Source organism: Sulfitobacter sediminis (assembly GCF_040811725.1).
In the GTDB taxonomy this organism is placed as follows: Bacteria; Pseudomonadota; Alphaproteobacteria; order Rhodobacterales; family Rhodobacteraceae; genus Sulfitobacter; species Sulfitobacter sediminis.
Window position 1 is genome coordinate 55,716 of the sequence record NZ_JBFNXX010000004.1, and the last position, 225,224, is coordinate 280,939.

A 225,224-nucleotide genomic window follows, 5' to 3' on the forward strand; every position below is an offset into this window, starting at 1 on the left:
CGATCGCGCGGACCCGGCGCAGGGACCCGCGCACCGCCTTGTCAAAGCGGCTCTCGTCACAAAGCTCATCCACAAGGTCATGTCCCGACACCACCACCAGCGGCGTGCCCATCATGTCCATCCGCATGATGGGGCCCAGCTTGCGCGTCAGATCCATCAGGCTCTGCAGCGGCTGGTCCTTGTCGACAGAAAGGACATTGCCCAGCAACGGAGCTTTGTCCGGCATTGGAATCCGTTCAAGTTTTTGCGCGTCGGTCAAACTCAATTCCTTTCACTGCGGGCCCGTCTGGCACAGTTATTGTCATTCTTTCGGGAATGGGCGTACCGCGGCCGCACCTATTCTGGCACGTGCGCTTGGCAGATATGCTCCTCCCCTTGTGAAATCTGATGCTAGCGGAAGGTTTCAACAAGGTCTACGCGCATCGGAAAGGTTCCGTTCGCCTGCGAGGGGAGCCGCTTCCGATCCGCAGTCCAGCAGAAGCACAGGTCTTGGCAAAGGTGCAACAATTCCGCTGCGTCGGGGTGGCTTCGGGTTGCAACATTGACAATAAGCCCTTACCAACCCTTGATAGAAATATAGAAAAATAATGCGGGCGGAATAGCCGGCTTTCGAGGGTAGCGGCGCCACCGGACTTGGGGGTGTACTGAAAGGGCGAGCACAAATTGCGCAGGCTTGAAATACTGCTCATTGTGATCTGTCTTCTGGTGACAGCGATCCTCTGCACGAGCAGCGTCAACTATAACCAAGCCCTTGCCTCCGGAGAATTCGAGCGTGCCACGGTCGGTACATTCGATGCCCTGAAGAATCGGATGCGGACCTACCTGCAAAGCCTCAATGGTGCTGCAGCCTTTCTCAGTGCCTCCGACCACGTGAGCGCCACCGATTTCGACAACTACGTCGATACGCTCGAAATCGCCGAGTTCCTGCCCGGTATCAACGGCATCGGTTTCATAGAGCCGATCAGGTCGGGCGATGAAGACGCGCTCAAGGCCCGGATGGCCGCGATGGGCACACCAGGGCTCGAGATTCATCCCGACACGATGGGAGACGAGCGTTTCGTCATCGTCCGGATTTCGCCGCTTGGGCCCAACAAGGAAGCTCTCGGCCTCGATATCACCTTCGAAGGTGGCCGACGGAACGCTGCAAACGAGTCCCGGGCCACGGGCGAGCCGCGCCTGACCCCACGTATCCTTCTGGTTCAGGATGCGACCAAGAAACCGGGTTTCCTGCTCCTGCGGCCCCTCTACTGGGAAGAAAGCCTGGCGCAGGCGCGTCCAGCCGGCGCATCCGGGTTTCGCGGCTGGGTCTATGCTCCCTTCGTGGGCACCAACCTGCTCAGCAATCTGAGCGACGCCGAGGGCAACAGCTTTCATTTCGCGGTTTTCGACGGCATCACGACAGACCGGGATGCTATTATCTACGCGTCGGGTGGCGAGGACGTGTTTTCGGGGGATTACAGCACCCGGTACGAATTCGACAGCTTCGGTCGCACGTGGACCGTGCTCTTTGTCAGTACGCCGGAGTTCGACAGCGCGGTCAGCAGCGCCATTCCCTTTACGATTGCCATCGCGGGGCTCCTGCTGACGGTGATGCTGGTGTTCACGATGCGCAATATGCGTATCCGTAGCGAGGCGCTCAGTGAACTGGCCGCGATGCGGACCCGAGAAATTTCCGCCCGCGAGCGCGAGAACGGGTCTGTCATTGAGAACGCGGTGACGGCGGTCCTGATCCTGGATGCGAAGGACAGAATACTCTTTGCCAACCAGGCCGCGCAAAACTGTTTCGGCTACGACGGCGCCGAGATAACGGCGCTCAGGTTCCAGGACATTGTCACGGACATCGAAGGGTCTGGTGAGCATCACAACGCGGTCGGGGTGACCAAGGCGGGCTCGGGGCTTGTGCTCGATGTTCAGCGCAACAGCTGGAGCACTTCCGAAGGCGTTGGGCGCACCACGGCGATCGTCCGCGACCTGACGGCCGAACACGCCGCACAGGCCGAAATCCGCAAGACCAAGACCTCCTACGATCTGGCACTTCAAGGTGCGCGCATCGGCGTATTCGATATCGACCTCGAGACGGGCAAGTCAGATGTATCGGACAGCTGGCGCGATCTCATGGGCGTTCCGCGCGGCGTCGATCTTGATACGCAGCAGGAATTCCTGAGCCGCATTCATCCTGATGACCTTCCGATCCTCCAAGCTGCTGATGCCGGTTGCATCGAGGGCAGAACCCCCCGGTCCATATCGGAATTCCGTATGGCCTTTCCGAATGACGAGTGGCGCTGGATGCGCTCCGATGCCGTGATCGTCGAACGGGATGCGCGCGGCAAGGCGTTGCGCATGATCGGCACCCAGACCGATGTCACCGAACTGCGCCATTCTCGCAACGCCCTTGAAGTGAGCGAGCAGCGGTTCCGCCAAGTGCTTGCCGCGGCGCCCATCGGGATGGCCCTAATGGACGATGAAGGCCGCTTTACCGGCGTCAACCAGGCGTTCTGCAATCTTGTTGGCCGGGAAGAGGAAGCAATGCTGAGAGATGTCAGCATATCCGACATCTTGCCAAGTGAAGAGTTAAAGAAGATCTACCAGGGGGTGATGGGCCTCATGAACGGCGAACTGGGCGGGATCTACACCGCCGAGCATCGCTTGCGGAACGCCCGCGGAGAAGAACTCTGGGGCCTGCTGAACATTTCCTGGACCTATGACAAGAACCTTGGCAACAACGTCTTCATCGCCCAGGTCAATGACATCACCGACCAAAAGAAACTCGAACAGACGAAGAACGAATTCGTCGCGACTGTCAGCCACGAACTCCGCACGCCGCTGACCTCGATCAAGGGGGCGCTGGGCTTGATCCTGGCGTCGGAGAAGAACGATCTCAGTGCCGCGAACCACCGCCTGATCGAGATCGCGCGCTCCAACACCGACCGCCTTACCGCCATTGTCAATGACATCCTTGACCTCGAGAAAATCTCGTCCGGCGAGGTGAACTTCGATTTCGCACCGCTCGACCTGAACATGCTGATCGTGCAATCGGCCAAGGAGATGACCCCCTTCGCCATCACCCACAAGAACACGTTGACCGTCGACGTCCCCGACACGCCGCTCTGGGTCAACGGCGATCTTGGCCGTACCAAGCAGGTGCTCTTCAACCTGATCTCAAACGCCTGCAAGTATTCCGACGAAGACAGCGCCGTCGTCGTCAAGGCCGAGATGCTTGATGGCAGGGCGATCGTCTATGTGCAGAACACCGGCCCGGGCGTGCCTGAGAATTTCAAGCCGAAGATGTTCGGCGCCTTTTCGCAGGCCGATGCGTCCGATACCCGCGCCCGGGGCGGAACAGGTCTGGGGCTTAACATCACGCGGCAGATCGTTCGCCGCCACGGCGGAGAGATTGGTTTCGAGAGTATCCCCAACAAGGTCACGGTGTTCTGGTTCACCTACCCGATCGCCCTGACGCCCGCTGATCAGACGCTTCCGGTAGCGACAGCGGTGCCGAGTCGGTCTGATCAGGATGAGAAACTGCGCGTACTGCATCTTGAGGATGACGAGGATTTTGCCGAAATCCTGCGCTCGGGTCTCGGGCCGATTGCCGATATCACCCATGTCCGAAGCGTTCCACGCGCGCGGGCCGCGCTCGAGAAGAACAGCTACGAAGTGCTGATTGTCGATTGCTCCCATGCGGAGGGCGACGTTCTTGGGTTGCTGGATGAAATCCATAAGAGCCAGGACGATATCCGGGTGGTGGGCCTTTCCGCCGACCCAAGTGCGCGCAATGACCGCCGACTTTACGCGGATCTGGAAAAGTCGCGGACCGATCTTGACACTCTTGCCAGGTATGTCTGTGGTGATGTCGCGCGTGCGTCATAAACATGCCGACGACATTTCGAAAATCACATTTGATGCCTTAATATCGACACCTTGCTCCTGCATCAAATAGTCCAGAAGTGCGTGGATTGTCGCTGAAATCTACACAATCCGCGAGGACTGTTTGACTGTGGAAGTTCGGTACGTCATGCGACTGGCAGACATGAAAACACAAGGCGCTGCCGTCATCGCGGGCGGGCTCCTGTCCGGAGGTTGGTACCTGTCGGCACAGGCGCTTCTGTCGGGCACGGCAGCCCAGATTGTACCGGCGGCAGGCGCCATCGCGCTGGCCAGTATCACCCCGCTCCTGCTGTCCAAGAAAGCAACCGTCAAATCCATTTCGTCCGAGAACCTTTCGTTGTCGCAACGGCTGATCGCGCTCGATCGGCACGTCATGGTCAACGTGGTCGATTCCAATAACCTGCTGACCGAGGTCAACGACCAGATGGTCGAGATCACGGGTTACGCCCGCGAAGAGCTGATCGGCAAGCCGGTCAAAATGCTCTATTCCGATAACGATGGACACATGCTGGCCAATCAGATCCGCAATCACCTCGTGCGCGGCGAGACCTGGCAGGGCGAGACACCGCTGCGCCGCGCGGACGGACGCATCATCGTCACCCACACGACGGTTATTCCGCTGTTCGACGAGAAGGGGGGCTGGGTCGGCTCCATCTCGGCGCGGACGGATATCACGCGCATGAACAAGCTGATGGCCGAGCATGAAACGGTCGAGGCGCTGGACGAGCTGCGCGACGATATCTGGATACTGGACGCAAATACTTTCCGCTTCACGTACATGAACAAGACCGCGCTGCGCCGTGCGGGCTGGTCGGACCTCGATATCTCTGGGAAGGGGATCGAGGACATCCGCCATCTCGAGCACGCGCAAGCCATCCTGGACGCCTGCGAAAGTCTGCGGGAGAGCGACGAAAGCATCGGCTGCGTCGAGACGGAGCTTGACGGCACGCCCTTCTACGTCACCATCAAGTTCCTGCGCGTCGGCAATCACGCCGACCGCTTCCTGATCCTGCTCAACGACATGTCAGAGCGGCTGCTGGAGGAGCGCCAGAAGTCCGATTTCATCTCCATGGTCAGTCACGAACTGCGGTCGCCGCTGACCTCGATCAAGGGCTCCATGGGGCTGCTCCTGTCAAAGGCCGCGGGCGAGTTGCCCGATCGCGCGCTCAGCCTCCTGGAAATCGCGCACCGCAATGCAGATCGCCTCGTCCTGATCATCAACGACATTCTCGATCTCGAAAAAATCAGCACCGGGCGCATGGAATTCGAACAGCGCCGGGTCGATCTTTCCGGTCTGGTGCTCGAGACCAACGCGGCAAATCACATGCTGCACCAGCGCTTCGCCATCGACGTATCCGTTTCCGGAGCCGAGACGCCCATCCATGTCGTCACCGATCCCAACAGGATCATACAGGTGCTGACAAACCTCATTTCGAATGCCTGCAAGTTCTCCAAGCCCGGAGGGCGGGTCTCGATCAGCGTCGAGGACCAGGGAGAACAGGTGCGCGTCGCCGTGACAGACCAGGGCGCGGGCATTCCCTTCGAGGACCATCACAAGATTTTCCAGCGCTTCGCGGACCTCAAGAACTCCGATCGCGCCGTCAAGGGCGGCACCGGACTTGGCCTGAGCATTTGCAAGGCTATTGTCGAAAGCCTCGCTGGTACGATAGGGTTCAAAACCAAAGAAGGGGTGGGCACGACGTTCTATTTCGTCCTGCCGAAAACGGCGAGGTTGGGTAGCGATGAACAGCGTGAGGACGATTTGCGCGTGGCCTCGTAACAGGGGGCACCGATGATCAAATTGCTGCACGTCGAAGACGACGCCGATATCCGGGAAATCGCCGAAATGTCATTGAGCCTGTCGGGCGAGTTCGAGGTCACGCAATGTGTCTCGGGTGAGGATGCGCTGGCGCAGGTCAAGGATTTCACCCCGGATGTCATTCTCCTGGACATGATGATGCCGGGGCTGACCGGTCGGCAGACGTTGGAAGAGATGCGCAAGATGCCGCATCTGGCGGATGTACCGGCGATCTTCATGACGGCTCGGGCGCAGGCTGCGGAACTGGATGAGCTTCGTGATGCCGGTGCCGCAGACGTGATCAGCAAGCCCTTCGATCCGATGTCGCTGGCAGATCAGATCAAGGCAGTGCTCGGAGGCTGACGGGCTAAAGGACAGGATGGCCCCTGCATGGGTCACGCCTGCGGCTCGAGATTAAATTCGTCACAATCGGACCAAACGAAACCCCGGACGGGGTCCGGGGCAGGAGCGGCTTCATGGTTTCGATGCAGCCTAGTCGCGGCTTTCCAGCAACGCGTCGCAGGCTCCGACGAAATTATCGAGGAAAAAGATCAGTTCACCTGGGCAAATCGCGAGATCCGCATCAGGGCCTTCGAGGTGCGCGATGATTTCGTTTTCGCAGGCATGCGCGCTTTGCCCAAGCGGCGCGAAGCCGAGCGATCCGGCCGTGCCCGCGATCTGGTGCAGGATTGCCTGCGCCGAGGCGAGGTTGCCGTTCACCTCCTCGAGTGTCTCGCCTTCCCATGCGCCCAGTGCGTGGGTCGCGATGCGTTCCTTGCGTTCGGCCAGCATCGTCAGAAACCGCTCACGGACCCGTTCGAGGCCGGGCAGTTGGTCAACCATGTCCTTCATGCCGATTTTCCCATGTCCCAGAAGTCTTTTTGCGCGTCCATATGCGCAACCGCTGCTGCTTCGGCGCTGGCGTGGGCGGTGGCCAGCGCATCCATGACGGACGCACCGGATTTCCAGATCAGCCGCTCGGGCGCACCCGCGATGACCCTCGGGTGCAGTCGTTCACCGGTGTTGTCGTAAAGCTCAGTGGTCGCAAGCGACAGGTTGATGGCGTCCATCAGCTTGGCCACGTCCGGTCGCCAGCCGGACTCGGTAACGCAAACAAAGGTCCCATTGCCCGCGTAGGACATGAGGAACTGATGGCCCATCAAGGTGTCCGAGATGACCTCGGCAACGTCCGAGATCAGCGAGAAGAACTCGAAGGCGGACATCGTCCGGTGGTAGGTCTCGATCTCGCGGATCGTGAAGGCGAAGGTTGTCGATCCGAAGAGCGCGCTGCGCGAAAGCTGGGCGACATAGTTCTGCATCGCCATATACTCGATGACGTTGTCCACGTCGTAGATCGAGATCGGCTCAAAAAGCTCAACAGTATTCGGCTGCTCGGGCATCGCCTGCGCCGCGAAAATCTTCTTGGTACGCGACTGGCGCGCCGCGACCAGCCCTTCGACCAGACCGATGCGCGCCTTCAACTCGGAGACCTCAAAAGGCTTGGTGACGTAGTCGGTCGCACCCGCCGCAAAGGCATTGTCCACGTAGCGCTTGTCGGCCATGGCGGTGAGCATCAGTACCGGTGTGTCGGCGTAGCGCGCCGTCTCGCGCATCCGGCGGGTCAGTTCGATCCCGTCCATGCCGGGCATCTGGATGTCGAAGAGGAAACAGTCGAAACGGGGCGCGTTCTCGGCATTGATCATTTCGAGCGCTTCCGCGCCGGACAATGCCACGCTGAGGCTGTGACCTCCGACGGCAACCATGAATTGCTTGAGCAGCTCCAGGATGATCGGATCATCATCGACGGCCAGGATTTGCATCTTTCTCTCCAACTTGCGGCAACGTCCAGATCAAGGATGACGCCGGAAATACTTCGACATTGGAAAGATGCATTCCAACTATGGCACAATTTGGGCAAATGAAGAATTAATAGGGGGCTAAATGCCTGTACTGTTTCTGAAATCAGTCGATATTCGAAGCTTAAAGCAATCTGGCGGGCAGCCCCCCTCTACCGTTTGCGAGGGGGTCCCGCGAAACGGATAGGCACCAAGCCCTTTATTTTATTGCTTCAACCCGTGGTGGAAATCGTCAACCATTTCATTTCGAAGCACCTTCCCACCGCTTTCTCAGGTCGATGGGAAAGGCTCGAAAAAAAATTTGCCAATCTGGCCCGAGTGGCTTCTCAGCTCAGGTTTTCTTTCGATCGTCGATGATTCCCATGCTCGCGATCAAGCTTTGCCCCAGTTCGATTGATGCAAAAGGGCCGCCGTGGCACATCGTGCCGGGGTCCATCGGGTCGGCGGGTCCCTGAGCGGCGAGGATTTCCTCCGCGAACTGCTCGGCGTTGTCTTTGGGCCGGTAGCCCAGGAATGCCGCCTTCGCGTTGTCCACCGGTGCACGATCGTTGTTCGACACACCATAAACAATGGTGAAACCGACAACGGGCGTATCGATGGCCCGGGTGACCAGCTGGATCAGGTCATCGTAGGACAGCCATGACCCCAACGCGCGGGAGTTCGTCACCTGCGCGGCACTCAGGATGCGCAGATGCACGGACTCCATCTGCCGCTTCTCCCAGTACATCCGCCCAAGGTCCTCGGTGAAGCATTTGGCCAGCCCGTAGAAAGTATCTGGCCGGTGGGGGACATCCGTGCCGATACACTCGGTTTTGGGGTACATGCCGACCGCGTGGATGGAAGAGGCATAAACCACCCGGCGCACCCCGTGGCGGTACCCTGCCTCCCAGATGTTGTAGGAACCCACGAAATTCGGGCCCAGCATCTCTTCGAACGGGCGCTCATCCACGATCGCTCCTAAATGCACGACCATGTCCGCGCCCGCCATTAGCGGTTCGATCTGCTCGAAACTGGCAAGGTCCGCCTTCACGTAGCTTTCGCCGGGATAGAGCGTGCCGATCTCGTCGACGATATCCGTGCTCAGCAGCTCATCGCACATCTTGGAAAGCGGTTCCCGCAGATGCGATCCCAGACGCCCGGCGGCGCCTGTCAGCACCAGTTTCTTCAGTTTCATGGCATTCCCCTTGTCTTCAGATGACCGCTTTTTCGACGAAAGCGCGCCCGGTCTCAAGCCGCGCGTAATGGAACGGTGCCAGGTCAAGCGTGCGGTAGGCGCCGTAGGTGATGTACTCGGCCACGCCGCGCCCGATGGCAGGGCTTTGTTGCAGGCCGTGGCCGGAGAAGCCGTTCATGAATAGGAAATTCCCGACTTTCGTGTGCGGCCCGAGAATCGCGTTCTGGTCGAAGGTGTTATAGGCGTAGTGGCCCACCCATTCGTTGATCACTTTCACCCGCTCGAAGGCCGGGATGCGTGTGGCGATGGCCGGCCAGACCTTTTCCTCCCAGATCGTGTGGTCGAAGGCAAAGTCGTCGTAGGCTACATCAGGGTCGTCGTCCGGAGGGCAGCCGGCAAGGTAATACTTCCCGTCCGAGCGCACGTGCACGCCCGAGGGGTCGATAGTGAGCGGCAGGTCCTGTTCCAACGGCTCGGCGGCGGCGAAGACGTACGAATAGCGCTTGCGCGGCCGCACCGGCAGTTCGATCCCGGCCATCCGCGACGTCGCCACCGCCCGCGGCCCCGAGGCATTGACCAGCGTTCCGCAGGCAATCGTCTGGCCCGACTTCAGCATCACCCCCTCGACCCGCGTTCCCGCGCCGTTGAGAGACAGGCCCATCACCTCGTCGTGCAGGTAGGTGACCCCGTTGCGCCGGGCCATCCGTTTGAACCAGTCAAACATGGTCCCGCCATCGAAATAGCCCTCGTCGACGGTGCTGTGATTGCCTGCGATGATGCCGTCGAGGTTGTAGAACGGATAGGCCGCCGCGATCTCGTCCCGGGTCATATGCTGCGTCTGCGCGCCGAGGGCCGACTGTATCTGCTGGCTCTGGTGCAAGACCTTCGCAAAGGCCGCGTTGTCGGCAAGGTAGAGATATCCGAAGCTTTGCAGCGTCAGGTTCGGCACCTCTGGGTCGCCTCCCATGAAGTCACGGAAATTCTTGATGAATTCCGCGCCGAATTGCGAGATGCGAATGTTGGTCTCGTTCGAGAACTGCTGCCGGATGCATGAATTTGTGTGGCTGGTCGAGGCGAACTGATAGGTAGTGTCACGCTCCACCACCAGAACGCTGCCGCCGAAGCCGGGCATCTGGCTTAGCCACCAGGCAAGCGAGGAGCCGTAGATGGCGCCGCCGACGATCACCACATCGTAAGATCGCTGCACGGGCATGGCCATCGATTCTCTCCCTGTCTGCCTTCCGCTCTATCCCAAGGTGCTGGCGGTCGTAAATCTCTGTGAAGGGCCCCCGTTAAGGGGCGAAGGGACGCGCAAGCGCCCGTTCCACCATGAACAGGTGATCCTGTCCGTAAAACATATCGCCGTCCACGAAATAGGTGGGCGACCCGAAAACGGACCGCGAAATCGCCTCGTCGGTATTGGCCCGGTGCTGCGCCTGAACGTCGTCGCTTTTCGCTGCCTTCATCAGTGCCTCACCATCAAGCCCGACTTCCTCGGCAATCCGCCGCAATGTACCTGTATCCGCAATATCCGCATCGTCCCGCCAATGCGCCTGCAGGATCGCCCGGCTGAGCACATTTGCGTGTTCGCCCGCCGCGATGATCGCTCCGTTCGCCAGATCGAGGGGATTGTCGTGATGCGTGGGCCGGTGCCGGACCATCGGCAGCCCCCGGACCTCCGCCCAGCGATACATGTCGCGCCCGAAGAAATAGTCGATGTGAGCCTGGGTCCGTTCCCTGAACCCCTTGGCCCCGGTTGCGGCGATGACGGGCCCGAAGTCGAAGGGGCGATGGACCACCTTGGCTTCTGCCTCTGTAGCAATGCGGTCCAGTTCCCAGGCGCCGAGATAGGCGTAAGCGGAATGTGCAGAGTAGAAATATTCGATGGTCTTTTCGCTGGGCATTGGGTCGGCTCCTCTTGCGCCGACACTCGGTCAGGCCAGCCGCGAAAGCAATGCCCGCCGATGCGACAAGTGCCGCCAAAGCACGTGCAGCGTCGTTTTCGACATTGAGCGGCCCACATTGCCGGGCCAAGATGACCGCATGAAAGCGCCGCTCATTGACAACCTGCAATACGCCAATTTCTCGCCGAAGGTATTCGCCCAGATGCGCGAGGGCGGAGTTGATGCGGTGCATGTCACCATCGCCTACCACGAGAGCTTTCGCGAGATGGTGCTGAACCTCGAAAGCTGGAATCGCTGGTTCGAGGATCATCCCAACCTGATTTTCAAAGGTACCAGCGCCGCCTGCGTCCGTCGTGCGCAAGCGGAGGGCCGCACAGCGATCTTCTTCGGCTTTCAGAACCCGAGCCCCATCGAGGACGACATCGGACTGGTCGAGATTTGCCACCAGCTGGGCATCCGCTTCATGCAGCTCACTTATAACAACCAGTCACTTCTGGCCACGGGCTGTTACGAGGATGAGGACACCGGCCTTACCCGCATGGGCAAACAGGTGGTCCGCGAGATGAACCGCGTCGGCATGGTCGTGGACATGAGCCATTCCGCCGAACGCTCCACGCTGGAGGCGATCGCGCATTCCACCCGCCCAATCGCCATTACCCACGCTAACCCGCACTGGTGGCACCCGGCGCTCCGCAACAAATCCGACACCGTGCTCAAGGCGCTGACCGGGGCAGGGGGGATGCTGGGCTTTTCCATTTATCCACATCACCTGGCGGGTGGATCGAACTGCACCCTGGAGAGATTTTGCGCCATGATCGCCGATGCGGCGGATCGCTATGGCGCCGAACACCTCGGGATCGGCACGGACCTCTGCCAGGACCAGCCCGACAGCGTAGTCGAATGGATGCGCGTCGGGCGCTGGTCCAAGGTCATTGACTACGGCGAGGGATCGGCCAGCAACGCGGGCTTCCCGCCAATGCCGGTATGGTTCAGTGACAACCGCGATTTCGGTAACATCCGCAAGGGATTGGAAGCCGTAGGTATGGCTCCGGCAGAGATCGACGGGATCATGGGCGGCAACTGGCTGCGGTTTTATGAGGAAAGTTTTGGCCCGCAATGAAGGACGATGCCCCCATCCCCCAGACTGACCTGCGTTCCCCTGACGAGGTCATGCGGCTTGCCCGCATGGGGTCTATGTTTCCCACGCGTCTCAGCTTCTTGCGCAGCCTGACGCGTCGGCTTGCGGCAGAGAAGGTCACCGTCACCCGCCCGGTCTGGGAGATGTCGGAAGAGGGCTTCGGCCACGTCGTCTATAGCCTGACCCTTGGCCGCCATCCCTACAGCCTTGTCGCTGTTTCCACCGATCTGCCCCCCGAGATGCGCACCGACCGCGTCATCGCCGAGGCCTGGGACACGTCCTACGTCCTTTACGACGGCGTCCCCGACGCCGACGAGATCGCCCGCATCTGCGCCGCCGCTCCGAAACAGGAGGCCGCGCGGTTCACTGAACGCGACCTGATCCTCAGCCGCGCGAACAAGTCCGTGCGCCTATTTGCCCATGTGGTCGAGGCACTGCGCGCAGGTCGCCAGCCGGACGAGGGGATGATCCGTAGCGTCGGCTATTTGATGAGAACCACGGCGGTCTACGGCAACGGCAAGTTCGGCATCGCCGACCGCAATCTGATCGAGAACCGCCCCGGCCTCGAAGGTCCCTTCGCTGCCGAAATGCTGACCGTCTGGCTGATCCGTCACTTCACGCACGATCTGGTGGAACACGTGGGCCGGGGCCGCCTCGACCGTCATCTGAAACGCCATCTTGGCATCGGCAACGCCACCGGGCTCGGGATGGCGCCATTCCTCGTCAATCATCCGGTGTTGCTGAACAACTGGATGACAGTGCGCGAAACCGCACTTGCCCGCGTGCGGGCCATCGAAACACTCGACGCCGACCAGCAGGCGCGGCTCGAGGCGTTGGCAGAGCGCGCCGCGACACATCTGGGTGAATGGAATGTGCCAGACCCGGCCCATCAGGCCCGCATCGACACCCTGCGCGCCGATTGGGAGACCGCCCGTGCGGGTTTCGACTTCTCCACCGGTCGACCGCTGGACCGTGCGATGGACAGCGTGAAGAGCGCCTCACTCGACGTGCAGGAACTCACTGCTGCCCTGATCATCGAACCTTTCGGCGATCTGGTCGATCCTCTTGCCGAGTGTATGGGCGATCCCTTTGGTCCCCTTTGCGCCCCCTTCCGGGATGTGAACGATCTGCGCCAGACCATCGAGATCCGGTTCGGCTGGGCGCTGGCACCCGACTACGATACCCCGGATGGCTGCGGCCAGTTCTGGTACGTCTCGGAAGCCAAGCAGGAACCGCGCCTGGGGTTGCGGTTCGACGAGCCGGGGGCGGAGCTGGAAAGCCCCCTCGACATCGGCCGCCGCGTCAAGGCGCTGTACCGCGGATTGGCTGAGGCCCGTGGTCCGGTCTCCGACTTCCTTGCCGAGCAGCCGGAATATGCGCTCGCCGTTTCCCGCGTGCAAATGGGGCCGCGTTATCCCTACGCCGAGATCCGCGACAACCTGATCGCCACCTCCTGCCTGCCGATCGACATGCTGCGCTGCAAACTTAGCTTCTTCGGGGCCTCCAAATTCGATCCAAAGTCAGATCGCTGGACCCGGATCACCCTCTGCCAGGGCGCACCGCTTGCCGATGAACTGGCAGAGCGCGCGGACGATTGGTGGCTGCCAGTGTTTGGCGCATGAAGGTCTCGGCCAACGAAGTGATGACATTGGCCACCAAGGCCGCCCGCGGTGCGGGGGCACCACCGGCTCAGGCCGCCGATTTCGGGCGTGCGGCGGTGCGCCACCTCATCGCAGGCCGTGCGCCGCAGAGCCTCACTGACGCGCTCGCCGCCCTGCCGGAGGGCCCGATCCTGTCGCTTCCGCTGGCGTTTGCGCGGCTGATGGAAAACGCGAAAGACGAGACGGCGGAGGGTAAGATCAAGCTGGATGCTGACCCTGACCTGACGCAAAGCTATGCCGAAGCCCAGCCCTTTGCGACCGAGACCTCGGTGCAGAAGGATGCGCTGGCGGTGCGTATCTTCCTGGACCGTCCCAATACCGCCAAGCCCGTTGCCCGCGTGGACCTCTCCGACGATCTGGCGTTCTTGATGCAGAACCTCGCCGCCCGCATTCTCGTGCCCGAAAGCGAAGCCTCGCGCCGGTCCGGGGCGGGTGCGGGCCTGACCGACAACGACTGATCTTTTGTCGTCCCGCTGTCGGGGCCGAGAGACATACTCATCGCCCCCTTGGTTTTGCGCGCAATGTCGGATCGGCCTCTGTCGGGTCTTCCGGCCAGGGATGTTTCGGGTAACGGCCGCGCATGTCCTTGCGCACATCCGCGTATGAGGATGCCCAGAACCCCGGCAAGTCCATAGTGATCTGGACCGGGCGATGTGCAGGAGAGAGCAGCGTGATCTGCAACGGCTGGCCAGCCACGGTCGGGTGCCGTGTCACACCGAACAATTCCTGCAAGCGCACTTCGATCCGGGGCGCCTCGGCATCGTAATCGATAGGCACGCGCCGTCCCAGAGGTGTTTCGAAATGCGGCGGTGCCGCGGTATCGAGGGCTTGTTGCTGGTCCCAGTTCAGCCGTGCACGCAAGGCTGGCAAGAGGTCAAAGGCCTTCCAGTCTGCCGCCGAGCGGACGCCCGAGAGATGCGGCAGCAACCAGTCTTCCAGTGTTTCCATCAAGTGTTCTTCGGAGAAATCCGGGAAATCCGCACCCATCAACCGCGCCCGCGCGAGGAATCGCCGGGCGGCAGGCGCTGGCGTCAGGCCCAGTTGGCGCACGCCCTCCAGCATCGCCCGAGCCACATCCTCCACCGGCGCTTCCGGCCAGGTTCGGTCATCAAGCACCAGCGCGCCAAAGCGCTCCTGTCTGCGGGCGATCACGCGTCCGTCCCGCCGGGACCATTCACAGACCTCGACCCAGACAATCTGATCGGTGAACAAGTCCCGCAATTCGCTTTCCGACAGACGCGCCGCCTGCCGCACACGAGCCTCGCGCGGATCACCATCAAGGTCCGTGGCCACGATCAGCCGCTCGCCTGCCAGGGCGTCCCCTTCCGGCAGTATCGCCCCCTTGCCGCCCGAGAGCACGTAGCGCGGTGCATCCCCCTTGCGGCGCAGACCGATGCGGTCGGGGTATGCGAGGGCCGCCAGCGGGCCGATGGCATTGGGGCCTGTGTCGTTCTGACCTAGCGCGAGGCGTCTGGCCTCGGCCCGGATGCGCGCGATGGTGGGGCGGTGGGGCTCTGTCGGCGTCGGTCTGCCCTCGACCGCATCCATGCGCTGGGCAAGGTCCGCGCCCGCGCCGCGCATCGGGTCGCGCTCGGCCAGCAGTGCGGCAAGGGTTGGCGCACGTGCGCCACCCCGGCTGACCATATGGGCAAGACGCGGATGCAGCGGCAGCCGCGCCAGCGCGCGGCCGTGATCGGTGATGCGGCCCTGCACATCCAGCGCGCCCAGCATCTGCAAGAGCGCGCGTGCCTCCGCGAGCCTTCCCTCGTGCGGCGGCGTGACGAAAGCCAGATCAGTCGCCTCGGCCCCCCAGAGCGCCAGTTCCAACGCGAAACCGCTCAGGTCACCCGCCTCGATCTCCGCCGGGGGATACGCCGCGAGTGCTCCCTCTTCGCCCCTTGTCCAGAGCTTGTAGGCAACACCTTCGGCCAGACGCCCCGCGCGGCCCTCGCGCTGGGTGGCTTCCGCACGTGTCACCTTCTCGGTGATCAGCCGCGACATGCCCGAAGCTGGATCGAACCGCGCCCGCCGTGCGCGGCCCGCGTCCACAACGATGCGGATGCCCTCGATGGTCAGTGAGGTCTCGGCGATGGAGGTCGCCAGCACGACCTTGCGGCCTTCCCTTGCGGGGGCGATGGCCGCGCGCTGGGCCTTGAAATCCAGCGCGCCGAAAAGCGGCGCAAGGCTGCTATCGGCGGGCAGGCGGGCTCTCAACAGCGCCTCCGTGCGCCTGATCTCGGCCTCGCCGGGCAGGAAGACAAGGGCGGAGCCCGGCGCCTCGGCCAGCGCTTTCAATGTGAGGTCAGCGGTGGCCTCTTCCAGACGCTGCTTGCCAATGGGTTTGTCGAGCCAGACCGGTGTGACCGGAAAACTGCGGCCATCCGAGGTGACGATAGGGGCCTGCATGATCTCTGCAACCGGCCCTGCGTCGAGCGTCGCGGACATGGCGACCAGCAGAAGGTCATCACGCAAGGCGCCCGCCACTTCGAGCGCCAGCGCCAGCCCAAGATCGGCATTCAAGGAACGTTCGTGGAATTCGTCGAAGATCACCGCGCCTATCGCCGGCAGATCGGGCTGGTCCTGGATCATGCGGGTGAGGATGCCCTCGGTCACGACCTCGATACGTGTCGCGGCGCTCACCGCGCTTTCCCCGCGGACGCGAAAGCCGACGGTTTCCCCCGCTTTCTCCCCGAGTGTCAGAGCCATGCGCTCCGCTGCGGCGCGCGCGGCAAGGCGGCGGGGCTCCAGCATGACGATCTTGCCCTCAGTCAGCCCGGCTTCCAACATCGCGAGCGGCACGCGCGTCGTCTTGCCTGCCCCCGGCGGTGCCTGCAGCACGACGCGGCCCCGCGACCGCAGTGCGGCGATGACCTCGGGCAGAACGCTGTCGATGGGCAGGGTGTCGGACATGGGCCGGTTATCGGGCAAAGAGGGGTCAAGGCCAAGGCCCGGGGGATGGACAAACCCCGCAGCCATCCGCAAAAGATGCGCCATGGATATCGAAGACCTATCAGAGCGCGTCAGCGCAGGGGAAAGGCGCGCGCTGGCGCGGGCGATCACGCTGGTGGAATCGGGCCGCGCGGATCACCGCGCGCAGGCGGCGGAGCTGCTTGCCGCCCTGCCGCAGGACCGGCAGGCGCTGCGGATCGGGCTGTCGGGCACGCCCGGCGTGGGCAAATCCACTTTCATCGAAAGCTTCGGGATGATGCTGATCCGCAAGGGCCTGCGCGTCGCGGTTCTTGCGGTTGATCCCTCGTCCTCGCGCTCGGGCGGATCGATCCTTGGTGACAAGACACGGATGGACCTCTTGAGCCGAGAGGCAAATGCCTTCATCCGCCCGTCCCCCAGCCAGACGCATCTGGGCGGTGTCGCCCGGCGTACCCGCGAGGCGGTGCGGCTGTGCGAGGCGGCGGGGTTCGACGTGGTGCTGATCGAGACGGTGGGCGTGGGCCAGTCCGAGACGGTGGTAGCGGAGATGTCCGACCTCTTCCTCTTGCTGCTCGCCCCGGCGGGGGGCGACGAACTGCAGGGCGTGAAACGCGGAATCATGGAGATGGCGGATATCATCCTGATCAACAAGGCCGACGGCGATCTGAAGGCGGCGGCGACGCGGACCTGCGCGGATTACGCGGGTGCCTTGCGGTTGTTGCGAAAGCGGCCGCAGGACCCGGAAGGATATCCCTGCGCGATGACGGTCTCGGCCCTGGAGGAAAACGGGTTGGAAGCCGCCTGGGAAGCGATGGAAAAGCTGACCGACTGGCGGCGTAGCGAAGGCTGGTGGGACCGGACGCGCGCGGCACAGGCGCGATACTGGTTCTCGGAGGATGTGAAGCAGCGCTTGCTTTCGCGGTTGCAGGAACCAGAGGCAAGAGCCGCGCTTAAGGCTTTGAGTGATGAGGTTGCGGCGGGGGAGGCCGACCCCTCGGTTGCGGCGCAGGCGTTTGTGGATCGGCTGGGCGGTTGAAGCTGTAGCTGGGCGGAATTCTCGAAAATTCCGGTACGGAGATTTTGAAATCTCCGGGCCGTTTTCTTTGAAGAAAACGGGCGTGGGGTCCCGGTTGCCCGTGGGCAATTTCGGATTCGATGTGCGATCAGGGTGCTAAACTTTTGTTAATAAATGATTAACCGGCTTTCGGATGTGCGCGGTTATAGACTTCCATCAGCCGCGCCGTGTCCACCGCCGTGTAGGCCTGCGTGGTCGATAGCGAGGCATGGCCCAGAAGCTCCTGTATCGCCCGCAGATCGCCGCCGGCGTCCAGCAGATGCGTCGCGAAACTGTGCCGCATCGCGTGGGGTGTAGCGCTCGCAGGGAGGCCAAGCTGCATCCGCGCATCCGCCATCACCTTGGCAATCGCACGGGGGCTGAGAGGCCCGCCCCGGATCGCGCGGAAGAGGGGACCGTCGGCCTCGGTTGGATGGGGGCAAAGCCGCTGGTACGCCTCGACCGCGTCCCGCGCGGCGGGCAGCACGGGCACCACACGCTCCTTGCCGCCTTTTCCCAGAATACGCAGCGTGTCGGGCAGGGGCGCATCGCGTCCCTTGAGCCCGAGGGCTTCGGAAATGCGCAAACCGCATCCCCAGAGGAGCGTCAGCACCGCCACATCGCGGGCGGAAACCCAAGGCCGGTCCGACTGGAGTTCCACGCAGTCGATCAGTGCCTTTGCCGCGTCCACGGCCAGCGGGCGGGGAAGCTTCTTTTGGTACTTCGGTGCCCGGGTGGACAGCACCGCGGTCGGCTCGAACCCTTCGCGCTCGGCCAGCCATCGGTAGAAAGCCTTGACCGCCGACAGCTTGCGCGCCATCGACCGGGGCCCGACGTTCGGCCCGCGCGTCCGCGCCATCCAGGCGCGCATGTCGGTGATGGTGATTTTCGCCAGCGCCCCCAGACCCTGGGATTCGCCCTTGTGCACGGTGATGAAGGCCAGAAAATCCGCGACGTCACCCTGATAGGCGGTGATCGTGTTCTCGGCGGCACCTTTCAGGGCGCGCTGATGTTCCAGCCAGGATTGCAGCGCGTCGCGCGCGGCGGGGCTGATCAGCCCTTGTGCGGCAGAGAGGTCCGGCCCGCTCAAGACAGCCAGCGGCGCATCGCGCGCTCGAAGACGCCGGTGAAGAAGGCCAGAAGGTCTGTGCCCTGCTGCGGTCCGAACATATGCGGGTCTTCGGCACCCAGCACCAGCAGCCCCGGCAAACGGCCCGCGCCGAAATCCAGCTTCAGACATGCTTCAGAACGAATCCAGTCAGCCTTATCACCAAAGATCTGCTCTGACGCGTGCTGGACCCCCCGCAGTGTGACCTGCCGCGCCATGTTGCCTCGGCCTTGGGTGATGTAGTCATCAATGAAGCCGGGTTCCGCCACGCTGAGCACGTCGCCCAGCCGCTTTACGGCAGGGTCGTTGTCGTTCTGAACCGACTCCAGCACCAGCCTGATCGCATCGACGCGCAGGATTTCGGCAACCTCGCCGCCCAGGTCTCGCAGAAACGGCTCGAACTCCAACGGGTCAAGCAGGCGCAGGATGGCGCGGTGTATCTGGTTGGTGCCCGCGAGGTTCTCGTAAGCCGCCGCGATGACGCTTCGGTGGGTGTCTTCCAGACGGTCAAGCCGCGCCTCGAGCCTTTCCATCGCGATGCCGCGCAAATCGACGATGTTGCCGCCCATCGCCCGTTCGTTCGCGGCAATCAGTGCCTGCATGACGTCGCTGTCATCCAGAATCACATCGGGTTGCGAGATGATCGCCTCGCGCAGGGCGTCATCTATCTTTGGATTGCTGCTCATTGCCGTCTCTTTTTGGTTTGGCCTTGCATAGCACGACGTTTGTTCAAAATCTGCCCCAAGTTTGAGTGAAAGGCGATCTGTGGCTCTCAGGTGTCAGCCGCAATGCTGGAAATGGGGCAACAGTTTGCCGCACCTTCGCCGGCAGATGGGCGATTGCCGCGAAATGGTCACATCAGCACCATCAAGCGGTTCGCCTGAAAGGACATTTTCACTGTGTACTGCGAAACGCCCATCCTTTCGAGAGACATGCCAGATGCATCAGCCCCAGGCCACATCAACCTCCCTTTTCCCCTTGGGACCAACCCAGTTGCGCGCCTTGCTCGAAAGTCTGAGGGGCGATCCGATCAGAGAATCTTCTGCCCGGTCTTGGCCCAGTCAGCCATGAACTGATCGAGGCCTTTGTCCGTCAGCGGATGCGAGACGAGCTTGCGGATCACGTCGGGCGGGGCGGTCATCACGTCGGCACCGACGAGCGCGCAATCCTGCACGTGGTTCACGGAGCGGATCGAGGCGGCAAGAATGTTCGTCTCGAACCCGTAGTTGTCATAGATCGTGCGGATATCCTGAATGAGGTCCAACCCGTCGAGGTGGATGTCGTCCAGCCGTCCAATGAAGGGTGAGATGAATGTCGCCCCCGCCTTGGCCGCAAGCAGCGCCTGATTGGCTGAGAAGCAGAGCGTCACGTTGACCATGTGTCCATCATCCGTCAGCACCTTGCAGGCCTTCAGCCCGTCCCAGGTCAGCGGCAGTTTGATCGCGATGTTCTCGGCGATCTCGGCCAGCTTGCGGCCCTCGGCGATCATTGCCTCGGCGTCCATCGCCACCACCTCGGCAGAGACCGGACCGGAGACGAGGTCGCAAATCTCCTTGGTGACTTCCATGATGTCGCGGCCCGATTTGAGGATCAGCGAGGGGTTGGTCGTCACGCCATCCACGAAGCCGAGTTCGTTCAACTCGGCAATGGCGTCGATTTCGGCGGTGTCTACGAAGAATTTCATGGCGCGGGTCTCCCAGGCAGTCGTGGGTTTCGGATCGAACATGTTACCGCTAACGCGGTGAGCCTTGCCTTGGCTTTACCGCATGATCTGCGATGCTTAAACCCTCAATCGTGTATTCGCGTCACGGAGCCCTTCTTGAGCAGCCCGGAATTCTTCGATCACGGCGATCTGGTGGCCGTTCTGACCACGCAGCCGCTGGGCCGCGCGCTAGATTACCGCGCACCCGAGGGAGGCTGCCACGCCGGCGCTTTCGTCGAGGTGCCGCTTGGGCCGCGCAAGGTGCTGGGCGTGGTCTGGGGTGCGGGGCAGGGGGATTACGATCTGTCGAAAGTGCGCCACGTGATCCGCGTGCTCGACGCCGCCCCCATGCGCGACGAGATGCGGACGTTCCTTGAACGGGCAGCCGCCTATACGCTGACGCCGATGCCCGCCATGCTGCGGCTGGCAACCCGCGCGCCGGGGCTGGGCGATCCGCCGTCCATGCGCAAGATTTACCGGCGCGGCGAGGGTGAGCCGGACCGGATGACCGATGCCCGGAGGCGGGTCTTGGAGGTGCTCGCGGACTATGGCGATCTGTCCTTCACGCTCAAGGAACTCGCCGACATGGCCGGGGTGACGTCCACGGTCGTGAAGGGCCTGGCGAAACAGGGCGTCGTGCGCGAAGAGGACGCGCCGCGCGACATGCCCTTTGCACGGCTCGATCCCGCATTGCCCGGGAAGGAACTGACGGAGGATCAGGCCGCCGCAGCAGAGGTTCTGGCGGAAGGCGTGCGATCGGGGACCTACGGCACGACGCTTTTGCGCGGGGTCACCGGATCGGGCAAGACCGAAGTTTACCTCGAAGCGGTCGCCGCTGCGCTGCGTCAGGGGCGGCAGGCGCTGGTGCTGCTGCCGGAAATTGCCCTGACCGAGCAATTCCTGACCCGCGTGCAGGAGCGTTTCGGGGCCAAGCCCGCCGAATGGCACTCGGGCGCCACCATGACAGAGCGGCGGCGTATCTGGCGCATGGTGGGGCAGGGCCATGCGCAGCTGGTGATCGGGGCCCGTTCGGCGCTGTTTCTGCCCTACCAGAACCTCGGCCTGATCGTCGTCGATGAGGAGCACGACACCTCCTACAAGCAGGAGGAGGGTGTGCTCTACAACGCGCGGGACATGGCGGTGCTGCGCGCGGCGATCTGCGGGGCGCAGGTGGTGCTGGCCTCTGCCACGCCTTCGCTTGAGAGCTGGGCGAACGTGGAGGCGCGGAAATACCGCAAGCTGGAACTGACCTCGCGCTTCGGCCCTGCGGTGATGCCCAAGATGGGGGCCATCGACATGCGTGCCGAGGGCCTGCCATCGGACCGGTGGGTGTCACCCACCTTGCAGCGCGAGGTGAACACGCGGCTTGAACGCGGTGAGCAGGCGATGCTGTTCATCAACCGTCGTGGCTATGCGCCCATCACGCTCTGTCGGGCCTGCGGGCACCAGATCGGCTGCGATCATTGCGATGCGCGCATGGTGGAGCACCGGTTCCTCAAGCGGCTGATCTGCCACCAGTGCGGCGAAAGCAAACCCATGCCCGAGGCTTGTCCGGCCTGCGGCGCGGAAGGAAGACTGGCACCTGTGGGCCCGGGCGTCGAGCGGCTGGGCGAGGAGGCGGCGGCGATCTGGCCGGAGGCGCGGATCGCAACGCTTTCGTCTGACATGTACGGATCGGCCCGGGCGCTGAAGGCGGAAATCGCGGCCATTGGCGCGGGGGCGGCGGATATCATCATCGGCACGCAACTGGTTGCGAAAGGACACAATTTCCCCAATCTCACGCTCGTTGGCGTCATCGACGCCGACCTCGGGCTGCAGGGGTCCGACCTGCGCGCGGCGGAGCGGACGTTTCAGCTGATGCGCCAGGTCGCGGGCCGTGCGGGGCGGGCCGAGGCACCGGGGACGGCGCTTTTGCAGACTTACCAGCCGGAACACCCGGTGATCCGCGCGATATTGGCGGGGGACGAGGAAGCCTTCTGGGCGGCGGAAGCGGCCGAGCGCAAGGCGGCTGGCGTGCCGCCCTACGGGCGCATGGCGGGGATCATCCTGTCTGGGCCGGACGTGGCGCAGGTATTCGATGCGGGCAACCTGCTGGCGCGGCGGGATGAGCCCCTACGCCGCATCGGCGCGCAGGTGTTCGGGCCCGCCCCCGCCCCCATTGCGCGCGTCCGGGGGCGGCACCGGGTGCGGCTTTTGGTGAAGGCCGAGAAATCGGCACCCTTGCAGGAGGGGCTGGCGCGCTGGGTGGCGCAGGTCAAGCTCAAGGGTGAATTGCGGCTGGCGGTGGATATCGACCCGCAGAGTTTCTATTGAAGGCGAACACGCGCCTTCGCGCCCCGGTGGAGTTTGGCAAAGACGCCCACGCGCGCCTCGGGAGACTGTCGGGACCTCTTCGCTAGCACACTTCCCAAGCGCCGGATCGGGCCGGGATGTCGAGGGCGCTGCAGGCTCACGAAAACCAAGGTCTCGAACCCGCCCTTGCACGAGCCCTGCCTGACAGAAGCCTGTCCGTTTCCCAAGCGGAATGGCCGTCTCCCCTGAAGGGGATCCTCGGCAATTCCGCTTGGCAATCGGCCCGCCTTCTGGCTGTCCGGCCTCACGCAAGGGCGGCTCCGAAACCAAGGTTGTGCTGGAGGGTGCACCGAGCGACAGGAAGGTCTGCGCTTTTGCGTATCGTCTTTTGCGCTGGCAGGGCGTAAAGCGTCTACATGGCACAGTTCATTACCCTTGCGGATGCAAAAAGACTGCCCGTGTGGCGCAGGCCGGTCGCGCTGTTGTTCCTCATGGCGCTGGGGATGCCGATAGCTTTCAATACATGGTCAGCACTGCTCAATAACTTCGTGATCGAAGCGGCGGATTTCGACGGGGCGGACATCGGGCTTTTGCATACCGTGCGCGAGATCCCCGGTTTTCTCGCCGTGGGGGTGATTGCCATTATCCTTTTCGTGCGCGAGCAGGTGCTGGGGCTTGTCTCTCTGGTACTCCTGGGCGCGGCGACGGCGGTCACTGCCTGGTTTCCGTCGATGGGGGGTATTCTGACCATCACCATGCTGAGCTCCATCGGGTTTCACTACTACGAGACGGTGAACCAGTCGCTGCAGCTGCAGTGGCTCAAGATCGAGGATGCGCCGCGCATGCTGGGCTGGCTGATGGCGGCGGGATCGGCGGCGACGCTGGTGGCCTATCTTGCGATCATCGCCCTGTGGGAGACCCTGGGGCTGTCTTACAATACCGTCTACATGGCCGGTGGCGGGCTGACGGTGATCATCGCCCTTTTTGCCATGGTCGCCTATCCGCAATTCGAGGCACCGACGCCTCAGAACAAGCGCATGGTGCTGCGGCGCCGCTATTGGCTTTACTACGCGCTGCAGTTCATGGGGGGGGCGCGGCGGCAGATTTTCGTGGTCTTCGCGGGCTTCATGATGGTCGAGCGCTTTGGCTGGGACGTCCATGAGATCACCACGCTTTACCTCATCAACCTCGTTGCGAATATCTTCTTTGCGCCGCTGCTGGGCCGGGCGGTGGGCTATTTCGGGGAGCGGCGCACGCTGGGGTTCGAGTACATCGGGCTTATCCTTGTTTTTCTCAGCTATGGCGGGGTCTATTACCTCGGCTGGGGGGTGGTGGTGGCGGCGGTGCTTTACGTGCTCGATCACCTGTTCTTTGGACTGGCGCTGGCGATGAAGACCTATTTCCAGAAGATCGCAGACCCCGCCGATATCGCGCCTACGGCAGCGGTGGCCTTTGCGATCAATCATATTGCGGCAGTCTTTCTGCCGGTGTTGCTGGGCCTGTTGTGGCTCGCCTCGCCTGCCGCGGTCTTTTTCCTCGCCGCGGCGATGGCGGGTGTGTCCTTCTGCCTTGCCATGCTGATCCCGCGCCATCCCGCACCGGGGAACGAGACGATCTTCAGCTTACGACTGCCCCAGGCGGCGGAATAGGTGGCCGAGCAGGGGCGGTTCCTGACCGGCGGCACCATGGGCCACGTGGTGCGGATGACCGCGACCGGGGCCATGGGGATCACCTTTGTCTTTCTGGTCGATGCGGCGAACCTCTTCTGGGTCAGCCAGCTGGGCCAGCCGCAGCTGGTCGCTGCCGTGGGCTTTGCCTATGCGGTGCAGTTCTTTTCCGTCTCAGTGGCCGTGGGCCTGATGATCGGGGCGACGGCTGTGATCTCGCGCAGCATCGGGGCGGGCAACCGCGAGCAAGCCCGGCGGCAGGCGGGGGCGGCGGTGGTCATTGCCGCAACGGTTCTGACCGGGGTCGTGGCGCTCATCGTGGGCTTTCGCCATGCGCTGGTGGGCTTTGCCGGGGCGGAGGGGGAGACCGCGCGGCTCGCCGCCCGCTACCTGGCGATCACCATCCCCTCGCTTATTCCGATGTCGGCGGCGCTGGTGCTTTCGGGCACGCTGCGCGCGGATGGCTACGGGGCCAAGGCCATGTATATCACGCTCAGTTCCGGCACGGTGCTGATGCTTGTCGATCCGGTGCTGATTTTCTGGATGGGCTGGGGGCTCGATGGCGCGGCCATCGGATTGGTGTTGTTCCGCTTCTGCCTGCTGGGCGTGGCGACCTATTTCGCCGTCATCCAGATGGCGCTGGTGGACCGTCCGCGCGTCCGCACCCTGCGCAACATCGCAGGCCCCTTCATGGGTGTCGCGGGGCCAGCCATCGCGACCCAGATGTCGACGCCCGCGGGCAACTACCTGCTGACCATCGTGATGGGCCGCTACGGCGACGAGGCCATGGCGGCCTGGGCGGTAATCGGACGGCTGACCGTGGTGGTGTTTGGCGGGGTCTTTGCGCTGTCGGGTGCGATTGGCGGCATCTTCGGCCAGAACTTCGGGGCAGGGCAGATGGACCGGGTGCGCAGCACCTACAGCAACGCGCTGGTCTTTTGCGGTATCTATACGCTGGTTGCCTGGGCCCTGATGCTGACCGCGACGCCCTATGTTATCGCGGCCTTCGGTCTCACAGGCTTGGGGCAGGAGGTTTTGCGGTCTTTCACCCTCGTAGGCGTTGGCGGTTTTGTCTTCATCGGCGCGCTTTTCGTCTCGAACGCGGCTTTCAACAACCTTGGCCGCCCGACCTGGTCGACCGTCGTGAACTGGACCAAGGACGGCGTGCTCAGCTATCCGGCGGCGGCGGCGCTTGCGGCGCTGTTCGGCGCGCCGGGCGTCATTTTCGGACAGGCGGTGGCAGGTGCTGTGATGGGCCTGATCGCCGCCACCTGGGGCTGGTTCTACGTGCGCGGCCTGCGCAACCCGGAAGAGGTCGCCCTTGACCCCGTCCATCCGCGCCCCTACCCGAACCCCGACAGACACCGGAGACGATGATGACCACATTCACCGCACTGACGACGCTTGAGGGACGCGACCAGGCCTATGCGCTGGGCGAGGCCATGGAGCGGCTGGAGCCCGCGCCGACCGGTGTCGGCGTCTTCGAGATGGAGGATGGATCGGGCCTGTGGGAAGTGGGCGGCTATTTCGAGGGTGCCCCGGACGAAACCGCGCTTGCGGTGCTGGCGGCGGCGATGGGTGCCAAGGCTTTCGTGGTCTCCGAACTGCCCGAGACCGATTGGGTCGCGCACGTGCGGCGCGAACTGGCACCCGTGGTGGCAGGGCGGTTCTTTGTCTACGGATCACATGACGCAGACAAGGTGCCCGAAGGATGTGAACCGCTGCTGATCGAAGCGGCGATGGCCTTTGGCACCGGTCACCATGGCACGACGCTGGGATGCCTGCGCGCGCTCGACCGTCTGGCGAACGACGGCTTTGTCGGACGTAACGTTGCGGACATCGGCTGCGGCACCGCAGTGCTGGCCATGGCCGCTGCCCGCATCTGGCCCGACCCGGTGCTGGCCAGCGACATCGACGAGGTGGCGGTCGATGTGGCGCGGGCCAACTTGATCGCAAATGGCCTGGAGGGCCGCGTGCGCTGTGTCGAGGCGGCGGGCTTCGATCATCCAGAGCTTGCGGCGGCAGCACCGTTCGATCTGGTCTTCGCCAATATCCTGAAGGGACCGCTGGTCGCGCTCGCGCCGGATATGGCCACGGCGCTGCAACCAGGTGGCTACGCGATTCTCTCGGGGATTCTCAACGAACAGGCCGACGAGGTGATCGCGGTTTATGCACGCAACGGCATCAATCTGGTGCGCCGCGAGAGCATTGTTGATTGGACAACCTTAACGCTGCAAAAAATCACCTAATTTGAGCGGCTTTTAAGGTGAATCCGGGGCAGCCGCCACGTTTTTGCCACATTCCATGCCTAATAAGTTCCTAACAGCGGTGGGGGCCGATGTTGGACGAAAGAATGCTGCCATGGTTGAGACGCACGACCACTTTATCCAACGCCTGAACGCGCACGGCAACAAGCGCGCGAAAATTGCCAAGGGCTATCGCACGCGCATCGACAGCAATGGCCTGTTGGTGGCCGAGCCCAGGCGTTCCCACTTTCTTCCCAGCGCCGGCGTGCTGAAGCTCGTGATGGTGATGCTGATCGGGTTCCTGTCCTTCAAGTCGCTGGTGCTGGCCGCCTATGGTCCGGTGACCTACAACGAACGGCTGGCCAAGCTGGAAAACGGCACCATGATCGAAAAGATCGGCGCCAAGGCCCTCAAGATCGACCCGGTGACCGAAGCTGTCGCAAACTCCGTCGGCCCGGTGATGCGCTGAGTTCGGGCGGCAGGAGGGCCGCCCGGAACCACGCGACCGGCAAGCAAAAAGCCGCGCTCCAGTTGATCAGGGCGCGGCTTTCTGTTGGCTACCTGTTTCAGGCAGTACGTCCGCGGGTCATTTCTGTCCCGCCGGACCGTCTTCCGGCTTAGCGGAAGAACTCAGTGTTGGCGACCATGTCGATGTCGCCGCGCACGAGGCCGATATCCTCAAGCTCGCGATCGGAAAGCGCGGAAAGCGCCTTGCGGGTCACGCGTGCGTCGTTCCATGCCACGACAGTGGCCAGGGCGCGGGAGAAAAAGCCGGAGACGGCGGTCGCGGAGCCGTATGCGGTGCGGGTGGTGTCAAAAGCTGCCATTTGGACCGTCCTTCAATCAAAGGGTTAAGCCGGTTGTCCCGGCGTTCTGAGGCGCAGATAGGCGCTCTGCTGCATTGCGGCAAGGGATGCAAATGCATGTGTGATCTGCAATTTTTGCATAGCTCGATTTCTGGCTAAACTATGGTAAATATTGGGATAATTTTGTCTTCCGCGGTGTCGTATTCGGACGGGCGTGCGGCGGAAATGACCTATGTGTTCAACCTGCGACAAGCGCGATGTCGCAAACGGGCATGGGACGGAAAGGCTTGGCGGATGTTCGCGTTTCGTGCTAGTGCATCAAAAAAGCAACAATTTGAGACAGGGCAGGCGGATATGCGGATCATCGGCATCGATCCGGGGCTGAGAAACCTCGGCTGGGGGGTGATCGACGTCACCGGCAACCGGCTGTTTCACGTAGCCAACGGCATTTGCCACGGGGTTGGCGAGGTTCTGGCAGAGCGGCTTCTCTCCCTGCACCAGCAACTTTCTGAGGTGGTCGCGACCCATGCGCCCGCCGCAGCGGCGGTTGAGCAGACTTTCGTCAACAAGGACGGCGCGGGTACGCTGAAGCTTGGTCAGGCGCGGGGGATTGCCCTTCTGGTGCCTGCGCAGGCGGGCATTCCGGTGGGGGAATACGCCCCCAACACCATCAAGAAAACCGTCGTGGGCGTGGGCCACGCGGACAAGGCGCAAGTGGCGCATATGGTCCGGATGCAGATGCCGGGGATTGAATTCGCAGGCCCCGATGCCGCCGATGCGCTGGCCATCGCGATCTGCCATGCCCATCACGGTCAATGCAGCGCCCTGTCGCTGGCGGTGGCGAGGGCGCGGGCATGATCGGCAAGATCACCGGGCGCATCGACTATCGCGCCGCGGATCACGTTCTCATTGACGTGCGTGGCGTGGGGTATCTTGTCTATTGCTCGGAGCGCACGCTCGCAGCCTTGCCCGGCGTGGGCGAGGTGACGGCGCTCTATACCGATCTGGTGGTGCGCGAGGACCTGATGCAGCTTTTCGGCTTTCAGACCTTGGTGGAGAAGGAATGGCACCGCCTGCTGACCTCGGTGCAGGGGGTGGGGGCGAAGGCGTCGCTCGCAATCCTTGGAAAGCTGGGGCCTGATGGGGTCAGCCGCGCGATTGCCCTGGGCGACTGGAACGCGGTGAAAGCCGCGAAGGGCATCGGCCCCAAGATCGCGCAGCGCGTGGTGCTTGACCTCAAGGACAAGGCCCCGTCGGTCATGGCGATGTCAGGCACGCTGGCGCAGGCGCAGGGCAAGGCGGAGGCCGAGGTGCTGGAACCCGTGGCCGCCCCGCGCAGGCCTGCGGCACCGGCGCAATCCTCTGCTCAGGCCGAGGCGCTTTCGGCGCTTGGCAATCTGGGCTACAGCCCCGGCGATGCGGCGGGTGCGGTGGCGCAGGCGGCGGGCGAGATGGAGGGGGCATCGACCCCCGAGTTGATCAAGGCCGCGTTGAAACTCCTCGCGCCCAAGGGATAGGGTGCGCTCATCAAGCCCCTGCCGGGCTTTCTTCGCTAAGGGAACCGCGTGACTGACATCGACCCCACCGTAAGGCCCGAGCCCTTGCCCGAGGACGTGGACCGCGCGCTGCGGCCGCAGTACCTCGATGAATTCGTGGGGCAGGCCGAGGCGCGGGCGAACCTGCGGGTTTTTATCCAGTCGGCAAAACAGCGGGGCGAGGCGATGGACCATACGCTGTTTCACGGCCCCCCCGGTCTTGGCAAGACAACGCTGGCGCAGATCATGGCGCGCGAACTGGGCGTCGGTTTTCGCATGACGTCGGGGCCGGTGCTGGCCAAGGCCGGCGATCTAGCGGCGATCCTGACCAATCTCGAAGCGCGGGACGTGCTGTTCATCGACGAGATTCACCGGCTGAACCCGGCGGTGGAGGAGGTGCTGTACCCGGCACTTGAGGATTTCGAACTGGACCTCGTGATCGGTGAAGGCCCCGCCGCGCGCACCGTGCGGATTGAATTGCAGCCTTTCACACTGGTTGGCGCGACAACGCGCATGGGCCTGCTGACGACGCCCCTGCGCGACCGCTTCGGCATTCCCACGCGGCTGCAATTCTATTCCGAGGACGAACTTTTCATCATCGTCGACCGCAACGCCCGCAAGCTGGGGGCACCGGCGGACGAAGGTGGCGCGCGCGAGATCGCCAAGCGGGCGCGCGGCACGCCGCGCATTGCGGGCCGACTGTTGCGACGGGTCGTGGATTTCGCGCTGGTCGAGGGCGACGGGCGCGTGACGCGCGAGCTGGCCGATATGGCGCTGACGCGGCTGGGGGTGGATCATCTTGGGCTAGACGGGGCGGACCGGCGGTATCTGACGTTGATCGCGGAGAATTACGCTGGCGGGCCCGTGGGGATCGAGACGCTGTCGGCGGCCTTGTCCGAGAGTCGCGATGCGCTGGAAGAAGTGATTGAGCCGTTCCTGTTGCAGCAGGGACTCATTCAGCGCACGCCGCGCGGGCGGATGCTGGCACCGAAAGCCTGGGCGCATCTGGGGATGGAGGCACCCAGGGGCCAGAGCGATCTGTTTGGTTGAGAGGTCGGGTTTGAGTTGTATTGGAAAGATGAAGCGGGTGGGGCGCGCGTTACGGCGGCGGTTGTCCGTGGGAGAGATGTTGTGAAGCCGGAGGAGATCGAGGCGCTTTTCACGCGCTCGGATGACAGTTTCGTCTTTGCCCGCTGGGGCCGGCCGATCTGCCCGGTGGTCTTTGGCGTGGACGACGCCACGCTTGAGGTGGTCAAGGGGGCGATCGAGGCGGTCTGCCAGCTGGCCGGTCACGACATGGGCGAGATGGACGCCGAGCTGGGGTCGAACCTGATGATGTTCTTCTTTCGCGACTGGAAGGAATTGCTGGACGTCCCCGGAATGGACCGGCTGGTCCCCGACCTTGCGCCGTTGGTCGAGCGGCTGGAGGCGGCGGAGGCGAACCAGTACCGGTTCTTCCGCTTTGACAAGACGGGTGCGATCAAGGCCTGCTTTGTCTTCCTGCGGATGGACGAGCACCTCGGCGACGTGCCCGCGCAGACGCTTGCCCTCAGCCAGATCGTCCAGTCGATCCTGCTGTGGTCGGATAATGCTTTTCAGGACCGTTCGCCTCTGATGGTTGCTAATGAGACCACCATCTTGCGCCCGGACATCGCGGGATTGATCCGCGCGGCCTATGATCCGGTGTTGCCGCATGCGGCGCAGGACGCCTCGCACGCGCTGCGCCTTTCCGCCCGCATCGAGGTCACGCAATGAGCCATACGTTCCCCGTCCGCATCTTCTACGAAGACACCGATATGGCGGGCATCGTCTATTATGCAAATTATCTCAAGTATATAGAACGCGCCCGATCTGACATCGTGGAAGAGATGGGCGTCGATCAGCGCGCCATGCGGGACGAGGATATCGTCTTTGTGATCACCCGTGTGGAGGCGGATTACCTTGGCACCGCGCGGTTTGGCGACCGGCTGGAGGTGCGCACGACGCATCACGCGCAAGGGGCAGTGCGCTGGGTCTTCGATCAGGAGGTGTTACGGGGTGATGATCTTATCTTCCGCGCGAAGGTGATCGCGGTCTGCATGACCACGGCGGGAAAACCCACCCGCCTGCCAGCGAAACTCCGCTCACAACTGGTCGATCCGAAGGGCTGAATGCAATCCTCTGGTGTTCGCGGCGGCGTTTGGATAAATTCCGCTCCAAAGTGCCCACAAACAAGGGCCAGAGGCAGAACATAGAGCGGGTATATGGAAGCAGAGACGCTGGCATTGGCCGGGGAGATTGATTTCTCCGTTTGGGGACTGTTCATGCGCGCGACGCTGACGGTCAAACTGGTGATGATCATGCTGATCATTGCCTCCTTCTGGTCCTGGTCGATCATCATTCAAAAGCTGATCTCCTACCGTGCCGCGCGGGCCGAGGCGGAGCGCTTTGACCGGGCTTTCTGGTCCGGCGAGCCGCTGGACGGACTCTTTGACGAGATCGGAGCGGAGCCGGATGGACCGTCCGAGAAGGTCTTTGCCGCAGGCATGAGCGAATGGCGGCGCTCGCACCGGGACGATGGGGGCCTTATCCCCGGGGCCACGGCGCGCATCGACCGGTCGATGGATGTGGCCATCGCCAAGGAGGCCGAGCGGCTGCAGAAGGGGCTGACCGTGCTGGCGACGGTCGGTTCCTCGGCGCCCTTCATCGGCCTTTTCGGGACGGTGATCGGGATCATGAACGCCTTCATCGAGATCGCCGAGCAGCAGAATACCAACTTGGCGGTTGTGGCCCCCGGCATCGCCGAGGCGCTTCTGGCCACGGGCCTCGGCCTTTTGGCCGCGATTCCGGCGGTGATCTTCTACAACAAGCTGAGCGCGGACAGCGAGCGGCTGATCGGCACGCATGAGGCTTTTGCCGACGAATTCGCCACCATCCTCAGCCGTCAGTTGGACAGCTAGGCCATGGGCGCGGGCGTCATCAAGAAAAAAGGCAGCGGCGGGCGCGGGCGCAAGCGGTCACGGGTTCAGCCAATGTCTGAAATCAACGTCACGCCTTTCGTCGACGTGATGCTTGTGCTGCTGATCATCTTCATGGTCGCGGCACCGCTGCTGACAGTGGGTGTTCCGGTGGAACTGCCCAAGAGTGCGGCCGGTGCCCTGCCGACAGAGCAGGAAGAGCCGCTCACCATCACTGTCACCGCCAGCGGCGACGTGCAGATCCAGACAACGCCGGTGGACCGGACCCAGCTTGTCACGCGCCTGCGGGCCATCGCAGCCGAAAGAGCGAGCGACCGCGTGTTCCTGCGAGCCGACGGTGCGGTGCCCTACGCTTCGGTCATGGAAGTTATGGGCGCTTTGAACGCGGGCGGTTTCAGCGATATCGGTCTGGTGACGGACATCGGCGGCCCGGCTCTCGATGGCAGCGCGTCGAGCGGGAACTGATCGGTGCATACCGGGCATGTCATTTCGGGTCTTGGTCATCTGGTCCTGATCCTCTGGATGCTGATTGGCGGATGGCTGCGCCCTGCGCACGAGCCTTTCGAGCTGACCCAGGTGTCGGTGATTAGCGGCGCGGAATTCGAAGCGATGCTGGCGGCCCAGAGACCGCCACAGAGTGCCACCGAAGTGGCCCAGCCCGCTGCGCCCTCCGTCCCTGTGGAAACGCCCGAAGTTGCCTCGAACCCGGATACCGCGATCGAGCTGCCTGCGCCGGTACAGACCGAGACACCGTCCGAAGACAGCCCGCCCGAGGTGACCGAGCTGGAACTGCGGCCGGAGACCCAGGTGGAAGATACGCCACCTGACCTGCAGGAGCCCGTGAGCGACGTCGCCGTTCTCGTGCCAGAGATTGCCCCAGAAGCGGCCCCCCGTCCCGTCGAACGCGTGGCTCCGCAGCCGGTCGCCCAGCCGCAGCCCGAAGCAACGCCCGATCCGGTCGAACAACAGGCGGTGACCCCGGATGCCGAGGGCGAAGCACCCCGGCAGGAACAGCAGGAAGCGACAGCGCCCGAGGAAGCGACAACCGAGATCGTAACCGAGGCCACAAGCGCGCCCGCGCGATCGGCCCGTCCTCCCGGAAGCAGGCCCTCCGCCCCGCCGCAGCAAACCGCTGAGGCGCCAAGGCCGGAACCTGCAGCGCCGCAGACCCCGGCACAGGAGGCGCCCGCACCGGTCAACAACGACGACGTGCTGGCCGCCCTTCAGGCCGCCGAACAGGCCGTGTCGACGCCGACGCCCACTGGCCCGCCGCTCACTGCGGGTGAGCGCGAGGCGTTGCGCGTGGCAGTGGCGCAATGCTGGAATATCGGGTCGCTATCCTCCGAGGCGCTGGCGACGACGGTCGTGATCGGGGTTCAGATGAACCAGAACGGCACACCTGTGATCGATACCATACGCATGCTCAGCTTCAGCGGCGGCTCTGACGCCGCGGCGCGCCGGGTCTTCGATTCCGCCCGCCGCGCCATCATCCGCTGCGGGTCGGGCGGGTTCGACCTTCCGGCGGAAAAATATGGCCAGTGGCAGACAATCGAGATGACCTTTGACCCCAGAAAGATGGGATATTGATGGTGCACGGATCACAAATCGGCGATTTTGCGCGGAAAAAGCCGCCGATCCCGGTCGAGGGGGCGCGACAGGCTGTTATTCCCCTGAAATTCCCTTTCAAATGGCGCGAAATAGACATGCCGCGCGCACGCCAGAGGACGTACACCCCATGAAACATCTGGTATTGAGCATTTGCCTCGGGGTTGCCGCTCTTTTGGGCAAACCCGCGCAGGCGCAGGAACCGCTGCGCATCATCATCGACGAGGCGATCATCGAACCGCTGCCCATCGCGGTGCCGACCTTCCAGGCAGAGACGGCGGAAGCCGGACAGATGGCGGGCGATCTGGCCCGCGTGGTGGCGGGCGATCTGACGGGTACCGGTCTGTTCCGGGAAATTCCCGCCTCCGCCTTCATCTCGACCGTGAGCGATTTCAACGCGCCGGTACAATTCGCCGACTGGAAGGCCATCAACGCGCAGGCGCTGGTGACGGGCGCGGTCAACGTGCAGGGCAATGCGCTGAATGTGAAGTTCCGGCTCTATGACGTCTTCTCAGGCGCCGAGCTTGGCAATGGGTTGCAGTTCTCCGGCACCGTCGATGGTTGGCGGCGCATCGCGCACAAGGTGGCCGATGCGGTCTATACCAGGATCACCGGGGAGGGCCCCTATTTCGACAGCCGCGTCGTCTTCGTCTCCGAGACCGGCCCCAAGGACGACCGCAAGAAGCGCCTCGCGATCATGGATTACGACGGGGCGAATGTGCAGTACCTGACGGATTCGGGCACCATCGTGCTGGCGCCGCGCTTCTCACCCACCGGTGACCGTGTCCTCTACACAAGCTACGAAAGCGGATTTCCCCGCATCTACGTGCTCGACATCGGCTCTGTCACCCGGCGGGTACTGGAAAGCGCCGAAGGCACCATGAGCTTTGCCCCGCGTTTCTCCCCCTCTGGGCAGACTGTGGTCTATTCGCTTACCCAGGGCGGTAACACGGATATCTACACGATGGACATCAATACCGGACAGTCGACGCGTCTGACCAACACGCCCGCCATCGAAACCGCGCCGAGCTATTCCCCGGATGGCAGCCGGATCGTCTTCGAAAGTGACCGCTCGGGCACGCAGCAGCTTTACATCATGCCCGCGAACGGGGGCGAGGCGCAGCGCATCTCCTTCGGCGAGGGGCGTTATGGCACGCCGGTCTGGTCGCCGCGCGGCGATCTGGTGGCCTTTACCAAGCAGAACAAGGGGCGTTTCCACATCGGTGTGATGCGGCTCGACGGCTCGCAGGAGCGGCTGCTGACTGCTTCCTTCCTCGACGAGGGGCCCACCTGGGCCCCCAACGGGCGGGTTATCATGTTCTCGCGCGAAACGCAGGGGGCGACGGGGTCTTCGACGCTTTACTCCGTCGATATCTCCGGGCGGAACCTGCGCCCGGTCAATACGCCGTCTGGCGGATCGGACCCGTCATGGTCACCCTTGCAGAATTGATCGGCGCCATCACGGCGGCAATTCCAATCGTCGTCAGGAAATGTTAACAATTTCGAAAACTGACAATAATCATTGACACAAACAACAGAGGCAGACCGGACATGAATAAAGTCGTGACAATGGTGACACTGGTGGCGGGGCTTGCGCTTTCTGCCTGTACGAACCCCAACCGTTTCGGCGCGGATGGGGCAGGCGGCACATTGGGCAATTCGGGCGCGGGCGCCATCGTGCCAGGCAGTGCGAACGACCCGACTTCGGCGGCATTCTTCCAGCAGTCCGTGGGTGACCGGGTGCTCTTTGCCGTGGACCAGTCCACCTTGACCACGGAGGCGCGCCAGACGCTCGATGCGCAAGCGACCTGGCTATTGACCAACGCCGACTACCAGGCGGTGATCGAGGGTCACGCAGACGAGCAGGGGACCCGGGAATACAACCTTGCCCTCGGCGCGCGCCGGGCAAATGCGGCGCAGGAATACCTGATTTCGCGGGGGGTGCCCGCATCCCGTCTGCGTGTGATAAGCTATGGCAAGGAACGTCCGATCGAGATCTGTTCGAACGAAGCCTGCTATGCAAAGAACCGCCGCGCGGTCACCGTGCTGGCCGGCGGGCTGACAAGCTGATGCCGAAACGCGAGGGACATTGCTCTTGAAACGGTTGCATATCTTCCTGACGCTTGCAGTGGGGCTGATGTTCAGCCCCATTTCCCTTTACGCGCAGGACGATCAGACACTTGCGGATATCAGGCAGGAGCTGACGATCCTCTTTACCGAGGTGCGCAAGCTTCAGCGCGAGTTGTCGACCACGGGCGGTGCGGGCGTGAATGTCGCGGGAAGCACGGTTCTGGATCGCGTGAGCGCAATGGAAAGCGAACTCCAGCGCTTGACCTCCAAGACCGAGGAGCTTGAGAACCGCATCAACCGGATCGTGGCGGATGGCACGGCGCGCATCGGGGACCTTGAGTTTCGCCTTGTGGAACTTGAGGGCGGCGATGTCTCGACCCTCGGAGAGATGACGACGCTGGGCGGAGCGGATCAGACTTCGGTACCGGCGCCGCTCACCTCTCCCGCCACACCGACCGACCAGGCTTCTCTGGCCGTAGGTGAAGAGGCGGATTTCCAGCGGGCGCAGGAGGCGCTCGCTGCAGGTGACTTTCGCGCCGCCGCGGACCTCTTTGCGACCTTCAATCAGACCTACCCGGGCGGACCGCTAGGGCCCGAGGCCGATCTGCGCAGGGGCGAGGCGCTGGACAAGCTGGGCGACACCCGCGAGGCCGCCCGCGCTTACCTGGCAAGCTTCAGCGCGTCACCCGAAGGACCCATTGCCCCTCAGGCGCTGTTTGAGTTGGGCCGGTCGCTGGGCGCACTGGGACAGACGCAGGAGGCCTGCGTTACCCTTGGTGAAGTGGGCATCCGCTTTGCCGAAAGCCCCTACGTGGCGCGTGCCGAGGAGCAACGCCGCAGCATCGGGTGTTCCTGAGAATATGTCGGAGCGTCTCCCCAAATATCTGCAGGAGGCGTTCCTACCGCATCCCCCCCGTGTGATGGGCATTGCGGTGTCGGGGGGGAGCGACTCCATGGCCCTCCTGCACCTGATGCGAGAGTTCTGCGAGATCCACAAGATCGAGCTTCACGCGGTCACCGTGGACCACCGGCTCCGGCCCGAGGCGGCGACCGAGGCCGACAAGGTGGCGCGCCACTGCACCGAGATCGGCGTGCCCCATGATACGCTTGTCTGGGAGGACTGGAGCGGGCAGGGAAATCTTCAGCAGGCCGCACGAAACGCGCGGTATGCCAAGATCGCCGATTGGGCGCAACAATACGGCATCCATACCGTCGCCGTGGCCCATACCGCGGATGACCAGGCAGAAACAGTGCTGATGCGGCTGCAACGTCGCTCCGGGGTGGATGGGCTTTCGGCCATGCAGGCGCGGACCGTGCGCGAAGGGATCACCTGGGTAAGGCCGCTTCTCAAGACCCGCCGCGAAACCCTTCGTGCCTATCTGAGGAATAACCACGTCCCATGGATCGACGATCCCAGCAACGACGATGACCGTTTCGACCGGATCAAGGCACGCAAGGCGCTCAGGCTGCTCTCCGACCTGGGCATCGATGCCAACGTGCTGAGCGAGGTTGCCGATCACCTGTCGCAGGCGCGCCGGGCACTTGACTGGCAGACCTTTCTGGCCGCCAAGCAGATCGTTGAGATCGAGGCCGGCGCCATCGTGATTGACGAGACAGGCCTCCGGTTGCAACCGGACGAAATTCAGCGCCGCCTGATCGTCCGGGCCATCGGCTGGCTCAGCGGCGCTCAACCACGGCCACGACGCGCCGCCGTGGCCACGGTGATGGCGGCCCTCAAAAGGGGGCAGGCCGGCACGCTCAGCGGCTGCCATATCCGGCGGATCGCTGCCCGTATCTGGATTTTCCGAGAATACCACGCGGTTCGAGATCTGTGCACACGCTCCGATGCGCTTTGGGACGATAGATGGTGGATGTACCCCTCTTATCCCGCCGAACATGACGACAGCCTTTGTATTCGGGCGCTCGGGCCACAGGGGCTCGAGCAATGCCCCGATTGGCGGGCGTCAGGCAGGCCACATGTGGTCCTGCAATCCGTCCCGGGCGTCTGGCAGGGCGACAAGCTGATCTCGGCACCTCTGGCGGGCTTTGCGGAAAACTGGGCGGCAGAGCTTGAGGGCGGACCCGATGCCTTTTTTGCCGCACTACTATCGCATTGAACCTGCGCTCATGATCTCTATCTTATAGTCAAAGGCACGGGATGGATGTGCCATTGGCCCCGCCGCGAGGTTCAGGCCGAAGAAATTAGGAGAATTCCCTTGGGAAACGTACGCAATCTTGCTTTCTGGGTCGTGCTGATGTTGCTGGTGTTGGCGTTGTTTAACCTTTTCAGCGGCTCGGGCGGCAACCTGCAGAGCAATGAAATCACCTATTCCGAATTCGTGAGCGCCGTGGAAAGCGGTCAGGTCCGCAACGTGACGCTTGACGGGGAACAGGTGCGCTTTCGCAAGACCGACGGCAGTGATTTTGTCGCGATCAAGCCGGAAGACGCTGAAATCACGTCCCTTCTGCTCGACAATAACGTGCCGATACAGGCGCGTCCGCAGCAGCAATCGGGGTTCCAGACGTTCCTGATGTCGCTGTTGCCCATCGTGCTGCTGATCGGTGTGTGGATCTACTTCATGAACCGCATGCAGGGCGGCGGCAAAGGCGGTGCCATGGGCTTTGGCAAGTCCAAGGCCAAGATGCTGACTGAAAAGCATGGCCGCGTGACCTTTGACGACGTGGCGGGCATTGACGAGGCCAAGGAAGAGCTGGAAGAGATCGTGGAATTCCTGCGCAACCCGCAGAAATTCTCGCGTCTCGGTGGCAAGATCCCAAAAGGTGCGCTGCTTGAGGGGCCTCCGGGTACCGGTAAAACGCTTCTGGCCCGTGCCATCGCGGGTGAGGCGGGCGTGCCGTTCTTCACCATTTCAGGTTCCGACTTTGTCGAGATGTTCGTGGGTGTCGGTGCATCCCGTGTGCGCGACATGTTCGAGCAGGCGAAAAAGAATGCGCCTTGCATCGTCTTCATTGACGAGATTGACGCCGTGGGTCGCCATCGTGGCGCAGGCTACGGCGGTGGTAACGACGAACGCGAGCAGACGCTGAACCAGCTTCTGGTCGAGATGGATGGTTTCGAGGCCAACGAAGGCGTGATCATCATCGCCGCGACCAACCGTAAGGATGTTCTGGACCCCGCTCTCTTGCGTCCGGGCCGATTTGACCGGCAGGTTACGGTGGGCAACCCCGACATCAAGGGCCGGGAAAAAATCCTTGGCGTGCACGCCCGCAAGACCCCGCTGGGGCCGGATGTGGACCTGCGCATCATCGCGCGCGGCACGCCGGGTTTCTCGGGTGCGGACCTTGCGAACCTCGTGAACGAGGCGGCACTGGGTGCTGCGCGTCTGGGGCGGCGCTTCGTGATGATGGTCGATTTCGAGAACGCCAAGGACAAGATCATGATGGGCTCCGAACGGCGCTCAATGGTCATGACGGCGGCGCAGAAGGAAATGACGGCCTATCACGAGGCCGGTCACGCGCTGGTCGGCATGACGCTGCCCAAGTGCGACCCGGTCTACAAGGCCACGATCATCCCGCGCGGCGGTGCGCTCGGCATGGTGATGAGCCTGCCCGAAATGGACCGGCTGAACATGTTCAAGGACGAGTGCAAGCAGCGCCTGGCCATGACCATGGCAGGGAAGGCCGCCGAGATTCACAAGTACGGCGAGGAAAGCGTGTCGAACGGTCCCGCCGGTGACATCCAGCAGGCCTCGGCGCTGGCGCGGGCGATGGTGCTGCAGTGGGGCATGTCGGACAAGGTCGGCAACATCGACTATTCCGAAGCCATTCAGGGCTATTCCGGCAACACGCCTGGCTTCTCGGTCTCGGCCAGCACGAAGGAGTTGGTGGAGAAAGAGGTGCAGCGGTTCATCCAGGACGGCTATGACTGGGCGCTCAAGATCATCAAGGAGCGCGAGGGCGAGTTCGAGCGCCTCGCGCAGGGGCTTCTGGAGTACGAAACGCTTACGGGTGCCGAGATCAAGCGCGTGATGGATGGTCTGCCGCCGATCCCGGAAAAGGGCGAGGACGACGACGACACGGGCGACAAGCCCAGCCTGACGGCCATTCCCAAGGCCAAGGGTAAGGGCAAGAAGTCCACGCCGCCCTCGGATGGCGGGATGGAGCCGGAGCCTTCGGTCTGATCGCGGACGGTTTCGACATCCTCACAAAATGTTATGAGGCCCTGCTTTGGCAGGGCCTTTTCATTTGGCTGGTCGCGTTTCAATGTCTGTCGGCAACCGCAGGAGGCACAGATGGCAGAGTTGAGACCGACCGATCACATCGCCGAAATAACCTGGCTCGGCATGGTGCCGCAGGACCGGCCGAATATCCGGTCGCAGTCGGTTGAAAGCGCTCGGGCGACCTATGCGGGATTCGAGGGCGATTTCCACGCCGGACTGACCCGCAAGTCCTGCGTACGGGTGAAACAGCAGCACCCCATCGGCACCGAAATCCGCAATACGCGCCAGCTGAGCATTCTGTCGGCGGAAGAGATGGACGAAATCGCGCAGGCCATCGGGCTGGAGACGCTTGACCCGCGGCTGCTTGGCGTCTCGCTTGTGATCCGGGGTATCCCCGATTTCACCCATGTCCCGCCGGGATCGCGGTTGCAGGCGGAAAATGGCACGACATTGGTCGTAGACGTAGAGAACGGTCCCTGCAACTTGCCCGCGCGCGAGATCGAATGCGATGCGCCGGGGCATGGGCAGGGGTTCAAGGCAGCCGCGCGGGGCAGGCAGGGTGTGACCGGCTGGGTCGAGCGGGAGGGGCTTTTGGCCCTTGGCGACACCCTGCGGCTGCATGTCCCGGATCAGCGGCCCTGTGCGCACCAATAAGGCGCATCGTTTCCGAAACGAAACGGATGTGCGACCGCTCGCCGCATCGGGCGGTGGAAATGTCGGAAATGCAACCTGTCTCCCCGTCCCCCTGACGATATGAGGGGGCAACACCAAGCCGATCTGCAACAGGGGATTCTCCATGGCTTACAAATCCGACATCGAAATTGCACGCGAGGCGAAAAAGCGTCCCATCCAGGAGATCGGCGAAAAGCTGGGCATCTCGGCGGACGACCTGCTGCCCTATGGCCATGACAAGGCGAAGGTTTCGCAAAGCTTCATCAACTCGGTGCAGGACCGCCCCGACGGCAAGCTGATCCTTGTCACCGCGATCAACCCGACGCCCGCGGGCGAGGGCAAGACCACGACTACCGTGGGTCTGGGCGATGGCCTGAACCGGATCGGCAAGAAGGCGGCGGTCTGTATCCGCGAGGCATCGCTGGGGCCGAACTTCGGGATGAAGGGCGGGGCTGCCGGGGGCGGCTATGCGCAGATCGTGCCGATGGAAGAGATGAACTTGCATTTCACCGGCGATTTCCACGCAATCACCTCGGCGCATTCCCTGCTGTCGGCGATGATCGACAACCACATCTACTGGGGCAACGAGCTTGAGATCGACACCCGCCGCGTTGTCTGGCGTCGTGTCGTCGACATGAACGACCGGGCGCTGCGGCAGATCACCTGTTCCCTGGGTGGCGTCGCCAACGGCTTCCCGCGCGAGGCCGGGTTTGACATCACCGTGGCCTCGGAGGTCATGGCGATCCTATGCCTGGCGAAGGACCTTGCGGACCTGCAAAAGCGTCTGGGCGATATGATCGTGGCCTACCGCCGGGACAAGACCCCGGTCTTCTGCCGCGACATCAAGGCCGATGGCGCGATGACGGTGCTTCTGAAGGACGCGATGCAGCCGAACCTGGTGCAGACGCTGGAGAACAATCCGGCCTTCGTGCATGGCGGTCCCTTCGCCAACATCGCCCACGGCTGCAACTCGGTCATCGCGACGACGACCGCGCTGAAGCTGGCGGATTACGTCGTGACGGAGGCCGGTTTCGGGGCCGACCTTGGGGCCGAGAAGTTCATGAACATCAAGTGTCGCAAGGCGGGGCTGGCACCTTCGGCGGTCGTCGTCGTGGCGACGGTGCGGGCGATGAAAATGAACGGCGGCGTGGCCAAGGCGGACCTTGGGAAAGAGAACGTCGAGGCGGTGAAATCGGGCTGCGCCAACCTGGGGCGGCACATCGAGAACGTCAAATCCTTCGGCGTGCCGGTGGTCGTGGCGATCAACCACTTCGTCACCGACACGGATGCCGAGGTGCAGGCGGTCAAGGACTTCGTCGCGGCACAAGGGTCCGAAGCGGTGCTGTCGCGGCATTGGGAACTGGGGTCCGAAGGCTCCGCCGACCTAGCTTCGAAGGTGGTCGAGGTGATCGAGCGGGGCGAGGCGAAGTTCGCGCCGATATATCCGGATGACATTTCCCTTGCCGACAAGATCAACACCATCGCGACGCGCATCTACCGGGCCGAAAGCGCGGTGATGGACGGGAAGATCCGCGCGCAGCTGAAGGATTGGGAAGATCAGGGCTATGGCAACCTGCCAGTCTGCATGGCCAAGACGCAGTACAGCTTTACCACCGATCCCGAGCGGCGCGGCGCGCCCACCGGCTTCGATATCCCGGTGCGCGAGGTGCGCCTGAGTGCGGGTGCGGGCTTCGTGGTGGCGATCTGCGGTGAGATCATGACCATGCCGGGCCTGCCGCGCGTGCCCTCGGCGGAGACGATCCGCCTGAATGCGCAAGGCCAGGTCGAAGGGCTGTTCTAAGGGCTGGGGTGCGCAGGGAATGCGCACCTTACGGGGGACGGCATCCCGCCGGTGAGCGGCGCGCCCGGGATTTCCGGCGCGCAGGAGTTGTATTAGAAAGATGAAGCAGGGGGAGCGCCCGGAATGGCAGCGACTGTGATTGATGGGAAGGCTTTCGCCGCCAAGGTGCGCGGCCAGGTGGCGGAACATGTGACACGGCTGAAGGCGGAGCACGACATTACCCCCGGTCTGGCCGTGGTGCTGGTTGGGGAAGACCCCGCGAGCCAGGTCTATGTGCGGTCCAAGGGCAAGATGACGGTCGAGGTGGGCATGAACTCCTACGAGCACCGGCTGGAGGCGGACACCTCGGAGGCCGATCTGCTGGCACTGATCGGGAAGCTGAACAGCGATCCGGCAGTGCATGGGATCCTTGTGCAATTGCCTTTGCCCAAGCATTTGAACGAAGACCTGGTGATCAATGCCATTGATCCCGCGAAGGACGTGGACGGATTTCACATCTCGAACGTGGGTCTTTTGGGAACGGGGCAGAAGTCGATGGTGCCTTGCACGCCGCTGGGATGCCTGATGATGCTGCGCGATCACCATGGGTCGATCTCGGGGATGGATGCCGTGGTGATCGGGCGGTCGAACATCGTGGGCAAGCCGATGGCGCAGTTGCTGCTCAACGACAGTGCCACGGTGACGATTGCGCATTCCCGGACGAAGAACCTTGCCGACGTGGTCCGTCGTGCCGATATCGTCGTGGCCGCCGTGGGGCGGCCCGAGATGGTGCCGGGCGACTGGATCATGGAAGGCGCCACTGTGATTGACGTGGGCATCAACCGGATCGACGCGCCGGAGAAGGGCGAGGGCAAAACGCGGCTGGTCGGGGATTGTCACTTTGAGAGCTGTGCCGCGCGCGCGGGGGCGATCACGCCGGTACCGGGCGGTGTCGGGCCGATGACGATTGCCTGCCTGCTGGCAAACACGTTGACCGCCTGTTGCCGGGCGAACGGGCTGGCGGAGCCGGAGGGGTTGACCGCGTAAGCTGCGCGTTTTGCCCGGATTACGTCGGCACCGGAACCATCGTGCCTTGCATCACCGCGATCAGGGTGGTCTGGCCGTTTGCTTCGGCGTGGACTTCCGAGGCCACCACGCAGAGCCGTTTGCCGGGCTTGATCACGCGGCCCGTGGCGATCAGACGGTCGCCGCGTGCCGGAGCCAGAAGGTTTACCTTGATCTCGGCGGTCACCACTTCCATGTCCAGGGGCAAGGTTGTGAGCGCCGCGTAGCCTGCGGCGGAATCACCGATGGAAAAGGTGAGGCCCGCGTGGCCGAAGCCCTGTTGCTGGAGGGCTCCGGGCAGGATGGGTGAGGTGATACGGACATGGCCTTCCTCCACGTGGCTCAGTTCCGCGCCGAGAGTTTTCATCATGCTTTGCGCGGCGAAACTGTCGAATATCCTCTGGCGGGCGGCGGTGTCCATGGGCGGTCCTATCTTGGCATCGGGACCGCGACGGCGGTCTTGCCGGTGAGCACAGCACAGGCACCGGGCTGCATCAAGGGGGCGAGCGCGGGGGAGCGGCAGTCGAGACCGCCGGTGTAGGTGCCGTAGGCGGGCAGGATCAGGCGGTCGCTGTCATAGAGGAAGACGGGACGGGTGAGAGTGCGGCCACGCAGCGGGATACTGGCCTTGGGGTGGTAGTGACCGGATACCTCGCCCCGTGCGCCCGGTTCGGCGATGTGGCGGAAGGTCAGCGGGTCGAGGGACAGTTCGTTCAGATGGGTGCCGCCAAGATCCACAGGGCCGGGATCGTGATTGCCCTCGACCCAGATCCATTCCCGGCCTGCCTGCAGCCGCGCGATCCACAGCTTTTCTTCCTCGGGGAGCGCCATGGCCGCGCCGAGATCATCGAAGCTGTCGCCCAAGCAGACGACGCGGCGCGCGCGGGTAGTGTCGAGATCGGCGGCAAGCCGAGCAAGCGTGTCCCGGGTCTCGTATGGCGGAAGCTGCGTGCCGCCGCGCCGGGCGATGCGTTCGGCCTTGCCGAGGTGCAGGTCGCTGACGCAGAGAAGTGCCTGGTCGGGCCACCAGAGGGCACCGGAGGGGAGCGCTTTGAGGCTGGCTGAGGCGAGGGCGAAGTCGTGGGCGTTCATCCTTTGTTCATGTTTGAAACGGGGTGATTTGGCAAGAGGGGGTAGGTGGCGGTTCTCGTTGCGGCTGTTGGCTGGGGCTCTGCCGTCGCCCTTTGCGCTTGCGCGATGGCGCACAAAGGGCGACCCCCGGGAATTGATATGGCAAGAAAGAGGGGGAAGGTCAGCGCAATCTACCAGCCGACGCGCCATTTGGGTTTGTTGGAGGGGGGTGGAGTGAGTTGGGCAAGGCCGGAGGTTTCCATCAACCGTGCGGCTTCTTCCGCCAGCAGGCGTTCCTCGGCGTCGCCCTTAACTGGGACGCGGCCTGCTTCGAGGAACAGCGGGGCTGCGAGCGGCGTGACGCGTTTGAGGCGCTGATGGTCGATGCGGTCACCGACGCGGGCGATCATCTCTTCGATGCGACCGAAATCGACGAGGCCGCGCAGGGCTTCTTCGCGGGTGATTTGCAGCATCAGGTGATCTGGGTCGTATTTCTGCAGCGTGTCGTAGAGGATATCGCTGGAGAAGGTCGCTTGCCGTCCGGTCTTGCGGGCGGAGGGGGTGTTGCGCTCGATCAGCCCGGCGATGGTGGCGCTGGCGCGGAAGGTGCGTTTCATCACGGCGTTCCCGGCAAGCCATGTCTCGAGCCCGTCGCGCAGGGCGGCGATGTCGAACAGCGGTGCGGGGTCCTTGACCGGATCGAGGCCCCAGATCAGCGTGGCGTAGTCGGTGGCGACGAAGCCCATGGGGCTCAGGCCAAGTTCTTCCATCCGCTTGCTGAGCAGAAGGCCCAATGTCTGCATCCCGTTGCGGCCCGCAAAGCCGTAGACGACGGTTTGGGCGCGGCCATCATGGGGGAAGCTTTCAATGAGCAGGCGACCGGGGTGCGGCAACTGGCTGACCTCGCGCTGGAGGTGGAGCCATTCGGCAGTGTGGGCGGGCAGCTCGGGCCAGCTGTCCTGGGTGAACATGGTCTGGATGCGGCTGGAGAGCTGGGTGGAGGTGGCAAATTTGGTGCCCATGAAGGTGGCGATCTTGGGTTTCGAGGTGGCGTCGCGGCTGACTTCGACCGTCATTTCGCGCAGGCCCTCGTAGCGGACGATCTGGCCGCCGATCAGGAAGGTATCGCCGGGGGTCAGGGAGGCGGCAAAGCCTTCCTCGATCTCGCCCAGGGGTTTGCCGCCGCGATTGCGGCGCAGGCGGACCTTGAGCGTGTCGGTTTCCTGGATCGTGCCGATGTTCATGCGGATGCGCTGGGCCGCGCGCGGGTCGCGCAGTTGCCATTGGCCATCGGGGCGCTGGACCAGTCGCTGCCAGCGGTCGTAGGCGCGCAGGGCGTAGCCGCCCGTGGCGCAGAAATCAAGGCAGTCGTCGAATTCCGCGCGGGGCAGGGTGCTGTAGGCCCCCGCGGAGGTGACCTCGGCATAGAGGCGGTCGGCGTCGAAGGGGCCGGCGGCTGCGGTGATCAGGATGTGCTGGCAGAGCACGTCGCGGGGGCCGGGGCCGCGTGGTTCGCCGTCAAGATCGCCTGCGAGGACCGCGTCGAGGGCGGCGACGCATTCGACGACTTCGAAGCGGTTCGCCGGAACCAGCAGGGCCTTGGACGGCGCGTTGTAGCGGTGGTTGGCGCGGCCGATGCGCTGGACGAGGCGTTTGACGTTCTTGGGCGCCCCGATCTGGATAACGACGTCCACGTCGCCCCAGTCAATCCCGAGGTCGAGCGAACCGGTACAGACGATGGCGCGCAGATCGCCACGCACCATGGCGGCTTCGACCCGTGCCCGCTGTTCGCGGTCGAGGCTGCCGTGGTGAATGCCGATGGGCAGACCGTCGTCATTGGCAAGCCAGAGGTTATGAAAGAAGATCTCGGCCTGCGCGCGGGTGTTGTGGAAGATGAGCGTTGTCTTGTGTTTGCGCACCTCTTCGAGCACCGCCGGGATGGCGTAGGCGGCACCGCCGCCGGACCAGGGCGGGGCTTCCTCGGTTGTCAGCATGCGGATGTCGGGGGCGGGGCCGGGGTCGGCAAGCAGGATGTCGCAGGTATCGGGGTGGCGGGCCATGAGGTGCGCGATGGCCTGCGGGTCCTCGACGGTGGCGGACAGGCCCACGCGTTTGAGATCGGGACAGAGGGTCTGGAGGCGGGCGAGGGCCAGCATCAGTTGATCACCACGTTTGGATTCAGCCAGCGCGTGAATCTCGTCGATCACCACGCGTTTGAGGCCCGCGAACATCTTGGGCGCATCGTCGTAGCTGACCAGAAGAGCGAGGCTTTCGGGGGTGGTCAGGAAGATATGCGGCGGATCGGCGCGCTGGCGCTTGCGGCGGGTGGTGGAGGTGTCTCCCGTGCGCTCGTCGATGGTGACGGGCAGGCCCATCTCTTGCACGGGGGTGGTGAGGTTGCGCTTGATATCGGCGGCGAGAGCCTTGAGGGGCGAGATGTAGAGGGTGTGCATGCCCTTGTGCTGCCCGTCGGCGAGGTCGATCAGTGTTGGCAAGAAGCCCGAGAGCGTCTTGCCGCCCCCGGTGGGTGCGATGAGCAGGAGTGCGGGGGCGTCGGCGCGGTTGAGCATGTCCTGCTGGTGGGGGTGGATCGACCAGCCCTTGGAGGCGAACCAGTTTTTGAACTTTGGGGGCAGGGGACGCATAGGGGGACAGATAGCACCTGGCGGATCGGGGGCCAGCCCTGAAACACGCTGTCGGTTGGGGGCGCTGCCACCAAACCCCCGGGACTTTATCTGGCCAGAAAGAGGAGGGAGAAGCCGGAGCAAATTTGGCGTGTTGTTGCACGAATGATTTGAGACGCATTTTCTCAAATCATTCGTTCTTGACGATCTGGCTCTCTACTCGCTTGACGCACACGAAGCCGGGGCACCAGGCTTCGGCGGGGTGGTGCGCAAGGAGGACTTATGTCCGAGCAGACGTATCGTCTGTTGGTGCTGGACCTGATGGTCGTGACGATCCTCGTCATGATCTGGCTGGCCTGAACCAAAGACGGCGCGGGTACTAGCATTACCCGCGCCGTCACTTGGAGTCTCATGTCCGAGACGTATCGTCTGTTGTGAGAATAACGTTCAATCACTAACAGTTCAGTAAGAACCGCGCGAAGGACGTCACTTCACGATATGCTCGTCCTTGACGAACATGTTCGCCCAGGCCCGGTCGATCAGATCGGGCGACATCTGGTAAGGGATACCCTCGAATTCGCAGATCGAGATCATCTGGTCGATCAGGAAGATCGGCTGGTAGTTGGCATAGGTGTTATCGATCGTCGGGTATTTGACCTTGAGCAAGTGCACCAGCGTCTCTTCGTTCAGCGGCATGCCTCGCTTCTTGGCGACCATGGCGAAGATCTTTAGGAAGTTCTGCTGGTTCGGCCCGTCGATCTTGATCTTGAAGAAGATCCGGCGCAAGGCCGCCTGGTCGAAAATTTCGTTCGGGTGGAAGTTGGTCGAGAAGATCACCAGCGTGTCGAAGGGCACCTCGAATTTTTCGCCCGATTGCAGGGCGAGGATGTCCTTGCCCTCTTCCAGCGGCACGATCCAGCGGTTGATGATCGCCTGCGGCGGTTCCTTCTGGCGGCCAAGGTCGTCGACGATGAAGATGCCGCCGGTGGACTTCAGCTGCAGCGGCGCCTGGTAGGTGCGCGCGGTCGGGTTATAGACAAGATCGAGCATGTCGAGTGACAGTTCGCCACCCGTGATCACCGTGGGTCGCTCGCAGCAAACGTAGCGGGTGTCGTACCGGGTGACGCGGCGCAGCGAGGTCGGGTCCTGTACCTCTTCCTCGGCCTTCGAATGCACGATCGGGTCATAGACCGTGATCACCTGACCGGCATATTCGATGGCGCGGGGCACATATACCTTGTCGTCGAGCGAGTCCCGGATGCCGTTGGAGATCGAGGACTTACCGTTGCCCGGCGGGCCGTACATGAGGATCGAGCGGCCGGCCGAAACGGCGGGGCCGAGATGATCGAGCAAGCTGTCGGGAAGAACAAGGTGGCCCATGGCACTGGTCAGCTGGTCGCGCGTGACCTGAATGTTGCGGATGGACTGCCGCTTGACCTGCTCGCGGTAAACCTCGAGCGGGACCGGCATCGCGCCGAAGTATTCGGACTGGGCAAGAGCATCGAGCGCGCGGGCCTTGCCGTTATCGGTAAGCTGGTAGCCCATCTCGTTGCCGTTGTTCGCATTGAGCGTGCCCGTCGCCTCGACCAGACGCTGGGTGCGGGCCATGTCGATGATCTCTTGGGTCACGGGGATCGGCAGGCAAACGGCTGCAGCCAGTTCGGTTACCATATCGATATTCTTGCGGAACATCGTCTTGATCACGATGTCGCGCATCATCACGACGGACAGCCGCATGTCCTCAAGCCGCTTGGGCGGGGGTGGGGCCATCACGGTGGAATTCTGCATGTTCATCTGGCGGATCCTTGGTCAGACTTGCACATGGATGTACACTAGAAGCTGAATATGGCGTTATTCAGGCGCCATAAAGGGCGCCGAGGATCAGATAGATGGCCAAAGCGGGGCCAAGAGCGAGGCCCATTGGAAACTTCCTGCCACGGTCCCAGCTTTCCCAATGGGGCGCGAGGCGGCGGAGGGGGGTCATCCTGATCCCACGGTGCGCGACGGCTGCCGCCAGAAGGGTCGCCATGAAGAGGGCCATCAAAAGGCGCAGATCACCTAGAGAGACGTAGGGCGTCGCCGCTGCGATAAACTTCGCGTCGCCCGCCCCGAGCGCGCCTGCTGCATTAAGGACGATACCGACGATCAGAACGATCACGAGCGCGCCAAGGCGCCAGAGATATTCCTGAAACGGAAACAGGAACAGACCCAGCACCACGAAAATCAGCGCCAATATCACAACCGCCTGGTTTGTGATCTTCATTTGCGCAAGATCCGTGAAGGCGACGTAGAAACAGATGGGCAGAACGAAGGGTAGGAACCACATCGCGTGGCTGGCTGTGATCGCCATAGGCCTAGCTGTTCTCGAGCGCGCGCAGGCTGCGCACGGCGGCCTCGAAATGCTGCGGATGGGTGTCGATGGCCTCGCGCAAAAGGCTCTTGCCGGTTTCCACGTCGCCCTGCTTGATCGCCGAGAGTGCCATGGTGTGCAACAGCTGCGCGCGTTCCGTCTGGTTCATTGGCACAACCGGGAGGGTGTAGTCACGCTGTGCGGACCGGGCAAGGACAAGGTTGTTCTTGGCGGTGAAGAGGTCCGGGTCCTGACGGACCGAGTCAGAGAAGAGCCGTTCGGCGGCGGCGTAATCGCCGCGTGTCAGCTTGGAATAACCCCAGTTGTTCATCACAGAGGCCGGTGTCGTTGTCAGACCTACGGCGATTTCGTAGAAACTGTCAGCCTTCTTCCATTCCTTGTTGCTGTCCGCGACCAGCGCCTCCAGGCGGTAGCGCTTGAAGGTTTCGTGGGTCGGCGGCACGGAATCCAGAACCTTTTCCGCGCTTGCCCAATCACCCGAGCGGATCAGAGCGTCCGCATATTCGACCGAGTCGTCCGAAGTCGCCTCGGGCATCTCGGTGACCTTCTTCCAGGCAACCGCCGCCTCGGTCACGCGCTTGGCGCGGATGAGTGATGACGCAAGACCGCGCTGGCTATCGATCCGGCTGGGGTCTTCCTTGGTCGCGCGCTCGAAGTAGCTGACCGCCTCGTTCGGGTCGGCCACCGTCAGCATCACGTCTGAAAGATTGGTTTCATCCACGACATTGACGTCCTTGAAGGCCCGTTCAACGGTGGCGTTCGCATCTTTTTCGGCGCAGCCTGCAACTACGCTTGCCCCTGCCAAGCAGGCGGCGAGAAGGATAGGGTGGCGCATTTCTTGCGTCCTTTTTACTGCTCTGCCTCGGCCTTTGCGGCCCCGACGGTCACGGTGTCGCGCGAATGAGATAGTCTCCGCTTCCGCGTCGCACCAGTTTGTAGCTTTCGTCGTCGATTTCCAACGTATCAGAATTTTCCGATTTTGCGAGTGCTAACCGCAGATTGTCCCGGATTGCGTCACTTTCGCCATTGTCGAGCGCGTAGGCCCGTTTGAATATCTGCACGGCCTCTGCAGTTTCGCCCCGCTCCATCAGGACCACGCCCAGGTTGTTCCAGGTCTCCGGGTGCTCGCCCTCTTCCTTGACCGCCCGCCGCAGAAGCATTTCAGCTTGTCCAAGACGCCCCAAACCAAGATTGGCACTGCCGAGACCGGACAGGATTTCGCCGTTCATGCCCTGGGCAAGGGCCGCGCGATTGAAGGATTTGATCGCCAGTTCGTATTGACCTGCGGCCATCAGCCTGTGACCCACTTCGATCCCGTCTTCGGCGTCTTCCGCAAGATCGACACCGGGTGCAAAGACAGGGTCCTTGGATGCGGAAAAGCCGCCCGGAGAACAGGCGGCCAATCCGATCAATGCTGCGGAGACAAGCGCAAAGTGGCGTCTGTCTCCTGTCTTTCGCGTCATTGCGGTCCTGACATGTTGCCCAGTTGCGTGATGCCGTGCACCGAAGGGCCGACCAGGATGATCAGCAGCGGCGGCACCGTCAGCATCATAGTGGCGAGTGTCATCTTCGTTGGCAACTTGTTTGCGGCTTCTTCCGCGCGCATCACGCGCTTGTCACGCATTTCACCCGCGTAGACCCGCAGCGCGTCGGCGATCGAGGTACCGAAGGCTGCAGACTGAACGAGCACGGTCACGAAGGACGACACGTCCTGCACGCCGCAGCGTTCGCCCATGTCGTTCAAGACCTGCGTCTTGTCCTTGCCGGCCTTCATCTCGTAGGCGACGACCTCGAATTCCTCGGCCAGCGCCTGGTAGGAGGCGCGCAACTCGCGCGCGACGCGGACGATACACTGGTCAAGGGACTGACCCGCTTCGACGCAGACCAGCATCATGTCGAGCGCATCCGGAAAACCACGCGTGATCTCTTCCTTGCGGGCCTCGACGCGGCGGGTGATCCAGTAGTTCGGAAGGTAGTATCCGATCCCGCCCGGACCAACGGTATAGAGCATGGTCTTCTGAGTGCTCAGCCCTTCGCCACCACCGAGGAAGTTGATGTAGATCACCCCGCCAAGCAGCCCGAGCACGCCAAGCGCCATCTGTGCGAAGTAATACATGCGTACCGCATCGCGACCCTGGTAGCCTGCCTGACGCAGCATGAGTTGCTTGGCAGAAAGCTCGTTAACATCCTCGGGTTCCAGAAACTTAGCGAATTTCTGAAGCTGTTTGTTCTCGTCGGCCTGGCGCAATTGTGCCTTGGTCTGACCCTTCGCACCCGTCTTGGTCGAGCGCTTCAGCTTGTCAAGCGGGTCCTCCGGCTGGCGCATCATCATCAGCACGGTCAGCAGCACAAGGCTTACGCCCAGCACGCCCACGATGATGATCAGCCCCATCGGGCCAAGCAGTTCGGTGATCTTGTCGTTGATCGCGTTGAAAAGTCCCATGATCCTGCCCCTACACCTTGATGTCCGTCAGAACGCGCATCACGAAGAGGTTCAGCGCAAGCATGATCCCCACGAAGAAACAGGCTGGGATGAACATGGCGTGATCCTTCACGTCGTCGTAGTAATGCGGGTCGGAGACGTTGATCACGATCAGCGCGACGATGGGGAAGGCGGACAGGAATTTGCCGGACCACTTGGCTTCCGCCGTAATCGCCTTGACGCGCCGGAAGAGGCGGAAACGCGCGCGGATCACCTTTGCCAGACCGGCCAGGATTTCGGCAAGGTTACCGCCCGATTGCTGCTGGATTGTCACCGCCACGGCGAGGAAGCGCAAATCCTGCATGTCGAGCCGCTCGGCCATGTCCTTGAGCGCCTCGCCTACGTCACGGCCGTAGGCGCTTTCATCCGCGATGACCCCGAATTCCGATGCCAGCGGGTCCTGGATTTCCTTCGATACAATCGAGATCGCGTTCGAGAACGGATGGCCAACGCGCAAGGAACGCACCATGAGTTCCACGGCATCGGGCAGCTGCTCCTCGATCATGCTCATGCGCTTGTTCGCCTTGGATGAGACCCAGAAGTAAACCGCACCGATCCCGATACCGACCGACATCAGCGCGCGCACGGCGACCTCGGTCTCGGTCCCGATGGTCAGGCCCATGAAGGCGATCACCGCAAGGCCGCCCATGATCATGATCAGCTGTTTGGGGGTAAAGGCGATCGCTGCCTTCTGCGCCTTCTCCGACAAAAGCGAATAGAGCGGGATGGTCTTGGCATCCATGTGCTGGCGCATTTCTTTGCGCAACTGCTCCAGCACCACTTCGCGGCGGTTGCCCTTTTCCAGCATCTCAAGGCGGCGGTTCACGCGGCTGTTGAGGCTGATGGATTTGCCGAAGGCCACCAGATAGATGCCCTCGACCAGCACCAGCACGCCGACGAAGATCAGGCCGTAGATGATTGGTTCTGCGCTCATGGTTTTTGTCCTTTTTGCGCCTTCTGGCGCACCCAGTATTATTGCGCCGCGACGGGCTCGTAGATGGAGGAGGGCAGGTCGTACCCCCACAGGCGGAAGCGCTCGGCATAATGGCTCCGGACGCCGGTCGCGGTGAAATGGCCGATGATCTTGTTGTCAGGCGTCAGGCCCACGCGCTGGTAGCGGAAGATCTCCTGCATGGAGATGACGTCACCTTCCATGCCCGTGATCTCGGTGATCGACGTCATGCGGCGCGAGCCGTCTTGCAGTCGGCTGGCCTGCACGATCAGGTTCACAGCCGAAGAAATCTGCGAGCGCACCGCCTTGATCGGCATCTCGATGCCGGCCATGGCGATCATGTTCTCCAGACGGGAAACACCGTCTCGGGCGGAGTTCGCGTGGATCGTCGTCATCGATCCGTCGTGGCCGGTGTTCATGGCTTGGAGCATGTCGATCACTTCCTCGCCGCGTGTCTCGCCGACGATGATGCGGTCGGGGCGCATCCGCAGCGCGTTCTTGAGACAGTCGCGCGGGGAAACCTCGCCCTTGCCTTCCACGTTCGGCGGGCGGCTTTCCATCCGGCCCACGTGGGTCTGCTGAAGCTGAAGTTCCGCCGTATCCTCGATGGTGAGGATGCGTTCGGAGTTGTCGATGAAGGAGGACAGCGCGTTGAGCGTCGTCGTCTTACCGGACCCCGTACCGCCGGAGACGATGACATTGAGGCGGGTAGCCACGGCGGCCTGCAGATAGGCGGCCATCTCTTCGGTAAAGGCACCAAAGCTGACCAGATCGTCGATACCGAGCTTGTCCTTCTTGAACTTACGAATCGAGACAAGCGAGCCGTCCACCGCAATCGGTGGCACCATCGCGTTGAAACGCGAACCGTCCTGCAGGCGGGCGTCCACGTAGGGGTTGGATTCGTCGACGCGGCGGCCCACCGCGGAAACGATCTTGTCAATGATGCGCAGAAGGTGGCGTTCATCTTTGAACGTGATGTCGGTCAGCTCAAGCTTACCTGCGCGTTCCACGAAAATCTGCTGCGGGCCGTTTACGAGGATATCGTTGACCGTGTCGTCCTTCAGCAGCGTCTCGAGCGGACCAAGGCCCGTCACCTCGTCATAGAGTTCCGAGTTGAGCTGCATCCGGTCCTCGCGGTTGAGAACGATGCTCTTCTCGGCGAGGATCTCGGAGGAGATCGCGTTGATCTCCTGGCGCAGGTCCTGTTCTGTCGCGTGTTCCAGAGCGGAAAGGTTGAGGTTGTCGAGAAGCGCCCTGTGCAGTTCCAGCTTGATCTCGGACATCCGCTGCTTGCGTTTGACTTCCTTGTCCACTGCCACCGGTGCCGCCGCTTTCGGTGCCTGACGACGCATGGCAGCCGGGGCAGGCGCCGCCGGCTTTTTTTCTTCCAGAGAGGTGACGTTGTCGATGATCTCGACGGGCTCCTTCGTAGGAGCTTTTGCGCTGGGCTTTTTGTACTTTGAAAACATCGTCTATCTTTCCACTGTAAAGATCAGGCCGCTTCGGCCTGATCGCCCTTGAGGTCATGAATGCTTGCCGCGAGCTTCATCAGCTCTTTTCGCAACGGACTTTTCGGGGCCGAACTGGCCAGGGGCATGCCGTGGTCATTGGCCTGGGTGATCGGCTTACCCCCATCGGGAAGCTGCACGTCGATCGAGATGCTGAGCGATTCCGCCATGCGCTTGACGCGGCCCTTGGCGTTCAGGTCGGTGAACTTCGGCGCCCGGTTCAGGATGTAGCGCAGCTTTTCGACCGGCAGTTCCTCGGCTTGCAAGGCGCGCTTGAACCGCAGCGCGTTCTGGGCACAGCGCATGTCAAGCTCAAGCAGGGCGAAATAGATATGCGCGTGATTGAGAACCGCCTCGGACCATTGGACAAGGGTCGAGGGCATGTCGACGACAACATAGTCGAATTGGTTGCGCGCCATGTCGAGAATACGGGTGATGTCTTCTGACGTGACAAGATCCAGCGGGAGCATCTCGCTTGGCGCGGTCAGCACCTGCATGCGTTCCTCGTAGGTCAGTAGCGACTGGCCAAAGATTTCCTCGTCCATGTTCTCCGTGTCTGACAGCAGCTCATAGACCACTTCACGCCGGGGCAGGTCCAGGAACGTCGCGACAGAGCCGAATTGCAGATCGAGGTCGAGCAGGCAGACCGAAGGCGGTTCCTTCTTGTCGACATTGGCCAGCTCCCAGGCAAGGTTCACCGCCATCGTGGTAGACCCAACACCACCCGCGAGCCCATGCACCACAATCATCGCGCCATTCTTCTGCGCGCCCGCCTTGAGGCGCGGGCGGTTCTCGGTCTCGACGTCGACCCGCTCTTCCTGCGCCCGGACACGGTTGATGGCCTGCGCCAGTTCGCCCTCCGGCAGCGGGTAGGGGACAAATTCATCCGCCCCTTTCCGCAGCAGCGAATGCAGCGCTGCAGGGGTGACGTCTTCGGCGATCAGGATCACTTTGATGCCGCGTGATTTGGCCTGCGCGATGATCTCGGACATCAGGACGAGGTTCTCCTCGTCGGTCTCGTCCAGCGCAAGCGCGATGAATTCCATTGTTTCGGCTTCGGGCTGACCGAAAAAAGCCAGCGCCTCGGCGAATCCGAGGTCGCCCCAGCTTTCGCCAAGGGCGTCTTCCATGTCTTCAATCAGAAGATCAAAGTTTTGCACGTCACGACTGACCGTGCAGGCCACGATCGGCGCTGCTTCGGGTTGTGGCATAACACTACTCATAGCCTTCATTCCTTCGCTCACAAGGGCTGGCGAAATCGCATCCCGCATCTGTCGTCCGGTTTTCGCGTTTCGCGGTACCCATGCCTGGCAAATTGCCTGGACACACTGGTCCTTGGAGCCAGCTATCGCAGGCAACTTGGGCGAGATTGGGGCCAAAAGGTTTCGATTGTTGGATATCTTGAAACGATAGGCGGATCGCCGCAGGATTGACCGTCGATCCCGGGAACAAGAAAAATCCCGCCGAATCCTGTGATAATTCGACGGGATTTTTATTGTTTTTCAGTCTTTTAGTTGGTGTTCTCGCCCAGTGTCGTTTCGTTCAGCTGGGTGGGTGCCTGCGCGCTTGTCACGTAGTCCCGGTAGATGATCTGGGCGTATTTTCCATCGAGAACGGTGGGGTGGCGTTTCACGAATCCGCTCACTTCCGTAACGGTCCTGCGGTTGCGGCGTTCGCGTCCCTGCGTCACCACCAGAGGTTGAGTTTCGCCGAAGGATACCACCGCCTCAAGGCGCGATCGGCTGATGCCCTGGCTGGTCAGGAAACGTACGACCGCGTCGGCACGGCGCTTGCCGAGCGCCCGGTTGTATGCATTCGACCCGACCGCGTCCGTGTGTCCATAGACCCGGAAGCGGACCTCGGGAAACTGTCTGATCCAATCGGCCTGCTGACGCAGGATGGCCTGCGCGGTGCCGTCAAGCTGCGAGGAGTTGAAGTCAAAGGTCACCATGGACTGCACTTCGGCGGCAAAACGGTTTGCCAGATCGAGCGTATACTGCCGTTCCCCGGTCATCACGAGGCGATTGTTGAGGTTGGCGTTGCCGAAATACCCGGTATCCGCCAGCGCACCCGCTTCGCGATAGAACTGTGTATAGACCGGGTCCGAGCTTGGTGCACAGCCCAGTAAGGTCGTCAGCCCCGCCACGATGCCGGCGTATGTGAGTTTTCTGCGCATGGGGGACCTCATCCGATCAGTCCAGTACATATCCGTAAGAGCCGCTGAAGTCCTGCTTGGCGACTTCTCCTGCCGCACCTTTCTTGGGGGGGCGCGTTCCCTCAGCCGTCCGGCCGTAGAGGAAAAGATCCTTTTCCGTCGGGGGCTTAATGCGATCCGTCGGCAGGGCAAGCGCCTCGCCCTGTGTCGGTGTGACCAGATGTGCGGTCACGATGATCACCAGTTCGGTTTGGCTGCGCTGATAATCCGCGGACCGGAACAAAGCTCCCAGCACCGGTACATCCCCGATCCAGGGCAACTGGCTGGAGTTATCGGTGAAATCGTCGGTCAGAAGCCCCGCGATGGCAAAGCTCTCGCCGTCGCGCATCTCCACGGTCGAGGAGGTCTCGCGCCGGGTAAAGGCGGAAATCTCGATCCCGTTACCCAGGATCACGCTGTTTGTGGGGTCGATGGCCGAGACGGACGCCTTCAGCTCGAGGTTGATGACATCCTTGTCCACCACGCGGGGGATAAAGGTCAGCTCGACGCCGAAGGGCTTGAATTCAATGGAAATTCTGTTGTCGGTCTGGGCAACCGGAACCGGGTATTCGCCGCCAGCGAGGAAGCGCGCTTCCTGCCCGGAGAGTGCGACAAGGTTCGGCTCGGCCAGAAAACGGACGACACCTTTCTGTTCGAGGGCTTCCAGCAGGAGACCGACCTGAACCGAACCCGCATTGAAGCCGAAAAGAACCGCGCCTGCGTTCTGGTTGATCGCGGGGACGGTGCCGTTGATGGAATTCGCCACGCCGCCAGCGGTGGCGGTGGTCCCGGTGCCGCCATTGATGCCGGTGCTGTCGATCGCGCCGTTCAATGCCAGCGAAGAACTGAGCGATTTCGACACGCTGCGCTGCATTTCGGCGAAACGGACCTTCATCATCACCTGCTGGACGCCACCGACGCTCATCAGATTCGACACACGCTCGGGCGCATAACGCTCGGCAAGGTCAAGGGCGCGCTGCAGGCGCTGGCTTGACGATACAATACCCGACAGCACGATACCGTCATTTGCGGTGCGCACCTCGATCTGTTCGCCCGGCAGAATCTGCCTCAGCCGTTCCTTGAACTCGGTCACGTCGGCCGCCACGCGCACATCCACGTTGGTGATCAGCTGGCCGCTGGCATCCAGCAGCGTCAGCGTGGTCAGGCCGGGCGATTTGCCCAGCACGTAGATTGTGCGGTCGGAGAGGGAGGAAATGTCGGCAATCCCGGGGTTCGCGATGCTGAGCTCGGCGAAGGGAATATCGCTTTCAACGACCACGGCACGGTTCATGGGAACGTTCAGCGGCGCGTTCGTGCCGCGTTTTACGACCCTGAGCGTGTCCGCCTGGGCAAAGTTCGGTGTGAACGTCGCCAGGGGCATGGCAGTCAGGGACAGCCCGACAAGGGCTGCTTTGAGGAGTCTGTCGATTTTCATGTGACCTGCCTTTTTGATCACGCCTCAGAGATGGGTCTTGTCGCCCGTCATTTGGATCACTCTGCGTCAGTTTGGATTTTATTGCAAGAATCAAGGTGTTCCTTGCAACTGCTTATGTGGGCAAAGGGCAACATGCCCCGAAACGCAAACAGCGCCGCGAAGGGGCGGCGCTGGTGCAAGCACTTGGTTTCACCGGATAAACCGGATCAGTTGGTGCAGGGGATCGGCAGCTCGACCACCTCTGCGCCACGGCGCGTCCGGATCGTGCAAACCTTTTCCTTCGGTGCTTCCGAGATGACGGCCTCGGTTGCGAGACCCAAAAGCGACCGCTGATCGACTTCGATCGCGGTAGCGATCGTGTCGTCTTCGGCACCGACCAGAGCAAGCGACAGCTTGCCGGTCGACTGTGCCTGCGCAAGCCCGGCAACCTGCTGCGGGCTCACCGAAACTGTAACCGTGCGCGCGATCGTCGCCTCGTCAAGATTGCCGCCCGCGCTTTGGTCCACTGCAATCAGCTTTACGCCGGCCTCGATCAGCTTGGTTACTTCCTCGCCCCCGGCGCCACCGTTACGGCTTACGCGGCCGGTCCAGTAGACATCTACCCGGTCGCCCGGTCGCAGGAAGCCCGAAACGCCGCTCGAGACGTCAACCTTGATGGTAAAGGCACGCTGGCCACGTTCGAGACGGGATGTAAGGCCTGTATCCTCGCCCGGCTCGGTGACTTTGACGGCGAGGATAGCCTCGCCCTTTTCCATAGCGCGCAGAACCACACGCAACTCGTCCGTATTTTCGGGGAAGAGCGCGGTCATTTCCATGAAGGCGCCTTCGGGAATGGCGTTCTCGGGCCAGTCGACCGGACGGACCAGTTCCTCGGTGAGCTTTTGTCCGTATTTCAAGGATTCGGTCGCAACGTAAACCGTTTTGGTCGGCACCACCTTCGCAAGTGCCGCCTGGGCCCTGGCGTTCGCGGCTTGATATTGCGCGATCCGATCCTTGGCCAGATAAACGGCACCACCGGCAAGCGCGATGCCCACCAACAGAACCAGTCCAAATACCATCCGCATGTTCTTACCCCTTGCTACTGTTCGTGCCGGGATTTGTCCCGGAGCCTCTTGTGCACATCAACAATGGCGGTCGATTGTGGCTATTGTTTGCCGCCTCGATGAAAAGGCTAAGGCGCGCGGGTATCCCAGCGCGCGTCAAAAAAAGAACGAAACCGATCCTTCTGGATCGGCCTTCTTACTCGTTATTCTTTTATACATCACCCGGAGTGACATCCGTGAGATAGGTGCCGACGCCGTCCCCAACGTCATCGGTGCTGCCTTGGATGGCGAAGATCACCGTTGCTGCCAATGACACCACGGCAGCCGTCAGAACGACCCAATCGACGGTGACTGCACCGTCTTCGGATCTTAGGAAATGAAGGATGTTTTCCCGCATTGTCTGCCCTCAAGCTATTGGTGGAAACACTTCTTTCGGAGAAGAAAGGGGACCGCGTTCAGTATTCCCGAACGCGACCCCCAAGCGTGTATTCAAGCTTGTGAGCCTAACCTATTAGAGGTTGGGGTCACGGCCGTCCAGGAAGATGCCGGTGTTGGACGTCAGGTTCGACGCGCCGGTCTCGATGGACGTGTAGGCAGCAACGGCCAGGCCCACAACAGCAGCGGTCAGCACGACCCAGTCAACAGTCACGGCACCGTCTTCGTCGCGGCGGAAGTTCTTGATAAAGTTCATCATGGTATGTCCCTCCAAGGATCATCTAGGTTTGGTTTCCAACCCCGTCGTCCTCTGTGGCAGCTGTTTCTCTCAGTTGGCTACCTGTCCGACTTGGTATGACGCTATATAGACGGGGGAATGGGGCATGAATTTGGCGGCAAATGTGACTTTTTCATTTATCGCGCAGATTCTTTGTATTTTCTTGTTAGTGCGCTGATTTAAAATAATAAAAAGCCTATGGTAGTGGTCGATTTCGTCGATTTCTAACTTTTTGGACACCAAATATGGCGAGATCGCCACGTTCTTCGCCATGATTTACTGGTTTGGAAGGTCCCGATATGGGATATTTCCCCTAAATCGAGCCGACAAGCATAACAAAAGCAGGCAGGCATGATCCGGATTCTTCACTTGGCGCTCCTTCTGGGGCTCATTTCAGCGTCCCTGGCGGTGGCTGAAGGGCCGAAGCCGTTCCCGGAGTTCAGCGCAAAACGGATCAAGCCACCAAAAGCAGGCAGCACGAACCGCATCAATATCCAGATCGATCCTGCGGAGAAAGTCAGAGAACCCGCCCCGGTCGCCGTGGCTACTCCTTCTGGGGCAGTGGCGCAATCGGGCGATGGCCAGTTCGGCTGGTTCTGGGACAAGGTATCTCCAGAGGCCGCGCAATCCGGCCCAGGCCGCCTCGATGTGGCAATGACGGCGTTGGCGAGTGCCGGAGGCACGGTCCCATCCCCGCGTTTGCAGCAGATGCAGGATATCGCGCGGGCGAACGGCATCGATATCCTGCGCGCGACGATCGACACGCAAGTGTCCCCGGCCCTGGTGCTGGCGGTGATCACGGTCGAATCGGCGGGGAAAGCAGATGCTATCAGCCGCGCGGGTGCCGAGGGGCTGATGCAGCTCATGCCCGACACGGCCGCCCGTTTCGGCGTATCGGACAGCTTTGCAGCAGCCGAGAACATCAAGGGCGGTGTGAAATACCTCAATTGGTTGATGGAGGAGTTCAACCGCGATCCGATCCTTGTTCTGGCGGGATATAATGCGGGTGAAGGTTCAGTCCGGCAGCATGAGGGCGTACCGCCCTTTCCCGAAACCCGCGACTATGTGCCAAAGGTATTGGCCGCCTTTCAGGTGGCGCGCGGGCTGTGCATGACGCCGCCGGAACTGATCACCGATGGCTGCGTCTTCGCCGCGATGAATTAGGCCGGAGATATCTCGGTTCAGTCAAATTGAGCGCGCAAGCGCGCGTTACACTATTTGTTTGTCGCTTCAGGCCCACCATCCCGGAGGGGCCGGAGCCACCTTCGATTGATCCCTTTCATGGCAGAAGGCCAACCGCTTCCCAAGCAGAATGGCCGTCTCCCGGCAAAGCCGGGTCCCTCGGCAATTCAGCTTGGCAACCGGCTGTCCTTCCGCCCTGACGTGCTCAAGCGAAGGCGGCTCCAGCCCGGAGATGGGGCGGGGACCGTCCCGGCAGGGGGACCTAGACGAGCGTCGCTTCCGTTGCGGCGCGCAGTTCCTCTTCGCTCACGCCATCGGCGCATTCGACGATTCTCAGCCCGCCGTCCACCACGTCCAGCACGCCGAGGTTGGTGATGATCCGGTCGACAACGCCCTTGCCGGTGAGCGGCAGGGTGCATTCCTTGAGCACCTTGCTTTCACCATGCTTGTTGGTGTGATCCATCACCACGATCACGCGACCGACGCCCGCGACGAGGTCCATGGCACCACCCATGCCCTTGACGAGCTTGCCGGGGATCATCCAGTTCGCGAGGTCACCGTTCTCGGCAACCTCCATGGCCCCAAGGATTGCCGCGGCGATCTTGCCGCCCCGGATCATGCCGAAGGACATCGCGCTGTCGAAATAGGACGTGCGCGCCAGCTCCGTGATCGTTTGCTTGCCGGCGTTGATGAGGTCGGGGTCTTCCTCGCCCTCGAAGGGGAAGGGACCCATGCCCAGCATCCCGTTCTCGGATTGCAGTGTGATATCCTTGTCGCCCACGTAGTTCGCCACCAGCGTCGGGATGCCGATGCCGAGGTTCACGTACATGCCGTCTTCAAGCTCTTGCGCGGCGCGTGCCGCCATCTGATTGCGATCCCAGGGCATCAGGCTTCCTCCCTCTTGCGCGTCGTCCGTTGTTCGATCCGTTTTTCGTGTTCGCCCTGAATGATGCGATGCACGTAGATGCCGGGCAGATGGATGTGATCGGGGTCAAGTTCGCCGCGCGGCACGATCTCTTCGACCTCGGCCACACAGATGCGGCCGCACATGGCGGCGGGCGGGTTGAAGTTGCGCGCGGTCTTGCGGAAGATCAGGTTGCCGGTGTCATCGGCCTTCCACGCCTTGACGATCGACAGGTCGGCAAAGAGGCCTTCTTCGAGGATATAGGTCTCGCCGTTGAACTCCTTGTGCTCCTTGCCCTCGGCGATGACCGTGCCAACGCCGGTCTTGGTATAGAAGCCGGGGATGCCGCAGCCGCCGGCGCGCATGCGCTCGGCCAATGTGCCCTGGGGGTTGAATTCAAGCTCAAGCTCTCCGCTCAGGTACTGGCGCATGAATTCGGCATTCTCGCCCACGTAGGAGGAGATCATCTTTTTCACCTGACGCGTCTGCAGCAGGATGCCGATGCCAAAATCGTCGACGCCGGCGTTATTCGAGGCGAAGGTCAGGTTCTTGACACCGCTTTCCTTGATCGCTTCCAGCAGCAATTCCGGAATGCCGCAAAGACCGAAGCCACCGGCGGCGATCAGCATGCCGTCTGAAAGCACACCGTCGAGCGCCTCGGCAGCCGAGCCGTAGATCTTGTTCATGGGCCTTTTCCCCCTCACTGGTCCAGTTGCACTTACGCCCCTAAATGACGCCGCAGCGCGGCACTGTCAAATGGCTTGAAGAGGGGGGCAGATCAGATGATGCGGACCTGCGTGCCGACTGGGGCGAGCTGGTAGAGCGCCTCGATCATGTGGTTGTAAAGGCCGATGCAACCGTCCGAGGACTGCCGTCCGATCTTGCGCGTATCATGCGTGCCATGGATCAGGTATGCGGGCCAGTCGAGGTACATGGCATGGGTGCCCAGCGGGTTGCCGGGACCGGGTGGCATGTATTTCAGGGTTGGGTCGCGCTCAAGCATGCTGGGGGTGGGCGTCCAGTCCGGGCCGACGCGCTTGCGCACGATGCGGGTGTATCCGCGCTTGGTCAGCTCGTCTGTCCTTGGCACCGAGGTTGGATAGACATTGTAGATCGTGCCATCCCCGCTCCAGAAGTGCAGCGCGCGGCTGACCGTGTCGGCGACAATGGCGGCCTTTCCCAGATCGTCGAAATGGTCCTGCCAACGCTGTGTGATGAAGCTGGTCGCATTGCGGCGTACCGGCTCCTGCGTATCGCGAGCGACGGGATTGTCAAGCACCTCGGCTGGCAGGGCGGTCTGGGCACGGGTAATGCCCGGCAAGCAAAGCGCCGCCGCTCCGCTTAGAATGAGGTTTCTTCTGTTGAGTGGTCCCTTGGTCATATCCTGCGCCATCCTGCTCTTTTTTGTTTCGTCAGAGGTGGCAGGGACAAAGGAGAGGGGCAAATCACATTCGGTTTATCGAATGTGATTTGCCCCTTCCACTGCGTTCTTCATCAGCTTGTGGCGCTTTTCTTTGCGGTCTTCTTCTTGGCTGCCGGTTTCTTCTTGGCCGCCGGCTTCTTCTTGCCGGACTTCGCGGCGCGTTCGTCGATCAGGTGCACCGCCTGCGCCATGGTCAGTTCCTCGGGGTCCATCGTATCCGGAATTGTGGCATTGATCTTTTCCCACTTCACGTAAGGACCGTACCGCCCTTTCATCACGTTGACGGGACCACCGGCCTCGGGATGTTCGCCCAGCTCGCGCAGCGGTTTGGCCGGCTGACCGCGGCCACCGCGGCTGGCCTTCTTCTCGGCCAGCAGCTGGACAGCGCGGTTCATGCCGACGGTGAACACCTCTTCGAGGCTTTCGAGGTTGGCATTGGTGCCGCCCCGGTCCGACGTGCTTTCGGCGTGTTTAAGGTATGGCCCATAACGGCCGATATTGGCCCAGACCATCACGCCGTCCTCCGGGTGCGGCCCGATTTCGCGCGGGAGCGACAACAGCTTGAGCGCGCGCTCGATATCCAATTCCTCGGCCGGCCATTCCTTGGGGACCGACTGGCGCGGGGGCTTCTTGTTTTCTTCGGTTACCTCGCCACGCTGGACGTAAGGGCCGAAGCGGCCCTTGAAGACGCGGATTTCATCGCCCTGATCGGTGCCCAGAAGTTTCCCATCGGGTGGAATCGCGCTCGCCTCGGCTTCCGGATCGGGCGGACCGAAGGGACGGGTGTAGCGACATTCGGGATAATTCGAGCAGCCGATGAAGGCACCGCCAGAGCGCGCGGTGCGCATCGACAGGCGGCCAGCTCCGCAATTCGGGCAGAGACGCGGGTCCGTGCCGTCCTCGTTGGGTGGGAAGAGATGCGGCTCCAGCACCTCGTTGATCTTTTCCAGAACGTCGGTGATGCGCAGCTCGGATGTCTCGGCAATCGCGGCGGAGAAATCGCGCCAGAAGCGGCCCAGCACGTCCTTGTAATCGGCATCCGCGGCCGAGACCCTGTCAAGCTGGTCCTCCAGATCGGCGGTAAAGTCATAGCCGATGTACTTGCGGAAGTAGTTTTCAAGGAAGGCCGTCACCAACCGCCCCTTGTCCTCGGGGATCAGGCGCTGGCCCTCGCGGCGGACATAGCCGCGATCCTGAATGGTGGTGACGATGCTTGCATAGGTGGACGGCCGACCGATGCCCAGTTCTTCCATCCGCTTGACCAGCGTCGCCTCGGTGTAGCGGGGTGGGGGCTGGGTGAAATGCTGTTCGGGCGTGACGGCGCGCTTGTCCGTTCTGTCACCTTCGCCGATCTGCGGCAGCCGCTTGTCGTCCTCGTCGACCACGTCGTCGCGGCCTTCCTCATAGACGCGCAGGAAGCCGTCAAAAAGCACCACCTGTCCTGTGGCGCGCAGTCCGACCTGGCCGTCCTTGCTGCCGATTTCGACCGTTGTGCGCTCCAGCTTGGCCGAGGCCATCTGGCACGCGAGCGTGCGCTTCCAAATCAGATCGTAAAGCTTGGCTTGATCCGCTTCGAGCCGGAGCGCCGCGGCGTCCTTGGCCATGTCGGTGGGCCGGATGCATTCATGCGCTTCCTGCGCGTTCTTTGCCTTGTTCTTGTAGATGCGTGGCTCGCCCGGCACGTAGTCCGCCCCGTACCGGTCCTTGATCGCGTCGCGCGCCATGGTCACGGCCTCCGGTGCCATGTCGATGCCGTCGGTCCGCATATACGTAATGTGTCCGGCTTCGTAGAGACGCTGGGCGGCCGACATCGTCTGGCGCGCGCCCATTCCGAACTTGCGGCTCGCCTCCTGCTGCAGCGTCGAAGTCATAAATGGGGCGGACGGGTTGCGCGTGGACGGTTTCGCCTCGACGCTCGTGACCGAAAGATCGCGCGAGGTGATCGCCTGCACCGCCATCTCGGCCTGCGTTCCATCCGCCAGATCGAACTTGTCGAGCTTCTTGCCTGCAAGCGTGACAAGTCGCGCCTCGAATTCCTGTCCGCGGGGGGTGGCGAGAAGCGCCTTGACGGACCAGTATTCGCGGGGGCGGAAGGCCTCGATCTCCATCTCGCGCTCGACGATCAGGCGCAGGGTGACCGATTGCACGCGGCCTGCGGATTTCGCCCCCGGCAGTTTGCGCCAGAGAACGGGCGAGAGGTTGAAACCCACCAGATAATCGAGCGCACGGCGCGCGAGATAGGCTTCGACAAGCGGCATATCCACCTGGCGCGGGTTCTGCATCGCGTCAGTCACCGCCTTCTGGGTGATCTGGTTAAAGACGACGCGGCTGACCGGCGTATCTTTCTTGATCGACTTGCGCTTGGTCAGCGCCTCCTGCAAGTGCCAGGAAATTGCTTCCCCCTCCCGGTCAGGGTCTGTCGCGAGGATGAGCGCATTGTCTTCCTTGAGCGCGTCGGCGATGGCCTTGACGTGTTTCTTGCTGTCTGAGGCCACCTCCCACTTCATCTCGAAATCATGCTCGGGATCGACTGATCCGTCCTTCGGCGGCAGGTCGCGCACGTGTCCGTAGGAGGCCAAAACGGTATAATTGTCGCCAAGATATTTGTTGATCGTTTTGGCCTTGGCCGGGGATTCGACGACAACAACTGGCATGTAATAAAGCACCTTGCGTGAAATTCGGGGGCGTTCTTTGCGGTGTCACATGTGGGATGGCGGGGGGCATTGTCAATGCGGATCGGCACAACAGGGGTGACGAGAACGCGCTTCGGGGTTCATCTATGGGCCGTGCTGACGGGAGTGCCAGCGCCTGATTGTTTTGGTCCCAGATGATCGCCTGCGAATGCATCGTTACCGGCTGAGAAAGGCAGGCCATTTTGCAAAGACACAAGGTCGGACCAGGGTCGGACGGTGCGGCTCCAGCCGCCCCCGAGAACGTCGTCCTCAGACCGTCTGCGCTGCCTGACCCGTCAGACCACCTTGCTCAGCAGCCCGCCGGGCCGCCGCGCGATCCGTCCGTCGAGCTCCAGATCGACGAGTGCCGGGGCCACCTCCGCCGCCGGCGCGCAAAGGTCGCGGATAAGCTGATCCTCCGCCACGGGCGAGGGACCGAGGCGGGAGAGGATCTTGCTGTGCAGGGCAGCGATGTCGCGCAGGCTGCGTGTTTCTGTCTTGTCCGGTTTGGCGGTTCCGGCAGCGGCAAACGTGGCGCTTCGCGCGCCTCTCCCAGCGCTTCGATCACATCAGCGGCGGATCGGATCAGCGTGGCGCCGTCGCGCAGCAGCATGTTGCAGCCCGCCGCGCGCGCATCGAAAGGGTGCCCCGGCACCGCCAGGACCTCACGCCCTTGGTCAAGCGCATCGCGCGCCGTGATCAAGCTGCCGGACTTTGCGGCGGCCTCCACCACGATGGTGGCCCGCGCCAGCCCCGAGATGATCCGGTTGCGCGACGGAAAGTGACGCGCCATCGGTTGCAGCCCCATGGGTTGTTCCGACAGCCTGAGACCCCGCGCCGCGATGGATTGGGCAAGCTCAGCGTTCTCTGCCGGGTAGATGATATCGAGGCCGCCGGCCTGCACTGCGATGGTCCCGGTGTCGAGCGCGGCCAGATGTGCGGCCGCATAAACACCGCGCGCGAGCCCGGAGACGATAACGAAACCCGCCTTGCCCAGGTCGCGGGCGAGGGCCCGGGCCATACGGGTGCCAAGCGACGAGGCGTTGCGCGCGCCGACGAGTGCGATCATTGGGCGCGACAGCAGCTCGACATCACCCAGCACCCAGAGAAAAGGCGGCGCATCGTCGATTTCTGCAAGACTTGCGGGGTAATCGGCAACCCCCTCGGCCACCAGCCGCGCGCCTGCGGCTTTGGCCGCCTTCAGCTCGGCCCGCACGACGCCCTCGGGGCAGATGCGGTAATCGGAAACGCCCGCGGCGCGCGCCACCTCGGGCAGCGCGGCCAGCGCATTCTGCGCAGTGCCATGTTCGGTCAGCAGTCGTTTATACGTGGATATGCCGACCCGGCGCGAGCGCAACAGACGAAGGCGGGCAAAGTGTTCGTCTTCCGGGGTGGGTGGGAGTGGGGGGTGAGTGGAAGAAGGATTTTCGTCCTTATCAAACATCCCGTGTCTCCGTCCGTTGCAGAATCAGGTATAGGAGACGTTGGTTAACAGGAAATGAAGAGGCGAGGCGCGCGGACGTTCGGGTGCCTCAGGTCGCCGATCCGCCCACCGTGAGCCCGCCGATCATCAGCGTCGGCTGGCCCACGCCCACCGGGACCCATTGTCCCTGCTTGCCGCAGTTGCCCATGCCGGGATCGAGCGTCGGATCGTTGCCGATGGCGCGAATCTTCTGCAACGCGGTCGCACCGTCGCCGATCAGCGTCGCCCCCTTCACGGGCGCGCCTACCTTGCCGTCCTTCACCCGGTAGGCTTCGGTGCAGGAGAAAACGAACTTCCCGTTGGTAATGTCGACCTGTCCGCCGCCGAACCCCACGGCATAAATCCCGTCTTTCAGCTCTGCCACGATCTCTTCGGGCGAGGCCTCGCCGCCCAGCATGTAGGTATTGGTCATCCGCGGCATCGGGATATGCGCGTAGGACTGCCGCCGCCCGTTGCCGGTGCTCTGAACACCCATCAGCCGTGCGTTCTGCCGGTCCTGCATGTAGCCCACCAGCTTGCCGTCCTCGATCAGCACGTTCTTGGCCGAGGGCGTGCCCTCGTCATCCACACTGATCGAACCGCGCCGGTCCGGAATCGTGCCGTCGTCCAGTACCGTCACGCCCTTCGCCGCGATCTGCTGCCCCATCAGACCCGCGAAAGCGGAACTGCCCTTGCGGTTGAAATCGCCCTCCAGCCCGTGGCCGATGGCCTCGTGCAGCAGGATGCCGGGCCAGCCAGGGCCAAGCACCACGTCCATCACGCCCGCCGGTGCCGGGACAGCTTCGAGGTTGACGGTGGCGATGCGCAATGCCTCGCGCGCCTTCGCCTGCCAATCCTCGGGCGCCAGCAAACCATCGAGACCAACGCGCCCGCCGCCGCCCGCGCTGCCGCTTTCGCGTCGCCCGTCCTTTTCGACGATGACCGAGACGTTGACCCGCGTCATCGGTCGCACGTCGCGCACCGACCCACCTTCCGGCCTGAGAATCTCCACTTCCTGCAGACTTGCCGCAATGCTTGCCGTCACCTGCACCACGCGACTGTCCAGCCCGCGCACGAAGGCGTCGATCTCGCGCAGGGTCTCGACCTTCACCGGAAAGTTCGCCCCCTCGATGGGGTCCGCATCGGTGTAAAGCCGCTTGTTCGTTCCCTCGGGGGCATCCGCCCAGCTGCCGCCGCCGTCGCCCACGGCCAGACGCGCGGTCTCGGACGCGCGGCGCAGGGCCTTCTCGGAAATCTCGGTGGAATGGGCATATCCCGCCACTTCGCCGCGCACCGCGCGCAGGCCAAACCCCTCGGAGGCGTCATAGCTCGCCGTCTTCAGCCGACCATCGTCGAACATCAGCGCCTCGGACCTGCGACGTTCGAGGAAAAGTTCACCGTCGTCGGCGCCCGCCACCGCCTCGCGCAGTACGGAAAGCGCTGTTTCACGGTCCAGATCGGTCTCGAAGGGCGTAAATCGCTGTATCGTCATGGGGGATGTCCTGTTTTTGCCCGATAAATCGGGCTTCGCGTCCGTTTGACGCAATCGAATGTCTTTATCTTGTCCGTAGAATATGGTTGTAAGCAGTCCAATGACAACGGTCGGGCGGCGAGAGTCTCCCAGCCGTGCTACCGTAGCCAATATCGGTCACAAGATCAGGACGACACATGAAACATCTTTTCTCTCTCGGTGCAGTGATGGCAAGCCTTGCAGCGCTTCCCGCAATGGCACAGGACAATTTGCGCATTGACGGTCTTGAAGTGATTGGCAAACCGGTCGACGGCGAAATGGGTTTCCAGCCCGCGGCGACCCGTCTCGCGCAGGACATTCATGACCTCGATTGGCTGATTCTCGTGATCATCACCGCGATCACCCTTTTCGTGGTGGCACTGATCGGCTGGGTGATCATCCGCTACAACGCTAAGCGCAATCCGAATGCCGCGTCTTTCACGCATCACACCCCTGTGGAAGTGGCCTGGACGGTCGGGCCGATCCTCATTCTGGTGCTGATCGGTGCCTACTCGTTGCCAATTCTGTTCCGCCAGCAGGAAATCCCCGAGGCGGACGTGACGATCAAGGTGATCGGCAACCAGTGGTATTGGTCCTACGAATACGTGGACGAAGGCTTTGCCTTTGACAGCTATATGATCGGCGCCCCCGCGACGATCACCGCCGATGAGCAGGAGCGCGGCGCTGTCGCGAACCAGTACGGCCCGGTGATGCAGGAAAAGCTGGAAGCGGCGGGATACGACCGCGACGCGTGGCTGCTGGCTACCGATACCGCTGTGGTCGTGCCTGTGGGCCAGACCATCGTGATGCAGGTGACGGCATCCGACGTGATCCACTCCTGGACTATCCCTGCCTTCGGCGTGAAGCAGGACGGCGTGCCGGGCCGCTTGGCCGAACTTTGGTTTGAGGCCGAGAGGGAAGGCGTCTATTTCGGACAGTGCTCCGAGCTTTGCGGCCAGGCGCATGCCTATATGCCGATCACGGTCAAGGTGGTCTCGGAAGAGGCATACCAGGCATGGCTGGGCGCCGCGAAAGAGGAATACGCGGGTATTCCCCAGCCCATCCAGATCGCGTCCAACTGAACCAGGCAAAGGGTGGGCGATGCGCCCACCTTACCGCATGACACGTAAGGTGGGCGCATCGCCCACCCTCCACATCGAAAAAGGTGCCGGATGACCGACATCACCAACACACCTGCCGGAGAGCATGAGGCGCAGCTGGGCGATTATTTCGCCCTCCTGAAACCGCGCGTGATGCAACTTGTCGTCTTCACGGCGCTTGTGGGCATGTTGGCCGCACCGGTTTCGGTGCATCCGGTGATCGGCTTCGCCTCGATACTATTTGTCGCCATCGGGGCAGGGGCCTCGGGTGCGCTGAACATGTGGTGGGATGCGGACATCGACGCGGTGATGCGGCGCACGTCCAAGCGCCCGATCCCGGCAGGCAAGGTGCAACCGGGCGAGGCACTGGCGCTTGGCGTGGCGCTTTCCGGGCTCAGCGTCATGATGCTGGCGCTCAGCGCCAACCTGCTGGCTGCAGCGATGCTGGCCTTCACCATCTTCTTCTACGCCGTGATCTATTCCATGTGGCTCAAGCGCGCGACGCCCCAGAACATCGTGATCGGTGGTGCGGCGGGTGCCTTCCCGCCGGTGATCGGCTGGATCATCGCAACCGGCAGCTTCTCGGTCGAGGCATGGCTGATGTTCGCGCTGATCTTCATGTGGACCCCGCCGCATTTCTGGGCGCTGGCGCTGTTCATGCGCTCCGATTACGACGACGCCGATGTGCCGATGCTGACGGTGACCCACGGCCGCCCCTCGACCCGGCGTCATATCATGGCCTACACGATGCTGCTCGCGGTTCTTGCCGTTGGTAGCGGTTTCACCGCAATCGGCGGGTACATCTATCTGTCTTTTGCCATTGTCCTGAACGCGCTCTTCCTGATCGGTGCATACCGCATCTGGCAGCGGGACGAGGTGATGGCTGAGGCCGACAGTTACCTCGTGGAGCGCAAGTTCTTCCGCCTCTCGCTTTATTACCTGTTCCTGCACTTCGGCGCGATCCTGATCGAGGCGACGCTGCGGCCCTACGGCCTGGGAGGCTGGTAATGGGTATTCGGACCGAGCATGAGATCCATGGCCGCCGCCGCGGGCGCAACCTGGGTGTGGGGCTGATGCTGGGCGGTTTTGTCATCTTGGTCATGCTGCTGACATTTGTGAAGATCACGGAAACGGATTTCACACGCGCGCCGGGGACAGCCAACTCGGCCGCCGGATCGGAGGCAACGAACTGATGGCTCTTTCTGGACCCGCAAAAACTGTCGCTCAAACCGTATCTCTCGTCGTGGTGATGGGAGGCCTCGCCTGGGCGTCCGTGCCCTTCTACGACTGGTTCTGCCGCGTTACCGGTTTCGGTGGCGTGCCCGAACAGGTAGAGACCGCGAATGCGGAAATTCTCGACCAGACCATCAAGATCCGCTTCGATGGCACCCTGAACAACGGTATGGCGTGGGAATTCAAGTCGGTGGTGCGCGAGATGGAAGTGCGCATCGGTGAAACCGGGTTGGCCTTTTACGAAGCTTATAATCCGACCAACCGACCCATCGCCGGGCAGGCCAGCTATAACGTGACCCCCTACACGGCAGGTGCCTTCTTCGACAAGATCGAGTGTTTCTGCTTTCAGGAGCAGGTGCTTGCCCCCGGCGAACGCGTCGAGATGCCGGTCAGCTTCTACGTCGATCCCGAAATCGTCGATGACCGTGATGGCCAGTATGTACACACCATCACGCTTTCATATACATTCTACGAAATCGATCTGCCCGAGGGCTACGCAGCCCTCGAACCGGCAGCAACAACAGACCTGAACTAACAGAAGGTAAGGGACAGCAGACCATGGCCCACGCAAAAAATCACGACTATCACATCCTGCACCCCTCGTCCTGGCCGCTGATCGGAGCGGTTGCGGGCTTTGTCATGCTGTTTGGCGCCGTGCTCTGGATGCACGACATCACGCCCTTCATGTTCTGGATCGGCTTCGTCGCCGTCCTCTACACGATGTTCGGCTGGTGGCGCGACGTGGTGGTCGAAAGCCGCGTGGGCGATCATACCGGCGTGGTGCGCATTGGTCTGCGCTACGGCTTCATCCTGTTCATCATGTCCGAGGTGATGTTCTTCGTCGCGTGGTTCTGGACCTTCTTCAAGCAGGCCATGTACCCGATGAATGAATACATCGGTTCGGAATATGTGCCCCCCGTCTTCGATCCCATCGACCCTTTCCACCTGCCGCTGATCAACACGCTGATCCTGCTGCTGTCGGGCTGTGCGGTCACCTGGGCCCACCACGCACTGGTGCACGAGAACAACCGCAAGGACCTGATCAACGGTCTTGCGATCTCGATCATCCTCGGCGTCGCCTTCACCGCGCTGCAGGCCTACGAATACGGTGAGCTGATCCTGCACCATGACTGGGTGTTCGGCGGCGACGCGTTCTTCTCGGCCTTCTTCATGGCCACGGGCTTCCACGGGATGCACGTGATCATCGGGACGATCTTCCTCACCGTCTGCCTGGTGCGGGCGATGCGGGGCGATTTCACACCCGAGAAGCACGTCGGCTTCGAGGCCGCCGCCTGGTACTGGCACTTCGTCGATGTGGTTTGGCTCTTCCTGTTCTTCGCCGTCTACATCTGGGGCGTGCCTTCGCACTAATGCCTGAAAGGGCGCGCGGATGCAGGGTTGCATCTGCCCACCCGATCCCCGAAAACCCCAAGCGCGCGAACAGGGCTTCGCGCGCTTTTTCTTTGACGTCGGAACCGCAGCATGAAACGCGCGCTTTTCCTCATCCTGATCGGCTTGGGCGGTGCCGCCATCCTGGTGGCACTCGGCGTCTGGCAGGTTCAGCGCCTCGCGTGGAAGGAAGGCGTGATCGCCGATATCGAGGCACGGATCGTGGCTGCGCCCGTTGCGCTGCCCGCAAGCCCTGACCCTGAAGTTGATGCCTACCTGCCGGTGACCGTCACAGGGCAATTCATTGGCGAAACCCGGCGCATCCTTGTTTCCCAGAAGACGCTTGGCGCCGGCTACCGCCTGATCACGGCGTTCCAGACAGAGGGCGGACCGGTTCTCGTTGACAGGGGGTTCCTGCCGACCGCGCGCGAGACCGCGGTACTGCCGGAGGGGACGGTGACGGTAATCGGGAACCTGCAGTGGCCGCAGGAGACCGACAGTTTCACCCCCGAACCGGACGCTCAAAACAATATCTGGTTCGCGCGCGATGTGCCCGCCCTGGCGGAAAACCTCGGAACGCGGCCCATCCTCGTGGTCGCGCGGCAACTTTCGCCCGCCGAGACCGATGTCACGCCTTTTCCCGTGGACACCAGCCGCATTCCCAACGATCACCTGCAGTACGCGATCACCTGGTTTTCACTGGCCACGATCTGGCTGGCCATGACGCTTCTGTTCCTCCTTCGCCGCCGCCGCGGCCAGACTGCCAAAGGCTGAATTCATGCAGTACGTATCAACCCGTGGCCAAGCGCCCGTCCTGACTTTCGAAGACACGATGCTGACCGGCCTGGCGCGCGACGGGGGGCTCTATGTGCCCGAGCATATTCCGACGCTGAGCACCGATGAGATTGCCGCCATGGCGGGGCAATCCTACGAAGACGTGGCCTATACCGTCATGCGCCCCTTCATTGGCGCCACCTTCACCGACACCGAATTTCGCGAACTGATCGCCGCCGCCTACGCCCCCTTCGGCCACGCCGCTCGCGCGCCGCTGGTACAGCTCGCGCCCAACCACTTCCTGCTTGAGCTTTTCCATGGGCCGACGCTGGCCTTCAAGGATTTCGCCATGCAGCTTATCGGCCAGATGTTTCAGAAGGCACTGGGCCGCAAGGGTGAACGGGTGACCATCGTCGGTGCGACCTCCGGCGATACCGGTTCGGCGGCCATCGAAGCATTCCGGGGGCTCGACAACGTCGACGTCTTCATTCTCTACCCCCACGGACGGGTGAGCGAGGTGCAGCGTCGCCAGATGACCACGCCCACCGAAAGCAATGTGCACGCGCTCGCCATCGACGGGGATTTCGACGACTGCCAGGCGCGGCTCAAGGACATGTTCAACGACTTCGAATTCCGCGATGGCGTGAAATTGGCGGGTGTGAACTCGATCAACTGGGGGCGGGTGCTGGCGCAGGTGGTTTACTATTTCTCCTCCGCTGTCTCGCTCGGGGCACCGCATCGCGAGATCAGTTTCACAGTGCCAACCGGCAACTTCGGCGACATCTTCGCAGGCTACATCGCCAAACGCATGGGCCTGCCGGTGCGCGATCTCGTGATCGCGACGAACCAGAACGACATCCTCGATCGCTGCATGAAAGGGCAGGGGTATCGCAAGGGGACGGTTCACGCCTCGATCAGCCCATCGATGGATATCCAGGTCAGCTCGAATTTCGAACGCGCCCTTTTCGAGGCCTACGGACGCGATGGCGGGGCGGTGGCCCAGCTCATGGCGGAGCTGGCAGAAGGCGGCTTTGACGTCAGCCAGGGGGCGATGGAGGCGCTGCGCGAAAACTACAGCTCGGGCCGTGCGTCCGAAGCGGAAACCTCGGCCACAATCACCAAGGCCCTGGCCGAGACTGGCGAGCTTCTTTGCCCCCACTCCGCAGTGGGTGTCAAAGTGGCCGACGAGCGGCGCGAAGAGGCGGTGCCGATGATCACGCTCGCAACGGCGCATCCGGCGAAGTTCCCCGATGCCGTCGAGGCGGCCACCGGCATCCGGCCGCCGTTGCCTGCCCGCATGGCCGACCTTTTCGACCGCGAGGAGCGGCTGACCCGTCTGCCCAATGACCTTGCGGCGCTCAAGACCCATATCAAGGAGACGCTCGCCCTATGAGCCTTGAACAGCATCGCCTGTCGAACGGTCTGCGCATCGTCACGGAACACATGCCGGGTCTCGCCTCGGCCTCCATCGGCGTATGGGTGTCTGCCGGCGGGCGTCACGAACGGCCGCAGCAGAACGGCATCGCGCATTTCCTTGAACACATGGCGTTCAAGGGCACCAAGCGCCGCAGCGCCCTGCAAATCGCCGAGGCCATCGAGGACGTGGGCGGCTATATCAACGCCTATACCTCGCGCGAGGTGACGGCCTATTACGCCCGGGTGCTGGAGAACGACGTGGCTTTGGGTCTCGACGTGATCGCCGACATCCTGCGCAATCCTACGCTGGACCCCGGCGAGATCGAGGTGGAACGTGGGGTGATCCTGCAGGAGATCGGGCAGGCGCTCGATACGCCCGACGACGTGATCTTCGACTGGCTCCAGGAACAGGCCTATCCCGACCAGCCGCTCGGCCGCACGATCCTCGGGCCTTCCGAGCAGGTCTCGCGGTTCGACCGGGAGGATTTGCAGAGCTTCATTTCAGAGCATTACGGACCCGGCCAGATGATCCTCGCGGCGGCCGGTGCGGTCGATCACGATGAGATCGTTAGAATGGCCGAGGACCTGTTCGGAGACATGACGCCCAAACCCTCGCACGAGGTCTTGCCCGCGCGCTTCCTCGGCGGTGAGACGCGGCAGGTGAAAGCGCTGGAGCAGGCGCATTTCGCGCTTGGGTTCGAAACCGGGGGCTATCGGGCCGAGGATTTCTACGTCGCCCAGATCTACGCCTCCGCCCTTGGCGGCGGCATGTCTTCGCGGCTGTTCCAGGAAATCCGTGAAAACCGCGGATTGTGTTATTCGATCTTTGCGCAGATCGGTGCCTATGCCGATACCGGCATGATGACGATCTACGCGGGCACTTCCGGCGGTCAGCTGCCGGAACTTGCCACCATCACGATCGACGAAATGAAGCGGGCAGCCTCAGACATGTCCCCCGCCGAAGTCGCACGGGCCCGCGCACAGATGAAGGCGGGTCTGCTGATGGGGCTTGAGAGCCCCTCGAACCGCGCCGAACGGCTTGCACGTCTGATGCAGATCTGGGACCGTATTCCGCCGCTGTCGGAGACCATCGAGAAGATCGACGCGGTGACCACCGGCGACGTACGCGACCTCGCGCAGCGCATGGCCGAGGCCGCGCCCGCCGCCCTTGCACTCTATGGTCCTGTCGAGGCAGCGCCGGGGCTTGGCGATCTGCAGGAGCGCCGCGCCGCCTGATGATCTTGCTCAGACGGAAATTGCGGATCGAGACGGAGCGGATGACCCTGCGCCCGCCGATCCATTCCGATTTCCGCGCCTGGACCGCGCTGCGGGTCAAAAGCCGGGACTTCCTCACCCCGTGGGAACCTGCCTGGGCCGAGGATCACCTGACGCGCAAGGCTTTCACCAACCGGGTTTACTGGGCGCAGCGCTCTGTCAGCGCGGGAACGGCGTTACCGCTGTTCCTGATCCGACGCGAGGATGATGCGCTTCTCGGCGCAATCACGCTCGACAACATCCGCAGGGGCCCCGCGCAATCGGGCACGCTCGGCTACTGGACCGGGCAGCCCTTCATCCGGCAGGGCTACATGCGCGAGGCCATCCTCGCCGTCGTGCACCAGGCTTTCACCCGCCACGACCTCAGCCGGATTGAGGCCGCCTGCCTGCCCGAGAACAAGGCCTCGCGCGGCCTGCTTGAAAAGACCGGGTTCAAATACGAGGGGGTCGCACAGAGCTATCTGCAGATCGACGGGCGCTGGCGCACCCATGTCCTCTATGCTGCGTTGCGCAGCGACCGGCGGGGCAAGACCGACGCGGGCTGATCCTTTCTAGTCGCGGCGCAGGAACCCGAGCCGCTGCAAGGCTTCCTCGGAGGTCTCGCGGGTGCGATGCGGCATCTGCATGAGCTGCCGATTGAGCACGTTGATCATCTCGAACAATCGGCGATCAGAACGCATCTGGCCGCCGAACTGCGGGATACGCTCAGGGCAAAGGCTGATGCGGTTGCGTGTGTTTCCGGGCGGACGATCATCAGGCATGGGACGCTCTCCTTGGAGTGGTCTGTTCGTCCCTGATGCCAATGGCTGTGCACGATGGTGCTGGCATGGGCAAGAATACCGCCTTGCCCGTGCTGGGTCAAATTTGGGTGGATTCCCGGTGCCGGGCCGCTTACCCGCCGACGAAATGCAGCGTCTGAAAGCGCTCGCGCAGCGCCCGCGTCCGGGGGGCAAGCGCCTCCGGCGCATCGGTCGTCAGCGCCTCGGCGATCAGCGCGGCAATCTCCGGCACATGTTCCACATCTACGCCCCAACGCACCAACTCCGGCGTGCCGATCCGCAGGCCGTTCATGTCGCCGGGCACTTCGGGCAGAGGAAGTCCGATTCCGCAGGCGAGGAAGCCAGCCTTGCGCAATGTTTTCGACGCCGCCTGACCGCCGCCAAATCGGGCAGCCTCGATGGCGAGCTGATGCGACCGTGTGAAACCGCGATCTGCAGCAAAAACCGGCAGGTCCCGGTCGGCCAGTGCCTGGGCAAGCGCTTGCGCAACCTCGATCATCTTGGCTGCGTAAGCCGTGCCGTGATCCACCCAGTCGAGCATGGTCAGCGCCAGTGCCGCCGATTTCGCAGCATCGAAATTCGCCGTCATGCCGGGAAAGGCGATGGCATCCAGCCGTTCTGCCATATCGGCATCGTTGGTCACGATCAGACCGCCCGCCGGACCACCGAGGCTTTTGTAGGTGCTCATGGTCATCAGGTGCGCGCCCTCGGCCAGCGGGTTGCGCCAGGCCCGGCCCGCGATGATCCCGCACTGATGCGCGGCGTCAAAGAGGACCTTCGCGCCCACCGCGTCGGCGATGTCACGCACTGCGGCCACCGGGTGTTCGAAAAGGTTGAGCGAGGCACCGACGGTGATGAGCCTTGGATGAACATCCTGTGCCAGTGACCGCAGCCCGACGATGTCGATCGTATAACCATCCGCATCCACGGGCGCGGCCACGGTCTTCAGGCCGAAAAGTCCCGCGCACCCTGCCGTATGGTGCGTCACATGGCCCCCGACCGAAGCGGGCGGCGCGATGATCGTGTCACCCGGATTGCAGGTGGCCATGAACCCGAAAAGATTGGCGAGCGCGCCGGAGGGCACGCGTATTTCCGCAAAGTGCGCGTCAAAGACCTGCGCGCAAAGCGCAGCGGCGATGACCTCGATCTCCTCGATGGCCTCGAGCCCCATTTCGTACTTGTCACCGGGATACCCCAGCGAAGGCCGCGTACCGATGCCGCTCGACAGGATCGCCTCGGCGCGCGGTGACATGACATTGGTGGCAGGGTTGAGGTTGAAGCACGCGCGCTCGTGAATGTCGCGGTTCTCCTCGGCAAGCGCCGCGATCCTCTGGGCGATGGCATCGCTGTCCTGCACCCCGGTCCAGCGTGCGATCTCTTGCACGCGGTCTTCGCTCTTGCCCGGCACCCATGCGCGTTCCTGTAGCATCTGAAATCTCCCTGTCTTTGATCACAATTGATGCCTGAACGGGCAGGTTTGCAAACATCCAATGCACAAAGACGTCATTTCTCATGACCTCTGCGCATCACGTGCTAAATTCGGAGCAAGAGGAAAGGGAGGTCCCGCCGATGTTCCGTATCGCATTCGTCTTTGGGCTATTCCTGCCTGCGCTGGGCATGGCGCAGGAACGCACCCCCAGCCATTGCATCGCACTGGCCGAGGCCACGCCGGGCGTGGAATATCTGACCAAGGCCAGCCTGGCGGACGTGGCTGCCGAGAACGTCTACATCCACTACATCGCCCATGCCTCCTTTCTGATCCGAAGCCACGGCGGACTGAACATGGTGACGGATTACACCGGCTTTACCGGGACGCTGCCGCTGATCCCCGACGTGGTCACGATGAACCATGCCCATGACACCCACTGGACGTCCTTTCCGGACCCGGCGATCCCCCATGTCCTGCCCGGCTGGGGCGATTTCGGCGAGGGGATCGAGCATCGCCTCGATCTGGGAGAGGTGCTGGTACGGAATGTGTCGACCGACATCCGCTCGGCCTTTTCCGGTGTTGAAGAAAAGGGCAATTCGATCTTTATCTTCGAGATGGCGGGCCTCTGCGTCGGCCACCTTGGCCATCTGCATCACGAACCGGACGAGGGGCAATATGCGGCGCTCGGCCGTGTCGACGTGGTCATGGCACCCGTCGATGGCGGCTATACCCTCGACCTTCCGACAATGATCTCTGTGCTCAAACGTCTGAAGTCTTCCATCGTGATCCCGATGCACTGGTTCTCGGGCTTCGCGCTTGAGGATTTCCTAGAAGGCATGCGGGACGAGTTTACAATCGTCGATGTGGGCGGCCCGTCGCTGACTGTCTCGCTCGACCGTCTGCCATCGCGACCGACCATCATGGTGCTGCAGCCCGCCTATCTGAACGTGGCGCGATAACGTCTTGCATCCTGGCAAGTTCCGGCAGATCAACATCGCATGACACTCAACTCCGCCGACACCGCCTTTCGCGACCGCCTGATCACCGAGTTGCCGGAAGACATATTCCGTCCGATCGAACCCCGTTACCTTGAAGAGCCGCGTGGTCGGTACGCGGGACAGGATGCGCTTCTGGCCCTTCCAAGAACCACGCAAGAGGTCGCGACACTGATCCGGCACGCCGCAGCCGCGCGCGTGGGCGTCGTGCCCTACGGCGGGGGCACCGGGCTGGTGGGAGGTCAGATATATTCCGAAGGACCCGCACCGCTGATCCTCTCGCTTGAGAGGATGAACAAGGTTCGTGCGGTTTTCCCCGGGGAAAACGTCCTGATTGCAGAGGCAGGGGTGATCCTTGCCGACGTGCAGGCAGCCGCCGACGCGGTGGACCGGCTGTTCCCCCTGTCGCTGGCGGCTGAGGGCAGCGCGCGGATCGGAGGAAACCTTGCCACCAATGCAGGTGGCACGGGCGTGCTGCGCTATGGCAACGCGCGTGACCTCTGCCTCGGGTTGGAAGCGGTGCTGCCGGACGGGCAGATCTGGCACGGGCTCACGCGGCTGCGCAAGAACAACACGGGCTATGATCTGCGGCACCTGCTGATCGGGGCCGAGGGGACCCTTGGTATCATCACTGCCGCTGCGCTGAAGCTGTTCGCGAAACCCGCGAAAATGGGCACGGCCCTGCTGTCTGTGCAAAGTCCGAAAGCGGCGCTGGAACTGCTTTCGCTGGCCCGTGATCAGCTTGGCGAGATGATCAGCGCTTTCGAGCTGATGCACCGGCGGGGCTTCGAGTTCCTGACCGAGCAGTTGCCGGACGTTCGTCAACCCTTCGCCGCACCGCCCGAGTGGACGGTCCTGATCGACGTCGGCCTCAGCGGCGATCTGGACCCGGCAGAAAGCCTCGAGACGCTGTTCGCTTCGGCGCTGGAGGCCGGCTTGGTCGAGGACGGGCTGGTGGCCCAGAACCAACAGCAGTCAGATGAATTCTGGCACATCCGGGAGATGCTGCCGGAAGCCAACCGCCGCATCGGATCGGTGTCGAGCCACGACATTTCGGTGCCACTTGGCGCGATCCCGGAATTCATTGGAAGGGGCGGGGAGATACTGGCGGGGATCGGCGAATTCCGCATCAACTGTTTCGGCCACGTAGGCGACGGGAACCTGCACTACAACGTCTTCCCTGTGCCCGGCAAAACGCGCGCCGATCACGAGAACCAGCGCCCGGCGATCAAACGCGCAATCCATGATCTTGTCGATGAACTCGGGGGCTCTATTAGTGCTGAGCACGGCATCGGCCGACTCAAGGTCGACGATCTTGAGCGCTATGGCGATCCGGCAAAGCTTTTGGCGATCCGGGCGATCAAGGCGGCGCTTGATCCCCTGGGGATCATGAACCCCGGCGCGGTTGTGCGAGCAGTGGATTAATGGGGTTGGGACCACTGCACTGAGGCCCCTGGCATCTCAATCCTTTCGATGGTCATGCACTATCCATCAAAACCCGCCGGGGCTCCGCCCGTGATACCCTCAATCGCTCCACAGGAGCGATTGCCGCACGAAGCGCGGACCGGATATCACCCCTTGAAATAGCACGAATCCCCACGGCTCTCGATTGCCTGGGAAATCCGTTCCACCGCCAGCGCGTAGGCCGCCTGCCGCATGGAAGTGCCGTCTGTTTCCGCCCGCTCAAAGCAGTCCGGTGCGACCTTCTCGAAACGCGTCTTCAGCCGGTCGCGCACCTCCTCCTCGCTCCAGCGATCCCCGGTGCGGCCCTGCACCCACTCGTAATAGCTGACCGTTACACCGCCCGCGTTGACCAGCACATCGGGCAACACAGTCACGCCACGGTCAAAGAGCGCGTCATCGGCGGTCGGGCTTACAGGACCATTCGCAATCTCAAGGATCACCTTGGCCTGTACATCGCCAACGTTATCCTCCGTCACTGCGTCCTGAAGGGCCGCAAGCGCCAGCACATCGACATCGATTTTCAGCAGGTCATCCGGGTCAAGCTCCTCATGCCCGTCCGCATCGACGACGGAAGTGTCGCTATAGACCTTGTCGAGCGATTTGCCCTTTTCCTTTTCCTCGTGGATCGGGCGGGGGTCAAAGCCACCCTCCGCATGGATGGCACCGCGCGAGTCCGACACGGCAACGATCTTGAACCCCGCCTCATGCGCCAGCATGGCGAAATAGGCCCCCGCGTTCCCAAACCCTTGAACCGCAACGGTCACGTCCTTGGGGGCCTTTTCCTGCCGCCCTGCCCATTCCTGCAGCACATAGAGCGCGCCTTGCCCGGTCGCTGCCACGCGGCCCTCGGAGCCCCCCAGCGGCAGTGGCTTGCCGGTAATCGCCGCGGGCGCCTTGGCCCGAGCGATCTGGTCGTATTCATCGGCCATCCAGCCCATGATACGCGGGTTGGTGTTGACGTCAGGGGCAGGGATATCCGTGTCCGGACCCATCAGATCGTGCAATTCTCGGATGTAGGAGCGGGCGAGCCGCTCCAGTTCCTGCCGCGACAGCTCCTTGGGGTCGACCTGCACACCACCCTTGCCACCGCCGAAGGGCAGGTCCATCAGCGCGCATTTGATCGTCATCCAGCGGGCAAGCTCGGTCGTTTCCTCAAGGTTCACGCCCGGATGAAACCTCACGCCACCCTTCGTGGGACCCAGCACGTTGTTGTACTGCACCCGCCATGCCGGAAAGACCGCGAGGGTCCCGTCATCGCGCCGGATCGGCACCGACATCTCGATCCGCTTGTGCGGGTTGCGCAACATCTTGCGCGCGTCATCCGCGAGGTCGAGGCGGTCAAGCGCTTGGTCGAGAACGGGGGTACTGCTGTCTTTCGCCATCGGGGGCTCCTTTATCGGTCCCCCGGAAACCTAGTGCGCGTTACAATCCGTCAAATGCGCAAAGCGCGTGGACATCCATCCCCATCGCTTCCAGCTTCTTGCGCCCGCCGAGGTCCGGCAGGTCGATGATGAAGGCGCAGGACACGATCTCGCCCCCCAAACGTTCGATCAGCTTGATCCCCGCCTCCGCCGTGCCGCCCGTGGCCAGCAGATCGTCAACCACGAGCACTTTCTCCCCCGCCTGAATGGCATCGTCATGGATTTCTACAATCGCCTCGCCGTATTCCAGTTTGTATTCCTGGCTGATCGTGGTGCCAGGCAGCTTGCCTTTCTTGCGGATCGGCACGAAACCCACCGACAACTGATGCGCGATGGCCCCGCCGAGGATGAAACCGCGCGCTTCCAGCCCCACGACCTTGTCGATCTCCAATCCTGCATAGGGATGCAGCATCTGGTCGATCGCCATGCGGAACCCCCGCGCATCGGCGAAAAGCGTGGTCACGTCGCGGAACATGATCCCCTCGTGGGGGAAATCGACGATGGTGCGGATGTAGTCTTCGACTTTCTTCATGTCGTGCTCCGGCGCAGGCTGGCAGTGAGAATGCCCATACAGATCAGCGCGCCGCCGCCCGCGCGGGTGATCCAGGTGATGATGGAGGGGCGCGAGATCACGCGGCGCAGCCGGTCAGCCGCGAGCGCGTAGGCGAATGCATTGACGGCGGCGAGGGCCACGAAGGTCGCGATCAGGATCGCGAACTGCGGCATCAGGGGCGCATCCGGTCGGATAAACTGCGGCACGAAGGCGATGAAGAAGGCGATGGACTTGGGGTTGAGCGCCGTCACCGCCGCTGCATGGCCAAAGACCTGCCGCTCAGCACCCCTCGGCAGGGACAAGCCGCCCGAAGGCGCGGACCGGATCAGCTTGATCCCCAGCCAGACCAGATAGGCCGCGCCGATCCATTTCAGCGCGGTGAATAGCGTGGCCGACGTCAGGACCAGCGCCCCCAGACCTGCCAGTGACAGGCTCATCGCAGCGAAATCACCAACCGCGACGCCTGCGGCAGAAGCCACGGCGACCGAGCGTCCTTTGCTCAGCGCATAGCTCAGGACCAGCAGGACGGTGGGGCCGGGGATCAGCAGAAGCGCGGTGGAAGCCGCCACGAAGGCAAGCCAGAGGTCGAAAGGCATTGGCATCTCCATTCTACTGAGCCAGCAAAGACTGTTTGCACCGGGCTTTGCAACCCTTGCATTGCTCAAAGTTCACGGTGCGGACAACACCCGTCCCGCCACCGCATCCAGCTTTGCCACCAGCGCCGGATCACGGGCCTCGGGCGCGGTGAGGACCGCGTACTCCAGCGCCCGGTCGCAGCCATGGGGGCAGGGGGCTCGTTCGGTCCCAAGCAACTTGGGCAGGCGGCTGACCAGATCACGCCCCTTATCTGCATTGCCCATCAGCGTCGCGATGATCTGCGCCACGTCCACCTCGCCGTGATCGGGGTGCCAGCTGTCGTAATCGGTGATCATTGCGATGGAGGCATAACAAAGCTCGGCCTCGCGGGCGAGTTTCGCCTCGGGCATGTTCGTCATGCCGATCACATCCGCGCCCCAGCTTTCACGGTACATCTTCGATTCCGCCAAGGTGGAGAACTGCGGCCCCTCCATGGCCAGATAGGTGCCGCCGCGGTGCACCTTGACCCCTGCGTCCTTGGCGGCCGTCTCGCAAGCGTCTCCAAGACGCGGGCAGATGGGATGGGCGACGCTCACATGCGCAACACAGCCCGTGCCAAAGAACGATTTCTCGCGCGCGAAGGTGCGGTCGATGAACTGATCGACGATGACGAAATCACCCGGCGCCATCTCCTCCCGGAATGATCCAGAAGCCGAGACCGAGATCACGTCGGTACAGCCCAACCGTTTCAGCGCGTCGATGTTGGCGCGGTAGGGCACGGAGGTGGGGCTGTGCACATGCCCGCGCCCATGGCGTGGCAGGAAGGCCATCTGGATCCCATCAAGCGTGCCGGTCAGGATCTGGTCCGACGGCGCCCCCCAAGGCGTCTCCACCGTCACCCAATCGGCATCCGCCAGCCCGTCGATCTGGTAAAGCCCCGAGCCGCCGATCACGGCAATCTTCGTCGCTGTCATGCTGCTTGTCTCCCCTTTTGCGCCGCACTCTGCCCCGCGCAAGGAAGCGTGAAAAGCCCCGATTTCTCCCCAAGCTTGCCAAAAACGCGTGTCAGGCCAAGGGCATGAGCCCCTGGTCCACATACCGCTACGTCCCGCCCATCGCGCCTGAGGCGATGATCTGGGCCACCCTGTCCTTCGGGACGTTCCTTGCGGCACAGGAGTTTCGTCCGGTCTTGCTGGGCTCCGCCATCGACCCGCTGGCCTTGGCCTTTGCGGTACATCTGGCCCTCTCGTTCGCCAAGAATGTTTCAAGCGACAGGTTCCAGCGGGTCTTTGCCGCAGCCCCGCGCGAGGCAACCGTGCTTCTGGCGCTGATCGCCTTCGGGCTCTTTTGCCTTGCAGCCTATGGCTCGGCCGCGTTCACCGTTACGCTGGCGGTGCTCTACTTTTCATTTCATGCCGCGGTGCTCTATCTTGGTGCGACGCGGAGACCCGATATGCTTCCGATGATGGTCGGCACATGGACGTCGAGCGAACCATCCTTGCCCCGTGCGGTACAATTAGAGGCGATGGGCATCCTCCTTGGCGCGATGACGCTGCTTACGGTCTGGCATTTCGCAGGCCAGTTCGCCTTTGCGGCTATGCTGTCCTTCGGCATGCTGGTACTGCGATACTTCGTGAACTGGATCATCGTGCTCTATTTCTTCGAAGCAGATGACGGCTACGACGACTGATTATCTGCACCGCTGACCCCGCGTTTCCCGAAAATCCCCCGCAAAACACCGGCCCGTCGCCCTTGGCATCCGGGGCGAAACCGTATAGCGACCGCGCCAACGGCCCCTTCGGGCACATTCCCCAGCATTTGCGTCTCGCGAAGGATGCCCATGGCACGCTCCATTTTTCATAGTTTCACCAAGAACCTCGATGTCACGGACCTGCGCTGGATCCCCGAAGAGGGGATGTCAGCAGGCCGCTTGCGGATCGAGCTTTTGTCGGGGCTCACTGTCGCGCTGGCGCTGGTGCCCGAGGCGGTGGCCTTTGCCTTCGTGGCCGGGGTGCATCCGCTGGTGGGGCTTTACGCCGCCTTCCTCGTTGGTCTGATCACGGCGCTGATCGGCGGTCGCCCCGGCATGATCTCGGGCGCGACCGGTGCGCTGGCCGTGGTCATGGTGGCGCTGGTGGCGCAGCACGGGGTCGAATACCTCTTCGCCACGGTGATCCTGATGGGGCTCTTGCAGATATTCGCGGGCTTCATGCAGTGGGGCAAATTCATCCGGCTGGTGCCGCACCCGGTGATGCTGGGTTTCGTCAATGGCCTCGCCATCGTGATCTTCCTTGCGCAACTCAGCCAGTTCAAGATGCCGGGTACCATCGAGAATACCGGGCACGGCATGGGCGGCGGTGAGTGGCTCTCGGGCGCACCGCTCTATCTGATGCTGGCTCTGGTGGCCGCGACCATGGCGATCATCTGGGTCATGCCGCGCATCACGCGCGCCATTCCCGCACCGCTCGCTGGCATCGGGATCGTCGCGGCGGTGGTGATCTTTGCGGGCCTCGACGTGCCACGCGTGGGCGATCTGGCCTCCATCGAAGGCGGCTTCCCGATGATCCATATCCCCTTCGGCGAAGGCATGGGTCTTTATGGCACGCCGCTCGCGCCCCTCACGCTCGAGACGTTCTGGATCATCCTGCCCTACGCGGTGATCCTCGCGGCGATCGGGCTCATCGAATCCCTGCTGACCCTGAACCTTGTCGGCGACATCACCAACACCCGAGGCGGGGCGAGCCAGGAATGCGTGGCGCAGGGCGTGGCCAATACCGTCACCGGCTTCTTCGGCGGCATGGGCGGCTGTGCGATGATCGGGCAATCCATGATCAACGTGAAATCCGGCGGCCGCACGCGTGTCGCCGGGATCGCGGCGGCGGTGTTCCTGCTGCTCTTCATCCTCGTCGGTGCGCCGCTGATCGAACAGATCCCGCTCGCGGCACTGGTAGGCGTGATGTTCATGGTGGTCATCGGCACCTTCGCCTGGAACTCTTTTCGCATTCTGCGCAAGGTGCCCCTGACCGACGCTTTCGTGATCCTGCTGGTGACGGTTGTGACGGTCTACAAGGACCTCGCTGTCGCCGTGGTCGTGGGCGTGATCGTCTCGGCCCTGGCTTACGCCTGGAACAACGCGCGGCGCATCCATGCCAAGACATATGAGACACCCGAAGGCGCGAAAGTCTACCAGGTGCAAGGGCCGCTCTTCTTTGGCTCCACCGACGGTTTTGTTGAGCTGTTCGACGTGGTGGGCGATCCGACCCGCGTCGTGGTGGACTTCGCCGACAGTCGCGTCGTGGACCAATCCGCGTTGCAGGCCATCGAGGCGGTTGCCGGCAAATACGAGGAGGCGGGCAAGCGGCTTGAGCTACTTCATCTGAGCCGGGACTGCCACCGTCTGCTCAGCAAGGCGGAGCAGTTGATGGTCGACAGCGATGATGACCCGGAATACGGGATCGCGGTGAATTACCAGGTGCGCACCGGGGTGCTGGGCGGGCATTGAGACCGCCGGGCAGGGTCGGTATCAGGTGCACCCTGCCGCGTCTTCAATCGTCCGGACGCAGCAGCTCGAACACTTCGCGCACGACAGTGTAGTCCCGGTAGCCCATGCGCGACAGCGGCTGGAAGGTGGTCACGTCGAACCGCCCGTTCACGATGCAGTCGTCGCGCATATGTACGCCGATCACCTCGCCGAAGACGGCGAAATTCGCCTCGCCCTCAAGCCGGACGATCTGCGTGACCTTGCACTCGAAATTCGCGGGTGCATTCGCCACGCGGGCGCAGTTGATCAACTCGCATTCCGCCTTTTCAACACCGGCATGTTCGAACTCATCCACATCGTGTGGCAGCGTCGCCGACGAGGCGTTCATTACATCCCGCGCGGCGTATTCCACCACGTTCACACAAAACTCCCCCGTCTCGCGGATGTTGGCGACGCTGTCCTTGGTGCCGTCCACATCCGCCTTTGTCCCGGTCGAGGCGAACATCACCTGCGGCGGCACATAGGCCACGGCATTGAAGAACGAATAGGGTGCGAGGTTGTTATGCCCCGCCTTGTCCCGGCTGGAGATCCAGCCGATGGGGCGCGGCGTGACGATGGCATTGAAGGGATTGTGCGGCAGGCCGTGGCCTTCGGAGGGACGGTAGAACATGTTCGGTCCTTTGTTGGTTTGCACCCATGGCTAACCCCATGATAGGGCAGATGCCACCGCAAACCAGAAAGCGCCCGAATTGTACCACCTGAAGCCCGAGACACCTGCAGATTATTGGGAGGTCGAGGCGCTTTACGATCTGTGCTTCGCGCCTGGGCGCGAGATGCTGTCGTCCTACCGGCTGCGCGACGGTATCCTGCCAGTTGAAGGGCTGAGCCACGTGGCGCGCGATGACGCGGGCATCCTGGCAGGGGCGATCCGTTACTGGCCGATCCGGATCGGAGAGCATGAGGCGCTGCTGCTCGGGCCGGTGGCCGTGCACCCGACCCGGCAGGGCGAGGGTTTGGGCCGTCTGTTGATCGAGGAAAGCCTGCGGCACGCGGCACCCATGGGCTGGGATCGCGTGATGCTGGTGGGGGACGCCCCCTATTACAGCCGCTTCGGGTTCGAAAAGCTTGAGAATGTGATCATGCCACCCCCAACGAACCCCGACCGGGTTCTGGGGCGCGAGTTGACGCCGGGATCATGGGAAGGCATCGAAGGTGAGGTTCGCCGCTGGACGGATTGATTTGCAGCGCGCCATTCCCCACATCTGAGGAAACGAAAGGATGCGGCGATGGATATCGAAACGGTCTTGCCAGCAGAAATCGACGTCGAGGCAAGGCTCGACACGCTTGCCCGGCGCTACAAGGGCGCGGGCGGGGTCGGCATTTCGGTGTTGAACGTGATCGGCGGTTCGGCCGAGAACCTGATAGACCAATTGCCCAAGGGCATTCGCCAAAACCTTGAAACCGCCACCGTCGCTGCGCTCAATCAGGCGATGCGCGCGGCGCATTCGAGCCGGTCTTTTGTCCCGGACCAGAAAAGCTGGCTGAACCAGGCGGTCACGACTGCCCTCGGTGCCGCCGGCGGGGCTGGTGGCCTGCCTACGGCGCTGGCAGAGCTTCCGGTGACCACGACGCTGCTGCTGCGCGTGATCCAGGGCGTGGCGGTTGAACATGGCTTTGATCCGGATGCGGAGAACGTGCAGTTCGACTGCGTTCAGGTCTTTTCCGCCGCGGGTCCCTTGTCAGGCGATGACGGCACCGATCTGGGCTTTCTCTCGGCCCGCGTGGCGCTGTCGGGAAAGGCGATGCAGGCGGTCATTCACAAGATCGCGCCCAAGCTTGCGGTGGTGCTGGGTCAAAAGCTTGCCGCGCAGGCGGTGCCGGTGCTGGGCGCGATGGCAGGGGCTGCGACGAATTACGCCTACACCAGCTATTATCAGGACATGGCGCATGTGCATTTCGGCCTGCGCAAGCTGGCCATAGAGGCGGACGTGCCGCACCGCGAACTGGTGGTTCTTCTGGGCGAGCGCATGGGCCGCCCGACTGTGCGCAGCTAGCGCCCGATGCTGCTGGGGGCGACGCTGGTCGCTTTGAGAACCGCGTAGCATTTCATGCCCGGGCGCAACCCGAGGTCGGCAACCGCGCGGCGCGTGATCCGCGAAAGCAACCGATCACTTCCAGCGCGCAATCCAATCGCAGCTCCTGGGCCGTCACCCGGGTGGATCGTCTCGACGGTGACAGGCAAAACGTTGATCGCCGACAGCCCCTCGGGCGGTTTCAGGGACAGCAGTACATCCTGCGCCAAAACGCGCAGCCGGACCGAGGTGCCGACCTCGGCCTGAACGCCGGGAAGGTGAAGCGCACCCGCGCTGATTTCCAGCCGTGTCAGCCCGTCGCCTGCCAATTCGACCACCCGCGCCTCTATCACCGCGCCCGCCTCTCGCACCCCAAGCAAGGGGACAGCGGCCGGATCGGCCATCACCTCGTAGAGCGATCCCTGCGCCTGAACCCGCCCATCCCGCAAGAGCACCAGCGTGTCGGCCAGCCGCGCGATTTCGTCTACGGCGTGGCTGACGTAGAGAATCGGCAGGCGTAGCGGGCCGTCGCGCAGGCGCTCGAGATAGGGCAGGATTTCCTGCTTGCGCGGCCCGTCGAGGCTGGCGAGCGGTTCGTCCATCAGCAGCATGCGTGGCCTGCTGAGGAGCGCGCGGCCTAGGGCCACGCGTTGTTTCTCGCCGCCCGAAAGCCGGGCGGGCGCGCGGGTCAGCAGGTGCTCCAATCCCAACAGTGCGACCACATCATCGAGGACGGCCCCTGTGCTGTTCTTCGGAGCATAGCGCGCGCCGAAAGTCAGGTTGTCCCGCACGCTAAGATGCGGGAAAAGCCGCGCGTCCTGAAAGACATAGCCGAAGCGCCGCGCGGCAGGAGGGGTGAAGGCCTTCGCCACGCTGTCGAAGAGGCTTTCGCCATCAAAACGCACGTGGCCTGCATCGGGGCGCAGCAGCCCCGCGACGGCGTTGATCACCGTCGTCTTGCCCGCGCCGGAGCGTCCGAAAAGCGCGGTTATCCCGGGGCCGGTGGCAAAGGCCACATCAAGGCCGAACTCCCCGAAACGGTGCCGGATATGCAGATCGAGCGTCATGTGCCCGCGATCCGCGCCGCGACCCGGCGGGCGAGGGCCTCGGAAATCAGGACTGCCCCCAGGGCGACGACGGTTGCCATGGTCACCATCGCGACAGCCTGCCCTTCGCCGCCCGGTATCTGCAGTGCCGCCCAGATCGCGCTGGGCAGGGTCTGGGTCTGTCCGGGGATGTTGGCGACGAAGGTGATCGTCGCCCCGAATTCCCCCATGGCCTTGGCAAAGCCCATGACCGCGCCCGCCAGAATGCCCGGAGCGATCAGAGGCAGCGTGACCCGGCCGAAGATCGCGATACGCGGGGCACCGAGGGTCTCGGCGGCCTCTTCCAGCTTTGGATCGACCGCCTCGATGGCGAGGCGCATGGCGCGCACCATAAGCGGAAAGCCCATGATGATCGCGGCCAGAACCGCGCCGCTCCAGTGAAAGGCGAGCGTGATGCCGATCTGCTCAAGCGCGCGACCCAGCGGTGCGTCACGTCCGAAGGCAATTAGCAGCATGTAGCCCGTGACAACGGGTGGCAGGACCAGTGGCAAATGCACCAGTGCGCTGACCACGCTCTTGCCCCAAAACTCCCGTCGGGCAAGCAGCCAGGCGACCCAGAGCGCCAGCGGGACGGCCAGCAGCGTGGCCCAGCAGGCCACCCAGAGCGAGAGGCGCAGCGCCTCCCAGGCAGCGGCGTCGGCGCTCACCGGTCCACCGGGGCAAAACCGTGGACAGCGAAGGTTTTTTCGGCGTCCGGGGTCAGGAGCGCGTCGAAAAAGGCGACGCCCGCGGGGGTCAGGGCAGCGGCGGGATAGAGGATGGGGTCATGCGCGGCGGGGTCTACCCTCCAAAGGACCTGCACTGCCGGTTCGGCGGCAGCGTCGGAGGCATAGACAATGCCGAAGGGTGCCGCCCCCCGCGCCACGAAGGCCAGAGCCGCACGCACGTTGTCGGTTTCCGCCAGCCGGTCCTCCAAGGTCTCCCAGAGCCCTGCGAACTCCAGCCACTGCCGGGCATAGGTGCCTGCGGGCACCGCCGTGCGATGGCCCATGGCAAGGCGGTCCGTCCCCAGACGTTCGGCCAGCGCGTCCGGGCTCTCAAGGGGTGCCGCATCGGCCGCCCCTATCACCACCAGCGCGTTCGAAGCCACGGCCTCCGGCCCCGCGGATATCGCGGTACCCTCTGCCACCAACCAATCCATCCAGAGCGTGCTGGCCAGCACCACCACGTCGGCCGGGGCCCCCGCAGCGATCTGGCGCGCCATGGTCCCGGAGCCACCGAAAGACAGACTGACATCGCCAGTAAAGTCGGCCGCGATCTCTTCCAGCGCGCCGCGCAGGCTGGCTGCGGCAAAGACGGTCACGCGGTCCTGCGCCGCGGCCAGCGTGGGCAGGGCGGCAAAAAGGCAGAACAGGAAGGCGGCAAAGAATTTCATTGGGCGCACTATTAGCCATGCATCCGGTGCCGACAAGCGCCAGAGCCGCCCTGGCGCTTGCACCCGGTCGAAGGGCACGCCATCTTTGCCCGACAGCCCGGATTAGAAGGCGGCAAATGGCCAAGCAGCTTCCACTCTCCCTCTACGGCGCCCGCAAAGGCGATGTACGCACGCAATTTGCAGCACTCTGCTACCGCGTGAGGCGCGGCAAGGTGCAGATTCTGCTGATCACCTCGCGCGGGTCGCAGCGCTGGATCGTGCCCAAGGGCTGGCCGATGGAGGGCAAGACGCCAGCGGCATCGGCGCTGAGGGAAGCATGGGAAGAAGCGGGCGTCATCGGCAAGGCGAGCGAAACCTGCCTCGGTGTCTTTTCCTTCGGCAAGAGCGTGGGCGACGCGGGCGATCTGGCCTGCGTGGCGATGCTCTATCCCGTCGAGGTGAAAACCCTTGCCAAGAAATTCCCCGAATGCGCCGAGCGCCGCAGGCGCTGGGTGTCGCGCAAGAAGGCCGCGCGTATGGTTGCGGAGACCGATCTGGCCCGGTTGATCGAGAATTTCGATCTACCCGGCAAAAAGCTGCGTGCTTGACCTTGGTACGGTCGCACCCCATTTCTGTAATAATGAAGTGCAACCAATTCCATCGCCACCATGATTCAGTACACGCTGAAATGTGACAAGGGCCACGAGGCCGACAGCTGGTTCAAATCCGCCGGAGCCTACGACGCGCTCGAGCGAGCCGGCCACCTTTCCTGTGCCGTCTGTGGCAGTGCCAAAGTATCCAAGGCGCTGATGGCACCTCGGGTAACCGCGTCAAAAAAGGACGAGGCGCAGACGGCGCCGGTGCTCAGGAACCCCGCGAGCGAGGTGGAAAAGGCGCTGGCGGAGTTGCGCCGGAAGGTCGAGGAATCCTCGGACTACGTTGGCGACAAGTTCGTCACGGAAGCCCGCGCGATGCATCTGGGCGAAAAGCCCGAGCGATCAATCTATGGTGAGGCGCGGCTCGACCAGGCGCGCGAGCTGATCGAGGATGGCGTGCCGCTGATGCCGCTGCCCTTCCGCTCGAAGCAGAAACTGACCTGACAGAGAGGAAAGGCTGGCATGAGAATATTGATCACGGGGGCCAGCCGCGGCATCGGGGCCGGTCTGGCATCCAAGTACCGCGACCTGGGTCACGATGTTATCGGCACCGGCCGTTCGGTTGCGGCACAGATCCAGCTTGATGTAACCCGCCCTGCCAGCCACAGCGAAATGGCCGAGGCACTGGGTGAAACCGCGCTCGACCTGCTGGTCTGCAACGCGGGTGTCTATCTTGACAAGGGTGACGATCTCGAGACCGGCTTCGGCGCCGACATTTGGGCGCAGACCTTTGCCACGAACGTGACCGGCGTGTTCCTGTCGATCCAGGCACTTTTGCCGCACCTGCGCCGGGCGCGCTCTTCCAAGATTGCGATCATCTCATCGCAGATGGGTTCTGATACCACCGCACCGGGCGGCAGCTATATTTACCGCGCCTCCAAGGCGGCGGCGCTGAACCTTGGGCGCAACCTCGCCACCGATCTGAAATCGGAAGGAATCGCCGTCGGCATCTATCATCCCGGCTGGGTCCAGACTGACATGGGCGGCGGCTCGGCGGATATCACGACCGACGAAGCCGTATCGGGACTCATCGAACGGTTTGAGGCGCTGAGTCTCGAGACCACGGGCTGTTTCGAGACATGGGACGGGCGCGCGCATCCGTTCTGAGGGTGTCGTGATTCATCATTGAATTTGCCAAGGGCAAATTCGATGAGGCTCCGCCTCATACTCCGGGACTTTATTTGGCCAGAAAGAGGGGGCTCGCTTGCCCTTGGCATAGGTTACGCGTAAAGGGCGCGTGACGAAAAGGGGCACCTGCCTATGCCAGTACTTTTGATGAAATTCGGGGGAACCTCGGTGGCCACCCTCGACCGTATCCGCCGCGCGGCCAAGCGCGTGGGCGTCGAGGTGGCCAAGGGTTATGACGTGATCGTCATTGTCTCGGCCATGTCGGGCAAGACCAATGAGCTTGTCGGCTGGGTCAATGAGACCTCGCCGCTTTATGATGCGCGCGAGTATGACGCCGTCGTGTCTTCGGGTGAGAACGTGACGGCGGGCCTGATGGCCCTGACCCTGCAGGAGATGGACGTGCCCGCGCGGTCATGGCAGGGCTGGCAAGTGCCGGTAAAGACCACGAGCGCCCATTCGCAGGCGCGGATCGAGGAAATCCCCACAGAGCGGATCAACGCGAAATTCGCTGAAGGCATGCGCGTGGCCGTGGTCGCCGGTTTCCAGGGCGTGAGCCCGGAGGGCCGCATCACGACGTTGGGCCGGGGCGGGTCGGATACCACAGCGGTCGCTTTCGCGGCAGCATTCGAGGCGGAGCGCTGCGATATCTACACTGATGTGGACGGTGTCTATACCACGGACCCCCGGGTGGAATCGAAGGCGCGCAAGCTTGACCGCATCGCCTTCGAAGAAATGCTGGAACTGGCCTCCCTGGGGGCCAAGGTACTGCAGACACGCTCGGTCGAGCTTGCGATGCGCTACAATGTGAAGCTGCGCGTGCTGTCGAGTTTCGAGGAACAATCGGATGACGCGGGCACGCTGGTCTGCGATGAGGAGGAAATCATGGAAAGCAATGTGGTCGCGGGCGTGGCGTTCAGCCGGGATGAAGCCAAGATGACGCTGGTGTCGGTCGCCGACCGCCCCGGCATCGCCGCCACGATCTTCACAGCCCTGTCGGAGGCCGGTGTGAACGTGGACATGATTGTCCAGAACATCTCGGAAGAAGGGCGCACGGACATGACGTGGTCATGCCCGGTCGATCAGGTCAAGCGCGCCGAGAAAGCGATGACCGAGGCGAAGGCCGGCGGCAAGATCAATTTCTCCGAGCTGCTGGCCGATACCCATGTGGCCAAGGTGTCGGTCGTGGGCATCGGCATGCGCAGCCACACCGGCGTTGCCGCGAAGATGTTTCAGGTGCTCTCGAACGAGGGGATCAACATTCAGGTGATCACCACCTCCGAGATCAAGATCTCGGTGCTGATCGACCGAAAGTACATGGAACTGGCAGTCCAGGCGCTGCACGACGCTTTCGAGCTGGACAAGGCTGCCTGATCTCGGTCTTCGACGCCCGATAGGCCTCAGAGCCCTTCACCGAAGGGCGCGATCCGGGACAGCAGCCTGAATGCCCGTGATTTCAACCATTAATTGTTTGCCGGTGCTCCAACTCCGGCATTTCTCTTTTGCCGTGCCTGTGGTCTAAGCTGGGAACGGTGCAATGAGGGACGGACGAGGATGCCGGAGCGCATGGAAACGGAAAGCCGCAAGCTGCTCGGCAGGCTCCGCGATGCGATGGCCGGGGACGATCCCGGACAGGCGCGGCTGAACAAGATCACGCATCTGATCGCCGACTCGATGGGGTGCGAGGTGTGCTCGATCTATCTCTTCCGGGACGAGGACACGCTCGAGCTTTGCGCGACAGAGGGCCTCAAGACGGAAGCCGTCCACCAGACCAGGATGCGGCTTGGCGAGGGGCTTGTGGGCCGGGTCGCCAAGAAACGCGCCGTGGTGAATACCCCGAACGCCCCCCAGGCGCCCGGGTTCCGATTCATGCCGGAAACCGGCGAAGAGATTTATTCCAGCTTCCTCGGTGTGCCGATCCAACGCCTGGGCGAGACGCTGGGCGTTCTCGTGGTGCAGTCCAAATCGGCGCGGGAATTCTCGGCGGACGAAATCTATGCGCTGGAAGTCGTTGCCATGGTTCTGGCCGAAATGACCGAGCTTGGCGCTTTTGTGGGTGAGGGCGCGGCCATGTCGGCGCGGCATTCCCAGCCAGTCCTGACCCGCGGCACTGTCGGACAGGAAGGCGTGGCCGAGGGGCACGTCTGGCTCCACGAGCCGCGCGTCGTGGTGTCCAATCCCATCGCCGATGATCCCGCGCGGGAAGAGCAGCGCCTGACCGAGGCGGTTGACCAGTTGCGCCTCAGTGTCGACCAGATGCTGACGCTCGCCAAAGGCGACAAAGACCAGCAGCAGGTCATCGAGACCTACCGCATGTTCGCCAATTCCAAGGGCTGGATGCGGCGCATGTGCGAGGACATCAAGAGCGGGCTCTCGGCTGAAGCGGCGGTGGAGAAGGAACAATCGCTGGCGCGTGCCCGCATGAACCAGTCAACCGACGCGTACCTGCGTGAACGTCTGAGCGATCTTGACGATCTGTCGAACCGTCTTCTGCGCATTCTTACCGGACAGGGGGCCGATACCGGGGCGGAGCTTCCCTCCGACCCGATCCTCGTCGCCCGCAACATCGGCCCGGCGGAACTGCTGGAATACGGGCGCAAGCTGAAAGGCATCGTGCTCGAGGGCGGCTCGGTCGGCTCGCATGCGGCGATCGTGGCGCGGGCGCTGGCGATTCCTTTGGTCGTGAACGCAAGCCGTATCACTAACGAGGCGCTCAACGGCGATCACATCATGGTTGACGGCGAGCAGGGCATTGTGCATTTGCGCCCCGACGACATGGTCGCTTCGGCCTTCCGCGAAAAGATCGCGATGCATGCCGCCGCGCAGGCGCGCTATGCCTCGATCCTCGATCTACCCGCGCAGGCCAAGTGCGGCGCCACAGTATCTTTGCAAATGAACGCGGGGCTGATGGCCGATCTGCCCTCGCTCGGCAGTTCGGGGGCCGAGGGCGTGGGGCTCTTTCGCACCGAATTGCAGTTCCTCGTGCGCAACCAGATGCCCAAGCGCTCCGAGTTGTCGGCGCTCTATGCGCGCGTTCTGGACGCGGCGGGCGGCAAGCGGGTGGTCTTCCGGACGCTCGACATCGGGTCGGACAAGGTGCTGCCCTATATGAAACCCACCGACGAGCCGAACCCGGCGCTCGGCTGGCGCGCGATCCGGGTGGGGCTCGACAAGCCTGGCGTGATGCGGATGCAGCTTCAGGCGCTGATGCGTGCGGCAAACGGGCGGCCGCTGACGGTGATGTTTCCCTTCGTGGCGCAGTTCGAGGAGTACCGCGCCGCGCGCCGCGAGGTCGACAAGACGCTGGAACGCGAGCGTATTCTCGGCCACGTCTTGCCCGAACGCGTCGAGGTTGGCGCGATGCTCGAGACCCCGAGCCTTGCCTTCGCGCCGCGCCAGTTTTTCGAAGAGGTCGGGTTCCTGTCCATCGGCGGCAATGATCTCAAGCAGTTCTTCTTTGCCGCCGACCGGGAGAACGAACGCGTCCGCCGCCGCTACGACACGCTCAACGTGAGCTTCCTGACTTTTCTCGAACGGATCGTGGAGCGCTGTCGCGAAACGAATACGCCGCTGTCCTTCTGCGGCGAGGACGCGGGCCGCCCGGTGGAGGCGCTGTGTTTCGCAGCCATCGGTTTCCGCAGCCTGTCGATGCGACCCGCCTCCATCGGCCCGGTGAAAAGCCTGATCCGCCGCTGCAATCTCGAAGAGGTACGCGAGGTCATTAACGCCGCGCGGGATCGGGGCGAGATGTCGGTGAGGGCAGATGTCATGGCCTACGTCAAGGCCCAGCACCAGGGATAGGCCACAGCGGCGCAGCGCCGTTCTTGGGCCGTGACATATCTCAAGCGGTGCTGGCGCATGTACGCTAAACCTCCCAAGTAACGATTGGCCGTGCTTCCCGCGACTCCTTTGGTGGTGGTGACGGTAAAGCCCTTTCAAGATGTCCACCCGGGCCTGCCCTGAACGACAATTCACATCGAGAGGAGGCGACGATGCCTCAGACCGAAAAGACCGCGCAACTGGAAATGGCCCGGCGTCGTGCGCGTTATCTCACGGGCGTTCTGTGGCACCTCGGGGCCTTCGCGATCATTTGTACTTTCTTCCTTCTGCTCGACTTCATCGGGGATAGGGCGATCAACTGGGCCTTCTGGATCATCGGCGCTTGGGGCTTTGCGCTGGCATTTCATGTGCTGGCCTATCTCATCGCGGGCAGCAATCTGGCCGAGCGGAAGACGCAGCAATACCTGCAGGAGGCCGAGCGCAAATAACGCGGATCGTCAGAGCAGATATCCCCCCGCCAGCAACAGGGGCCCCACCAGCATCGCCAGACAGCTCAACAGGCCGATCAGCGGCACGATGAGCGGCACGGTAAAGACATCCTCCGGCGCGGGATCGCCGCGCAGTTTCATGCGCAGAAGCGCGGCATTGATCAGGATGAAGACCACGAGGACGACCTGTGTCGTCCGTTCCGCCAGTACGTCGATTGGGAAGAACAGCGCAAAGACCGCAGTTGTGAGGGAAACAAGCACCGTCGCGAAGACGGGCGTACGCGTGCGCGGGTTCAGCCGCGCCAGCGCGCGCGGCAGGCGGCCGACGTTGCCGAGGCCATAGAGCACCCGCGCGGCCAGAACCGTCTGGATCACGACACCGTTGATTGTCGCGCCGACGGCAATCAGCGTGATCACCACCGGCGAAAAGCCCGTGAGCCTCTCGAACAGCAGGCTGATCGGAGCGGTCGACTGGCCCAGTTCCTCAAGCGGAAGCGTCTTCACGGCGACGAGGGCCACACTGAAATAGAGCAGCGTGGCGATGATCAGGGTCAGGAGTATGCCCAGCGGCATGTTGCGGCTTGGGTCCTTGGTTTCTTCGACGATGTTGACCATGCTGTCGAAACCGATGAAGGCGAAGAAGGCCGTCAGGCTTGCGATGCCCACGCTTGCGAGGGCCGCGCTGTCGGAAAACGGCGGAATGACCTCGGGCAGGGATGAAAGCATGCCCGGATCAAGGGACAGACCGGCGGCCACCACCACCACGAGCCCGCCGATCTCGAGCAGGGTCAGCAGCGCGGCGAAGGCCACGGACTCCACGATGCCCCAGGCGGCGAGACCGAAGGTCAGCACGATGACGCCGAGGATGATCGTCCAAGGCTCCAAGGGGGCGAGTACGGCGATATAGCCCGCGCTGCCCACGGTGATCGCGGCGGAAGAGACGATGGTCGCCGCAAGCAGCAGCGCGCCCGTGAATAGCGTCAGAAAAGGCGTGCGAAAGCCCGCTTCGACATAGGCCGCTTCGCCCGCACTTTGCGGAACACGACCCGACAGCTCGGCAAAGCTGCCCGCGCTGAAGAGCATCACCAGTGCTGCGACGATGAAGGCCGATGGGGCATAAGGACCCGCCGTCGCCGCCGTGGCCCCGACAAGCACGTAGATGCCCGCGCCAATGGTCACGCCCAGCCCGTAAAGCACCAGAAGCGGCAGCGAGATCGCCCGGCGCAGGGTCGGCGGCATGTCGGGCGAGGTGCTCATCAGCTGTCCCGCGTCGCATCCGGGGCGGGCGGTATCTGCGTGCTGTGGGCAAGGCTGCGCTGCGTGGCGGCAAGGCCAGTGACAAAGACCGGACAGCGCGCGGCATCGGTTAAGCGACGCAGGTCCTCCGCATCGGCAATGCCCGTGTCGGCGACATCAAGAACAACCGCCTGCGCGTTGATCTGGCCGAGGCGTTTCAGGATCTCTGCCATGACCTGGGCGCGGGATGTCTCTGCCGCTCCGGTCTGCGGCATACTCACGACCACCCGTTCAGCGACGAGATGGCGGGCAAGCGTATCTGCGAGGGTCGCAGCCCGGGGGGAGGGGCGCCCTGCGGGCTCGAGGATCACGACCTTGCCCGTGATGGCGTTGATGTTGCGGTGAGCCAGCACAAGGATGTCCCACGACAGCGCCATCTGCAGCCCCTTCTGGATCAGGTCGCCCATCTCCTGCTCGAAGCTCCAGGGCGTGCCCGTGCCCTCGGCGATACGGGCCAGCGCGCTGCGGAAAGCACGTGCATCGGCCTCCATCATCGTCTTGATCTGCGCGAGCGTCGGGGCCACGGCCAGTGTGCCGCTCGTGGTGACCACGCGCTGGTTCGGCATGCAGCAAAGCGCCGTGGTCTCGGCGTCCTCGATCAGCAGGCCGCCCAGCCTGGGCCGCCATTCCTGCGCTACCCTCCCGATCAGGCGCAGCGCTTCGGCGGCGTCCACGAAGGAATTTGCCCCGATGAGGATAGCGGTGTTCTCGGTCGCCGGATCGCTCATGAGCCACCTTCCTTCCCGTTCTCGTCGGCACCGTTCGACGCGCCGAACCTGCGGCGGGTCTCGGCGAAGTCGCGCAGCCGCGCCTCGACAAGGGCGTTGATGCTGTTCTTGGAAAAGGCACCGCCGCGACCGCGTTTGCCTGCCTTGCGTCCGGTGAGAACCTCGATCCCTTGGTCTATGGTGGTGACCGGGACCACCCGGAACTTGCTCGCGCGGGCGGCCTCGACCACGTCGCGATGCAGCATCAGGTGCTCCACATTCGCGGCCGGAATCAGCACACCCTGCTCGCCGGTCAGGCCGCGGGCCTTGCAGAGATCGAAGAAGCCCTCGATCTTCTCGTTGACCCCGCCGATGGCCTGCACCTCTCCGTTCTGATTGACCGAACCTGTGACAGCGAACCCCTGCCGGATCGGGACACCGGAGAGTGCCGAAAGCAACGCATATAGTTCGGTCGAAGAGGCGCTGTCACCATCGACACCGCCGTAGCTTTGTTCGAAAACGAGACTGGCGTGCAGCGACATCGGCACGTCGAGCGCGAAATGCGCGGCGAGATAGGCGCCGAGGATCAGCACACCCTTTGAATGGAGCGGCCCGCCCAGTTCGACCTCGCGCTCGATATCCACAAGCTTGCCTGTGCCCATCCGCACGGTCGCCGTGATACGCGAGGGGCGACCGAAGGCGTGGCCGCCGATCCCCATGACAGAGAGGCCATTGACCTGTCCCACCACCGCGCCCTCGGTGTCGATCAGGATGGTCTTACGGGTCACGGCCTCTTGCAGGCGATCCTTGATGCGCGAGGCGCGGTGTTCGGCCTCGGAGATCGCTTTTTCGATGTCGGTCTCGTCGGTCAGGTCACGTCTGGCCTGCGCCGTGTAGTGGTCCGCCTCGCGCATGACATCCGTCAGCACGCCAAGCTGAAGCGAATACTTCTTCGCATCACTGGCCAGCCGCAGCGCGTGATCGAGCAAAGCCGCAACCGCGCCTGCGGTCAGGGGCCGCAGGTTTTCTTTGGCGGCATAGGACGCAATGACCTGCGCCATTTCCTTCGTGTGAAGGTCGTTGCGCGGCAGATCATCCTCGAAATCGGCCTGTATCTTGAACAACTCGCCAAATTCCGGATCGAGCAACGTCAGCAGCATATGCAGCCGCCGGTCCCCGATCAGCACAACGCGGGTATCAAGCGGTATCGGGTCGGGTTCAAGCGTGATGGTCGAAGCCAGGCTCAGCCTCTCGGCAAGGGAGGTGATGGTGATCGACTGGCTTTGCAGGCACCGCTTGAGCGCGTCCCAGGCGAAGGGTTCGGTCAGGATGCGATGGGCGTCGAGGATGAGGTAGCCGCCGTTCGCGCGATGCAGGGCGCCGGGTTTGATCAGCGTGAAATTCGTCGCCAGAGTTCCCATTTCCGAGACATATTCGATCCGCCCGATCAGGTGCCCCAGCGAGGGGAGGTCCTCGGTGATCACCGGCGCGGCATCCTCCTGCGCCTCGTCGTGCGAAACCATGATGTTGACCGCGTAGCGGTCGAAATGCGGATCGCGGTGGTACTTGCGGATCGCCTCGGGGAAGGGCCCGTCGTTCTGTGCCCGCATCGAGATAAGGAAAAGCTCGGCGTTGGAGATCATGTCCTGGCGGACCGTTTCGAGATAGTCGGCCACACCTTCCTCGGCGCTGAAGGCGTTTGCGACTTCGCTCACCCGAAGGGTGACTACCCGCTCCGCCATGCCCGCATGCAATTCCTCGATCCGCTTGCGGTGCTCCTTTTCCAGTTGCGGACCCAGTTTGAGCACCGAGGCCAGTTCTTCCTGAAGCCGACCGATCTTGGCGTCGATCTCTTCGCGCGCGTCGTCGGGAAGGGCCTCGTATTCCTCGGGTTTGATAGGTTTGCCGTCCTTCAGCGCGGCCAGCATGAAACCCATCGGCGTTCGGATCAGTGCCACGCCCTCGGCCTGTACCCGCTCGGCGAAGGCGGCGATGGGTTCCTCGTGGCGCTGCCCGAACTCCGCCTCGATGGCGCGGCGCTGGGTCTGGTATTCGTCGGACTCGAAAAGCGCGGGGATTTCGTTGGCCAGATCGTCAACAAGCCCCTGCATCGCCGCGCGCAACGCCCGCGCCTGACCCGAGCGCAGGCGCATGGCATTGGGTTTATGGGGCATCTCGAAGTTGTTGACATAGATCCAGTCGCAGGGTGTCGGACGCTCTGACGCGGCCTTGCCCAAAAGCTGTTCGACCGCCGTGTGACGCCCCATCCCGACGTTGCCAAGCACGTAGATGTTGAAATCCTTCTGGCGGATGTTGGCGCTGAGTGAAATCGCGTCGACCGCCCGGCCCTGTCCCACCAGCCCCTGGGTCACCGGGAGGCCTTCGGTCGTCTCGAAGCCAAGGCTGCCGGGATCGCACACAGGTCTGAGCTTGTCCGGGGCAAGACCCTTGGGGAGGGAAAGGAGTTTTGGAGCTTTGGCCACGACCGGCCTCCGACGTGCGGTTGCGTTTGTCCCAGTGTCCCGCGAACGGGCGCTGGGTCATTGATCCGTATCAAGGTGCATCCGGCGAACCCCCGCGCGAAGCCCCTGAATTGACCGATATCAAGGGCGCGCGGTGCAGCGGCGGTAGGCTGTCGGCAGTCAGGAAGATGATGGGGGAGCCAGGATGGAGACCAACGCATTTCCGCGCCTCGACGTCAGCGTGAATGAAACGGGCTGCTGTTCGCGCTTCAATCCGCTGGGCTGGGACAACCGGCTCTTGCATTTCGAGGACAAGAAGTTCGTGCGCGCCACGACCCGCAGCGCCATGCATATTCCCTACAACATGAACACCGTCTTCACCCGCGTTCAGGAGCATATCGAGGATGCGGGCGCGGCCGATCCCGAGACGGAAATCGTGCTCAGCCACGACCTGAGCCCTTGGGAGGGGGAGCATTTCTTTGCTGTCGAGGCCGATGTGCCCGATGAGGAAATGACCACGCTCTCGGGCGATTACTTCACCCGCGTCTTCGAGGGGCCGTACAGGCGCTGCGCGGAATTTGCCCACGACATGGAAGTGGCGGCGCGCGCGATGGGCAAGACGGCCAAAGAAGTCTATTTCTTCTACACCACCTGCCCGCGCTGCGCGAAACACTACGGCGAGAACTACATCGTCGGCGTTGCCGAGATCTGAGTGCCGCGCGAAAGGCCTATCGGTCCCCGGTATCGAGAGCGCAGACCCGCGTGGTTTCCTGCCCGCCGGATAGGTCGGTCCCGGAGTTCCGTTCCAGTCGGTAGACGTCCGGATAGGCAACCACCCGGCCAGCCTCGTCAATAAAGCGCGTGTAATAGCCCAGCTCTACCTGGATCGGCGGCGCGGGGGCGTCGAAAGTGCGGCGACCATGGGCAAGACGCAACACCTCGTCCAAGTCCATATCGAGCACGAAGGATACCAACTCGCTCCAGCGTTCCACCCTGATACAGCCGTGAGACAAGGCGCGATGGTTTTCTTGAAACAGCTCACGGCGATTGGTGTCGTGCAGGTAGACCAGCAGCCCGGGCTGCAGGCGTACCGCTGCAAGGCCCAATGGATTGCGTTCGCCGGGCGGCCAGACCCGGTCACGGTATTCGCCGCTGGCGATCATCGAGGGCGTCGGGCGCCAGGTCGGCCGGAAGCGCACGGCAGAGACATAGGTCTTGACCCTTGGCGTGCGGTTCCAGGGGGTGCCGACGATCACCCGGCTGCGCAGGACCGGTCTGCCGTTCTCGAAAGCGATAAGCTCGAAGGCGGGAATGTTGACGAGTATCGCCTTGCCCTCTGCGGGCACCCGATAGCCGATCCCGGCCCGGTCGAGCTGTTGCTGGAACGAGGCTGCAAGTGCGAGGCCCGTTGGCACGGCCACCGCGAAGAGCAGCGCAAGAAGAATCCGGGAAAGGACGGTGCTGAACCGCTCTTGGGTCAAGGCTACTCCTTTCATGCGCTGTAATGGGCGGCGCAGGCGGCCTCGCGGCCTCTGACGACCCGTCTGCCGTCCAGCGGGCCGCCGCGTTCCGTCACCACGGTGCACTGTCCTTCGGGCGCGTGGTCACGTTCGAAATAGATGACCACCCAGTCCCGGGTCATGCCGTATTGGTGCGCAGTCGCGGTGTTCGAGAAAAGCGCGGTGAAATGCCAGGGCCCGCGCTCGGTATGAAGGATCGGGATGCGGTTCTGGCCGTCTTCGTTGAAGCGTCGGGGGCGGATGGTGGGCAGATCGACCGCGCGTTCTCGGTATTCCGCATCGACGGACAGCAGATCAGAGATCGGCGGGGAAGGTGCCTCGGCCGGGGCCGCACGCGGCCGCCTGCGCCGCAGCATGTCGTTCAGCGAATGCCGGATGCTCTCCACACGGCGCGGGCCGATCCCCCTGATCGCGCCGAGACGTCCGTCCACCGCGGCAGCTTCCAGCGCCTCCAGCGTATCGATGTGCAACGTCTCGTGGATGGTATGGGCAAGGGAAGGCCCGATCATCGGCACGGTCTGCAGAAGCTTTTCGGGGTCCGCGCGTCCGCGCAGCCGGTCGAGAAGGCTCAGCGTGCCATTTTCCAGGATTTCCGCGATTGCTGCAGCAATCGAAACACCGATGGTAGGCAGATCCTCAAGGCCGCGCCGTCCGTGGGCCTCGTAGACCTCACGCACGGGATGGGGCATGCCTCCAAGGTATTCCGCGGCCTCCCGGTAGGCGCGCAACCGAAAGGGCGAGGCCTCCTGCTGCACCAGCAGTTCGGCCACGGCAATAAGCTGATCGGAGATATAGAGGTTCTCGGCCAGCGGATCGGACCGGCTTTGCGGTGCTGGTGCCATATCAGACGGCGCTCCCTTCTGTCTGAATGACACCCTATCGCATTCTGCCTGATTTCACTTGATCACGATCAATCAGGGGCGGTGGCCAAATATTATATTTTAACGATAGGGCTTGCCGGCCGAATGCCTGCGCAGGCTGCACGTGGCAAAGTGAAAGAGGAATGGTTCTTGTCCGATACGAACGTGAATCTCGCCTGCCTGTCCTGCGGACAGGTGAACCGGGTCCCGGCCGCAAGGCTCGCGGCAGGGCCACGTTGCCCGAAGTGCAAGTCGGCGCTCTTGCCCGATGAGGTGGCGGAAATCGACATCCGGACCCATGACGCCGCGGTGCGATCCGACGATCTGCCGCTGATCGTCGACTACTGGGCGCCATGGTGCGGCCCTTGCAGAATGATGGCCCCGGAGATCGCCAAGGCGGCAAAGGCGCTGGGCCACCGGGCGCGTTTCGCCAAGATCAACACCGATGACTTTCCCGCGCTATCGCAGCGGCTTCAAATCAGGGGCATTCCCTTGCTCATTCTCTACGCGAGGGGCCGCGAGATCGCGCGGTCTTCCGGGGCGAGACCCTCGGCAGATATCGAGGCTTTCGTTCGCCCGCATGTGTCACACTAGCCGTTGCGCCGGAACCTCTCCCATGCACCGGGCATCAGGGTCTCCACGGTGCTCTTCTCCAGTGCGGCACCTTCCGGTGTCATGGCCCAGCACACCTCTCCCCGAGCGAAGAGCAGCGCGACGGGCCGTTTCCTTCCGGTGATGAAAGCGGCCGAGGCAAAGCGGCTTGGCGTCACGTCCTGCTCGACAAGGGCGGCGATCCGGAGAGCGCCGACGTGGCGCGTTTCGTCCAAGCGGTATCTCATCGCACCGGGCCCCACACCCGCCATGCAAAGCGCAGCGCGGGCAGGAAGAACGCGGCGAGCGTCACGTGCAGGGCCGCTGTAAGATGCCCCTCGAAGCACCGGCGCTCGAAATTCGGCTGGGCGCTGAGCGACAGGCGCGGAGTGCGGGGCAACCCGTGGACTGCCGCAAGTGCCATGCCTGCAAGCTGGCCGGTGTCGGCGGGATCGTCGCAGCCGAATTCGATGTCGCACTCCAGCCTGTCAAAGCGAAACCGGCGCAGCACGTCGGGCACCAGCTGCATCCCGGCGCGCAACAGGCGGCCAGGGGGAGGACCTTTGCCGCGCTGCCGCTGTTTTGGTTTCTTCCGGCGTTGTTCTGGATGCTTTTCACGAGAAGGCCTCGCCTTGCGCGCGCTGTCCACCACGGTGAACCACGGCAAGAGACCGCCCAGCGGCCGAACCTCGAAGACAAAGCCCGGCTTCGGCGCGCTCACGAAGTGCAGGCGCAGAAGAACCGGCGTGACCAGAAACAGGATCACGGCAAGAAGGATCAGCAGCAGCGTCCAGAAAAAGACCCAGAGAACGATGGCCATGCCGCTTTAGTGTTTTGTCGTCTTCGCTGGCTTGACCTTATCCGCGACCGCCGTCGCGGTCTCCGCGATGATTTCGGTCATGTTGGTCAGCGTGCCCTTGATCGATTCAACCCGGGCCCCTTCGCTGTCGAAGATGATGGCCCCCAGCGGCTTGATCCCGCCGCCTGCGCCGGTGCCTGCCGACGGGCCGCCCTTGGCGGCGGCGCTCCCGCCCGCGCCAAAGCCGAAGCCATAGCTGACGATCGGAATCACTGTCGCGCCGTCCCTCTCGATCGGATTGCCGAGAACGTTCTTGGCGTTCAGGAGCTTGTCCAGTTCCTCGACCGAGCCCTTAAGGAGTCTTTCAACATCTTCCATCGCTGTCTCACTTTCCTTCCTGCGTTTCAGGATCTGCGTGGAAGAATGCTAACAGGCGCTTGAACGCAACGATTGAGCAGGATCAATCGCGATAAACCTTCCGGGCGAGTGGTACGAATGCGCTGGCGGGGCGGGAAAGGGGGTGCGGCCCTGTCACGGGGCGCGGCCGTTGGCACGATCGAGCAGCGCCACGGTTTCCTCATCGGAAAGCTGGTGAAAGTCCCGGTAGAAGGCACCGACACCGTGGAACCTGGCTTCTGCCCGCAGGCAGACGACGTCATCGGCCAGATCATCAAGCGCATGCAGGGCGTCCGCGGGGGCTACCGGAAGGCCCACGATGATCCGCCGTGCGCCGCGATGCCTCAGCGCCGCCAGCGCCGCCTTCATCGTTGCGCCGGTAGCCAGTCCGTCATCGATGACCACGACGTTGCGGTGGCTTGGATCAAGCCGGGGCCGATCTCCCAGGTAGCGTTGACTGCGGCGCGCAAGCTCTGCTTCCTGCTCCGCCTTGGCCTTGTTGAAATAGAGCGGATCGGCGCCGGTCATCAGCCAGACGTCCTCGTTGACCACGGCTTCCTCCTCGGCACCCTCGGCGATGGAGCCGAGGGCAAGCTCCGGATTGCCGGGCGCGCCGATCTTGCGCACCAGGATCAGGTCCATGGGCGCCCCGAGGCGGCGCGCGACCTCGGCGGCGACCGGGACACCGCCCCGGGGCAGCGCGAAAATCAGGGGCGCATCAAGTTGCATGTTCGCAAGCTTCTCGGCCAGCATCTGGCCCGCCTGCACGCGGTCGTCGAATCTGTCGTCGTAATCTGTCATGAGCCCAGCTTAGACCGAAGCGGGTCGATTTCCTTGATCGACCTCAAGAAATTCCGGCGCTGTGTTATGGCACAAGCACCGCCGCCCCCTGCAGCCGTCCCGCACGCAAATCGTCAAGCGCCCGGTTCGCCTCGGCCAGCGGATACGGGGTGGTCCGAGTGTGCACACCGGCGGCCTGCGCCAGTGGAAAGAAAGCCTCGCCATCGGCGCGGGTGAGGTTGGCGACCGAGAGGATCTGCCGCTCTTCCCAGAGATCGCGGTAGGGAAAGGCGGGGATATCGCTCATGTGGATGCCGCCGCAGACGACCCGGCCGCCCTTTCTGAGGGCCTTGAGGGCCTTGGGCACCAGCGCGCCGTCGGGTGCAAAGATTATCGCAGCATCAAGAAGCGCGGGCGCGAGCTCATCCGACCCGCCCGCCCATGTAGCACCAAGGCTGCGGGCGAAGTCCTGCGCCTCCGTGTCACCGGGGCGGGTGAAGGCCAGAACCTCGCGGCCCTGCCAGGTGGCGACTTGCGCCAGGATATGGGCGGCCGCTCCGAACCCGTAAAGCCCGATCTGCGCGGCGTTCCCCGCGAGGGCAAGGCTGCGATAGCCGATCAACCCCGCGCACATCAGCGGGGCAAGGGCCACCGGGTCAGCCTTTTCGGACAGCGGAAAGACGTAACGCGCATCCGCGACACAGGCTTCGGCGTAACCGCCATTGAGGGTGTAACCCGTGAAACCGGGATGGTCGCAGAGGTTCTCCCGCCCGGCCCTGCAATAGGGGCAGGAGCCGCAGGTGTGCCCGAGCCAGGGGACACCCACCCGCTGTCCGATGGTCAGATCGGTAACCGTCTCTCCTACGGCGCGCACACGCCCGACGATCTCGTGTCCGGGGATCAGGGGCAATGTCGGCTCGGTAAGCTCCCCATCCAGGATATGCAGGTCCGTGCGGCAGACACCGCAGGCCTCGATCCTGAGCTGTACTTCACCCGGGCCGGGTTTCGGTTCGGGAACGTCTTCTGGCGTCAGCCGCGGGCCGTCGCCGTGAAACACCATCGCGCGCATGAGAAGCTCCTTTCGCGTTCCTGCCTACATCGGAAAGCGCGGGGGCGGCATGATGGAAATCAAGCGCCGCGAACCGGCAGATTCCCGCCCGTCCGGCGCCGTGATTGACATACGTCAGGACATTGCGCGGCCAAGTTGATCAGCTTGGGGCCGCATCCAAACACTGTCCCGCGCCCCAAAAAAGGAGCCGACATGAGCGACCGACATCCCACCCTGCTGCGCCAACTGAAAACCTGCGGTGCCGTAGGCAATGCCACGCCCGGAGGGGGCCGGATGTATCTGTCACGCCGCGTGATCGAGGACATGCACAGGCTGGGGCCTGCACCGAAAAGCCTGCTCGACCACTTCGTGGCTGAAGGGCTGACCGACGCCCAGATCGCGGAGCGGGTCGGCATCCCGACAGCAAGCGTCGCGACCCTCTGCCGGGTTTGGAGCATACGCTCCGACAGGAACCTGGACGCATACGGTGAGGAGGGTATGGTGAGAAAAGCTGGATGACCGGCCCCCGTTGACCCCGATCAATACACGCGCCGCGCGCTGCGGTAGCATCTCCCCATCGCTAAGAGCAGGACCCAAGCCATGACCACGCCAGGTTTCAGACCCACATCCGGAAAGCCACCTTCGGAGATACCGATGCCAGAGGAGCCGCGGCCCACACCCGGGCCGTCGGAAAGCCCGCAGCCGACCGATCCGAGCCCCACCCCGGGCACGCCCGAATTCCCCGAGCCGGAAAACCTGCCGGAGGATCCGGCTGGCGATCCGTTCGATGCGGAAAACCCGTCGCTCTGAGTTGCGCGAAGGGCAGCGGCGCGCCATTGCCGAGGTGCCGGTCATTGCCTAGTCTCGCCGCATGTCAGAGCACCTTACCCAAGCCCCTTTGAGCCCCGGACTGCGACAGCGCCTGCGTGAACTGAGTGATCAGCACCAGGAGCAGCTGCTCGCGGAGCGCCGCGCCTTTCACGCCAAACCTGAGCTGGGCTGGCAGGAAGTGGAGACCACTGCCGCCATCGTCGAAGCGCTTGTTGCCTCGGGTTACGACGTGGTGTCGGGGCCTGCATTCCTGGGAGAGGTTGAACGGCGCGGGTTGAGCGACGATCCGATACCGGGCGAGGGGGATACGGGCTGTATCGCGCTTTTCGATACCGGCCGTCCGGGCCCGACCGTCTGTATGCGCGTCGATATCGACGCGCTGCCGATCACCGAGGCCGGGGGCAATCATGCACCCGCCGCACAGGGCTTTGCCTCGACCGTGCCGGGGGTGATGCATGCCTGCGGCCATGACGGGCACGCGGCAATCGGGCTGGCCGTGGCGCGGATCGTCAAACCCCTTCTGGAGACGGGGCGCGGCAGGCTGAAACTGCTTTTCCAACCGGCAGAGGAAGGCGGTCGCGGCGGCCGCGCGGTTTCCGATGCGGGCTGGATGGACGATGTCGATCTGTTCTTTGCGATACACCTCGGCCTCGGCGTCCCGTCGGACACCGCCGCCTTCGCCGTACACGGCCTTCTGGCGAATGCGCGTTACGAGGTGCGGCTGACGGGGCGGGAAGCCCATGCAGGCAAGACCCCCGAAGCCGGACGCAGCGCGCTTCTGGCGGCCTGCCAGATCGCGCTCGGGCTCCATGCCATGGCACAGTCGAGCCGCCCGGGCATCCGCGTGAACGTGGGTCTTCTGACTGCAGGCACGGCAGTCAACATCGTACCCGGCGAGGCCACGCTCACCTTCGAGATGCGCGCGCAGGAGACCGAGGACCTCGAAGCGCTGGACAAGCGCTGCGTCGATTTCGTCCAAGCCACCGCACGGGCACACGGTTGCGAGGTTTCAATGACGCGAGGGGGCAGCGCGGAGGGCTATGCCAACCCCGCGCCTGTCGCGGCCTGGGCGGAACGGGTCAACGCGGATGTTGGTGCCTTTGCCACCATCTTGCCCTCGCTCTTCTTCGGCGCGAGCGAGGATGCGGGCACGCTGGCGCGGCGTGTCGCGGCGCGGGGCGGGCAGGGAGGCATCTTCGTTCTGGGTGCCGATCTTGCGGACCACCACCACACGCCGCATTTCGATTTTGACGAGGGCGCGCTTTCCAAGTCGGCTTTGCTCGGTGCAGGGCTGATCGCCTCGGCGATGCAGGTCGAGGGGTAGGGCTTAGGCAGTCTAACCCGCCATCTCCCAGCCCATCGCCTCGCTTGTGTGCTGCAGGCCGCCCACAACATGCGCCTTGAGCAGCGCCTTCGCCCGGTCCGCGTCACGTGCGATGGCCGCCTCCAGAAGGTCGGCATGTTCACGGCTTGCCACCTCGCCGCGATGTGTCAGGACAAGGTTCTGATATCTAAGGTATTTGTCGTAAAGGATCGAATGCAGGTCGAGCAGGTTCTGCGACCGGCATGCCTGTATCGTCGCGAGGTGGAATTCCCAGTCGTATCTTTTCCAGGTCTCCTTTGAGGACACGTCGCCCGACAGCATGCGCTGTTCCATGAGGTGCAGCTTGTGGTGGGCGGCGACGAGGTTGCCTTCCCATTCCGTATCCCCGTTCTCGAGCGACATCTCGAGGGCGTGACACTCCAACAGGATACGCAGGCTGGCGATCTCGTGCAGGTCTTCGGCCGAGACCTCGCGCACGAAGAACCCGCGCTGCGAGGGGGCATCCACGAATCCCTCGCTGGCCAGGCGGTTCAGGGTCTCGCGCAGTGTCGAGAGGCTGGCGGCGTAGCGATCCTTCAGTCCGCTCAGTTTGAGCTTTGCACCGGGCGCGAGACGTCCGTAGATAATGTCCTGCTTGATCTGCTGGTAAACGGTGGAGCCAACCGTCGTGGGCACGTCGCGCATCCGTGTTGTCCTATATTTCCCGGAGTGGCAGAGATTCAACCACGACGAAGATGAGCCCTTACCGGGCATAAACTCAGGCAAATCCAGAAATATCATATATTCTTGCGGGATTGCAAACTGCTGACTAGCCTAGGGCGACAGCACCGCCGGAAAAGGAACAGGATGGCACACCAAATCGGATTGGTCGTTGCGGGCTACGGTCTGGTTGGCCGGCGCCATGTTGCCGCTATCGCGCAAACCCTCGGCACGGAACTCCTTGCGGTGGTCGATTCGGACCCGTTGGCCCGCACACGCGCCGAGGCCGACGGGCACCAAAGCTTCGCGGGGCTTGAAGATTGCCTGACGGCATGCCCCGCAAGCGGCGTGATCATCGCCACGCCGAATGCCCTGCACGTCGAGCAGGCTATGCTCTGTATCGGGGCCGGGATTCCTGTTCTGATCGAAAAGCCGATCGCCACCCGTTCTCCGGACGCCGAAGCGCTGGTCGAGAAAGCGACTGCTCGTGGTGTTCCGATACTGGTGGGGCATCACAGGCGACACAATCCGATTATCCATCGCGCCCGGGTGCTCATCGATGCGGGCGATATCGGAGAGATCAGGGCGCTGCAGGCGACCTGCTGGTTCTATAAGCCAGATAGCTATTTCGATGAGGCGCCCTGGCGGCGCAAGGCGGGGGCCGGCCCGATCGCGGTCAACCTTGTCCACGATATCGACCTCATGCGCTATCTGTGCGGAGGCATCGTCTCGGTCCGGGCCATCGCGCGTCCTGCCCGGCGGGGAGGAGAGAATGAGGACGTGGCAAGCGCCCTTCTGGAATTCGATAACGGGGCCATAGGGACAGTGACGGTGTCCGACAGCATCGTTGCGCCCTGGAGTTGGGAAATGACATCTGGCGAATACCCAATCTACCCGCGCACCGGCGAAAGCTGCTATCTCATTGGCGGCTCCCACGGGGCGCTTTCCCTGCCGGATCTCAAGGTGTGGCAGCATGCGCGTGGCACGCGCGACTGGTGGACGCCGATGGCGGCGCGGGCCGAGATTCGCGATGCGACGGACCCGCTGGTGAACCAGATCGCCCATTTTGCCGAGGTGATCCGCGGCAGGGCGGAGCCGCTGGTGTCGGGCGAGGAAGGGCTGCGGACGCTGAAAGTAATCGAGGCAATTCAAAAGGCTGCGGCAAGCGGCGACGTTGTGGATTTGAGCTAGATTCCGGGTGAGAACCGCTGAGGGCACACAAAATATCAGACATTTTCGTAAAAATCTTGAATTCGTGCTCCGCTTTAGCGAGGCTTTGGGTGGAGATTCAGAACAAAACCACTCCAGGGAGGAAAACATGATCATCAAACTCACCCGTCGCGCCGCCATGGGCGCGGCCCTTTCTGTCGGCGTTCTTGCTGGGCTGTCGGGCGCGGCTGTCGCGCAGGACCGGATGACCTTCACGCTTGCGACGGCGGGTTCCGAGACCGACCAGCGCTCGGCCGCGATGGCGCAGGTCTTTGCGCCGATGGTTTCTGGATTTGCCGATTACCAGCCGGGCTACAACGCGACGCTCTTTGCCCAAGGCACCGAGCTCGAGGCGATCAGCCGGGGCAACCTCACGATGTCGATCGCATCGGCGCAGGAACTGGCGCAGTTCTTCCCCGAGTTCTCGATCTTCGCAACAGGCTATGTCCACCAGGACGCCGCCCACCAGGTGCGGGTCTTCAACGATCCGCTCATGGACCCCTTCAAGCAAAAGGTCGAAGACGAACTCGGCGTCAAACTGCTTTCGGTGATGTATCTCGGACGTCGGCACGTGAACCTGCGCCAGTCGCGCGAAGAGCTCGACGTGCAGACGCCCGCCGACCTCGCCGGCGTGAACCTGCGGATGCCCGGCACGGACGCCTGGCAGTTCCTCGGATCCGCGCTTGGGGCCTCGCCCACGCCCGTGGCCTTCACCGAGGTCTACACCGCGCTTTCCACGGGTGCTGTCGACGGTCAGGACAACCCGCTGCCCACGGTCGTTGACGCCAAGTTCTACGAGGTGACCAAGCAGATCGCGCTGACCTCGCATCTCGTCGATCTCAACTACATCGCCTTCTCCAAGGAGGTCTGGGACGGCCTGTCGCCCGACCAGCAGCTTACCGTGCAGCGTGCCGCCGATGCGGCCGCTGCCTGGGGCAGGCTGAAGCAACTCGACAAGGAAAACAGCCTTGCCGATTTCATCCGCAGCCAGGGTGTCGAGATCTACACACCCGACCTCGAGGCCTTCCGCACCCATGTGCAGGCGCAATACGTCGGCAGCGAATTCGCGGCCAGCTGGCCCGAGGGCGTGCTTGAGCGGATCAACGAACTCGGCAACTGAACTACGGCCTCGGCAACGCCAACGCCGCGGGAGGACCACCTGTGAAGACGATCTCTACGTGGTTCACCCGCGGCACCGAATTCATCGCCGCCGCGCTTCTGGCGGCGATGTTCTGCACCTTCCTGCTGCAGATCTTCTCCCGCTACGTCCTTCTCACGCCATTCGGCTGGACGCTGGAGCTATGCCTGATCCTCTGGGTCTGGATCGTCTTCTTCGGCTGCGCCTTCATCGTGCGCGAGAAGGACCATGTGAGCTTTGACATCTTTTATCTCGCCGCGCCGAACCGACGCCGGCAGGCACTGGCGCTGATCTCGGCGGGTGCAATCACCGTTGGCATGCTTTTGTCGTTCCTGCCGACCTGGGATTACATCGATTTCCTCCGCTTGCGCGGCACTTCCACCGTTCGGGTGCCGATCACCGGGGATCGTATCCCGATGCGAACGGTCTTCTCCATCTACATGCTGTTCATGGCGGTTATCGCCTTGCGCTACACCTGGCGCTTCGTCGACGTGCTCAGGCACGGCCCCCCGGACGAGGATCATCAACTGCCAGGACACGAGGATGAGGGCCCCGCCATCCGCGAAGGGGACGAGGCGATATGAGCATCGAACTGGCGCTTTGCCTGATCACGCTTTTCGGTCTCGCGGGGATCGGGACGCCCATCGGCTACGCGATCATGCTGGCCTCGCTGGTCTATCTGGGCATGGCTGGGATGGACCTGGCTCTCACGGGCGAAAAGATACTCCAGGGCCTCTACCGCAGCTTCGTCCTGCTGGCCGTGCCGCTTTTTATCGTGGCGGCCAACATCATGAACGCGGGCACGATCTCGGAACGTTTGCTGGCCTTTTGCGTGGCGGCGGTGGGCCGGTTCCGGGGCGGGCTGGGCCACGTCAACGTGGTCGCTTCCCTCATCTTCTCGGGCATGTCCGGGTCAGCCGTGGCCGATGCCGCGGGCATCGGAAAGATCATCATCCAGATGATGACCAAGGACAATCGCTACAGCGGCGGCTATGCCGCGGCGATCACCGTCGCGTCCGCCACTATTGGCCCGATCATTCCGCCGTCGATCCCCATGGTGCTCTACGCGCTTGTCTCCAATGCTTCCATCGGTTCGCTCTTTCTTGCCGGCATCGTCCCGGGCCTGCTGATGGGCTGCGTTCTGATGGGCATGAACAGCTATCTTGCCCGCAAACGCGGCTTTGCAATCGAGGAGCCGGTCCCGCTGAGGGAGTTGCCGCGCAAGACCGCCAATGCTTTTCCGGCGCTGCTGATGCCGGTGATCCTGCTCTACGGTATCTACGGCGGCGTCACCACGCCAACCGAGGCCGCCGCCGTTGCGGCTTTCTATGCCTTGCTCTTGGCGGGCATCTTCTACCGTGCGCTCAGCATCGGGGCTCTTTATCGAATCTTTGTCGAAAGCGCACGATCCTCTGCTGCGGTGGGCCTTGTGATTGGCGGCGCGCTGATCCTGAATTTCATTGTCGTCTCCGAGAACATTCCCGGCATGATGTCCGCTTATCTCACCGGGATTGATGTTCACCCGCTGATCTTCCTCTTGGCGGTCAACCTTCTGATCCTGCTGCTTGGCTGCGTTCTGGACGCGACGACGATCATCCTGGTGATCGTGCCGCTCTTCATCCCGACGTGCCAGGCCTTGGGGATAGACCTCGTCCATTTCGGTGTGCTGGTCGTCGTTAATTCAATGATCGGGCTGATCACGCCGCCCTACGGCATTCTCCTGTTCGTCATCAACGCGGTGACGGGCATTCCGCTGCGCGAGATCATCGGGGAAATCTGGGCCTTCCTCGGGGTGCTCATTCTTGCACTGCTGGTCATGATCCTCGCGCCGGATGTCGTCCTCTTCCTGCCCCGCCTCTTCGGGTACACCGGATGAGGGCGGCGCTCGTCGGGGCGAGGATCGGCCAATCCCTGACGCCCGGCATGCACGAGGCCGAGGGGCGCGCCCATGGGCTGGCTTACTCCTACAACAGCTTCGACACCGATCTGGCGCCGTGGCGTGGGATGGCGCTGGGGGCGATCCTCGACCGGGTGGAGGCCGAAGGCTATCGCGGCCTCAACATCACCCATCCACACAAGATGGCGGTGATTGCCCATCTCGACCGGCTGTCCGGGGCCGCGGCGGTGCTGGGTACGGTCAATACCGTGGTCTTCGACGGGGCAGAGAGGGTCGGACATACGACGGATTATTCCGGTTTCGCCGCCGCGCTGAGGGCTTCTGCACTCGCGGCAAAGGACAAGCGGGTCGTGCAATTCGGCGCTGGCGGCGCGGGATCGGCAACGGCACTCGCGCTCGTGGATGCTGGCGCGCGGGTGACGTTGATCGACAAGGACGCGGATCGGCCAGAGGCGCTTGCAGCCAAGCTTCGCGCCGCGCGGCCGCAATCGACGATCGATATCGGTCCGGCCGATCTGGTGCACGCGGACGGCGTGGTCAATGCAACCCCGCTGGGCATGGATGCCTATCCCGGAATGGCCTTCGATCCAAGCGCCCTGCGCCCCGATGCCTGGGTAGCGGATATCGTCTATTTCCCGCTCGAGACGGCGTTGACCACAGCGGCGCGGGCGCGGGGCCTAAAGGTGATGAACGGAGGTGCCATGGCGCTTTATCAGGCGGTAGACGCTTTTGAACTCATCACGGGACTGAAAGCTGACACTGGGCGCATGCAGGAAACCTTTGACCGCTTGATGGCGGAGCGTCCGAACCAGTGCACCGAAACGCCCCGAGCGCGGCCATGAAAACCTCGGTGGCAACCGCCTCGATTCCCGGCAATCTCTTTGAGACATTTTTGGAGCGATCGCATCGGCTGGTTTCGATAGAACCGGGAGTTTTCGAGTAGGATTTCCTGGCCCACGATGGCAGCCCCCGAAATTTGACCGGGCCAGGCGGAAATCGGAGGTCATGCAGGAGATCGAAGCGGTTTCTGGCCTGCGCTGTACCTTGGTGCGCGGGGCTAACCCTGTTGCCATCAGTCCGGCCGCAGCGCATTTTCCCGTGCTTGGGAAAGCGCGGATAGCGACGGAATGAAGGTCAGCTACGAGGCGTTTGCCACAGGTCGCCACCTCAAGGACCACCACGACGCCTGGGACAGTGCGCCCCGCGCTGATCATCGCGGTACCGGTAGGTCCTCGACAGTCTTGATCCGCTCAACCTGCGGATCGCCCCTCAACGACCCTCCTCAGGAGCCCTACAGACCGGCTGTTCTTCGCCCGGAGTGCCGATGCGCACCAGTTCGATTTCGACATGCTCGACTGGTCGCTGCACGTCCGGAATATGCCGGGGGAGGGCGATCTTGAGGTGACCCTCTTCATGCGGACGATGACGGCCATGGGCACGCCGCAAAGCTGATCAGAATCTGGCACGCAAAGCGGCTACCGCCTCGGCCAGCAGGACCAGGTCGACACCAACCGCAGTAAACCGCGACCCTTTCCCCATGAAGTGTTTCGCCTCCTCGGGGTCGAGCGCCATCAGCCCGCCCGGGACGTCAAGCGCCGCGAGGCGGGCCAGCCCGTCCTCGATGGCGGCAACGACGTCGGGATGGCGCATCTGCCCCGGGAGCCCCATGGAGGCGCTCAGGTCCGCGGGACCGAAGAATATGGCGTCGACACCATCGGTTGTCGCGATCTCCTCGAGGGCTTCGAGACCGGCCAGCGTTTCGATCTGGAGGATGAGGCAAAGCTCCTGCTCCGCCGTGGTGAAGTAGTTTTCGACCTTTCCGTAGCGGGTGGCGCGGGTCATCCCCGCCATGCCACGCATGCCGCGCGGACCGTAGCGCATCGCGCTTACCGCAGCTTCGGCTTCATCGCGGCTTTGCACGTAGGGCACGAGCAGCGTCTGCGCGCCCATGTCGAGCAGGCGTTTGAAAAGCACCGGGTCGTTGGCGGCGGGCCGCACGAGGGCCGAGACATCCGGATTGGCGGCCACTGCCTGCAGCGCGGGCAAAACCTCCACAGTCTCGATCGCGGCGTGTTCGCAGTCGATCAGGACCCAGTCGAAACCCGCCCCGCCCAGGAATTCGGGCACGGTATTGCCGCCGATAGTGTTCCAGATGCCAAGCTGGTGACACCCCTCGCGCAGGGCGGCCTTGAAGCGGTTCGGGGGCAGTTTCATGGTGATCTTCCAGATTGTCGGGACTGGCCGGAACTGTGAAGCCTGGCGGCCCGCCGGGCAAGCCCCCGATGCTGGACAGCGACATGCGCGCCCGGCATAGATGCGCGCATGACCGCGATCGACATACTCGCCCTTGGTGAACCGCTCATCGAGATGGTGCGCCTGCCCAAGAATGATCAGCCTGCATCCATCGGGCAAAGGCTCTACCGCTCCGGCATCGGGGGTGACGCGCTCAACGCGCTTGTTGCCGCGGCAAGGCAAGGTGCCCGGACCGGCCTGATATCCTCGGTGGGTGACGATCTTTTCGGACATGACATTCTGGAATTTTGCGCGGCGGAGGGGATCGATACGCATGGGGTGTCCGTCGACCCCGCCCATCCGACGGGCCTCGTCTACATCGATCCCGATCCGGCGGACCGACGCTTTTTCTATAGCCGCAAGGGATCGGCGGCGAGCCATCTGGGGCCAGGCAACATCTCGGAGGAGATGGTCGCAGCCTCAAGGGTCCTGCACGTCACCGGGGTCACCCTTGCCATCAGCGAGACCATGCGCGCCGCAGCGTTCCATGCGGCGCGGGTCGCGCGGGCGCAGGGTGTCCTGGTGTCCTTCGACATCAACTTCCGTCCCCGCTTGTGGTCGGTGGAAGAGGCACTGCCCACCATCGAAGAATTCCTGCCACTGGTCGACATTGTCCTGCCTTCCGAAGACGAGGCCGGGGCGTTGATCGGCCTTGCCTCGGCAGGTGATATCCTGAGCCACTTCGGAGACCATGGCGCGCGGATCGTGATCCTGAAACGTGGTTCAGAGGGGGCGGTCATGCTGGCCGGGGACGAAACCATCACGATCCCCGCCGTTCCGGTTCGCGCGGTCGACAGCAGCGGCGCGGGTGACAGCTTTGCGGGTGCCTTCCTGGCCCACTTCCTTGAAAGTGGCGATCCACGGAACGCGGGCCATCGCGCGGCCCAAGTTGCGGCCCAAACCGTCACGGGCTGGGGCGCCACAGAAGCCATCCCGCGCCGGGCGGACATCGGCGGGGACACGGGCTGAGGCGGGAGTGACTCCACAACCTCTGTCAGCAGGTTGTGTCGCGGACCTTGAGATCAGATTTTCGACCCCAAGGCATAGGTGCGTCTACATTTGATTCGGCAGGAACAGCACCAGCGCCGGGAAAGCCAGAAGCAGGATCAGCCGCAGGATATCCATCATCCAGAAGGGCGTGACACCGCGAAAGATCGTGGCGGTCGAGATGTTGTCGACCACGCCCTTGAGGATGAAGACATTGAGGCCCACGGGCGGGGTGATCAGGCTGATCTCGATCACCACGACGACGACGATGCCGAACCAGATCGGATCGAACCCCAGCGAGGTCACGAGCGGAAAGAAGATCGGTACCGTAAGCAGCAGCATCGACATGCTCTCGAAGATGCAGCCCAGTGCGAGGTAGACGAGCATGATCATCACCATCACGGCCCAGGGGCCGAGGTCGAAGCGCGTTACGAGATCCAACAGCCCTTCGGGCAGGCCCGCGAGGTTGACGAAGTTGGAGAACACCCAGGCCCCGATCAGCACGGCGGGTCTTGTCAGATTAACTTGGCTTGAGCGGGGCAGGGCGGTTTCGTAGCGTCTGGCTATGACCAGACCTGCCTCGTTCAAGTACTTTAAAACCAGCCCTGAGATCATCCGCCTTGCAGTGATGCTCTATGTCCGGTTCCCGCTGTCACTCCGCAATGTCGAGGACCTGCTGCACGAACGCGGCATCGACGTCAGCCATGAAACTGTGCGCTACTGGTGGAATAGGTTCGGGCCGATGTTTGCCTCTGAGATCAGGCGGAAGCGGGTCCAACAACTCCGCGCCTATTCGAATTGGAAGTGGCATGTGGACGAGGTCTTCGTGAAGGTGAATGGCAAGCGTCACTATCTGTGGCGTGCTGTCGACCACGAAGGCGAGGTTTTGGAAGCTGTCGTGACGAAACGCCGAAACAAGACGGCGGCATTGAAATTCCTCAAGAAAATGATGAAGCGCCATGGCAAAGCCGAAGAAGTCGTTACCGACCGCTTTGCATCGTACAAGGCAGCGCTAAGGCAGTTGGGGGCGCTCGAAAAACAAAAGACGGGTAGGTGGCTCAACAACCGCGTTGAGAACTCACATCTTCCTTTCCGGCGACGAGAACGTGCGATGCAGCGTTTCCGACGCATGCGAAGTTTGCAGAAATTCGCTGCTGTCTACTCTTCCGTCTACAACCATTTCAACCAACAAAGATCGCTCACCAGCAGAGACACTTTCAAGTTAACGCGCACCGCCGCTCTTGCTGAGTGGCGCGGTCTCTGCGCTGAATAGAGGTTCGCTGCTCTGCACTAGCGGAGACTGGTTCGCATTTGTCTGACAGCACCCGCTGGACTGTCGTTTGGGATGGCTGGAAAGAACCACCAATCATCTGGGGCATCCTCGTTGGCGACCCCAGTTCCGGAAAGAGCCCCGGCCAAGATGCCGTTCTGGACCCGATCAAGGAAATCGATAAGCAGTTGAGCGCAGAATATGTCGGTGCCCGCGATAACTGGGCGCGCAAGGATGTAGTTGCCAAGCTGGTGGCATCGAAATGGAAGGCCGATGTGAAACAGGCTATCGCGGATGTTTGCGAACCTCCTGCGAAGCCTGCCGAAGCGGACGCAGGCGCACCGCCCATTCGGGGTCGGATTCGCATCACTGACACCACCACCGAGAAAGCCGCAGAACTGCTGTGTGACGGATGGCGCGGATTGCTGCTTTCACGTGACGAGCTTTCGGGATGGCTGACAGGCATGGATCGCTACAACGGTGGCGGTGACCGACCGTTCTGGTTGGAGGCGTTTGGCGGGCGCAGCTACACAGTGGACCGGAAGAACAACCCTGAGCCGGTCATCGTGGATCATCTGACCATCGCCGTGCTTGGGGGCATTCAGCCCGACAAGCTGGATAAACTTCTCATCAAGACTGACGACGACGGGCTGCTGGCCCGGTTCTTGGTGGCGTTTCCTGCCCCGGCACCGCTGCGCCGCCCGACAACAACAATGGACAACAACACCATTCGTCAGGCGTTCGAGCGTCTGCGCGGGCTTGAGCCGATCACTGATAGCAACGGTGAGCGACGGCCCCATTACCTCCCTCTGAGCGAGGCCGCTCAGAACGTGTTGCAGCAATTCCGCGAACAGTGCCGAGATTGGGAGGCTGACGCGGCTGGCCTAATGAAGAGCCATATCGGCAAGATGCCTGGTCTGGCCGTTCGCGTGGCAACCGTACTTGCCCTCCTCGACTTCGCCATAGACAGTACCAACCCCGTCAAAGAGATTGAGGCGGGACATCTAGGGCGGGCCTGCCACTACGTGGGGGAGCATATGCGCAAACATGCGCACCGGGCCTACGGCGCCGAGTCAATGCCTCCTGAGCTTCGTGGAGCAAGCCGTATCGCCGAGATCATCAAGGCGGAAGGCCTGCGTCAGATCAACACCCGCGAAATTCAGCGGCGTGGCTTGCAGGGATTGCAATCGGCCAGGGAAATCGGCCCTGCCTTTGCTGCTCTTCAAGGTGCGAACTGGATTGCTCCAATGCAGCTCTCGGCACCAGGCCGCCCCGCCAAGAACTTCGCAGTCAATCCGCGTGTGTGGGGCTTGAAATGAGCAAGTGGTTGGCTTTGGCAAATGTGTCAGGTGAGAAGATCAACTCCCCACCTGACAATATGACAAAACCTGACAAAACCCCCTCAATTCAACCTGAGGGGGCGTTTTGTCAGGTTCTGTCCAATTGTCAGGAAGAGGATGTGAGAAAAATTGTCGAACCAGTCGCAGACGACATGCGGCATGGTTTTACGGTCAACGGAAGCCCGAAGACTTGGACCGGCAAAATTATGTCCTTAGATGATTGGCGGAAGTTGAGTGACTGGCAAAAGCACGGCCCCGACGGCCGCATGTGGTGTGGGGCTTGCCGTGAATGGGTTTCAAACTGTGCTCATGTTTAGTCCGGACGGTGAGGGTGATCAGGCGCATTTTCTCTCGACGTCACTGGAGAAACAGCGTTCGAGGATTTCGAGAACTCTCCTCGCGCGATTTGGGGTTTTACAAACCACTGGGCAAAAGTGGGGGTAGCCGCGCGTCAAGGGGTCTTAGAATCGGGCAAGCAAAAGTAAGCAATTAGCTGGAGGAGGATATGGGACGGCGAAGTCGCTGGTTCACTGAACTGATCGAGAGGATTCGCAGCGAAGTCGAGAATGAGACAAGGTCTCGCCTTTGCTCATCATGTCGTTTGTGTCCTGCAACCAAAGATCTTCCTATCGACAAGCATCGCTATTGTTATGTTTGTGACTCTAGCTCGTGTCAGACGCTTTACCAAAAGGGGATTGGCGATGATGGCAGTCCGCTGCCCAAGAAGAAGCGGCCGGATTGTAGCGCGAAGACAAGATCGGGGACGCTTTGCAAGGCAAAAGTCGTCCCTGGCAAGAAACGCTGTCGGCTTCACGGTGGCCTCTCAACTGGCCCAAAGTCTAAAGAAGGACGCGAACGGATCGCTCAGGCTCAACGACAGCGCCACGCCAGAAGCTCGAAAAGAAAGTCGGGGTGAACCCATGACGCTGTCTAACAATTGTATTTCTCAGGCAGCTTGGTGGACCGATCAACCATGAGTGCCTTGAAGACGATGAACCGCTTCTATGGCCAATTCCGCTGTCTGTTCGGCGGTCTTGGCTCCACCTGCATGGTTTGGTTCGATCGCGTGCGCAAAGTCTTCGTCATCGATAGGCGGCCAGGTGAGCCTATTGTTCAGTTCGTCCGCTGGTGTGACATCAGACGTAGCGAAAGCAAACGGCAGTTTTTCGCGGAAGCGGACGTTGTTCACGAAAGCAGCGATCGGCAGCAACGAGCCCAAACTGTGCGCAACTTGTAAAAGCCAAGCCGGTCTGACAACGTTGATCTACACCGCATCATGATTGATCAAGGCACGAGAAAGGAAAGCAGAATGCCGTATCCAGATTTCATAACAGCATTTCCGAGTATTGACGTTCCCTTCCCCGATGATGTCGTGCAGACAGCGGTGGTGCGGTCAGACAATGGTCTGGTGGCCTTCTTCACCTTCCTCAAGGATATGGAACTTCCCCCACATTCTCATGGTGCGCAGTGGGGCACTGTCGTCGAAGGGCAAATCGAGTTTACCATCGGTGGAGAGACGAAGATTTACAGACCCGGTGACAGTTACTCAATTCCGGCAGGCGTTGAACATGGGGCTTTGATCAAGTCCGGAACGCGCGTCATAGACGTCTTCGAAGAAGCTGATCGATACTTAATCAAGCAGTAGCGTGCGTCCGCTTCGTCCGCTTCTGAGACATCGGACGCAGTCAAAACGAGTGGCCGCTTACGGCAGCTTTCCGGTCATCTGATGAAAAGACTCGGATGACGCAAACGAGCCCGAAGGCGACTCTTTCAGATTTCGGCGCCGACATGTAGTCTTCGGTCCATGAGTGGCGATACCCAAAAGCGAACGGCTTTCCTGCGAGAGTATCTTGCCGGAGTTCAGTCTATGGACCCGGAACGCGCCATGCGTGCCGCCGCGCCTGGATACCTGTGGTACGACGGATTGGTTGCCGAGCCGATTACCAAGGATCGCTTCGCAAACTACCTTTTAGGCTGGGAAGAGAGAATGAAGGCGATTGGAGGTACCGGTCGCTACGAGGTTTCAGACGAGTTATCCGCAGATCAAGATGGGCATATACTCCGATGGGCATGGTGGCGGTTCGTCGGCACGGATGTGGGCGGATCAGCCCTACTTAAAGTCGGAGACGAAGGCGTGATCTACGAGAAGATCGCGTACTTCAAGCCGGTTGACCCAGCGAAGGTCTGATGACGCTGCTCGGCGGTCAGTAAGGCTGATCGGAGTCATGTCCGCAAAGGGGCAGTACTTCAGACATCTGACCGAAGCGCTCAGATGACGGCATAGAGCCCATTTTAGACATTTGTTTCGATTGCAGTAATGGGCACTGCCCTGAGAATTTCGCGGATAGCCTGGCTTGTGCTACACTTGCAATTTACGGCTTCGGGAATTCTGGAGCCAAAAAAGGGAGGACTATATGGCGAGCACATATCAGGGGGGGGTGCGACCACGTTCATGTTACTACTTCCGCCGAGCCAATCGACAACCATGAGTACCACTGCAATGTCTGCAAATCCGTGACAGGTCAGCAGCACACGCATGTCGCTTTCTTCAACTGGGGCGATTTGACCGCCGACCATCCCGAGAAGATGGCGAGGCAACCATTCAACAAGGACAACCCAGACGGTCCGCTGGAACTTTGCACGTGCTCTGAATGCGGGGCGGCTCTAATGCTGGACGATAAGGAAAGACGGATCCGTGTCGCCGTCCCAAATGTTATGGGCTATGACGATGCGGCATTTCCTGATGCAACCTACCATGCGTTCTGGGATGAGAGTAAAGGCTACCCCAAACCATCCGACGGCCGACCGGTCTACGATGGACTCCAACCAAGCTTTACCTGGCCTGCTGGTGTCTAATAGCATGCAGGAGAACTGCCACGCTCCGCGAATGGCCGGGCGAGCCCAAATCAAACGCGGTTCTGACGCATTGCGTCCGCAACGCCAGCATCAATTTGTGCACTCCATTGTTCCGCATGGAAATGATCCGTGTCAGAATCACTTTTTCAGGATGCTGAGGGATCAGAAAAATGAGCAGGTTTGAACAGCCGAAGAAAACAAGGGAAATCCACAACCATCATTTTGACTCCACTATCTGGAACAATTTCGAGTTTCGAGATGACGATATAATAATCGCCACCTACGCGAAATCTGGTACTACTTGGGTTCAGCAGATCGTCAGCCAACTGATATTCAATGGCGCCGAAGATATCGACGTTGCCGAAATGTCGCCATGGCTGGATCTTCGGGTTCCGCCGAAAGAGATCAAGCTGCCTGAGGTCGCGGCGCAAACTCATCGACGCTTCCTCAAAACTCACCTGCCGGTAGATGCGCTCGTTTTCTCTCAAAAAGCCAGATACATATACATCGCCCGCGATGGCCGCGACGTAGTCTGGAGCTTCCACAACCACCATGCCAACGCGAATGACGCATGGTATGATGTTCTCAACGAAACGCCCGGCCGGGTTGGGCCGCCGATTGAGCGACCGACTCCTGACATCGTGCAATATTTCCGAGACTGGCTGGAGAATGATGGCTATCCGATGTGGCCCTTCTGGGAGAACATCCGAACTTGGTGGGAGATCCGCCATCTACCAAACGTGAATTTGATCCACTTCGAAGCACTCAAGCGCGATATGCCGGGAGAAATTCGACGCATCGCCGATTTCCTTGACATCGAGATTGACGAGGGCCGCTGGGAAGCGATCCTGAAGCACTGTTCATTCGACTATATGAAGGCGAATGCAAGCAAGTCAGTGCCCATGGGCGGCGTCTTTTGGGACGGCGGTGCACAAACCTTCATCCACCAAGGCGTGAATGGGCGATGGCGTGACATTCTGCCTGATGACGACAAAGCCCGCTATGAGGCTAGAGCCTTGGCGGAACTCGGGACGGAATGCAGTAGCTGGCTAGCTTCTGGAGGATAGCGGCTCGAAGGAAACTCTCATGCACGCCAATCCTTGACCATGGTCATGTTCTCGAAAACCAGTTGTCGAACCATCAAGGCAAAAGACTCTGCGGCTGATAGCGGCGCTGAGGGGCAGCTATCAGCATTCAAGCAGTAATCTGACTACCTTGCTCAGATGTCTTAGGTGAGCCCTCTCTGACCTGTGCTGCGTCGGCCATGCGCAGACAACGCCTTTAGCAAAGTTGGAACGGTTTCGCGGCAACGGACGTTCGCGTCGTGTGCAGCGATCTTCAGGGGTTGCGTTGCTTGCCAATCTTCGCTTCGCAGCAGTTCGCGCTGCAATCATTTAAGAGCTCTTAATGCTGCCATAGCCGGTCGCGCGTTCATGGGATTTCCTTTGCTGCATAGGTCGCCTCAAGGCGCATCGACAGGTAATCGGCGGCGCGGATTGGAGGGTATTTGGCCTCTCCGGTCCCCGGAAGTGCGCTGACCAGAGCATCAGGATTGGCTTCGCAAAAGAAAGCCACAGATCGACGCTGGCGCGCCGGGGGCAAAACACGGTGCGGTGTTGATACGTAGATATCGTTCGTCCAACGCATCAGGCAATCGCCGATATTGACGATGTACGCGTGCGGTATTGCGGGAACGTCAATCCAGTCGCAGCCTCGCGGGCGCACCTGAAGACCTGGTTCACCGTCTGTCATCAAGAGGGTTATGGCCCCATAATCGGAATGTGCCCCGGCCCCGATCTCGTTCACAGCTCCGGAAGCGGGTGGATAGTGCAGGAGGCGAATGGCCGACATTGGCTCGGCGAAAAGCGAAACAAAGTAGTCCGTCGGCAGACCCAAGTCTTCCGCCATCACGCTCAGCAACGCCATCGCCTGAGCCTGGCAGGCTTGATAGTATTCGAGCATCGTCTCGGCAAAACCGGGAATGTCGGGCCAACGGTTCACCCCTCGAAACGATTCATTCGCGAGTATTGCAGGGTCATCCGGTGCAAGATCGTACCCGATATTGAAGGTCTCCTTAGTATCCACTTCGGGTCGCGTTTCGTCGAGCGACTCGTCCCCTGGCTTGGCCCAGCCCCGGTAATGCGGTGTGTCGAGGATGGAAAGCTTAGCTTTTTCATCCGGCGTCTGGCTGAAAAACACATCCGCAAGTCGAAAGACCTCAGATCGCAATTCCGCAGGGACCTGTGTGTTGGACAGAAAGAAAAAACCGGTTTCACGTACAGCCTTGCCAAGATCGGCAACAAAATTCGCACGATTCTTCTTTGCATCACTCCAATCGAGCATGGGAAGCATGCCGTCGGTTCCTCCGTCCAAGTAACATTTCGTTTACGAAAACTCGAACCAGTACGCCCAATAGTCCAGGCAGGCTAGTCACCTGGTTGCAAAATATGGACCATGTAAAAATAGGTCAAACGGGATTGGCACGAGGCATAGTCCTGATATTTGCGGTCATCATCACTTCCTTGCGGCGAACGCCCGGTTAGTCCCGCAGCTCGGTCGTTGCTGCTTCTTAAATCAAGGTCCGGTTCTAGCGTAAGCCGCTGTAGAGGCATCAAAGCTGACGTTCCTGCAGCGGAGACTGACCGTGATCGATGACTTGACCGGGATCAAAGCATCCGTTGACCAGAGACGTTAGCTCTGACGCACAGCTTCGGAAAGATCACCCCTATGAAGTATTGGCTGCTTTTGGTTCCGTTTTTTTGATGGGAGCCACTGTAGAAACGACAAACGCAGGAAGAACGCTCTACGTGCAAAACTGTGCTGCGTGTCACGGTGTTGATGGGAGGGGCGATGGGCCTGAGGGCGTACGTTTGAACACACCACCCGCGGATTTGACGAAGATTGCGGCCCGGCGCGACGGGATGTGGCCCGCCCTAGAAATCATGGATATACTCAGCGGGTATTCCCGCAACGTCCTGCCGCGCGAGGATATGCCGGTTATCGTCGACATTTTAGACCATGAAATGAGCGAGTTCGATCCGGGCAATGGCGAGCCGATCCTGATGCCTACCAAGCTGATCGAGATCGCAAGTTACCTTGAGTCATTGCAGGATCCCGCACCGACATCTCATCTTCCCTGAAAGAACACGTAGCTGAGCTGATGGTACACAATCGATTTGGCCGAACAGGTGGTCACGAGTGACTGATAACCGCGGCCCAGCTAACATCTGACCGAAAGCATCTAGCTGGTTGGTCGCCAATTACACCGTGTCTACTATGCCACCATGACCGACACTCAACCCTCCGCAGCTCTACCTTTTCGCTACCGTGTCTCGGGTATGGACTGCGCAAAGGATGCGGCGCAGATAGAACGCGCGGCACAGGCCGCCGGAATTGCGCCAAACGCGGTGAAGGTATCGGCAGCCACTCACATCATGACCCTCAATGTACCTGAGGGGCGGCTGCCGGAGATCGAAAAAGCGGTTGCGACGACAGGTTACGGATTTGACCGCATCGAGCGCGACGATGATGCTCAGGCCGACGCAGCGCACCAAGACCCGTCCTATCGTCGTGCTCTTTGGACTGTCGTTCTTCTGAATGTCGGCTACGGCGTGATAGAGATGGTTGGCGGATTTCTGGCTGGGTCACAGGCCGTCAAGGCGGACGCGCTCGACTTTATCGGCGACGGCCTCATTACGCTTCTTGGTCTTTTGGCCATTGGTTGGAGCCTTGCGTGGCGAGCGCGATCTGCTCTGATCCAAGGCATATTTCTTGGTATCCTCGGACTTAGTGTGCTCACGACAACGCTATGGAGGATATTCACCCAGACTATGCCGGACGCGACCCTTATGGGCGTATTTGGGATAATCGCTCTCGTGGTGAACGTTATCGCCGTACTGCCACTGATGCGGTTCCGTAAAGGTGATGCAAATATGCGTGCCGTTTGGCTGTTTTCACGCAATGACGCTATTGGCAACGCTGCCGTCGTTGTAGCGGCTGGTCTTGTTGCGTGGCGTGGCAGCGGGTGGCCCGATCTGATCGCTGCTTTTGGGATTGCCGGACTATTCTTGCATTCGTCTTGGTCGATCATCCGCGATGCACAGGCCGATTTGAGAGCTGCCCGATGACCCCAAAAGGCGGACAATGAATTTGAGTTGGCAATGGGGGGCTTTGTCCGCTTGTAAGACATCGGATGCTGCCGCAGCGGATGGCTGGTGTTGGTAGTAGCGCTCGGTGCAAATCAAAAGCGGACGTTGCCGCGGCGCGAGCCTGTCATGATTGACTGGATACGATGAGTTACCGGTCATGCGACGTTTGTCTGGGATGAATTTGTTTCACGCTATTGACATGGGATGAATTTGATTTACCCTAATGGCAGCAAATGGAGACTTACAAGATGATCTCTACGGAGTTCATAGCTGGCCTAGCTGACATCATGGGCGTCGAGCGCACCGAATTGGCGACGGTTGATCGCGCGCTTGCAAAGAGAGGCATGCGTCGGATTTCGCGTGGGCGATTTCGCCCAGACATCACCTTGGAGGAGGGGCTCTCGATTGTCTTGGGCTGGGCCGGGACTCGAAATCTTACCTTGGCGGCGGACGAAGTTGAGAGGCTGCAGAAGTACGCTCTGCATGTTGAAGAACCAACATACGAGGACAACGGCGTCTTCGAGCAGATTTTTGGCGCATCCCAAAAGAAAATGGCGGGAGAAACCTTCCAAGAGCTCCTGGTGCAGGCTGCCCGAAACCTCGGTGCCGGTCAGTATGAGCCAAGGGATTTGTGGGTAAGTATTGAGAAGGACGGAGACGTCGATATCAGCTATCGCACAGGCTCTCGTCGCGTAACACTTTCATTTTTCTACCTTGGGAAAATCGAATTCGGGTCGGCGCGGCAAGTGCAGGTGAAAGTGCGCATAACCGGTGTGGTTCTCAAGTGGATTTTTGACGTCACGGAGGGCAACTGATGCCAAGACCTTTGCTTCCGAAGGCCAAGGAGATCACCGACATTGCACGGTCGCTGAGAGCAGAGGGCTTCAATGCCATCTGCATCGAGACGGATCCTGATGGAAGAGTTTCCATCATCATCGGGGAGAGTGGTGTACAGGGAAGCGTGACGCCGTTGGAAAAGTGGAAGACTTCACGTGGCGCTGCCTAGAGGGGTTCATCGAGTTCGCCGGAAGCTCGCGAACGGGAGAAGCCGATATCACTTTTATGCGTGGCGTGGCGGCCCCAAATTCTGGTTGGACGATATTCCGAACCCCCGGGACCCTGACTTCAATGTTGCATATGCCGATGCCATAAAGCGTCCGAAACCAAAGGCGATCATGACACCTACTATGGTGGACATGTTCCTTGGGAGCGCGGCGCGCGCAAAAGCCCCTCGGTCATTCGAAGATCAACGTAAGTGGTTGCTTCGCTTAGCAAAGCACTTCCATGATGCACCTGCTGTCATTTTTGAAGAGCGCGGGTCACGTGGAGAGCTTAACAAGTGGCGGGCACAATGGAAGCATTCACCCAAACAGCATGACATGGCAGGAACGCATGCTGTCAGGGTTCTGAACTGGGCGGTCGAAGAAGGGCTGCTCTCGGAGCATCACTGTCATCGATTGCCTAAGCTTTACCAAGTGGATCGGTCCGAGGTTGTTTGGACGCCGTCTGACCGTGAGGCCATCAACGCGATTGCACCTGAGTGGGTCCGAAGACTGTTATGCGTCGCCTGTGAAACGGGTCTTCGCCCAGGCGATCTCATCAAACTGACCAGGGCCTCGGTGGAGCAAACACCGCAGGGCCGTCGCCTGAGAATAAGAACGAACAAACGGGGCAGGGTGGCTCACATCCCAATCACGCAAGCCTTGGCAGATGTCATCGATGCAACGCCTTCTGATCGGATGCTTATTCTATGCAATGCGAGCGGCGGAAGGCTGACCGAACACCGAGCATCTGAAGGTCTTCGGCAATGGCGGGACAAGGCAGGTCTAAGCCAGGAACTCCGCTTGCAGGACTGTAGAGGCACGGCCGCAACGCGCCTTCTAAATGCGGGTCTGAGCCTGTCGCAGATTGCCAGTCACATGGGATGGTCTTTGCGTCATGCTGCGAACGTCATCGAGCACTATGCACGTGTATCGCCGAGTGAAACCGATGCTGTATTGCTCAAGTTGGCAGACTCGAAGAAATCCAAAGCGTGAACAAAACTGTAAACGATGCTGTAAACCGTGGGTTCAGCGTACTTTGCTCTTCTGCCTAAGTGATTGATTTTAAATGGAGGCGAGTACCGGAATCGAACCGGTGTACACGGATTTGCAATCCGCTGCGTCACCACTCCGCCAACTCGCCGACCAGTGGTTTTTGCTGACTATCCGATAGCTGCTGCCGCTGCAAGATACATGATCGGTGAAAGTCTGCCGCAAGCCGTTGCTGACCGGACGGCGATGTGGCACATCTTGTGGGCAAGATTCCGAACGGACAAGTTTGACAGATGACTGACTACACCGCACGCCGCACGATGATGGTCGACACGCAGGTGCGACCTTCGGATGTCACGAAATTCCCGATCATCGACGCGATGCTGACCGTCAAGCGCGAGGACTTCGTGCCCGCCTCCCAGCGCGAAGCCGCCTACATGGGTGAAAACCTCGACCTGGGGCAGGGGCGCGTGCTGCTCGAGCCGCGTACGCTGGCCAAGATGCTCGATGCGCTGGCGATCACAAACCGCGAGATGGTGCTCGATGTCGGCTGCGCCATGGGTTACTCCGCCGCGGTGATCGCGCATATGGCCGAGGCAGTCGTCGCCGTCGAGGAAGACGAAAGCATGGCGGCAGAGGCGCAGGAGGCGCTGGTCGCGGCGGGGGCGGACAACGTGGTGGTGCACCACGGATCGCTGGCCGAGGGCGCGGCGGCGCACGGGCCTTACGACGTCATCGTGATCGAGGGCGGCGTGATGGAGGTGCCCGATGCCCTTCTGGACCAGCTCAAGGACGGCGGCCGTATCGCGGCGCTGTTCATGGAAGGGGCGCTGGGCGAAGTGCGGATCGGGCACAAGCGCGGCGATCAGGTCAGCTGGCGGATGTCCTTCAACGCAAGCGCGCCCGTGCTCGACGGTTTCAAACGCGAGGTCGCGTTCCAGTTCTAGGCAGCCCCGCGCCATCGCGGGCGGGCGGTACAACAGCAAAGAGGTCAGAGGCCCATGTTCATCAGCAAATTGCCCGCAGGGGTCCGGCTTGCCGCAAGTGTGTGCGTTCTGGGGCTGGGCCTTGCCGCGCCGCGTGCCGCTGATGCCGACACCCTGGCCGATGCCCTCGTGGGCGCCTACACGTATTCGGGTCTGCTGGAACAGAACCGTGCCCTGCTGCGCGCCGCGGACGAGGACGTTGCTGTGGCCGCGGCCGCGCTCAAGCCGGTGCTGCGGTGGTCCGCCGGGCTGACACAGAATTTCGGCCGGGTTCGCACCTCGGCGTCCCGCGTGACCATCGACAACGATGACCTGACGGCGGCGTTGAACCTTATCGCCGAACTGGTGCTCTACGACTTCGGATCGCGCCGTTTGCGCATCGAGGCGGCGAAAGAATCTGTCCTGGCCACGCGCGAGGCGCTGCTCGACATCGAACAGCAAATCCTGCTGCGCGCCGTGGCCGCCTACATGGGCGTGATCGAGGCGCAGGAATTCGTCGCCCTGCGGGAAAACAACGTCCGCCTGCTGACCCAGGAACTGCGTGCAGCACAAGACCGTTTCGATGTGGGCGAGGTCACGCGCACCGACGTGGCGCTTGCCCAGGCGCAGCTGGCGCAGGCCCGCAGTGGCCTTGCCGCGGCGCGCGGTGAACTGGTCAGCGCGGTGGAGGAATACCGCAACGTGGTCGGCCGCGACCCCGGAACGGTGCGCCAGCCGTCGAGCCTTCCCGCGATCCGCGAGAACGTCGATGCTGCCAAGGCGGTCGCCGTGCGCAATCACCCGTCGCTGAAAAGCGCTCAGCACCAGGTGGCCGCGGCCGATCTTCTGGCGCGCGCCACCTTGTCGGACATGAAGCCGACCATCAACCTCACCGGCCGCCTCGCGGCGACGGAGAACCTGAACGCCAACGAATTCAATCGCGGTGGCTCCATCGGACTTGAGGCGGGGCAGACGATCTACCAGGGCGGCGCCCTGTCGGCCACGGCCCGGCGCGCGCAGGCCCAGGCGGATGCGCAGCGCGGCAACCTGCATACCGTGCGCAACGATGTCACCCAGGACGTGGGAAATGCCTATGCCACGCTGACAACCGTTCAGGCGCAGCTTGCAGCCTCCGAGCGGCAGGTGCGCGCGGCGCAGATCGCCTTCGACGGCATCCGCGAGGAAGCTGCGCTTGGTGCGCGGACCACGCTCGACGTGCTCGACGCCGAGCAGGCGCTGCTGGATGCGCAGTCGCTTCAGGTGCAGGCGCGTGCGGCGCTCTATGTCGCGGCCTATCGTATTCTCGCGTCCACCGGACGCCTGACGGCCAAGGACCTGCGCCTGCCGGTCCAGCTTTACGATCCGGCCGAGTATTACAACCTTGTCAAGGACAGCCCGGCACGGTTGTCCAAACAGGGCCGTCAACTCGACCGTGTGTTGAAATCACTGCAAAAAGACTGACAATTTTCACGGCCCCATTGTGGGAATCTCTCCGCCGGGCTACCGTGGCGGCGAGATAAGAGTGGTACAAGAAAATGTCCGACCCCGTCACCAATGCCGAGGTGGAAGACGTTCTGTCATCGATCCGCCGCCTGGTGTCCGAAGACAAACGTCCTTTGCAGACCCCGAAACCCGAGCCGCGGAACGACCGTCTGGTGCTGACACCGGCGCTGCGCGTGGCCGAGGACACGGCACCGGCGAAATCCGCTGAAACCCCGGCGGCCGAGGGGGCCGCCGCTGCGACACCGGCAACGGAGCCCCGGATGGAGGGGTCGATCGCCGAGGAAGCGTCGCTCGACGCGCCGCCGGAAGCCCTGGCCCAGCAGGCGCCGGAAGACAGTGGGGAAGAGGACCTCGAGGCGGGCGCGCCCGACATCCTGGCGGAGGACTACTCGACCGATCCCTACAATTTCAGGGACGATGAGGACATCTACGGAGAGGGCGATCAATTCGCCATGTCCGACGATACCGACGAGACCGATTTCGACGACCGCGCGGCAGACACCGACGAGGCCTTCGAAACCGCCGCCTATATCGGAGAGGACTTCGACGAAGACGAGGACGAAGACGAGGATGAAGACGAGGATGAGGACGCGGTTTCCGGCGAAAACCGTTCCGAGGCCGCCTTTGACGCTCCAACTGACGCTCCAGCCGATGATGACTGGCGGGAAAGCCTGCAGGAGGCCGAGCTTCCCGCTCCTGAGGTGAACCGTTCCGCCTCTCTCAGCGCCAAGATCGAGGCGCTTGAGACCGCTATCGGCAGTATCGCGGACGAATGGGAACCCGATGACCCCGGCGAAAGCGACTATGCGGGTACGGAACCCGAAACCATGGCATGGGAAGACGACGCGCCCGAGCAGGCCAGCGAACCCCCGAAGTTCGTTCATGCCGCGCTCTTCGCCGCGCGCCGCGAACAGGCGGACCGTACCCCGGAGCCCGAGGCCAAGCCACAGGCTTCCGCACCCGAGACACAGACTGCCTCAACCCGGGAAAGCACGCTCGACCTCACGCAGGAAGAGCAGTTGATCGACGAAGAAACCCTGCGTGATCTTGTAAGCGAGATCGTGCGCGAAGAATTGCAGGGCGCCCTTGGGGAACGCATCACCCGGAACGTCCGCAAACTCGTCCGGCGCGAGATTCACCGGGCGCTCACGGCGCAGGAGCTTGAATAGGCGCGCGCCGGGCTCAGACCTCTTCGGCCAGCTTCAGCATTAGTTCGATGTCGAAATGCGCTTCGACGTGATCCGCCAGCGCATCGAGTGCGTCATCCACGCCAAGTTCGAAGGCGATTTCAGAACGCGCACCCAGCTCCGCGAGATAGGCTTTCCGGAACGCATCCGAACTGAAAAGACCGTGCATGTAGCAGCCCTGAACCTGACCGTTCCTGCTCGCCGCCCCTTCGGGACGTCCCTCGAACTCAAGCCAGGCGCGTCCGGTGTCCGGGCCCGCAGTTTCGCCGATATGTATCTCGTAGCCTGAGACAGCGGCACCGCTCGCCGTATGGATTCCGTCCTTCAGGGACAGATGCTTGATCGGGGCCATCACCGTTTCGATCTCCAGATGACCCAAACCGGCAACGCTGCCCGGTGCCCCCTCGATCCCTTCGGGGTCCGAGATCGCCCTGCCCAGCATCTGGTATCCGCCGCAAAGGCCAAGGACGCGCCCGCCCCGGCGCAAATGGGCGGCAAGGTCGATATCCCAGCCTTCGGCGCGAAAGGCAGCAAGGTCGGCGATGGTGGCCTTGCTGCCCACCATCAGCACGAGGTCCGCATCGACGGGCAGGGGGCTGCCCGGCATGATGACGCGCAGATCGACGCCGGGTTCGGCGGCCAGCGGGTCGAGATCGTCGAAGTTCGAGATCCGCGGCAGACGCGGCACGGCGATCACGCAGCCCGTGCCCCCAGAGGTGGCGCGGCCGGGCAGGTCCATCACATCCTCTGCGGGCAGACGATGGGCCCGGTCGAACCACGGGATCACACCAAGCGAGGGCCAGCCGGTGCGCCGCGCGATGTCATCGCGGCCCGCGTCAAAGAGACTGCGGTCGCCCCGGAACTTGTTGACGGCAAAGCCCCGGACCAGCGCATTGTCCTCCGCCGACATTACCGCCTGCGTGCCCACGATTTGCGCAATCACGCCGCCGCGGTCGATGTCGCCCATCAGGATGACCGGCACGCCCGCCGCGGTGGCAAAGCCCATGTTGGCGATATCGCCCGCCCTCAGGTTCGTCTCCGCCGGGCTGCCCGCGCCTTCGACAATGATCAGGTCGCAGCGCTGCGCCAGCCGCTGGAAGGACTCCAGCACCGCGGGCATCAGTGCGGCCTTGTTCTTGCCAAAGGCCGCCGCCTCCTGATGCCCGGCGATCTGCCCCTGCACGATCACCTGCGCCCCGGTCGAGGACTGTGGCTTGAGCAGGATGGGGTTCATATCGGTATGCGGGTCCAGCCCCGCTGCCCGCGCTTGCAACGCCTGCGCGCGGCCGATCTCGCCCCCATCGGCGGTCACGGCGGCGTTGTTCGACATGTTCTGCGGTTTGAACGGGCAAACCCGCAGGCCGCGCCGGACGCAGGCCCGGATCAGACCGGCGACGATCATCGACTTGCCGACATTGCTGCCGGTGCCTTGTATCATGATGGCTTTTGTCATGTGATGAACCCGTGCCGTTTGGCCGCAAACTGGCGCAAATCGGGATGCTGTGAAAGGGGCTTTGAGGTGAACACGCCCGCCCATCTGTTGCTTGGCGCTGCGGCTCTGGCCCGTGGTGAGAAGCGCGGCCTGATCTGGGCGGCGCTGGTCGGTGCGCTGCTGCCCGATCTATCGCTATACATGCTGGCGGGCGCGGCGATCTGGCTGCTGGGCATTCCGCCGCGCATCGTTTTTGACGAATTCTATTTCTCGCAAACCTGGCAAACGGTGTTTGCCATCGACAATTCCTTCCTTGTGTGGGGTTTCCTTCTGGCGCTTGCGGTCTGGCAGCGGCTTGACTGGGGCATTGTGCTGACCGGTGCGGCGCTCTTGCATCTGGCCCTGGACCTTCCCCTCCATCATGACGACGGGCGCCCGCATTTCTGGCCGATCACGACCTGGGTCTTCGAAAGCCCGCTGAGCTATTGGGACCGCAGCCGGGGTGCCGGGTGGATCGCACCCGTCGGGGCGGCCGCGGCCACCGTCGCGGCGATCCTTCTGTGGCTGCGCAGGCCCGGCTGGCTGCTTTCGGCCCTCATCCTCTGCCTGTTGCTGGCCGAGTTGATGGTGGCGCAGGTCTGGATGTTCGTCTTTTCGGGGGCCTGAACGAAAAACGCAGCCCCAGGGGGCTGCGCCAATTGCAACGTATCAGGTTCGGATCAGGCCGCTTCGGCCTGCAGCGCGGCATTGCGGCGCTCGGACTCCTCGCGCGAGAGCGCCACGGAGGTGCGCACGCCCTTGGCCACGAATTCCATCAGGCCCGCGACGACACGCTCGTTGGGGTCGATCCCTGCGCAACTCAGCACTTCACGGCCATCGCGCGAGCGTGCCCAGCGGGCGATCTGCTCGGGACCGTTGCCATACTTCTTGTCGTCTGCGATTGCATCATCCAGTGCGGCGAGCACCACGGCAGCAAAAAGCTTGCGGGCGCGGTTGCCCTGCTCATTGTTGAACGCGGTCCCATCAACGAAATCTTTCAACTCGTCGTCCTTTCCATTATTCTTGCTCTTGTCATTCGGGCGTGGCGTCTCTTATGACCCATATCCCTCGATTCGGATACCCATATTTCACATACCAGCCCTGCGCGCGGCGCATATCTTGCTGCAGGCGCAGCACAGGATATGGTTGGCTTGCAGGGCCCCATAGGGCGAGATATAGGGTGCGTGAAACTTTCATCAACCTTTTGCCATGGTTTTGCCACATGCCTAAAATTAACGGAAACGAGATCCGGCCCGGTAACGTTCTTGAACACAACGGGGGGCTGTGGGCCGCCGTCAAAGTCGACCACGTCAAGCCCGGCAAGGGCGGTGCCTTCGCCCAGGTCGAGATGCGCAACCTGCGCAACGGCTCCAAGCTGAACGAGCGCTTCCGCTCCGCCGACAAGGTCGAGCGCGTGCGGCTTGAGCAGAAAGATCAGCAATTTCTTTATGAAGACAACGGGATGCTGGTCCTCATGGACACCGAAACCTACGAACAGGTGCAGCTGTCGGCCGAGCTTCTGGGCGAACGCCGCCCCTTCCTGCAAGACGGCATGATGATCGTGGTCGAGTATCACCAGGACGAGGCACTAAATGCGTCGCTCCCGCAAAAAGTGACCTGCAAGGTCGTGGAAACCGAGCCTGTCGTCAAAGGACAGACCGCCGCGAACTCCTTCAAACCGGCCATTCTGGACAACGGCGTTAAGATTACCGTGCCGCCGTTCATCGCGCAGGACGAAGATATCATCGTCAATACGGAAACAATGGAATACGTCGAACGCGCTTGATTTCGCGTTATGCGTGTGCTTCGGCTAACGCGACGTAATTCCCTGTTAAGTTAGGTAAATGATCATGGCCCCCTGTGAAGCGGGGCCTCTTCGATTCAATTTGAGGCATTTTCCGGCATATCTGCACGGGTAACGCGCGCCGCATCGGCCTCCATCGTGCCTTCCGCCCGGTCGAAACGCAGGTAGGCGATGCCCGCGCCCCCCGATTGAGTGAAAAGCGTGCCGGCCGGTTTGCCCTCCGCCATCAGCGGCGTACCAACCTCCGCCGCGCCCTCGACATGGACGCGGGCAAGGCCCTTGCGCAGTTCCGTCTTGTGCTTCATCCGCGCGGTGACTTCCTGCCCCACGTAACAGCCCTTGCGAAAATCCACGCCGTTCAGCCGCTCGAACCCGGCCTCGAGAATAAAGGTGTCCGGTGTCAGCTCGACACCGGTTTCAGGGATCAGATGCGCGACCCGCAGCGCGTCCCAGTTCACGGTATCGTCGGTCTGGGGCGTATCGCGCAGGGCGCGCCAGCCCAACTCGGGCATGCGGGGATCGGCAAAACCGTCAGGGGGTACGTCGCCCTGCCCACGGTGAACGTGCAGATCGGTCGGCTCGATGGTCACAGCGGCGCGGAGCTTGTACATCGACAGGCGCTGCAACAGCGGATCGGCAAGCGTGGCATGCACGTCGAGCAGCACGTCGTCGCCATCCGCCACCAGAAAGAAATCGGCGATGTATTTGCCCTGCGGCGTCAGCAGGGCGGCATAGACGGCACTCTTCGACAATTTGCCAATGTCGTTCGTGACCAGCCCCTGAAGGAACTCCCTCGTATCCTTACCGGAAAGACGCAAAACGCGACGTTTTGTCATGGGTTTGTCCTTTGCCCGTGTTGATGAGATATAGTGATCCCACGCCAAGCTGAAAGGGGCAACATGCGCGCGCCGATCTCGGTCATCATTCCCACGCTGAACGCGGCAGAGCAGCTGCCGCGCTGTCTCAACGCGTTGATGGAAGGGCTCGAGGCCGGGCTGATCCGTGAATTGATCGTCTCCGACGGCGGCTCTACCGATGCCACGGGTGCCACGGCGCAGGCCTGGGGTGCAGAGGTGCTGCACGGCCCCCCCTCCCGCGGTGGACAGTTGCGCCGGGGCTGTGCCGCCGCCAGGGCCGATTGGCTTCTGATCCTCCACGCCGACACCGTGTTGCAGCCCGGCTGGGCCGAGGCCCTGCGCGCGCATCTCGGTCATCCGCAAAGGGCCGCATGGTTTCGCCTCAGCTTCGACAACGGCGGCCTCGCGGGCCGGGTCGTCGCGGGCTGGGCCAACCTGCGCAGCCGCTTCGGGCTTCCCTACGGCGATCAGGGCCTTCTGATCTCCTCAGCGCTCTACGCCAAGGTCGGCGGCTACCCCGATGTCCCGCTGATGGAAGACGTCGCCCTTGCCCGCGCCCTGAAGGGCAAGCTCACAGGCCTGCCAGTCATCGCCCAGACCAGCGCCGAGAAATACGTGCGTCAAGGCTGGATCAGACGCGGGGCGCGCAACCTCTGGACACTCATCCGCTACTTCGCAGGTGTCGACGTCGGCAGGCTCGCCGCCAGCTACCGCCGCTAACCGAACAACCGCGCTCCGATCCGCTGCCACAGCCCCTTGGGCTCCGCCGCGCCTTCGGCCTTTGCACGCGACTTCCGCACCCTCGGCACCGGGTCCTGCACCGTCCGCCCGTCCTGGAACTGCAACCGGTAGAGGTCCGCATACAGCCCGCCGCGCTCCAGCAGCGCCTCATGCGTCCCCTCGTCAACTACTCGCCCCCGGTCCATGACGACAATCCTGTCCGCATTTCGGATCGTCGCCAGCCGATGCGCGATCACGATAGTCGTGCGCCCCTTTGACAGTCGGTCCAGCGCCTCCTGCACCACCTTCTCGGACTGCGCATCCAGCGCCGAGGTCGCCTCGTCCAAAAGCAGAATACGCGTATCCCGCAAGAGCGCCCGCGCGATCACCACCCGCTGCCGCTGTCCGCCCGACAGGGCCGAACCGCGCGGCCCGACCATCGTGTCGAGACCCTTTTCCAACTGCGGCAGGAAGTCCGACACATGCGCTGCATCGAGCACCTCCCGCAACCGCTCCTCGCTCACATCCGCGCGGTCCAGCACGACATTCTCGCGCAGCGTCGCATCGAACAGCAGCGCCTCCTGCGTGACGACCGAAAAGAGCCCGCGCAAATCGGCTAGCTTCATATCCGTCGTGGCCACGCCGCCCAAGAGCGCCTTGCCGCCCTGCGGATCGACCAGCCGCGTCAGCACGTTGAACACCGTCGACTTGCCCGCCCCCGAGGCCCCGACCAGCGCCGTCGTCTCCCCCGCCTTCGCCACAAGGCTCAGCCGGTCCAGTACCCGCGTCTCACCGTAGGACAGGTCCACATCCCGCAGCTCGATCTCCGGCGTCCCCGTCGGTGCCGCCACTGGCGCCGCCGGATCGGTTAGCCGTACCGGCGCCTCCAGGAGCGCCCGGATACGCTCCAGCGCCGCCGCCGCGATCTGCCACAGCCCGCTGATCCCCCCCAGCCGCCGCAAGGGGCTGAAGGCAAAGCCCATAGCCGTGAAGAACGTCATGAACTGCCCGATTGTCTTGTCGCCCGAGATGATCTCGGACCCGCCGTAGAGGATCACCGCCATGAATCCGATCCCCGACAGGATATCCACCATCGCCGGGATCGCCGAATTCCCGAAGGCCGCCCGCACCTCTGTATCTATGAACCGCCCCGTCAGGTCCCGGTACTGCCGCGTCTGGTAGGCCTCCAGCGCGTTCAGCTTCACCTGCACGATCCCGTGGAACACCTCGTCGAGCCGCGTGGCCAAATCCGCCCCCAGATCCCGCGCCTCCCGCGCCCGTCGCCGCACGAAACGCTGCGCGGCAGCCGCCGGAAGCACCATGATCGGAATGCCCACACAGGCCAAAAGGGCCCAGACCGGATCAATGGAAATCGCCACGCCCACCAGCACCAGAAGCCCGATGAAATCCCGCCCCGCGCCAGTGATCACCGCGCGCCAGACGTCCTGCACCGCGTTCACGTCCGACTGCACCCGCTGAATGAGGAACCCCGGCGGATGCGACTGGTGGAACGCCCCGTCCTGCTTCATCATCCGCTCCAGCAGATCGACACGCATGTCCGCCGCCGTCCGCTGCGCGATCTTGGTCAGAAGCACCTTCTGGCTAACCCCCGCCACCGCGCGCAAAAGGAAAATCCCGATCAGCGTCAGCGCCACGAAGACCAGCGCATCATGCTCGCCCCCCACGAACACCCGGTCGAACATCGGCTCCATCAGCCGCGCCAGCGCGCCCAGCGTGCTGCCCTCGATGATCATGAAAACCACCGCCAGCGACATCATCCCGATGTGCTTGCGCAGGTAATCGCGCCAAAGCCACCCCAGCAGCTCCTTCGAGGTATAGGTCTGTTCGCTCATCGCGCGGCCCGCTTCCGTTGCATGCGGTCCGGTCTAGTCATGCGTGCCGCAAGGGGCAAGCGCACCGTTCGGGTGTTGACCTCGCCACGGCGACACCTAATGTCCGCCGCGAAGGACGCAGGAAAGGCTGGCCCGATGACAACACCCCCCAATCTCTCGAACGGCCGCAGCTACCTCGCCATCCCCGGACCGTCCGTGATCCCCGACGCCGTCCTTCAGGCCATGCACCGCGCCGCCCCCAACATCTACGCAGGTGAACTGGTGGAAATGATGCCCGGCCTCACCGCAGACCTCAAACGCGTCGCCCGCACCAAGCACAATGTCGCCATGTACACCGGCAACGGCCACGCCGCGTGGGAGGCGGCGCTGGTGAACGTCATCCAACCCGGCGACAAGGTCCTCGTCCCCGCCACGGGCCGCTTCGGCATCGGCTGGGGCGAAATGGCCCGCTGCATCGGGGCCGAGGTGCAGGTGATCGACTTCGGCAAATCCTCCCCCATGGACATGGCGCAGGTGACCGAAGCCCTGCGTGCCGATAAAGCGCACAAAATCAAGGCGGTACTTGGCGTCCACGTCGACACCTCCACCTCGATCAAGAACGACATCCCCGCCCTGCGCGCCGCCATCGACGCCGCCGACCATCCCGCTCTCCTGATGGCCGACTGCATCGCCTCGCTTGGCTGCGACCGGTTCGAGATGGACGACTGGGGCGTCGACGTCATGGTCACCGGCTGCCAGAAGGGCCTGATGGTCCCCCCCGGCATGTCCTTCGTCTTTTTCAACGACAAGGCCGAGGCGCGCCGCGCCGAACTGCCCCGAGTGAGCTGGTACTGGGACTGGACCCCGCGCGCCCATGCCGAGCAGTTCTTCCAGTACCACGGCGGCACCGCCCCCACGCACCACCTCTACGGGTTGCGCAAAGCGCTCGACATGATCCACGCCGAAGGCATCGAACAGATCTGGGCCCGTCACGAGGTTCTCGCCCGCGCTGTCTGGGCCGCCTGCGAGGCATGGTCGACCGAAGGCAGCTTTGGCATGAACGTGAAGGATCGCCAGTACCGCAGCCACGCCGTCACCTCTCTCCGGCTCGAAGCGCCCAAGGCCACCGCCCTGCGCGACTGGGTCGAGGGCCAGATCGGCCTCACCCTCGGCATCGGCCTTGGCATGGCGGACCCGGGCGACCCGGCGTGGCACGGCTTTTTCCGGCTGGGCCACATGGGTCACGTCAATGGCCACATGATCCTGGGGATGCTGGGCGGGATCGAAGCGGGGATGCGCAGCCTCGGCGTCGCCCACGGCAAAGGCGCGCTCGATGCGGCGGCAGAGGTGATCGCGGGCGGCTGATCGGCAGGTCAGCCCCGGGCGATTTCGATCCGCGAAATCACCTTGTTCACCAGCCAGCCAAGGACGGCCACAGCCAGAAGTCCCCAGATCGCCCAGATCACCATGAAAATCCACGTGATATTCACGCCGAACATCACGATGCAGGCTTGGGTAAAGTCGGGTGCCGCGGGGCGGTCGTGGTGGTCGCGCATAGCTGTCTCATCGCTGTGACAAAACAACTATAACGCGGCTTTCGTGGCCGTCAGCTTCTTTTTGCGTCCGCCAGTGCCTTGGGCAGGGCGGCCGCAAAGGCGTCAAGCTGCTCTGCCGTGCCACAGCTCACCCGGATGCACCGGTTCTGCGGGGCGGCGAAGGGCATCCGCACGAAGATGCCACGCGACACAAGCCCATCGATCACCGCCTTGGCAAAGACCGCGTCGCGCCCGCAGTCGATGGCCACGAAGTTCGCCGCCGAGGGCAGGGGCGTGAGGCCGTTCGCTTGGGCGATCTCTGCAATCCGGTCCCGCGCGGCGGCAACCTTGCCCACTGTCTCGCGCAGCCATGCCTGATCCCCCAGCGCCGCCAGCGCTCCCGCCTGGGCCGAGCGGTTCATCCCGAAGTGGTTCCGCACCTTGTTGAAAGCCGAGATCAGCTCCGGCGCGCCAAGCGCATAGCCGACACGCGCCCCCGCCAGCCCGTAGGCCTTAGAAAACGTGCGCATCCTGATCACACGTGGATCGTCCCAGTTCAGCGGCAAGGCCGTGCCTTCGGGTGCCGTATCCACATAGGCCTCATCCAGCACCAGCACCGTACCCTCGGGCAGTCGGTCCATCGTTTTCGCAAGCGCCGCGCCTTCGTGCCACGACCCCATGGGATTGTCCGGGTTGGCGAGGTAGACAAGCTTCGCCCCCACCTCCGCCGCCTTCGCGAACAGCGCCTCCGGGTCTTCGTGATCGTCCCGGTAGGGCACCTTGTGGAGCGTCCCGCCAAAGCCTGCGACATGGTAGTTGAACGTCGGATAGGCCCCGTCCGATGTCACCACCGCATTGCCCTCGGCCACGAACAGCCGCACGAGATACCCCAGAAGCCCGTCGATCCCTTCACCGACGACGATATGCTCCATGGTCGTCCCATGGTGCGCGGCAAGCGCCGTGCGCAGGTCATAGGACTCCGGATCGCCGTACATCCAGTGCCCTGTCGCCGCGATGGCCGCCTGCGCGGCAGGCGAGGGACCAAAGACGTTCTCGTTCGCGCCAAGACGGGCGTCGAAAACACGGTCCATGGCGCGCTCCTGCGCCTCGGGACCGACGAAAGGCACCGTGGCGGGCAGGGATTTGGCAAGTGAGGTAAAACGATACTCTGTCATGGCTGCTGTGATAGGCGCGCCCCGCGCCCTCGGCAAGCCTTGTCAGAACGCCCCGTGAGACTTACATGAGAACCACTCGCAACAAGGCCGGAACCCCCATGCCCAAGCTCACCCGCCGCAGCTTCATCGCGGCCTCTGCCGCCGCCGCCACCGTCCGCACTCTGCCGCAAATCGCCGCGAAGCCCCCCGCGCGGCGCATCCTGACACTGGTCTACGACAAGAGCCTCGGCATGATGCGCGCCATCGACCGCCTGGTACCCTGAAATGCCCTGACGTTTCTCTGGCCTCTCCCCCGCATTTGCGCTCAACTGCCGCAAAGGCACAGGAGGATCACATGGCCCGCGTTTCCGTCACCTACGAGAACAACATCGCCTTCGTCACGCTCACCCGGGCGGACAAGATGAACGCCGTCGATGACGAGATGATCGCCGCGATCATCGCCGCCGGTCAGGAGGTGGCCGAGTCTGACGCCCGCGCCGTGGTGCTCTCGGGCGAGGGGCGCGCGTTCTGCGCGGGCATCGACATCACCGGGCTGTCGGGCATGATGGGTAAGGACCCGAACGAGGCGCTGATGCCGCGCACCCACGGTCACGGCTCCACCAACAAGTGGCAGGAGGTCGCGATGATCTGGCACCGGATGGAGGTGCCCGTCATCGCCGCCGTCCACGGCGTCTGCTTTGGCGCGGGCATCCAGCTGGCGCTGGGGGCCGACATCCGCATCGCGGCCCCCGGCACGCGGTTCGCAGTGATGGAGATGAAATGGGGCATCGTGCCTGACATGGGCGGCATGGTGCTCTTGCCCAAACTGGTGCGTTCGGACGTGCTGCGGCGGCTGACCTACACCGCCGAGCAGGTCGAGACCGAACAGGCGCTGGCCTGGGGTCTGATCACAGAAGTGGCCGATAACCCCCTGGAATCCGCCACGAAACTGGCCGAGACCATCGCCGACAAGAGCCCCTCGGCCATCCGCGCGGCCAAGCGGCTGATCGGAATTGCCGAGAGCAAGAACGAGGTCGACGTGCTGGAGGCGGAGTCGGAGATACAGGCCAAGCTGATCGGAAAGCCCGACCAATTGGCTGTGATCGCCAAGGAAATGGGCAAGCGGACGGCGTGAAACCCAGGCCCCGCGATTCGGAGCGGGGTCAAGGATGCCGAAGGCACCGCGCTTGCGCGGCGTGTCCTTGAGGCCGGTCCGACTCGCCCATCACCCTTGGGAAAGGTCGTTCAGGACGCATTGCGCCCTGAACACCTTCTCAGCAAGATCAATACTTTAACCACCAAAGCGACGCCGGGCACCGTGGCTCGGGGTGCAGCCTCCCCCAAGCCAAAAGCGTCGCGCGCAGCGCGTCCTTAGGATCACGCCACCTCGGAAAGACGGTCGAGTGCCGCCTGAAGCTGGTCGGCTTCCTCCTGCCGGGCCTCGAGGTTCGCCTCGGCCTCCGCGACCACGTCCTCGGGGGCCGACTCGCGGAACTTCGGGTTGTTAAGACGTCCCTTCAAGCCACCGATTTCCTTGGACAATTTGTCCAGAGACTTCTGCAAGCGCGCCTTCTCCTCGTCAATGTCGATCAACCCTTCGAGTGGCAGGCCGAAGGTGGTACCCGGAGCGGCGATGGACACCGTGGCTTTCGGAAATCCGTCAACCTTTTCAAGGCTTTCCACGCGGGCGAGGCGCTTGATCATCGCCTCGTTGCGGTCCCAGGCGGATTGGGCGGCCTCGTCCATGCCGGTGACCATCATCGGAACATGCAGACCGGCGGGCACGTGCATTTGTGCGCGCGCCGAACGGATGTTCTCGATCAGGCCGATCACCCAGTTGAGCTCGCGGTCCGCGTCGGCGTCCAGAAGCGCGTCGGTGGTATAGGTCGGCCAGTCGGCATGGACCAGCATTTTCTCCCGTTTTCCAGTGGTTTGCCAGAGTTCTTCGGTGATGAAGGGCATGATGGGATGGAGCAGGATCAGGCATTGGTCGAGCACCCAGCGCATGGTCTGGCGGGTCTCTTCGGCCTCGGGCGCGCCCTCTTGCAGGAGGGGTTTCGACAGTTCCACGTACCAGTCGCAGACCTTGCCCCAGACGAAGGCATAAAGCGCGCTCGCGGCGTCGTTGAAGCGGAAGTTTTCCAGCGCCGCGTCGACCTCTTCGCGGACGCGGGCGGTCTCTCCGATGATCCACTTGTTGAGGGCTGCAGCGGGCTGCACCTTGGGTACACCCCCGGTACACCCCCCGTACACCCCCCCGCCGGCCTCAAAGACGCCGTTCATCTCGGCGAACCGGTGGGCATTCCACAGCTTGGTGCCGAAATTCCGGTAGCCCGCGATGCGCTGGGTCGAGAGCCGCAGGTCGCGGCCCATGGCGGCCATGGCGGTCAGGGTAAAGCGGACGGCATCGGCGCCGTATTCGTCGACCAGTTCCAGCGGGTCGAGGACGTTGCCGAGGGATTTTGACATCTTCTTGCCCTTCTCGTCACGCACCAGCGCGTGGACGTAGACGGTGTCGAAGGGACGTTCGCCCACCACGGCGTATTGCATCATCATCATCCGGGCGACCCAGAAGAAGATGATGTCGAAGCCGGTGATCAGGACGGAGGTGGGGAAGTATTTCTTGAGCTCTTCCGTCTTTTCGGGCCAGCCGAGGGTGCCGATGGGCCAGAGACCGGAGGAAAACCAGGTGTCGAGGACGTCTGGGTCGCGGCCTAGGAATACGACCATTACTCCGGGCTCAAGCCCATCGACAGAAGCGGTTGCCGGACGGTCTCGACCGTCGTTGTCAACATTAGAAATCGCGGTTGGCGTCGGCTTGACTACCAACTCTTTGTCTGGGTTCCTTTCAGCGTGAAATTGCCTGGCTTTCTCAAATGCTTCTGCCTCGCTCGCGGCGCAGAACTCATTACCCCAATCATCAAACCAAACCGGTATCTGATGCCCCCACCAAAGTTGGCGGGAGATGCACCACGGCTCGATGTTTTCCAGCCAGTGGAAATAGACTTTCTTGTCCTGCTCGGGCAGGATCTCGGTGTCGCCGTTGCGGACGGCGTCGATGGCGGGGCCGACGATATTGGCGGTGTCGACGAACCACTGGTCGGTCAGCATCGGCTCGATGACCACCTTGGAGCGGTCGCCGAAGGGCTGCATGATCTTCTTGGCCTCGACGAGGGGAACAAGCGTGTCCTCGCGCGCCTCGCCGCCTTCTTCGGGGGCGATGGGCTTTTGCGCGGCCTTGCCAAGGCGCGGGTCGTGGGCCTGTGTCATCACGGCGAGGCCCTCGGCGGTGATGTCGGCCACGACGGCCTTGCGCGCCTCGAAGCGGTCCATCCCGCGGTAGCCGTCTGGAACGAGGTTCATCGCGGCGATCTTGGCCTCGTCGAAGTCCTCTTCGCCCCGCGCGATGCGCTGCGCGGTGGCGGCTTCCTCGGCGTAGGGACGGCCATCGGCGCGCATGGCGCCCTTGGTGTCCATGAGGTTGTACATCGGGATGTTGCCGCGCTTGGCGACCTCGTAGTCGTTGAAGTCATGCGCGCCGGTGATCTTGACGGCACCCGAGCCGAAATTTGGGTCGGGGTAGTCGTCGGTGATGATCGGGATCAGGCGGCGATGCTCTTTCGGGCCAACAGGTATTTCACATAGTTTTCCGATAATTGGCGCGTAACGCTCATCCGATGGATGAACCGCAACCGCGCCGTCGCCCAGCATGGTTTCGGGGCGCGTGGTGGCGATGGAGATATAGTCGCGCTCTTCCTCGAAGAGCACGTTGCCGTCCTCGTCCTTCTCGACGAAAGTATAGGTCGCCCCGCCCGCGAGCGGGTATTTGAAGTGCCACATGTGGCCGTCGATTTCGATGTTCTCGACTTCGAGGTCCGAGATCGCGGTCTCGAAATGCGGGTCCCAGTTGACCAGCCGCTTGCCGCGGTAGATCAGCCCCTTGTTGTACATGTCCACGAAGACCTTGATGACGGCGTCGTGGAAGTTGCCTTCCTCGCCCTCGGGGGCGCCCGGGGCGCCGGACATGGTGAAGGCGTTGCGCGACCAGTCGCAGGAGGCGCCGAGGCGCTTCAATTGTTCGATGATGGTGCCGCCCGATTGCTTCTTCCATTCCCAGACTTTTTCCAGAAACGCCTCGCGGCCCAGTTCGCGGCGCGAGGGTTGCTGGGTGCGGGCAAGCTCACGCTCGACGACCATCTGGGTGGCGATGCCTGCGTGGTCCTGACCGGGCTGCCAGAGCGTGTCGAAGCCGCGCATGCGGTGCCAGCGGGTCAGGATATCTTGGAGTGTGTTGTTGAAGGCATGGCCCATGTGCAGCACGCCCGTGACGTTGGGCGGCGGGATCATGATCGAGAAGGTCTCATCGCGGCTGGCATTGGCACCGGCCTTGAAGGCACCGGCCTCTTCCCAGGCGGCGTAAAGGCGCGCTTCGGCTTGCGCCGCGTTGAATGTCTTGTCCAGAGCCATGATCGTCGTTCCTTCGTCGCGGATTGGGGGTGATCTAGCGGAGCTTGGCGGGAAGGAAAAGGGCCGGGCGTGCGGCGCTCTCGCGCTTAAGCGCGAATTGCCCCGCCCGCCGTCCCGTATGGGTGCTTGACCGGCTGGCGGCGGTGCGCCTTCGGGCGGGGTGCAGGAGTTGTATGGGAAAGATGAAGTCGGGGCGGCGCGCGCCGGTCCGGATGGGGTGGACATGGAGCGGTCAGCGGTTATGTCTGGGAGAGAAGTCATTCCCAGCAAAAGAGCGATCATCATGGAGAAATTCGGCAAATCCCAGTCCGTCAAGCGCACCGAGGATGTCCGGTTCCTGACCGGCGAAGGGCGGTATGTGGATGACATTGCACCCGAAGGCGCGCTCCATGCCTATTTCCTCCGTTCGCCGGTGGCGCATGGGGAGATTGCGGAGCTCGACGTTTCGGACGCGGCGGAGGCCGACGGGGTGCATCTGGTGTTGACCTGCGCCGATCTCGAAGCGGCGGGGATGAATATCGGGCTGGCGGGGATGGTCGTTGACAACCGCGACGGGTCCAAGGGGGCGGCCCCGATGCGTCCGATGCTGGCCAAGGACCGGGTGCGCTACGTGGGCGAGCCGGTGGCGATGATCGTGGCTGAGACGCTGGCGCAGGCGCGGGATGCGGCCGAGCTGGTGATGCTGGATATCGACGAATTGCCCGCCAAGATGGACATGGCGGCGGGCGGCGAAACGCTGCATGACGAGGCGCCGGACAACAAGGCATTCGACTGGGGCATGGGGGACGCGGCGGCCACGCAGGCGGCCTTTGATGCGGCCGCGCGGACCGTGGCACTTGAGATAGAGGACAACCGCATCATCGTCAATTCGATGGAGCCGCGCGGCTGCTACGCGGAATGGACCGACGGCAAGCTGCATGTGGCCAACAACGGGCAGGGGGTCTGGGCGCACAAGGGCTTTCTGAAACAAGCGTTTGGGCTCAAGGACGAGGAGGTGCGGGTGACGAACCCCGACACCGGCGGTGGGTTCGGCATGAAGGCGATGACCTACAACGAGTATTTCTGCGTGGCACAGGCCGCGCGGGTGCTGGACCGGCCGGTGCGCTGGATGTCGGAGCGCACGGAAGCGATGCTGAGCGACAACCAGGGGCGGGATCTGACGTCTTTGGCGGAGTTTGCCTTTGACGCGGACAAACGGATCACCGCCTACCGGGTGACGAGCAAGTGCAACCTCGGGGCCTATAACTCCCAGTTTGCGCAGTTCATCCAGACGCAGCTGTTCAGCCGGGTGCTGATGGGGGTTTACGACGTGCAGACGACATGGCTGCAGGTCGACGGGTTCTATACCAACACCGTGCCGGTCGATGCCTATCGCGGTGCGGGGCGGCCCGAGGCGATCTATGTGCTGGAACGGCTGATCGACCGGGCAGCGCGCGAGCTCGGGGTCGATCCCTGGGAGTTGCGCCGGATCAATTTCATCAAGCCCGATCAGTTTCCCTATACCACGTCGACGGGCGAGACCTATGACGTGGGCGATTTCAACAAGGTGCTCGCGCGGGCCGCGGCAGAGGCGGACCGGGACGGGTTCGAGGCGCGCAAGGCGGCGGATGCCAGGCGCGGGCTGCTGCGGGGGCAGGGGCTTTGCTATTACATCGAATCGATCCTGGGCGATCCGTCGGAGGGGGCCAAGGTGGTGTTCGAAGACGATGGCACCGTGTCGATCTACGTGGGTACCCAGTCGAACGGGCAGGGGCACGAGACGGTCTATGCGGCGTTCTTGAGCGACCAGACGGGCATTCCGCTTGAGAAGATCACCGTGGTGCAGGGGGATTCGGACCTGATTGCACAGGGCGGAGGCACCGGCGGCTCGCGCTCGGTCACGACGCAGAACAACGCGACGCTGGCGACGGTGGCCAAGATGACGGAGGCCTTTACCGCCTTTCTGTCGGAAGAGATGGGTGTGCCCGCCTCGGAGATCAGCTTTGACGACGAGCGATTCCGTGCAGAAGGCTCGAACCTGACGCCGACGATGCTGGAATTGGCCGAGATGGCGCGTGAAAAGGGGCGCGAGGACCTTCTGACCCATCACGAACGCGCGACGCTGCCTGCGCGCAGTTTCCCCAACGGGGCCCATGTGGCCGAGGTGGTGATCGACCCCGAGACCGGTATCGTGATCACCGACCGCTACACGGTCGTTGACGATTTCGGCAATCTTATCAATCCGATGCTGGCCGAGGGGCAGGTGCATGGCGGGGTCGCGCAGGGCGTGGGCCAGGCGGTGCAGGAGCGGGTGGTCTACGACGAGGACGGTCAGCTTCTGACCGCGTCCTTCATGGACTATGCCTTGCCGCGGGCGGCCGATCTTCCTTACATTTCCTTTACCTCCGAACCCGTACCCTCGACCGCCAACATCATGGGCATGAAGGGCTGCGGCGAGGCGGGCACCGTCGGCGCGCTGGCGGCGGTGGCGAATGCGGTGCAGGATGCGCTTTGGGAGCACGGTGTGCGGCAGGCCGACATGCCTTTCACGCCGCACCGTGTGTGGGAGATGATGCATGGGGAGCGGATCGCAACCGAGTAACGGCAAGGCGGGCGGAGAGAGACCGCCCACCACCCATGTCATCATCCTTGACGGCACGCTGTCCTCGCTCGTGCCGCTGTGCCAGACCAATGCGGCGCGCACCTACATGCTGCTCCGCGAGGTGGGGCGCAGCGTGTCGATTTACTACGAACCGGGGCTTCAGTGGGACAACTGGCGGTCGATCAGGGATGTGATCACCGGCAAGGGGATCAATCGGCAGATCCGGCGCGCCTACGGCTGGCTGGCTTCGCGCTACCGGCCCGGGGACCGGATTTTCCTCTTTGGCTATTCGCGCGGGGCCTATGCGGTGCGCTCGCTGGCGGGGGTGATCGACCTCGTGGGGCTTCTGCGACCCGAGCACACGACCCACCAGAATGTGCGCGAAGCCTACCGGCATTACGAACTGTCCCTCTTCAGCCCGACCGCACGCGCCTTTATCGAACACCGCTGTCACGAGCGGGTCGAGATCGACATGATCGGGGTCTGGGACACGGTGAAATCGCTGGGGATCAACGCGCCGCTGCTGTGGCGGTTGTCGGAGGCGCGGCACGCGTTTCACAACCATGACCTCAGCAGCATCGTGAAGCACGGCTATCACGCGCTGGCCCATGACGAGACGCGGGTGGCGTTCAAACCGGTGCTTTGGCAGTGTCACGACGCCTTTGCGGGCCGGATCGAACAGGTGTGGTTTCCGGGTGCCCATGGAGATGTGGGCGGCCAACTGGGCGGTTACGAGGCGGCGCGGCCGTTGGCGAATATCCCGCTGGTCTGGATGCTGCACTGCGCCGCGCAGTCCGGCCTGCCGCTGCCCGACGGCTGGGAGGCGCGCTTTCCGCGCGACGCCATGGCCCCGGTGCGCGGCACCTGGCGGGGGCACGGCAAGGTCTTGATGAGCCGCAGGAAGCGGATCATCGGCGCGGACCGGTCGGAGCGGCTGCACGAGAGCGTGCAGACGCGGATGGCGGCGCGTGAGAAGCTGACGGCAAGCGAGCGGGCGGTGCTTTTGGGGAGCCCGGGCACGGAGGGCTGAGCTTTCGGGTGTCAGGCGATCTTCATTACGATGCAGGTGGTGGAGCCCGTGGCATAGAGCTTGCCGTCCTCGACTCCCCTGATCTCGCCGTGGGCGACGCCGGTAGAGCGGCCCACGTGATCCGTCTCGCCGATACAGTCCACGGTCATACCCAGCGGGATGGGGCGCAGGATGTTCACCTTGTATTCAAGCGTCGTGTAGACCGAGCCGCGGGGGATGCGGCTCATCACCGCGCAGGCCATAGCGCTGTCGAGCAGGGTGCCGTACCAGCCGCCATGGACGGTGCCCATGGGGTTGGTGACGTTGAATTCAGGTGTGCCGCGAAAGACGACGCGGCCTTCGTCAACCGAATGGAGGGTGTATCCCATGGTGCCGCCGATGGGCGGGCCGGGGTTGGTGCCGTCGAGCATGGATTGCATGTATTCCAGCCCGCTGAGCTTCAGCACTTCGGCCTGGGTCAGAAGGTCATCGGGGCTGGTGGCAAGGCGGCGCATGGGCGATCTCCGGCAGGGGTTATCCTGCCGGGATGCTGGGGCGAATGACCTGCGAGTGCAAGCAGTTACGCGACGTTCTCGAGCGCGACCTGCGGCGTGACACCGATGGCGCGGCAGACGTTGCGCGTGAGTTCCGCGCGGTTGAGCGTGTAGAAATGCAGGTTCTCGACGCCCGCGTCGATGAGCTTGCTGCACATCTCGGTGCAGAGCGCGGTTGCCAGCAGGTCGTGGCGGTCGTCGCGGATGGCGGTCTTGAAGGCGTCGTCGATCCACTGGGGCACCGGGGTGCCGCAGCGGGTGGCGAAGTTGCGGGCCGATTTCCAGTTCACGATGGGCAGGATGCCGGGTGTGACGGGTTTGTCGATGCCTGCCGCGGCACAGGCATCGCGGAAGCGCAGGAAGCTGTCGGCCTCGAAGAAGAACTGGGTGATCGCCTCGTCCGCACCGGCGTCGAACTTGCGCTTGAGCCACTCGATATTGGCGGCCATGTCGGCGGCTTCGGGGTGGCTGTCGGGGTAGGCGCCGACGCGGATGGTGAACTTGCCGGTCTTGGCCAGCGCCTCGATCAGCTCGCAGCTGTTGGCGAAACCCTCGGGGTGGGGGGTGAAGGTGGTGTCACCGTTCTGAGGATCGCCGCGCAGGGCGACGATGTCGGTGACGCCGATCTTCGCGAAGCTTTCGGCGACTTCTAGTGTCTCGGCCTTGCTGGCACCGACGCAGGTCAGGTGGCCCGCAACCGGCAGGCCCGAGGTGCGGCGCAGCACGTGTGCGGCATCATGGGTCAAGTCGCGCGTGGTGCCCCCGGCACCGTAGGTGACCGAGAAGAAACGCGGGGCGAGCGGGGCCAACGCCTGTGCCGTGTCCCAAAGGTTGAACGCGGCATCCACGGAGCGGGGCGGAAAGACTTCGAAGGAAACTTTGGGGGCTGACATGGTCGGTCCTTTGCGAATTCAGTCACCCCTTGTCTCATATGAGGCGATGTGAGACAAACTCATAAATCTCATCTTTAATATGAGGATGTCCTCACATGCATATCGAATTTCGTCATCTTCGGACGATCCAGGCGATCCACGAGGCAGGCGGGCTGGCGCGGGCGGCAGAGCAGATGAACATCACGCAATCGGCGTTGTCGCATCAGGTCAAAGGGCTGGAGGATCAGGCGGGCGTGGAGCTTTTCGTGCGGCGTTCGAAGCCGTTGAAGCTGTCGCCTGCCGGGCAGCGTCTGCTGAAACTGGCGCAGCAGGTTTTGCCGCAGGTGCAGGCCCTGCAGGACGAATTCGCGGGCCTGCGCGAGGGCAGCACGGGGCGGATGCATATCGCCATCGAGTGCCACGCCTGTTTCGAATGGCTGTTCCCGGTGCTGGAGCAGTTCCGGCGGGCCTGGCCGGATGTCGACGTGGATATTCGTCCGGGCCTCGCTTTCGATGCCTTACCGGCGCTGCTGCGCGAGGAGGTGGACCTTGTCGTCTCCTCCGACCCCGAGGAGCTGCCGGGGGTCGAGTTTGTCGAACTCTTTGATTACCAGGCGGTTTTTGTCGCGGCGAGCGCGCATCCGCTGGCCGACAAACCCTTTGTCGAAGCGCAGGATTTCCGGGGCGAGACGCTGATCACCTACCCGGTGGAACGCACGCGGCTGGATGTGTTCAGCCAGTTGCTGATCCCGGCCAAGGTGGAGCCTGCGGCGATCCGGCAGGTGGAATTGACGGCGGTGATCCTGCTGCTGGTGGCGTCGAACCGGGGGGTCTCGGTGCTGCCTGACTGGGTGGTGCGAGAGGTGAAATATTCCTCGGACTACGTGACACGGCCCCTGACAGAGCAGGGGATCACCCGGCGGCTTTACGCGGCGGTGCGCAGCGACGATCTGGAGAAACCTTATATGAAAAAGCTTCTGTCCCTCGCGGGGGAAGAAGCGCGCAAGTTGCAGGCGCAGTGAAGATGCGCTTGCGGCATGTGATCGGCGCTCTGGCGCTGATGCTCTCAGCTGCTTCGGCAGCAGGCGCGCAGCATCGCCCGGAGGTAACGGTGCTGACGCCCTGGCTCAGCGCCCGCTTCGCGCCGCCCCCGTGGTCACGCAGCGGCGATCTGGCGCAGACCGGTGAAGTGCTTCGGCAGGAGGGGAAAACCGAGGCCGGGGTGGATTTTCTGGTCATCGAAGCTTTTCCCAAGGGGGAAAATGCAGCAGACTGGACGCAACGCTATCTTTTCGTGGCCGAAAGCCCGCTGGACGGCGATTTTCAGGATTTCGTGAACCTGCAGGTGTCGACCCTGGGGCGCGGCTGTACGGAAGCGGCGCTGGTTTTCGACCGGGTACTGTCAGAGACCGAGCGGCTGATGATCGTCTATTGCGGTGCGCTCAAGGACCGTCCGGCAGAGGGCGAGGTGATCTTTCTGAAGATGGCGCTGGCGGGCAGGACGCTGGGCAAGCTGTCGCAACACATCCGGGTGGCGGCCTTCGATCTGTCGAAAACCAAGCGCAATCCGCCTGTACCCGTGGACGTGCTGCGCGCGGCGCTGGTACGGGTGGCGCGGATGGAACTTGCGCCGATCGGGCGGTGAGCCACCGGGCGCGGACGCGCCCGGCGCTGAATGGCGTCAGCCGACCTTGACGATGGCCTTGCCGTGGTTGCCGCCCGTCAGCAGGTCCATGAAGGCCTGCGGCGCGTTCTCGAGCCCCTCGGTGATGTCCTCGGCGTATTTCACGCGGCCATCGGCGATCATAGGGGCAACCTCGGCCACGAAGTCGGGGAAGCGGTCCCAGTGGTTGGAGATGATGAAGCCGTTCACGGAGAGGAAGTTCACGAGGATCGTGCGCCAGAGTTTCGGCGCGGTCAGCCCCTCCTGCGCGGCACTCGCCCCAAGGCCGCCTGCGTTGTACCAGGCGATCATGCCGCACAGCGGGATGCGGCCATGGGGGTTCATCAGCGTTATCGCGGCCTCGAGCACCTTACCGCCGACGTTCTCGAAATAGATGTCGATGCCATCGGGCGCGGCCTCTTTCAGCGCGGCGCGCAGGTCGCTGGCGGTCTTGTAGGCACGGTGGTCGATGCAGGCGTCAAAGCCGAATTCCTCGACGGCGAGCTTGCATTTGTCCGCCCCGCCCGCGATGCCCACGGCGCGCAGGCCCTTGGCCTTGGCCAGCTGGCCCACCATGGAGCCGACGGGGCCGGTGGCGGCGGCGACGGCGAGGGTTTCGCCCTTTTTCGGGCGGCCCAGTTCATTGAACCCGTACCAGCCGGTGAAGCCGGGCATACCAAGGACACCAAGGGCGGTGGTCACCGGGGCCTGATTGGGGTCGATCTTGCGGCACATGCGGGCGTCGGCCACCGCGTGAGTGGCCCAGCCGAACATGCCGAAGACGTGGTCGCCCTCCTTGAAATGCGGGGAGTTGGAGGCGAGGACCTGGCCCACACCGCCACCTTCCATCTTGCCGCCGACGGGCACCGGCTGGGCGTAGGATTTCGCGTCGTCCATGCGGCCGCGCATATAGGGGTCGAGCGACATGTGGCTCACGGCGACGAGGATTTCGCCGTCGCCCGGCGTGGGCATATCGGCGGTCTCGAGCCGGAAGTTGTCATGGGTCGGCGCGCCGTCCGGGCGGCTGGCCAGCACGATCTGTTGCATTTTGTCGGTCATGGTGTCTCTCCCCTCGGGTTTGTTTCGCGCCAGACTGACGGATTGGTGCGGAATGGCAAGGGGGGGTGGACGGGGCGTCCACCTTACGGGGGGCGTTCGGTAAGGTGGGCGCACCGCCCACCCTTGGCATCCGGGCGCAAGGGGCCTAAAGGGGGCATCTGATCGAGGCAAAGAGGTCCCCCATGGTTGGCAGCGCGAATCTCAACATCATGATCAAGGCGGCGCGCAAGGCGGGCCGGTCGCTGGTCAAGGACTTCCGCGAGGTCGAGAACCTGCAGGTGTCGATGAAGGGCGCGGGGGATTTCGTCTCCAAGGCCGATCTGGCCGCCGAGAAGATCCTCAAGGAGGAACTGATGGGCGCGCGGCCCACCTATGGCTGGCTGGCCGAAGAGGGTGGCGGCGAGGACGGGCAGGACCCGACGCGGCGCTGGATCGTCGATCCGCTGGACGGGACCACGAACTTCCTGCACGGGCTGCCGCACTGGGCGGTGTCGATTGCGCTTGAGCACAAGGGGCAGGTCGTGGCGGGCGTGGTCTTTGACCCGGCCAAGGACGAGATGTTCTTTGCCGAGAAGGGCGCCGGCGCCTGGATGAACGAGAGCCGTCTGCGCGTCTCGGGGCGCAGCAAGATGATCGAGAGCATCTTTGCCACCGGGCTGCCCTTTGGCGGGCGGTCGGACCTGCCGGAGACGTTGAAAGAGCTTGGCCGCCTGTTGCCCGCCTGCGCTGGCGTGCGGCGCTGGGGGGCGGCGGCGCTCGACATGGCTTACGTGGGCGCGGGGCGCTACGACGGCTTCTGGGAGCGGCGGCTGAACGTCTGGGACGTGGCGGCGGGGCTGATCATCGTGCGCGAGGCGGGCGGGTTGGCTGAGCCTATTGATCCCGAGCGCGACATTCTTGAGCACGGGCAGGTGGTTTGCGCGAACGAGCCGATCTTTGCCAGCTTTGCCAAGGTGATCCGGGGCTGATCCCTATTTGGCGTCTGCCGGGTGGTTGATGCCGTCGGTCCATGGGACCGGCTCATGCTCCCACGTGTTCACGCCCTCGATACACCCGAGGTTCACGCCGCATTCGGCGGGGTTCGAGCGGCGTTGGTGGTGGGTGTAGATGCCGCAGGTCTTGCAGAAATAGTGTTTCGCGGTGTGGGTGCCCCAGCTGTAGAGCGTCAGGTTATCGGCCCCCTTGGTGACCTCGAGCGTGGCGGCAGTGGCCATGACGGCGGCGGCCTGCCTGCGACGGCAGAAGGAGCAGGTGCAGCGGCTGACGTCCGACAGGCCGCGCGGCAGGGTCGCGGTCAGCGTCACGGCCCCGCAGTGGCAGGAGGCGGTGATCTGCATCTGGGTGGCGTCGGTCATCTGCGTCTGACCTTGGGAATGCGGCTGCTGTTGATCCGGGGGTATTTCGTTTCGGGATGTGGCGGATGGCCATCGGTGCGCCGCCAGAAGGCGGTGGCCCCGCGCTTCATCCAGAGGGGAATCGCGCCGATAAGCCCCGCCGCGAAGCCGCCTGCGTGGGCCCAGTAGGCGACGCCGCCGAGGTTCGGGTCGGCACCGATGCCGCCAAGGAACTGCATGCCGAACCAGAGGGTCAGCAATATCCAAGCGGGGATCGGGAAGATACGGAAGAAGACGATGAAGATCACAAGGATATCCACCTGCGCCTTTGGGAAGAGCAGCAGGTAGGCGCCCATGACGCCCGCGATGGCGCCGGAGGCGCCGACCATGGGGACGCGCGAGGTGGGCTCGATCGCAACTTGGGTGAGCCCTGCGGCCACGCCGACGACGAGGTAGAAAAGGAGGAAGGGGATATGGCCCATCTCGTCCTCGACATTGTCGCCGTAGATCCACAAAAACAGCATGTTGCCCGCTAGGTGCATCCAGCCGCCGTGCAGGAACATGGAGGTGAAGAGGCCCTCGAAGCCGTAGCCCTGACCGATGCGGGCGGGCACGAGCGCGTAGGCGTTGTAGAAGGCACCGATCGCGCGTTCGTCCCCGAGGATCGGGACGTAGCTGAGGAAAATGCCGATGTTGGCCGCCATCAGGATGTAGGTGACGAAGGGAATGCGGCCCGAGGGGTTGTGATCGCGGATCGGAAACATGGGGCGACGCTGGGGGATTGGTGGCGCGGGGTCAAGAGCGGGAATGCCGCAGGATGTGCGCTCACCGTTTAGTTTGGCGAAGATGCGCCCCGGATGTGGTCCGGGGCGATTTCTCAGGCGGAGAGACCCCGCGATAGACCCCGGGGCGCTTGGGTTCTAGCTGGCCGCACCCAGCAGCGCCGCGTTGCCCCCCGAGGCGGTGGTGTCCACGCAGACGTGGCGCTCGGCGCGGACGCGGGCGGGGTCAGGCATGCCGGGGATCAGGGGGATGATCGGGCCTTTGCGCTTAGCCAGCGCCTGTTCGATTTCCCTACCGGTCTCCGCTTCGCCCCACCACAGAATGCCGCCGTACTCCGGGCCGGTGGTCAGCAGTGCGGGGTCGATCTGGCCGGTGGCTTTCAGCGCCGTGCCGCCCAGGGCTTCGACGGCGCGGGCCTGTGCCGCGACGGTCTCGGACCCCGGTCCCATGCAGAGCAGCGCATTCCGGGGGAGGGTGGAGAGGCGATTCGACTCGCCCGTGGGTCCGGGCATCGAGAGGGTTTCGATGGGCCTGTAGGGTCCGTGTTTGGGCAGGGCGGGCAGGCTGTCCTGCGGCTTGTCCCATGCTCCCTCCACGCTCTGCACATCGGGCTTGCCGAAGCGCGGCAGGTAGTTCGGACCGCCCGCCTTGGGGCCGGTGCCCGAGAGACCTTCGCCGCCGAAGGGCTGGCTGCCGACGATGGCGCCGATCTGGTTGCGGTTGATGTAGATGTTGCCCGCCTCGATCCGCTCGGAGACGTACTGCACGCGGTCGTCGATGCGGGTGTGCAGGCCGAAGGTCAGCCCGTAGCCGGTCGCGTTGATGGCGTCGATCACCTTGTCGAGGTCGTGGGATTTGAAGGTGGCCAGATGCAGCACGGGGCCGAATATCTCGCGCTCCAGATCGCCGATGCCTTTGACGCGCAGGATCGTGGGGGCGATGTAGGTGCCTTGCGCCGGGGTCTTGAGTTCGGCCAGCAGGCGGCCCTCGGCGCGGGCGGTCTCGATATGGTCGGCGATGGTTTTGCGCGCGGCCTCGTCGATGACGGGGCCGACGTTGGTGCTCAGCTCCCACGGGTTGCCCATGCGCAGGGTTTCCATGGCCCCGATCAGCATCTTTGTGAGGTCCTCGGCGATGTCCTCCTGCACATAAAGGCAGCGCAGGGCCGAGCAGCGCTGGCCTGCGGACTGGAAGGCGCTTTCCACGATGGCCTGCACGGCCTGTTCGGGCAGCGCGGTGCTGTCCACGATCATCGCGTTCAGACCACCGGTTTCCGCGATGAGCGGCGTGCCGGGGGCGCAGTGGTCGGCCATGTTGGCGCGGATGCGCTGGGCGGTGGCGGTAGAGCCGGTGAAGGCGACGCCGTTGATGCGTGCGTCACCGGTGAGCGCGGCGCCCACGTCGCCGCCGCCGGGCAGCAGTTGCAGGGCGGTTGGCGGGACGCCTGCCTTGAGCAGGGTCTGCACGGTCAGATGCGCGATGAGCGGCGTTTGCTCGGCCGGTTTGGCGAGCACGGCATTGCCTGCGGCCAGCGCGGCCGAGACCTGGCCCACGAAGATCGCCATGGGGAAGTTCCACGGCGAGATGCACGTGAAGATACCTGCGGGCGGCTCGTCGGTGGCCTGGGCGGCGTAATAGCGCAGGAAATCAACGCCTTCGCGCAGTTCGGCCACGCAGTCGGGCAGCGACTTGCCCGCCTCGCGCGCCAGAAGGGCGAAGATTTCGCCGAAGTTGTCTTCGAGCATCTCGGCGGCTTTCAAGAGCACCTTGCGGCGCTCTGACAGCGGGGCGGTCCAGGGTTCCGCCTTGTCGAGCGCGGTCGCCACGTCCTTGGCGGACGCGTTGCGCACGGTGCCGGGGGAGGCATCGGGGTCGGCGGGGTTGATCACGGGCTGGGCGGCCTCGGGCTGGGCCTTGCCCGCAAGGATCGGGGCGGCCTGCCACTGGTGGTCCTTGTACTTGTTGCGGGCCTTGTCGATCTCGACCAGCGTGGGCGTGTGGCTGAGGTCGAAGCCGCGCGCGTTGGCGCGCAGGGGGGCAAAGACCTCGGGGCCCTTGGCGATGGTCATGTTGGTCTGGCCCAGCTGCTCGAAGGGGTCGGCGGCGACCACCTCCGGGGGCACGTCCTCGTCCACGATCTGGTTGACGAAGCTGGAGTTTGCGCCGTTTTCCAAGAGACGCCGCACGAGGTAGGCCAGAAGATCGCGGTGCGCGCCGACAGGGGCGTAGATGCGACAGCGGGTGCCGTGGTCTTTCATCACCAGCGTATGCAGCGTCTCGCCCATGCCGTGCAGGCGCTGGAATTCGAACTTTTCCTTGTCGTCTGCCATGTGCAGGACGGCGGCGACGGTGTGGGCGTTGTGGGTGGCGAATTGAGGATAGATGCGGTCGGTCAGGCTCAGAAGCTTGCGGGCGTTAGAGATGTAGCTGACGTCGGTCGCGGCCTTCTGGGTAAAGACGGGAAAGCCGTCGACACCGTCGACCTGCGCGCGCTTGATCTCGGTGTCCCAGTAGGCGCCCTTGACAAGGCGCACCATGATCTTGCGGTCGTGGCGGGTGGCCATTTCGTAAAGCGTGTCGATGACGGTGGCAGCACGGGGGCCGAAGGCCTGCACGACGATGCCGAAGCCGTCCCATCCCGCAAGCGCGGGTTCGGACATCACGCGGTCGATGACCTGGAGCGAGAGGGCAAGGCGGTCGGCCTCTTCGGCGTCGACGTTGAGGCCCATGCCGGCGGATTTCGCCAGCAGGCAGAGGGCACGCAGGCGCGGGACAAGCTCGGTCATGACCGAGTCTTCCTGTGCGACCTCGTAGCGGGGGTGCAGGGCGGAGAGCTTGACGGAAATGCCGGGATTTTTCCGGATATCGTCGTGGGTGCAGGCGGTTGCGATGGCCGCGATGGCGCGGGAATAGCTGAGGTGATAGCGCTTGGCGTCGGCCTCGGTGCGCGCGGCCTCGCCCAGCATGTCGTAGCTGTAGGTGAAGCCCTTCTTCTCCATGCCCTTGGCGCGGTCCATGGCGGCACCGATATCCTCGCCCAGCACGAACTGGCGGCCCATTTCCTTCATCGCGCGCGACACTGCGGTGCGGATCACCGGCTCGCCCAGCCGCTTGATCGCGGCGCGCAGGTGACGGACGGGGCCGGGCTGATCGTCGTCGAGCACGCGGCCCGTCAGCATCAGCGCCCAGGTGGAGGCGTTGACGAGCGACGAGGTGGAATGGCCGAGATGACGGCCCCAGTCCGACGGCGCGATCTTATCCTCGATGAGCGCGTCGATGGTGTCGGCGTCGGGCACGCGCAGGAGCGCTTCGGCCAGGCACATCAGCGCCACGCCCTCGTCGGTGGAGAGGCCGTATTCGGCAAGGAAGACTTCCATCAGCCCCGGGGAGGTCGTGGCGCGGATGGCGCGTACCAGATCGGCGGCGCGGGACGAGATCTCGGCCCGTTCCTCGCCGCTCAGCTTGGCATTATCGACAAGCCGCGCAAGGACCGCGTCGGCGTCGGCATACATGTTGGCGTCGATCTTCAGGCGCAGGTTCTCGGGCGTATCGTAAGCCATCTTATCCTCCAAGGGCGTTTCACCAAGTATAGCCTATGGGAAAAAGTCATTCTGCCTTATCATCGGCCATGACGCAGTCCATTTAGAGGAAATTCGAGGGTTTCACGATGAAAAAAGAAGAGTCGACGCTCGACTGTTTCGACCATGCGATTCTATCCGTGCTGGCCGAAGACGGGCGGATCAGCATCACCGATCTGGCCAAGCGCATCGGATTGTCCAAATCGCCCACGCAGGCACGTCTGCGCAGGCTGGAAGAACAGGGGGTGATCCTGGGTTACCGGGCGATGCTGGACCCGATCCGGCTGGGCCTCGATCACGTGGCCTTTGTCGAGGTGCGGCTGAGCGACACGCGGGAGGCGGCGCTGAGGGCCTTCAACGCCGCGGTCGTGAAGATACCCGAGATCGAGCAGGCGCATATGATCGCGAGTCATTTCGACTATCTGCTCAAGGTGCGCACGCGGGACATGACCGCCTATCGCACCTTCCTGGGCGAGACGATTTCGTCGCTGCCGCATGTCTCCAACACCTCGACTTACGTTGCGATGGAGGCGGTCAAGGAGACAATGCTTGCAGATGGGACTTGACCGGGCGCGAACCCGCGTCATCCTGTGTGACATGCGTATCCTGTTGTCCCTAACCCTTGCCCTCGTGATGTCGGTCGTCCAAAGCGCGGGCGCCGCATGCCCCGATCCCGCGGACGTGAAAGAGGAACTGCAGGCCCTGATCGCGCAAGCCCAGCAGGCGAAGCGTTTCTCGGAGGGGCAGCGCCTGTCGGGCACCATGTGGGAGATTTTGCTGCGCGCCCCGGATGAAACGGCGCAAGCGGCGCTGGACGCGGGGATGCGGCGCCGCGAGGTCGCCGACTACCTTGGTGCGCTGGAGCATTTCGACCGGCTGGTCGCCTATTGTCCGACCTATGCGGAAGGCTACAACCAGCGCGCCTTCGTGAACTTCCTGCAAGGCGCGCATGAAGAGGCACTTGTCGATCTCGACGTCGCGCTGGACTTGCAACCGCTGCATGTCGCGGCACAGGCGGGGCGGGCGCTGACGCTGATGAACCTCGGCCGGATCGCGGAGGCGCGGGAGCAGATGCTGATCGCGGTGGGCAACAACCCGTGGCTGTCGGAGCGCGCGCTTCTGTCCGATGGCGCGCCGCTCGCCGTGCCGGGCAAAGACCTCTGAGCATTTACACCGCAGGCTGCATCGGTTTAGGTGCGGCCCATGCGGGCGTGATGGAATGGTAGACATACCGGACTTAAAATCCGTTGGGGCGTAGCCCCGTGTGGGTTCGAGTCCCACCGCCCGCACCACAGTTCTTTTGCGCAGCAAGGGAACAAACTCCTTCACAGCGATGCGCTAGGCGACAGTCGCTCTGAAAGAGCGATGAGAGCTTCGACGGTTTTAGGTTCGTCCCACCTTCCGCACCACCTTTTGTCGTGCTCCCGCGCGGAGCGCTACCTGAGCACTGGTTTGGTTCGAGGTTCGTCCTCTCATCTACACCACGATGAGTTCACGTAGTTGACTTCTGCACTTTTCCTTTCCGGGAGCAGCATCCTCCCCGACTAAACGATGCAGGGCCAAAGCCCTTCGGCGCCGAAAATTGAGACCATGGTTTTCGACGTCGAGCCTTAGATATCGGTCCAGTCAGCGGGTCACACCGAACGGCGCCGCCGGGCTGCTAACGCGCCCAACAGAGCCATGCCGCCGAGCATCAGTGGCAATGCCGCCGGGATCGGTGTGGCGGCAATGATCGGGTGAGTGGTGCCACTGCCGTCATCGTGCAGAACCAGTCCTGTCGTGTGGAAATCCTCGGTGGTATCCAACCCATTCAGCAGATGATTTACGCCCTCAATCAAAACCGCATTGCCAGGGGCGATGCGTTGCCACGCAACGGGGTCGCTTTCAAAAACTTTGGGAACATCAAGCGTCAAGCCACTGGTCAACCCGTAAAGCTGGATCGTCAGGAGGTCCATGTCCCCCCATTGGCATCGTCAAAGGTGATGTCCATGGTCGAGCCATTGTCGTTGCCGTAAATGTAGTTTCCGGTCGTCAAATCCTTGAGGATCCGCGCACCGATGAACTCGCTCGGGCCAAAAAGGTTCAAGGGATCCACGCTGACAAGTGACAGCGATACCATTTCGATGTCGATGGGCGCGCTCGTCCCCGGCGTTGAGGGCACGGATGCCTGATCCAATCGCTCGACAATCGTGTCCGTGTTTCCTGTCGCAACGCATCCCTTTCCGTCATTGAAATCGAACTCTTTGGAGCCGCACCTAACCCCGACACCGATATTTTCGGCAAAGGATTCGAAAGGCACAACTGTCGGCGGGATGGGGCCCGGGCCGTCGGGGTCATAGCCGAAACCGGCACCTGGCGGTGTAGGTGTATGAAACAGGTCGAAACCCGGCAGAACAATCGACGCTGCCTCCGCCGTGGGCGCGGCGAGCATTCCGATTGTCCCGATGACGAACACCCCTGCAGCGATTCTCAGGCTACGGCAAACACTCGGTTTCACACTCGTGTCGATGGGATTGTAGTTCATGGTGGTCCCTCCTTTTTTTGCCGTCAATCCCTCGCAATAATTGGTTTGGGTGACGGGTACAGAAGCAGCAAAACCCGATGACAGATCCAGAAACCACTCAAGTGCACTTGGGCACCCGAAAGGTCAGTCGATTGGATGAACCGAAAAAGGCGTGCGAACACGCCAGTTCCCAAGATCGCAGCTCTCAAGAATGAAGGCGTTCCGGTGTCTTTGTCGAAGGCACAACTTGGAAAGGGTTAAATTAATATTACCAGATTTCTTGCGAAATAGAAATGTTGAAATTGCGCAAGATACTCTTATCCATTGTCCGCGTTCACGCCAAAGCTCTTACGTTGGCCGCACGGTCATCGACGTCAAGAATGCCGGAAGCTAACCTGCACCACTTTCCGTTGGTCTGCCGCGCCGCGCATTTCGCTGGGCATTGCCGGATCGACTGGAACCGTCACGTCCCGGCTTGGGCCCGGCCCCCAACCATCAACGCAAGGGCGCTCCGATCAAGTCCGTGGCGCGGAACGTTTGGAAACGACGGGAACGGCCTCTGGACCGGGCTTGGCCATGGCGCTCCCATCACGTTGCACCAGCGTGCCCACTTCAGCCGCGACGTTCCTCCCCCAACATCTCCCGCAACGCCGTCTTCAGCACCTTGCCGTAATTGTTCTTCGGCAGCTCCGCGACGAAGACATACCGCTTAGGCCGCTTGAATCGCGCGATCCGGTCGAGGCAGAGCGTGTCGAGCGCGGCTTCGGTCACGGTCTGACCTTCGTGGCACGTCAGGAACGCCACGACAGTTTCTCCCCATTCCGGGTCAGGCTCGCCGACCACGGCGGCCTCGTGGACGGCGGGGTGGGAGAGGAGCACTTCCTCCACCTCGCGGGGGTAGATGTTGGTGCCGCCCGAGATGATCACGTCCTTGGAGCGGTCCTTGAGCGTGACATAGCCCTCGGCGTCCATGTGGCCCATGTCCCCGGTCCAGAGCCAGGCATCGCGGAGCGTCTTTGCCGTCGCCTCGGGGTTCTGCCAGTAACCCGCCATGACCGTGGCGCCCCGGACGGCGATTTCGCCCTCGGTGTCGGGGGGCAGGGGCGAGCCGTCTGCATCGAGGATCGCGACCTCGACCGCCGCCTGCGCGGTGCCGACAGAGTTCAGCCTCTCGCGCCAGCGCGGGTGCCCGCGGTCGGCGACGGCGGCGCGGGGCAGGGCGGTGATGCCCATGGGGCATTCGCCCTGACCGTAGATCTGGACGAAACGCGGGCCCATGACCTCGACCGCCTCGAGGATGTCGGCTTCGTACATCGGCCCGCCCGCGTAGACGATTGTGCGCAGACCGTCGCCGGTACTGCCCGTGGCGCGGGCGCGGTCGACAAGGCGGCGGACCATGGTGGGGGCGGCGAACATCGACACGGGGCCGATCCGGGGCGCGAGGTCGAGGATTTCGCCCGCGTCGAAAGCGCCGCTGTCGGGCACCACGTGGCGCGCGCCGCGCAACACGTGCATGAAGTTGTAAAGCCCCGCGCCGTGGCTCATCGGTGCGGCGTAGAGGATCGCGTCCTCGGGGCGCACGTCATCCACGTCGACGAAGTAGCTGAAACACATCGCGGCGATGTTCCCGCAGGTGATCTGCACGCCCTTCGGGCGGCCTGTGGTGCCGGAGGTGTAGAAGAGCCAGGCGAGGTCGGAGGTGTCCAGCGAAACGGGGGCGCCGATTGGCGGCGTGGCACGGAGGGTCTCGAAGGCTGCGTCGTGGATCGAGAGGGTGTCAGCGCCCGTGGGCAGGTGATCCCGCAGACTGTCGTCTGACTTAGCGTCGGTGAAGCACAGCCGCGCGCCGCTGTTTCCGATGATCCACGCGGCCTCGCGCGGGTGCAGCTTGCCGTTGATCGGCACGGCGGCGGCGCCGATCCACCAGATGCCGTAGAGGATTCCCAGATAGGCGGTGGCGTTGCCCATGAACAGCGCCACGCGGTCGCCTTTCGCGATCCCCCGCGCGCGCAGCCCGGCCCCGATGGCGGCGGCGTGACGGGCGAAAGCGGCATAGTCGGCATCGGCCCGCGTGCCGGTGAAGAGGGCGGGCGTGTCGGGGAGGCGGCGTGCGGTGCGCACAAGCCAGTGGGCCGGGTTCACGGGCGCGCCTCGTTCGTGATCCTTGACGCGGTGACATCCCCGCGCGGTTCTGACGATATGTCCGGCGACATGCCCGCGTCTCCTCTTCCCAAGATCAGATTAGACCGCCTGCGCAGGCAAGCCAACGGGGGTGGCGCATAGGACCGGTTCAGGGTGCCCGAAACTTGCGCGACCGCTGCGGACGGGCAAATCGACCAGCCAGCACCTTGATCCGCATGGATTTTCCCGCACTCCTCATGCACCTTCTCAAACACCACTGCTAAGCCCCTGATCCGAAAAGCTTGTGTGGTGGGAACGTTTCTCCTACGCTCGGGGATCAGAGGGGTCTGGACAGAAGTCGCTGGGGGGGTGCGCATGTCGGCTATTCCCTACAACATTGCCCGGGGCGCGGCGAGCTCGCTGCAGATGTCGCCACCCTTCGCCTTCAGCGATGTGACGATGTCGGTCTTTCCGCTCCGCGCCAGCCTGTCGCGGCTTGAGACCTTCTGCACCAATTACCTCAACCAGGCCCCGCATCTGGTGCAGTTCAAACCCTTTGTCCCCTTCGTCTACCTCGTCATCCTCGACTACGGCCGGATGTCCCTGCAGGCCGCCAACATGGGCTGGGTGTCCCAGCGCGAGGTCGCCTTCGGCATCCCGCTGCGCTGGCTCAACGTGACGCCCGAAGGGCCGGTGTTCCACGACTGGGCCTTCACCTCGCCCTTCATCTTTGTCGACAACGAGATGTCGATGAGCACGGGGCGCGAGGTTTACGGCTGGCCGAAGCTGCTGGCCAAGCTCGATCCCTCTGTCAGCGAATGGGTCCGCGACCCCCATGGCGCGCGGCGGGTGTTCCAGGTCTCGACCAAGCGGGCGGCGCACGCCTATGCGGGTGAGATGCAGGCGTACCGCCCCTTCCTGTCCGTTTACCAGCACCGCGCAGCGGGCATCTTCGACATTCCGCCCAGCATGGATACGATCACCAAGCCCCTGCAGCAATTGTCGAGCAACGTGGCGGGCTTTACCCGGCTGGGCACGGACCTCTTGCGCACCTTCGCGGGCATGGCGAGCGACGGGATCACCGGGGAGCCGGTGCTGCCCGATTTTCTCGATCAGGGGACATTCCGCGATCAGCTACGCCCGGAGCGACTGAAATCCTGGGTGAACCCCAAGGACTGGCTGCCGGGTCTGCGGGACATGCTGTGGTCGATGTTCCCGCGCACCTACGCGAATACCATTAATTTCAAGCAGTTCCGAGATGCGGGTGATCCCCATGCGACCTGCTACCAGGCGATCACCTCGGCCAAGATGCCCGTGAAATCCATCGCGCGCGGCGGGCTCTTGGGGCCGCAGAACATGCTGCTGGGCCAGCTCGACGGGGGCTTCCGCATCGATGTGCACAGTCTGGCGGGGCTGCCGATCGTCGAGTCGCTCGGCCTCGAAGTGGCCGAGGAACGCGAGGCGGATGGCACACGGGTTGCCTCTTTGACTCCGGTATGCCCGCTCTGGATGCAGGTCGACATGACGTACGGACTGGCGGACACACTGGTCTGGCGCGGGCGCAAGGACGAATGGAACGCGGGCGCGCATCTCAAGGCGTTGCTGGAAAAGCAGGCGGAGGAGCAGGCCGAGGAGGATTCCACGCCCGAACCCTTGGCGGCGTGCGCGCCCGAAGGCGACGACGCCGAGGATGCGTTTGATCTCGACTACATCCGCACGATGAACTTCTTCAACACCGCGCGGGGGGCCACCGAGGCTGTGGGCGGTGCCTTCAGCATGCCCAATGCCTCGATCCGGGTGTTGCCGATCAAGGCGGATTTCGCAAAGCTTAACCGCTTCGTCTCAGAGTACCTGCACGTCGAAAAGCACATGCGCTTCGAGGCCTGGGGCGATTTCGTCTACCTGATCATCTGCGATTTCGACCAGATGAATTCGGACCTCAATGCCGTCGCCAAGCGCCGCGCGCGCGAGATCAACCTCGCCGTGCCCGTGAAATGCTACGACTGGTTCGAGGAAGAGGACTTCGCGGGCGAGGCCCCGAACGATCCGCATCGCATGTACAACAGCGCGGGGCGCAACCTTGTCACCACCGGTTTCGTGTCGGCCTTTTCCTACGTCGACGATACCGGCACCGCGATCACGGCAAGCGAGGTGGCGGGCATCCCGACCATGGGCTCGCAGATCAAATCGCCCGAGAACGACTGGCTGAGCCTCGATCTCAGCAAGGACCGGGCCAAGCGCGACATCCTCGATATGACCGCCCAGGTCTTGCCCGCGCTGATGAGCGGGGCGCAGGCGCAGGAACGGTCGATCATCCAGCTGCACAGCCACACGCCGCCGCAGACGGCGGTGCATGAAACCCAGCACGAGTCGGTGAACAAGTGGGTCAGCACACTGGTCGAGGACCTGCACGACAAGACCCTCCAGAAGAACGAATTCGATGGGCTGAAGATCGGGCAGGGCTTCGTGCTGCAGCTGCTGGGGGGCGATCTGCCGATCAACCAGTTCTCGCTCAAGCAATTCCGCGACTCGCGCTTTACAGAGAACGCCTGCTACCAGGGCCTGATCCAGCGACGGCACATCATCCAGAAGCTCATCGACATGCGCGAGCTGGAAGAGCCGCTGCACGTCTCGATTACCGATTACCCGACACAGCCGGTGACGGAAATTCTGGGTCTGAAGCCCAAGTTCTCCTATCCCGGACCTGACCGGATCGTACGGGTGTTCGAGACGCTGCGGCCTTTCTCGATCGCTGCGGACCTCGTGCGGGAGGCGGGCAACACGCTCTACGAACGGATCGGGGCAGCGCACTGGAAACGGGTGGATGGGGTCGAGCAGCTTTTCGGCTGGCGCAAGAGCAACAAAGAGGACGCAATGCGCGTCGTAGGCAACGCTGACCGCTACGACGCTGAAACCCCGGTCGAACTGCGCTATCGCTGCCGCTTGCCGGACCGCAAGCGGCCTTTCAACCTGCAATCGCGCAAGATGTCCAAGGAGTTCCTTCAGGGCAGCTTCAAGCAACACCTGGAAACCGGCGACGTGTCAGAGCTGGCGATCCGGGAGCGAAACCTGTCGGGCAAAGTGTCGGTGCTGACCGATCCCGATCTTTTCGAGGTGATCACCTCCGGGGAGGCGCTCGACATCGCGGCCTTCAACGCACAGGTCAAGCAGGCGGGCAGGGCACAGGAATTCTGCCAGGCCGAGGCGGCAGCCGAGATTTCAGTGATCAGCCCTGCGACGATTGCCGATTCCGTGCTGTCGCGGCAATGGGGGCTGGCCCCTGGCTCGCCCCGGCGGCACTACACCAAGCCCGATTTCTGCGTACCGGCGCAAACCGTGCCAAACCAGTTCACCGACGTGCTTTTCCCGCGTCCTGAACGTCTGCACGGCTACTGGCCGCTGTCCGAGAAGTTCTTCAAGACGGAGGTCAACCGCCGCGCGGCGGAGGTGCTCAGTTTCCGGTCCGAGCTGATCACCTACATCGGCTCGGTGGGGGCCTTTTCCGGCATGAAGGTTCTGCTGAACGGAACGGCCGAGAAGGGGGCCGAGGTAGACCTGCACAGGCAGATCGGCAAGATGCGAGACCTGCTGATGCCCTCCGAATGCCCCGGCTTCGACGCGGTGGCAGAAGAGGTGCGGTCTTCCTCCGAAGAGATACCCCAGAAATACGCGAAGATATTCCACGGGTTCGCGAATGCGATCCTGCCCGAGGATTTCCAGATCAGGATCACGGCAAGCGAGCACGGGCTTCTCAATCACATCATGGATCACTCCACGCTTGTGACGGCAGAGGAATGGGTCCGCGTTGAGGCGGCGCTGCCCCGTCTTGCAAAAGCGGCCAGCAATCTTCTGGGCGAGGATGCGGACTTCGAGGAGGGCATGCAGATGATGTCCGACACCTTCATGGACCGCGTCACCCACAACAAGGAAGAGATGGCGATGCTGGAGGCGGCGATGGGGGGCGATATCCGGCACGGAAAATACTACCTGGCCGAACCCGACCGCCTGCTGAGCGCGCGGCTGTCGCAGCTGGTCACCGGGGGGGCGGTTCTGGCCGACTGATCAGCAGCGCCCGATCGCGCGGTACCAGGCCAGCGCATCCCGCAGCGTTTCCTCAAGCGGTCTGATCGGCACGCCAAGCGCCGCCTGTTCCGCGCCGCCCGCAAAGGCGCGGCCCGCCGCCGTCAGCAGGATCGGCAGGCTGGGCCAGGGTGATTTGCGGCCCGCGAGGGCGGCGGCGGTCTCGGCCCAGTAGGCACCCGCAACGCCAAGGCTTATCGGGGCGCGCAGCCTGGGCGCGGGAACCTGTGCCATGGCACAGATCGCCTCGCTCAGCGCCTCGACGGTGATGTTGTGGCCAAAGATCGGAACGCGCGGAGTGGGAAAGCCCTTTTCGAAGAGCGCGCCGGCGCTGGCCGCCACGTCGCGCACATCCACGACGTTGATCGGGTGGCGCACGGTGCCTTTGACCTGGCCTTTCAGAAGCGCCGGGATGAACGCCTGTTCCACGGGTTTCAGATCGTAGGGACCAAGGCAGGCAGCGGGATTCAGCACTGCCCCACGCAGCCCGGAGGCAATGGCGCGGAGCGCCTCGCGCTCGACCGTTTCCTTGACCTCGAAATAGGGATGCAGCCCGCGCACTGTTGCCAGCCGCAGCCGGTCCTGCAGGCTGCCGCCTGCCGGGAGCGTCGTGAAGGAAGAGACATGGATCAGCGCGGCCCCTTCGGCGGCTGCGAGATCGAGAAGCCTGAGCATCCGTGCCCGTGCGGCCCGGACCAATGCGCGCGGATTGTTTCCCTGCCGCCAGAGCGGGTAGGGCGTGGCGGCATCAACCACGAGATCGGTATCGCGCAGCCAGACTTCCAGCACACCCTTTTCGGTGTCGTCGCCCGCAAGCTGGGTGATCGCGGTATCCGCAAGGTTGGGACGCGGCTGCGGCTGGCGGCCCGTGGCGCGCACGGCGTGACCGCTGGCGTCGAAATGTCGGGCCATGGCCGCTCCGATATGGCCGGTGCCCCCCAGGACAAGAACGCGCTGCTTTGCTTCCGCCAAGGGCCGTCAATCCGACAATTCGGCCAGAAGTGCCCGCGCCGATGCCAGTTCGGCGAAGTCATCGGTGGTCTCGATTCCGGCGATGGCCTTTTCGAGCGCCTCGCGCGCCTCGCTCCCCCGTCCACGCCCTTGCAGCAGGGTGGCAAGGCTGTGCGCGCATTGAAAGCCGTGCATCCGGTTCCCGGTCTCATGGGCAAAGGCCAGCCCTTCGGTGAAACAGGTCTCGGCCGCCGCAGGCTCGGCCGGGGCGATCAAAAGGGCCTGCCCCTTGAGCCGCAAAAGCGCCGCCTTGGCAAAGGCATCAAGTCCGGTCTCGCATTGGGCAATTGCCTGATCGGCGGCGGCGATGGCGTCGTCGCGCCGGCCGGCGCGGATAAGCGAGGCAATCAGATAAGTGCGCCAATAGGTCTGCGGGGTCTTTTGGCCTATCATGTCGTAGAACCCCAACCCCGCCTCGATCATCCCGATCCCCTCGGGCTGGCCGCCCTGCGCCATGGCCCAGCCAAGCCCGATCTGCCCGGCGGTGGCCCAGTACGGATATCCTTGCTTCATGGATATCTCGATGACCTTCGGGGCGATCTCGGCCACGGCGGCGACGTCGCCCAGCTCCTGCAACCGCCCCATCCGGAACGAGATCGAGCGTGTCTGCGCGTTCTTGTTGTTAAGATCGTCGGCCATCTTTTCGGCCCGGTCGAGGTAGCTGGCCGAAAGATCGATCTGCCCCTTTTGCAGGTGCAGCCATTGCAGATAGCACAGCGAAAATTCCGCCAGATTATCGCCGAATTGTTCGACCAGAGGGGCGTGCTGGTCATCTGAATAAAGCTCGACCGCCTTTTCGAACCGCTCCTGCGCCTCGTCCAGGCAGCCCAGGAAGAAGAGCGCCACGCCCATCGAGAAATGCGCGGCGATGGCCCATGACGGCACCGGGGCCTCGCCGAAGGTGGCGAGCATTTCTTCGGCCAGTGCCACGGCCTCGGCCTTGTTCGAGCGCGAGGCGTTGACGGTGAAAAGCCCGTAGAGGCACGAGCAGTACATCGGGTTGTCGCCCAATTGCAGGCACAGCTCGCGCGCGCGGGCGAAGGCGTTGTAGACATCCGGCGCCGCGAAACCGCGCGTGGCCATGAGCGCGCCGCCCAAGAGCGCTTGCAACAGCACCTCCTGCGCGTCCCGTTCGGGCGAGGCGGGCATGTCCTTGAGATGATCAAGCGCAGCGAGATAGTGGTTCGTCGCCTCGATCTGCGCCGCCCGCGCGGTGGCGCGCTGGCCTGCGGCAATCAGGTACTGAATGGCTTCGGGCAACTGTCCCGAGCCTGCGAAATGACGGGCGAGGGTTTCAGGCTCGGTCTCGGCAATGCCGGGGCGGTGTTCGACCAGCAGTTGCGCGATCCGCGCGTGCAACTCCTTGCGCTGGGCGCGGAGCAGCCCGCGGTAGGCCGCCTGTTGCACCAGCGCATGCCGGAAAAGCATCGTTTCGGTGCTGTTGGGATCGGCAGGGAAAATGATGTTGGCCTTGACCGGCTCTTCGATGGCCGGGGCGAGGCGGGCCTCGTCCATGTTGAGGATCGGACGCAGCAGAGACAGGTAGAACCGCCTGCCAAAGACCGAGGCCGTCTGAACAAGGCTCTTGCCCTCGGTCAGCCGGTCAAGACGTCCGCGCAGAGAATCCTCGAGCGATGACGGCAGGCGCAGCTTCTTGAAGCCCGCGTCGTCAAGCTGATCGGCGACCGAGCGGGCGAGTTCCTCGACAAACAAAGGCACCCCATCGGCGTTCTCGATGATGTCGTGCAGCACTTCCGGAGGGCAGGTCTTGTCGCCCATCACCCGCGCCACGATCTCGCGGCTTTGCTCGGCGGTCAGCCGGTCGAGGGGGATATGCGTGACATGGTCGAACCCGTCCCAGCCCAGATCGAGCGGCGGGCGGTGGGTGACCACGAGCAGGATGGGGTTTTCCGGGATGATCTGCGGCACGATGGTCGACAGGAATTCAAGCGAGGTGGGATCGGCCCAATGGGCGTCCTCGGCCAGGATCAGCACCGGCTGCGTGCCCGCGTGGCGCAAGAGTTGCCGTTGCAGCGCGCCGAAGGTCTCCTGTTTCTTCTCCGCCGCCGTCATGTCGAGCGGCGGATAAGCCCCTTCGGTATCGAGCGACAGAAGGTCTGCGATCAGCGCTACGTCTTGACCGCTGTTCGACGGGAACAGCACCTCGATCTTGCCCAGCTTCTCGGCTGTCGTGTCATCGGGCTGGATGCCCGCCGCATGGGTCAGCTGCGCGATCACGGGGAACATCGCGCTGTTTTCATAGAAGGGCGCGCTGAAGAGGCGCATGTGCACGTGATCGTCGGGCGCCACGATCTCGCGCAGGGCGTCGAGGACGTAGGATTTGCCGATACCCGCATCACCCGAAATGATCGCCACCTGGCCCTGACCGGATTTCGCGCTTTCCCAGAGGCGTTTGAGCGTCCCGATCTCGGCCTCGCGGCCGATCAGCTTGTGATCCGCATGGGGGTCCTCGTCCTTCAGCCGGTCGGCGATCTCGTACATGCCGGTGGCGGTCCAGATCTCCTCGGGCTCGGCAAAACCCTTGAGAGCATGCGCCCCGCGCGAGGTCAGCCGCGCGACCTTTTCCACCAGTCGCTTCGTGCCGCTGGACAGCACGACGGTATCGGTTTCCGCCTGGTCCTGCAGGCGCGCGGCAAGGTTGAGCGCGTCGCCCACCACGTTGCCCGGTTCCTCGACCGCGCCGCGCACGTACATGCGGCCCGTGGCGACGCCGATCCGGGAATGCAGTTGCAGCCCGTCCTCGAAGGGAAGCGCCTCAATCGCCTCCGACATCTCAAGTGCGGCGCGCACGCAGCGCTCCGCGTCGTTCTCCTGCGCCTGCGGCAGGCCGAAACAGGCGATCACCCCGTCGCCCTGCGTGCCCAGCGGGCGGCCGCCCCAGGCCTTGATGATCTTGTAGCAACGGTCGTGATACTTTCGCAGGATCGCCGCCATGTCCTCGGCGTCGTAGCGGCGGGCAAGCTCGGTGGACCCGGCCAGATCGCAGAAGAGTACGGTCAGTTGTCGGCGCTGGCCCGTGTCGCTTTCCGCCCCGTTCCCTTCGTCCTGCAACGCCTCGATCGCGCGACGCAGCGCCTTGCGGTGCCCGATGGAGACGCCCAGTTCGCGCAGGTCCGCATCGTCGAGGTCGGTGATCGTATCAAGCGTGATGTCCTGCGCGGCCATGGCGTTTTGGTACTGCCCAAGGCCGTTGGCCTCGAGCCAGCCTTTCAAGGCGTCTTTGGTGGCGGTGTCATTGCTCATTACGTCATTCCAGGTCTTCAGGTCGTTTCACGGGCTTCTGCGTGCTTAGTGGTCACGGCGGAAGGTCCATGTGATCAGGTCGCGGATGAACCGCTTGTCGCGCCCGTCCGGAACATCGGCGAGCAGGATGGAGAATTCGCGCAGCGCCGCCCCCGCAAGGCCACGGGCAAAGGCCTGCGCGTTCTCGATGGCCCTGATGGCTTCCATCTTGTCGAAGAGCCAGGCGATCTCGTCCTCGGTCCGGTCGTCGCGGGATTTGCGCAGGTAAGCCTCGAACCGGGGCTTTTCGCTGTCCTCAAGCGCCTTTGCAACGTCGATCAGCATCAGCGTCCATTTCGCCTCCCACAGATCGCCGCAGCCTTCCTTGCCGTAGGCGGGCCCGCCGCGCAGGTTCAGCACGTCGTCCTGTATCTGGAAGGCGGCACCAAAGAAGAAGCCAAAGCGGATGAAGGCGTCCGATGCAATCTTGCCGCGCGTGCCCAACATCGCACCCAGACGGCAGGGATAGATCGCCGCCAGCCAGCAGGTCTTTTTCAGCACCATCAGCAGGTAATCGTCGCGTGTGGGCCGCGCCCCCGGGTCCTTGCGCCAGCCCAGTTCCAGCGCCTGACCTTCGGCGGATTCGCGGGCCATGCGCTCCATGTCATGGATGATTGGCAGCGCCAGCCATGGGATCGTGTCATAGACGTTCTCCAGCAATGGCCGGATCGACAGCATCGCCAGCGTGTCGCCTGCGTTCAGCGCGATGGGGATGCCGTGCATGGCGTGCAGCGTCGGGCGTCCCCGGCGTTCCTCGCTCTCGTCCTCGATGTCGTCGTGGATGAGCAGCGAGTTGTGCAGCATCTCGATGGCGGCGGCCGCACGGGCGGCGCGCGCGGGCTCGGCGCCAAAGGCGCGGGCGGTGGCGATGCAGAGGCTCGGACGCATCATCTTGCCGCCGCGCGTCGGGTAATCGGCGACAGGGTCGTAGAGGTACTGGCGCGGCTCTTCCTTGGGCAGGTAGGCACCCATGACCTCGCGCACCATGGCGCCGTATTCGTCCAGAACGGGCGAGACGGTATCGACGCCGTGGAAGGTCATGGCGTGGCCTCGGGTGCCAGCACGGTCAGGGTGATCACCCCCGCCGGGCGCTGGTCGGCGGTGGACAGGAGCAGCCCGTGGTAGGTGCCGGGCGCTTGTCCGCCGGGGACGGAGAGGCGGATCATGCCCGCCGTGCCTGCCATGCCGGGCTGAAAGCTGACGTCCGTGATCTGCGCCGCCCCTTCCGCCGTCTGGGCGATCAGCGGTTGCGGTGTGACACCGGGGGCAGGGCGGAACATCTCGATGCTGGCCTCGACACGCCCCTGGCTTGCGATGCTGAGACCGGGGGCGGGGAGTGCTGCGGTGGCCGCCGGGGCCTCCGCCTTGGACTGCCCGCTGCCGTCAAGCTTGTGGGCCAGCGAGCCCACGATATCCACCCAGACCGAGGCCACGTCGGAATAGGCCCGCACCAGTCCCGTGAGCAGCCCCGTCACATCCCCCTGTGCGGCCGAAATGGCCCCCGTGGCCTTGCCCAGCCGCGCGGCGGTCTCCTCGCCCTGCCTGATATGCGCATCGACAAGGTCCGAGGCCGCGCGCACGCCTTCGTCGATGAGGCCCAACGGGTCCGCGCCTCTCGTATCGGCAAAACCGGGGCCAAGCGGATGGCCCCCGGTTTCCGGCGTGCTGTGGTCCATGCCATTGCCCAGCATGGCGTCCGACTGACCCAGCGCGCCCAGAACGCCGCGTTTGGGCTTGGTGCGTTCCGGCACCGGGCGTTTGATACGGTCTGATTTCGTCATAGGTGTCGTCCTTCGGGCCTAGGGGTGGTCATACCCGATGATGTTCTCCGGCCGGGGCGCCCCCGACAAAGCCGAGGCCGCCAAAAGCCCCGACATCACCGCCGCCTCGACACAGCCTGCCTGGTGGCCGCAATCGGTCCAGTCGCCTGCGATGGTCAGGTTGTCGAAATGCGTCTCCAGCGGCGAGATGCGGTATTTGAGCGAGCCGGGGAGCGACAGGATATAGCGCTCCGTCGGGTTGATGTTGGCGGTCCAGAACTGGCTGTCGAAACGCTTCTCGCCCTTGGCCTGCGTGCCCTGCGCATGCAGGAGCGACCAGTCGAAGCCGTCCTTGTCCGCCGCCTTGGGCCAGAAATAGCCCACGTCGCGGTTGAGGAAGGTCACGGCGTTCTCGCGCACATGCTGGCCCGCCAGTTCCGGCGCTCCGGCGGTCGTCTCGTCCTTGCCGATCTCGGCATCCGGCAGGACGCTGCAGAAATAGGCGATGGCTTCGGGCGGCGTCTTCCAATCCTCGCGGTGGATAAGCTGCCGCATGTCGGCCCAGGTGTCGAAGGGTTCGACATAGCCCGAGATGTTGATCGGCGGCAGCTCCCAACCCAGCTCTTCCACCGGCTTGTTCAACCAGACCTGGAAGGCCTGCGTGGCGACGGATTTGACCTTCTGCGTCATCTGCAGCCAGTCGGCATTGGCCGCGATCAGCTCGGGGCACGTCTCGGGCACGGCACCAAGGCCGATTCCGAGGACGACGAAATCGAAGTCTTCCGTCACCGTCAGCGTCTTCGTATCGACGCTGCGGTCATCCCCGTAAACCTCCGGATTCCAATCCTTTTTCTTCAACTCCGCCCCGTTCGCAAGCTGGTCATAGAGCGGGCGGCTGGGCCAGCACGCCAGCCCCCGCACGTCAACCAGCGGGTCATACTCCGCGCCCTTCTTCGTTTTCGCCTGCACCCGCATCTCAAGGGCCGCGACGTGAGACTTGTCCTCGGACAGCCGGACGTTCTCGAGCTTGTGAAAGAACTCGAACCTCACACCGCGTTTCTTCAGCACCTCGTAGGCGGGGGTGAACACGATATCACCCATCCCCGCCTGCATCTTCCAGAACAACGCCCCGCGATAGGTAAAGAACATCCGCAAGGCCCCACGCAGCGCCTGTCCGGCGGCAAGGCGCGGCTTGTCGATGTCGCCGTCCTCGAAGGCAAAGAGCAGATCGTAGGAGCCCCGGATGAACCCGCTGTCGAGCGAGGCTTCGCTGGCCCCGTTCTCGGCCAGCCAGTCGCGCCAGTCGTAGTCGTCGATCGCCTCGAACCCGTTGGCGGCGAATAGCAACCCGTGGCGCAGGACGCCCCGGATGATCGCCAGCACCACGTCGACGATCTCCCAGATGCGGCGGATTTCTGGGTCCGAGGCGATCAGCAGGTCGAACTGGTGCTGGATCACCATCGCCAGCTGGTCGAGCAGCGAGGCCGCCTGTTTCTCGTCCCTTTTTGACGATACCCGGTCGATCGCGGCTTGCAGCGTCTTTATCGCCTCGAGGATCAGCGCGCCAAGGGCAAGCTGGCCGTATTTCAGACTGCGCGCGGCGAAGGCCATCTTGTCCGAGGTGGCCGATTGCAAAAGGCTTTTCACGAGTGCCGAGACGGCGGCCGTCAGGCTCTCGCCCGCGCCGGGCACAGGTTCGGCGGTGTTGTCCTGAACGCTGAGACAGAGCGTGCGCACCAGCAGCACGCAGCGGGTGAGGTACCCGCGCACCGAAAACGGGTTGCGGTCAGACAGCGGATCGCCGGGCAACCCGGCGGCGGGCGGGAAATAGGCGGCCCAGTTGGTCCACTGGTTCACGCCCCGTTTCTCGGTCACGCCCACGAAATTGTCCGGCACGAAGGCATCCTGCCAGGTGCGGATCGGGTGGCCCTCCGGGCGGTCCAGTTCCGCGTAGCACTCGCGCATCATGCGAAAGGCGTTCTCGTAGAACCCCATCCACAGGTGCAGCCCGTGTTCCTCGATCCGCCCCGTCTCGGCATCGCGGCCCGAGGCCCCCTTGCCGCCCAGCCGCCAGCCGGTCTGGTAGATCGTCACCTCGAATTCGCCCGCGCGATGCGGACGTGTCAATTCAAGCGCGGCAGCAATGCTTGCGCAGCCCCCGCCGATGATGGCGACTTTCTTCTTGTCCTGCATTGGATTTGCACACTCCCCGCTTGGGTAGCGTAACACAGAATCGTGATCTGGCAAAAATTTCTATTTGATTTTGGGGTTTTGGCCGACGGGATGCCTGAAACGCGGGCAATCGCGAGGCGCTTCAACCTCTGCGTGATATCTGGGTTTTGTTTCGCGCGCGAAACAAAGCCAGCGCTGATCTGCAGCTTGCCGGGCGGATCACCTGGCAGCGGGTCGCGAAAAACCTTGAGCGGTATCGCGAAGCGGTGCACGCTGGTGACATTTCACAGCGGCCTTCAGATGCGCCCCGGTGCGTGTCACAGGGCCATTTCAGACGGAGATTGCAGCAATGGGATGCACGATCACGGTCAAGCCGCCCTCTACCAAGTACTACAGCATCACCGGCAACACACTGGAGGAGGTGCAGAAGAGCATCGAAAAGAAGGGGCCGAAGGACCCCAACGACGGCAAGCGGGTGACGGCGGTGACCGCGACCGACATCATCGTGGCTGACAACTGGGAACCGGAGGTGCGCAAGGTTGCCTATGGCATCGGCAGTGCCGAGGTCACGGTCGGGGTGAAGAACATGAAGATGACCGTCGAGGGCACGATCCTGATGCCCAAGCTTGGCACCAACAAGCTTTCCCCGGCCGCCAAGAAGGAATGGGAGCGCTTCGTCAAGAAATTGCTGGTGCACGAGAAAGAGCACATGGACGTCGCGCAAAAGGTGGCCGAGGAGATGAAGAAGGTCATCATGGCAATGACCGGCGTCGGGACAGGCGGGAACGACAGCAAGGCCCTGACTGCCGCCAAGGAGGACTTTCTCAAGACCTACGCCTCGACTTACAGCCCCAAGCAGATATCGGCGCTGATCTCCGATGCCCACAAGAAATTCGACAAGAAGACCGATCACGGGGCCAAGCACGGGGCGCGTCTGGACACTTCGATCAAGTAGGCCGCGCGCCGCACTTCAGCCAAGAAAAAAGGGCCTTCCGGACATGCTGGAAGGCCCTTTTTGGTACGTTCTGTGGCGCTTACTTCACGTCGAAGCGGTCGGCGTCCATGACCTTGGTCCAGGCCTTGACGAAGTCCGCGACGAAGGTGTCCTTCGCGTCATCCGCGCCGTAAACCTCGGCCAGCGCCCGCAACTGCGAGTTGGAGCCGAAGATAAGGTCGCAGCGCGTGCCGGTCCGCACGACCTTGCCGGTCTTGCGGTCGGTGGCCTCGAACACCTCCTGCTTGTCGTCGACCGCCTTCCAGACGACACCCATGTCGAGGATCGTGCGGAAGAAATCGTTGGTCAGCGTTCCGGGGTTGTCGGTGAACACACCGTGCTTCCGGCCGCCGTGGTTGGCACCCAGCACCCGCAGGCCGCCCACCAGCACCGTCATTTCAGGTGCGGTCAGGGTCAGCAGCTGCGCGCGGTCCACCAGCAGCTTCTCGGTCGGGACGGCAAAGTCCACGGCGAGGTAGTTGCGGAAACCGTCGGCCTTGGGCTCGAGCACCTCGAAGCTTTCGGCATCGGTCTGCTCTTCGGTGGCATCCATCCGGCCCGGGGTGAAGGGCACGGTGATGTCGTGACCGGCAGCCTTGGCAGCCTTCTCGACAGCGGCGGACCCGCCCAGCACGATCAGGTCGGCCAGCGAGACCTTCTTGCCGCCCGAGGCGCTGTCGTTGAAGTCCTTTTGGACGCCTTCGAGCGCTTTGAGCACCTTGGCGAGCTTCGCCGGTTCGTTGACTTCCCAGTCTTTCTGGGGTGCCAGACGGATGCGCGCACCGTTCGCGCCACCGCGGTGGTCGGACCCACGGTACGTGGAGGCGGAGGCCCATGCGACCGAGACCAGCTCGGACACGGAGAGGCCCGTGGCGAGGATCTTTTCCTTCAGGTCCGCGATGTCCTTGTCATCGACCAGCGGGTGATCGACGGCCGGGATCGGGTCCTGCCAAATCAGGTCTTCGGCCGGAACTTCCTTGCCGAGATAGCGCGCCTTGGGGCCCATGTCGCGGTGCGTGAGCTTGAACCACGCGCGGGCATAGGCATCGGCGAACTCTTCCGGATTGGCCTGGAAGTGCTTGGAAATATTCAGGTATTCCGGATCGGTCTTGAGCGCCATATCGGCCGTGGTCATCATCGGCTGATACTTCTTTTCACCGGTTTCGGCATCCGGCACGGTGTTGGCCATGTCGTCGCCCACGGGCTTCCACTGATGCGCGCCCGCGGGGCTCTTGGTCAGCTCCCACTCGTGGTTCAGCAGCGTGTCGAAGTAGGACATGTCCCAGGTGATCGGCGTGGGCGTCCATGCGCCCTCGATCCCGGAGGTCGTGGTGTGCACGCCCATGCCGCTTTCGAACTTGTTGGTCCAGCCAAAGCCCATCTCTTCGATGGAGGCGCCTTCCGGCTCCGCACCGACGAGCGCCGGATCGCCCGCGCCATGCGCCTTGCCGAAGGTGTGGCCGCCTGCGACCAGCGCCACGGTTTCGTAGTCGTTCATCGCCATCCGGGCGAAGGTGTCGCGGATGTCGAAGGCCGAGGCCATCGGATCGGGGTTGCCGTCGGGGCCTTCGGGGTTCACGTAGATCAGGCCCATCTGCACGGCGGCCAGCGGGTTTTCCAGCTCGCGCTCGCCGGAATAACGGCTGTGCGGCTTGTCGGAAGTGGCAAGCCACTCTTCCTCGGTGCCCCAGTAGATGTCTTCCTCGGGTTCCCAGATGTCCTCGCGGCCACCGGCGAAACCGAAGGACTTGAAGCCCATGGTCTCCATCGCGACGTTGCCGGTCAGCACGAAGAGGTCGGCCCAGGATAGCGCCTTGCCGTACTTCTGCTTGATCGGCCACAGCAGGCGGCGGGCCTTGTCGAGGTTGCCGTTATCCGGCCAGGAGTTCAGCGGGGCAAAGCGCTGCGAGCCGGACCCGGCGCCGCCACGGCCGTCGCCGGTGCGGTAGGTGCCCGCCGCGTGCCAGGCCATGCGCACGAAGAACGGACCGTAGTGGCCATAGTCCGCGGGCCACCAGGGCTGCGAATCTGTCATCAGCGCGGCAAGGTCCTTCTTGACCGCGTCGAGGTCGAGCTTCTTGAACGCTTCGGCGTAGTTGAAGGTGTCGCCCATCGGGTTCCCCAATGGGGAATTCTGGTGCAGAATCTTCAGGTTAAGCTGGTTCGGCCACCAGTCCTTGTTGCTGCGCGCATCATGCGTGACATGCTTGGTGCTGCCGTGCATGACGGGGCATTTGCCAGCATTCTCATAATCGTTGCCGTCCATTGGTCTCTCCCGCTTTTGGTGAATTTGGAATCGTTATAACAAAGCGGTCTGGTAAGTTTAAGTTGGAATATGTGATTGTCGTGATAACTTGAGGTTATGGCAAGTTTCACCATCAAACAGCTGCGTTATTTCGAGGCGCTGGCCCTGCACCGCCACTTTGGCAGGGCGGCGGAGGCCAGCGCCATCTCGCAGCCGGCCTTGTCCGTGCAGATCAAGGAGTTGGAGGAGGCGCTGGGCGTCCAGCTTTTCGAACGCTCGGCGCGGCAGGTGCGGCTGACCTCATTCGGAGAGAGCTTCGAGGCACGCGTGCGCGAGATTCTGCGCAGGGTGGACGATCTGGACGATTTCGCCCGCGCCGCGCGCGGCAAGCTGGCGGGACGGTTCCGCATCGGGGTGATCCCGACCATCGCGCCCTACCTTCTGCCGCATCTGATCGGGAACCTTGCCAGGTCCCATCCGGGGCTGGATTTGCACGTGCGCGAGACGCTGACGCCGAAGCTGGTGCAGGAACTTCTGCAGGGTCAGCTCGATACCGCGATTGTCGCACTGCCGGTTGCGGAACCGGCCTTTACCGAAAAGCCGATCTTCGAGGAGCGCTTTGTCCTTGTCCGGCCGGAAAGCGAGGCGGACAAGCCCGCGCCGCGGGGCGAGGAGCTGCGCGACATGCGGCTTCTGCTGCTTGAAGAGGGGCACTGCCTGCGCGAGCAGACGCTGTCGTTCTGCAGCACCTCGGGCGCGGTGCCGCGCGACGGGCTGGACGGCAGCTCGCTCTCGACGCTGGTACAGATGGTGGGCGCGGGGATCGGGGTGACGATGATCCCCGAGATGGCGATCCCGGTCGAGACCCGCTCGGCGCGGGTCTGTTGCACCCCGCTCGAGGACCCGCAACCGGGCCGCACCATTGGCATGATCTGGCGCCGCACCAGCCCGCTGACAGAGGCTTACGACGAGATCGCCGAGGTTGTGGCACGCTCCGCCGAGGCACTGCGGCGGCCGGGAATGGCGGCCTGAGACAGGCGGAAGTGCGTGCCTCGGCTGTGTTAATCAGGTTGTAAGGCTTCGGTGGATAGAAAGCCCCAGCCGGTCCGCCCGGGACCACTGCGGAGCCAAGGAATACACCGATGTCATCAGACAACAGCACGGCAGATCGGGTTCACCCGTTGCAAAGCCTGTTCTTCAAATGCACGTTCATGATGGCCCTTTGCGTGCTGGCCGTCGTCGCCGTGACGGAGTGGCGAAACACCCAGAAGGTCCGGGCCATCACCGAAGAAAACATCGTGACCCAGGCGGAGGAGGTGACGCGGCTTTTGGCATCACAACTGGGCGGTGCTGTCCGTTTCGGCAAGGAGCAGGCGGTACGTCCGGTGCTGGACGGGTTTTCCGAAAGCGCGGGCGACGCCGCGCTGGGTGTGCTGGTCTTCGATGCCGACGGGGCCGTGATGAGCCAGACGCAGGGGCTTGCCGCGGGCGCGGATGCCGCGTTGCTGTCCGGATTGGCGGCGCAGGCCCTCCAGACCGGCGGGCCCGTCTTTGGCGATGACCGGATGACCGTGGTATGGCCCATCCGCTATGGCGCCGGAGACGAGGTGGTTGGTGTGGCGGCCTCGTCATGGACTGCGGCGCCGGACTTCGCGCGGCTGGCCGCGGAATGGCGGACCACGATGATCGTCGCGCTGGGCGTGTTTCTTCTGGAGATCGCCCTGATGGCCTTTTTTCTGCGGTGGAGCATGTCGAAGCCGCTGGTGCGCCTTGAACGGGCGATGGCGGACGTCGCGCATGGGGATTATGCGGCCGAGGTGCCCTATACGGCCCGGCGGGCCGAGATCGGTCAGATGGCGAACCGGCTCGACGATTTCCGTCAGAAACTGTCGCTGGCCGCCGAGGCGCAGGTCGAAACCGCCTTCAAGGGGGCAGCCTTCGAAGGGTCTTCTGCGGCGATGATGGTCGTGGACGATGCCTTTGCCGTCCGGTTCGTCAACCCGGCCTGCGAGGGGCTGCTTCAGGATCTGGGCGTCACGCTACAAAAGGCATGGCCCGGCTATGTCTCGGGCGGTCTGATCGGAGCCGACCTTGGCACGCTCGCGCAGCTGCGCCCGCTTCTGGAGCGCACCGCACAGGCTGGCAAGGTGTCTTCCGCCATGACCGAGGAAAACCAGGTCGTCCTGCGAATAGATGAGCGGATGCTAAGGCTCAAGGTAAACCCGGCGACGGACGCGCAGGGCAGGGTCGTGGGGCGCGTGGTGGAGTGGTCAGACCGCACCGATGAGCTGCGCAACGCCGCGCTGATCGACGCCATCGACCAAGGCCAGTTGAGGATCGAATTCGACACCCCCGGCGTGATCCGGAGGGCCAATGCGAATTTCGAGACGCTGGTGCAGAACCGCGTGGCGGCGCTGGACGACACTACCCTGGCGCGGATGTTCGCGGGCAACCTCGACGGTGACAGCAGCGGACGCGCCTTTGCCGAAGCCGTGCTTGCCGGCACCCTGCGGCCCGGCCGCTACCGGGTCACGATGCCCCGGACGCAGAAGCATTTCATCTTTGACGGCAGCTTCAGCCTTCTGCGGGACGAAAAGGGGGCGGCGGACAAGATCATCTTCATTGCCTCCGACGTGACCGAGGACGAGGAGGCCAAACAGGCCGCGGAGATCGAACGCGAACGTGCGGCACAGGAGCAGGAGGAGGTCGTCGCGCTTCTGGGCGAGGCGATGAACAAGCTGGCCGAGGGCGATCTGCAATCGGGAATCGAGCGCGATGTGCCCCCGGCCTATGAAAAGCTGCGTGCCGATTTCAACGCGACGGTCACGTCCCTGCAAAGGGCCATCGCGGCGGTCATCCACAACTCCGATTCCATCCGCAATGAGACCGCCGAGATCACTTCGGCCGCCGACGATCTGTCCCGCCGGACCGAGAAACAGGCCGCCACGCTGGAAGAGACCGCCGCGGCGCTGGACGAGCTGACCGTTTCGGTCCGCTCCGCCGCCGAAGGGGCCGACGATGCCTCGAAGATGTCGGCGGAGGCGCAGAAGAACGCCGAGCAGGGCGGCGAGGTCGCCCGGCAGGCGGTGGCGGCGATGGACGGGATCAAGAATTCCTCGCAGGAGATATCCAAGATCACCAGCGTGATCGACGACATCGCCTTCCAGACCAACCTGCTGGCGCTCAATGCCGGGGTCGAGGCGGCCCGCGCCGGCGAGGCGGGCCGCGGTTTTGCCGTGGTGGCCACCGAGGTGCGGGCGCTGGCGCAGCGGTCGTCGGACGCCGCGCGCGAGATCAACGCGCTGATCAGCTCCAGTGGCGAACAGGTGCAACAGGGGGTCGAGTTGGTCGACAGGACGGGTGCGGCGCTGTCTTCCATCGTGAAGTCGGTCTCGGAAATCTCGAACCGGGTGTCCAACATCGCCACCTCGGCGCGCGAGCAATCGAGCGGGCTGGCCGAGATCAACACCGCCGTGAACGAGCTGGATCACGTCACCCAGCAGAACGCCGCCATGTTCGAGGAAACCACCGCCGCGAGCCACGCGCTGACGTCCGAGGCCGATGCGCTGGCCAATGCAGTGGCTCGGTTCAAACTCGGGGCGTCGCATAGCGCGACGCGGCAACAGCAGCAGGGCAAGGCCCCCCGCGCCGTGCGTCCCGCAAGCGAGGCAGCCCGTCCCGCCGCGCCGGTCGCGGCGGCGCAGGGCAACGCGGCGCTGGACCTCTCGGCGGAAACCGATGCCGATGGGTGGGAGGAGTTCTGAGGCCAGTGCGGGGCGACTGGTTCGGGCGGGATGATCCGATCAAGTTCGGAGATCCGGTGTCGGCCCACCGCTCTGGGTCAAGGGCCTGGCTTCGGTGGGACGGGCGAAGATGATCAGCTCCGCGTGCCCGCGAAACGCGCGGCCCAGGCTTCCCGATCCTCGTCGCTGATCTTGGCGAAGAGCACGTCCGGCACCTCGAAGGCGTGGCCGGGGGCAAGCAGGCCAAGGATCGCGGGCACGTCGTCCGGCCAGCCCGCCTCCGGCACGCCCATCGCCTCCAGCATCGTCCGCGCCGCCCCCGGGATGAAGGGCGCCGACAGCACCGCGTAAAGCGGGATCAGGTTGAGCGCCAGCCGCACCTGTGCGGCGGCCCTGTCGGGGTCCGTCTTGAAGGTGGTCCAGGGCGCCTCGGCCTGCAGGTATTCGTTGCCTGCCGCCCAGATCGCGCGCAACTCCTGCGCCGACTTGCGCACCTCGATGGCATCCATCTGCTCCTGATACCGCGCGACCAGTGCCGTGATGTCGGCGATCAGCGCCTCTTCCGCCGGGCCGTATGCCCCGGCCTCCGGCACCGCCTCGCCGAATTTCGACCGGCAGAACTTGGTGATCCGGCTGACGAAATTGCCCAGTACGTCCGCCAGGTCCTTGTTCACCGAGGTCTGGAAATTCTCCCAGGTGAACTCCGCGTCTGAGCTTTCCGGCGCATGGCTCAGCAGCCACCAGCGCCAGTAGTCGGCGGGCAGGATCTCCAGCGCCTGGTCCATGAACACGCCCCGCCCCCGCGAGGTCGAGAACTGGCCGCCGTCGTAATTGAGGTAATTGAACGACTTGATGTAATCGACAAGCTTCCACGGCTCGCCCGACCCCATGATCGTCGCGGGGAAGCTCAACGTGTGAAAGGGCACGTTGTCCTTGCCCATAAACTGGGTATAGCGCACGTCCTCCGCACCCTTGTCGGTGCGCCACCAGCGCTCCCAATTCTCGCCCTTGCCCGCATCGACCCACTCCTGCGCGCTCGCGATATATTCGATGGGCGCATCGAACCAGACATAGAAGACCTTGCCCTCCATCCCCGGCCAGTCCCGGTCGCCACGCCTGACCGGCACGCCCCAGTCCAGATCGCGGGTGATGCCCCGGTCCTGCAAGCCGTCGCCGTCGTGCAACCATTTCTTGGCAATCGAGGTGGTCAGCACCGGCCAGTCGGTTTTGGAGGTGATCCAGGCGTCCAGCTGGTCCTTCATCTGGCTTTGCTTGAGGAACAGATGCTTGGTCTCGCGCATCTCCAGCTCGGTCGAGCCCGAGATGGTGCTGCGCGGATTGATCAGGTCCACGGGATCAAGCTGCTTGGTGCAATTGTCGCATTGGTCGCCCCGCGCGCTCTCGAAGCCGCAGTTGGGGCAGGTGCCCTCGATATAGCGGTCGGGCAGAAAACGGCCGTCGGCGATGGAGTAGACCTGTTGTTCGGTGACTTCCTCGATCAACCCGTTGTCGGCCAGCACGCCTGCGAAATGCTGGGTGAGCTTGTGGTTCTGCGGCGAGGAAGAGCGCCCGAAATGATCGAAGGACAGGCCAAAGCCCTCGGCGATTTCCGACTGAACCGCGTGCATCTCGGCGCAATACTCCGCCACCGGCTTGCCCGCCTTGGCGGCGGCCAGCTCCGCGGGCGTACCGTGTTCGTCCGTGGCGCAGAGAAACAGCACCTCGTGGCCCCGCGCGCGCAGGTAACGGGCGTAAAGGTCGGCGGGCAACTGGCTGCCCACCAGGTTGCCCAGGTGCTTGATCCCGTTGATGTAGGGGATTGCGGAGGTGATCAGGTGGCGGGCCATGGTGCGTCCTTGAGGGTGTTTGCCCGGATCACATAGACCGCCCGTGTCCGAGGATCAATTGGCGCGTGGGCGCGCGCTCATCAGGCCTTGTCGGTCCCGGCCTTGGACGTGTCGGGCCGCACGTCACGCTCCTTGCGCAACAGCCGCCCGATCAGGAACGACGTGCGCGGTGCATAGACATAGGGTGTCCGCTGCCTCCTAGTGGCGCGGGCGCGCATCCGGATCAGGCCAAACACCACCAGCAGACCGTGCCCGGCGGAGATCATCAGGAAAAGCGCGCCGGGGCCGAACCCTTCGATCAGCACGGAGGCGAGGTAAGGCGCAAAAATTGCACCCACCGCGTACCAGAACATCAGTGCCGCCGACAGTTCGACCCGCTCCTCGCTGGTGGCGAAATCGTGCGCGTGAGCGGCCGAGACCGAATAGATCGGGAAGGTCGTCAGCCCGAAAAGCCCCGCGGTCAGCATGATGCTGGTGGTGCCGAGGCCGCTGGCCATCACGGTGATCGCGCAGCTGACCATCGCCGCGACCGACAGCCAGATCAGCACCCAGCGGCGGTCGAACTTGTCTGCAAGCCAGCCCACCGGGAATTGCGCCACCGCCCCACCCAGCACGAAGGCCGAAAGGAACCAGGCGATCTGACCCGCGGTCAGCCCCACCTCCTGTCCGTAGATCGGGCCGACCATGCGGAAAGACGCGCTCGATAGCGCGGCCACGATCACGCCCGCCACCGCGAGGGGCGAGCGTTCGAAGCCCAGGCGCGGGCGCAGGCGGGGCGATGCGGGGGTCTCGGGTTGCTGGCTGGTGGTCAGCGTCAGCGGCAGGAGGGCCGCGCAACAGACGATGGCAAGGATGTTGTAGGAGACATAGGAGGCGGGCGCGAGCACCCCCACGATCATCTGCGCCGCAAGCGAGCCGGTCATGTCCACCACGCGGTAGACACCCATTGCGCGCCCGCGTGTTTCGTTCGTGACCTTGGCCTGCAGCCAGGCCTCGATCACCGTATAACATCCTGCCACGCAAAGGCCGGAGGCCACGCGCATCAGCGCCCAGGCCAGGGGATCGACCACCAGCATGTGAGCCATGAGGCCGATGGCGCCCGTCGCCGTGAAGGCCGCGAAGGCCCGGCTGTGCCCGACGGAGCCCATCAGCCGCGGGGCCCACCAGCAGCCGATGAAGAAGCCGAAGAAATGGGCCGAGCCAAGGAAACCGATTTCCTGCCGCGAGAAGCCCAGTTCGGTGCCCGACAGCACGTCGATCGGGCCGACCCCGCCCGAGGACAGCTGCAGCAGAATGACCGAGAGGAACAGGGCCGCGAAGGAAATGAGCAAGCGCATGGCTGCCACTTAGGCCCGGATTGCGACGCTTCCCAAGTGGAAAGCCGACAAAAGGGGTCGTTTTCCGCGTTATTCCAGTAGTTTGTTCAGGAATTCGTGGCAGAGGCAGGGGAAGTTCCGGCTTGCGGTGGGACGCGTGGTGCTTAGGGTATGGCCAAAAAGCGAGGGTTTCGATGAAGAAGAACAATTTGGGGGACAGCGGGCTGATGGTGTCGGAGCTGTGCCTCGGCTCGATGACCTGGGGCACGCAGAACACCGCCGAGGAAGCGCATGCGCAGATCGACCGGGCGCTGGATGCGGGGATCAACTTCATCGACACGGCCGAGATGTATCCAGTCAACCCGGTCAGCGCCGAGACCGTAGGCCGGACCGAGCGGATCATCGGGCTGTGGTTCGAAAAGGGCACCCGGCGCGGCGACGTGATCCTGGCCACCAAGCATTCCGGCGCGGGCATGGGCCACGTGCGCGACGGGGGGCCGATATCGTCCAAGACCATCCGCGACACGGTGGAGGGGTCGCTGCGCAGGCTCAAGACCGATTACATCGACCTCTACCAGTTCCACTGGCCCAACCGGGGCAGCTATATGTTCCGCCAGAACTGGACCTTCGATCCGTCCGGTCAGGACCGCAGGGCGGTGATTGCCAACATGGAAGACTGCATGGGTGCGCTGCAGGAAGAGGTGAAGCGCGGGACGATCCGGCACTTTGGTCTCAGCAACGAAAGCGCCTGGGGAATGACCCAGTGGTCGGAGACCGCCGTGCGCACGGGCGGGCCGCGCCCGATCTCCGTGCAGAACGAATATTCCCTGATGTGTCGCATGGCGGATACCGACGTGGCAGAGGTCTGCATCAACGAACGCATTGATATGTTTGCCTTTTCGCCACTGGCGACGGGCCTTCTGACCGGCAAGTACCAGGGGGGCGCCGTGCCCGAGGGCTCCAGGCTTTCGCTGAATGCCGACCTCGGGGGGCGCAAGACGCAGCGGGCCTTCGAGGCGGTGGATGCCTATCTCAAGGTGGCGCGGAAGTTCGGCCTCGATCCGGTGCACATGGCGCTGGCGTGGTGTTGCCAGCGGCCCTTCATGGGCTCTGTGATCTTTGGCGCGACGAAGATGGACCAGCTTGAGACGGCGCTGGGGGCGGCGGATGTGACGCTGTCGGACGAGGTGCTGACGGCGCTCGACAAGGTCAACAAGGCGCATCCGATGCCCTACTGAGCGGGCAAGACTTTTGCAAAAGTCTTGGGAATTCTCTTGCAAGAGAATTCCGGCGCGCCGGCTGGCCGCCGAGTGTCGTTTTCGGCATGGCGTTGCTCCGAATCCTGACGCATGGTCCGGGCAACGCTAAGATCAGGGAGCGCCGCCATGCCACTATCCATGAACCGCGAGGTTTTCATCACCTGTGCCGTCACCGGCTCGGGCGGCACGCAGGACCGCTCGCCCCATGTGCCGCGCTCGCCGGAGCAGATTGCGGAGAGTGCGATTGCGGCCGCCAAGGCGGGCGCGGCGGTGGTGCATTGCCACGTGCGCGACCCGGAGACGGGTAAACCTAGCCGAAATCTTGAGTATTATCGAGAGGTTACGGAGCGTATCCGGGACAGCGACACAGATGTCGTGCTGAACCTGACGGCCGGGATGGGCGGGGATATCATCTTTGGGGACGTGGAAAATCCGTTTCCGGTGCAGGAAGGGACGGACATGATCGGCGCGACCGAGAGGGTCGCCCATGTCGCCGAATGCCTGCCCGAGATCTGCACGCTTGACTGCGGCACGATGAACTTTGCCGAAGCCGATTACGTCATGACCAACACCCCCGGCATGCTGACGGCCATGGGCGGGATGATGACCAAGCTGGGCGTGAAGCCCGAGATCGAGGCCTTTGACACGGGCCATTTGTGGTATGCAAAACAACTGGTTAAGGACGGCGTGCTCGACAGCCCCGCCTTGGTGCAGCTGTGCATGGGCGTGCCCTGGGGGGCGCCGGATGATCTCAATACCTTCATGGCGATGGTCAACAACGTGCCTGAGGACTGGACGTTCTCGGCCTTCTCGCTGGGGCGCAACCAGATGGCCTATGTGGCCGCCGCCGTGCTAGCGGGCGGCAACGTGCGGGTGGGGCTGGAAGACAACCTGTGGCTCGACAAGGGCGTGCTGGCGGAAAACTGGCAGCTGGTGGAGCGCGCGGGGACGATCATCGAGAACATGGGCGCGCGGGTAATCGGGCCGCAGGAGGTGCGCGAGAAACTAGGGCTGACAAAGCGCGCGCCGAAGTGAATGCGGGTGCAGAAAGTCAGGCTTTGAGACCGCGTCACCTTCCGTACACCCTGCGTACACCCCCTGTACACCGCCGCGTTGCGGCATTGGCGGGGCTTCTGCTGGTGGCCGCCTGTGCTGCGACGCCTCCTGCGGATGTCGAGATCGGCTTGCGCAATCCCACGGTGACGCTCGCCGGGACCACGCGCTTCGATGCGGCGCGGTTCGCCGGGGAGTGGCGGAGCGTGGCCTGCCTTGGTCACTGTGACGCACGGGTGCGCTATGCGGTGGGGCCGGGCGGTGTGCTGCTGAGGGAGGCCGGAGAGACGCGGTCGGCTTATCGAGTGTCCGCGCCGGGGGTGCTGCGCGAGATCGACGGCGACGGCGTGCTGGTGGTGATGTGGGTCGATGAGGGCTTTCGCACGGCGGCGCTGGGCGATGCGGACGGGCGCTGGGCGGCGATCCTCGACCGGGGCGGCGGTGCCGCTGACCGGACGCGGGCGGCGACCGAGGTGCTGGATTTCAACGGTTGGGATGTGACCAGATTGAGAAGGGTCGAAGGATGGCAAGAACGGCGGCAGTGATCGGCGGCGGCGTGATCGGGGGCGGCTGGGCGGCGCGGTTTGCGCTGAATGGCTGGAACGTGCGGGTCTATGACCCGGACCCGGAGGCGGAGCGCAAGATCGGGGAGGTCATGGGCAACGCGCGGCGGTCGCTGCCGGGGCTGACGGATGTGGCTTTGCCTGCGGAAGGCGCGATCAGTTTTCATAGCTCGATTGCCGAGGCCGTGGAGGGTGCGGAGTGGATACAGGAAAGCGTGCCGGAGCGGCTGGACATCAAGCACAGCACGTTCGGGGCGATCCAGCAGGCCTGTGACCCCGATGCGGTGATCGGGTCTTCCACCTCGGGGTTCAAGCCCAGCGAGTTGCAGGAGGGCGCGGCGCGGCCCGGGCAGATCATGGTCGCGCATCCGTTCAACCCGGTTTACCTCTTGCCGCTGGTGGAACTGGTGCCGGGGGACGCGGGGGACGCGGCGCTTATCGAGGTCGCCAAGGCGACACTCTCTTCGCTTGGGATGTATCCGCTGCATTTGCGCAAGGAGATCGACGCGCATGTGGCGGACCGGTTTCTGGAGGCCGTGTGGCGCGAGGCGCTGTGGCTTGTCAAGGACGGGATCGCCACGACCGAGGAGATCGACAACGCGATCCGCTATGGGTTCGGCATTCGCTGGGCGCAGATGGGGCTTTTCGAGACCTACCGCGTGGCCGGTGGCGAGGCGGGGATGAAGCATTTCATGGCGCAGTTCGGTCCGGCGTTGAAATGGCCCTGGACCAAGCTGATGGATGTACCTGAGTTCACCGACGAGCTGGTCGATCTGATTGCGGGGCAGTCTGACGCGCAGTCGGGGGCCTATTCGATCCGGGAGCTGGAGCGGATCCGGGACAACAACCTTGTGACCATGATGCGCGGGCTGAAGGCGCAGGATTGGGGGGCGGGGGCGCTCCTCAATGCGCAGGAGAAGCTCATGCGCGCGGGCACCGCGCTGGGCGCGCGGGCGGCGGAGTTGCCTGCGGACAAGCCGGTGCTGACGGCGCGGCGGACGGTGCCTTTGGACTGGACGGATTACAACGGCCATATGACCGAGAGCCGCTATCTGCATGCCTTTGCCGATGCGACGGACCGGTTCATGGAGATCATCGGGTGTGACGCGGAGTACATCCGCGCGGGCGGGAGTTACTTCACCGCCGAGACGCATATCCAGCATCTCGACGAGGTGCACGCGGGGGCGGTGATTGAGATCACGACGCAGGTGATCCTGGGCGAGGGCAAGAAGATGCACCTCTGGCACGAGATGCGCGAGGCGGAACGGCTCTTGGCGACGGGGGAGCATTTCCTGCTGCATGTCTCGCTTGAGACGCGCAAGCCCGCGCCGCCGTCGGCCGAAATCGAGGCGGCGCTGGTGCGGTTCGCGCAAGGGCATGCGGGGTTGCCCCGGCCCGAAGGGCTGGGACGGGCCATCGGGGCGGCGCGGTGAAGCGGGTTCTGATCACCGCCGGGGCCTCGGGCATTGGGCGGGAGATGGGGGTGCAGTTTGCCGACGCGGGATTCGAGGTCTGGGTGACCGATGTGGACGGGGCTGCTTTGGCCGGTTGTCCGAAGGACTGGCGGTGTTTCGAGGCCAGCGCGGTAGACGAGGAGGCCATGGCGGCGGTCTTTGCCGGGATGGACGGGCTGGACGTGCTGTGCGCCAATGCCGGGATCGCGGGGCCGACGGCACCGGTCGAGGAGGTGCGGCTGGCCGATTGGCGGGGCTGTGTGTCGGTCAACCTTGAAGGCGCGTTTCTGGCGGCGAAATACGCGGCACCGCTGATGAAGCGGGCGGGGCGGGGGGCGATGGTGCTGACCTCATCCACGGCGGGGATTTACGGCTATCCGAACCGCGCGCCCTACGCGGCGGCGAAATGGGCGGTGATCGGGCTGATGAAGACGCTGGCGATGGAACTGGGGCCGTTTGGCGTGCGCGCGAATGCGATCTGTCCCGGCGCGGTGGAGGGGCCGCGTATGGAAGGGGTGCTGGCGCGGGAGGCGGCGGTCAAGGGGATGACGCGGGACCAAGTCTATCAGGGCTATGCGGCGGGGACGTCGATGCGGTCTTTTGTCGAGGCGCGGGACGTGGCGGCGATGGCGGTGTTCCTGGGCTCGGATGCGGCACGGCTGGTGTCGGGGCAGGTGATCGCGGTCGACGGGCACACGGAGAACCCTGACCCGAAGGTGTAGGGTTTTCGCGCGCGGGGCTCATCGCTGCCCTGCGGGCGCTCTTCGCCGGGGCGGCGGTTGGGACGGGCGCTGCGGATTCACCGTTCCGAAAGACCTTTCGGCCCCGACCCATCCTTGCGCGCATCTGCCTGCCCGCCTGCCGCCAGCGCTGCAAGGGAAATAGCCGTATCCCCAAAGGGGCCCCTCGGCGATTTCCCTTGCACCGCCGTCGTCAGCCGTACCGCCTGAGTGCACGCAAGGATGGCTCCGGTCCGAAAGGCCAGTGGAAGCGGAGGGGGACTAGCGGATGAGGGCGCGCATGTCGGTCAGCAGGTCGGGGAAGTCGCGGGCGGAGGTGGTGGCCTCGCGCACGAGGCGGTCGAAATCCTGCGTGAAGGTCGTGATGCGGGCGCGGTCGCGGAAGGCCATGTAGTGCCCGCCGGTATAGAAGACCGCGAGCAGGGGGCCGAAGATGGTGAGCGGGGCAGACCAGAGCTTGCGCGCGTCGAACTGGTAGAGGCGCAGGCGGGGGTAGAGGTCGCGCGAAAGCTGGATCAGGTGGTCGGTTTGTGCCATGCGCAGGGACGCGGGCAGGCCGCGGTAGTAGCCGGTGCCTCGGATGAAGCTGTCGATCTCGAAAACCGGCAGGGCGATTTCGTATTCCGAGCCGGAGCCGCGCATCCAGTCGAGACGGTCGCGGGAGGCGCCGATGGCCTGCTGGGCGGTGCGCCCGAGGTGCGGGCCGTATTCCCAGGCGAGCATGTCTTCGGTTTTCAGCATGTCTGGCAGGGTCGCGGGGACGTGGCGGATCTTGTAGCCCGCGGCCTCGCGGTGCCAGGCGTAGATCTGCTCGTCCACCAGCGCGCGGGGGGCCTGGGAGACGGCGAAGCTGTTGGAGACCAGATCGGCGGCGGTTTCGGGACGGTCGGAGAGGCCGAGGAGCCAGTCCGCCGAGACGCCGAGCACCTGTGCCGCGCCGCCGACCACATGGGCACCGGGCAGGCGCGCGGCCCTGTCCGAGAGCGCCTGGGACAGGGTGGAGCGGTCCGTGCCGATGGCGCGGGCGAGGGCGCTTTGGCTGAGGCCGGAGGCCTGAAGCGCGTGGTCGAGCCGCGTCCGGAAGCGGCTGGCGCGGGTCTGCTTGTCGATAATCTTGCTCATGTTGTGAGAAATATCACTGATTGTCGGACTTGTTAATCATTATCGGAATGGACGGATCAGCGCGTGCGGGGCAGGATCGGGCAAAAGACTTCGACAAAAAGACCATGACCACCCATATCCTGCCGCCCGCTTCGCCCTTTCCGACATCTTTCGGCCTGATCGGTATTTTGCGCAGGTGGGACTGGCCGACGGTCGCGGTCATGGTGCTTTGTGCCGGCGGATTTGCACTGGCGCTGACGTTGCCTGCGGGGTGGGGGCTCTTTTCCTGGCCGCTGCTGGTGCTGGCGCTGACGCTGCATTCCTCGCTCAGCCATGAGATGCTGCATGGGCACCCCTTCAACTCGCACCGCGCGAGCACGGTGATCGGGCTGTTCCAGCCGGGGCTTTTCGTACCTTATCTGCGGTTCAGGGCCCTGCACCTTGCCCATCACCGGGACGCCGACCTGACCGACCCTTACGACGATCCGGAGAGCAACTATCTGGACCCGGCGGTCTGGGACCGGATGGGGCCTGTGGCGCGCGCTGTGCTGGGGGTCAACAACACGCTCCTGGGGCGGATGGCACTTGGGCCGCTGATCGGGATGGGAACCTTCCTTTGGGGCGATCTGCGGCGCATGGCGCGCGGAGAGCGGGAGGTGGCCCTTCACTGGGTGGCGCATCTGCCCGGGGTGGTGGTGACGCTCTGGCTGGTGGGGCTGTCGGCGATGCCGCTCTGGGCCTATCTCGCGGCCTGCTATGCGGCGCTGTCGGTGCTGCGCATCCGGACGTTTCTCGAGCATCAGGCGCATGAGAAGGCGCGGGGGCGGAGCGTGATTATCGAGGATCGGGGGCTGCTGGCGTTTCTTTTTCTCAATAACAATTACCATGCGGTGCATCACATGCACCCCTCGGTGGCATGGTACCGGCTGCCTGCGATCTACCGGGCGCGGAAGGCGCGGTTCCTCTGGATGAACCGGGGGTACGTGTTCCGCTCCTACGGTGAGGTCTTTGGCCGCTACCTTTTGCGCCGCAAGGACCCCGTGGCGCATCCGCTCTGGCAGGGGCCGCGAAAATAGGACACTAGGGGCGCATGAGCGTTCCTGTGCCCGAACTCTGGATCATCGTGACCATCGCGGCAGCGGCCTTTCAGACCGTGCGCTTCATGCTGCAGAAGCATCTCGCGACGGCGACGCTGTCGGCGGGCGGGGCGACTTTTTCGCGTTTTCTTTATTCGCTGCCCTTCATCCTGATCCTTGTTGCGCTTTACGTGGGATCGGTGGGCGCGGGGCTGCCGGTGCTGGGGCCGGGGTTCTGGGGATTTGGCCTTCTGGGGGCGAGCGCGCAGATCCTCGCCACCGTCTGCGTGGTGCTGTTGTTCAAACAGCGGAATTTCGCGGTGGGGATCACCTTCAAGAAGACGGAAGTGATCCAGACGGTCTTGGTGGGCTGGGTCCTGTTGGGCGAGGGGGTTTCCGGCCTTGGCTTTGCGGCGATCGGGCTGGGGATCGTGGGGCTGTTGCTGCTGTCCGGCGGACCCGAAACAAAGGGGTTCCGGCTGGCGGATATGACGAACCGGGCGGCGGGACTGGGCATTGCTTCGGGCATCCTCTTTGCCTTTTCGGCGGTCAGTTACCGGGGGGCGACCTTTGCGGTTCTGACCGACGATCCGCTGATGCGCGCGGGCGTGACGCTGGCGGCGGTGGTGACGATGCAGATGGCAATCATGCTGGTCTGGCTGCGCTGGCGGGAGCCGGGAGAGATCGGCCGCGTCTGGGGCGCGCGGCGGGTGGCGATCTGGATCGGGCTCACGAGCATGGGCGGGTCGCTGTGCTGGTTCACCGCCTTTGCGTTGCAGAACGCGGCCTATGTGAAGGCTTTGGGGCAGGTGGAATTGGTCCTGTCGGTCATGGCCTCGACGCTGTTTTTCCGCGAGCGGATCAGCGCGCGGGAATGGGCCGGGATGGCGGTGCTGGTGGGGTCGATATTGATGCTGGTGCTGGTGATCTGACGGGGGTGCGATGGGTGCGAGCACCCATCCTAGGTCGGGGTCGGATGACGGGCGTGGACCACCTGGCGGGCCTTATTGCTTGTTCAGCGATCACATCATTTCGGACTGCGGATTTCCGCGATTCCGTCGCATGATTGCGGCGTTGAAACGCATTTTGATCAACAGTTCATATTGGAGGAAACGATGTCCGCATCGGGTGCATTGATTGAGAAGAAGGTGAAGGCCTTTGCCACCGGCATGGAGGCGCGGATGACCGCGCTGAGGGATGCCAAGGTCAAGGAAATCGACAAGCGGCTGGCGGCGGAGGCCAAGAAGGTGGAGAAATCCGGCAAGGCCGATCGGAAGGCAAAGAAGGGCGGTGCCAAGGCGGCGGAGGCGCCGAAGGGCGAGGATATGGTGGTGAAGCTCACCTTCACCATGTCGAAGAGTGGGGCGACCCAGGGGCGCACGGGCAAGCAGCAGGCGCTGGAAGTGGCGGAAGGGGACAGCTGGACCTGCGCGGGCAGTCACATGAACGACAGCGCGCGGCACATCAACATGTACACCCACGGGCCGGGTAAGACCGGCAAGAAGTACATGGTTGATCCCAAGAAGGCCTTCGGGACGAAGGATGAGCATATCTGCAACGTCGCCACCTTCCAGAAGGAATGGGAAGCGGAGATGAAAAAGCAGGACCTGCGCAATCATGGGGGCGGAAAGGGCTATGGCCACGGCGACGATTATCACCTTGAGCTGCCGAATTCGCGTATTCCCAAGACCGATCCAGAATGCGTGGCCTGCGCCGATGAATACTGCCGGCTGGTCGTGATGGAGGGGTACGACAACAACACCAAGTTCGAGAAGGCCTGGGCGGCGGCGATCAAGGCACCGATGGCGAAGTACCTGAAGGAAAAAGAAAAGCTCGAGAACGCCAAGCGGATCGAAGAACTGAAGAAAATGGTATTCGGCGGCAAAGTCTCGGCCAGCGGGAAGTTCTTCAGCAAGGTGAAGGACAGCAAGAAGGCCGCAATCGCCGTGAAGGGCAGCATCCTGCCGCCGCCCGATATCGTCAAGGAAGCGGGACGTGCGATGCCGCTGGTCCTGCCGCTGGTGGGGGTGCCGAAGGTCAAGACCTTTACCAACGTGACCTTCACCGGCGTGGTGGTGCTGCATTTTCTGAGGTACGAGCATCTGACACAGACCTTCCTCAAGGAGGTCCGTTTCGAATGCGTCGCATCCCTGAAAGGGCTGTTGAGCTATGCGGCCACGGCCTCGGCCAGCGGGAGCGTGAACATCAATCTGGGCAAGGGGCCCGATCCCACCGGGACCGTGGTGATCGAGTATTCCGTGGATGGATTGGGGCCGGACGATCACGCAGGCCAGATCGTTTTCGACATCAAGGGGATTAAGTCGAAGATCTGAAAGGCGACTTAGTCCGGCATCGGATAGCCGCGCAGCCGCAAAAACAGGCTCTCCTCGTCGTTGTTCTTGAAGAAGGGCACGCTGTCCGGGGGCGTGCGGTCGCGGGCGCGGGCCTCGACCTCGGCGAGGACCACTTCGGTGATGAAGGGCATGTCGAAGGAGCGGGCCTCGGAGAGGGGCACCCATTGGAGGTGGGAGAGTTCATCGCAGGCGGCGTCGAAATCGTCGAGGTCGGTGGCGATGTCGTCGGCGTCTACCAGGAAGAAGCGCGCGTCGAAACGGCGGGGGCGGCCCGGCGGCGTCAGCGCGCGGAAGGTGAATTGCAGGGGCGATGCGTGCGGCACGTGGCCGGTGGCAGCGAAGCTTTCCCAGTCGGGGGGCGGGGCGATGTCCCAGGTGCCGGGGCGACCGAGGATGAGGCCGGTTTCCTCCCATAACTCGCGGATGGCGGCGACGGCGAGGGCGTGGGCGAGGCCGGTATCGGCGTCCTCGGCCAGCCGGTTGGCGCAGGTTTCAGGCAAAGGCTCGGCCAGTGGAATGTCGGCGTCGGCAGCATCGACGGCACCGCCCGGAAAGACGAACTTGTTGGGCATGAAGGCGGCCTTGGCCCCGCGCTGGCCCATCAGGATGCGGGGGGCTTCGAAACGGTCGCGCAGCACGATCACGGTGGCGGCGTTGCGGATTTGGCTTTTGTCGATGGTCATGCCTGTCCTCGGGTCTGCTTGGACCGAAGGTGGCTCAGGTGCCGCGCGCGAAGCCGCCCAGCTCTTTGGCCCATTGGAAACCGATCATGGCCCCCTTCAGTCTTGGCAGAAGGTAGAGGGAGAGGCCGACGCAGCCAACCGCAAAAATGGTGAAAAGCGTCAAAGGCTCGGGGCGCCAGGTGACGAAAACCCAGTGCAGCAGCGGCGCCATGAGGTGACCGACGAAGAGGATCGTGAGGTAGGCGGGGCCGTCGTCGGCCCGGTGGTGGAAGAATTCCTGGCGGCAGACGGCGCAGTCGTCGTTCACCTTGAGATAACCATGAAGCAGCGGGCCGGAACCGCAGCGGGGGCATTTGCCGCGCCATCCGCGCAGCATGGCCGAGAGGCGCGAGCGATCGGCCTCCACCTCTTGGGCGGGCATCTGCAGGTCTGCGGCATCGGGGTGTTTGGTCATGGGGTCCGCCTTTGGCTGGTATCCACATGCGCGCTTGGTGCCGAAAAATCTAGGGTAAAGCAGGCTGTTGCGGCGCGATGTCGCAAAATACTGCATTTTTTGCGACGGAAAGGGCGGGCTCGTCCGTTTGAGGATCATCTGGCCCCGCTGACGGGGTGAGCCAAGAACAGGAGAGACAGATGTCGAAAGCAGATACGATGAGGATCGCCCTTTTGTCCGCGCTGATCGCGTTGGGGGGTGTCGCCGCCTCGGCCAAGACGCACGGTGGCGGGCCGATGTTCGAGGAGATCGACGCCAACGGCGACGGGCAGGTGACGCAGGAGGAAATGCCTGCGCACCGGGCGGCGCGTTTTGCCGAAGCTGACGCTGACGGCGATGGCTTTGTGACCGCAGAAGAGATGATGGAGGCGCGCAGTGACCGGCACGCGGCACGGATGATCGAACGGTTCGATGCCGATGGCAACGGCGAGCTGAGCGCGGCGGAGCTTGAAGCGGCGGCGGACGCGCGGATGGGTCGGCGTGCGGAGCGGATGATGGAGCGGATGGACGCGAACGACGACGGCAAGCTGTCGCTGGACGAGATGAGCGCACGCCACGATCCCGCGCGCATGTTCGACAGACTGGATACCGACAAGAACGGCAGCCTGAGTGCCGAGGAATTCGCCGAGGCCCGCAAGCATCGCGGCGGGTGGGGCCATCGCCGGGGCGATTGAGCCCGAGTGGCAGAGGGCTGGACGCTTGTCTTGGACGTCCGCCCCGGCTAGCCAGAATGGAGATGTCGCGTTCCCTGACCCCCGACGAGGCCTTCGAGGAGGCCGCGCTCTTGCGCCGCTACGCGGAGGGCGAGCCCGCGGCGGCGCGGCTGTTGGCACAACGGCTGACGCCGCGGGTCTATGGCCATGCCCTGAGGGTGCTGGGCAATCCTGCCGAGGCCGAGGACGTCGCACAGGAGGCGATGATGCGGTTGTGGCGCATCGCGCCGGAGTGGCGGACGGGCGAGGCTCGGGTGACGACATGGCTTTACCGGGTGGTCGCCAACCTGTGTACCGACCGGCTGCGCGCGCGGGAGACCGCGCCGCTTGATGCGGTGGCGGAACCGGAGGACGGGCAACCATCGGCAGAGGCGCGATTGCAGCAGGTGGCGCGGGTCGATGCGCTGCAGGCGGCGCTGGATACCCTGCCGGACCGGCAGCGGCAGGCGGTGGTGCTGAGGCATATCGAGGGCTTGGCCAACCCCGAGATCGCCGCCATTCTCGAGATCGGGGTCGAGGCGGTGGAAAGCCTGACGGCACGGGGAAAACGCGCTTTGAAACAGGCGCTTGACGGACAGCGGGACGCATTGGGGTTTGAGGATGATGGATAGGAAACACGACAGCTTAGACCGGCTGGAGGCGCTTTTCGAGGTCGCGCGGGCACGCCCGCCCGAGGTGCCGGGGGCGCTGATGGCGCGGGTGCTGGCCGATGCCGGGGCGCTACAGCCCAAAGCGCGTGCAGCGGGCTGGCGCGGCTGGATCGCGGCGCTGGGCGGGATGCCTGCGCTGGGCGGTCTGGTCACGGCGACCTGCGTGGGGTTCTGGCTGGGGGTGGCGCCGCCCGAGGGGCTGCCGGATCTGGCGGCAGCGGTGCTTGGCGGCGACGCGCTGGCAGAGGAGGCGCTGGATGCGCCGGGGCTCAGCGGTTTTGGCTGGGACATCGGGGAAGGATAGGATCATGGCGGAGGACCGGAAACCATCGGGCACGGGGCGCGCGCTGAAATGGGCGCTGGCGCTGTCGCTGGCCCTGAATCTGCTGATCGTGGGCTTTGCCGCAGGCGCGGCATGGCGGTTCGCGGGCAAGGAAGGCGAGCATCGGCGCTGGGGGCCGGATCGGGGCATTTCCGGCGCACCTTTCGTGCGGGCGCTGCCGCGCGATGCGCGGCGCGCGCTGGGCCGGGCGATGCACGACGATCTGGGGGGCCTGCCGCCGCGCGGGGCACGGCACGCGCTTTACGGGCAGATGGTGGCGGCGCTGCGGGCAGAACCTTTCGATGAGGGCGCGGTGGCGGATATCCTGCGCACCCAGGCCGACACGGCGCAGGCCTTGCAGGGGGCGGCACAGCAGGCCTGGCTCAGGATCGTGTCGGAGATGAGCGCGGTGGAGCGGGCGGAGGTTGCAGACCGGCTTGAGGAAGGGTTGCGGCGGCACCGCGAGAGAGGTTTGCAGCGGCCTTAGGCCCGTCGCGGGGTATCTTGCCGAGGACGTGAGCACGGGGTAGGGACGCGCGGAGCGTTGCGGAGGGAACCCCCTTGGAATTCGAAGACGAGAACGAAGTTCTGGCCACGGTGCGGGCCTCTATGGGGCGGCGCGTGCTGGGCGTGGTCTCGCTTGGCTTTCTGGGCGTGCTGCTGATCTATATCGCCTTCGTGGAGCCGCCCGCCTTCGGCTGGCAGATTTTCCTGCTTGCGGTCGGCGTCTCGGCGCTGTGGTGCATGGAGGCGATGCGGCGGGCGACGGCGTCGGTCGTGGAGCTGACGCCCAAGGAGTTGCGCGACGCCGATGGCACGGTGATTGCGCGGGTCGAGGATATCGTGTCGATGGACCGGGGCTTTTTCGCGTTCAAGCCGTCGAACGGGTTTCTGCTCAAGACCAGAACCGGAGACAGCCGCCAGTGGCGGCCGGGGCTGTGGTGGCGCATGGGGCGGCGGATCGGGATCGGGGGCATGACGCCCGGTTCCCAGACGAAGTACATGTCGGAAATCCTCGCCGCGATGATGGCGACGCGCGATACCGGGGGCTGAGACGCCCCCGATTGTCAGTTACACTGATCCCAGCAAACGCGGGGCGCGAAGCGCGGGCGCGTGAAGATGAAGTTGCGGATCTCGCGCTGCTCGAGCCCGGTCTGGAAGGGCGGATCGTATTCGGCCCAGGTCTCGACCAGGACCACGCGTTCGCCGTCGGGCATGACCGGGAGCTTGGTGGCCCAGCTTTGCACGTCTTCATTGGCCAGCTCGGGGCGCGGACCGCGCACCTTGGACCAGTCGCGGTAGAAGCGGTCGTCCTGCTGGTTCCAGACCAGCGAGGTGACGCGCAGGGCGCTGTCGCCGGTGGCGTTCGACAGGTACTGGAACAACTGATACTGGCCCGTGAGGTAGGCGTCATCGATCGGTGCCGTCTCGCGCGAGATTGCGTCGCCGATGGTGAAGGCGGCACGCTGGTTGATACTGTAGGTCCGGTAGGTCTCGAAGATCGAGAAGACCGACAGGAAGGTCCAGAACATGATCGGCATGATGATCATCGCCTCGATGGCGATGGTCCCGTCGTCACGCCGCGCAAACCCGGCAAGAAAACTCTTTATCCTAGCGACATACATCAGCCTGGCTCCTGTACGAAGGCAGCAATGGAGATCATGCGGGCCTGGCCTGAGCCATCTTTCTCGAAGGCTTTGCCGAGACCGCTGGTGGGATAGACGGGATCGAACTTCACGCAGGCGCGCAGCAGCATCATCTCGTTCTGCTCGCCCAGGGCGAAGCCGCGTACCGGCAGGATCGGTTCGGAGGTGTCGACGCAATCGGCACTCTGGTCGAAGGCGGCGAACTGGCGCGGATTGACCCGAACCATCTCGAGCCGCAGGGTGCTGTCGCAGTTTTCCAGCCAGCCCGAGTTGTCGCAGACCATCTGCTTGATGTCGTCATGCGTGTATCCGGCGTTCGTGTTCAGGCGCACAAAGCGGACCGCCATGTCGAGGCCACGGTCGAGATACATCTGGCGCATGGAATAGACACCCATCTCGACAGCCATCAGGAAGGCGCTGAACAGAAGCGGCACGAAGATGCAGAATTCGATCAGCAGGATCGCCCCATCCTCGTTCCGGCGGAACCGGCCCAGTCTATTGCGTATGCGAGTGATCATTGGATGAGCCGCAGCTGATTGATCTGGCGCGCAATGGCCGAGAAGGCCTTGGAAATCTCCACGCCCTCGACGCGGAAGAAGTGGCTGGACGAGGAGGCGCAGTTGCGCATCACGTCAGCACCGTGGTCGGTCACCTCGAAGCCGATCGACCAGATCAGGATTTTCTTTTCTTTCGCGGCGTCGCAGATGTTGGCCAGCAGTGTGTCACCCTGGGCGGCGGTGTACATCTGTTCGTAGAAACGCCACCGGTGGTGCGGGCTGACGTAGTAGTTGATGTAGAACTGCAGGTTGTAGTTCGCCCAGTGGGTCACCTCGGACGCAGAGTTGTAGTATTTCTGCGGAATGCGGTAGGACCTGTCGTTCTGCCCATCCGTCATCAGGATGACCGTCTTGAGCGTCTCGACATCCGAATAGGCCGCCGGACGGTTGGAGAACGCGGCATCCACGACGCCCTGACCGGCAAGGGTATTGACGATGTCGTTCGTGCTGGGGTCGAGCAGTGCCACGCCCCACTTCATCCCGAGGAAGATCGAGGTGCCGGCGCGCGGCATGAATTGGTCGATCTGGGCCTTGATGGCAATCGGATCCTGGCTGAGCGGCGTGATCCGCTCGTAGCTCTGACGCGGGCAAACGGTGTCGTACCGCGTGTTCAGCAGGTTGCCCGATTCATTCGAGTAGAAGTTCCACTGGAAGTGCTGCATCTGGAAGTAGTTGCGGTTGTCGTTCAGGTAGGTCTTGTCGAACTCGTGGTCCTGAATCTCGACACAGTGGGAGTAGTTGTGGGTCGGGTTCACCGGGTTGATGTTCAACAGGTTCATGATATCCGGCCCGACGTTCACATGCTCGGAATAGGGCACCACGTTCACAGAGATGAGGTTCTGGTTCGCCGGATCGAGAACGGTGTCCACGAATTCCTTGGCCGCATTCTGCAGGTTCAGCATCTTGTTGTTGTCTGCCATGGAGCCCGAGATATCGAGCACCAGGGAAATCTCGACCTTGTTCACCTTCTCCTCGGCGCTGGAGTAGGCGGGTACGCGCAGGGTTTGCACGCCAAGGTAATCCATGAATTGCGTGTTGACCGTGGCTTCTGCATCCACCGTTACCTTGCGGTAGTTCAGCCCCTCGTCCACGATCACTTCGGAGACGAAATTGGCCATGCCGGACTTGGCGAAATAGTCGCGTACGACCGCTTCGGGCGCGAGGGTCTGGTCGAGGTCGGCGGCGGCGAGCACCGCGCGGTCGGCCACCGCCTGAATGCGGGTGCGTTCCATCTCGTGGCGCATCATGTCGACGCCGATGCCGCCGATCATCACCATGCAGACGACCATGAAGGCGGCGAAGATCGTCACCATGCCGTCCTCGTTGCGGGCAAAGTCGCGACAGAGGGCGCGCAGATCGCTGATCCCGGGCATTGCGTTGCGTGTGTCATTCGTCATCTTCGTTTCCCTTTCCGGTCGGTGCGCAGCGGGCGCATGCCGACGCTTTGGGCGGATTCTCGCTTGGGATCCTTGTCGCCCCGGAACGTGACTGAATTGAGGCAAATCATTGTCGAATAATGGCATTTTGGTTGTTTTTAGAGCCGTAATGAAGCCGAATTGAGGCGGCTGTTTCGGCTTTGGCGACAAAGGTGCCGGTTCGATCCGATTCGTACCCGAGACCGATATTTCCGCGTTAACGATTAAGAAAGTCGCACTCGGTGAATTGAGCCGTTAGGGTGGCGGAAGGCTGCCGAGCCGAAAGCGAGTCGTCGTTTTCATTTGACCGCGCCGGTTGCGGCCACCGATCGAAGACAGGAGAACCCGATGCAGCCCCCCAACGAGCCGAGTTTCCGCGAGAGTGTGGACATCATGTTCAACCGCGCCGTGGCGCTGATGGACCTGCCGCCGGGGCTGGAGGAGAAGATCCGCGTCTGCAACGCCACCTACACGGTGCGCTTTGGCGTGCGGCTGCGCGGCAAGATCGAGACCTTTACCGGTTACCGTTCCGTGCATTCAGAACATATGGAGCCCGTCAAGGGCGGCATCCGCTACGCGATGGCCGTGAACCAGGACGAGGTGGAGGCGCTGGCGGCGCTGATGACCTACAAATGCGCTTTGGTGGACGCGCCCTTTGGTGGGTCGAAGGGCGGGCTTTGCATCGATCCGCGGGAATGGAATGAGCATGAGCTGGAACAGATCACCCGGCGCTTTGCCTATGAGCTGATCAAGCGCGACATGATCAACCCCGCGCAGAACGTGCCCGCGCCCGACATGGGCACCGCCGAGCGCGAGATGGCCTGGATCGCCGACCAATACAAGCGGATGAACACCACAGACATCAACGGCGTGGCCTGTGTCACGGGCAAGCCGACCCACGCGGGCGGCATCCAGGGGCGCACGGAGGCTACGGGGCGCGGGGTGCAATACGCGCTGCATGCGTTCTTTCGCGATCCGGAAGGGATGAAGAAGGCGGGGCTGTCTGGAACGCTTGAGGGCAAGCGGGTGATCATTCAGGGGCTTGGCAACGTGGGCTATCACGCGGCGAAGTTCCTGAGCGAGGAGGACGGTTGCCTGATCACCGCAATTATCGAGCGGGATGGGGCGCTGCACAACGAAGCGGGTCTGAACGTGGAGGCGGTGCATCAGTGGATCGCCAAGCACGGGACGATCAAGGGCTTTCCGGATGCGCATATGCATACCGAGGGCGCGTCCTTGCTGGAGGAGGCGTGCGACATCCTCATTCCGGCGGCGCTGGAGGGAGTGATTAACCTCAGCAACGCGGAGCGCATCAAGGCGCCGCTGATCGTGGAGGCCGCCAACGGGCCGGTGACGGCGGGAGCGGATGAGATCCTGCGCCGCAAGGGGACGGTGATCATCCCCGACATGTATGCCAACGCGGGCGGCGTGACGGTGTCCTATTTCGAATGGGTCAAGAACTTGAGCCACATCCGTTTCGGCCGGATGCAGCGGCGGCAGGAGGAGACGCGCCACAAACTGATCATCGACGAGCTGGAGCGGCTGAGTGCCGACAGCGGCATCGGCTGGCAGCTGAGCCCGAACTTCAAGGAGAAGTACCTGCGCGGGGCGGGCGAGCTGGAGCTGGTGCGCTCGGGTCTCGATGACACGATGTCGACGGCTTACGAGGCGATGGCGCAGGTCTGGCACGGGCGGGACGACGTGGAGGATTTGCGGACGGCGGCCTACCTCGTGTCGATCAACAAGGTGGCGGCGAGTTACAAGGCCAAGGGGCTCTGACGGATGGGGGCGCGGTTTTTGCGCCCCTTTTCGGTTTTCTTGAATAGATGCCCGATCGCAGGCGGACAGGGGTGCGGCGGCGCGCTATGCCTCAGCCATGATGTTCGATTTACCAGATGATGACGCCCTCTATGACGCGCTGATCGCACGGGATGCGGGCTTTGACGGGCGCGCCTGGGTGGGGGTGACCTCGACGGGCGTGTTCTGTCGGCTAACCTGTGCGGCGAGGAAGCCCAAGCGGGAGAACTGCGTGTTCTTCGACTCGATTGGCGGATGTATCGAGGCGGGGTTCCGGGCCTGCCTAAAGTGTCACCCGATGGGACCGGCGGCGGAGAGCGATCCGGTGGTCGGTCGCTTGTTGGCGGCGTTGCGGGATGAGCCGGGGCGGCGCTGGCTGGAGAGCGATGTCGCGGCGATGGGGGTGGACCCTTCGACGGCGCGGCGGGCGTTCAAGCGGCATTTCGGGATGACGTTTCTTGAGATGGCGCGGCTGGAGCGGTTGCGGATGGGCGCGGCGGCGCTGCCCGAGGGCGGCCGGGTGATCGATGCGCAGATGGAGGCGTCTTACGACAGCCCGGCGGCCTTCCGGGCGGCTTTTGGCAAGTGGCTGGGGCTGGCGCCAGGGAAATTCGTGAAGGATGCGCTGCTGCGCGCCGATTGGATCGAGACGAAGCTGGGGCCGATGATCGCGGTAAGCGACGCGCGGGCGGTGCATCTGCTGGAGTTCGCGGAGCGCAAGGCTTTGCCGGGGGAATTGAAGCGGCTCTATGCGGCGGCGAAGGGGTCGCTGGGGTTCGGTCGGTTTGCTGTGACGGACCAGATCGAGGCGGAGACGGCGGCGTTCATGGCGGGGCGGTCAGCGCGGTTCGAGACGACGCTCGCGCCGCTGGGCACGGCCTTTCAGCAGGAGGTCTGGCGGGCGCTGCGGAGGATTCCGGCGGGGGAGACGCGAAGCTATGCCGAGGTCGCGCGGACGATCGGACGGCCTGAGGCGACGCGGGCGGTGGCGCGGGCGAACGGGGCCAATCCGGTTGCGATTGCGATCCCCTGTCACAGGGTGATCGGGGCGGACGGGTCGCTGACAGGTTACGGCGGCGGGCTGTGGCGCAAGCAGGCGTTGATTGAACTGGAGCGCGGATACGCGCGGATGAGGCAGGGAGTTGAGTGATGGATCAGGTGGAGAAGTGTCAGGCGTTTCGGGCGTTGCATGTGAAGGGGGCACCTCTGGTGCTTTGGAACATCTGGGATGCGGGATCGGCGAAGGCGGTGGCGGAGGCGGGGGCCCGGGCCGTGGCCACGGGAAGTTGGGCGGTGGCGGCGGCGCAGGGGTTTGCGGATGGTGAGGCCTTGCCCATGGAGGATGCCCTGCGCGTGGCGGGGCAGGTGGTGGGCGCGGTCGATGTGCCGGTGAGCGTGGATTTCGAAGGGGGCTATGCGGTGTCGCCGGAGGCTGTGGCGGAGAACGTCGGCCGGTTGATCGGGACCGGAGTTGCGGGGCTGAATTTCGAGGATCGGGTTGTGGGCGGCGACGGCTTGCATGGGATCGCGGAGCAGGCGGCGCGGATTGCGGCGGTGCGTGGTGCGGCGGAGCGGATGGGGGCGCCGCTGTTCATCAACGCGCGGACGGATGTGTTCTTTGGCGGGCGCGAGGGGGCGCATGAGGATTTGATGGGGGAGGCGCTGGAGCGGGCGCTGGCTTACGGCGAAGCCGGGGCGGATGGGCTCTTCGTGCCGGGTCTTGCAGACGCCGGCCTCATCGCCGGGGTTTGCGCGGGGCAGGATTTGCCGGTCAACGTGATGCGGATGGATATGGGTGTGTCCGTGGAAAGCCTTGCCGCGGCGGGCGTGGCGCGGGTGAGCCACGGGCCTGCGCCCTATCTCGCGGCGATGCAGGCGCTGACAGAAGCGGCCATGGTCTGAACGGGGCGAGGTCGCAAGCGGGACAGCTTATGGCGCGGCACGCCAACTGAGGGAAATTGCGCATTGATACTCCTGACCGGGACGGCTTGAATGGCTGTGACGAACCGGGGGGACATCGGATGGGCTTTTCTGGCTGGCGCGTGCTGCGCGAGGGATTGACCGGCAACAAGGGCTGGACGCCGCATTGGCGTGATCCGGAGCCGAAGGCGGAATACGATATCGTCATCATCGGGGGCGGGGGGCATGGATTGTCGACCGCCTATTACCTGGCCAAGAACCACGGTCTCACGAATGTCGCGGTGCTGGAGAAAGGCTACCTTGGCGGCGGCAACGTGGGGCGAAACACCACGATTGTCCGGGCGAATTACGGGCAGGAGGGCAATTCGCAGTTCTATTCCCATTCGCTGAAGCTCTGGGAGGGGCTGGAGCAGGACCTCAATTACAACGCGATGATGAGCCAGCGGGGGATCATCAACCTTTTCCATTCCGACGGGCAGCGCGATGCCTTTGCGCGGCGGGGGAACATGATGATCAATCAAGGGGACGATGCGGAACTGCTCGACCGGGACGCGGTGCGGCACCTGCTGCCCTATCTCGATTTCGACAACGTGCGGTTTCCGGTCTACGGGGGGCTCTTGCACCGGCGCGGGGGCACGGCGCGGCATGACGCGGTGGCCTGGGGCTATGCGCGGGGGGCGGACCAGCGGGGCGTGGACCTTATCCAGCAGTGCGAGGTGACGGGGATCGACATCGAGAACGGCCGCGTGCGCGGGGTTCAGACGACGCGCGGGGCGATCCGGGCGAAGAAGGTGGGGGTTGTTGTTGCCGGGCGCTCTGGGCAGGTCGCGGCGATGGCGGGGATGCGGCTGCCCATCGAGAGCCATGTGTTGCAGGCTTTCGTGAGTGAAGGGCTGAAGCCGGTGATCGACCACGTGATCAGTTTCGGCATGGGGCATTTCTATATCAGCCAGTCGGACAAGGGCGGGCTGGTGTTCGGGGGCGATCTGGATTTCTACGCCTCTTACGCGCAGCGCGGCAATCTGCCGATGGCGGAGCATGTGATGGAGGCGGCGATGACGCTGATGCCGATGATCGGCAAGGCAAAGGTGCTGCGGTCCTGGGGCGGGATCATGGACATGACGCCGGATGGGTCTCCGATCATCGACAAGACGGATACGGAAGGTTTGTTCATCGATTGCGGCTGGTGTTACGGCGGGTTCAAGGCGGTGCCGGGGTCGGGGTTTTCTTTTGCGCATCTGATCGCCACGGGGGAGCACCATGCGCCTGCGGCGAAGTACCGGCTGGACCGGTTCCGCACCGGGCGGGGGCTGATGGATGAAGAGGCCACGGGGTCTCAGCATAACCTGCATTGATAGGGAGGCTGAGATGCTGTGTCGGAGTTGTAGTGGAAAGATGAAGCCGGTGCAGTGTGCCCGGAGGGGAAAGTTGGCATGAGAATTGACTGTCCTTTGTGTGGTCTGCGGGACCGGCGGGAGTTCTATTACCAGGGCGCGGCGGTGCGGCTGGCGCGGCCAGCGCCGGACGCGGGGGAGGCGGCGTGGGACGACTACCTGCATCTGAGGGAGAACGCGGCAGGGGTGACCGAGGAGCTCTGGCAGCATGAGGGGGGGTGCGGGGCCTGGCTGGTGGTCACGCGCGACACGGTGAGCCATGCGATTTCTTCTGTGCGTCTGGCGGCGGATGTGAAGCGCGAGATGGGGGGCGGGGCATGAGGGTCGCGGGCAAGGGGCTGGTCGACCGGGCGCGGCCGGTGTCGTTTTCCTTTGACGGAGTGCGTTATGGCGGGTTTGCCGGGGATACGGTGGCCTCGGCGCTTTTGGCCAATGGTGTGAAGCTGATGGGGCGGTCGTTCAAGTATCACCGGCCCCGTGGCGTGCTGACGGCGGGAAGCGAGGAGCCGAATGCGTTGATCACGACCGGCAAGGGGGCCGCGCAGGAACCGAACGTGCGCGCCACGGTGCAGGAGGTCTACGACGGGCTTGTGACGCGGTCGCAGAATGCATGGCCGTCGCTGGGGTTCGACGTGATGGAGGTGAATGACCTTGCCGCACCCTTTCTGGGGGCGGGGTTCTATTACAAGACCTTCATGTGGCCGAAGCGGTTCTGGGAGGCGGTTTATGAGCCGGTGATCCGCAAGGCGGCGGGTCTGGGGGCGTTGTCGGGCAAGACCAACGAGGATTGTTATGAAAGGGCCTATGCGTTTTGCGATCTGTTGGTGATCGGGGCGGGGACTGCGGGGCTGATGGCGGCTTTGACGGCGGCGCGCGGCGGGCTCGACGTGATCCTGGCGGATGAGGACAGCCTGATGGGCGGGCGTTTGAATGCGGAGACTGGGGCTGTTGGGCACCAGTCGGGGGCGGCCTGGGCGGCGGAGGTCGTCGCGGAGCTTGAGGGCATGGAGAACGTGCGGCTGATGGCGCGCACGACGGTGACCGGGGCTTATGACGGCGGCATGTTCGGGGCGCTCGAGCGGGTGAACCAGCACAACTCGCGGCGGGGCGGCGGGGCGCCGCTGGAGTGTTTCTGGCGGATTGCGGCGAAGCGGTCGATCCTTTGCGCGGGGGCGATCGAGCGGCCCATTGCCTTTCAGAACAACGACCGGCCGGGGATCATGACGGCGGGGGCGGTGCGGGCCTATCTCAACCGATGGGGTGTCAGCCCGGGGCGGCGGGTGGCGGTCTTTGGCAACAATGACGATGCGCATCGGACGGCGCGCGATCTCGCGGCGGCGGGGGTGCATGTGGCGGCGTTGATCGACAGCCGGACGGATGTGGGTGTGGCGGATTTCGACGGGCGTGTCTTCAAGGGTGCGCAGGTCTGCAACGCGGGCGGGCGCAATGCGCTGGAGAGCGTGACGATCCGGACGGCGGGGGGCGAGGAAGCCTTGCAGGTGGATTGTCTGGCGGTATCGGGGGGCTGGAACCCGACGGTGCATCTGACCTGTCACATGGGCGGGCGACCTGCGTGGCGGGAGGATATTCAGGCCTTTGTGCCGAGTGACGGCAGTATTCCGGATATGGATGTGGCGGGGGCCTGCAATGGGGTGTTCTCGACCCATGGGTGCCTGTCGGACGGGGTGGAAAAGGGCAATGCGGCGCTGAAGGCGCTGGGCAAGAAGGCCGTGGAGGTCGAGGTGCCGCGGGCGGAGGATGCGCCCTATGCCCATGCGCCCTTGTGGGCGGTGGCGGGCAAGGGGCGCGCATGGCTCGATTTCCAGAACGACGTGAGCGTCAAGGACGTCAAACAGGCGGCGGTGGAGAACTTCCGCTCGGTCGAGCATATGAAGCGCTACACCATGCAAGGCATGGCGACGGATCAGGGGAAGAATTCGAACGTGGCGGCGCTGGCGATCCTGGCGGATGCGACGGGGCGGGGGATACCGGAGACCGGGACGACGACCTTCCGGCCGCCCTATACGCCGGTCAGCATCGCGGCAATGGGGGCGGGGGCTCAGGGGCACGGGTTTGCACCGGAGCGCTGGACGACGTCGCATAGACGGTCCGTGGAGATGGGCGCGCCGATGATCGAGGCGGGGTTGTGGTACCGGCCGAGCTATTTCCCGAAGGCGGGGGAGAGCACCTGGCGGCAGTCCTGTGATCGGGAAGTGGGCTATGTGCGGCGGGCGGTGGGTGTCTGTGATGTGTCGACGCTCGGCAAGATCGACATTCAGGGGCCGGATGCGGGGAAGCTTCTCGACTTCGTCTATACGAATACCTTCTCGACGCTGAAGGTGGGGCGGGTGCGCTATGGGCTGATGCTGCGCGAGGATGGGTTCGTCATGGATGACGGGACCTGCGCGCGGCTGGGGGAGCGGCACTTTGTCATGACGACGACCACGGCGGCGGCGGGCAACGTGATGAAGCATCTGGAGTTCGTCACCCAGTGTCTGCATCCGGAGTGGGAGGTGGCGTTCACCTCGGTCACCGAGCAATGGGCGCAGTTCGCGGTTGCGGGGCCGAAGGCACGGGAATTGCTGAACGGGCTTCTGGATGCGGAGATCGACGGGGAGAGCTGGCCGGTCATGGCTTGCGGGCCGGTGAAAATCGGGGGCGTCGAGGGGCGGCTTTTTCGGATTTCGTTCTCGGGGGAGCATGCCTATGAGGTCGCGGTGCCGTCGCGCTTTGGGGCGAGCCTCTTCGATGTGCTGCTCAAGCTTGCCGAAGAGATGGGCGGCGGGCCTTACGGGATGGAGGCGCTGAACGTGCTCAGGATCGAGAAGGGGTTCATCACGCACGCGGAGATCGAGGGACGTGCGACCGCGTTCGACATCGGGATGGCGCGGATGGTGTCGGACAAGAAGGACTGCATCGGCAAGACCATGGCGGCGCGGCCCGGGCTGGTGGACGAGAAACGGCCGCAGCTTGTGGGGCTGAAGCCGCTGGACCCTGCAGGGAAGATGACGGCGGGGGCGCATCTCTTTGACCGGGAAGCCGAGGCGGTGCGGGTGAATTACCGGGGGCATGTGTCTTCGGTCGGGTTCTCGCCCGATATGGGGCGGATGATCGGGCTGGGGTTCCTCGCGCGGGGGCCGGAGCGGCACGGGGAGATCGTGCGGCTGGTGGATCATTTGCGCGGGGTGGAGACGGAGGTTGAGGTGTGTTCGCCCGTCTTCCTCGATCCGGAAGGGGAGCGGGTGCGTGGTTGAGTTGAAGGAAACGCGCCCCTGTGCGGGGCTTTTGCCGTTGCATATTGGGGCGGTGACGCTGGAGGAGATGACGCCCGGTCGGCTGACTTCATTGTCACCTTTCGGGGACGCTTCGGAGATGTCGGCGGCGCTGGAGAAGGCGCATGTATGCGCTTTGCCTAAGCCCAACCGGAGTACCGGCAAGGAGGGCGCGCGCTGCCTGTGGTTCGGGCGGGGTGAGGCGCTGTTGATGGGGCCTGCGCCGGATGCGGCGCTGGGCACGCATGGGGCGGTGGTCGATCAGTCGGATGCCTGGGCGGTGGTGTCTTTGCAGGGCGCGGGGGCGGTCGATGTGCTGGCGCGGCTGGTGCCGGTGGATTTGCGCGACGCGGTTTTCAAGCGGGGGCATACCGTGCGCAGCCAGGTGATGCATATGAATGCCTCGATCACGAAGCTGGGGGCGGATCAATTCATGATCATGGTGTTCCGGTCGATGGCGGGGACGCTGGTGCATGACCTCAAGGCGGCTATGGCCGCCGTTGCCGCGCGCGGATAAGCTCACGGCGAATCCGGTGCGAAGGAGGCAATGATGGTGCGAGCGGAAATTCTGGCGGTGGCAGTGGTGGCGATGTTCGCGGGGCCGGGCGGGGCGCAGAGCATGGATAAGGCGACGGACTGCGGCTATCAGGCGGAGGTCGTGGCGGCGGTGCAGCAGGCGCGCAAGGACCGGGTCGGAGAGCGGCAGGTGCAGCAGCATGTGGCGGAAAAGGCGACCTGGCCGGAGAACTACAACAACGCCATCCCGCTGATCGCGGGCTGGCTTTACGGCAGCGATGTTTCGATGCGGGACATCCGGAATGAGGACTTCGCGGCGGCCTGGAAAGAGCTTTGCCTGCAGCAGTGAGCTGAGAGGCGTGGTTGCCTATTGCCGGGGCAAGTGCCGCTTTGACGTTGAAGGCGTTCTGGACCGATGCCGAAGATAGATGTGCAGGAATGGGTGGAACATGCGGGCGAGCCGCATCCGCTGACCGGTGTGGACAACGGACCCTATGCGGACATCGCGTTGGGCGATGCGGTCGGGCTGACGCAATTCGGGGTGCATCTGGAGCGGCTGCCGCCCGGCTCGCAGTCTTCGCACAGGCATTGGCACGAGACGGAGGATGAGTTCGTCTATGTGGTTTCCGGCGAGCTGGTGTTGATCGAGGACAGCGAAATCGTCCTGACGGCGGGGGAGGCGGCGGGCTGGAACTCCGGGACGCCGGTGGCGCATTGTCTCGAGAACCGGTCGGACCGGGATGCGGTGATGCTGGTGGTCGGAACGCGGGCGGAGGCGGGCGCGGTGCATTATCCGGATCACGATCTGGTCTTGCGGCATACTGCCGAACGAAGGGTGTTCACGCGGGGTGACGGGACGCCGGTAGAGACGAAGGGCTAGCGGTTCATCGTTTTCGCCACCGGGGCGGTTGGGGCTTCTGGACTCTGAGCAAGGCGCACCAATATAAACAGGCATGAGCCTGCCACCCGGATTTCTGGACGAATTGCGCAGCCGGTCGAGCCTGTCACAGGTCGTCGGGCGCAAGGTCATGTGGGATGCGCGCAAGTCCAATCAGGGCAAGGGCGACATGTGGGCGCCGTGCCCCTTTCATCAGGAAAAATCAGCGTCTTTTCATGTGGATGACCGCAAGGGGTTCTACTATTGCTTTGGCTGTCACGCGAAGGGGGATGCGATTTCCTTCGTGCGGGAGACCGAGAATGTCGGCTTCATGGAGGCGGTCGAAATCCTGGCGCGCGAGGCAGGGATGACGATGCCCGCGCGAGATCCGAAGGCGGCGGAGAAGGCGGACGAGCGGGCGCAGCTGGCCGAGGTGATGGAACTGGCGGTGCGCTGGTTCCGGTTGCAGCTGAAAACGGCGGCGGCGGAGGAGGTCCGGACGTACCTAGCGCGGCGGGGGCTGGATGAGGCGGCGCTGGAGCGGTGGGAGATCGGCTTTGCGCCCGACAGCTGGCAGGGGCTTTGGGATGCGCTGAAGGGGAAGAATGTCTCGGATGAACTGATCCTCGGGGCGGGGCTGGCCAAGCCGTCCACGAAGGGCGGCAAACCCTATGATACCTTCCGGGGGCGGATCATGTTCCCCATCCGCGACGCGCGGGGGCGGGCGATTGCCTTTGGCGGGCGGGCGATGGACCCGAATGACAACGCCAAATACCTGAATTCGCCGGAGACGCTGCTCTTTGACAAGGGGCGGAGCCTTTACAACGTGAAAGAGGCGCGGGCGGCGGCGGGCAAGGGCAAGCCTTTGTTGGTGGCGGAAGGCTACATGGACGTGATCGCGCTGGCGGGCGCGGGGTTCGAGGCGGCGGTGGCGCCGCTTGGTACGGCCATAACCGAGAACCAGTTGCAGATGCTGTGGCGGATCGATGCCGAGCCGATCATCACGCTCGATGGCGATGCGGCGGGGCAGCGGGCGGCGATGCGGCTGATTGACCTGGCGCTGCCGCTCTTGGAAGCGGGGCGCAGCTTGCGGTTCGTGATGATGCCGGAAGGGCAGGACCCGGATGATCTGCTGAAGGCTGCGGGGGCGGGGGCGTTTCAGAAGCTGATCGATGCGGCGGTGCCGATGGTGCAGCTCTTGTGGCAGCGCGAGACCGAAGGGCGGGTGTTCGACAGTCCGGAGCGGAAAGCGGCGCTCGACAAGGCGTTGCGGGAAAAGATCATGCTGATCAAGGACCCGTCGATCCGCAGCCATTACGGTCAGGAAATCAAGGACCTGCGGTGGAAACTGTTCCGTCCGCAGGGGAGTGGGCGGCAGACAGGCGCGCGCGGAAAGGGGCAGTGGAACGCCGTGCCGCAGGCGCCGTTGCCGACGACGAAATCATCGGTTCTGGCGGCGGCGACGGACGCGCGGACGATGGAGCACCTGCGTGAGGCGGTGATCCTTGCGGCCTTTGCCACCTGTCCGCAGATTGTCGAGGAATTCGAGAGCGGGCTTGAAGCCATGACCTGCACCGACCCGGAACACCGCAGCCTGCGCGACCTGCTTCTGCGTCACGGGCACGAGGGCGCGGAGGTGTTGCGCGAGAAAATTTCGGGCGCGCTGGGGCCGGACGCCCTTGAAAACCTGCTGTCCCAGAGCCACGTTGCCATCACACCCTGTGTGCGCAATCCGGGCAATATCGAGATGGCCAGTCTCACCGTAGCCGAGGAACTGGCCAAGCTGGAGGCCGCACGCGGGCTGGATGCCGAGATCGCGGAAGCGATGGAAGACCTGAGCGGGGTGGCGGACGAAGGCGTGACATGGCGGCTGTCTGAGGCCGCGCGCGCCGCCGATCTGGCAAAGCGCTCGGGCCAGGAAGACAAGGCCGAATACGATGTGGGCGACAACGGCGCGCGCATCAGCAAAGACGAGCGCAGCGCTTGGGACACGCTGCTTGGGACCATCAATTTCAGCAAGTCGAAGGGCCGTGGATAACCCGTGACCTTTTGGCAGGCACTTTAGGAAAAAGCAGGATATCGGGTTTAAGAATCACCCCGAAACCCGCATGATTCGTTTTGAGCGAATCACCTGCTACTGATTCGCGCACCGGCGCTGGAGGGACACATATGGCCGCTAAGGACACGAACGAAGACGCCAAGAACGACGACGGTGAAAGCGGTCACTCGCTTGATATGAGCCAGGCGGCGGTCAAGAAGATGATCGCCGAGGCGCGCGAGAAAGGCTACATCACCTACGACCAGCTCAACACCGTATTGCCGCCCGACCAGGTATCGTCGGAACAGATCGAGGACGTGATGTCGATGCTGTCGGAGATGGGCATAAACATCATCGAGGATGAGGACGCCGAGGAGGAGGAGCAGAAGGGCTCCACCGAACTCACGACGACCGACAGCAACAAGGAAGTGGCACTTTCCTCGGGCACGACCGAGAAGCTGGATCGCACGGACGACCCGGTGCGCATGTACCTGCGCGAGATGGGGTCGGTCGAACTGCTGAGCCGCGAGGGCGAGATCGCCATCGCCAAGCGGATCGAGGCGGGACGCAACACGATGATCGCGGGGCTGTGCGAAAGCCCGCTGACCTTTCAGGCAATCACCATCTGGCGCGACGAACTTTTGTCCGAGGACATCCTGCTGCGCGACGTGATCGACCTTGAAGCGACCTTCGGCAACCAGATGGGTGACGACGAGGATACCTCGCCCGTGGTGCCCTCCGCTGGCGCGTCGAACGATAAGAAAGAGGACGAGGACAAGCAGGAGCTGGATGCGGACGGCAATCCCATCGCCTCGGACGACGATGACGACGAGGACGATCAGGCCAACATGTCGCTGGCCGCGATGGAAGCGGTACTGAAGCCGCAGGTGCTTGAATCGCTCGACCGGATCGCCGCCGATTACGCCAAGCTGAGCGAGATGCAGGACAGCCGTATTTCGGCCACGCTGAACGAGGACGGATCGTTCTCCGACAGTCAGGAGACGAAGTACCAGGAGTTGCGCAGCGAGATCGTGGCACTGGTGAACGATCTGCACCTGCACAACAACCGCATCGAGGCGCTGATCGACCAGCTTTACGGCATCAACCGCCGCATCATGCAGATCGACAGTGCCATGGTGAAGCTGGCGGACCAGGCGCGCATCAACCGCAAGGAGTTCATCGACGAATATCGCGGCTACGAGCTTGACCCCAACTGGATGGACCGGATGGCCGAGAAATCCGGACGCGGCTGGCAGATGTTCATCGAGCGCTCTACCGACAAGGTGGAAGATCTGCGCGCGGACATGGCGCAGGTGGGCCAGTATGTGGGTCTGGATATTTCTGAATTCCGGCGCATCGTGGCACAGGTGCAGAAGGGCGAGAAAGAAGCCCGTCAGGCCAAGAAGGAAATGGTCGAGGCGAACCTGCGCCTGGTGATCTCGATTGCGAAAAAGTACACGAACCGTGGCCTGCAATTCCTTGATCTTATTCAGGAAGGTAACATCGGCCTGATGAAGGCGGTGGACAAGTTCGAGTACCGGCGTGGCTACAAGTTCTCGACCTACGCGACATGGTGGATCCGTCAGGCGATCACGCGGTCTATCGCGGATCAGGCGCGCACCATCCGTATCCCGGTGCATATGATCGAGACGATCAACAAGCTGGTGCGCACGGGTCGCCAGATGCTGCACGAGATCGGGCGCGAGCCCACGCCGGAGGAATTGGCGGAAAAGCTGCAGATGCCGCTGGAGAAGGTCCGCAAGGTGATGAAGATCGCCAAGGAGCCGATTTCTCTGGAGACGCCGATTGGCGACGAGGAAGACAGCCAGCTTGGCGATTTCATAGAGGATAAGAACGCGGTGCTGCCTTTGGACAGTGCGATTCAGGAAAACCTCAAGGAGACGACAACGCGGGTGTTGGCCAGCCTCACGCCGCGTGAAGAGCGGGTGCTGCGGATGCGTTTCGGCATCGGGATGAACACCGACCATACGCTTGAGGAAGTGGGCCAGCAGTTCAGCGTGACACGCGAGCGTATCCGCCAGATCGAGGCGAAGGCGCTGCGCAAGCTCAAGCATCCCTCGCGGAGCCGGAAGCTGCGGTCTTTCCTGGATCAGTAAGGCGCTGCAAGGCTCTGAAATTCAATGTGAAACCCGGCCCTTTTGGCCGGGTTTTCTGTCTGGGAAGCAAAGCGGTTTGAGATAGCTCAAGGGTGCCGACACTCTTGCGGCTAGTTTGACAGGCAGGGCAGCGGCGCGGCTGTGACGCAAGCGTGATTTTGACGGGTCATTCCGCTGCCCTATCCTTTGACTGACCGGGAAGCGGGGTTTCATCATGGGTATTCTTCGACATCTGTTCCTTTGTCTCTGCGTGCTGGGCATCGTGTTTCCCATGCAGGGCACGGCGCAGGCCTATCGCGCGTTCAATTTGCTGACGGTTGTGCCGCTCAATGCAACGGACTTCGAGGTGATCGAGGCGCGGGGAGAGGGCGCTCGGGGCATGTGGTGTGCGGCGGCGGATTACGCGATCCATGCGCTTCGGGTGCCGCGCGAGCAGCGCCTTTACGTCAAGACGCCGCGCGGGCGGTCGATCAGCGGGGCGGGGCGGATCGGCGTGGTCTTTACCGTTGATGTGAACGCGCTGGGGGTGAGCCCCTCGCGGTCCTATTCGGTGACGGTGCGCACCGCTGGCCTGAGCTTGCCGTTGCATCACGCCTACCAGTTTTGCCGCGACTACGAGCTTGAACTGGAGGACATTTTCTATCCCCGCATCCGGAGGTAATCCATGCGCAGATTGTTGATTTCCGCCCTCTCCGGCGTGCTTCTGGCCGGGCCGCTTCAGGCCCAGACGTTTCGGGCCGAGAATGGCGTGATCGTGACACCCGTGGCCGGTGGGTTCGAGATATCGAGCGGCGGCGGGCAGGGCGCGCGCGGCATGTGGTGTGCGGCGGCGGATTACGCGCTGGATGTGCTGGGGGCGGGTGGGTTCGACCGCATCTATATCGCTCAGGGGCGCAGGCTCGCCTTTGGTGAGCGGGGGCCGGTGCGGTTCACGATGGACCCCACCGGGCTGACGCCGCGCCGTGTCCTCGTGGTGGGCATGAGCTTGAGCGCGCCGGGCTCCAACCTATCTGTCGATCACGCCCTTCTTTTTTGCCAGGACGCGAGAACCATCGACCGATGAGACATGCCCTTGCCGCGATTGCCATGATTTCCGCGCTGCCGCTTGTGGCGGCGACCACGGGTGAAGAGGACACGATTGTCATCAACCCGATCAATGCCACCGATTTCGAGGTGATCCAAGGCACGAATTTCGGCGCCGCGGAGTTCTGGTGCGGGGCTGCGACCTTTATCGAGCGGCGCAGCGGTCGCTCGGAGCTGACCGCGCTTTATGTCAAGCGGCCACGCGGGCCGAGCGTGACGGCACCGGGGGAGATGGGGGTCGTGTTTTCGACCAGTGATGCGGGATTGCCGCCCGCGAACCCGGACCGTGTGACGCTAACGGTACGCCAGCCGGGGGCAACGCTGAAATCCTTTCAGGCGCGCCGGTATTGCCGCGATGCCTTTACCCGGTCGACCAAGTAGGCTTGGTTGCTATCGTCGGTGCAGCGCGCCAAAGTGCCGCCATGCAGACGACTTTCACGCTTCAGACCCGTGGGCAGGGACTTTACGAGTTCACCGATGACGTGGCCGGATGGCTGCGGGGGGCGGGTGACGGGCTTCTGACGCTGATGATCCGGCATACCTCGGCCTCGCTACTGATACAGGAGAACGCGGATCCGGATGTGCAGACGGACTTGCTGGCCTTTTATCAACGGTTGGTGCCGCCTGCGCATGATCCGTCGATGTCTTATCTCAGGCACAGGATGGAAGGGCCGGACGATATGCCCGCGCATATCAAGGCAGCGATGCTGCCGATCTCCCTGTCGGTTCCGGTGCAGGCGGGGCGGATGCGGCTGGGCACGTGGCAGGGGATTTACCTGTTCGAGCATCGCGATGCGCCGCACACCCGGCAGGTGGCGGCGCATTTCAGGGGCGATTAGCCCGTCGGCATCAGGTGGATTTCGCGGATGCAGGCGCGGGCGGGTGACGTGAGTGCGTGCATGACGGCGTTTGCGACGTCTTCGGGCTTGAGCTTGTCGGGCTTAGCCTCGTCGAAGAAGGGGGTGTCGACCATGCCGGGCGAAACCACCATGCAGCGCCCGCCCCATTCGGCCATCTCATCGGCAAGATTGCCTGCGAAACCGTGGATGAACCACTTGGTCGAGCCGTAGATCGAGCCCTGGATATGACGGCGACCGGCAGCAGAGCCGGTGACGACGTATTGGCCCGTGGTCTTGCGCAGGTGCGGCAGGGCGGCGTGGGCAGTGTAAAGCGCACCCATGATGTTGAGGTCGACCATTTCCTTCCAGTCTTGCGGATCGCCTTTCTCGGTCCCCGCCTTGGATGTGCCGCGGCCCGCGTTGGCAAAGGCGGCGTCGAGGCCGCCGAATTTGTCCACCAGCTTGCCGATGGCGTCCTTCTGCGCGTTGTAATCGGTGGCGTCGCCGGGCAGGGCGAGAGCGTTTTCCCCGATCTCAGCGGCAAGCGCGTTCAGTTTGTCCTCGCTGCGGGCGAAAAGGCCGACGTTCCAGCCTGCTTTGGCAGCAGCATGGGCGGTGGCGGCACCGATGCCCGTGGAGGCGCCGGTGATGAAGAGGGTCTTGGTCATTGTATGCTCCGTTTTGATTGTTCCCGGCCCAACGCGTTGGGAGGGCATCGGGTTCATCCCGGTTGCACCCAAGATATTGCGGTGAAAATCTTCTCTACCCAAAACCTCGCGGACGGCCTATAAGTTTGGGTTAATGGGGGAGACACCCCACAAGGATCGGCAGGAATAAGGGGGGACGGCCCATGCGCTGCCCGTTTTGCGGAAACATCGACACCCAGGTCAAAGACTCGCGCCCGGCGGAGGATCACGTTTCGATCCGGCGGCGGCGGTTCTGTCCGGCTTGCGGCGGGCGCTTCACCACCTATGAGCGGGTTCAGCTGCGTGACCTCGTGGTGATCAAGTCGTCGGGCAAGCGCGAGGATTTCGATCGCGACAAGCTGGAACGGTCGATCCGCATCTCGATGCAGAAGCGGCCGATTGATCCGGAGCGCATCGACCAGATGATTTCGGGCATCGTGCGGCGGCTGGAAAGCATGGGCGAGACGGATATTCCGTCCAAGACCATCGGCGAGATCGTGATGGAGGCGCTGGCGCGGATTGACACGGTGGCTTACGTGCGGTTTGCGAGCGTTTACAAGAACTTCCAGGCGGCGGACGACTTCGATAAATTCGTGGCGGAGCTGCGCCCGGAACATCCCAGAGAAGAGTGAGCGACACCCGCTTCATGGCGCTGGCCTTGAGTTTGGGTCGGCGAGGGCAGGGTCGTGTCTGGCCGAACCCGGCGGTGGGCTGTGTCATCGTGCAGGACGGGCGGATCGTCGGGCGCGGCTGGACGCAGGACGGCGGCAGGCCGCATGCGGAGACCGAGGCGTTGCGCCAGGCGGGATCGGCGGCGCGGGGGGCGACGATATATGTCTCGCTGGAGCCTTGCGCGCATCATGGGCAGACGCCGCCCTGCGCGGAAGCGCTGGTGGCGGCGGGGGTCGGGCGCGTGGTTATTGCCGTGGCCGATAACGACGCGCGGACCGATGGCAAGGGGATAGAGATACTGCGCGCGGCGGGGATCGACGTGTTGGTCGGCGTTTGCGAGGACGAGGCGCGGCGCGATCACGAGGGGTTCTTTACCAAGACCGAGGTGGGGCGGCCGCTGCTGACGCTGAAGCTGGCCAATTCCTTCGACGGGCGGATTGCGACGGGAACCGGCGAGAGCCAGTGGATCACCGGGCCGGACGCGCGGCGGCTGGTGCACGGGATGCGGGCGCGGCACGATGCGGTGATGGTCGGCGGCGGCACCGCGCGCAAGGACGATCCGGGGCTGACGGTACGCGATCTGGGGATTGACCGGCAGCCCGCGCGGGTTGTCGTGTCGCGCAGGCTGGACCTGCCGCTGATGGGGCAGTTGGCGCGGACGGCAAAGGATGTGCCGGTGATCATTTGTCACGGGCCGGATGCGGATCATGCGTTGCAACAGACGTGGCGCGATCTGGGGGCGACGTTGCTGTCTTGTGCGGTGCGGGGGATGCAGCTTGATCCGGGGGACGTGCTGCGGCAGCTGGGGGTGCATGGGCTGACGCGGGTGTTCTGCGAAGGCGGCGGGGCGCTGGCGGCCTCGCTGATCGAGGCGGATCTGGTGGATCGGTTGATTGGTTTCACCGCCGGTGTGGTGATCGGGGCCGAAGGGCTGCCGGGGATCGGCGCGATGGGGCTGTCGCGGCTGAGCGAGGCGCCGCGTTATCGGCTCGTGTCGACGCAGGCGGTCGGCAAGGATGTGCTGCACGTCTGGGAGCGTGGGTAGCTTCTGACTTCTGCTCAGCGCCGCCAGAGGTGCGCGCGGCTGGCGAATAATCCCTGTAGTTTGGAGAGGAGGCGGTTCGCCGGGCCGGGGCTTGGGATGTCTTGGGCGGCGAGGCGGTCGACGATCACTTCGACAGGGCAGGGCAGGCCGCTGACGGGGTCGCGGTAGCGGGGGTAGTCGATGAGAGTCGCATGGACGAGGCCTTCGAGGCTGGGCGTGGCGCGGCGGCGCGGCGGGACGTCTCCGAGGTCGCGGGTGAGGCCCCAGCCTGCGTAGAAGGGGCAGCCGAGCGTGGTGACGGGGATGCCGCGCAGAAGCGCCTCGAAGCCGAGGAGGGAGGTCATGGTCCAGACCTCGGAGACCTCTTGCAGAAGAGCGATGAGATCGGCGTCGGGGAGGATGAGATCGGCGAAGTCGGAGGCGTCCGGCCCACCGTCGCGCAGGCCTGCGACCACGTCGGGGTGGGGTTTGTAGATGATCCGGGCGTCGGGTTCCGCGTTGCGCACGGCTTGCAGGAGCGCGCGGTTGGTGGCGATGCGGTCGGTGCCGGTGCGGATGGAAGCGTCGTCCTCGACCTGCCCGGGGACGAGGATGCGTTTGCCGGGGGGCAAAGTAGTGAGGTCGGGCGTTGTGCCGCCGAGATTGTACTTGCTGAGACCGTCCGTCGTGAGGCGGTCAATGAGCCTGCGCGCGCGGGCGTGCTGGTCGGGGCGCAGATCGGCGCGGGCGGCGATGAGGGCTTCGAGCCGCGAGGGGCGGGCGGGATCGTAGTAGATGCCGTGGTCGTCGCAGACGAGGGATAGGGGCGGGATGAGTTCCGCGCCGAGGCCGCGCGAGCGCAGGAAGCCGTCCTCCACGCGAACGGCATCGGCGTGGCCGACGTCGGCCTTGCCCGCCCAGACCATCCAGGGGCGCCCGGTCTGGCGGGCCTTGGCGGGGTCGTCCTCGAAAATGACGGGTTTGTATTGACCAAAGAACTGCTGGAGCGGCTTTCGTTTCCACAGGCGCATTGAGGAGGCGGTCCAACCGCGGTGGTCCTCGCGCCATGCGCGGGTTTCGGCGGCAAGTGCTTCGATGGCGTCCTCAAGCGGGCAGAGGCGGTCGCGGTAGGGATCGTACCATTTCGGATAGAGGATTATGGCGGCAGCGAAAAGCTGCGCGCGGGTGAGCTTGCGCTGGCGGCGCTGGACGGGGAATTCGTCGTTCGTGAGGCCCCAGCCCGCGTAGAAGGGCTGGCCGAAAACGCGGGGTTTGTGACCGGCGAAGATCGCCTCGAAACCCATCTGTGAGGAGACGGTGTAGACGCCGACAGCGCTTTCGAACAGACGCCAGGGGCTGATGGGATCGCTCAGCAGGGTGATGCGATTGTTCTCATCCTGAGGGCCGAAATAGCCGGGGCGAAAGCCCTGCGCGGTTTCGGGGTGGGTATTGATGATGACGCGGGCGCCGGGGTGCTCCTCTTGCGCGAAGACCAGCATTTCCATGAAGCGCGCGCGGTCCGCGCCGCTGGCGGTGACGGAGGCATCGCCTTGGGTCTGGTCGATGACCAGCACGTAACCGGGGTCGGGCGCGGGGATGGCGGGATCGAAGGCGGTGTACTTGGTCAGATGGGTTTCGATAAGACGCTCGATCGCACCGCGCGCGCGGTTCAGGAGCGCGGTGTCGTCGAGCGGGTGGTTGGTGAGAAGCTCTTCGAGTTCGGAGGGCGTGGCGGGGTCGAAATGCAGGCCCCTGGCGTCGAGCAGGAGACCCAGCGGCGGACTGCCGGCGCGGCCGGGGTGGAGGGAGCGGAGGAAGGCGTCTTCGACCCGCAGGATCGGCGCGTCCCGGCGGGCCGCGACGGCCTCGCCCCGGTGGGCGGTTGGGGAGTTGCCCCAGACGGCGACCATGTCGTCTTCGCCCGGCACGCCGAGGTGCAGGGAATAGCCCGACAGTTGCAGGATGCGGCGCACGCGTTTCTGGCTGAGAAAGCCGCCATTGTAGACGAAAAGCCGCCGGTCCTGTTCCGGACCGGCGGCGGGTGTGTCGTATGTCTCAGGCCCGAGAGCCATGCTGCCGGATCAGCCTCCGCTGCCGTCCGTCAGGGTGGTCAGGCTGGATGCCGAGGTCGCCGTGCCGGTGATCGCGGAGATGACGCGGCTCCACTGTGTGAAGGGCGCTTCGGTGACATAGATGGTGTCGCCATCGCGAATGACGAAATCGCGGGCCATGAACATGCCGTTGGGTTCCGTCAGGTTCAGAACGTAGACCATCCGCTGTGCGCCCTGCAGGTCGGTGCGGCCCAGGACGGCGCCCGCAATCTCTGCCGGTTCGTTGCGGAAGATGAAGACGCCGGTGGGATCGGCGGTGCCCGCGTTCAGCCCGCCAACCTGCGCGATGCCTTCCAGTGCGGAAAGGGTTTGGGATTCGAAAGGCACCTGGGCCTGTCCGCCGGTCGCCCCGAGCGCGGTGAAGGAGCGCGTGTCTTCCTCGACAAGGATGCGGTCGCCACCGCGCAGAGCGATGTCCAGTTCGGGGTGGTCATAGAGGTCCTGAAGCCAGATCTTGCCGCGGTGGCTGCCGCGGATCACGGTGATCTGGGCAATCTCGGGTTCGATGGTCACGCCGCCGGCCTGGGCAAGCATGGTGCCAAGTGTCCGGGTGGGCCGTTCGATGGCATAGACGCCCTGCGAGCCGACAGAGCCGATGAGCGAGACGGTAGAGCCGTCACCGGCGGCGCGGCGCACCTCGACCTGCGGGTCGGGCGTCTGTTCGCCGAGCTTGTTGGTGATGATGCGGCGGATCGCGTCGGGCGTGTTGCCCGCGGCCTTGATGCGGCCTGCGTAGGGAATGAAGATGAAGCCAGCGCCGTCGACCTGTACCTCTTCGAGCACGGTGGCGGGGGAGCCTTCGACGCCCAAGAGCGGGTCATCGACGTTTTCGTAGACCGTGATGCCCAGCACGTCGCCGGGGCGGATCACGTCGGACCCCAGAAGCGCCGCGTTCTTGAAGGCCTCCGAGAAGCCGAGCGCGGGCACGACAGCGGTTGCACGGGTCACGCGGTCATTGACGGAGACAACGAAGGCGTCGCCCTGCTTTTGCACGGAACCTGCGAAAATCTGGCGCTTGTTCGGACCGGGTGACGGCAATCCGCAAGACGACACGACGGCCAACGCCGCCACTGCTGCGATGGGACGCGCCCACCGGGAAAGATGGAATTTCACTGCCCGGTCTCCTCGACCTGTTCAACTCTGCCTCATAACTCGCCGGTTTTCCGACGTAATTGGCGCGATGCTACTTCAGGTG

At 63.4% G+C, this 225,224-nt stretch carries 215 protein-coding genes, 2 tRNA genes and 2 pseudogenes (1 of these 219 only partly in view); 127 read left to right on the plus strand and 92 right to left on the minus strand.

Annotated features, from left to right (window positions below; genetic code table 11):
* Window positions 1-226, minus strand: partial view of a bifunctional cytochrome P450/NADPH--P450 reductase gene (locus AB2B41_RS06450; RefSeq protein ID WP_367876942.1) — the start only. The gene continues 2,942 nt to the left of window position 1, outside the view; 226 of the gene's 3,168 nt are visible here — the first part of the coding sequence; its start codon is at window positions 224-226; the stop codon falls past the left edge of the window.
* Window positions 227-705: 479 nt separating this feature from the next.
* On the opposite strand from AB2B41_RS06450, the gene AB2B41_RS06455 reads away from it, so the two are divergent.
* From AB2B41_RS06455 to AB2B41_RS06465, 3 genes are all read left to right on the plus strand, one after another.
* Window positions 706-3,870, plus strand: a complete 3,165-nt coding sequence (locus AB2B41_RS06455; RefSeq protein WP_367876943.1) for a CHASE domain-containing protein — start codon at window positions 706-708, stop codon at window positions 3,868-3,870.
* A gap of 160 nt (window positions 3,871-4,030) precedes the next feature.
* Window positions 4,031-5,668 (plus strand): PAS domain-containing sensor histidine kinase, encoded by a 1,638-nt coding sequence (locus AB2B41_RS06460; RefSeq protein ID WP_367876944.1) that lies wholly within the window; start codon window positions 4,031-4,033, stop codon window positions 5,666-5,668.
* A gap of 12 nt (window positions 5,669-5,680) precedes the next feature.
* Window positions 5,681-6,049, plus strand: a complete 369-nt coding sequence (locus tag AB2B41_RS06465; RefSeq protein WP_367876945.1) for a response regulator — start codon at window positions 5,681-5,683, stop codon at window positions 6,047-6,049.
* Between the two features lie 129 nt (window positions 6,050-6,178).
* On the opposite strand, the gene AB2B41_RS06470 is transcribed toward AB2B41_RS06465, so the two are convergent.
* The 5 genes from AB2B41_RS06470 to AB2B41_RS06490 form a co-directional block, all read right to left on the minus strand.
* Entirely contained in the window at window positions 6,179-6,538 is a 360-nt protein-coding gene (locus AB2B41_RS06470) for an Hpt domain-containing protein (RefSeq protein ID WP_367876946.1), read from the minus strand.
* Window positions 6,535-7,506 (minus strand): response regulator, encoded by a 972-nt coding sequence (locus AB2B41_RS06475; protein WP_367876947.1) that lies wholly within the window; start codon window positions 7,504-7,506, stop codon window positions 6,535-6,537. Before AB2B41_RS06475 ends, AB2B41_RS06470 begins: the two co-directional genes overlap by 4 nt.
* 367 nt (window positions 7,507-7,873) lie before the next feature.
* Entirely contained in the window at window positions 7,874-8,710 is an 837-nt protein-coding gene (locus tag AB2B41_RS06480) for an NAD-dependent epimerase/dehydratase family protein (protein ID WP_420014282.1), read from the minus strand.
* A 22-nt stretch (window positions 8,711-8,732) separates the two neighbouring features.
* A complete protein-coding gene (locus AB2B41_RS06485) occupies window positions 8,733-9,935 on the minus strand; it encodes an NAD(P)/FAD-dependent oxidoreductase (protein WP_367876949.1) in 1,203 nt (400 codons plus the stop codon).
* Window positions 9,936-10,008: 73 nt separating this feature from the next.
* Window positions 10,009-10,620 carry a 2-hydroxychromene-2-carboxylate isomerase gene (locus tag AB2B41_RS06490; protein ID WP_367876950.1) on the minus strand — a complete coding sequence of 204 codons (612 nt, stop codon included), beginning with the start codon at window positions 10,618-10,620 and terminating at the stop codon, window positions 10,009-10,011.
* Window positions 10,621-10,759: 139 nt separating this feature from the next.
* On the opposite strand from AB2B41_RS06490, the gene AB2B41_RS06495 reads away from it, so the two are divergent.
* Genes AB2B41_RS06495 through AB2B41_RS06505 form a run of 3 tightly spaced genes read left to right on the plus strand, consistent with a single transcriptional unit; the run spans window position 10,760 to window position 13,877 of the window.
* Window positions 10,760-11,740, plus strand: coding sequence for a membrane dipeptidase (locus tag AB2B41_RS06495; RefSeq protein WP_367876951.1), 981 nt, complete (start codon window positions 10,760-10,762; stop codon window positions 11,738-11,740).
* Window positions 11,737-13,380: a hypothetical protein gene (locus tag AB2B41_RS06500; RefSeq protein ID WP_367876952.1), complete on the plus strand. Its 1,644-nt coding sequence runs from the start codon at window positions 11,737-11,739 to the stop codon at window positions 13,378-13,380. The genes AB2B41_RS06495 and AB2B41_RS06500 overlap by 4 nt, the downstream gene beginning before the upstream one ends.
* Window positions 13,356-13,877: a hypothetical protein gene (locus AB2B41_RS06505; protein WP_367876953.1), complete on the plus strand. Its 522-nt coding sequence runs from the start codon at window positions 13,356-13,358 to the stop codon at window positions 13,875-13,877. The genes AB2B41_RS06500 and AB2B41_RS06505 overlap by 25 nt, the downstream gene beginning before the upstream one ends.
* A 37-nt stretch (window positions 13,878-13,914) precedes the next feature.
* Here AB2B41_RS06505 and hrpB read toward each other — a convergent pair whose 3' ends face one another.
* Window positions 13,915-16,329, minus strand: coding sequence for an ATP-dependent helicase HrpB (gene hrpB / locus AB2B41_RS06510; protein ID WP_367876954.1), 2,415 nt, complete (start codon window positions 16,327-16,329; stop codon window positions 13,915-13,917).
* An 82-nt stretch (window positions 16,330-16,411) separates the two neighbouring features.
* On the opposite strand from hrpB, the gene meaB reads away from it, so the two are divergent.
* Window positions 16,412-17,383 carry a methylmalonyl Co-A mutase-associated GTPase MeaB gene (gene meaB, locus AB2B41_RS06515; RefSeq protein ID WP_367876955.1) on the plus strand — a complete coding sequence of 324 codons (972 nt, stop codon included), beginning with the start codon at window positions 16,412-16,414 and terminating at the stop codon, window positions 17,381-17,383.
* A gap of 157 nt (window positions 17,384-17,540) precedes the next feature.
* Here meaB and AB2B41_RS06520 read toward each other — a convergent pair whose 3' ends face one another.
* The 3 genes from AB2B41_RS06520 to fsa all read right to left on the minus strand — a co-directional run bounded on the left by AB2B41_RS06520 (window position 17,541) and on the right by fsa (window position 20,193).
* Window positions 17,541-18,491 (minus strand): tyrosine recombinase XerC, encoded by a 951-nt coding sequence (locus AB2B41_RS06520; protein WP_367876956.1) that lies wholly within the window; start codon window positions 18,489-18,491, stop codon window positions 17,541-17,543.
* Window positions 18,488-19,195, minus strand: coding sequence for a DUF484 family protein (locus tag AB2B41_RS06525; RefSeq protein ID WP_367876957.1), 708 nt, complete (start codon window positions 19,193-19,195; stop codon window positions 18,488-18,490). Before AB2B41_RS06525 ends, AB2B41_RS06520 begins: the two co-directional genes overlap by 4 nt.
* 344 nt (window positions 19,196-19,539) lie before the next feature.
* A complete protein-coding gene (fsa, locus tag AB2B41_RS06530; protein WP_367876958.1) occupies window positions 19,540-20,193 on the minus strand; it encodes a fructose-6-phosphate aldolase in 654 nt (217 codons plus the stop codon).
* Window positions 20,194-20,328: 135 nt separating this feature from the next.
* On the opposite strand from fsa, the gene AB2B41_RS06535 reads away from it, so the two are divergent.
* The 5 genes from AB2B41_RS06535 (at window position 20,329) to AB2B41_RS06555 (ending at window position 26,885) form a co-directional block, all read left to right on the plus strand.
* Window positions 20,329-22,524, plus strand: a complete 2,196-nt coding sequence (locus tag AB2B41_RS06535) for a primosomal protein N' (protein ID WP_367876959.1) — start codon at window positions 20,329-20,331, stop codon at window positions 22,522-22,524.
* Between the two features lie 395 nt (window positions 22,525-22,919).
* Entirely contained in the window at window positions 22,920-24,152 is a 1,233-nt protein-coding gene (locus AB2B41_RS06540; RefSeq protein ID WP_367876960.1) for an MFS transporter, read from the plus strand.
* The gene (locus AB2B41_RS06545; RefSeq protein ID WP_367876961.1) at window positions 24,153-25,547 is read left to right on the plus strand and encodes an MATE family efflux transporter; all 1,395 of its coding nucleotides are present in this window, start codon (window positions 24,153-24,155) and stop codon (window positions 25,545-25,547) included.
* The gene (locus AB2B41_RS06550) at window positions 25,547-26,419 is read left to right on the plus strand and encodes a 50S ribosomal protein L11 methyltransferase (protein WP_367876962.1); all 873 of its coding nucleotides are present in this window, start codon (window positions 25,547-25,549) and stop codon (window positions 26,417-26,419) included. Before AB2B41_RS06545 ends, AB2B41_RS06550 begins: the two co-directional genes overlap by 1 nt.
* A 112-nt stretch (window positions 26,420-26,531) precedes the next feature.
* Window positions 26,532-26,885, plus strand: a complete 354-nt coding sequence (locus AB2B41_RS06555; RefSeq protein WP_367876963.1) for a hypothetical protein — start codon at window positions 26,532-26,534, stop codon at window positions 26,883-26,885.
* 148 nt (window positions 26,886-27,033) lie between these two features.
* Here the strand turns inward: AB2B41_RS06555 and AB2B41_RS06560 are convergent, their stop codons facing one another.
* On the minus strand, window positions 27,034-27,243 hold the full coding sequence (locus AB2B41_RS06560) for a DUF1127 domain-containing protein (RefSeq protein WP_367876964.1): 210 nt from the start codon (window positions 27,241-27,243) through the stop codon (window positions 27,034-27,036).
* A 333-nt stretch (window positions 27,244-27,576) separates the two neighbouring features.
* Between AB2B41_RS06560 and ruvC the strand changes: the two genes are divergently transcribed.
* The 16 genes from ruvC to folD all read left to right on the plus strand — a co-directional run bounded on the left by ruvC (window position 27,577) and on the right by folD (window position 43,069).
* On the plus strand, window positions 27,577-28,080 hold the full coding sequence (gene ruvC, locus AB2B41_RS06565) for a crossover junction endodeoxyribonuclease RuvC (RefSeq protein WP_367876965.1): 504 nt from the start codon (window positions 27,577-27,579) through the stop codon (window positions 28,078-28,080).
* Complete coding sequence (gene ruvA / locus AB2B41_RS06570) at window positions 28,077-28,739, plus strand: Holliday junction branch migration protein RuvA (protein WP_367877204.1); 663 nt, start codon at window positions 28,077-28,079, stop codon at window positions 28,737-28,739. Before ruvC ends, ruvA begins: the two co-directional genes overlap by 4 nt.
* Before the next feature lie 48 nt (window positions 28,740-28,787).
* The gene (ruvB, locus tag AB2B41_RS06575) at window positions 28,788-29,807 is read left to right on the plus strand and encodes a Holliday junction branch migration DNA helicase RuvB (RefSeq protein WP_367876966.1); all 1,020 of its coding nucleotides are present in this window, start codon (window positions 28,788-28,790) and stop codon (window positions 29,805-29,807) included.
* An 81-nt stretch (window positions 29,808-29,888) separates the two neighbouring features.
* A complete protein-coding gene (locus AB2B41_RS06580) occupies window positions 29,889-30,512 on the plus strand; it encodes a hypothetical protein (RefSeq protein ID WP_367876967.1) in 624 nt (207 codons plus the stop codon).
* Window positions 30,509-30,907, plus strand: a complete 399-nt coding sequence (locus tag AB2B41_RS06585; protein ID WP_367876968.1) for a YbgC/FadM family acyl-CoA thioesterase — start codon at window positions 30,509-30,511, stop codon at window positions 30,905-30,907. Before AB2B41_RS06580 ends, AB2B41_RS06585 begins: the two co-directional genes overlap by 4 nt.
* A 93-nt stretch (window positions 30,908-31,000) precedes the next feature.
* Window positions 31,001-31,696, plus strand: a complete 696-nt coding sequence (tolQ, locus tag AB2B41_RS06590) for a protein TolQ (RefSeq protein ID WP_367876969.1) — start codon at window positions 31,001-31,003, stop codon at window positions 31,694-31,696.
* A 3-nt stretch (window positions 31,697-31,699) separates the two neighbouring features.
* Complete coding sequence (gene tolR / locus AB2B41_RS06595) at window positions 31,700-32,179, plus strand: protein TolR (protein WP_367876970.1); 480 nt, start codon at window positions 31,700-31,702, stop codon at window positions 32,177-32,179.
* Window positions 32,180-32,182: 3 nt separating this feature from the next.
* Window positions 32,183-33,301, plus strand: a complete 1,119-nt coding sequence (locus AB2B41_RS06600) for an energy transducer TonB (protein WP_367876971.1) — start codon at window positions 32,183-32,185, stop codon at window positions 33,299-33,301.
* Between the two features lie 148 nt (window positions 33,302-33,449).
* Window positions 33,450-34,769, plus strand: coding sequence for a Tol-Pal system beta propeller repeat protein TolB (gene tolB, locus AB2B41_RS06605; RefSeq protein ID WP_367876972.1), 1,320 nt, complete (start codon window positions 33,450-33,452; stop codon window positions 34,767-34,769).
* A 101-nt stretch (window positions 34,770-34,870) separates the two neighbouring features.
* Window positions 34,871-35,389 (plus strand): peptidoglycan-associated lipoprotein Pal, encoded by a 519-nt coding sequence (pal, locus tag AB2B41_RS06610; RefSeq protein ID WP_367876973.1) that lies wholly within the window; start codon window positions 34,871-34,873, stop codon window positions 35,387-35,389.
* Between the two features lie 67 nt (window positions 35,390-35,456).
* A complete protein-coding gene (gene ybgF / locus AB2B41_RS06615; protein WP_367877205.1) occupies window positions 35,457-36,245 on the plus strand; it encodes a tol-pal system protein YbgF in 789 nt (262 codons plus the stop codon).
* 64 nt (window positions 36,246-36,309) lie between these two features.
* Window positions 36,310-37,506, plus strand: a complete 1,197-nt coding sequence (tilS, locus tag AB2B41_RS06620) for a tRNA lysidine(34) synthetase TilS (protein ID WP_367876974.1) — start codon at window positions 36,310-36,312, stop codon at window positions 37,504-37,506.
* A 99-nt stretch (window positions 37,507-37,605) separates the two neighbouring features.
* Window positions 37,606-39,531 carry an ATP-dependent zinc metalloprotease FtsH gene (ftsH, locus tag AB2B41_RS06625; protein ID WP_367876975.1) on the plus strand — a complete coding sequence of 642 codons (1,926 nt, stop codon included), beginning with the start codon at window positions 37,606-37,608 and terminating at the stop codon, window positions 39,529-39,531.
* Between the two features lie 111 nt (window positions 39,532-39,642).
* Window positions 39,643-40,224 (plus strand): MOSC domain-containing protein, encoded by a 582-nt coding sequence (locus AB2B41_RS06630; RefSeq protein WP_367876976.1) that lies wholly within the window; start codon window positions 39,643-39,645, stop codon window positions 40,222-40,224.
* Between the two features lie 142 nt (window positions 40,225-40,366).
* Window positions 40,367-42,043 (plus strand): formate--tetrahydrofolate ligase, encoded by a 1,677-nt coding sequence (locus AB2B41_RS06635; protein ID WP_367876977.1) that lies wholly within the window; start codon window positions 40,367-40,369, stop codon window positions 42,041-42,043.
* A 123-nt stretch (window positions 42,044-42,166) separates the two neighbouring features.
* Entirely contained in the window at window positions 42,167-43,069 is a 903-nt protein-coding gene (gene folD / locus AB2B41_RS06640) for a bifunctional methylenetetrahydrofolate dehydrogenase/methenyltetrahydrofolate cyclohydrolase FolD (RefSeq protein WP_367876978.1), read from the plus strand.
* 19 nt (window positions 43,070-43,088) lie between these two features.
* Here the strand turns inward: folD and AB2B41_RS06645 are convergent, their stop codons facing one another.
* The 13 genes from AB2B41_RS06645 to AB2B41_RS06705 form a co-directional block, all read right to left on the minus strand.
* Window positions 43,089-43,508 carry a PaaI family thioesterase gene (locus AB2B41_RS06645; RefSeq protein ID WP_367876979.1) on the minus strand — a complete coding sequence of 140 codons (420 nt, stop codon included), beginning with the start codon at window positions 43,506-43,508 and terminating at the stop codon, window positions 43,089-43,091.
* A gap of 8 nt (window positions 43,509-43,516) precedes the next feature.
* Window positions 43,517-44,179 carry a ligase-associated DNA damage response endonuclease PdeM gene (pdeM, locus tag AB2B41_RS06650; RefSeq protein WP_367876980.1) on the minus strand — a complete coding sequence of 221 codons (663 nt, stop codon included), beginning with the start codon at window positions 44,177-44,179 and terminating at the stop codon, window positions 43,517-43,519.
* Window positions 44,180-44,349: 170 nt separating this feature from the next.
* Window positions 44,350-46,803: a ligase-associated DNA damage response DEXH box helicase gene (locus AB2B41_RS06655; RefSeq protein ID WP_367876981.1), complete on the minus strand. Its 2,454-nt coding sequence runs from the start codon at window positions 46,801-46,803 to the stop codon at window positions 44,350-44,352.
* Between the two features lie 465 nt (window positions 46,804-47,268).
* Window positions 47,269-48,576 (minus strand): P-loop NTPase family protein, encoded by a 1,308-nt coding sequence (locus AB2B41_RS06660; RefSeq protein ID WP_367876982.1) that lies wholly within the window; start codon window positions 48,574-48,576, stop codon window positions 47,269-47,271.
* Between the two features lie 61 nt (window positions 48,577-48,637).
* Entirely contained in the window at window positions 48,638-49,132 is a 495-nt protein-coding gene (locus AB2B41_RS06665; protein ID WP_367876983.1) for a prepilin peptidase, read from the minus strand.
* 4 nt (window positions 49,133-49,136) lie between these two features.
* Window positions 49,137-49,988 (minus strand): tetratricopeptide repeat protein, encoded by an 852-nt coding sequence (locus tag AB2B41_RS06670; RefSeq protein ID WP_367876984.1) that lies wholly within the window; start codon window positions 49,986-49,988, stop codon window positions 49,137-49,139.
* A gap of 49 nt (window positions 49,989-50,037) precedes the next feature.
* Window positions 50,038-50,616, minus strand: coding sequence for a tetratricopeptide repeat protein (locus tag AB2B41_RS06675; RefSeq protein WP_367876985.1), 579 nt, complete (start codon window positions 50,614-50,616; stop codon window positions 50,038-50,040).
* Window positions 50,613-51,596 (minus strand): type II secretion system F family protein, encoded by a 984-nt coding sequence (locus tag AB2B41_RS06680; RefSeq protein WP_367876986.1) that lies wholly within the window; start codon window positions 51,594-51,596, stop codon window positions 50,613-50,615. Before AB2B41_RS06680 ends, AB2B41_RS06675 begins: the two co-directional genes overlap by 4 nt.
* Before the next feature lie 10 nt (window positions 51,597-51,606).
* Complete coding sequence (locus AB2B41_RS06685) at window positions 51,607-52,569, minus strand: type II secretion system F family protein (RefSeq protein ID WP_367876987.1); 963 nt, start codon at window positions 52,567-52,569, stop codon at window positions 51,607-51,609.
* A gap of 38 nt (window positions 52,570-52,607) precedes the next feature.
* The gene (locus AB2B41_RS06690) at window positions 52,608-54,056 is read right to left on the minus strand and encodes a TadA family conjugal transfer-associated ATPase (RefSeq protein ID WP_367876988.1); all 1,449 of its coding nucleotides are present in this window, start codon (window positions 54,054-54,056) and stop codon (window positions 52,608-52,610) included.
* A 23-nt stretch (window positions 54,057-54,079) separates the two neighbouring features.
* The gene (locus AB2B41_RS06695; protein ID WP_367876989.1) at window positions 54,080-55,318 is read right to left on the minus strand and encodes a CpaE/TadZ family protein; all 1,239 of its coding nucleotides are present in this window, start codon (window positions 55,316-55,318) and stop codon (window positions 54,080-54,082) included.
* A gap of 287 nt (window positions 55,319-55,605) precedes the next feature.
* A complete protein-coding gene (locus AB2B41_RS06700) occupies window positions 55,606-56,301 on the minus strand; it encodes an OmpA family protein (protein WP_420014281.1) in 696 nt (231 codons plus the stop codon).
* A complete protein-coding gene (locus AB2B41_RS06705; protein WP_367876991.1) occupies window positions 56,288-57,724 on the minus strand; it encodes a type II and III secretion system protein family protein in 1,437 nt (478 codons plus the stop codon). The genes AB2B41_RS06700 and AB2B41_RS06705 overlap by 14 nt, the downstream gene beginning before the upstream one ends.
* A 71-nt stretch (window positions 57,725-57,795) precedes the next feature.
* On the opposite strand from AB2B41_RS06705, the gene AB2B41_RS06710 reads away from it, so the two are divergent.
* Window positions 57,796-57,924 carry a hypothetical protein gene (locus AB2B41_RS06710; RefSeq protein WP_367876992.1) on the plus strand — a complete coding sequence of 43 codons (129 nt, stop codon included), beginning with the start codon at window positions 57,796-57,798 and terminating at the stop codon, window positions 57,922-57,924.
* Window positions 57,925-57,930: 6 nt separating this feature from the next.
* On the opposite strand, the gene cpaB is transcribed toward AB2B41_RS06710, so the two are convergent.
* The 3 genes from cpaB to AB2B41_RS06725 all read right to left on the minus strand — a co-directional run bounded on the left by cpaB (window position 57,931) and on the right by AB2B41_RS06725 (window position 59,461).
* Window positions 57,931-58,788: a Flp pilus assembly protein CpaB gene (gene cpaB, locus AB2B41_RS06715; RefSeq protein ID WP_367876993.1), complete on the minus strand. Its 858-nt coding sequence runs from the start codon at window positions 58,786-58,788 to the stop codon at window positions 57,931-57,933.
* 190 nt (window positions 58,789-58,978) lie between these two features.
* Window positions 58,979-59,164, minus strand: a complete 186-nt coding sequence (locus tag AB2B41_RS06720) for a Flp family type IVb pilin (protein ID WP_367876994.1) — start codon at window positions 59,162-59,164, stop codon at window positions 58,979-58,981.
* A gap of 114 nt (window positions 59,165-59,278) precedes the next feature.
* Entirely contained in the window at window positions 59,279-59,461 is a 183-nt protein-coding gene (locus tag AB2B41_RS06725) for a Flp family type IVb pilin (RefSeq protein WP_367876995.1), read from the minus strand.
* 369 nt (window positions 59,462-59,830) lie between these two features.
* On the opposite strand from AB2B41_RS06725, the gene AB2B41_RS06730 reads away from it, so the two are divergent.
* Window positions 59,831-60,643, plus strand: a complete 813-nt coding sequence (locus AB2B41_RS06730) for a lytic transglycosylase domain-containing protein (RefSeq protein ID WP_367876996.1) — start codon at window positions 59,831-59,833, stop codon at window positions 60,641-60,643.
* Between the two features lie 280 nt (window positions 60,644-60,923).
* On the opposite strand, the gene AB2B41_RS06735 is transcribed toward AB2B41_RS06730, so the two are convergent.
* The 6 genes and pseudogenes from AB2B41_RS06735 to tldD all read right to left on the minus strand — a co-directional run bounded on the left by AB2B41_RS06735 (window position 60,924) and on the right by tldD (window position 68,614).
* Window positions 60,924-61,547: a CoA transferase subunit B gene (locus AB2B41_RS06735; RefSeq protein WP_367876997.1), complete on the minus strand. Its 624-nt coding sequence runs from the start codon at window positions 61,545-61,547 to the stop codon at window positions 60,924-60,926.
* Entirely contained in the window at window positions 61,547-62,251 is a 705-nt protein-coding gene (locus tag AB2B41_RS06740) for a CoA transferase subunit A (RefSeq protein ID WP_367876998.1), read from the minus strand. Before AB2B41_RS06740 ends, AB2B41_RS06735 begins: the two co-directional genes overlap by 1 nt.
* 92 nt (window positions 62,252-62,343) lie before the next feature.
* Window positions 62,344-62,946, minus strand: a complete 603-nt coding sequence (locus AB2B41_RS06745; RefSeq protein WP_367876999.1) for a L,D-transpeptidase — start codon at window positions 62,944-62,946, stop codon at window positions 62,344-62,346.
* A 113-nt stretch (window positions 62,947-63,059) separates the two neighbouring features.
* Window positions 63,060-65,642, minus strand: a complete 2,583-nt coding sequence (topA, locus tag AB2B41_RS06750) for a type I DNA topoisomerase (RefSeq protein ID WP_367877000.1) — start codon at window positions 65,640-65,642, stop codon at window positions 63,060-63,062.
* Between the two features lie 314 nt (window positions 65,643-65,956).
* A pseudogene (gene dprA, locus AB2B41_RS06755) lies at window positions 65,957-67,104 on the minus strand (DNA-processing protein DprA).
* An 88-nt stretch (window positions 67,105-67,192) separates the two neighbouring features.
* Window positions 67,193-68,614 carry a metalloprotease TldD gene (gene tldD / locus AB2B41_RS06760; RefSeq protein ID WP_367877001.1) on the minus strand — a complete coding sequence of 474 codons (1,422 nt, stop codon included), beginning with the start codon at window positions 68,612-68,614 and terminating at the stop codon, window positions 67,193-67,195.
* A 176-nt stretch (window positions 68,615-68,790) separates the two neighbouring features.
* On the opposite strand from tldD, the gene coxB reads away from it, so the two are divergent.
* The 9 genes from coxB (at window position 68,791) to AB2B41_RS06805 (ending at window position 76,364) form a co-directional block, all read left to right on the plus strand.
* Window positions 68,791-69,714: a cytochrome c oxidase subunit II gene (coxB, locus tag AB2B41_RS06765; RefSeq protein ID WP_367877002.1), complete on the plus strand. Its 924-nt coding sequence runs from the start codon at window positions 68,791-68,793 to the stop codon at window positions 69,712-69,714.
* A gap of 90 nt (window positions 69,715-69,804) precedes the next feature.
* The gene (gene cyoE / locus AB2B41_RS06770; RefSeq protein WP_367877003.1) at window positions 69,805-70,740 is read left to right on the plus strand and encodes a heme o synthase; all 936 of its coding nucleotides are present in this window, start codon (window positions 69,805-69,807) and stop codon (window positions 70,738-70,740) included.
* Window positions 70,740-70,925 carry a cytochrome C oxidase assembly protein gene (locus tag AB2B41_RS06775; protein WP_367877004.1) on the plus strand — a complete coding sequence of 62 codons (186 nt, stop codon included), beginning with the start codon at window positions 70,740-70,742 and terminating at the stop codon, window positions 70,923-70,925. Before cyoE ends, AB2B41_RS06775 begins: the two co-directional genes overlap by 1 nt.
* Window positions 70,925-71,500: a cytochrome c oxidase assembly protein gene (locus AB2B41_RS06780; protein WP_367877005.1), complete on the plus strand. Its 576-nt coding sequence runs from the start codon at window positions 70,925-70,927 to the stop codon at window positions 71,498-71,500. Before AB2B41_RS06775 ends, AB2B41_RS06780 begins: the two co-directional genes overlap by 1 nt.
* Window positions 71,501-71,523: 23 nt before the next feature.
* Window positions 71,524-72,336, plus strand: a complete 813-nt coding sequence (locus AB2B41_RS06785; protein ID WP_367877006.1) for a cytochrome c oxidase subunit 3 — start codon at window positions 71,524-71,526, stop codon at window positions 72,334-72,336.
* A gap of 111 nt (window positions 72,337-72,447) precedes the next feature.
* On the plus strand, window positions 72,448-73,128 hold the full coding sequence (locus tag AB2B41_RS06790) for an SURF1 family protein (RefSeq protein ID WP_367877007.1): 681 nt from the start codon (window positions 72,448-72,450) through the stop codon (window positions 73,126-73,128).
* A 4-nt stretch (window positions 73,129-73,132) separates the two neighbouring features.
* Window positions 73,133-74,521 (plus strand): threonine synthase, encoded by a 1,389-nt coding sequence (thrC, locus tag AB2B41_RS06795; RefSeq protein ID WP_367877008.1) that lies wholly within the window; start codon window positions 73,133-73,135, stop codon window positions 74,519-74,521.
* Window positions 74,518-75,780, plus strand: coding sequence for a M16 family metallopeptidase (locus AB2B41_RS06800; RefSeq protein ID WP_367877009.1), 1,263 nt, complete (start codon window positions 74,518-74,520; stop codon window positions 75,778-75,780). The genes thrC and AB2B41_RS06800 overlap by 4 nt, the downstream gene beginning before the upstream one ends.
* Complete coding sequence (locus tag AB2B41_RS06805; RefSeq protein WP_367877010.1) at window positions 75,780-76,364, plus strand: GNAT family N-acetyltransferase; 585 nt, start codon at window positions 75,780-75,782, stop codon at window positions 76,362-76,364. The genes AB2B41_RS06800 and AB2B41_RS06805 overlap by 1 nt, the downstream gene beginning before the upstream one ends.
* A gap of 6 nt (window positions 76,365-76,370) precedes the next feature.
* Here the strand turns inward: AB2B41_RS06805 and AB2B41_RS06810 are convergent, their stop codons facing one another.
* Together AB2B41_RS06810 and AB2B41_RS06815 are read right to left on the minus strand one after the other, a co-directional pair.
* Window positions 76,371-76,580, minus strand: a complete 210-nt coding sequence (locus tag AB2B41_RS06810; RefSeq protein WP_367877011.1) for a hypothetical protein — start codon at window positions 76,578-76,580, stop codon at window positions 76,371-76,373.
* A gap of 130 nt (window positions 76,581-76,710) precedes the next feature.
* Window positions 76,711-78,027 carry a serine hydroxymethyltransferase gene (locus tag AB2B41_RS06815; RefSeq protein WP_367877012.1) on the minus strand — a complete coding sequence of 439 codons (1,317 nt, stop codon included), beginning with the start codon at window positions 78,025-78,027 and terminating at the stop codon, window positions 76,711-76,713.
* Between the two features lie 140 nt (window positions 78,028-78,167).
* Between AB2B41_RS06815 and AB2B41_RS06820 the strand changes: the two genes are divergently transcribed.
* Window positions 78,168-78,986 carry an MBL fold metallo-hydrolase gene (locus AB2B41_RS06820; protein ID WP_367877013.1) on the plus strand — a complete coding sequence of 273 codons (819 nt, stop codon included), beginning with the start codon at window positions 78,168-78,170 and terminating at the stop codon, window positions 78,984-78,986.
* A gap of 39 nt (window positions 78,987-79,025) precedes the next feature.
* Window positions 79,026-80,447 carry an FAD-binding oxidoreductase gene (locus AB2B41_RS06825; protein WP_367877014.1) on the plus strand — a complete coding sequence of 474 codons (1,422 nt, stop codon included), beginning with the start codon at window positions 79,026-79,028 and terminating at the stop codon, window positions 80,445-80,447.
* A 146-nt stretch (window positions 80,448-80,593) separates the two neighbouring features.
* Here AB2B41_RS06825 and AB2B41_RS06830 read toward each other — a convergent pair whose 3' ends face one another.
* From AB2B41_RS06830 to AB2B41_RS06845, 4 genes are all read right to left on the minus strand, one after another.
* Window positions 80,594-81,868, minus strand: coding sequence for a Glu/Leu/Phe/Val family dehydrogenase (locus AB2B41_RS06830; RefSeq protein ID WP_367877015.1), 1,275 nt, complete (start codon window positions 81,866-81,868; stop codon window positions 80,594-80,596).
* A 40-nt stretch (window positions 81,869-81,908) separates the two neighbouring features.
* On the minus strand, window positions 81,909-82,439 hold the full coding sequence (locus AB2B41_RS06835; protein ID WP_367877016.1) for an adenine phosphoribosyltransferase: 531 nt from the start codon (window positions 82,437-82,439) through the stop codon (window positions 81,909-81,911).
* Window positions 82,436-83,056 (minus strand): LysE family translocator, encoded by a 621-nt coding sequence (locus AB2B41_RS06840; RefSeq protein WP_367877017.1) that lies wholly within the window; start codon window positions 83,054-83,056, stop codon window positions 82,436-82,438. The genes AB2B41_RS06835 and AB2B41_RS06840 overlap by 4 nt, the downstream gene beginning before the upstream one ends.
* A 72-nt stretch (window positions 83,057-83,128) precedes the next feature.
* Window positions 83,129-84,010 (minus strand): S-methyl-5'-thioadenosine phosphorylase, encoded by an 882-nt coding sequence (locus AB2B41_RS06845; protein WP_367877018.1) that lies wholly within the window; start codon window positions 84,008-84,010, stop codon window positions 83,129-83,131.
* 104 nt (window positions 84,011-84,114) lie between these two features.
* Between AB2B41_RS06845 and AB2B41_RS06850 the strand changes: the two genes are divergently transcribed.
* Both AB2B41_RS06850 and AB2B41_RS06855 read left to right on the plus strand, forming a co-directional pair.
* The gene (locus tag AB2B41_RS06850) at window positions 84,115-84,726 is read left to right on the plus strand and encodes a hypothetical protein (protein WP_367877019.1); all 612 of its coding nucleotides are present in this window, start codon (window positions 84,115-84,117) and stop codon (window positions 84,724-84,726) included.
* 150 nt (window positions 84,727-84,876) lie between these two features.
* Window positions 84,877-86,538 (plus strand): SulP family inorganic anion transporter, encoded by a 1,662-nt coding sequence (locus AB2B41_RS06855; RefSeq protein ID WP_367877020.1) that lies wholly within the window; start codon window positions 84,877-84,879, stop codon window positions 86,536-86,538.
* 43 nt (window positions 86,539-86,581) lie between these two features.
* Here the strand turns inward: AB2B41_RS06855 and AB2B41_RS06860 are convergent, their stop codons facing one another.
* A complete protein-coding gene (locus tag AB2B41_RS06860; RefSeq protein ID WP_367877021.1) occupies window positions 86,582-87,187 on the minus strand; it encodes a flavin reductase family protein in 606 nt (201 codons plus the stop codon).
* Between the two features lie 79 nt (window positions 87,188-87,266).
* On the opposite strand from AB2B41_RS06860, the gene AB2B41_RS06865 reads away from it, so the two are divergent.
* Both AB2B41_RS06865 and AB2B41_RS06870 read left to right on the plus strand, forming a co-directional pair.
* A complete protein-coding gene (locus tag AB2B41_RS06865; RefSeq protein ID WP_367877022.1) occupies window positions 87,267-87,755 on the plus strand; it encodes a GNAT family N-acetyltransferase in 489 nt (162 codons plus the stop codon).
* Between the two features lie 48 nt (window positions 87,756-87,803).
* Entirely contained in the window at window positions 87,804-88,571 is a 768-nt protein-coding gene (locus AB2B41_RS06870) for an EcsC family protein (protein WP_367877023.1), read from the plus strand.
* Here AB2B41_RS06870 and modC read toward each other — a convergent pair.
* From modC to modA, 3 genes are read right to left on the minus strand one after another with little or no spacing between them, the layout of a single operon-like run.
* The gene (modC, locus tag AB2B41_RS06875) at window positions 88,568-89,656 is read right to left on the minus strand and encodes a molybdenum ABC transporter ATP-binding protein (protein ID WP_367877024.1); all 1,089 of its coding nucleotides are present in this window, start codon (window positions 89,654-89,656) and stop codon (window positions 88,568-88,570) included. The genes AB2B41_RS06870 and modC overlap by 4 nt on opposite strands.
* Window positions 89,653-90,342 (minus strand): molybdate ABC transporter permease subunit, encoded by a 690-nt coding sequence (gene modB / locus AB2B41_RS06880; protein ID WP_367877025.1) that lies wholly within the window; start codon window positions 90,340-90,342, stop codon window positions 89,653-89,655. The genes modC and modB overlap by 4 nt, the downstream gene beginning before the upstream one ends.
* Window positions 90,339-91,070 (minus strand): molybdate ABC transporter substrate-binding protein, encoded by a 732-nt coding sequence (modA, locus tag AB2B41_RS06885; protein WP_367877026.1) that lies wholly within the window; start codon window positions 91,068-91,070, stop codon window positions 90,339-90,341. Before modA ends, modB begins: the two co-directional genes overlap by 4 nt.
* 116 nt (window positions 91,071-91,186) lie before the next feature.
* On the opposite strand from modA, the gene AB2B41_RS06890 reads away from it, so the two are divergent.
* From AB2B41_RS06890 to AB2B41_RS06915, 6 genes are all read left to right on the plus strand, one after another.
* Window positions 91,187-91,657, plus strand: coding sequence for an NUDIX hydrolase (locus AB2B41_RS06890; RefSeq protein ID WP_367877027.1), 471 nt, complete (start codon window positions 91,187-91,189; stop codon window positions 91,655-91,657).
* Window positions 91,658-91,717: 60 nt separating this feature from the next.
* On the plus strand, window positions 91,718-92,149 hold the full coding sequence (locus AB2B41_RS06895) for a DUF1178 family protein (protein ID WP_367877028.1): 432 nt from the start codon (window positions 91,718-91,720) through the stop codon (window positions 92,147-92,149).
* Window positions 92,150-92,167: 18 nt separating this feature from the next.
* Complete coding sequence (locus AB2B41_RS06900; RefSeq protein ID WP_367877029.1) at window positions 92,168-92,812, plus strand: SDR family oxidoreductase; 645 nt, start codon at window positions 92,168-92,170, stop codon at window positions 92,810-92,812.
* 153 nt (window positions 92,813-92,965) lie between these two features.
* On the plus strand, window positions 92,966-94,204 hold the full coding sequence (locus AB2B41_RS06905) for an aspartate kinase (protein WP_367877030.1): 1,239 nt from the start codon (window positions 92,966-92,968) through the stop codon (window positions 94,202-94,204).
* A gap of 180 nt (window positions 94,205-94,384) precedes the next feature.
* Entirely contained in the window at window positions 94,385-96,631 is a 2,247-nt protein-coding gene (ptsP, locus tag AB2B41_RS06910; protein ID WP_367877031.1) for a phosphoenolpyruvate--protein phosphotransferase, read from the plus strand.
* 191 nt (window positions 96,632-96,822) lie between these two features.
* Window positions 96,823-97,098, plus strand: coding sequence for a 2TM domain-containing protein (locus tag AB2B41_RS06915; protein WP_367877032.1), 276 nt, complete (start codon window positions 96,823-96,825; stop codon window positions 97,096-97,098).
* 9 nt (window positions 97,099-97,107) lie between these two features.
* Here AB2B41_RS06915 and AB2B41_RS06920 read toward each other — a convergent pair whose 3' ends face one another.
* The 3 genes from AB2B41_RS06920 to AB2B41_RS06930 are packed head-to-tail and all read right to left on the minus strand — an operon-like array spanning window position 97,108 to window position 101,584.
* Entirely contained in the window at window positions 97,108-98,355 is a 1,248-nt protein-coding gene (locus AB2B41_RS06920) for an APC family permease (protein WP_367877033.1), read from the minus strand.
* Complete coding sequence (locus tag AB2B41_RS06925) at window positions 98,355-99,122, minus strand: hypothetical protein (protein WP_367877034.1); 768 nt, start codon at window positions 99,120-99,122, stop codon at window positions 98,355-98,357. Before AB2B41_RS06925 ends, AB2B41_RS06920 begins: the two co-directional genes overlap by 1 nt.
* Complete coding sequence (locus tag AB2B41_RS06930) at window positions 99,119-101,584, minus strand: Lon protease family protein (protein ID WP_367877035.1); 2,466 nt, start codon at window positions 101,582-101,584, stop codon at window positions 99,119-99,121. Before AB2B41_RS06930 ends, AB2B41_RS06925 begins: the two co-directional genes overlap by 4 nt.
* Before the next feature lie 184 nt (window positions 101,585-101,768).
* On the opposite strand from AB2B41_RS06930, the gene AB2B41_RS06935 reads away from it, so the two are divergent.
* On the plus strand, window positions 101,769-102,275 hold the full coding sequence (locus AB2B41_RS06935) for a hydrolase (RefSeq protein WP_367877036.1): 507 nt from the start codon (window positions 101,769-101,771) through the stop codon (window positions 102,273-102,275).
* A 16-nt stretch (window positions 102,276-102,291) separates the two neighbouring features.
* Here the strand turns inward: AB2B41_RS06935 and AB2B41_RS06940 are convergent, their stop codons facing one another.
* Both AB2B41_RS06940 and AB2B41_RS06945 read right to left on the minus strand, forming a co-directional pair.
* A complete protein-coding gene (locus tag AB2B41_RS06940; RefSeq protein ID WP_367877037.1) occupies window positions 102,292-103,044 on the minus strand; it encodes a L,D-transpeptidase family protein in 753 nt (250 codons plus the stop codon).
* An 11-nt stretch (window positions 103,045-103,055) separates the two neighbouring features.
* Window positions 103,056-103,925: a helix-hairpin-helix domain-containing protein gene (locus AB2B41_RS06945; protein WP_367877038.1), complete on the minus strand. Its 870-nt coding sequence runs from the start codon at window positions 103,923-103,925 to the stop codon at window positions 103,056-103,058.
* A 168-nt stretch (window positions 103,926-104,093) separates the two neighbouring features.
* Between AB2B41_RS06945 and AB2B41_RS06950 the strand changes: the two genes are divergently transcribed.
* The gene (locus AB2B41_RS06950) at window positions 104,094-104,537 is read left to right on the plus strand and encodes a thioredoxin family protein (RefSeq protein ID WP_367877039.1); all 444 of its coding nucleotides are present in this window, start codon (window positions 104,094-104,096) and stop codon (window positions 104,535-104,537) included.
* On the opposite strand, the gene AB2B41_RS06955 is transcribed toward AB2B41_RS06950, so the two are convergent.
* The 5 genes from AB2B41_RS06955 to AB2B41_RS06975 form a co-directional block, all read right to left on the minus strand.
* Window positions 104,534-104,782 (minus strand): hypothetical protein, encoded by a 249-nt coding sequence (locus AB2B41_RS06955; protein WP_367877040.1) that lies wholly within the window; start codon window positions 104,780-104,782, stop codon window positions 104,534-104,536. The two genes, AB2B41_RS06950 and AB2B41_RS06955, sit on opposite strands and share 4 nt — an antisense overlap.
* Window positions 104,779-105,354, minus strand: a complete 576-nt coding sequence (locus tag AB2B41_RS06960; protein ID WP_367877041.1) for a DUF2953 domain-containing protein — start codon at window positions 105,352-105,354, stop codon at window positions 104,779-104,781. Before AB2B41_RS06960 ends, AB2B41_RS06955 begins: the two co-directional genes overlap by 4 nt.
* A gap of 6 nt (window positions 105,355-105,360) precedes the next feature.
* Window positions 105,361-105,711, minus strand: a complete 351-nt coding sequence (locus tag AB2B41_RS06965) for a GerW family sporulation protein (protein WP_367877042.1) — start codon at window positions 105,709-105,711, stop codon at window positions 105,361-105,363.
* 153 nt (window positions 105,712-105,864) lie between these two features.
* Window positions 105,865-106,530 carry a phosphoribosyltransferase gene (locus tag AB2B41_RS06970; RefSeq protein WP_367877043.1) on the minus strand — a complete coding sequence of 222 codons (666 nt, stop codon included), beginning with the start codon at window positions 106,528-106,530 and terminating at the stop codon, window positions 105,865-105,867.
* 64 nt (window positions 106,531-106,594) lie between these two features.
* Window positions 106,595-107,578, minus strand: coding sequence for a zinc-dependent alcohol dehydrogenase family protein (locus tag AB2B41_RS06975; RefSeq protein WP_367877044.1), 984 nt, complete (start codon window positions 107,576-107,578; stop codon window positions 106,595-106,597).
* A gap of 192 nt (window positions 107,579-107,770) precedes the next feature.
* Between AB2B41_RS06975 and AB2B41_RS06980 the strand changes: the two genes are divergently transcribed.
* The 3 genes from AB2B41_RS06980 (at window position 107,771) to AB2B41_RS06990 (ending at window position 109,712) form a co-directional block, all read left to right on the plus strand.
* Window positions 107,771-108,076: a hypothetical protein gene (locus tag AB2B41_RS06980; RefSeq protein WP_367877045.1), complete on the plus strand. Its 306-nt coding sequence runs from the start codon at window positions 107,771-107,773 to the stop codon at window positions 108,074-108,076.
* Window positions 108,077-108,211: 135 nt separating this feature from the next.
* On the plus strand, window positions 108,212-108,367 hold the full coding sequence (locus tag AB2B41_RS06985) for a hypothetical protein (RefSeq protein ID WP_367877046.1): 156 nt from the start codon (window positions 108,212-108,214) through the stop codon (window positions 108,365-108,367).
* 61 nt (window positions 108,368-108,428) lie between these two features.
* Window positions 108,429-109,712: an amidohydrolase gene (locus AB2B41_RS06990; RefSeq protein WP_367877047.1), complete on the plus strand. Its 1,284-nt coding sequence runs from the start codon at window positions 108,429-108,431 to the stop codon at window positions 109,710-109,712.
* 12 nt (window positions 109,713-109,724) lie between these two features.
* On the opposite strand, the gene AB2B41_RS06995 is transcribed toward AB2B41_RS06990, so the two are convergent.
* Window positions 109,725-110,396, minus strand: coding sequence for a GntR family transcriptional regulator (locus tag AB2B41_RS06995; protein WP_367877048.1), 672 nt, complete (start codon window positions 110,394-110,396; stop codon window positions 109,725-109,727).
* A gap of 162 nt (window positions 110,397-110,558) precedes the next feature.
* On the opposite strand from AB2B41_RS06995, the gene AB2B41_RS07000 reads away from it, so the two are divergent.
* The 6 genes from AB2B41_RS07000 (at window position 110,559) to AB2B41_RS07025 (ending at window position 115,786) form a co-directional block, all read left to right on the plus strand.
* Window positions 110,559-111,602: a Gfo/Idh/MocA family protein gene (locus tag AB2B41_RS07000; RefSeq protein WP_367877049.1), complete on the plus strand. Its 1,044-nt coding sequence runs from the start codon at window positions 110,559-110,561 to the stop codon at window positions 111,600-111,602.
* Between the two features lie 127 nt (window positions 111,603-111,729).
* Window positions 111,730-112,740, plus strand: coding sequence for a TRAP transporter substrate-binding protein DctP (gene dctP / locus AB2B41_RS07005; RefSeq protein ID WP_367877050.1), 1,011 nt, complete (start codon window positions 111,730-111,732; stop codon window positions 112,738-112,740).
* A 41-nt stretch (window positions 112,741-112,781) separates the two neighbouring features.
* Window positions 112,782-113,342: a TRAP transporter small permease gene (locus tag AB2B41_RS07010; RefSeq protein ID WP_367877051.1), complete on the plus strand. Its 561-nt coding sequence runs from the start codon at window positions 112,782-112,784 to the stop codon at window positions 113,340-113,342.
* Window positions 113,339-114,634: a TRAP transporter large permease gene (locus AB2B41_RS07015; RefSeq protein WP_367877052.1), complete on the plus strand. Its 1,296-nt coding sequence runs from the start codon at window positions 113,339-113,341 to the stop codon at window positions 114,632-114,634. Before AB2B41_RS07010 ends, AB2B41_RS07015 begins: the two co-directional genes overlap by 4 nt.
* Entirely contained in the window at window positions 114,631-115,497 is an 867-nt protein-coding gene (locus AB2B41_RS07020) for a shikimate dehydrogenase (protein WP_367877053.1), read from the plus strand. The genes AB2B41_RS07015 and AB2B41_RS07020 overlap by 4 nt, the downstream gene beginning before the upstream one ends.
* Before the next feature lie 163 nt (window positions 115,498-115,660).
* A complete protein-coding gene (locus AB2B41_RS07025) occupies window positions 115,661-115,786 on the plus strand; it encodes a hypothetical protein (RefSeq protein WP_367877054.1) in 126 nt (41 codons plus the stop codon).
* A 321-nt stretch (window positions 115,787-116,107) separates the two neighbouring features.
* Here AB2B41_RS07025 and AB2B41_RS07030 read toward each other — a convergent pair whose 3' ends face one another.
* On the minus strand, window positions 116,108-116,869 hold the full coding sequence (locus AB2B41_RS07030) for an HpcH/HpaI aldolase family protein (protein ID WP_367877055.1): 762 nt from the start codon (window positions 116,867-116,869) through the stop codon (window positions 116,108-116,110).
* Between the two features lie 108 nt (window positions 116,870-116,977).
* On the opposite strand from AB2B41_RS07030, the gene AB2B41_RS07035 reads away from it, so the two are divergent.
* Window positions 116,978-117,916, plus strand: a complete 939-nt coding sequence (locus AB2B41_RS07035) for a sugar kinase (protein WP_367877056.1) — start codon at window positions 116,978-116,980, stop codon at window positions 117,914-117,916.
* An 84-nt stretch (window positions 117,917-118,000) separates the two neighbouring features.
* Here AB2B41_RS07035 and AB2B41_RS07040 read toward each other — a convergent pair.
* A pseudogene (locus AB2B41_RS07040) lies at window positions 118,001-118,543 on the minus strand (TRAP transporter large permease subunit); the annotation flags it as partial.
* On the opposite strand from AB2B41_RS07040, the gene AB2B41_RS07045 reads away from it, so the two are divergent.
* The 4 genes from AB2B41_RS07045 (at window position 118,500) to AB2B41_RS07060 (ending at window position 121,460) form a co-directional block, all read left to right on the plus strand.
* Window positions 118,500-119,207: an IS6 family transposase gene (locus AB2B41_RS07045; RefSeq protein ID WP_367877058.1), complete on the plus strand. Its 708-nt coding sequence runs from the start codon at window positions 118,500-118,502 to the stop codon at window positions 119,205-119,207. The pseudogene AB2B41_RS07040 and the gene AB2B41_RS07045 sit on opposite strands and share 44 nt — an antisense overlap.
* A 38-nt stretch (window positions 119,208-119,245) precedes the next feature.
* On the plus strand, window positions 119,246-120,523 hold the full coding sequence (locus tag AB2B41_RS07050; RefSeq protein WP_367877059.1) for a DUF3987 domain-containing protein: 1,278 nt from the start codon (window positions 119,246-119,248) through the stop codon (window positions 120,521-120,523).
* A complete protein-coding gene (locus tag AB2B41_RS07055; RefSeq protein ID WP_367877060.1) occupies window positions 120,520-120,861 on the plus strand; it encodes a hypothetical protein in 342 nt (113 codons plus the stop codon). Before AB2B41_RS07050 ends, AB2B41_RS07055 begins: the two co-directional genes overlap by 4 nt.
* A gap of 188 nt (window positions 120,862-121,049) precedes the next feature.
* Window positions 121,050-121,460, plus strand: coding sequence for an HGGxSTG domain-containing protein (locus tag AB2B41_RS07060; RefSeq protein ID WP_367877061.1), 411 nt, complete (start codon window positions 121,050-121,052; stop codon window positions 121,458-121,460).
* Between the two features lie 51 nt (window positions 121,461-121,511).
* On the opposite strand, the gene AB2B41_RS07065 is transcribed toward AB2B41_RS07060, so the two are convergent.
* Window positions 121,512-121,754: a hypothetical protein gene (locus tag AB2B41_RS07065; protein ID WP_367877062.1), complete on the minus strand. Its 243-nt coding sequence runs from the start codon at window positions 121,752-121,754 to the stop codon at window positions 121,512-121,514.
* 99 nt (window positions 121,755-121,853) lie between these two features.
* Between AB2B41_RS07065 and AB2B41_RS07070 the strand changes: the two genes are divergently transcribed.
* From AB2B41_RS07070 to AB2B41_RS07085, 4 genes are all read left to right on the plus strand, one after another.
* Complete coding sequence (locus AB2B41_RS07070; RefSeq protein WP_367877063.1) at window positions 121,854-122,189, plus strand: cupin domain-containing protein; 336 nt, start codon at window positions 121,854-121,856, stop codon at window positions 122,187-122,189.
* A 159-nt stretch (window positions 122,190-122,348) separates the two neighbouring features.
* Window positions 122,349-122,732: a hypothetical protein gene (locus tag AB2B41_RS07075; RefSeq protein ID WP_367877064.1), complete on the plus strand. Its 384-nt coding sequence runs from the start codon at window positions 122,349-122,351 to the stop codon at window positions 122,730-122,732.
* A gap of 239 nt (window positions 122,733-122,971) precedes the next feature.
* Window positions 122,972-123,400 (plus strand): GFA family protein, encoded by a 429-nt coding sequence (locus AB2B41_RS07080; RefSeq protein ID WP_474104440.1) that lies wholly within the window; start codon window positions 122,972-122,974, stop codon window positions 123,398-123,400.
* A gap of 170 nt (window positions 123,401-123,570) precedes the next feature.
* Window positions 123,571-124,467: a sulfotransferase domain-containing protein gene (locus tag AB2B41_RS07085; RefSeq protein ID WP_367877066.1), complete on the plus strand. Its 897-nt coding sequence runs from the start codon at window positions 123,571-123,573 to the stop codon at window positions 124,465-124,467.
* Window positions 124,468-124,831: 364 nt separating this feature from the next.
* Here AB2B41_RS07085 and AB2B41_RS07090 read toward each other — a convergent pair whose 3' ends face one another.
* Entirely contained in the window at window positions 124,832-125,752 is a 921-nt protein-coding gene (locus AB2B41_RS07090; RefSeq protein ID WP_367877067.1) for an isopenicillin N synthase family dioxygenase, read from the minus strand.
* Between the two features lie 410 nt (window positions 125,753-126,162).
* On the opposite strand from AB2B41_RS07090, the gene AB2B41_RS07095 reads away from it, so the two are divergent.
* The 5 genes from AB2B41_RS07095 to AB2B41_RS07115 all read left to right on the plus strand — a co-directional run bounded on the left by AB2B41_RS07095 (window position 126,163) and on the right by AB2B41_RS07115 (window position 129,584).
* Window positions 126,163-126,540, plus strand: coding sequence for a c-type cytochrome (locus AB2B41_RS07095; protein ID WP_367877206.1), 378 nt, complete (start codon window positions 126,163-126,165; stop codon window positions 126,538-126,540).
* Window positions 126,541-126,684: 144 nt separating this feature from the next.
* A complete protein-coding gene (locus tag AB2B41_RS07100; protein WP_367877068.1) occupies window positions 126,685-127,527 on the plus strand; it encodes a cation efflux transmembrane domain-containing protein in 843 nt (280 codons plus the stop codon).
* 269 nt (window positions 127,528-127,796) lie between these two features.
* A complete protein-coding gene (locus tag AB2B41_RS07105) occupies window positions 127,797-128,363 on the plus strand; it encodes a hypothetical protein (protein WP_367877069.1) in 567 nt (188 codons plus the stop codon).
* On the plus strand, window positions 128,363-128,554 hold the full coding sequence (locus tag AB2B41_RS07110; protein WP_367877070.1) for a hypothetical protein: 192 nt from the start codon (window positions 128,363-128,365) through the stop codon (window positions 128,552-128,554). The genes AB2B41_RS07105 and AB2B41_RS07110 overlap by 1 nt, the downstream gene beginning before the upstream one ends.
* Before the next feature lie 85 nt (window positions 128,555-128,639).
* Complete coding sequence (locus AB2B41_RS07115; RefSeq protein ID WP_367877071.1) at window positions 128,640-129,584, plus strand: tyrosine-type recombinase/integrase; 945 nt, start codon at window positions 128,640-128,642, stop codon at window positions 129,582-129,584.
* A 74-nt stretch (window positions 129,585-129,658) separates the two neighbouring features.
* Here the strand turns inward: AB2B41_RS07115 and AB2B41_RS07120 are convergent.
* Window positions 129,659-129,732: transfer RNA gene (locus AB2B41_RS07120), tRNA-Cys, on the minus strand.
* Window positions 129,733-129,874: 142 nt separating this feature from the next.
* Here AB2B41_RS07120 and AB2B41_RS07125 point away from each other — a divergent pair.
* The 3 genes from AB2B41_RS07125 to AB2B41_RS07135 all read left to right on the plus strand — a co-directional run bounded on the left by AB2B41_RS07125 (window position 129,875) and on the right by AB2B41_RS07135 (window position 133,218).
* Window positions 129,875-130,528, plus strand: coding sequence for a protein-L-isoaspartate O-methyltransferase family protein (locus AB2B41_RS07125; RefSeq protein ID WP_367877072.1), 654 nt, complete (start codon window positions 129,875-129,877; stop codon window positions 130,526-130,528).
* 54 nt (window positions 130,529-130,582) lie between these two features.
* A complete protein-coding gene (locus AB2B41_RS07130) occupies window positions 130,583-132,007 on the plus strand; it encodes a TolC family outer membrane protein (protein ID WP_367877073.1) in 1,425 nt (474 codons plus the stop codon).
* Window positions 132,008-132,081: 74 nt separating this feature from the next.
* Entirely contained in the window at window positions 132,082-133,218 is a 1,137-nt protein-coding gene (locus tag AB2B41_RS07135; RefSeq protein WP_367877074.1) for a hypothetical protein, read from the plus strand.
* Window positions 133,219-133,231: 13 nt separating this feature from the next.
* Here AB2B41_RS07135 and AB2B41_RS07140 read toward each other — a convergent pair whose 3' ends face one another.
* Window positions 133,232-134,689 carry a cobyric acid synthase gene (locus tag AB2B41_RS07140; protein WP_367877075.1) on the minus strand — a complete coding sequence of 486 codons (1,458 nt, stop codon included), beginning with the start codon at window positions 134,687-134,689 and terminating at the stop codon, window positions 133,232-133,234.
* 66 nt (window positions 134,690-134,755) lie between these two features.
* Here AB2B41_RS07140 and AB2B41_RS07145 point away from each other — a divergent pair, with 66 nt between their 5' ends.
* Window positions 134,756-135,334 (plus strand): cobalamin biosynthesis protein CobQ, encoded by a 579-nt coding sequence (locus tag AB2B41_RS07145; protein ID WP_367877076.1) that lies wholly within the window; start codon window positions 134,756-134,758, stop codon window positions 135,332-135,334.
* A 53-nt stretch (window positions 135,335-135,387) separates the two neighbouring features.
* On the opposite strand, the gene AB2B41_RS07150 is transcribed toward AB2B41_RS07145, so the two are convergent.
* Window positions 135,388-135,708: a DUF6280 family protein gene (locus AB2B41_RS07150; RefSeq protein WP_367877077.1), complete on the minus strand. Its 321-nt coding sequence runs from the start codon at window positions 135,706-135,708 to the stop codon at window positions 135,388-135,390.
* Between the two features lie 221 nt (window positions 135,709-135,929).
* Here AB2B41_RS07150 and efp point away from each other — a divergent pair, with 221 nt between their 5' ends.
* Window positions 135,930-136,493 (plus strand): elongation factor P, encoded by a 564-nt coding sequence (gene efp / locus AB2B41_RS07155; RefSeq protein ID WP_367877078.1) that lies wholly within the window; start codon window positions 135,930-135,932, stop codon window positions 136,491-136,493.
* 95 nt (window positions 136,494-136,588) lie between these two features.
* Here the strand turns inward: efp and ygfZ are convergent, their stop codons facing one another.
* A complete protein-coding gene (gene ygfZ / locus AB2B41_RS07160) occupies window positions 136,589-137,347 on the minus strand; it encodes a CAF17-like 4Fe-4S cluster assembly/insertion protein YgfZ (protein ID WP_367877079.1) in 759 nt (252 codons plus the stop codon).
* 63 nt (window positions 137,348-137,410) lie between these two features.
* Here ygfZ and AB2B41_RS07165 point away from each other — a divergent pair, with 63 nt between their 5' ends.
* The gene (locus AB2B41_RS07165) at window positions 137,411-138,088 is read left to right on the plus strand and encodes a TIGR04283 family arsenosugar biosynthesis glycosyltransferase (RefSeq protein ID WP_367877080.1); all 678 of its coding nucleotides are present in this window, start codon (window positions 137,411-137,413) and stop codon (window positions 138,086-138,088) included.
* Here AB2B41_RS07165 and AB2B41_RS07170 read toward each other — a convergent pair.
* A complete protein-coding gene (locus tag AB2B41_RS07170) occupies window positions 138,085-139,941 on the minus strand; it encodes an ABC transporter ATP-binding protein (protein ID WP_367877081.1) in 1,857 nt (618 codons plus the stop codon). The two genes, AB2B41_RS07165 and AB2B41_RS07170, sit on opposite strands and share 4 nt — an antisense overlap.
* A gap of 135 nt (window positions 139,942-140,076) precedes the next feature.
* Between AB2B41_RS07170 and AB2B41_RS07175 the strand changes: the two genes are divergently transcribed.
* The gene (locus AB2B41_RS07175; RefSeq protein WP_367877082.1) at window positions 140,077-141,285 is read left to right on the plus strand and encodes a pyridoxal-phosphate-dependent aminotransferase family protein; all 1,209 of its coding nucleotides are present in this window, start codon (window positions 140,077-140,079) and stop codon (window positions 141,283-141,285) included.
* An 8-nt stretch (window positions 141,286-141,293) separates the two neighbouring features.
* Here AB2B41_RS07175 and AB2B41_RS07180 read toward each other — a convergent pair whose 3' ends face one another.
* Both AB2B41_RS07180 and AB2B41_RS07185 read right to left on the minus strand, forming a co-directional pair.
* Complete coding sequence (locus AB2B41_RS07180; protein WP_367877083.1) at window positions 141,294-141,476, minus strand: hypothetical protein; 183 nt, start codon at window positions 141,474-141,476, stop codon at window positions 141,294-141,296.
* A 50-nt stretch (window positions 141,477-141,526) separates the two neighbouring features.
* Entirely contained in the window at window positions 141,527-142,630 is a 1,104-nt protein-coding gene (locus tag AB2B41_RS07185; protein WP_367877084.1) for a pyridoxal phosphate-dependent aminotransferase, read from the minus strand.
* 65 nt (window positions 142,631-142,695) lie between these two features.
* Between AB2B41_RS07185 and AB2B41_RS07190 the strand changes: the two genes are divergently transcribed.
* Window positions 142,696-142,893 (plus strand): Tat pathway signal protein, encoded by a 198-nt coding sequence (locus AB2B41_RS07190; protein WP_367877085.1) that lies wholly within the window; start codon window positions 142,696-142,698, stop codon window positions 142,891-142,893.
* A 71-nt stretch (window positions 142,894-142,964) separates the two neighbouring features.
* Entirely contained in the window at window positions 142,965-143,744 is a 780-nt protein-coding gene (locus AB2B41_RS07195) for a crotonase/enoyl-CoA hydratase family protein (RefSeq protein ID WP_367877086.1), read from the plus strand.
* A 242-nt stretch (window positions 143,745-143,986) separates the two neighbouring features.
* Here the strand turns inward: AB2B41_RS07195 and AB2B41_RS07200 are convergent, their stop codons facing one another.
* Window positions 143,987-147,076 (minus strand): valine--tRNA ligase, encoded by a 3,090-nt coding sequence (locus AB2B41_RS07200; RefSeq protein ID WP_367877087.1) that lies wholly within the window; start codon window positions 147,074-147,076, stop codon window positions 143,987-143,989.
* A gap of 283 nt (window positions 147,077-147,359) precedes the next feature.
* On the opposite strand from AB2B41_RS07200, the gene AB2B41_RS07205 reads away from it, so the two are divergent.
* Entirely contained in the window at window positions 147,360-149,657 is a 2,298-nt protein-coding gene (locus AB2B41_RS07205; RefSeq protein WP_367877088.1) for a xanthine dehydrogenase family protein molybdopterin-binding subunit, read from the plus strand.
* Window positions 149,632-150,687 carry a DUF2235 domain-containing protein gene (locus tag AB2B41_RS07210; protein WP_367877089.1) on the plus strand — a complete coding sequence of 352 codons (1,056 nt, stop codon included), beginning with the start codon at window positions 149,632-149,634 and terminating at the stop codon, window positions 150,685-150,687. Before AB2B41_RS07205 ends, AB2B41_RS07210 begins: the two co-directional genes overlap by 26 nt.
* Window positions 150,688-150,698: 11 nt before the next feature.
* Here AB2B41_RS07210 and AB2B41_RS07215 read toward each other — a convergent pair whose 3' ends face one another.
* Together AB2B41_RS07215 and metF are read right to left on the minus strand one after the other, a co-directional pair.
* A complete protein-coding gene (locus AB2B41_RS07215) occupies window positions 150,699-151,181 on the minus strand; it encodes a PaaI family thioesterase (protein WP_367877090.1) in 483 nt (160 codons plus the stop codon).
* Between the two features lie 65 nt (window positions 151,182-151,246).
* Window positions 151,247-152,113, minus strand: coding sequence for a methylenetetrahydrofolate reductase [NAD(P)H] (gene metF, locus AB2B41_RS07220; RefSeq protein ID WP_367877091.1), 867 nt, complete (start codon window positions 152,111-152,113; stop codon window positions 151,247-151,249).
* 95 nt (window positions 152,114-152,208) lie between these two features.
* Here metF and AB2B41_RS07225 point away from each other — a divergent pair, with 95 nt between their 5' ends.
* Both AB2B41_RS07225 and AB2B41_RS07230 read left to right on the plus strand, forming a co-directional pair.
* A complete protein-coding gene (locus AB2B41_RS07225; RefSeq protein WP_367877092.1) occupies window positions 152,209-153,114 on the plus strand; it encodes a LysR family transcriptional regulator in 906 nt (301 codons plus the stop codon).
* A gap of 2 nt (window positions 153,115-153,116) precedes the next feature.
* A complete protein-coding gene (locus AB2B41_RS07230) occupies window positions 153,117-153,737 on the plus strand; it encodes a hypothetical protein (protein WP_367877093.1) in 621 nt (206 codons plus the stop codon).
* Between the two features lie 36 nt (window positions 153,738-153,773).
* Here AB2B41_RS07230 and AB2B41_RS07235 read toward each other — a convergent pair whose 3' ends face one another.
* A complete protein-coding gene (locus AB2B41_RS07235; protein WP_367877094.1) occupies window positions 153,774-154,814 on the minus strand; it encodes an NADP-dependent oxidoreductase in 1,041 nt (346 codons plus the stop codon).
* Between the two features lie 182 nt (window positions 154,815-154,996).
* Between AB2B41_RS07235 and AB2B41_RS07240 the strand changes: the two genes are divergently transcribed.
* Window positions 154,997-155,782: an inositol monophosphatase family protein gene (locus AB2B41_RS07240; protein ID WP_367877095.1), complete on the plus strand. Its 786-nt coding sequence runs from the start codon at window positions 154,997-154,999 to the stop codon at window positions 155,780-155,782.
* 3 nt (window positions 155,783-155,785) lie between these two features.
* Here AB2B41_RS07240 and AB2B41_RS07245 read toward each other — a convergent pair whose 3' ends face one another.
* From AB2B41_RS07245 to putA, 3 genes are all read right to left on the minus strand, one after another.
* Window positions 155,786-156,169: a GFA family protein gene (locus AB2B41_RS07245; RefSeq protein ID WP_367877096.1), complete on the minus strand. Its 384-nt coding sequence runs from the start codon at window positions 156,167-156,169 to the stop codon at window positions 155,786-155,788.
* Entirely contained in the window at window positions 156,166-156,912 is a 747-nt protein-coding gene (locus AB2B41_RS07250) for a rhomboid family intramembrane serine protease (protein WP_367877097.1), read from the minus strand. The genes AB2B41_RS07245 and AB2B41_RS07250 overlap by 4 nt, the downstream gene beginning before the upstream one ends.
* 156 nt (window positions 156,913-157,068) lie before the next feature.
* Window positions 157,069-160,491, minus strand: coding sequence for a bifunctional proline dehydrogenase/L-glutamate gamma-semialdehyde dehydrogenase PutA (gene putA, locus AB2B41_RS07255; RefSeq protein WP_367877098.1), 3,423 nt, complete (start codon window positions 160,489-160,491; stop codon window positions 157,069-157,071).
* A gap of 107 nt (window positions 160,492-160,598) precedes the next feature.
* Between putA and AB2B41_RS07260 the strand changes: the two genes are divergently transcribed.
* The 3 genes from AB2B41_RS07260 (at window position 160,599) to AB2B41_RS07270 (ending at window position 161,801) form a co-directional block, all read left to right on the plus strand.
* Window positions 160,599-161,075, plus strand: a complete 477-nt coding sequence (locus AB2B41_RS07260) for an Lrp/AsnC ligand binding domain-containing protein (protein ID WP_367877099.1) — start codon at window positions 160,599-160,601, stop codon at window positions 161,073-161,075.
* Window positions 161,065-161,673, plus strand: a complete 609-nt coding sequence (locus tag AB2B41_RS07265) for a tetratricopeptide repeat protein (protein ID WP_367877100.1) — start codon at window positions 161,065-161,067, stop codon at window positions 161,671-161,673. Before AB2B41_RS07260 ends, AB2B41_RS07265 begins: the two co-directional genes overlap by 11 nt.
* Before the next feature lie 41 nt (window positions 161,674-161,714).
* Window positions 161,715-161,801 (plus strand) — tRNA-Leu (locus AB2B41_RS07270).
* Window positions 161,802-162,143: 342 nt separating this feature from the next.
* On the opposite strand, the gene AB2B41_RS07275 is transcribed toward AB2B41_RS07270, so the two are convergent.
* The 3 genes from AB2B41_RS07275 to AB2B41_RS07285 all read right to left on the minus strand — a co-directional run bounded on the left by AB2B41_RS07275 (window position 162,144) and on the right by AB2B41_RS07285 (window position 165,154).
* Entirely contained in the window at window positions 162,144-162,464 is a 321-nt protein-coding gene (locus tag AB2B41_RS07275) for a hypothetical protein (RefSeq protein ID WP_367877101.1), read from the minus strand.
* Window positions 162,452-163,033 (minus strand): hypothetical protein, encoded by a 582-nt coding sequence (locus AB2B41_RS07280; protein ID WP_367877102.1) that lies wholly within the window; start codon window positions 163,031-163,033, stop codon window positions 162,452-162,454. Before AB2B41_RS07280 ends, AB2B41_RS07275 begins: the two co-directional genes overlap by 13 nt.
* A gap of 591 nt (window positions 163,034-163,624) precedes the next feature.
* On the minus strand, window positions 163,625-165,154 hold the full coding sequence (locus AB2B41_RS07285) for a class I adenylate-forming enzyme family protein (protein WP_367877103.1): 1,530 nt from the start codon (window positions 165,152-165,154) through the stop codon (window positions 163,625-163,627).
* A gap of 354 nt (window positions 165,155-165,508) precedes the next feature.
* Between AB2B41_RS07285 and AB2B41_RS07290 the strand changes: the two genes are divergently transcribed.
* Window positions 165,509-169,195: an acetoacetate decarboxylase family protein gene (locus AB2B41_RS07290; protein WP_367877104.1), complete on the plus strand. Its 3,687-nt coding sequence runs from the start codon at window positions 165,509-165,511 to the stop codon at window positions 169,193-169,195.
* Here the strand turns inward: AB2B41_RS07290 and AB2B41_RS07295 are convergent, their stop codons facing one another.
* The 5 genes from AB2B41_RS07295 to AB2B41_RS07315 are packed head-to-tail and all read right to left on the minus strand — an operon-like array spanning window position 169,196 to window position 177,480.
* Window positions 169,196-170,185, minus strand: coding sequence for an NAD-dependent epimerase/dehydratase family protein (locus tag AB2B41_RS07295; RefSeq protein WP_367877105.1), 990 nt, complete (start codon window positions 170,183-170,185; stop codon window positions 169,196-169,198).
* A gap of 6 nt (window positions 170,186-170,191) precedes the next feature.
* On the minus strand, window positions 170,192-173,488 hold the full coding sequence (locus tag AB2B41_RS07300; protein ID WP_367877106.1) for an AAA family ATPase: 3,297 nt from the start codon (window positions 173,486-173,488) through the stop codon (window positions 170,192-170,194).
* A gap of 45 nt (window positions 173,489-173,533) precedes the next feature.
* Entirely contained in the window at window positions 173,534-174,568 is a 1,035-nt protein-coding gene (locus tag AB2B41_RS07305) for a polyprenyl synthetase family protein (RefSeq protein WP_367877107.1), read from the minus strand.
* On the minus strand, window positions 174,565-175,308 hold the full coding sequence (locus AB2B41_RS07310) for a hypothetical protein (protein WP_367877108.1): 744 nt from the start codon (window positions 175,306-175,308) through the stop codon (window positions 174,565-174,567). Before AB2B41_RS07310 ends, AB2B41_RS07305 begins: the two co-directional genes overlap by 4 nt.
* Before the next feature lie 18 nt (window positions 175,309-175,326).
* The gene (locus AB2B41_RS07315; protein ID WP_367877109.1) at window positions 175,327-177,480 is read right to left on the minus strand and encodes an NAD(P)-binding protein; all 2,154 of its coding nucleotides are present in this window, start codon (window positions 177,478-177,480) and stop codon (window positions 175,327-175,329) included.
* A gap of 328 nt (window positions 177,481-177,808) precedes the next feature.
* Between AB2B41_RS07315 and AB2B41_RS07320 the strand changes: the two genes are divergently transcribed.
* Window positions 177,809-178,414 (plus strand): DUF922 domain-containing protein, encoded by a 606-nt coding sequence (locus AB2B41_RS07320; RefSeq protein ID WP_367877110.1) that lies wholly within the window; start codon window positions 177,809-177,811, stop codon window positions 178,412-178,414.
* Window positions 178,415-178,493: 79 nt separating this feature from the next.
* On the opposite strand, the gene katG is transcribed toward AB2B41_RS07320, so the two are convergent.
* Window positions 178,494-180,719, minus strand: coding sequence for a catalase/peroxidase HPI (gene katG / locus AB2B41_RS07325; protein ID WP_367877111.1), 2,226 nt, complete (start codon window positions 180,717-180,719; stop codon window positions 178,494-178,496).
* A 96-nt stretch (window positions 180,720-180,815) separates the two neighbouring features.
* Between katG and AB2B41_RS07330 the strand changes: the two genes are divergently transcribed.
* Both AB2B41_RS07330 and AB2B41_RS07335 read left to right on the plus strand, forming a co-directional pair.
* Window positions 180,816-181,730 carry a hydrogen peroxide-inducible genes activator gene (locus tag AB2B41_RS07330; protein ID WP_367877112.1) on the plus strand — a complete coding sequence of 305 codons (915 nt, stop codon included), beginning with the start codon at window positions 180,816-180,818 and terminating at the stop codon, window positions 181,728-181,730.
* 110 nt (window positions 181,731-181,840) lie between these two features.
* Window positions 181,841-184,462 carry a methyl-accepting chemotaxis protein gene (locus tag AB2B41_RS07335; RefSeq protein WP_367877113.1) on the plus strand — a complete coding sequence of 874 codons (2,622 nt, stop codon included), beginning with the start codon at window positions 181,841-181,843 and terminating at the stop codon, window positions 184,460-184,462.
* A gap of 113 nt (window positions 184,463-184,575) precedes the next feature.
* Here the strand turns inward: AB2B41_RS07335 and metG are convergent, their stop codons facing one another.
* Both metG and AB2B41_RS07345 read right to left on the minus strand, forming a co-directional pair.
* The gene (gene metG / locus AB2B41_RS07340) at window positions 184,576-186,288 is read right to left on the minus strand and encodes a methionine--tRNA ligase (protein WP_367877114.1); all 1,713 of its coding nucleotides are present in this window, start codon (window positions 186,286-186,288) and stop codon (window positions 184,576-184,578) included.
* 80 nt (window positions 186,289-186,368) lie between these two features.
* Window positions 186,369-187,625, minus strand: a complete 1,257-nt coding sequence (locus AB2B41_RS07345; protein ID WP_367877115.1) for an MFS transporter — start codon at window positions 187,623-187,625, stop codon at window positions 186,369-186,371.
* A 173-nt stretch (window positions 187,626-187,798) separates the two neighbouring features.
* Here AB2B41_RS07345 and AB2B41_RS07350 point away from each other — a divergent pair, with 173 nt between their 5' ends.
* The 5 genes from AB2B41_RS07350 to AB2B41_RS07370 all read left to right on the plus strand — a co-directional run bounded on the left by AB2B41_RS07350 (window position 187,799) and on the right by AB2B41_RS07370 (window position 192,655).
* Window positions 187,799-188,842 (plus strand): aldo/keto reductase, encoded by a 1,044-nt coding sequence (locus tag AB2B41_RS07350; RefSeq protein WP_367877116.1) that lies wholly within the window; start codon window positions 187,799-187,801, stop codon window positions 188,840-188,842.
* Window positions 188,843-188,989: 147 nt separating this feature from the next.
* The gene (bcoG, locus tag AB2B41_RS07355) at window positions 188,990-189,898 is read left to right on the plus strand and encodes a 3-dehydrocarnitine:acetyl-CoA trimethylamine transferase BcoG (protein WP_367877117.1); all 909 of its coding nucleotides are present in this window, start codon (window positions 188,990-188,992) and stop codon (window positions 189,896-189,898) included.
* Window positions 189,899-189,984: 86 nt separating this feature from the next.
* Window positions 189,985-190,461 (plus strand): lipocalin, encoded by a 477-nt coding sequence (locus tag AB2B41_RS07360; protein WP_367877118.1) that lies wholly within the window; start codon window positions 189,985-189,987, stop codon window positions 190,459-190,461.
* Entirely contained in the window at window positions 190,440-191,912 is a 1,473-nt protein-coding gene (locus tag AB2B41_RS07365; protein WP_367877119.1) for a carnitine 3-dehydrogenase, read from the plus strand. The genes AB2B41_RS07360 and AB2B41_RS07365 overlap by 22 nt, the downstream gene beginning before the upstream one ends.
* Window positions 191,909-192,655, plus strand: a complete 747-nt coding sequence (locus tag AB2B41_RS07370; RefSeq protein WP_367877120.1) for an SDR family oxidoreductase — start codon at window positions 191,909-191,911, stop codon at window positions 192,653-192,655. Before AB2B41_RS07365 ends, AB2B41_RS07370 begins: the two co-directional genes overlap by 4 nt.
* Window positions 192,656-192,934: 279 nt before the next feature.
* Here AB2B41_RS07370 and AB2B41_RS07375 read toward each other — a convergent pair whose 3' ends face one another.
* Complete coding sequence (locus AB2B41_RS07375; RefSeq protein WP_367877121.1) at window positions 192,935-193,795, minus strand: helix-turn-helix domain-containing protein; 861 nt, start codon at window positions 193,793-193,795, stop codon at window positions 192,935-192,937.
* 47 nt (window positions 193,796-193,842) lie between these two features.
* Here AB2B41_RS07375 and AB2B41_RS07380 point away from each other — a divergent pair, with 47 nt between their 5' ends.
* From AB2B41_RS07380 to AB2B41_RS07390, 3 genes are all read left to right on the plus strand, one after another.
* Window positions 193,843-194,850 (plus strand): fatty acid desaturase, encoded by a 1,008-nt coding sequence (locus AB2B41_RS07380; RefSeq protein ID WP_367877122.1) that lies wholly within the window; start codon window positions 193,843-193,845, stop codon window positions 194,848-194,850.
* A 14-nt stretch (window positions 194,851-194,864) separates the two neighbouring features.
* Window positions 194,865-195,782, plus strand: a complete 918-nt coding sequence (locus AB2B41_RS07385) for an EamA family transporter (RefSeq protein ID WP_367877123.1) — start codon at window positions 194,865-194,867, stop codon at window positions 195,780-195,782.
* A gap of 183 nt (window positions 195,783-195,965) precedes the next feature.
* Complete coding sequence (locus tag AB2B41_RS07390) at window positions 195,966-197,183, plus strand: hypothetical protein (protein ID WP_367877124.1); 1,218 nt, start codon at window positions 195,966-195,968, stop codon at window positions 197,181-197,183.
* An 8-nt stretch (window positions 197,184-197,191) separates the two neighbouring features.
* On the opposite strand, the gene AB2B41_RS07395 is transcribed toward AB2B41_RS07390, so the two are convergent.
* Window positions 197,192-197,887 (minus strand): NUDIX hydrolase, encoded by a 696-nt coding sequence (locus tag AB2B41_RS07395; protein WP_367877125.1) that lies wholly within the window; start codon window positions 197,885-197,887, stop codon window positions 197,192-197,194.
* A gap of 34 nt (window positions 197,888-197,921) precedes the next feature.
* A complete protein-coding gene (locus AB2B41_RS07400; RefSeq protein WP_367877207.1) occupies window positions 197,922-198,308 on the minus strand; it encodes a DUF983 domain-containing protein in 387 nt (128 codons plus the stop codon).
* A gap of 212 nt (window positions 198,309-198,520) precedes the next feature.
* On the opposite strand from AB2B41_RS07400, the gene AB2B41_RS07405 reads away from it, so the two are divergent.
* The 5 genes from AB2B41_RS07405 (at window position 198,521) to AB2B41_RS07425 (ending at window position 201,118) form a co-directional block, all read left to right on the plus strand.
* Window positions 198,521-199,054 (plus strand): EF-hand domain-containing protein, encoded by a 534-nt coding sequence (locus tag AB2B41_RS07405; protein ID WP_367877126.1) that lies wholly within the window; start codon window positions 198,521-198,523, stop codon window positions 199,052-199,054.
* Window positions 199,055-199,110: 56 nt separating this feature from the next.
* Entirely contained in the window at window positions 199,111-199,704 is a 594-nt protein-coding gene (locus AB2B41_RS07410; RefSeq protein WP_367877127.1) for an RNA polymerase sigma factor, read from the plus strand.
* Window positions 199,697-200,047, plus strand: coding sequence for a hypothetical protein (locus AB2B41_RS07415; RefSeq protein ID WP_367877128.1), 351 nt, complete (start codon window positions 199,697-199,699; stop codon window positions 200,045-200,047). The genes AB2B41_RS07410 and AB2B41_RS07415 overlap by 8 nt, the downstream gene beginning before the upstream one ends.
* A 4-nt stretch (window positions 200,048-200,051) precedes the next feature.
* Complete coding sequence (locus AB2B41_RS07420) at window positions 200,052-200,552, plus strand: periplasmic heavy metal sensor (RefSeq protein WP_367877129.1); 501 nt, start codon at window positions 200,052-200,054, stop codon at window positions 200,550-200,552.
* A gap of 122 nt (window positions 200,553-200,674) precedes the next feature.
* Window positions 200,675-201,118 carry a hypothetical protein gene (locus AB2B41_RS07425; RefSeq protein WP_367877208.1) on the plus strand — a complete coding sequence of 148 codons (444 nt, stop codon included), beginning with the start codon at window positions 200,675-200,677 and terminating at the stop codon, window positions 201,116-201,118.
* A gap of 14 nt (window positions 201,119-201,132) precedes the next feature.
* Here the strand turns inward: AB2B41_RS07425 and AB2B41_RS07430 are convergent, their stop codons facing one another.
* The 3 genes from AB2B41_RS07430 to AB2B41_RS07440 are packed head-to-tail and all read right to left on the minus strand — an operon-like array spanning window position 201,133 to window position 203,665.
* Window positions 201,133-201,690 carry a TadE/TadG family type IV pilus assembly protein gene (locus AB2B41_RS07430; protein ID WP_367877130.1) on the minus strand — a complete coding sequence of 186 codons (558 nt, stop codon included), beginning with the start codon at window positions 201,688-201,690 and terminating at the stop codon, window positions 201,133-201,135.
* The gene (locus AB2B41_RS07435) at window positions 201,690-202,229 is read right to left on the minus strand and encodes a TadE/TadG family type IV pilus assembly protein (protein WP_367877131.1); all 540 of its coding nucleotides are present in this window, start codon (window positions 202,227-202,229) and stop codon (window positions 201,690-201,692) included. The genes AB2B41_RS07430 and AB2B41_RS07435 overlap by 1 nt, the downstream gene beginning before the upstream one ends.
* Window positions 202,226-203,665, minus strand: coding sequence for a pilus assembly protein TadG-related protein (locus AB2B41_RS07440; protein WP_367877132.1), 1,440 nt, complete (start codon window positions 203,663-203,665; stop codon window positions 202,226-202,228). Before AB2B41_RS07440 ends, AB2B41_RS07435 begins: the two co-directional genes overlap by 4 nt.
* A 366-nt stretch (window positions 203,666-204,031) precedes the next feature.
* On the opposite strand from AB2B41_RS07440, the gene AB2B41_RS07445 reads away from it, so the two are divergent.
* From AB2B41_RS07445 to AB2B41_RS07515, 15 genes are all read left to right on the plus strand, one after another.
* On the plus strand, window positions 204,032-205,462 hold the full coding sequence (locus AB2B41_RS07445) for a Glu/Leu/Phe/Val family dehydrogenase (protein ID WP_367877133.1): 1,431 nt from the start codon (window positions 204,032-204,034) through the stop codon (window positions 205,460-205,462).
* Between the two features lie 97 nt (window positions 205,463-205,559).
* Window positions 205,560-206,630 (plus strand): bifunctional transcriptional activator/DNA repair enzyme AdaA, encoded by a 1,071-nt coding sequence (locus AB2B41_RS07450; protein ID WP_367877134.1) that lies wholly within the window; start codon window positions 205,560-205,562, stop codon window positions 206,628-206,630.
* A complete protein-coding gene (locus AB2B41_RS07455; protein WP_367877135.1) occupies window positions 206,630-207,382 on the plus strand; it encodes an isocitrate lyase/PEP mutase family protein in 753 nt (250 codons plus the stop codon). The genes AB2B41_RS07450 and AB2B41_RS07455 overlap by 1 nt, the downstream gene beginning before the upstream one ends.
* Window positions 207,383-207,501: 119 nt before the next feature.
* Window positions 207,502-208,755, plus strand: a complete 1,254-nt coding sequence (locus tag AB2B41_RS07460; RefSeq protein WP_367877136.1) for a sarcosine oxidase subunit beta family protein — start codon at window positions 207,502-207,504, stop codon at window positions 208,753-208,755.
* A gap of 78 nt (window positions 208,756-208,833) precedes the next feature.
* Window positions 208,834-209,115: a sarcosine oxidase subunit delta gene (locus AB2B41_RS07465; RefSeq protein ID WP_367877137.1), complete on the plus strand. Its 282-nt coding sequence runs from the start codon at window positions 208,834-208,836 to the stop codon at window positions 209,113-209,115.
* The gene (locus AB2B41_RS07470) at window positions 209,112-212,048 is read left to right on the plus strand and encodes a sarcosine oxidase subunit alpha family protein (protein WP_367877138.1); all 2,937 of its coding nucleotides are present in this window, start codon (window positions 209,112-209,114) and stop codon (window positions 212,046-212,048) included. Before AB2B41_RS07465 ends, AB2B41_RS07470 begins: the two co-directional genes overlap by 4 nt.
* Entirely contained in the window at window positions 212,041-212,583 is a 543-nt protein-coding gene (locus AB2B41_RS07475) for a sarcosine oxidase subunit gamma (protein ID WP_367877139.1), read from the plus strand. The genes AB2B41_RS07470 and AB2B41_RS07475 overlap by 8 nt, the downstream gene beginning before the upstream one ends.
* Window positions 212,584-212,616: 33 nt before the next feature.
* Window positions 212,617-212,931: a hypothetical protein gene (locus tag AB2B41_RS07480; RefSeq protein ID WP_367877140.1), complete on the plus strand. Its 315-nt coding sequence runs from the start codon at window positions 212,617-212,619 to the stop codon at window positions 212,929-212,931.
* Window positions 212,932-212,997: 66 nt separating this feature from the next.
* Window positions 212,998-213,462, plus strand: a complete 465-nt coding sequence (locus AB2B41_RS07485) for a cupin domain-containing protein (protein ID WP_367877141.1) — start codon at window positions 212,998-213,000, stop codon at window positions 213,460-213,462.
* A 73-nt stretch (window positions 213,463-213,535) separates the two neighbouring features.
* Window positions 213,536-215,497: a DNA primase gene (gene dnaG / locus AB2B41_RS07490; protein WP_367877142.1), complete on the plus strand. Its 1,962-nt coding sequence runs from the start codon at window positions 213,536-213,538 to the stop codon at window positions 215,495-215,497.
* A 131-nt stretch (window positions 215,498-215,628) separates the two neighbouring features.
* The gene (gene rpoD / locus AB2B41_RS07495) at window positions 215,629-217,614 is read left to right on the plus strand and encodes an RNA polymerase sigma factor RpoD (protein WP_367877143.1); all 1,986 of its coding nucleotides are present in this window, start codon (window positions 215,629-215,631) and stop codon (window positions 217,612-217,614) included.
* 214 nt (window positions 217,615-217,828) lie between these two features.
* Window positions 217,829-218,275 carry a hypothetical protein gene (locus AB2B41_RS07500; RefSeq protein ID WP_367877144.1) on the plus strand — a complete coding sequence of 149 codons (447 nt, stop codon included), beginning with the start codon at window positions 217,829-217,831 and terminating at the stop codon, window positions 218,273-218,275.
* Between the two features lie 3 nt (window positions 218,276-218,278).
* A complete protein-coding gene (locus tag AB2B41_RS07505; RefSeq protein WP_367877145.1) occupies window positions 218,279-218,677 on the plus strand; it encodes a hypothetical protein in 399 nt (132 codons plus the stop codon).
* On the plus strand, window positions 218,674-219,078 hold the full coding sequence (locus tag AB2B41_RS07510; protein WP_367877146.1) for a hypothetical protein: 405 nt from the start codon (window positions 218,674-218,676) through the stop codon (window positions 219,076-219,078). Before AB2B41_RS07505 ends, AB2B41_RS07510 begins: the two co-directional genes overlap by 4 nt.
* A gap of 41 nt (window positions 219,079-219,119) precedes the next feature.
* Window positions 219,120-219,536, plus strand: a complete 417-nt coding sequence (locus AB2B41_RS07515) for a secondary thiamine-phosphate synthase enzyme YjbQ (protein ID WP_367877147.1) — start codon at window positions 219,120-219,122, stop codon at window positions 219,534-219,536.
* Here the strand turns inward: AB2B41_RS07515 and AB2B41_RS07520 are convergent.
* Entirely contained in the window at window positions 219,533-220,204 is a 672-nt protein-coding gene (locus AB2B41_RS07520) for an SDR family oxidoreductase (protein ID WP_367877148.1), read from the minus strand. The genes AB2B41_RS07515 and AB2B41_RS07520 overlap by 4 nt on opposite strands.
* A gap of 182 nt (window positions 220,205-220,386) precedes the next feature.
* On the opposite strand from AB2B41_RS07520, the gene nrdR reads away from it, so the two are divergent.
* Together nrdR and ribD are read left to right on the plus strand one after the other, a co-directional pair.
* Window positions 220,387-220,854 carry a transcriptional regulator NrdR gene (gene nrdR / locus AB2B41_RS07525; RefSeq protein ID WP_367877149.1) on the plus strand — a complete coding sequence of 156 codons (468 nt, stop codon included), beginning with the start codon at window positions 220,387-220,389 and terminating at the stop codon, window positions 220,852-220,854.
* Window positions 220,851-221,939 (plus strand): bifunctional diaminohydroxyphosphoribosylaminopyrimidine deaminase/5-amino-6-(5-phosphoribosylamino)uracil reductase RibD, encoded by a 1,089-nt coding sequence (gene ribD, locus AB2B41_RS07530; protein WP_367877150.1) that lies wholly within the window; start codon window positions 220,851-220,853, stop codon window positions 221,937-221,939. The genes nrdR and ribD overlap by 4 nt, the downstream gene beginning before the upstream one ends.
* Before the next feature lie 14 nt (window positions 221,940-221,953).
* On the opposite strand, the gene AB2B41_RS07535 is transcribed toward ribD, so the two are convergent.
* Together AB2B41_RS07535 and AB2B41_RS07540 are read right to left on the minus strand one after the other, a co-directional pair.
* Complete coding sequence (locus AB2B41_RS07535) at window positions 221,954-223,990, minus strand: capsular polysaccharide biosynthesis protein (protein ID WP_367877151.1); 2,037 nt, start codon at window positions 223,988-223,990, stop codon at window positions 221,954-221,956.
* A 9-nt stretch (window positions 223,991-223,999) separates the two neighbouring features.
* On the minus strand, window positions 224,000-225,142 hold the full coding sequence (locus AB2B41_RS07540; RefSeq protein WP_367877152.1) for a polysaccharide biosynthesis/export family protein: 1,143 nt from the start codon (window positions 225,140-225,142) through the stop codon (window positions 224,000-224,002).
* Window positions 225,143-225,224: the final 82 nt, after the last annotated feature.

Bases quoted from the DNA above. Each gene is read 5' to 3' on its own strand.
- AB2B41_RS06460 (WP_367876944.1), top strand. From the start codon at position 4,031: ATGAAAACACAAGGCGCTGCCGTCATCGCGGGCGGGCTCCTGTCCGGA.
- AB2B41_RS06465 (WP_367876945.1), top strand. From the start codon at position 5,681: ATGATCAAATTGCTGCACGTCGAAGACGACGCCGATATCCGGGAAATC.
- AB2B41_RS06470 (WP_367876946.1), bottom strand. From the start codon at position 6,538: ATGAAGGACATGGTTGACCAACTGCCCGGCCTCGAACGGGTCCGTGAG.
- AB2B41_RS06475 (WP_367876947.1), bottom strand. From the start codon at position 7,506: ATGCAAATCCTGGCCGTCGATGATGATCCGATCATCCTGGAGCTGCTC.
- AB2B41_RS06485 (WP_367876949.1), bottom strand. From the start codon at position 9,935: ATGGCCATGCCCGTGCAGCGATCTTACGATGTGGTGATCGTCGGCGGC.
- AB2B41_RS06490 (WP_367876950.1), bottom strand. From the start codon at position 10,620: ATGCCCAGCGAAAAGACCATCGAATATTTCTACTCTGCACATTCCGCT.
- AB2B41_RS06495 (WP_367876951.1), top strand. From the start codon at position 10,760: ATGAAAGCGCCGCTCATTGACAACCTGCAATACGCCAATTTCTCGCCG.
- AB2B41_RS06500 (WP_367876952.1), top strand. From the start codon at position 11,737: ATGAAGGACGATGCCCCCATCCCCCAGACTGACCTGCGTTCCCCTGAC.
- hrpB (WP_367876954.1), bottom strand. From the start codon at position 16,329: ATGTCCGACACCCTGCCCATCGACAGCGTTCTGCCCGAGGTCATCGCC.
- meaB (WP_367876955.1), top strand. From the start codon at position 16,412: ATGGATATCGAAGACCTATCAGAGCGCGTCAGCGCAGGGGAAAGGCGC.
- AB2B41_RS06525 (WP_367876957.1), bottom strand. From the start codon at position 19,195: ATGAGCAGCAATCCAAAGATAGATGACGCCCTGCGCGAGGCGATCATC.
- fsa (WP_367876958.1), bottom strand. From the start codon at position 20,193: ATGAAATTCTTCGTAGACACCGCCGAAATCGACGCCATTGCCGAGTTG.
- AB2B41_RS06540 (WP_367876960.1), top strand. From the start codon at position 22,920: ATGGCACAGTTCATTACCCTTGCGGATGCAAAAAGACTGCCCGTGTGG.
- AB2B41_RS06550 (WP_367876962.1), top strand. From the start codon at position 25,547: ATGACCACATTCACCGCACTGACGACGCTTGAGGGACGCGACCAGGCC.
- AB2B41_RS06555 (WP_367876963.1), top strand. From the start codon at position 26,532: ATGGTTGAGACGCACGACCACTTTATCCAACGCCTGAACGCGCACGGC.
- AB2B41_RS06560 (WP_367876964.1), bottom strand. From the start codon at position 27,243: ATGGCAGCTTTTGACACCACCCGCACCGCATACGGCTCCGCGACCGCC.
- ruvC (WP_367876965.1), top strand. From the start codon at position 27,577: ATGCGGATCATCGGCATCGATCCGGGGCTGAGAAACCTCGGCTGGGGG.
- ruvA (WP_367877204.1), top strand. From the start codon at position 28,077: ATGATCGGCAAGATCACCGGGCGCATCGACTATCGCGCCGCGGATCAC.
- AB2B41_RS06585 (WP_367876968.1), top strand. From the start codon at position 30,509: ATGAGCCATACGTTCCCCGTCCGCATCTTCTACGAAGACACCGATATG.
- tolQ (WP_367876969.1), top strand. From the start codon at position 31,001: ATGGAAGCAGAGACGCTGGCATTGGCCGGGGAGATTGATTTCTCCGTT.
- tolR (WP_367876970.1), top strand. From the start codon at position 31,700: ATGGGCGCGGGCGTCATCAAGAAAAAAGGCAGCGGCGGGCGCGGGCGC.
- tolB (WP_367876972.1), top strand. From the start codon at position 33,450: ATGAAACATCTGGTATTGAGCATTTGCCTCGGGGTTGCCGCTCTTTTG.
- pal (WP_367876973.1), top strand. From the start codon at position 34,871: ATGAATAAAGTCGTGACAATGGTGACACTGGTGGCGGGGCTTGCGCTT.
- ybgF (WP_367877205.1), top strand. From the start codon at position 35,457: ATGTTCAGCCCCATTTCCCTTTACGCGCAGGACGATCAGACACTTGCG.
- tilS (WP_367876974.1), top strand. From the start codon at position 36,310: ATGGGCATTGCGGTGTCGGGGGGGAGCGACTCCATGGCCCTCCTGCAC.
- AB2B41_RS06630 (WP_367876976.1), top strand. From the start codon at position 39,643: ATGGCAGAGTTGAGACCGACCGATCACATCGCCGAAATAACCTGGCTC.
- AB2B41_RS06635 (WP_367876977.1), top strand. From the start codon at position 40,367: ATGGCTTACAAATCCGACATCGAAATTGCACGCGAGGCGAAAAAGCGT.
- folD (WP_367876978.1), top strand. From the start codon at position 42,167: ATGGCAGCGACTGTGATTGATGGGAAGGCTTTCGCCGCCAAGGTGCGC.
- AB2B41_RS06645 (WP_367876979.1), bottom strand. From the start codon at position 43,508: ATGGACACCGCCGCCCGCCAGAGGATATTCGACAGTTTCGCCGCGCAA.
- pdeM (WP_367876980.1), bottom strand. From the start codon at position 44,179: ATGAACGCCCACGACTTCGCCCTCGCCTCAGCCAGCCTCAAAGCGCTC.
- AB2B41_RS06655 (WP_367876981.1), bottom strand. From the start codon at position 46,803: ATGCGTCCCCTGCCCCCAAAGTTCAAAAACTGGTTCGCCTCCAAGGGC.
- AB2B41_RS06660 (WP_367876982.1), bottom strand. From the start codon at position 48,576: ATGAACATGCAGAATTCCACCGTGATGGCCCCACCCCCGCCCAAGCGG.
- AB2B41_RS06665 (WP_367876983.1), bottom strand. From the start codon at position 49,132: ATGGCGATCACAGCCAGCCACGCGATGTGGTTCCTACCCTTCGTTCTG.
- AB2B41_RS06670 (WP_367876984.1), bottom strand. From the start codon at position 49,988: ATGCGCCACCCTATCCTTCTCGCCGCCTGCTTGGCAGGGGCAAGCGTA.
- AB2B41_RS06675 (WP_367876985.1), bottom strand. From the start codon at position 50,616: ATGACGCGAAAGACAGGAGACAGACGCCACTTTGCGCTTGTCTCCGCA.
- AB2B41_RS06680 (WP_367876986.1), bottom strand. From the start codon at position 51,596: ATGGGACTTTTCAACGCGATCAACGACAAGATCACCGAACTGCTTGGC.
- AB2B41_RS06685 (WP_367876987.1), bottom strand. From the start codon at position 52,569: ATGAGCGCAGAACCAATCATCTACGGCCTGATCTTCGTCGGCGTGCTG.
- AB2B41_RS06690 (WP_367876988.1), bottom strand. From the start codon at position 54,056: ATGTTTTCAAAGTACAAAAAGCCCAGCGCAAAAGCTCCTACGAAGGAG.
- AB2B41_RS06695 (WP_367876989.1), bottom strand. From the start codon at position 55,318: ATGAGTAGTGTTATGCCACAACCCGAAGCAGCGCCGATCGTGGCCTGC.
- AB2B41_RS06700 (WP_420014281.1), bottom strand. From the start codon at position 56,301: ATGTACTGGACTGATCGGATGAGGTCCCCCATGCGCAGAAAACTCACA.
- AB2B41_RS06705 (WP_367876991.1), bottom strand. From the start codon at position 57,724: ATGAAAATCGACAGACTCCTCAAAGCAGCCCTTGTCGGGCTGTCCCTG.
- cpaB (WP_367876993.1), bottom strand. From the start codon at position 58,788: ATGCGGATGGTATTTGGACTGGTTCTGTTGGTGGGCATCGCGCTTGCC.
- AB2B41_RS06720 (WP_367876994.1), bottom strand. From the start codon at position 59,164: ATGCGGGAAAACATCCTTCATTTCCTAAGATCCGAAGACGGTGCAGTC.
- AB2B41_RS06725 (WP_367876995.1), bottom strand. From the start codon at position 59,461: ATGATGAACTTTATCAAGAACTTCCGCCGCGACGAAGACGGTGCCGTG.
- AB2B41_RS06730 (WP_367876996.1), top strand. From the start codon at position 59,831: ATGATCCGGATTCTTCACTTGGCGCTCCTTCTGGGGCTCATTTCAGCG.
- AB2B41_RS06735 (WP_367876997.1), bottom strand. From the start codon at position 61,547: ATGCCCTGGGATCGCAATCAGATGGCGGCACGCGCCGCGCAAGAGCTT.
- AB2B41_RS06740 (WP_367876998.1), bottom strand. From the start codon at position 62,251: ATGAACAAGATCTACGGCTCGGCTGCCGAGGCGCTCGACGGTGTGCTT.
- AB2B41_RS06745 (WP_367876999.1), bottom strand. From the start codon at position 62,946: ATGACCAAGGGACCACTCAACAGAAGAAACCTCATTCTAAGCGGAGCG.
- topA (WP_367877000.1), bottom strand. From the start codon at position 65,642: ATGCCAGTTGTTGTCGTCGAATCCCCGGCCAAGGCCAAAACGATCAAC.
- tldD (WP_367877001.1), bottom strand. From the start codon at position 68,614: ATGACGATACAGCGATTTACGCCCTTCGAGACCGATCTGGACCGTGAA.
- coxB (WP_367877002.1), top strand. From the start codon at position 68,791: ATGAAACATCTTTTCTCTCTCGGTGCAGTGATGGCAAGCCTTGCAGCG.
- cyoE (WP_367877003.1), top strand. From the start codon at position 69,805: ATGACCGACATCACCAACACACCTGCCGGAGAGCATGAGGCGCAGCTG.
- AB2B41_RS06775 (WP_367877004.1), top strand. From the start codon at position 70,740: ATGGGTATTCGGACCGAGCATGAGATCCATGGCCGCCGCCGCGGGCGC.
- AB2B41_RS06780 (WP_367877005.1), top strand. From the start codon at position 70,925: ATGGCTCTTTCTGGACCCGCAAAAACTGTCGCTCAAACCGTATCTCTC.
- AB2B41_RS06785 (WP_367877006.1), top strand. From the start codon at position 71,524: ATGGCCCACGCAAAAAATCACGACTATCACATCCTGCACCCCTCGTCC.
- AB2B41_RS06790 (WP_367877007.1), top strand. From the start codon at position 72,448: ATGAAACGCGCGCTTTTCCTCATCCTGATCGGCTTGGGCGGTGCCGCC.
- thrC (WP_367877008.1), top strand. From the start codon at position 73,133: ATGCAGTACGTATCAACCCGTGGCCAAGCGCCCGTCCTGACTTTCGAA.
- AB2B41_RS06800 (WP_367877009.1), top strand. From the start codon at position 74,518: ATGAGCCTTGAACAGCATCGCCTGTCGAACGGTCTGCGCATCGTCACG.
- AB2B41_RS06805 (WP_367877010.1), top strand. From the start codon at position 75,780: ATGATCTTGCTCAGACGGAAATTGCGGATCGAGACGGAGCGGATGACC.
- AB2B41_RS06810 (WP_367877011.1), bottom strand. From the start codon at position 76,580: ATGCCTGATGATCGTCCGCCCGGAAACACACGCAACCGCATCAGCCTT.
- AB2B41_RS06815 (WP_367877012.1), bottom strand. From the start codon at position 78,027: ATGCTACAGGAACGCGCATGGGTGCCGGGCAAGAGCGAAGACCGCGTG.
- AB2B41_RS06820 (WP_367877013.1), top strand. From the start codon at position 78,168: ATGTTCCGTATCGCATTCGTCTTTGGGCTATTCCTGCCTGCGCTGGGC.
- AB2B41_RS06825 (WP_367877014.1), top strand. From the start codon at position 79,026: ATGACACTCAACTCCGCCGACACCGCCTTTCGCGACCGCCTGATCACC.
- AB2B41_RS06830 (WP_367877015.1), bottom strand. From the start codon at position 81,868: ATGGCGAAAGACAGCAGTACCCCCGTTCTCGACCAAGCGCTTGACCGC.
- AB2B41_RS06835 (WP_367877016.1), bottom strand. From the start codon at position 82,439: ATGAAGAAAGTCGAAGACTACATCCGCACCATCGTCGATTTCCCCCAC.
- AB2B41_RS06840 (WP_367877017.1), bottom strand. From the start codon at position 83,056: ATGCCTTTCGACCTCTGGCTTGCCTTCGTGGCGGCTTCCACCGCGCTT.
- AB2B41_RS06845 (WP_367877018.1), bottom strand. From the start codon at position 84,010: ATGACAGCGACGAAGATTGCCGTGATCGGCGGCTCGGGGCTTTACCAG.
- AB2B41_RS06850 (WP_367877019.1), top strand. From the start codon at position 84,115: ATGAGCCCCTGGTCCACATACCGCTACGTCCCGCCCATCGCGCCTGAG.
- AB2B41_RS06855 (WP_367877020.1), top strand. From the start codon at position 84,877: ATGGCACGCTCCATTTTTCATAGTTTCACCAAGAACCTCGATGTCACG.
- AB2B41_RS06860 (WP_367877021.1), bottom strand. From the start codon at position 87,187: ATGTTCTACCGTCCCTCCGAAGGCCACGGCCTGCCGCACAATCCCTTC.
- AB2B41_RS06870 (WP_367877023.1), top strand. From the start codon at position 87,804: ATGGATATCGAAACGGTCTTGCCAGCAGAAATCGACGTCGAGGCAAGG.
- modC (WP_367877024.1), bottom strand. From the start codon at position 89,656: ATGACGCTCGATCTGCATATCCGGCACCGTTTCGGGGAGTTCGGCCTT.
- modA (WP_367877026.1), bottom strand. From the start codon at position 91,070: ATGAAATTCTTTGCCGCCTTCCTGTTCTGCCTTTTTGCCGCCCTGCCC.
- AB2B41_RS06890 (WP_367877027.1), top strand. From the start codon at position 91,187: ATGGCCAAGCAGCTTCCACTCTCCCTCTACGGCGCCCGCAAAGGCGAT.
- AB2B41_RS06895 (WP_367877028.1), top strand. From the start codon at position 91,718: ATGATTCAGTACACGCTGAAATGTGACAAGGGCCACGAGGCCGACAGC.
- AB2B41_RS06900 (WP_367877029.1), top strand. From the start codon at position 92,168: ATGAGAATATTGATCACGGGGGCCAGCCGCGGCATCGGGGCCGGTCTG.
- AB2B41_RS06905 (WP_367877030.1), top strand. From the start codon at position 92,966: ATGCCAGTACTTTTGATGAAATTCGGGGGAACCTCGGTGGCCACCCTC.
- ptsP (WP_367877031.1), top strand. From the start codon at position 94,385: ATGCCGGAGCGCATGGAAACGGAAAGCCGCAAGCTGCTCGGCAGGCTC.
- AB2B41_RS06915 (WP_367877032.1), top strand. From the start codon at position 96,823: ATGCCTCAGACCGAAAAGACCGCGCAACTGGAAATGGCCCGGCGTCGT.
- AB2B41_RS06920 (WP_367877033.1), bottom strand. From the start codon at position 98,355: ATGAGCACCTCGCCCGACATGCCGCCGACCCTGCGCCGGGCGATCTCG.
- AB2B41_RS06925 (WP_367877034.1), bottom strand. From the start codon at position 99,122: ATGAGCGATCCGGCGACCGAGAACACCGCTATCCTCATCGGGGCAAAT.
- AB2B41_RS06935 (WP_367877036.1), top strand. From the start codon at position 101,769: ATGGAGACCAACGCATTTCCGCGCCTCGACGTCAGCGTGAATGAAACG.
- AB2B41_RS06945 (WP_367877038.1), bottom strand. From the start codon at position 103,925: ATGGCACCAGCACCGCAAAGCCGGTCCGATCCGCTGGCCGAGAACCTC.
- AB2B41_RS06955 (WP_367877040.1), bottom strand. From the start codon at position 104,782: ATGAGATACCGCTTGGACGAAACGCGCCACGTCGGCGCTCTCCGGATC.
- AB2B41_RS06960 (WP_367877041.1), bottom strand. From the start codon at position 105,354: ATGGCCATCGTTCTCTGGGTCTTTTTCTGGACGCTGCTGCTGATCCTT.
- AB2B41_RS06965 (WP_367877042.1), bottom strand. From the start codon at position 105,711: ATGGAAGATGTTGAAAGACTCCTTAAGGGCTCGGTCGAGGAACTGGAC.
- AB2B41_RS06970 (WP_367877043.1), bottom strand. From the start codon at position 106,530: ATGACAGATTACGACGACAGATTCGACGACCGCGTGCAGGCGGGCCAG.
- AB2B41_RS06975 (WP_367877044.1), bottom strand. From the start codon at position 107,578: ATGCGCGCGATGGTGTTTCACGGCGACGGCCCGCGGCTGACGCCAGAA.
- AB2B41_RS06980 (WP_367877045.1), top strand. From the start codon at position 107,771: ATGAGCGACCGACATCCCACCCTGCTGCGCCAACTGAAAACCTGCGGT.
- AB2B41_RS06985 (WP_367877046.1), top strand. From the start codon at position 108,212: ATGCCAGAGGAGCCGCGGCCCACACCCGGGCCGTCGGAAAGCCCGCAG.
- AB2B41_RS06990 (WP_367877047.1), top strand. From the start codon at position 108,429: ATGTCAGAGCACCTTACCCAAGCCCCTTTGAGCCCCGGACTGCGACAG.
- AB2B41_RS06995 (WP_367877048.1), bottom strand. From the start codon at position 110,396: ATGCGCGACGTGCCCACGACGGTTGGCTCCACCGTTTACCAGCAGATC.
- AB2B41_RS07000 (WP_367877049.1), top strand. From the start codon at position 110,559: ATGGCACACCAAATCGGATTGGTCGTTGCGGGCTACGGTCTGGTTGGC.
- dctP (WP_367877050.1), top strand. From the start codon at position 111,730: ATGATCATCAAACTCACCCGTCGCGCCGCCATGGGCGCGGCCCTTTCT.
- AB2B41_RS07015 (WP_367877052.1), top strand. From the start codon at position 113,339: ATGAGCATCGAACTGGCGCTTTGCCTGATCACGCTTTTCGGTCTCGCG.
- AB2B41_RS07020 (WP_367877053.1), top strand. From the start codon at position 114,631: ATGAGGGCGGCGCTCGTCGGGGCGAGGATCGGCCAATCCCTGACGCCC.
- AB2B41_RS07025 (WP_367877054.1), top strand. From the start codon at position 115,661: ATGCAGGAGATCGAAGCGGTTTCTGGCCTGCGCTGTACCTTGGTGCGC.
- AB2B41_RS07030 (WP_367877055.1), bottom strand. From the start codon at position 116,869: ATGAAACTGCCCCCGAACCGCTTCAAGGCCGCCCTGCGCGAGGGGTGT.
- AB2B41_RS07035 (WP_367877056.1), top strand. From the start codon at position 116,978: ATGACCGCGATCGACATACTCGCCCTTGGTGAACCGCTCATCGAGATG.
- AB2B41_RS07045 (WP_367877058.1), top strand. From the start codon at position 118,500: ATGACCAGACCTGCCTCGTTCAAGTACTTTAAAACCAGCCCTGAGATC.
- AB2B41_RS07055 (WP_367877060.1), top strand. From the start codon at position 120,520: ATGAGCAAGTGGTTGGCTTTGGCAAATGTGTCAGGTGAGAAGATCAAC.
- AB2B41_RS07060 (WP_367877061.1), top strand. From the start codon at position 121,050: ATGGGACGGCGAAGTCGCTGGTTCACTGAACTGATCGAGAGGATTCGC.
- AB2B41_RS07070 (WP_367877063.1), top strand. From the start codon at position 121,854: ATGCCGTATCCAGATTTCATAACAGCATTTCCGAGTATTGACGTTCCC.
- AB2B41_RS07075 (WP_367877064.1), top strand. From the start codon at position 122,349: ATGAGTGGCGATACCCAAAAGCGAACGGCTTTCCTGCGAGAGTATCTT.
- AB2B41_RS07085 (WP_367877066.1), top strand. From the start codon at position 123,571: ATGAGCAGGTTTGAACAGCCGAAGAAAACAAGGGAAATCCACAACCAT.
- AB2B41_RS07090 (WP_367877067.1), bottom strand. From the start codon at position 125,752: ATGCTTCCCATGCTCGATTGGAGTGATGCAAAGAAGAATCGTGCGAAT.
- AB2B41_RS07095 (WP_367877206.1), top strand. From the start codon at position 126,163: ATGGGAGCCACTGTAGAAACGACAAACGCAGGAAGAACGCTCTACGTG.
- AB2B41_RS07100 (WP_367877068.1), top strand. From the start codon at position 126,685: ATGACCGACACTCAACCCTCCGCAGCTCTACCTTTTCGCTACCGTGTC.
- AB2B41_RS07105 (WP_367877069.1), top strand. From the start codon at position 127,797: ATGATCTCTACGGAGTTCATAGCTGGCCTAGCTGACATCATGGGCGTC.
- AB2B41_RS07110 (WP_367877070.1), top strand. From the start codon at position 128,363: ATGCCAAGACCTTTGCTTCCGAAGGCCAAGGAGATCACCGACATTGCA.
- AB2B41_RS07125 (WP_367877072.1), top strand. From the start codon at position 129,875: ATGACTGACTACACCGCACGCCGCACGATGATGGTCGACACGCAGGTG.
- AB2B41_RS07130 (WP_367877073.1), top strand. From the start codon at position 130,583: ATGTTCATCAGCAAATTGCCCGCAGGGGTCCGGCTTGCCGCAAGTGTG.
- AB2B41_RS07135 (WP_367877074.1), top strand. From the start codon at position 132,082: ATGTCCGACCCCGTCACCAATGCCGAGGTGGAAGACGTTCTGTCATCG.
- AB2B41_RS07140 (WP_367877075.1), bottom strand. From the start codon at position 134,689: ATGACAAAAGCCATCATGATACAAGGCACCGGCAGCAATGTCGGCAAG.
- efp (WP_367877078.1), top strand. From the start codon at position 135,930: ATGCCTAAAATTAACGGAAACGAGATCCGGCCCGGTAACGTTCTTGAA.
- ygfZ (WP_367877079.1), bottom strand. From the start codon at position 137,347: ATGACAAAACGTCGCGTTTTGCGTCTTTCCGGTAAGGATACGAGGGAG.
- AB2B41_RS07165 (WP_367877080.1), top strand. From the start codon at position 137,411: ATGCGCGCGCCGATCTCGGTCATCATTCCCACGCTGAACGCGGCAGAG.
- AB2B41_RS07170 (WP_367877081.1), bottom strand. From the start codon at position 139,941: ATGAGCGAACAGACCTATACCTCGAAGGAGCTGCTGGGGTGGCTTTGG.
- AB2B41_RS07175 (WP_367877082.1), top strand. From the start codon at position 140,077: ATGACAACACCCCCCAATCTCTCGAACGGCCGCAGCTACCTCGCCATC.
- AB2B41_RS07180 (WP_367877083.1), bottom strand. From the start codon at position 141,476: ATGCGCGACCACCACGACCGCCCCGCGGCACCCGACTTTACCCAAGCC.
- AB2B41_RS07185 (WP_367877084.1), bottom strand. From the start codon at position 142,630: ATGACAGAGTATCGTTTTACCTCACTTGCCAAATCCCTGCCCGCCACG.
- AB2B41_RS07190 (WP_367877085.1), top strand. From the start codon at position 142,696: ATGAGAACCACTCGCAACAAGGCCGGAACCCCCATGCCCAAGCTCACC.
- AB2B41_RS07195 (WP_367877086.1), top strand. From the start codon at position 142,965: ATGGCCCGCGTTTCCGTCACCTACGAGAACAACATCGCCTTCGTCACG.
- AB2B41_RS07200 (WP_367877087.1), bottom strand. From the start codon at position 147,076: ATGGCTCTGGACAAGACATTCAACGCGGCGCAAGCCGAAGCGCGCCTT.
- AB2B41_RS07205 (WP_367877088.1), top strand. From the start codon at position 147,360: ATGGAGAAATTCGGCAAATCCCAGTCCGTCAAGCGCACCGAGGATGTC.
- AB2B41_RS07210 (WP_367877089.1), top strand. From the start codon at position 149,632: ATGGGGAGCGGATCGCAACCGAGTAACGGCAAGGCGGGCGGAGAGAGA.
- AB2B41_RS07215 (WP_367877090.1), bottom strand. From the start codon at position 151,181: ATGCGCCGCCTTGCCACCAGCCCCGATGACCTTCTGACCCAGGCCGAA.
- metF (WP_367877091.1), bottom strand. From the start codon at position 152,113: ATGTCAGCCCCCAAAGTTTCCTTCGAAGTCTTTCCGCCCCGCTCCGTG.
- AB2B41_RS07225 (WP_367877092.1), top strand. From the start codon at position 152,209: ATGCATATCGAATTTCGTCATCTTCGGACGATCCAGGCGATCCACGAG.
- AB2B41_RS07230 (WP_367877093.1), top strand. From the start codon at position 153,117: ATGCGCTTGCGGCATGTGATCGGCGCTCTGGCGCTGATGCTCTCAGCT.
- AB2B41_RS07235 (WP_367877094.1), bottom strand. From the start codon at position 154,814: ATGACCGACAAAATGCAACAGATCGTGCTGGCCAGCCGCCCGGACGGC.
- AB2B41_RS07240 (WP_367877095.1), top strand. From the start codon at position 154,997: ATGGTTGGCAGCGCGAATCTCAACATCATGATCAAGGCGGCGCGCAAG.
- AB2B41_RS07245 (WP_367877096.1), bottom strand. From the start codon at position 156,169: ATGACCGACGCCACCCAGATGCAGATCACCGCCTCCTGCCACTGCGGG.
- AB2B41_RS07250 (WP_367877097.1), bottom strand. From the start codon at position 156,912: ATGTTTCCGATCCGCGATCACAACCCCTCGGGCCGCATTCCCTTCGTC.
- putA (WP_367877098.1), bottom strand. From the start codon at position 160,491: ATGGCTTACGATACGCCCGAGAACCTGCGCCTGAAGATCGACGCCAAC.
- AB2B41_RS07260 (WP_367877099.1), top strand. From the start codon at position 160,599: ATGAAAAAAGAAGAGTCGACGCTCGACTGTTTCGACCATGCGATTCTA.
- AB2B41_RS07265 (WP_367877100.1), top strand. From the start codon at position 161,065: ATGGGACTTGACCGGGCGCGAACCCGCGTCATCCTGTGTGACATGCGT.
- AB2B41_RS07275 (WP_367877101.1), bottom strand. From the start codon at position 162,464: ATGGACCTCCTGACGATCCAGCTTTACGGGTTGACCAGTGGCTTGACG.
- AB2B41_RS07280 (WP_367877102.1), bottom strand. From the start codon at position 163,033: ATGAACTACAATCCCATCGACACGAGTGTGAAACCGAGTGTTTGCCGT.
- AB2B41_RS07290 (WP_367877104.1), top strand. From the start codon at position 165,509: ATGTCGGCTATTCCCTACAACATTGCCCGGGGCGCGGCGAGCTCGCTG.
- AB2B41_RS07300 (WP_367877106.1), bottom strand. From the start codon at position 173,488: ATGAGCAATGACACCGCCACCAAAGACGCCTTGAAAGGCTGGCTCGAG.
- AB2B41_RS07305 (WP_367877107.1), bottom strand. From the start codon at position 174,568: ATGACCTTCCACGGCGTCGATACCGTCTCGCCCGTTCTGGACGAATAC.
- AB2B41_RS07310 (WP_367877108.1), bottom strand. From the start codon at position 175,308: ATGACGAAATCAGACCGTATCAAACGCCCGGTGCCGGAACGCACCAAG.
- AB2B41_RS07315 (WP_367877109.1), bottom strand. From the start codon at position 177,480: ATGCAGGACAAGAAGAAAGTCGCCATCATCGGCGGGGGCTGCGCAAGC.
- AB2B41_RS07320 (WP_367877110.1), top strand. From the start codon at position 177,809: ATGGGATGCACGATCACGGTCAAGCCGCCCTCTACCAAGTACTACAGC.
- katG (WP_367877111.1), bottom strand. From the start codon at position 180,719: ATGGACGGCAACGATTATGAGAATGCTGGCAAATGCCCCGTCATGCAC.
- AB2B41_RS07330 (WP_367877112.1), top strand. From the start codon at position 180,816: ATGGCAAGTTTCACCATCAAACAGCTGCGTTATTTCGAGGCGCTGGCC.
- AB2B41_RS07335 (WP_367877113.1), top strand. From the start codon at position 181,841: ATGTCATCAGACAACAGCACGGCAGATCGGGTTCACCCGTTGCAAAGC.
- metG (WP_367877114.1), bottom strand. From the start codon at position 186,288: ATGGCCCGCCACCTGATCACCTCCGCAATCCCCTACATCAACGGGATC.
- AB2B41_RS07345 (WP_367877115.1), bottom strand. From the start codon at position 187,625: ATGCGCTTGCTCATTTCCTTCGCGGCCCTGTTCCTCTCGGTCATTCTG.
- AB2B41_RS07350 (WP_367877116.1), top strand. From the start codon at position 187,799: ATGAAGAAGAACAATTTGGGGGACAGCGGGCTGATGGTGTCGGAGCTG.
- bcoG (WP_367877117.1), top strand. From the start codon at position 188,990: ATGCCACTATCCATGAACCGCGAGGTTTTCATCACCTGTGCCGTCACC.
- AB2B41_RS07365 (WP_367877119.1), top strand. From the start codon at position 190,440: ATGGCAAGAACGGCGGCAGTGATCGGCGGCGGCGTGATCGGGGGCGGC.
- AB2B41_RS07375 (WP_367877121.1), bottom strand. From the start codon at position 193,795: ATGAGCAAGATTATCGACAAGCAGACCCGCGCCAGCCGCTTCCGGACG.
- AB2B41_RS07380 (WP_367877122.1), top strand. From the start codon at position 193,843: ATGGACGGATCAGCGCGTGCGGGGCAGGATCGGGCAAAAGACTTCGAC.
- AB2B41_RS07385 (WP_367877123.1), top strand. From the start codon at position 194,865: ATGAGCGTTCCTGTGCCCGAACTCTGGATCATCGTGACCATCGCGGCA.
- AB2B41_RS07390 (WP_367877124.1), top strand. From the start codon at position 195,966: ATGTCCGCATCGGGTGCATTGATTGAGAAGAAGGTGAAGGCCTTTGCC.
- AB2B41_RS07395 (WP_367877125.1), bottom strand. From the start codon at position 197,887: ATGACCATCGACAAAAGCCAAATCCGCAACGCCGCCACCGTGATCGTG.
- AB2B41_RS07400 (WP_367877207.1), bottom strand. From the start codon at position 198,308: ATGCCCGCCCAAGAGGTGGAGGCCGATCGCTCGCGCCTCTCGGCCATG.
- AB2B41_RS07405 (WP_367877126.1), top strand. From the start codon at position 198,521: ATGTCGAAAGCAGATACGATGAGGATCGCCCTTTTGTCCGCGCTGATC.
- AB2B41_RS07410 (WP_367877127.1), top strand. From the start codon at position 199,111: ATGGAGATGTCGCGTTCCCTGACCCCCGACGAGGCCTTCGAGGAGGCC.
- AB2B41_RS07415 (WP_367877128.1), top strand. From the start codon at position 199,697: ATGGATAGGAAACACGACAGCTTAGACCGGCTGGAGGCGCTTTTCGAG.
- AB2B41_RS07420 (WP_367877129.1), top strand. From the start codon at position 200,052: ATGGCGGAGGACCGGAAACCATCGGGCACGGGGCGCGCGCTGAAATGG.
- AB2B41_RS07425 (WP_367877208.1), top strand. From the start codon at position 200,675: ATGGGGCGGCGCGTGCTGGGCGTGGTCTCGCTTGGCTTTCTGGGCGTG.
- AB2B41_RS07430 (WP_367877130.1), bottom strand. From the start codon at position 201,690: ATGTATGTCGCTAGGATAAAGAGTTTTCTTGCCGGGTTTGCGCGGCGT.
- AB2B41_RS07435 (WP_367877131.1), bottom strand. From the start codon at position 202,229: ATGATCACTCGCATACGCAATAGACTGGGCCGGTTCCGCCGGAACGAG.
- AB2B41_RS07440 (WP_367877132.1), bottom strand. From the start codon at position 203,665: ATGACGAATGACACACGCAACGCAATGCCCGGGATCAGCGATCTGCGC.
- AB2B41_RS07445 (WP_367877133.1), top strand. From the start codon at position 204,032: ATGCAGCCCCCCAACGAGCCGAGTTTCCGCGAGAGTGTGGACATCATG.
- AB2B41_RS07450 (WP_367877134.1), top strand. From the start codon at position 205,560: ATGATGTTCGATTTACCAGATGATGACGCCCTCTATGACGCGCTGATC.
- AB2B41_RS07455 (WP_367877135.1), top strand. From the start codon at position 206,630: ATGGATCAGGTGGAGAAGTGTCAGGCGTTTCGGGCGTTGCATGTGAAG.
- AB2B41_RS07460 (WP_367877136.1), top strand. From the start codon at position 207,502: ATGGGCTTTTCTGGCTGGCGCGTGCTGCGCGAGGGATTGACCGGCAAC.
- AB2B41_RS07465 (WP_367877137.1), top strand. From the start codon at position 208,834: ATGAGAATTGACTGTCCTTTGTGTGGTCTGCGGGACCGGCGGGAGTTC.
- AB2B41_RS07470 (WP_367877138.1), top strand. From the start codon at position 209,112: ATGAGGGTCGCGGGCAAGGGGCTGGTCGACCGGGCGCGGCCGGTGTCG.
- AB2B41_RS07480 (WP_367877140.1), top strand. From the start codon at position 212,617: ATGGTGCGAGCGGAAATTCTGGCGGTGGCAGTGGTGGCGATGTTCGCG.
- AB2B41_RS07485 (WP_367877141.1), top strand. From the start codon at position 212,998: ATGCCGAAGATAGATGTGCAGGAATGGGTGGAACATGCGGGCGAGCCG.
- dnaG (WP_367877142.1), top strand. From the start codon at position 213,536: ATGAGCCTGCCACCCGGATTTCTGGACGAATTGCGCAGCCGGTCGAGC.
- rpoD (WP_367877143.1), top strand. From the start codon at position 215,629: ATGGCCGCTAAGGACACGAACGAAGACGCCAAGAACGACGACGGTGAA.
- AB2B41_RS07500 (WP_367877144.1), top strand. From the start codon at position 217,829: ATGGGTATTCTTCGACATCTGTTCCTTTGTCTCTGCGTGCTGGGCATC.
- AB2B41_RS07505 (WP_367877145.1), top strand. From the start codon at position 218,279: ATGCGCAGATTGTTGATTTCCGCCCTCTCCGGCGTGCTTCTGGCCGGG.
- AB2B41_RS07510 (WP_367877146.1), top strand. From the start codon at position 218,674: ATGAGACATGCCCTTGCCGCGATTGCCATGATTTCCGCGCTGCCGCTT.
- AB2B41_RS07515 (WP_367877147.1), top strand. From the start codon at position 219,120: ATGCAGACGACTTTCACGCTTCAGACCCGTGGGCAGGGACTTTACGAG.
- AB2B41_RS07520 (WP_367877148.1), bottom strand. From the start codon at position 220,204: ATGACCAAGACCCTCTTCATCACCGGCGCCTCCACGGGCATCGGTGCC.
- nrdR (WP_367877149.1), top strand. From the start codon at position 220,387: ATGCGCTGCCCGTTTTGCGGAAACATCGACACCCAGGTCAAAGACTCG.
- AB2B41_RS07535 (WP_367877151.1), bottom strand. From the start codon at position 223,990: ATGGCTCTCGGGCCTGAGACATACGACACACCCGCCGCCGGTCCGGAA.